This is a genomic window from Ensifer sp. EB106-05-01-XG146 (assembly GCF_058791875.1).
Genome location: NZ_JBYTDX010000003.1, coordinates 224,994 through 450,320, shown reverse-complemented (window position 1 = coordinate 450,320; position 225,327 = coordinate 224,994). Strand labels below are relative to the sequence as shown.

Annotated in this window: 208 protein-coding genes and 13 pseudogenes (2 of these 221 running past the window's edge); 94 read left to right on the top strand and 127 right to left on the bottom strand. The window is 60.8% G+C overall.

All coding sequences use genetic code 11. The features are described 5' to 3' along the window. Positions 1-1,878, bottom strand: the 5' portion of a protein-coding gene (locus AC3WVQ_RS30820) for a methyl-accepting chemotaxis protein (protein WP_244496854.1). The gene continues 201 nt to the left of window position 1, outside the view; only the first 1,878 of its 2,079 coding nucleotides appear in the window; it begins with the start codon at positions 1,876-1,878; the stop codon falls past the left edge of the window. A gap of 708 nt (positions 1,879-2,586) precedes the next feature. On the opposite strand from AC3WVQ_RS30820, the gene AC3WVQ_RS30815 reads away from it, so the two are divergent. From AC3WVQ_RS30815 to AC3WVQ_RS30805, 3 genes are all read left to right on the top strand, one after another. Beyond that, on the top strand, positions 2,587-3,234 hold the full coding sequence (locus AC3WVQ_RS30815) for an MOSC domain-containing protein (RefSeq protein WP_060519025.1): 648 nt from the start codon (positions 2,587-2,589) through the stop codon (positions 3,232-3,234). A gap of 1,303 nt (positions 3,235-4,537) precedes the next feature. Then, positions 4,538-4,840 (top strand): DUF982 domain-containing protein, encoded by a 303-nt coding sequence (locus AC3WVQ_RS30810; protein ID WP_082566340.1) that lies wholly within the window; start codon positions 4,538-4,540, stop codon positions 4,838-4,840. A gap of 463 nt (positions 4,841-5,303) precedes the next feature. Then, positions 5,304-7,046, top strand: coding sequence for an adenylate/guanylate cyclase domain-containing protein (locus tag AC3WVQ_RS30805; protein WP_060519021.1), 1,743 nt, complete (start codon positions 5,304-5,306; stop codon positions 7,044-7,046). A 389-nt stretch (positions 7,047-7,435) separates the two neighbouring features. On the opposite strand, the gene AC3WVQ_RS30800 is transcribed toward AC3WVQ_RS30805, so the two are convergent. The 3 genes from AC3WVQ_RS30800 to AC3WVQ_RS30790 form a co-directional block, all read right to left on the bottom strand. Continuing rightward, positions 7,436-7,843: an MgtC/SapB family protein gene (locus AC3WVQ_RS30800; RefSeq protein ID WP_210333294.1), complete on the bottom strand. Its 408-nt coding sequence runs from the start codon at positions 7,841-7,843 to the stop codon at positions 7,436-7,438. A 334-nt stretch (positions 7,844-8,177) separates the two neighbouring features. Further along, the gene (locus AC3WVQ_RS30795; protein WP_060607934.1) at positions 8,178-8,660 is read right to left on the bottom strand and encodes a pyridoxamine 5'-phosphate oxidase family protein; all 483 of its coding nucleotides are present in this window, start codon (positions 8,658-8,660) and stop codon (positions 8,178-8,180) included. A gap of 143 nt (positions 8,661-8,803) precedes the next feature. After that, entirely contained in the window at positions 8,804-9,298 is a 495-nt protein-coding gene (locus AC3WVQ_RS30790) for a YciE/YciF ferroxidase family protein (protein WP_034799916.1), read from the bottom strand. Between the two features lie 443 nt (positions 9,299-9,741). Here AC3WVQ_RS30790 and AC3WVQ_RS30785 point away from each other — a divergent pair, with 443 nt between their 5' ends. The 4 genes from AC3WVQ_RS30785 (at position 9,742) to AC3WVQ_RS30770 (ending at position 14,758) form a co-directional block, all read left to right on the top strand. After that, the gene (locus AC3WVQ_RS30785) at positions 9,742-10,209 is read left to right on the top strand and encodes a low affinity iron permease family protein (RefSeq protein WP_060519015.1); all 468 of its coding nucleotides are present in this window, start codon (positions 9,742-9,744) and stop codon (positions 10,207-10,209) included. 694 nt (positions 10,210-10,903) lie between these two features. After that, positions 10,904-12,112 (top strand): nucleotidyltransferase family protein, encoded by a 1,209-nt coding sequence (locus AC3WVQ_RS30780; protein ID WP_246810447.1) that lies wholly within the window; start codon positions 10,904-10,906, stop codon positions 12,110-12,112. A gap of 270 nt (positions 12,113-12,382) precedes the next feature. Further along, positions 12,383-12,685: an HIT family protein gene (locus AC3WVQ_RS30775; protein WP_210339520.1), complete on the top strand. Its 303-nt coding sequence runs from the start codon at positions 12,383-12,385 to the stop codon at positions 12,683-12,685. Positions 12,686-13,675: 990 nt separating this feature from the next. Beyond that, a complete protein-coding gene (locus tag AC3WVQ_RS30770; protein ID WP_192445499.1) occupies positions 13,676-14,758 on the top strand; it encodes a fatty acid desaturase in 1,083 nt (360 codons plus the stop codon). Between the two features lie 310 nt (positions 14,759-15,068). Here the strand turns inward: AC3WVQ_RS30770 and AC3WVQ_RS30765 are convergent, their stop codons facing one another. Next, positions 15,069-15,935, bottom strand: coding sequence for an NAD(P)-dependent oxidoreductase (locus tag AC3WVQ_RS30765; RefSeq protein ID WP_089045067.1), 867 nt, complete (start codon positions 15,933-15,935; stop codon positions 15,069-15,071). 70 nt (positions 15,936-16,005) lie between these two features. Here AC3WVQ_RS30765 and AC3WVQ_RS30760 point away from each other — a divergent pair, with 70 nt between their 5' ends. The 10 genes from AC3WVQ_RS30760 (at position 16,006) to AC3WVQ_RS30715 (ending at position 24,759) form a co-directional block, all read left to right on the top strand. Next, positions 16,006-16,590 carry a TetR/AcrR family transcriptional regulator gene (locus AC3WVQ_RS30760; protein WP_234852818.1) on the top strand — a complete coding sequence of 195 codons (585 nt, stop codon included), beginning with the start codon at positions 16,006-16,008 and terminating at the stop codon, positions 16,588-16,590. Between the two features lie 1,280 nt (positions 16,591-17,870). Next, entirely contained in the window at positions 17,871-18,884 is a 1,014-nt protein-coding gene (locus AC3WVQ_RS30755; protein WP_034803348.1) for a methyltransferase, read from the top strand. 21 nt (positions 18,885-18,905) lie between these two features. Continuing rightward, positions 18,906-19,076 (top strand): hypothetical protein, encoded by a 171-nt coding sequence (locus AC3WVQ_RS30750; protein WP_162728724.1) that lies wholly within the window; start codon positions 18,906-18,908, stop codon positions 19,074-19,076. 94 nt (positions 19,077-19,170) lie between these two features. Next, a complete protein-coding gene (locus AC3WVQ_RS30745) occupies positions 19,171-20,097 on the top strand; it encodes an amino acid ABC transporter permease (protein WP_034803346.1) in 927 nt (308 codons plus the stop codon). Further along, a complete protein-coding gene (locus AC3WVQ_RS30740) occupies positions 20,094-20,858 on the top strand; it encodes an amino acid ABC transporter ATP-binding protein (protein WP_060519003.1) in 765 nt (254 codons plus the stop codon). Before AC3WVQ_RS30745 ends, AC3WVQ_RS30740 begins: the two co-directional genes overlap by 4 nt. 31 nt (positions 20,859-20,889) lie before the next feature. Beyond that, positions 20,890-21,750 carry an ABC transporter substrate-binding protein gene (locus AC3WVQ_RS30735; protein WP_060519001.1) on the top strand — a complete coding sequence of 287 codons (861 nt, stop codon included), beginning with the start codon at positions 20,890-20,892 and terminating at the stop codon, positions 21,748-21,750. 22 nt (positions 21,751-21,772) lie between these two features. Further along, positions 21,773-22,573 carry a GntR family transcriptional regulator gene (locus tag AC3WVQ_RS30730; RefSeq protein WP_127890328.1) on the top strand — a complete coding sequence of 267 codons (801 nt, stop codon included), beginning with the start codon at positions 21,773-21,775 and terminating at the stop codon, positions 22,571-22,573. 1 nt (position 22,574) lies between these two features. Beyond that, on the top strand, positions 22,575-23,315 hold the full coding sequence (locus AC3WVQ_RS30725) for a BtpA/SgcQ family protein (protein WP_034803342.1): 741 nt from the start codon (positions 22,575-22,577) through the stop codon (positions 23,313-23,315). Then, positions 23,312-23,821, top strand: a complete 510-nt coding sequence (locus AC3WVQ_RS30720) for an ureidoglycolate lyase (protein ID WP_060607946.1) — start codon at positions 23,312-23,314, stop codon at positions 23,819-23,821. Before AC3WVQ_RS30725 ends, AC3WVQ_RS30720 begins: the two co-directional genes overlap by 4 nt. Beyond that, positions 23,818-24,759 (top strand): carbohydrate kinase family protein, encoded by a 942-nt coding sequence (locus AC3WVQ_RS30715; protein ID WP_060582121.1) that lies wholly within the window; start codon positions 23,818-23,820, stop codon positions 24,757-24,759. The genes AC3WVQ_RS30720 and AC3WVQ_RS30715 overlap by 4 nt, the downstream gene beginning before the upstream one ends. A 258-nt stretch (positions 24,760-25,017) precedes the next feature. Here AC3WVQ_RS30715 and aptA read toward each other — a convergent pair whose 3' ends face one another. Together aptA and AC3WVQ_RS30705 are read right to left on the bottom strand one after the other, a co-directional pair. Then, positions 25,018-26,346, bottom strand: a complete 1,329-nt coding sequence (aptA, locus tag AC3WVQ_RS30710; RefSeq protein ID WP_060607948.1) for an omega-aminotransferase AptA — start codon at positions 26,344-26,346, stop codon at positions 25,018-25,020. A 57-nt stretch (positions 26,347-26,403) separates the two neighbouring features. After that, positions 26,404-27,522 carry a C45 family autoproteolytic acyltransferase/hydrolase gene (locus AC3WVQ_RS30705; RefSeq protein ID WP_060607951.1) on the bottom strand — a complete coding sequence of 373 codons (1,119 nt, stop codon included), beginning with the start codon at positions 27,520-27,522 and terminating at the stop codon, positions 26,404-26,406. 131 nt (positions 27,523-27,653) lie between these two features. Here AC3WVQ_RS30705 and AC3WVQ_RS30700 point away from each other — a divergent pair, with 131 nt between their 5' ends. From AC3WVQ_RS30700 to AC3WVQ_RS30665, 8 genes are all read left to right on the top strand, one after another. After that, a complete protein-coding gene (locus AC3WVQ_RS30700; RefSeq protein WP_060582123.1) occupies positions 27,654-28,565 on the top strand; it encodes a GntR family transcriptional regulator in 912 nt (303 codons plus the stop codon). A 137-nt stretch (positions 28,566-28,702) separates the two neighbouring features. Then, positions 28,703-30,262 carry an ABC transporter substrate-binding protein gene (locus AC3WVQ_RS30695; RefSeq protein WP_348646823.1) on the top strand — a complete coding sequence of 520 codons (1,560 nt, stop codon included), beginning with the start codon at positions 28,703-28,705 and terminating at the stop codon, positions 30,260-30,262. Positions 30,263-30,277: 15 nt separating this feature from the next. Beyond that, entirely contained in the window at positions 30,278-31,222 is a 945-nt protein-coding gene (locus AC3WVQ_RS30690; RefSeq protein WP_034803329.1) for an ABC transporter permease, read from the top strand. Beyond that, positions 31,219-32,037 carry an ABC transporter permease gene (locus tag AC3WVQ_RS30685; RefSeq protein ID WP_060518987.1) on the top strand — a complete coding sequence of 273 codons (819 nt, stop codon included), beginning with the start codon at positions 31,219-31,221 and terminating at the stop codon, positions 32,035-32,037. The genes AC3WVQ_RS30690 and AC3WVQ_RS30685 overlap by 4 nt, the downstream gene beginning before the upstream one ends. Further along, complete coding sequence (locus tag AC3WVQ_RS30680; protein ID WP_060607960.1) at positions 32,034-33,650, top strand: dipeptide ABC transporter ATP-binding protein; 1,617 nt, start codon at positions 32,034-32,036, stop codon at positions 33,648-33,650. Before AC3WVQ_RS30685 ends, AC3WVQ_RS30680 begins: the two co-directional genes overlap by 4 nt. Before the next feature lie 177 nt (positions 33,651-33,827). Next, positions 33,828-35,267 (top strand): NAD-dependent succinate-semialdehyde dehydrogenase, encoded by a 1,440-nt coding sequence (locus AC3WVQ_RS30675; protein ID WP_034805416.1) that lies wholly within the window; start codon positions 33,828-33,830, stop codon positions 35,265-35,267. Positions 35,268-35,557: 290 nt separating this feature from the next. Continuing rightward, positions 35,558-36,307 carry an exonuclease domain-containing protein gene (locus tag AC3WVQ_RS30670; protein ID WP_060521192.1) on the top strand — a complete coding sequence of 250 codons (750 nt, stop codon included), beginning with the start codon at positions 35,558-35,560 and terminating at the stop codon, positions 36,305-36,307. Between the two features lie 113 nt (positions 36,308-36,420). Next, positions 36,421-36,990 (top strand): 2'-5' RNA ligase family protein, encoded by a 570-nt coding sequence (locus tag AC3WVQ_RS30665; protein WP_063891283.1) that lies wholly within the window; start codon positions 36,421-36,423, stop codon positions 36,988-36,990. Positions 36,991-37,150: 160 nt separating this feature from the next. On the opposite strand, the gene AC3WVQ_RS30660 is transcribed toward AC3WVQ_RS30665, so the two are convergent. From AC3WVQ_RS30660 to AC3WVQ_RS30645, 4 genes are all read right to left on the bottom strand, one after another. Further along, positions 37,151-38,374: an MFS transporter gene (locus AC3WVQ_RS30660; RefSeq protein WP_060604799.1), complete on the bottom strand. Its 1,224-nt coding sequence runs from the start codon at positions 38,372-38,374 to the stop codon at positions 37,151-37,153. A 37-nt stretch (positions 38,375-38,411) separates the two neighbouring features. Continuing rightward, entirely contained in the window at positions 38,412-39,023 is a 612-nt protein-coding gene (locus AC3WVQ_RS30655) for a TetR/AcrR family transcriptional regulator (RefSeq protein WP_034791852.1), read from the bottom strand. Between the two features lie 320 nt (positions 39,024-39,343). Continuing rightward, complete coding sequence (locus tag AC3WVQ_RS30650; protein ID WP_192357334.1) at positions 39,344-40,993, bottom strand: caspase family protein; 1,650 nt, start codon at positions 40,991-40,993, stop codon at positions 39,344-39,346. A 687-nt stretch (positions 40,994-41,680) separates the two neighbouring features. Then, positions 41,681-43,645 carry an AI-2E family transporter gene (locus AC3WVQ_RS30645; protein ID WP_492383432.1) on the bottom strand — a complete coding sequence of 655 codons (1,965 nt, stop codon included), beginning with the start codon at positions 43,643-43,645 and terminating at the stop codon, positions 41,681-41,683. 796 nt (positions 43,646-44,441) lie between these two features. Between AC3WVQ_RS30645 and AC3WVQ_RS30640 the strand changes: the two genes are divergently transcribed. From AC3WVQ_RS30640 to AC3WVQ_RS30605, 8 genes are all read left to right on the top strand, one after another. Continuing rightward, positions 44,442-44,705 carry a hypothetical protein gene (locus AC3WVQ_RS30640; RefSeq protein ID WP_034791842.1) on the top strand — a complete coding sequence of 88 codons (264 nt, stop codon included), beginning with the start codon at positions 44,442-44,444 and terminating at the stop codon, positions 44,703-44,705. 237 nt (positions 44,706-44,942) lie between these two features. Further along, on the top strand, positions 44,943-45,254 hold the full coding sequence (locus tag AC3WVQ_RS30635) for a hypothetical protein (protein ID WP_051659234.1): 312 nt from the start codon (positions 44,943-44,945) through the stop codon (positions 45,252-45,254). Beyond that, the gene (locus AC3WVQ_RS30630; protein ID WP_492383431.1) at positions 45,247-45,495 is read left to right on the top strand and encodes a hypothetical protein; all 249 of its coding nucleotides are present in this window, start codon (positions 45,247-45,249) and stop codon (positions 45,493-45,495) included. The genes AC3WVQ_RS30635 and AC3WVQ_RS30630 overlap by 8 nt, the downstream gene beginning before the upstream one ends. 431 nt (positions 45,496-45,926) lie before the next feature. Further along, complete coding sequence (locus AC3WVQ_RS30625; protein WP_442780584.1) at positions 45,927-47,270, top strand: extracellular solute-binding protein; 1,344 nt, start codon at positions 45,927-45,929, stop codon at positions 47,268-47,270. 75 nt (positions 47,271-47,345) lie between these two features. After that, the gene (locus AC3WVQ_RS30620) at positions 47,346-48,236 is read left to right on the top strand and encodes a carbohydrate ABC transporter permease (protein ID WP_492383430.1); all 891 of its coding nucleotides are present in this window, start codon (positions 47,346-47,348) and stop codon (positions 48,234-48,236) included. 7 nt (positions 48,237-48,243) lie between these two features. After that, positions 48,244-49,131 carry an ABC transporter permease subunit gene (locus AC3WVQ_RS30615; RefSeq protein WP_268090681.1) on the top strand — a complete coding sequence of 296 codons (888 nt, stop codon included), beginning with the start codon at positions 48,244-48,246 and terminating at the stop codon, positions 49,129-49,131. A gap of 42 nt (positions 49,132-49,173) precedes the next feature. Continuing rightward, on the top strand, positions 49,174-50,295 hold the full coding sequence (locus AC3WVQ_RS30610) for a sn-glycerol-3-phosphate import ATP-binding protein UgpC (RefSeq protein ID WP_492383429.1): 1,122 nt from the start codon (positions 49,174-49,176) through the stop codon (positions 50,293-50,295). A 27-nt stretch (positions 50,296-50,322) separates the two neighbouring features. Beyond that, a complete protein-coding gene (locus AC3WVQ_RS30605) occupies positions 50,323-51,237 on the top strand; it encodes a sugar phosphate isomerase/epimerase family protein (RefSeq protein ID WP_060521202.1) in 915 nt (304 codons plus the stop codon). Positions 51,238-52,031: 794 nt separating this feature from the next. Here AC3WVQ_RS30605 and AC3WVQ_RS30600 read toward each other — a convergent pair. From AC3WVQ_RS30600 to AC3WVQ_RS30590, 3 genes are all read right to left on the bottom strand, one after another. Next, the gene (locus AC3WVQ_RS30600; RefSeq protein WP_113188460.1) at positions 52,032-52,565 is read right to left on the bottom strand and encodes an NUDIX hydrolase; all 534 of its coding nucleotides are present in this window, start codon (positions 52,563-52,565) and stop codon (positions 52,032-52,034) included. Between the two features lie 691 nt (positions 52,566-53,256). Then, positions 53,257-54,558 (bottom strand): alpha/beta hydrolase, encoded by a 1,302-nt coding sequence (locus AC3WVQ_RS30595; protein WP_113188459.1) that lies wholly within the window; start codon positions 54,556-54,558, stop codon positions 53,257-53,259. Next, positions 54,559-55,035 carry a carboxymuconolactone decarboxylase family protein gene (locus tag AC3WVQ_RS30590; RefSeq protein ID WP_492383569.1) on the bottom strand — a complete coding sequence of 159 codons (477 nt, stop codon included), beginning with the start codon at positions 55,033-55,035 and terminating at the stop codon, positions 54,559-54,561. 251 nt (positions 55,036-55,286) lie between these two features. Here AC3WVQ_RS30590 and AC3WVQ_RS30585 point away from each other — a divergent pair, with 251 nt between their 5' ends. Further along, entirely contained in the window at positions 55,287-56,807 is a 1,521-nt protein-coding gene (locus AC3WVQ_RS30585; protein WP_113136398.1) for a PAS domain-containing sensor histidine kinase, read from the top strand. A 10-nt stretch (positions 56,808-56,817) separates the two neighbouring features. Here AC3WVQ_RS30585 and AC3WVQ_RS30580 read toward each other — a convergent pair whose 3' ends face one another. The 8 genes from AC3WVQ_RS30580 to AC3WVQ_RS30545 all read right to left on the bottom strand — a co-directional run bounded on the left by AC3WVQ_RS30580 (position 56,818) and on the right by AC3WVQ_RS30545 (position 66,098). Beyond that, complete coding sequence (locus tag AC3WVQ_RS30580; RefSeq protein ID WP_255382071.1) at positions 56,818-58,011, bottom strand: MFS transporter; 1,194 nt, start codon at positions 58,009-58,011, stop codon at positions 56,818-56,820. A 338-nt stretch (positions 58,012-58,349) separates the two neighbouring features. Further along, positions 58,350-59,108, bottom strand: a complete 759-nt coding sequence (locus AC3WVQ_RS30575) for an SDR family oxidoreductase (RefSeq protein ID WP_060521208.1) — start codon at positions 59,106-59,108, stop codon at positions 58,350-58,352. Positions 59,109-59,166: 58 nt separating this feature from the next. Continuing rightward, positions 59,167-59,577, bottom strand: a complete 411-nt coding sequence (locus tag AC3WVQ_RS30570; protein ID WP_034791814.1) for a cupin domain-containing protein — start codon at positions 59,575-59,577, stop codon at positions 59,167-59,169. 145 nt (positions 59,578-59,722) lie between these two features. Then, positions 59,723-61,210 carry a mechanosensitive ion channel family protein gene (locus tag AC3WVQ_RS30565; protein ID WP_492383568.1) on the bottom strand — a complete coding sequence of 496 codons (1,488 nt, stop codon included), beginning with the start codon at positions 61,208-61,210 and terminating at the stop codon, positions 59,723-59,725. 291 nt (positions 61,211-61,501) lie between these two features. Then, on the bottom strand, positions 61,502-62,449 hold the full coding sequence (locus tag AC3WVQ_RS30560) for an MBL fold metallo-hydrolase (RefSeq protein WP_034791808.1): 948 nt from the start codon (positions 62,447-62,449) through the stop codon (positions 61,502-61,504). Positions 62,450-62,564: 115 nt separating this feature from the next. Beyond that, a complete protein-coding gene (locus tag AC3WVQ_RS30555; protein ID WP_492383428.1) occupies positions 62,565-64,160 on the bottom strand; it encodes an MFS transporter in 1,596 nt (531 codons plus the stop codon). Continuing rightward, positions 64,157-65,251: an HlyD family secretion protein gene (locus tag AC3WVQ_RS30550; RefSeq protein WP_492383427.1), complete on the bottom strand. Its 1,095-nt coding sequence runs from the start codon at positions 65,249-65,251 to the stop codon at positions 64,157-64,159. The genes AC3WVQ_RS30555 and AC3WVQ_RS30550 overlap by 4 nt, the downstream gene beginning before the upstream one ends. Positions 65,252-65,345: 94 nt before the next feature. After that, on the bottom strand, positions 65,346-66,098 hold the full coding sequence (locus AC3WVQ_RS30545) for an SDR family oxidoreductase (protein ID WP_492383426.1): 753 nt from the start codon (positions 66,096-66,098) through the stop codon (positions 65,346-65,348). 228 nt (positions 66,099-66,326) lie between these two features. Between AC3WVQ_RS30545 and AC3WVQ_RS30540 the strand changes: the two genes are divergently transcribed. From AC3WVQ_RS30540 to AC3WVQ_RS30495, 10 genes are all read left to right on the top strand, one after another. Next, complete coding sequence (locus tag AC3WVQ_RS30540) at positions 66,327-67,922, top strand: winged helix-turn-helix domain-containing tetratricopeptide repeat protein (protein ID WP_492383425.1); 1,596 nt, start codon at positions 66,327-66,329, stop codon at positions 67,920-67,922. A gap of 630 nt (positions 67,923-68,552) precedes the next feature. Beyond that, the gene (locus AC3WVQ_RS30535) at positions 68,553-69,482 is read left to right on the top strand and encodes an MBL fold metallo-hydrolase (protein WP_113553872.1); all 930 of its coding nucleotides are present in this window, start codon (positions 68,553-68,555) and stop codon (positions 69,480-69,482) included. A gap of 195 nt (positions 69,483-69,677) precedes the next feature. After that, positions 69,678-69,956, top strand: coding sequence for a GNAT family N-acetyltransferase (locus AC3WVQ_RS30530; RefSeq protein WP_492383424.1), 279 nt, complete (start codon positions 69,678-69,680; stop codon positions 69,954-69,956). Positions 69,957-70,095: 139 nt separating this feature from the next. Further along, a complete protein-coding gene (locus AC3WVQ_RS30525; RefSeq protein WP_492383423.1) occupies positions 70,096-70,815 on the top strand; it encodes an adenylate/guanylate cyclase domain-containing protein in 720 nt (239 codons plus the stop codon). A 56-nt stretch (positions 70,816-70,871) separates the two neighbouring features. Then, positions 70,872-71,204, top strand: a complete 333-nt coding sequence (locus AC3WVQ_RS30520) for an adenylate/guanylate cyclase domain-containing protein (protein ID WP_492383422.1) — start codon at positions 70,872-70,874, stop codon at positions 71,202-71,204. A gap of 268 nt (positions 71,205-71,472) precedes the next feature. Then, positions 71,473-72,324: an alpha/beta fold hydrolase gene (locus AC3WVQ_RS30515; protein WP_034791903.1), complete on the top strand. Its 852-nt coding sequence runs from the start codon at positions 71,473-71,475 to the stop codon at positions 72,322-72,324. Between the two features lie 275 nt (positions 72,325-72,599). Further along, positions 72,600-73,073, top strand: coding sequence for a RidA family protein (locus AC3WVQ_RS30510; RefSeq protein ID WP_034791786.1), 474 nt, complete (start codon positions 72,600-72,602; stop codon positions 73,071-73,073). Positions 73,074-73,213: 140 nt separating this feature from the next. After that, positions 73,214-73,849 (top strand): response regulator transcription factor, encoded by a 636-nt coding sequence (locus AC3WVQ_RS30505; RefSeq protein WP_492383421.1) that lies wholly within the window; start codon positions 73,214-73,216, stop codon positions 73,847-73,849. A 450-nt stretch (positions 73,850-74,299) separates the two neighbouring features. Next, entirely contained in the window at positions 74,300-74,881 is a 582-nt protein-coding gene (locus tag AC3WVQ_RS30500; RefSeq protein ID WP_255382053.1) for a TetR/AcrR family transcriptional regulator, read from the top strand. A 71-nt stretch (positions 74,882-74,952) separates the two neighbouring features. Further along, positions 74,953-75,684, top strand: a complete 732-nt coding sequence (locus AC3WVQ_RS30495; RefSeq protein ID WP_492383420.1) for an SDR family NAD(P)-dependent oxidoreductase — start codon at positions 74,953-74,955, stop codon at positions 75,682-75,684. Positions 75,685-75,873: 189 nt separating this feature from the next. Here the strand turns inward: AC3WVQ_RS30495 and AC3WVQ_RS30490 are convergent, their stop codons facing one another. From AC3WVQ_RS30490 to AC3WVQ_RS30475, 4 genes and pseudogenes are all read right to left on the bottom strand, one after another. Next, positions 75,874-76,512 carry a response regulator transcription factor gene (locus AC3WVQ_RS30490; RefSeq protein ID WP_492383567.1) on the bottom strand — a complete coding sequence of 213 codons (639 nt, stop codon included), beginning with the start codon at positions 76,510-76,512 and terminating at the stop codon, positions 75,874-75,876. 105 nt (positions 76,513-76,617) lie between these two features. Then, positions 76,618-76,974 (bottom strand): annotated as a pseudogene (locus AC3WVQ_RS30485) (response regulator); the annotation flags it as partial. A 45-nt stretch (positions 76,975-77,019) separates the two neighbouring features. Continuing rightward, positions 77,020-77,652, bottom strand: a pseudogene (locus AC3WVQ_RS30480) (response regulator transcription factor); the annotation flags it as partial. Continuing rightward, entirely contained in the window at positions 77,649-80,654 is a 3,006-nt protein-coding gene (locus AC3WVQ_RS30475) for a PAS domain-containing protein (RefSeq protein WP_492383419.1), read from the bottom strand. The gene AC3WVQ_RS30475 and the pseudogene AC3WVQ_RS30480, both read right to left, overlap by 4 nt. Positions 80,655-81,008: 354 nt before the next feature. Here AC3WVQ_RS30475 and AC3WVQ_RS30470 point away from each other — a divergent pair, with 354 nt between their 5' ends. After that, positions 81,009-85,160 carry a PAS domain-containing protein gene (locus tag AC3WVQ_RS30470; RefSeq protein WP_492383418.1) on the top strand — a complete coding sequence of 1,384 codons (4,152 nt, stop codon included), beginning with the start codon at positions 81,009-81,011 and terminating at the stop codon, positions 85,158-85,160. 256 nt (positions 85,161-85,416) lie between these two features. Here AC3WVQ_RS30470 and AC3WVQ_RS30465 read toward each other — a convergent pair whose 3' ends face one another. The 11 genes from AC3WVQ_RS30465 to AC3WVQ_RS30415 form a co-directional block, all read right to left on the bottom strand. Then, positions 85,417-87,123 (bottom strand): adenylate/guanylate cyclase domain-containing protein, encoded by a 1,707-nt coding sequence (locus AC3WVQ_RS30465; RefSeq protein WP_492383417.1) that lies wholly within the window; start codon positions 87,121-87,123, stop codon positions 85,417-85,419. 290 nt (positions 87,124-87,413) lie between these two features. Beyond that, positions 87,414-88,352: an XdhC family protein gene (locus AC3WVQ_RS30460; RefSeq protein WP_492383416.1), complete on the bottom strand. Its 939-nt coding sequence runs from the start codon at positions 88,350-88,352 to the stop codon at positions 87,414-87,416. 1 nt (position 88,353) lies between these two features. Then, entirely contained in the window at positions 88,354-88,935 is a 582-nt protein-coding gene (locus AC3WVQ_RS30455) for a UbiX family flavin prenyltransferase (RefSeq protein ID WP_034791753.1), read from the bottom strand. Between the two features lie 4 nt (positions 88,936-88,939). Beyond that, entirely contained in the window at positions 88,940-90,313 is a 1,374-nt protein-coding gene (locus AC3WVQ_RS30450) for a UbiD family decarboxylase (protein WP_089045344.1), read from the bottom strand. A gap of 60 nt (positions 90,314-90,373) precedes the next feature. Then, positions 90,374-91,318, bottom strand: a complete 945-nt coding sequence (locus AC3WVQ_RS30445; protein ID WP_034791749.1) for an amidohydrolase family protein — start codon at positions 91,316-91,318, stop codon at positions 90,374-90,376. Between the two features lie 18 nt (positions 91,319-91,336). Then, on the bottom strand, positions 91,337-92,260 hold the full coding sequence (locus AC3WVQ_RS30440; RefSeq protein ID WP_034791747.1) for an amidohydrolase family protein: 924 nt from the start codon (positions 92,258-92,260) through the stop codon (positions 91,337-91,339). Between the two features lie 401 nt (positions 92,261-92,661). After that, the gene (locus tag AC3WVQ_RS30435; protein ID WP_492383566.1) at positions 92,662-93,792 is read right to left on the bottom strand and encodes a CobW family GTP-binding protein; all 1,131 of its coding nucleotides are present in this window, start codon (positions 93,790-93,792) and stop codon (positions 92,662-92,664) included. Between the two features lie 2 nt (positions 93,793-93,794). After that, a complete protein-coding gene (locus AC3WVQ_RS30430; protein ID WP_492383415.1) occupies positions 93,795-96,101 on the bottom strand; it encodes a xanthine dehydrogenase family protein molybdopterin-binding subunit in 2,307 nt (768 codons plus the stop codon). Further along, entirely contained in the window at positions 96,098-96,580 is a 483-nt protein-coding gene (locus AC3WVQ_RS30425) for a (2Fe-2S)-binding protein (RefSeq protein ID WP_089045346.1), read from the bottom strand. The genes AC3WVQ_RS30430 and AC3WVQ_RS30425 overlap by 4 nt, the downstream gene beginning before the upstream one ends. Next, the gene (locus AC3WVQ_RS30420) at positions 96,577-97,440 is read right to left on the bottom strand and encodes an FAD binding domain-containing protein (RefSeq protein WP_034791741.1); all 864 of its coding nucleotides are present in this window, start codon (positions 97,438-97,440) and stop codon (positions 96,577-96,579) included. The genes AC3WVQ_RS30425 and AC3WVQ_RS30420 overlap by 4 nt, the downstream gene beginning before the upstream one ends. 62 nt (positions 97,441-97,502) lie before the next feature. Then, positions 97,503-98,894 carry a nucleobase:cation symporter-2 family protein gene (locus AC3WVQ_RS30415; RefSeq protein ID WP_492383414.1) on the bottom strand — a complete coding sequence of 464 codons (1,392 nt, stop codon included), beginning with the start codon at positions 98,892-98,894 and terminating at the stop codon, positions 97,503-97,505. Positions 98,895-99,058: 164 nt separating this feature from the next. Here AC3WVQ_RS30415 and AC3WVQ_RS30410 point away from each other — a divergent pair, with 164 nt between their 5' ends. The 9 genes and pseudogenes from AC3WVQ_RS30410 (at position 99,059) to AC3WVQ_RS30370 (ending at position 109,296) form a co-directional block, all read left to right on the top strand. Beyond that, positions 99,059-99,955: a LysR family transcriptional regulator gene (locus AC3WVQ_RS30410; protein WP_492383413.1), complete on the top strand. Its 897-nt coding sequence runs from the start codon at positions 99,059-99,061 to the stop codon at positions 99,953-99,955. Positions 99,956-100,140: 185 nt separating this feature from the next. Continuing rightward, positions 100,141-100,928 (top strand): annotated as a pseudogene (locus tag AC3WVQ_RS30405) (aldolase). A 222-nt stretch (positions 100,929-101,150) separates the two neighbouring features. Then, complete coding sequence (locus AC3WVQ_RS30400; protein ID WP_492383412.1) at positions 101,151-102,446, top strand: amidohydrolase family protein; 1,296 nt, start codon at positions 101,151-101,153, stop codon at positions 102,444-102,446. 54 nt (positions 102,447-102,500) lie between these two features. After that, positions 102,501-103,490, top strand: coding sequence for a BMP family protein (locus tag AC3WVQ_RS30395; RefSeq protein WP_162250988.1), 990 nt, complete (start codon positions 102,501-102,503; stop codon positions 103,488-103,490). A gap of 67 nt (positions 103,491-103,557) precedes the next feature. Beyond that, a complete protein-coding gene (locus AC3WVQ_RS30390; RefSeq protein WP_051659225.1) occupies positions 103,558-104,652 on the top strand; it encodes an ABC transporter permease in 1,095 nt (364 codons plus the stop codon). A 79-nt stretch (positions 104,653-104,731) separates the two neighbouring features. Further along, positions 104,732-105,664 (top strand): ABC transporter permease, encoded by a 933-nt coding sequence (locus tag AC3WVQ_RS30385; protein WP_492383411.1) that lies wholly within the window; start codon positions 104,732-104,734, stop codon positions 105,662-105,664. Between the two features lie 5 nt (positions 105,665-105,669). Next, complete coding sequence (locus tag AC3WVQ_RS30380; protein ID WP_492383410.1) at positions 105,670-107,202, top strand: ABC transporter ATP-binding protein; 1,533 nt, start codon at positions 105,670-105,672, stop codon at positions 107,200-107,202. Positions 107,203-107,259: 57 nt separating this feature from the next. Then, complete coding sequence (locus AC3WVQ_RS30375; protein ID WP_034791732.1) at positions 107,260-108,156, top strand: LysR family transcriptional regulator; 897 nt, start codon at positions 107,260-107,262, stop codon at positions 108,154-108,156. Positions 108,157-108,459: 303 nt separating this feature from the next. Beyond that, positions 108,460-109,296: a hypothetical protein gene (locus AC3WVQ_RS30370; protein ID WP_492383409.1), complete on the top strand. Its 837-nt coding sequence runs from the start codon at positions 108,460-108,462 to the stop codon at positions 109,294-109,296. Between the two features lie 42 nt (positions 109,297-109,338). Here AC3WVQ_RS30370 and AC3WVQ_RS30365 read toward each other — a convergent pair whose 3' ends face one another. From AC3WVQ_RS30365 to AC3WVQ_RS30355, 3 genes are read right to left on the bottom strand one after another with little or no spacing between them, the layout of a single operon-like run. Continuing rightward, positions 109,339-110,046: a sulfite exporter TauE/SafE family protein gene (locus AC3WVQ_RS30365; protein ID WP_492383408.1), complete on the bottom strand. Its 708-nt coding sequence runs from the start codon at positions 110,044-110,046 to the stop codon at positions 109,339-109,341. Further along, positions 110,043-111,443, bottom strand: a complete 1,401-nt coding sequence (locus tag AC3WVQ_RS30360; RefSeq protein ID WP_492383407.1) for an amidohydrolase — start codon at positions 111,441-111,443, stop codon at positions 110,043-110,045. The genes AC3WVQ_RS30365 and AC3WVQ_RS30360 overlap by 4 nt, the downstream gene beginning before the upstream one ends. Next, positions 111,440-112,804 carry a uracil-xanthine permease family protein gene (locus AC3WVQ_RS30355; RefSeq protein WP_492383406.1) on the bottom strand — a complete coding sequence of 455 codons (1,365 nt, stop codon included), beginning with the start codon at positions 112,802-112,804 and terminating at the stop codon, positions 111,440-111,442. The genes AC3WVQ_RS30360 and AC3WVQ_RS30355 overlap by 4 nt, the downstream gene beginning before the upstream one ends. 136 nt (positions 112,805-112,940) lie before the next feature. Between AC3WVQ_RS30355 and AC3WVQ_RS30350 the strand changes: the two genes are divergently transcribed. Next, a complete protein-coding gene (locus AC3WVQ_RS30350) occupies positions 112,941-113,951 on the top strand; it encodes a substrate-binding domain-containing protein (protein WP_492383405.1) in 1,011 nt (336 codons plus the stop codon). A gap of 236 nt (positions 113,952-114,187) precedes the next feature. Further along, positions 114,188-114,391 (top strand): cold-shock protein, encoded by a 204-nt coding sequence (locus tag AC3WVQ_RS30345; RefSeq protein ID WP_034791723.1) that lies wholly within the window; start codon positions 114,188-114,190, stop codon positions 114,389-114,391. Positions 114,392-114,584: 193 nt separating this feature from the next. On the opposite strand, the gene AC3WVQ_RS30340 is transcribed toward AC3WVQ_RS30345, so the two are convergent. The 8 genes from AC3WVQ_RS30340 to AC3WVQ_RS30305 all read right to left on the bottom strand — a co-directional run bounded on the left by AC3WVQ_RS30340 (position 114,585) and on the right by AC3WVQ_RS30305 (position 123,197). After that, on the bottom strand, positions 114,585-115,754 hold the full coding sequence (locus AC3WVQ_RS30340; RefSeq protein WP_492383404.1) for a septal ring lytic transglycosylase RlpA family protein: 1,170 nt from the start codon (positions 115,752-115,754) through the stop codon (positions 114,585-114,587). A 537-nt stretch (positions 115,755-116,291) separates the two neighbouring features. Next, positions 116,292-117,731, bottom strand: a complete 1,440-nt coding sequence (locus tag AC3WVQ_RS30335; RefSeq protein WP_492383403.1) for an MFS transporter — start codon at positions 117,729-117,731, stop codon at positions 116,292-116,294. 54 nt (positions 117,732-117,785) lie between these two features. Continuing rightward, on the bottom strand, positions 117,786-118,811 hold the full coding sequence (locus AC3WVQ_RS30330) for an aliphatic sulfonate ABC transporter substrate-binding protein (protein WP_492383402.1): 1,026 nt from the start codon (positions 118,809-118,811) through the stop codon (positions 117,786-117,788). A gap of 48 nt (positions 118,812-118,859) precedes the next feature. After that, positions 118,860-119,723, bottom strand: a complete 864-nt coding sequence (locus AC3WVQ_RS30325) for an ABC transporter permease (RefSeq protein WP_492383401.1) — start codon at positions 119,721-119,723, stop codon at positions 118,860-118,862. A gap of 11 nt (positions 119,724-119,734) precedes the next feature. Next, a complete protein-coding gene (locus AC3WVQ_RS30320; protein ID WP_060604870.1) occupies positions 119,735-120,571 on the bottom strand; it encodes an ABC transporter ATP-binding protein in 837 nt (278 codons plus the stop codon). 13 nt (positions 120,572-120,584) lie between these two features. Continuing rightward, positions 120,585-120,914: a 4Fe-4S binding protein gene (locus tag AC3WVQ_RS30315; RefSeq protein ID WP_492383400.1), complete on the bottom strand. Its 330-nt coding sequence runs from the start codon at positions 120,912-120,914 to the stop codon at positions 120,585-120,587. 3 nt (positions 120,915-120,917) lie between these two features. Then, positions 120,918-122,546: an FAD-binding protein gene (locus AC3WVQ_RS30310; protein ID WP_492383399.1), complete on the bottom strand. Its 1,629-nt coding sequence runs from the start codon at positions 122,544-122,546 to the stop codon at positions 120,918-120,920. 63 nt (positions 122,547-122,609) lie between these two features. Then, complete coding sequence (locus AC3WVQ_RS30305) at positions 122,610-123,197, bottom strand: thioredoxin family protein (RefSeq protein ID WP_492383398.1); 588 nt, start codon at positions 123,195-123,197, stop codon at positions 122,610-122,612. Positions 123,198-124,457: 1,260 nt separating this feature from the next. Between AC3WVQ_RS30305 and AC3WVQ_RS30300 the strand changes: the two genes are divergently transcribed. After that, the gene (locus tag AC3WVQ_RS30300) at positions 124,458-124,709 is read left to right on the top strand and encodes a Y4lK-related protein (RefSeq protein WP_063979521.1); all 252 of its coding nucleotides are present in this window, start codon (positions 124,458-124,460) and stop codon (positions 124,707-124,709) included. Here AC3WVQ_RS30300 and AC3WVQ_RS30295 read toward each other — a convergent pair. Together AC3WVQ_RS30295 and AC3WVQ_RS30290 are read right to left on the bottom strand one after the other, a co-directional pair. Continuing rightward, positions 124,697-125,105: pseudogene (locus AC3WVQ_RS30295) on the bottom strand (GSU2403 family nucleotidyltransferase fold protein); the annotation flags it as partial. The gene AC3WVQ_RS30300 and the pseudogene AC3WVQ_RS30295 sit on opposite strands and share 13 nt — an antisense overlap. A gap of 453 nt (positions 125,106-125,558) precedes the next feature. Further along, the gene (locus AC3WVQ_RS30290) at positions 125,559-125,786 is read right to left on the bottom strand and encodes a helix-turn-helix domain-containing protein (RefSeq protein ID WP_082936641.1); all 228 of its coding nucleotides are present in this window, start codon (positions 125,784-125,786) and stop codon (positions 125,559-125,561) included. A 146-nt stretch (positions 125,787-125,932) separates the two neighbouring features. On the opposite strand from AC3WVQ_RS30290, the gene AC3WVQ_RS30285 reads away from it, so the two are divergent. The 3 genes and pseudogenes from AC3WVQ_RS30285 to AC3WVQ_RS30275 all read left to right on the top strand — a co-directional run. Further along, positions 125,933-126,616, top strand: coding sequence for a hypothetical protein (locus AC3WVQ_RS30285; protein WP_082584643.1), 684 nt, complete (start codon positions 125,933-125,935; stop codon positions 126,614-126,616). Then, positions 126,603-127,133 (top strand): hypothetical protein, encoded by a 531-nt coding sequence (locus AC3WVQ_RS30280; RefSeq protein ID WP_234798871.1) that lies wholly within the window; start codon positions 126,603-126,605, stop codon positions 127,131-127,133. The genes AC3WVQ_RS30285 and AC3WVQ_RS30280 overlap by 14 nt, the downstream gene beginning before the upstream one ends. Before the next feature lie 25 nt (positions 127,134-127,158). Further along, positions 127,159-127,311: pseudogene (locus AC3WVQ_RS30275) on the top strand (IS3 family transposase); the annotation flags it as partial. Here the strand turns inward: AC3WVQ_RS30275 and AC3WVQ_RS30270 are convergent. Next, positions 127,268-128,209, bottom strand: coding sequence for an autotransporter outer membrane beta-barrel domain-containing protein (locus AC3WVQ_RS30270; protein ID WP_492383565.1), 942 nt, complete (start codon positions 128,207-128,209; stop codon positions 127,268-127,270). The pseudogene AC3WVQ_RS30275 and the gene AC3WVQ_RS30270 overlap by 44 nt on opposite strands. A gap of 515 nt (positions 128,210-128,724) precedes the next feature. On the opposite strand from AC3WVQ_RS30270, the gene AC3WVQ_RS30265 reads away from it, so the two are divergent. Genes AC3WVQ_RS30265 through AC3WVQ_RS30255 form a run of 3 tightly spaced genes read left to right on the top strand, consistent with a single transcriptional unit; the run spans position 128,725 to position 130,533 of the window. Further along, complete coding sequence (locus tag AC3WVQ_RS30265; protein WP_034798639.1) at positions 128,725-128,967, top strand: type II toxin-antitoxin system Phd/YefM family antitoxin; 243 nt, start codon at positions 128,725-128,727, stop codon at positions 128,965-128,967. Continuing rightward, complete coding sequence (locus AC3WVQ_RS30260; RefSeq protein ID WP_034798583.1) at positions 128,964-129,383, top strand: type II toxin-antitoxin system VapC family toxin; 420 nt, start codon at positions 128,964-128,966, stop codon at positions 129,381-129,383. The genes AC3WVQ_RS30265 and AC3WVQ_RS30260 overlap by 4 nt, the downstream gene beginning before the upstream one ends. Then, the gene (locus tag AC3WVQ_RS30255; RefSeq protein ID WP_051659450.1) at positions 129,373-130,533 is read left to right on the top strand and encodes a site-specific integrase; all 1,161 of its coding nucleotides are present in this window, start codon (positions 129,373-129,375) and stop codon (positions 130,531-130,533) included. Before AC3WVQ_RS30260 ends, AC3WVQ_RS30255 begins: the two co-directional genes overlap by 11 nt. Before the next feature lie 136 nt (positions 130,534-130,669). On the opposite strand, the gene AC3WVQ_RS30250 is transcribed toward AC3WVQ_RS30255, so the two are convergent. Further along, positions 130,670-131,092, bottom strand: coding sequence for a type II toxin-antitoxin system VapC family toxin (locus AC3WVQ_RS30250; protein ID WP_082584644.1), 423 nt, complete (start codon positions 131,090-131,092; stop codon positions 130,670-130,672). Next, entirely contained in the window at positions 131,089-131,343 is a 255-nt protein-coding gene (locus tag AC3WVQ_RS30245; protein ID WP_034798579.1) for a type II toxin-antitoxin system Phd/YefM family antitoxin, read from the bottom strand. The genes AC3WVQ_RS30250 and AC3WVQ_RS30245 overlap by 4 nt, the downstream gene beginning before the upstream one ends. Positions 131,344-131,763: 420 nt before the next feature. On the opposite strand from AC3WVQ_RS30245, the gene AC3WVQ_RS30240 reads away from it, so the two are divergent. From AC3WVQ_RS30240 to AC3WVQ_RS30225, 4 genes and pseudogenes are all read left to right on the top strand, one after another. Then, on the top strand, positions 131,764-132,486 hold the full coding sequence (locus AC3WVQ_RS30240; RefSeq protein ID WP_060644210.1) for a sulfite exporter TauE/SafE family protein: 723 nt from the start codon (positions 131,764-131,766) through the stop codon (positions 132,484-132,486). A gap of 160 nt (positions 132,487-132,646) precedes the next feature. Continuing rightward, on the top strand, positions 132,647-132,901 hold the full coding sequence (locus tag AC3WVQ_RS30235; protein ID WP_034798574.1) for a type II toxin-antitoxin system VapB family antitoxin: 255 nt from the start codon (positions 132,647-132,649) through the stop codon (positions 132,899-132,901). After that, positions 132,901-133,276: pseudogene (locus AC3WVQ_RS30230) on the top strand (type II toxin-antitoxin system VapC family toxin); the annotation flags it as partial. The gene AC3WVQ_RS30235 and the pseudogene AC3WVQ_RS30230, both read left to right, overlap by 1 nt. Positions 133,277-133,490: 214 nt before the next feature. Then, a pseudogene (locus AC3WVQ_RS30225) lies at positions 133,491-133,703 on the top strand (integrase); the annotation flags it as partial. Positions 133,704-134,441: 738 nt separating this feature from the next. On the opposite strand, the gene AC3WVQ_RS30220 reads toward AC3WVQ_RS30225, so the two are convergent. From AC3WVQ_RS30220 to AC3WVQ_RS30180, 9 genes are all read right to left on the bottom strand, one after another. Next, positions 134,442-134,663, bottom strand: a complete 222-nt coding sequence (locus AC3WVQ_RS30220) for an aldehyde dehydrogenase family protein (protein WP_250637419.1) — start codon at positions 134,661-134,663, stop codon at positions 134,442-134,444. 151 nt (positions 134,664-134,814) lie between these two features. Next, complete coding sequence (locus AC3WVQ_RS30215) at positions 134,815-135,225, bottom strand: aldehyde dehydrogenase family protein (RefSeq protein ID WP_280138782.1); 411 nt, start codon at positions 135,223-135,225, stop codon at positions 134,815-134,817. A gap of 25 nt (positions 135,226-135,250) precedes the next feature. Beyond that, entirely contained in the window at positions 135,251-135,472 is a 222-nt protein-coding gene (locus tag AC3WVQ_RS30210; protein ID WP_250806301.1) for an aldehyde dehydrogenase family protein, read from the bottom strand. A gap of 123 nt (positions 135,473-135,595) precedes the next feature. Then, positions 135,596-136,027 carry a DoxX family protein gene (locus AC3WVQ_RS30205; RefSeq protein ID WP_034798570.1) on the bottom strand — a complete coding sequence of 144 codons (432 nt, stop codon included), beginning with the start codon at positions 136,025-136,027 and terminating at the stop codon, positions 135,596-135,598. Beyond that, positions 136,014-137,015 (bottom strand): alpha/beta fold hydrolase, encoded by a 1,002-nt coding sequence (locus AC3WVQ_RS30200; RefSeq protein WP_034798568.1) that lies wholly within the window; start codon positions 137,013-137,015, stop codon positions 136,014-136,016. The genes AC3WVQ_RS30205 and AC3WVQ_RS30200 overlap by 14 nt, the downstream gene beginning before the upstream one ends. Before the next feature lie 189 nt (positions 137,016-137,204). Then, on the bottom strand, positions 137,205-138,176 hold the full coding sequence (locus tag AC3WVQ_RS30195) for an ABC transporter permease (RefSeq protein ID WP_089046050.1): 972 nt from the start codon (positions 138,174-138,176) through the stop codon (positions 137,205-137,207). A gap of 11 nt (positions 138,177-138,187) precedes the next feature. After that, positions 138,188-139,168, bottom strand: a complete 981-nt coding sequence (locus tag AC3WVQ_RS30190) for an ABC transporter permease (protein ID WP_060644214.1) — start codon at positions 139,166-139,168, stop codon at positions 138,188-138,190. Next, positions 139,165-140,706, bottom strand: a complete 1,542-nt coding sequence (locus AC3WVQ_RS30185) for a sugar ABC transporter ATP-binding protein (RefSeq protein ID WP_060644215.1) — start codon at positions 140,704-140,706, stop codon at positions 139,165-139,167. The genes AC3WVQ_RS30190 and AC3WVQ_RS30185 overlap by 4 nt, the downstream gene beginning before the upstream one ends. A 71-nt stretch (positions 140,707-140,777) precedes the next feature. Continuing rightward, the gene (locus AC3WVQ_RS30180) at positions 140,778-141,902 is read right to left on the bottom strand and encodes a sugar ABC transporter substrate-binding protein (protein ID WP_034798635.1); all 1,125 of its coding nucleotides are present in this window, start codon (positions 141,900-141,902) and stop codon (positions 140,778-140,780) included. Positions 141,903-142,252: 350 nt separating this feature from the next. On the opposite strand from AC3WVQ_RS30180, the gene AC3WVQ_RS30175 reads away from it, so the two are divergent. From AC3WVQ_RS30175 to gntR, 3 genes are read left to right on the top strand one after another with little or no spacing between them, the layout of a single operon-like run. Continuing rightward, positions 142,253-143,164, top strand: a complete 912-nt coding sequence (locus AC3WVQ_RS30175) for an SMP-30/gluconolactonase/LRE family protein (RefSeq protein WP_060644216.1) — start codon at positions 142,253-142,255, stop codon at positions 143,162-143,164. A gap of 15 nt (positions 143,165-143,179) precedes the next feature. After that, complete coding sequence (locus tag AC3WVQ_RS30170) at positions 143,180-143,404, top strand: tautomerase family protein (protein WP_060644217.1); 225 nt, start codon at positions 143,180-143,182, stop codon at positions 143,402-143,404. Then, positions 143,401-144,456, top strand: a complete 1,056-nt coding sequence (gene gntR, locus AC3WVQ_RS30165; RefSeq protein ID WP_234824553.1) for an HTH-type transcriptional regulator GntR — start codon at positions 143,401-143,403, stop codon at positions 144,454-144,456. The genes AC3WVQ_RS30170 and gntR overlap by 4 nt, the downstream gene beginning before the upstream one ends. Before the next feature lie 326 nt (positions 144,457-144,782). On the opposite strand, the gene AC3WVQ_RS30160 is transcribed toward gntR, so the two are convergent. The 6 genes from AC3WVQ_RS30160 to AC3WVQ_RS30135 form a co-directional block, all read right to left on the bottom strand. Further along, positions 144,783-145,574: an inositol monophosphatase family protein gene (locus tag AC3WVQ_RS30160; protein WP_060520826.1), complete on the bottom strand. Its 792-nt coding sequence runs from the start codon at positions 145,572-145,574 to the stop codon at positions 144,783-144,785. Beyond that, positions 145,571-146,602: a sugar phosphate isomerase/epimerase family protein gene (locus tag AC3WVQ_RS30155; protein WP_060520827.1), complete on the bottom strand. Its 1,032-nt coding sequence runs from the start codon at positions 146,600-146,602 to the stop codon at positions 145,571-145,573. Before AC3WVQ_RS30155 ends, AC3WVQ_RS30160 begins: the two co-directional genes overlap by 4 nt. Positions 146,603-146,644: 42 nt before the next feature. Then, positions 146,645-147,703 carry an ABC transporter ATP-binding protein gene (locus AC3WVQ_RS30150; RefSeq protein ID WP_060644218.1) on the bottom strand — a complete coding sequence of 353 codons (1,059 nt, stop codon included), beginning with the start codon at positions 147,701-147,703 and terminating at the stop codon, positions 146,645-146,647. Positions 147,704-147,705: 2 nt separating this feature from the next. Then, positions 147,706-148,494 (bottom strand): ABC transporter permease, encoded by a 789-nt coding sequence (locus AC3WVQ_RS30145; protein WP_060520829.1) that lies wholly within the window; start codon positions 148,492-148,494, stop codon positions 147,706-147,708. Further along, positions 148,491-149,375 (bottom strand): ABC transporter permease, encoded by an 885-nt coding sequence (locus AC3WVQ_RS30140; protein ID WP_060520830.1) that lies wholly within the window; start codon positions 149,373-149,375, stop codon positions 148,491-148,493. Before AC3WVQ_RS30140 ends, AC3WVQ_RS30145 begins: the two co-directional genes overlap by 4 nt. A gap of 80 nt (positions 149,376-149,455) precedes the next feature. Further along, the gene (locus AC3WVQ_RS30135; protein ID WP_060520831.1) at positions 149,456-150,574 is read right to left on the bottom strand and encodes an ABC transporter substrate-binding protein; all 1,119 of its coding nucleotides are present in this window, start codon (positions 150,572-150,574) and stop codon (positions 149,456-149,458) included. Between the two features lie 227 nt (positions 150,575-150,801). Between AC3WVQ_RS30135 and pdxR the strand changes: the two genes are divergently transcribed. After that, positions 150,802-152,313, top strand: a complete 1,512-nt coding sequence (gene pdxR / locus AC3WVQ_RS30130; RefSeq protein ID WP_162731916.1) for a MocR-like pyridoxine biosynthesis transcription factor PdxR — start codon at positions 150,802-150,804, stop codon at positions 152,311-152,313. 116 nt (positions 152,314-152,429) lie between these two features. On the opposite strand, the gene betA is transcribed toward pdxR, so the two are convergent. The 7 genes from betA to speB form a co-directional block, all read right to left on the bottom strand. After that, a complete protein-coding gene (gene betA / locus AC3WVQ_RS30125) occupies positions 152,430-154,115 on the bottom strand; it encodes a choline dehydrogenase (RefSeq protein ID WP_492383397.1) in 1,686 nt (561 codons plus the stop codon). A gap of 18 nt (positions 154,116-154,133) precedes the next feature. Then, positions 154,134-155,597: a cytosine permease gene (locus tag AC3WVQ_RS30120; RefSeq protein ID WP_492383396.1), complete on the bottom strand. Its 1,464-nt coding sequence runs from the start codon at positions 155,595-155,597 to the stop codon at positions 154,134-154,136. A 1-nt stretch (position 155,598) separates the two neighbouring features. Beyond that, complete coding sequence (locus AC3WVQ_RS30115; RefSeq protein ID WP_127890254.1) at positions 155,599-155,769, bottom strand: hypothetical protein; 171 nt, start codon at positions 155,767-155,769, stop codon at positions 155,599-155,601. A 102-nt stretch (positions 155,770-155,871) separates the two neighbouring features. Then, positions 155,872-156,762, bottom strand: a complete 891-nt coding sequence (locus tag AC3WVQ_RS30110) for a polysaccharide deacetylase family protein (protein ID WP_127890255.1) — start codon at positions 156,760-156,762, stop codon at positions 155,872-155,874. Further along, entirely contained in the window at positions 156,759-157,496 is a 738-nt protein-coding gene (locus AC3WVQ_RS30105; RefSeq protein WP_492383395.1) for an SDR family NAD(P)-dependent oxidoreductase, read from the bottom strand. The genes AC3WVQ_RS30110 and AC3WVQ_RS30105 overlap by 4 nt, the downstream gene beginning before the upstream one ends. Further along, positions 157,493-158,275, bottom strand: a complete 783-nt coding sequence (locus AC3WVQ_RS30100) for an SDR family NAD(P)-dependent oxidoreductase (protein WP_192439277.1) — start codon at positions 158,273-158,275, stop codon at positions 157,493-157,495. The genes AC3WVQ_RS30105 and AC3WVQ_RS30100 overlap by 4 nt, the downstream gene beginning before the upstream one ends. A gap of 4 nt (positions 158,276-158,279) precedes the next feature. After that, complete coding sequence (speB, locus tag AC3WVQ_RS30095; RefSeq protein ID WP_492383394.1) at positions 158,280-159,251, bottom strand: agmatinase; 972 nt, start codon at positions 159,249-159,251, stop codon at positions 158,280-158,282. 92 nt (positions 159,252-159,343) lie between these two features. On the opposite strand from speB, the gene AC3WVQ_RS30090 reads away from it, so the two are divergent. Then, positions 159,344-160,273, top strand: coding sequence for a LysR family transcriptional regulator (locus AC3WVQ_RS30090; RefSeq protein WP_051659442.1), 930 nt, complete (start codon positions 159,344-159,346; stop codon positions 160,271-160,273). A 1,090-nt stretch (positions 160,274-161,363) separates the two neighbouring features. Here AC3WVQ_RS30090 and AC3WVQ_RS30085 read toward each other — a convergent pair. After that, positions 161,364-161,957, bottom strand: coding sequence for a mobile mystery protein B (locus AC3WVQ_RS30085; protein WP_034798541.1), 594 nt, complete (start codon positions 161,955-161,957; stop codon positions 161,364-161,366). Between the two features lie 5 nt (positions 161,958-161,962). Continuing rightward, positions 161,963-162,427 (bottom strand): mobile mystery protein A, encoded by a 465-nt coding sequence (locus tag AC3WVQ_RS30080; protein ID WP_034798540.1) that lies wholly within the window; start codon positions 162,425-162,427, stop codon positions 161,963-161,965. A gap of 583 nt (positions 162,428-163,010) precedes the next feature. On the opposite strand from AC3WVQ_RS30080, the gene AC3WVQ_RS30075 reads away from it, so the two are divergent. Together AC3WVQ_RS30075 and AC3WVQ_RS30070 are read left to right on the top strand one after the other, a co-directional pair. After that, positions 163,011-163,214 carry a hypothetical protein gene (locus AC3WVQ_RS30075; protein ID WP_176960320.1) on the top strand — a complete coding sequence of 68 codons (204 nt, stop codon included), beginning with the start codon at positions 163,011-163,013 and terminating at the stop codon, positions 163,212-163,214. Positions 163,215-163,528: 314 nt separating this feature from the next. Beyond that, positions 163,529-163,849 (top strand): annotated as a pseudogene (locus AC3WVQ_RS30070) (Fic family protein); the annotation flags it as partial. A gap of 74 nt (positions 163,850-163,923) precedes the next feature. Here the strand turns inward: AC3WVQ_RS30070 and AC3WVQ_RS30065 are convergent. From AC3WVQ_RS30065 to AC3WVQ_RS30020, 10 genes are all read right to left on the bottom strand, one after another. Beyond that, positions 163,924-164,346, bottom strand: coding sequence for a cupin domain-containing protein (locus AC3WVQ_RS30065; RefSeq protein WP_492383393.1), 423 nt, complete (start codon positions 164,344-164,346; stop codon positions 163,924-163,926). A 22-nt stretch (positions 164,347-164,368) separates the two neighbouring features. After that, entirely contained in the window at positions 164,369-165,157 is a 789-nt protein-coding gene (locus AC3WVQ_RS30060) for an SDR family NAD(P)-dependent oxidoreductase (RefSeq protein ID WP_034798539.1), read from the bottom strand. Between the two features lie 103 nt (positions 165,158-165,260). After that, complete coding sequence (locus AC3WVQ_RS30055; protein ID WP_244495258.1) at positions 165,261-166,205, bottom strand: ABC transporter permease; 945 nt, start codon at positions 166,203-166,205, stop codon at positions 165,261-165,263. Positions 166,206-166,246: 41 nt separating this feature from the next. After that, a complete protein-coding gene (locus AC3WVQ_RS30050; RefSeq protein WP_492383392.1) occupies positions 166,247-167,782 on the bottom strand; it encodes a sugar ABC transporter ATP-binding protein in 1,536 nt (511 codons plus the stop codon). Positions 167,783-167,829: 47 nt separating this feature from the next. Then, a complete protein-coding gene (locus tag AC3WVQ_RS30045) occupies positions 167,830-168,765 on the bottom strand; it encodes a sugar ABC transporter substrate-binding protein (protein WP_034798535.1) in 936 nt (311 codons plus the stop codon). A 22-nt stretch (positions 168,766-168,787) separates the two neighbouring features. Next, positions 168,788-169,552 (bottom strand): SDR family oxidoreductase, encoded by a 765-nt coding sequence (locus tag AC3WVQ_RS30040; protein WP_134887911.1) that lies wholly within the window; start codon positions 169,550-169,552, stop codon positions 168,788-168,790. A gap of 100 nt (positions 169,553-169,652) precedes the next feature. Then, the gene (locus AC3WVQ_RS30035; RefSeq protein WP_034798533.1) at positions 169,653-170,435 is read right to left on the bottom strand and encodes an SDR family NAD(P)-dependent oxidoreductase; all 783 of its coding nucleotides are present in this window, start codon (positions 170,433-170,435) and stop codon (positions 169,653-169,655) included. 77 nt (positions 170,436-170,512) lie between these two features. Next, entirely contained in the window at positions 170,513-171,457 is a 945-nt protein-coding gene (locus AC3WVQ_RS30030) for a LysR family transcriptional regulator (RefSeq protein ID WP_060529983.1), read from the bottom strand. Continuing rightward, positions 171,454-172,119: a TetR/AcrR family transcriptional regulator gene (locus AC3WVQ_RS30025; RefSeq protein WP_060529984.1), complete on the bottom strand. Its 666-nt coding sequence runs from the start codon at positions 172,117-172,119 to the stop codon at positions 171,454-171,456. The genes AC3WVQ_RS30030 and AC3WVQ_RS30025 overlap by 4 nt, the downstream gene beginning before the upstream one ends. A 173-nt stretch (positions 172,120-172,292) precedes the next feature. Beyond that, positions 172,293-173,150 carry a LysR family transcriptional regulator gene (locus AC3WVQ_RS30020; protein WP_318266922.1) on the bottom strand — a complete coding sequence of 286 codons (858 nt, stop codon included), beginning with the start codon at positions 173,148-173,150 and terminating at the stop codon, positions 172,293-172,295. A 143-nt stretch (positions 173,151-173,293) separates the two neighbouring features. Here AC3WVQ_RS30020 and AC3WVQ_RS30015 point away from each other — a divergent pair, with 143 nt between their 5' ends. Beyond that, positions 173,294-174,361: an SDR family oxidoreductase gene (locus AC3WVQ_RS30015; protein ID WP_090428376.1), complete on the top strand. Its 1,068-nt coding sequence runs from the start codon at positions 173,294-173,296 to the stop codon at positions 174,359-174,361. A gap of 153 nt (positions 174,362-174,514) precedes the next feature. Here AC3WVQ_RS30015 and AC3WVQ_RS30010 read toward each other — a convergent pair whose 3' ends face one another. Further along, positions 174,515-174,823: a NifU family protein gene (locus AC3WVQ_RS30010; protein WP_492383391.1), complete on the bottom strand. Its 309-nt coding sequence runs from the start codon at positions 174,821-174,823 to the stop codon at positions 174,515-174,517. Next, a complete protein-coding gene (locus AC3WVQ_RS30005) occupies positions 174,823-175,830 on the bottom strand; it encodes an amidohydrolase family protein (protein ID WP_060605037.1) in 1,008 nt (335 codons plus the stop codon). Before AC3WVQ_RS30005 ends, AC3WVQ_RS30010 begins: the two co-directional genes overlap by 1 nt. A gap of 197 nt (positions 175,831-176,027) precedes the next feature. Between AC3WVQ_RS30005 and AC3WVQ_RS30000 the strand changes: the two genes are divergently transcribed. Together AC3WVQ_RS30000 and AC3WVQ_RS29995 are read left to right on the top strand one after the other, a co-directional pair. Continuing rightward, the gene (locus AC3WVQ_RS30000) at positions 176,028-176,915 is read left to right on the top strand and encodes a transketolase (protein WP_090297713.1); all 888 of its coding nucleotides are present in this window, start codon (positions 176,028-176,030) and stop codon (positions 176,913-176,915) included. Position 176,916: 1 nt separating this feature from the next. Further along, positions 176,917-177,903: a transketolase family protein gene (locus AC3WVQ_RS29995; protein WP_090428379.1), complete on the top strand. Its 987-nt coding sequence runs from the start codon at positions 176,917-176,919 to the stop codon at positions 177,901-177,903. 65 nt (positions 177,904-177,968) lie between these two features. Here the strand turns inward: AC3WVQ_RS29995 and gabD are convergent, their stop codons facing one another. Continuing rightward, a complete protein-coding gene (gene gabD, locus AC3WVQ_RS29990) occupies positions 177,969-179,429 on the bottom strand; it encodes an NADP-dependent succinate-semialdehyde dehydrogenase (protein WP_492383390.1) in 1,461 nt (486 codons plus the stop codon). 260 nt (positions 179,430-179,689) lie between these two features. On the opposite strand from gabD, the gene AC3WVQ_RS29985 reads away from it, so the two are divergent. After that, on the top strand, positions 179,690-179,848 hold the full coding sequence (locus tag AC3WVQ_RS29985; protein WP_162731983.1) for a hypothetical protein: 159 nt from the start codon (positions 179,690-179,692) through the stop codon (positions 179,846-179,848). A 104-nt stretch (positions 179,849-179,952) separates the two neighbouring features. On the opposite strand, the gene AC3WVQ_RS29980 is transcribed toward AC3WVQ_RS29985, so the two are convergent. From AC3WVQ_RS29980 to AC3WVQ_RS29945, 8 genes are all read right to left on the bottom strand, one after another. After that, complete coding sequence (locus AC3WVQ_RS29980; RefSeq protein ID WP_492383564.1) at positions 179,953-180,423, bottom strand: GNAT family N-acetyltransferase; 471 nt, start codon at positions 180,421-180,423, stop codon at positions 179,953-179,955. A 314-nt stretch (positions 180,424-180,737) separates the two neighbouring features. After that, the gene (locus AC3WVQ_RS29975; protein ID WP_492383389.1) at positions 180,738-182,402 is read right to left on the bottom strand and encodes an electron transfer flavoprotein-ubiquinone oxidoreductase; all 1,665 of its coding nucleotides are present in this window, start codon (positions 182,400-182,402) and stop codon (positions 180,738-180,740) included. A gap of 7 nt (positions 182,403-182,409) precedes the next feature. Beyond that, positions 182,410-183,351: an electron transfer flavoprotein subunit alpha/FixB family protein gene (locus tag AC3WVQ_RS29970; protein WP_492383388.1), complete on the bottom strand. Its 942-nt coding sequence runs from the start codon at positions 183,349-183,351 to the stop codon at positions 182,410-182,412. Between the two features lie 22 nt (positions 183,352-183,373). Then, positions 183,374-184,123, bottom strand: coding sequence for an electron transfer flavoprotein subunit beta/FixA family protein (locus tag AC3WVQ_RS29965; RefSeq protein WP_064817059.1), 750 nt, complete (start codon positions 184,121-184,123; stop codon positions 183,374-183,376). Positions 184,124-184,155: 32 nt separating this feature from the next. Next, complete coding sequence (locus AC3WVQ_RS29960; protein WP_060644046.1) at positions 184,156-185,013, bottom strand: sugar phosphate isomerase/epimerase family protein; 858 nt, start codon at positions 185,011-185,013, stop codon at positions 184,156-184,158. A gap of 2 nt (positions 185,014-185,015) precedes the next feature. Next, positions 185,016-186,164 carry a dihydrodipicolinate synthase family protein gene (locus tag AC3WVQ_RS29955; protein WP_492383387.1) on the bottom strand — a complete coding sequence of 383 codons (1,149 nt, stop codon included), beginning with the start codon at positions 186,162-186,164 and terminating at the stop codon, positions 185,016-185,018. Between the two features lie 7 nt (positions 186,165-186,171). Further along, the gene (locus AC3WVQ_RS29950) at positions 186,172-186,951 is read right to left on the bottom strand and encodes a 3-ketoacyl-ACP reductase (RefSeq protein ID WP_060528847.1); all 780 of its coding nucleotides are present in this window, start codon (positions 186,949-186,951) and stop codon (positions 186,172-186,174) included. Further along, positions 186,948-188,090 carry an acyl-CoA dehydrogenase family protein gene (locus AC3WVQ_RS29945; protein WP_060520403.1) on the bottom strand — a complete coding sequence of 381 codons (1,143 nt, stop codon included), beginning with the start codon at positions 188,088-188,090 and terminating at the stop codon, positions 186,948-186,950. The genes AC3WVQ_RS29950 and AC3WVQ_RS29945 overlap by 4 nt, the downstream gene beginning before the upstream one ends. 155 nt (positions 188,091-188,245) lie before the next feature. Here AC3WVQ_RS29945 and AC3WVQ_RS29940 point away from each other — a divergent pair, with 155 nt between their 5' ends. Then, on the top strand, positions 188,246-189,262 hold the full coding sequence (locus AC3WVQ_RS29940; protein ID WP_060520402.1) for an aldo/keto reductase: 1,017 nt from the start codon (positions 188,246-188,248) through the stop codon (positions 189,260-189,262). 33 nt (positions 189,263-189,295) lie between these two features. Here the strand turns inward: AC3WVQ_RS29940 and AC3WVQ_RS29935 are convergent, their stop codons facing one another. From AC3WVQ_RS29935 to AC3WVQ_RS29925, 3 genes are read right to left on the bottom strand one after another with little or no spacing between them, the layout of a single operon-like run. Beyond that, on the bottom strand, positions 189,296-190,555 hold the full coding sequence (locus tag AC3WVQ_RS29935; RefSeq protein WP_113081139.1) for a glycerate kinase type-2 family protein: 1,260 nt from the start codon (positions 190,553-190,555) through the stop codon (positions 189,296-189,298). Positions 190,556-190,601: 46 nt separating this feature from the next. Beyond that, entirely contained in the window at positions 190,602-191,375 is a 774-nt protein-coding gene (locus AC3WVQ_RS29930) for an enoyl-CoA hydratase/isomerase family protein (RefSeq protein WP_060528843.1), read from the bottom strand. After that, positions 191,372-192,943 carry an acyl CoA:acetate/3-ketoacid CoA transferase gene (locus tag AC3WVQ_RS29925; protein ID WP_090428843.1) on the bottom strand — a complete coding sequence of 524 codons (1,572 nt, stop codon included), beginning with the start codon at positions 192,941-192,943 and terminating at the stop codon, positions 191,372-191,374. Before AC3WVQ_RS29925 ends, AC3WVQ_RS29930 begins: the two co-directional genes overlap by 4 nt. A gap of 135 nt (positions 192,944-193,078) precedes the next feature. Between AC3WVQ_RS29925 and AC3WVQ_RS29920 the strand changes: the two genes are divergently transcribed. Then, entirely contained in the window at positions 193,079-193,897 is an 819-nt protein-coding gene (locus tag AC3WVQ_RS29920; protein WP_060520398.1) for an aldo/keto reductase, read from the top strand. A gap of 52 nt (positions 193,898-193,949) precedes the next feature. On the opposite strand, the gene AC3WVQ_RS29915 is transcribed toward AC3WVQ_RS29920, so the two are convergent. The 7 genes from AC3WVQ_RS29915 to AC3WVQ_RS29885 form a co-directional block, all read right to left on the bottom strand. Beyond that, positions 193,950-195,545 carry a GMC family oxidoreductase gene (locus AC3WVQ_RS29915; RefSeq protein ID WP_492383386.1) on the bottom strand — a complete coding sequence of 532 codons (1,596 nt, stop codon included), beginning with the start codon at positions 195,543-195,545 and terminating at the stop codon, positions 193,950-193,952. Next, the gene (locus AC3WVQ_RS29910; RefSeq protein ID WP_090297672.1) at positions 195,545-197,041 is read right to left on the bottom strand and encodes an aldehyde dehydrogenase family protein; all 1,497 of its coding nucleotides are present in this window, start codon (positions 197,039-197,041) and stop codon (positions 195,545-195,547) included. Before AC3WVQ_RS29910 ends, AC3WVQ_RS29915 begins: the two co-directional genes overlap by 1 nt. Positions 197,042-197,063: 22 nt before the next feature. Then, positions 197,064-198,098 (bottom strand): zinc-dependent alcohol dehydrogenase, encoded by a 1,035-nt coding sequence (locus AC3WVQ_RS29905; RefSeq protein WP_060644042.1) that lies wholly within the window; start codon positions 198,096-198,098, stop codon positions 197,064-197,066. A 10-nt stretch (positions 198,099-198,108) separates the two neighbouring features. Beyond that, complete coding sequence (locus AC3WVQ_RS29900) at positions 198,109-199,050, bottom strand: ABC transporter permease (protein ID WP_034801563.1); 942 nt, start codon at positions 199,048-199,050, stop codon at positions 198,109-198,111. Positions 199,051-199,057: 7 nt separating this feature from the next. Then, positions 199,058-200,563 (bottom strand): sugar ABC transporter ATP-binding protein, encoded by a 1,506-nt coding sequence (locus AC3WVQ_RS29895; protein WP_034801561.1) that lies wholly within the window; start codon positions 200,561-200,563, stop codon positions 199,058-199,060. An 8-nt stretch (positions 200,564-200,571) separates the two neighbouring features. Further along, complete coding sequence (locus tag AC3WVQ_RS29890) at positions 200,572-201,537, bottom strand: ABC transporter permease (RefSeq protein ID WP_060644039.1); 966 nt, start codon at positions 201,535-201,537, stop codon at positions 200,572-200,574. Positions 201,538-201,615: 78 nt separating this feature from the next. Next, entirely contained in the window at positions 201,616-202,725 is a 1,110-nt protein-coding gene (locus AC3WVQ_RS29885; RefSeq protein ID WP_492383385.1) for a sugar ABC transporter substrate-binding protein, read from the bottom strand. A 273-nt stretch (positions 202,726-202,998) separates the two neighbouring features. On the opposite strand from AC3WVQ_RS29885, the gene AC3WVQ_RS29880 reads away from it, so the two are divergent. Continuing rightward, entirely contained in the window at positions 202,999-203,658 is a 660-nt protein-coding gene (locus AC3WVQ_RS29880) for a TetR/AcrR family transcriptional regulator (RefSeq protein ID WP_089045975.1), read from the top strand. A 56-nt stretch (positions 203,659-203,714) separates the two neighbouring features. Here AC3WVQ_RS29880 and AC3WVQ_RS29875 read toward each other — a convergent pair whose 3' ends face one another. The 3 genes from AC3WVQ_RS29875 to AC3WVQ_RS29865 all read right to left on the bottom strand — a co-directional run bounded on the left by AC3WVQ_RS29875 (position 203,715) and on the right by AC3WVQ_RS29865 (position 206,154). Continuing rightward, a complete protein-coding gene (locus AC3WVQ_RS29875; RefSeq protein ID WP_060528838.1) occupies positions 203,715-204,701 on the bottom strand; it encodes a zinc-dependent alcohol dehydrogenase in 987 nt (328 codons plus the stop codon). An 85-nt stretch (positions 204,702-204,786) separates the two neighbouring features. After that, positions 204,787-205,338 carry a VOC family protein gene (locus AC3WVQ_RS29870; protein WP_234798868.1) on the bottom strand — a complete coding sequence of 184 codons (552 nt, stop codon included), beginning with the start codon at positions 205,336-205,338 and terminating at the stop codon, positions 204,787-204,789. A gap of 297 nt (positions 205,339-205,635) precedes the next feature. Next, a complete protein-coding gene (locus AC3WVQ_RS29865) occupies positions 205,636-206,154 on the bottom strand; it encodes a DUF6428 family protein (RefSeq protein WP_060520392.1) in 519 nt (172 codons plus the stop codon). A 43-nt stretch (positions 206,155-206,197) separates the two neighbouring features. On the opposite strand from AC3WVQ_RS29865, the gene AC3WVQ_RS29860 reads away from it, so the two are divergent. Genes AC3WVQ_RS29860 through AC3WVQ_RS29850 form a run of 3 tightly spaced genes read left to right on the top strand, consistent with a single transcriptional unit; the run spans position 206,198 to position 208,621 of the window. Then, entirely contained in the window at positions 206,198-206,539 is a 342-nt protein-coding gene (locus AC3WVQ_RS29860) for an ArsR/SmtB family transcription factor (RefSeq protein ID WP_060520391.1), read from the top strand. Positions 206,540-206,558: 19 nt separating this feature from the next. Next, positions 206,559-207,758, top strand: coding sequence for an arsenite efflux MFS transporter ArsK (gene arsK / locus AC3WVQ_RS29855; RefSeq protein ID WP_210339532.1), 1,200 nt, complete (start codon positions 206,559-206,561; stop codon positions 207,756-207,758). Between the two features lie 56 nt (positions 207,759-207,814). After that, positions 207,815-208,621, top strand: a complete 807-nt coding sequence (locus AC3WVQ_RS29850) for a sulfite exporter TauE/SafE family protein (protein WP_404528413.1) — start codon at positions 207,815-207,817, stop codon at positions 208,619-208,621. 55 nt (positions 208,622-208,676) lie between these two features. On the opposite strand, the gene AC3WVQ_RS29845 is transcribed toward AC3WVQ_RS29850, so the two are convergent. The 9 genes from AC3WVQ_RS29845 to AC3WVQ_RS29805 all read right to left on the bottom strand — a co-directional run bounded on the left by AC3WVQ_RS29845 (position 208,677) and on the right by AC3WVQ_RS29805 (position 213,992). Beyond that, on the bottom strand, positions 208,677-209,447 hold the full coding sequence (locus tag AC3WVQ_RS29845; protein ID WP_060583658.1) for an SDR family NAD(P)-dependent oxidoreductase: 771 nt from the start codon (positions 209,445-209,447) through the stop codon (positions 208,677-208,679). Between the two features lie 260 nt (positions 209,448-209,707). Next, a complete protein-coding gene (locus AC3WVQ_RS29840; protein ID WP_060583661.1) occupies positions 209,708-209,899 on the bottom strand; it encodes a DUF6494 family protein in 192 nt (63 codons plus the stop codon). Positions 209,900-210,006: 107 nt separating this feature from the next. Further along, positions 210,007-210,234 carry a GDCCVxC domain-containing (seleno)protein gene (locus AC3WVQ_RS29835; RefSeq protein WP_077961967.1) on the bottom strand — a complete coding sequence of 76 codons (228 nt, stop codon included), beginning with the start codon at positions 210,232-210,234 and terminating at the stop codon, positions 210,007-210,009. A gap of 236 nt (positions 210,235-210,470) precedes the next feature. After that, positions 210,471-211,199, bottom strand: coding sequence for an arsenical resistance protein ArsH (gene arsH, locus AC3WVQ_RS29830; protein ID WP_034801596.1), 729 nt, complete (start codon positions 211,197-211,199; stop codon positions 210,471-210,473). Beyond that, on the bottom strand, positions 211,174-211,596 hold the full coding sequence (gene arsC / locus AC3WVQ_RS29825; RefSeq protein ID WP_034801540.1) for an arsenate reductase (glutaredoxin): 423 nt from the start codon (positions 211,594-211,596) through the stop codon (positions 211,174-211,176). The genes arsH and arsC overlap by 26 nt, the downstream gene beginning before the upstream one ends. A gap of 2 nt (positions 211,597-211,598) precedes the next feature. Next, positions 211,599-212,657: an ACR3 family arsenite efflux transporter gene (gene arsB, locus AC3WVQ_RS29820; protein WP_060610139.1), complete on the bottom strand. Its 1,059-nt coding sequence runs from the start codon at positions 212,655-212,657 to the stop codon at positions 211,599-211,601. 1 nt (position 212,658) lies between these two features. Continuing rightward, positions 212,659-213,186: an arsenate reductase ArsC gene (locus AC3WVQ_RS29815; protein ID WP_060520386.1), complete on the bottom strand. Its 528-nt coding sequence runs from the start codon at positions 213,184-213,186 to the stop codon at positions 212,659-212,661. A 15-nt stretch (positions 213,187-213,201) separates the two neighbouring features. Then, positions 213,202-213,642 carry an arsenic resistance N-acetyltransferase ArsN2 gene (gene arsN2, locus AC3WVQ_RS29810; protein ID WP_110818995.1) on the bottom strand — a complete coding sequence of 147 codons (441 nt, stop codon included), beginning with the start codon at positions 213,640-213,642 and terminating at the stop codon, positions 213,202-213,204. Next, positions 213,639-213,992, bottom strand: a complete 354-nt coding sequence (locus AC3WVQ_RS29805; RefSeq protein WP_034801535.1) for an ArsR/SmtB family transcription factor — start codon at positions 213,990-213,992, stop codon at positions 213,639-213,641. Before AC3WVQ_RS29805 ends, arsN2 begins: the two co-directional genes overlap by 4 nt. A gap of 18 nt (positions 213,993-214,010) precedes the next feature. Between AC3WVQ_RS29805 and AC3WVQ_RS29800 the strand changes: the two are divergent. Next, positions 214,011-214,232, top strand: a pseudogene (locus AC3WVQ_RS29800) (SMP-30/gluconolactonase/LRE family protein); the annotation flags it as partial. A 137-nt stretch (positions 214,233-214,369) separates the two neighbouring features. Here the strand turns inward: AC3WVQ_RS29800 and AC3WVQ_RS29795 are convergent. Beyond that, entirely contained in the window at positions 214,370-214,681 is a 312-nt protein-coding gene (locus AC3WVQ_RS29795) for a hypothetical protein (protein WP_234798867.1), read from the bottom strand. Positions 214,682-214,759: 78 nt separating this feature from the next. On the opposite strand from AC3WVQ_RS29795, the pseudogene AC3WVQ_RS29790 reads away from it, so the two are divergent. Next, a pseudogene (locus AC3WVQ_RS29790) lies at positions 214,760-214,922 on the top strand (Tn3 family transposase); the annotation flags it as partial. Positions 214,923-215,068: 146 nt separating this feature from the next. Here AC3WVQ_RS29790 and AC3WVQ_RS29785 read toward each other — a convergent pair. Beyond that, positions 215,069-215,281 (bottom strand): annotated as a pseudogene (locus AC3WVQ_RS29785) (S-(hydroxymethyl)glutathione synthase); the annotation flags it as partial. 27 nt (positions 215,282-215,308) lie between these two features. On the opposite strand from AC3WVQ_RS29785, the gene AC3WVQ_RS29780 reads away from it, so the two are divergent. Beyond that, positions 215,309-215,707, top strand: coding sequence for a helix-turn-helix domain-containing protein (locus AC3WVQ_RS29780; protein ID WP_051659587.1), 399 nt, complete (start codon positions 215,309-215,311; stop codon positions 215,705-215,707). A 152-nt stretch (positions 215,708-215,859) separates the two neighbouring features. Here AC3WVQ_RS29780 and AC3WVQ_RS29775 read toward each other — a convergent pair whose 3' ends face one another. Beyond that, the gene (locus AC3WVQ_RS29775) at positions 215,860-217,083 is read right to left on the bottom strand and encodes a DUF8612 domain-containing protein (protein WP_192358628.1); all 1,224 of its coding nucleotides are present in this window, start codon (positions 217,081-217,083) and stop codon (positions 215,860-215,862) included. A gap of 225 nt (positions 217,084-217,308) precedes the next feature. On the opposite strand from AC3WVQ_RS29775, the gene AC3WVQ_RS29770 reads away from it, so the two are divergent. Then, a complete protein-coding gene (locus tag AC3WVQ_RS29770) occupies positions 217,309-217,587 on the top strand; it encodes a hypothetical protein (RefSeq protein ID WP_492383384.1) in 279 nt (92 codons plus the stop codon). Then, entirely contained in the window at positions 217,496-218,020 is a 525-nt protein-coding gene (locus AC3WVQ_RS29765; protein ID WP_192358593.1) for an IS30 family transposase, read from the top strand. Before AC3WVQ_RS29770 ends, AC3WVQ_RS29765 begins: the two co-directional genes overlap by 92 nt. 436 nt (positions 218,021-218,456) lie before the next feature. On the opposite strand, the pseudogene AC3WVQ_RS29760 reads toward AC3WVQ_RS29765, so the two are convergent. The 3 genes and pseudogenes from AC3WVQ_RS29760 to AC3WVQ_RS29750 all read right to left on the bottom strand — a co-directional run bounded on the left by AC3WVQ_RS29760 (position 218,457) and on the right by AC3WVQ_RS29750 (position 221,395). Next, positions 218,457-219,786 (bottom strand): annotated as a pseudogene (locus AC3WVQ_RS29760) (TRAP transporter large permease). 3 nt (positions 219,787-219,789) lie between these two features. Next, positions 219,790-220,362, bottom strand: a complete 573-nt coding sequence (locus AC3WVQ_RS29755) for a TRAP transporter small permease subunit (protein WP_082566442.1) — start codon at positions 220,360-220,362, stop codon at positions 219,790-219,792. Positions 220,363-220,420: 58 nt separating this feature from the next. After that, positions 220,421-221,395 carry a TRAP transporter substrate-binding protein DctP gene (locus tag AC3WVQ_RS29750; RefSeq protein ID WP_192358626.1) on the bottom strand — a complete coding sequence of 325 codons (975 nt, stop codon included), beginning with the start codon at positions 221,393-221,395 and terminating at the stop codon, positions 220,421-220,423. 21 nt (positions 221,396-221,416) lie between these two features. Here AC3WVQ_RS29750 and AC3WVQ_RS29745 point away from each other — a divergent pair. Both AC3WVQ_RS29745 and AC3WVQ_RS29740 read left to right on the top strand, forming a co-directional pair. Continuing rightward, positions 221,417-221,617, top strand: a pseudogene (locus AC3WVQ_RS29745) (glutaredoxin); the annotation flags it as partial. A 458-nt stretch (positions 221,618-222,075) separates the two neighbouring features. Further along, positions 222,076-222,576, top strand: coding sequence for a hypothetical protein (locus tag AC3WVQ_RS29740; protein WP_246810460.1), 501 nt, complete (start codon positions 222,076-222,078; stop codon positions 222,574-222,576). A 375-nt stretch (positions 222,577-222,951) separates the two neighbouring features. On the opposite strand, the gene AC3WVQ_RS29735 is transcribed toward AC3WVQ_RS29740, so the two are convergent. Continuing rightward, the gene (locus tag AC3WVQ_RS29735) at positions 222,952-223,143 is read right to left on the bottom strand and encodes a helix-hairpin-helix domain-containing protein (RefSeq protein ID WP_034801532.1); all 192 of its coding nucleotides are present in this window, start codon (positions 223,141-223,143) and stop codon (positions 222,952-222,954) included. Between the two features lie 573 nt (positions 223,144-223,716). On the opposite strand from AC3WVQ_RS29735, the gene AC3WVQ_RS29730 reads away from it, so the two are divergent. From AC3WVQ_RS29730 to AC3WVQ_RS29720, 3 genes are all read left to right on the top strand, one after another. Continuing rightward, entirely contained in the window at positions 223,717-223,983 is a 267-nt protein-coding gene (locus AC3WVQ_RS29730) for a Y4lK-related protein (protein WP_192358590.1), read from the top strand. 899 nt (positions 223,984-224,882) lie between these two features. Further along, positions 224,883-225,248, top strand: a complete 366-nt coding sequence (locus AC3WVQ_RS29725) for a Y4lK-related protein (RefSeq protein WP_348646660.1) — start codon at positions 224,883-224,885, stop codon at positions 225,246-225,248. A 3-nt stretch (positions 225,249-225,251) separates the two neighbouring features. Next, positions 225,252-225,327, top strand: the 5' portion of a protein-coding gene (locus AC3WVQ_RS29720; RefSeq protein WP_192358587.1) for a hypothetical protein. Its footprint extends 191 nt past the window's final position; only the first 76 of its 267 coding nucleotides appear in the window; the start codon lies at positions 225,252-225,254; its stop codon lies off the right edge, out of view.

The window sequence follows — 225,327 nt, the reverse complement described above, 5'->3', positions numbered from 1 at the left end:
GGAAGCCGCATTGGACTGCTCCACCATTGCCGCATTCTGCTGCGTCGTCTGATCCATCGCGTTAACTGCGGTGTTGACTTCGGCAAGCCCGGCGGACTGCTCTTTCGCAGATGTGGCGATCGATTCCATGTGGGTGTTGATTTCAACAATGAAGCCACTGATCGTTTTCAACGCAGAGCCTGCGTCACGGACGAGTTTCACACCGTTGTCCACCTCTGCGGAAGAGTTGTCGATCAGGCCTTTGATTTCCTTGGCAGCCTGTGCAGAACGCTGGGCGAGTTCTCGAACTTCCTGGGCAACGACCGCAAAGCCCTTGCCGGCTTCTCCCGCCCGGGCCGCCTCAACGCCGGCGTTGAGAGCGAGGAGGTTCGTCTGAAAAGCGATCTCGTCGATAACGCCGATGATGTTGGAAATCTGCTGTGAGCTTTCCTCGATCTTTCGCATGGCCTCTTCGGCGTGGGATACGACCTGGGCGGATTCGGCTGCCGAACGGTTGGCGCGGCTTGCAACCCCCTTTGCCTCCTCAGTTCGCTTGGAGGAATTGGCGACGTTGACTGTAATCTGGTCAAGCGCCGCCGCGGTCTCTTCGAGCGACGCAGCCTGTTGCTCGGTCCGTTTCGAAAGGTCGTCGGTTCCGACCGCGATCTCGCGCGTGCCGGTATCGAGGGTCGAAATTGACCCGGAAATCTGCACAAGGGTCGTGCCGAGTTGAGCAACGGACTGATTGAAATCGTGGCGAAGTGTCTCAAAATCCTGCGCGAAGGCATCGTTAATCTGGAAGGCCAGATCGCCTGATGCCAGTCTCTTGAGGCCGGCTGCAAGGCCCGACGTTGCGACGCGCAAGCGTTCAGCGGCATCATTTTCGGCCTTTTCCTGCATCGCAATGCGCTCGACTTCGGCGCGTTTGCGGCTTTCCTGAGCTTCCTGCTCAAGCCGCCGGTTGGTGATCGCGCCCTGGCGGAAGACTTCGAGGGCCTTGCCCATGTCGCCGATTTCGTCGGCATTGCGAGCAAGTTCGATCTGCGCGTCCAGTTGACCCTCAGCAACGAGGCCCATGGAAGTCCCAAGCTTGTACATGCCCCCGATAATTCGTTTGAAGGTGACGAATCCGACGATGAAAAGCATGAGCGCCAAAGCGGACATGGCGATGGTGATGAGCATCCAATAGAACGATGCCTTGACACTGGCCTCGTCGACGGCCGCTTGCGTGCGATGCTCCAGTTTCACATAGAAGGCATCCACCGGCTTCATGATCTCGGCCTTGAATCGGTGATAGTCCGGCGAGTTCAGCATTTTCGTCGCCTTGCTCTTGGCTTCGGGGCCAAGTTTGGCGGCGTTGTCAACGAGCGCCATCGCCTCGGTTTCAAGCTTGATCAGCGCATCAGAGCGCTTTCCCGCCTCGCCGAGGAGGGCGAATTCCTCTTTGGTGAAACCAGCCTGCTGCATCAGATCTTGCATAGAAACAGCCGTTGCGTCAGGACGCGGCTTTGCGTCCCCGCCTGCGACGAAATCCCAATAGATGCGGTGATAGTCTTCGGGCCGCGGTCGCGTTCCATTGCGGATTTCAACGACCGCATTGTATTGGTCCTTGAAGGAAGGGTCCCCCGTCTCGGCGTAGGTACGCACGAGGCGAGTCAAATCATCCGACGATTGCCGGAAGTTGTCAGCCAGCATGTACGAGTGATATTTCTGGTCGTAAGCCCGCGTAACATCAGCTGCTGCACCCGCGTAGCCCCAAAGACTGGTGATGAGGCCAGCCATGGTCATACCGGTGACCGATGCCAGAACGATAAATTGGCTCTTAATTCTCATGAAGACGATTCCTGATGTGGATATCGCTGCTGGCGTGCCGAACTCATTTCTATCGCCAGTGGCCATACCTCACATGAAAGCAGGTGGACCGGGCTGCATTGCCCGAAGCAAGTATCCTATAGAATAAATTGGTTATTGAACGGATAATGGGGTCACTGATACGAGACGGCATCAGCATAGTCAGCAACCTCACCTTTGAGTTGCAATAATTATCAAGTGAATTTGTAGTTTATTCGATTGTGTTAACCGGGACAATTTCCACCCACAAACGGCGAGGAACGCAGATTTTGGTTTCACCGATGGAAAATACAATTTTCGGGCGAGACCTTGTTCTTATGCCCCCCGCAAATATAAACTTGCGCAGCACCGCTCCCCTGGGGCGCCCGCAGGTCGTGGCGCCCATCTTCAAATCGCTCAATTCGAGCGCAAGCGAAGCCGAACGCTTACGCAACCGGCGGCACGCTCATTGCGAGGATAGGAACTGGCGGCGGTTCCAACTGTTTAGTGGAGCGAGCGAGAAACGTTCGCCTTTCGAAGACTGCGTCGTTTTCCCCCTCCCCTAGATTTGATACCGACCCTGCCGCCTTCGTGTAGAGATGAAGTGGGCGTCGCGCCAAACACTCGCCTACCTCGCTATGAGGATCGATGGTCGATGTTGCGCCCGTTGAAGAAAGGAGGTTCCATAACAACCGTGAAAGGTGGCAGGCACAAAGCGCGCTCGCGGATGAGGCACCGCTGGGAGAGCAAGCGCATCATTGAGGAGGTTGGCTGTACATGAAGGCCGCAACGCGAGATCTGAAGGTGTTGGCGGTGTGCATTGGCAAACCCGAAGAAAGACCCGGCAAGAAGATGAAAACCGGGATCAACAAGCACCCAACAGGCGAAACGGTCTTCGTTGGGTTCGAGGGTCTTGCAGACGACGCCGTTTGTAATGGAAAATACCACGGCGGTCCCGAGCAGGCGGTTTACGTTGAAGGAAACCTAACCCGCCTTTGGTGGCAAAGGGCGCTCAACAAGCCTATCAATCACGGGCTATTTGGCGAAAATCTGTGTATTGCAGGTTTGGACAACCAAATCGTGTCGGTCGGCGACCGTCTCCTAATAGGCGATCTCGTGATGGAAGTAACAGCGCCCCGGATGCCGTGCCGAGTACTTGCGGATAGAATGGGAGATCATGGCTTTCCCAAACTATACAAAAAGGTCGCTCGCCCCGGCTTTTACTGCCGTGTTATTCACCCCGGCTACGTCACCGCAGGAGCGCTCGTGCGGTACGTGCCTTACGCCGGAGAGCGCGTCTCGATGACAGAGATGGCAAGACACCATGGCAAGAGGGGGTCGCCAGAACTAATTGCCCTCTATCAGTCCGTGCCGGTGCACGCCAAGCTGCGGGCCTTTCTTTCGAACGGCCTGATCAAGTTTTAGGATGGTACGCAGTGTGGCCTGGTATCCGTCTCTTGGTCGCCCATAGTGCCGCCGGAGGCTCATCCACACTTGCCTCCGACCCCATCCCCCTCCGCTTAACGAGCGCCGGCGCGGTTGAGTCGTTCAGACGGAGCACTTGCTGATCGCGGTCGTCACCCCGAACGATCGAGGACGTGGGCGACTTTTGACTACTTCTGGGCCTGAACGCGAAGCTCATTCATGTATGCGTCGAGCTTCGTCCGTGAGGGGCCTATGCGTTCCAGGATCTCGCGGGCTTCCAAAGGTTGTAACTTGTAGATGGCAATAAATTCCGTGAGATCGTAGTGGCCGTTGTAGACTGTCTCGAAAGGTTCGACTGAGCGCGCGCGAGTGGGTTTTGCAGTGACGCATGTTTTCCCAGCGATTGCCTCTTGATTGCCGTGTGTCATCGTTAACTACCGTCCTGCATGTGCTGGTCGCCTCACGCGTCCTATAAGGCCGTGGAAGCCGACGAATGTCGCTCAACGTCGAACAGGCAGCACTTGTTCCGAGAAAATGGCAACGTTGATCCGACAGATTTTTGAACACACCTGCCGCAGTCACGGCGTCTATCGATCCCGTGTTTATTTGGTCGTATTTCCACGGGTGGGGCAATGCGTGAGATGGAAACGGCCACCATCCGATCGCCTGACGAAAGGGGTGATCTGGTGCGGGCTCGCCGACGCAGAAAGAGTGGCCGCCCTTGTCCATCTGGCACTGTACAAGGGTCGTCGACCCTCATAATGCCGACGCGGGCGTTTTTTTTACAGCGGCTGAACGTGCTGAAGATTGTGCCCGTGTCCGGACGAGTACAGGAAAAAGAGTGGGGTACGCGGAGCCGCTGGAAGGGCCCAAGCAAATCCAGCTGTCGTACTACCTTTTGGACGGCTTCAGACATGGTTTGCCCGTGCGGGTGGGACAGACCAAAAGGAACTCGGCCGACCCATCCGTCCGCAACGCCGGCATTTCAGGGCCGAATGAACTCATGCGTATCTGGGGGCTCAAGCGGGCGGCCAACTGACAGTGATGTCTCCGTGGAGGCCCCAGACGCCATAACTCTTTGTCCATCGATTTTGAGACGACGAAGGTGGCGCTTTGAAGGGCCCTTGGCCGGTAGCTGATACCTCCAGAACGGAGTTCTCGCCACCCCATACGGCGAACGTACTAGGTTGCCGCCCGAGATGACTAGTGCATGGACGTTGAAGAACGAAGCCCCTACCTGTATAGTGTCATCTATAGTTTATTTCTATTTTATCAAACTGTTAGGATACGGAAGGGGGACATCATGCGCCTTCCTGAGGTACTTTGGGCGGTTCCATTATCTGTTCGCTTACAGTCAGGAACGAACCGCCTATTCGCATCAGTTTACGACGCGCTGGATTTTCTAGAGCATGAATGGCCGATAAGGCACGGACAGGGCTATGAACGAGCCGTGACGACATGCCGGGGCGCGCTGAACCGTTCGGTTCCCTCTGCAGTCGCGCGCGAGGCCTTCATTGGTGCGTGCATGGAGGCTAATATGCAAACGTCAGGCGTCGCTGCCCACTATCATGCGCGTTCGGGACCTCACGGCAAGCCACTGGCCTGACCAGGAGTACCGCTTCGGAACTAGTTCCGCGAATCTCCGTAGGCGAGGTCCCGGACGATATCCCAGGTGAAAATCCCGGAGTCCACGGCATCCGTACCGGCGAGATCGACCACGAACGTGCGCTCTCCGCTTGCTTCATTGTGGGTCTTCGCCTCTACCCCTTGCAATCGCCCTCCCGAACTTGTCGCTCGTTTTTCTTCTCCGCGCAACTGTCGCTGAACGGGCCGACGCGGCCACTTGTTCGCCGGCTTGTCGCAAGAACACGCGATCAATAGGTGCAGCACATCCCTCCTCTGCGTCTTTGTCACGTGTTGCGGCTTGAAGAAGCCGGGCACGTCAGCATGCGCCTGTCGTGCCGATTGCAACAGGCGTATGCTTCCAAACGGGGCCATCGTGGCCGAAAATCTCAGGCCGCAAAGATAACCGCGTTGCACTTTGCAACTAGTGAGGAACCTTCTGCTCAATGGCCGAAAAACACATTCATCGCCGCCTCGCCGCTATCGTCGTCGCGGACGTTGTTGGCTACTCCCGATTGATGGAGGAGGATGAAATCGCCACGCTCGCAGCGCTGAAGGAGCGTCGGACGACAATCCTCCAGCCTATCGTAGGTGCGCATGGCGGCCGCATCGTCAAATTGATGGGTGACGGTGTTCTCATTGAGTTTCCAAGCGCGGTCAATGCCTTGGCCGGAGCGATTGAGTTGCAGCGGAAGATGCAGGCCGCCAATGCTGCCTTGCCCGAGACGCGCCATGTCGTCTTGCGCATCGGAATCAATCTCGGCGATGTCCTGATAGATGGCAGCGACCTGTATGGCGATGGCGTCAACATCGCCGCCCGGCTACAAAGCCTTGCCGACCCAGGCGCCATCTACCTGTCCGCGGCGATCCACGACCAAGTCAAGCGGAAGCTCGCGCTCAGCTTCGATGATCTCGGCCCGAAATCCCTGAAAAATATCGCCGAGGAAGTTCATGTATATCGTGTGCTCTACGACCCCGCAGCCTTGAAGGTCTACGGACAAGATACAGAGTTGTCTCTGCCTGCGCGGCCGTCCCTCGCCGTGCTACCGTTCACCAACTTCAGCGGTCAGCCCGAACAGGACGTGTTCACGGATGGTTTGACAGAAGACCTGATCACCGACCTTTCCAGAAATCCCGGCTTGTTCGTCATTGCCCGGCATTCGACGTTTGCTTACAAGGGAAAATCACCTGACGTTCGAGCAGTCGCACGCGAACTGGGTGTTCGCTACATCTTGGAAGGCAGCGCTCGTCGCGCCGGCGGTCGCGTGCGCATCAACGTCCAACTCATCGATGCCGCTTGCGGCGATCACATCTGGGCTGAACGTTTCGACCGAAATCTCGAAGACATTTTCGGTCTCCAGGACGAAGTCACAGACAAGATTGTCGAGGCCCTCGTTGGACGCTTGGCGCGACCACCGTCACGCAAACGTCCGAAGAGCTTGGAAGCATATGATCTTTGTGTCAGGGGGCGAATTCTGATCTCAGCGTTCAACAGTTCCCCAGAAGCGCTGCGCGAGGCCAAGATACTCTTGAACCACGCAGTCTCCATCGATGCCGAGTATGGAGAGGCATTTCGTTGTCTGGCTTTTGTTTATTGGCAATTATGGGCGCAAGGCATCGAACCCACCCAAGAGAACCGCTCAAGGGCCTTTGAGCTAGCTCACAAAGCAGTTGCGTTGGACGAAGGCGATGCTGCCAGTCACTGGTTCGTCGGATATCTATGGGCTTACGAAAAACGCTGGTCCGAATCTGATCAAGCCTTCGCAACCACCTTTACGCTGGAACCAAACAATGCAGATGCCCTAGCCATCCGTTCAGAACTTGTGGCCTTCGCTGGGCGCGGATCGGAAGCGGTCGAACTGGCCCAAAGGGCGCTTCGGCTCAACCCGCACCCGCCAGGCTGGTACTATTGGCAACTTGGATTCGCCCATTACGCTGCTTGCCAATATGAAGAAGCCGTCAAGATCTTGCGCATGGAGGCGATTTACCGCAGCCCCTCACGCCGCATACTGGCGGCCAGCCTTGCCCAACTCGGTCGCACAGACGAGGCAATGCGGGAAGCAGCACTTTTCATGGCAATGGCTCCGAAATTCACCATCTCCCACTGGGCCGCGGCCCAACCTGCTCGCGATCCACAAACAGTCCAGCGCTTTATCGAAGGCTATCGCATGGCCGGATTGCCAGAGTGAAGAAAGCCGAGGTTTCGCGGCGGATCGAGCGGCAAACACCGAACGTCGAGCATTACCAGGAGGAAGACCGGTGCGCGCGAGATTTGCGGTCGCCTGATCGAACGTGCGCCGCCTAGGCACAACGCTCTCGAGCCATGAGAGCGCGTCCGCAGCAGGTAACGTTAGTCAGACTATCTTGGCCGGTGCCAATAGCTTGGCTTGCTCCGGCCGCGCTGAGGTGGTCCAGCATTGCTTGCACGAGAGGTTGGGACGCGGGACGGTTGGATCGACCGTCCTAAACGCTTGCTCGTAGCCGCAGGAAATTCAGCCTCGCGCCGGTGGTAAGCTGGGAATCCGGACATGCGATGATTAGGGCTGGATCTCTCGTGCCATATGACAATGGCGCTAACTCAATCCTTTTCCCGCGGTGCCAGGGCTTCGTTTCTCGGTGACTTGAAATTTGTCATAACTTTCAACGTTGCGAACGTGACGATCGATAGAACGATGGCGGTATCGTAGGATCCGAGCCCCACGGCGACGCCGATTGCGCCGGTCGCCCAGATGCTCGCCGCCGTGGCGGTCCCGCGAGTGCCGAGCTTGCCGACAAGGATTGCGCCGCCACCGATGAAACCGACACCGTTGATCAGACCTTCAACCACGCGCGCGGTGGCCTCGGCGTTGCCAAGTATGACCGTCTCTGCAGCCTGTATAAACCCACATGCGGCGATGGCGACCAACGGAAATGTGCGAAGACCAGCGCTTCGTTCGTTTTGTTCGCGATCCCAGCCGATCGGCAGAGCAAGGATGTAGGCCACCATCAAAGCTGCCAGATGCGGAAAAATGTCGAGTTTCACACCAACAGATAAAAGCCAATCCGTCACACGTACTTCCCCTTAAATGTCGCAGCCGATCAATTGAAGCGCCGACGAGAATGGCCTGCGCAACGGCTGTTTTCGCCAGGTCTCGACCTGAGGTTCAATTGCCGTGGCGGCGGATAACGCCAGCAGCGCGTCTGGAATTATGAGGCGATCAGCGGAAAGACGTTTTCCTGCCCGTTGAAAAGATGAGCGATCGCGCCAAGCCGCCGCATCACCGATTTCATGAGGTAATCTCAGGCGACAAAGATGACAGGCCACGTCGGCCCGCCAATACCTACATCCGCACTTTGGCGTTTTCGCCCATGTCCGGTTGGGCGCTGGTGACGGCTGCCGCTACCATCTTGATGTAGCTGATCACAGTGCCGGGACTGTCCCAGTATTCTGCCGAGCTTGGCGTAACTTTGAGAATGCGAATGGAGGGATCGTCGGGGCTGTCCCACCATGCCTTGGCAGGAGTTGACCAGAGATCCCGGATCTTCTCGCGGTCATTCTGTACCTCGGCTACGCCCGAAATCGACACATACTTTTGCTTCTTCGTGTCGGCGAAAGCCAGGCAGACATTTGGATGGCGCGCGACCTCGTCATCTTTGTGGCTCTTGACGTCGGTCAAGAAATACAGGGCGTTCTCAACCCGCTCGATGTAGGCCGACATTGGCCTGGCCTTAAGGTCCGCGCCGGATTGAGTGGTGAGCATGCAGAACCCGATCTTTTCGGCAAGGTCCCAGACCTCGCCGTTGTCGTCCTCGATGTAAGTCATACGCTTTTCTCCTTTGAGCCAAAGAAAACGACGGCTCTGGAATGACAATCCACGAAACCGGCTCACCTTGCCGGAGCGACAACTGCAGAGGTTGCGCCGCGGCCAGCCGCGCCATTTTAAAGGGCGCGGCCGCCCCTTGGCGATTAGGCCGCCTTGGATCGCTTCGATGTTTTGTTGATCGACGTCACGGCGAGGTTGGTGAGCTTGTTGTTCGTAGCCTTCTCCTGGTCGAGAATCTCGCTCAGAAGTTTGTGCGCCTCATCATGACCAAGATCCTTGGCCCACTCACGAAGAGAGCCATAGCGCGCGATCTCGTAGTGCTCGACAGCTTGGCAAGCGGCCAGTAGTCCGGCATCGAGAGCTGTTCCTTCGGCCTCTTTCATCAAACCGTCGGCCTCCTTGATCAGCCCTTCGATGGCATCGCATTTTTCACCAGACGCCGTCTTGCCGATCGACTTGAAAACCTGCTCCAATTTCTTGATTTGGTCTTTGGTTTCCGAGAGGTGTTCTTCGGCCGCTTTTTTCAGTTCAGCGCTGTTGGCTGCCTTAGCAACCTTTGGAAGTGCCTTGGTGATGGCGTTCTCAGCGAAATAGATATCCTGCAGTGTATGCTCGAAAATTTCAGCCAGCGATTTCAATGGTTCTCTCCTTGGCAGGTGAATGCAGGAGAGAAAGCATTTTACGGAGGAATCGTTCCACTTCTCGTCGCCAAACCATACCATCCGTACGATCGGCACATTTAATCGCGGCGGGCGATCAGACGCCTCGACACCTACAAACTTGAAAAGAAGCACTGATGATGAGGGCTCACGCACGACCCTTTCAGAGCGCAAACCGCCGGGATCGTTCATGAGACGATGGGGTAGCGCAATTCGCTCACCTGGTCGGTAGGATAAATTCATGCCTTGGAGAACACTACGAACTCGGCGTGAAGAGTTGAGTTGTTCGCACCCGCAAAGACCAGAACACTGGAAGCAATTAAGAACATCTCAAATCTTCGCAGCATCGGGAACAAGCATGGCTGTGCCCCGTTTTGTCGTAAACCCGCTGTAGGCCAACGACATCGCACGCAGGCCTGACCATGGATCGTTTCTTTGCAAGGTTCGCCACCGCAACCGCACACGCAACAGGCAGCCCGCTTGCCTTCATCGTCTGTGTGATCACGGTTCTTGCTTGGGCACTGTCGGGCCCCTTCTTTGGCTTCTCCGAGACGTGGCAACTAGTGATAAACACGGGAACAACGATCGTCACGTTCCTCATGGTGTTTCTCATTCAAAATACCCAAAATCGAGATGGGGCGGCGCTGCAGGCCAAACTCGACGAAATCATATTGTTTACGGATGCCGAAAACGAATTCGTCGGTATCGAGAAACTGACGGACAAGGAGCTACAGGAGCTGCATGCTCGATGCGAGAAGGCTGCCCAGCGCTCGCATGCAATGCTTCAGAGCGCCCATGCCGAACGAAACGCAAGAGAAAATCGGTCGAAGCCGGCCTTCAATCGAGAGGATATCGAGAATCCGTCTCAAGCAAGCACCTCGGGTCGTTGATAAATGTGGCCCAGTGTCGGACGCCGACAGGCGCGAGTTGTTCTCCATGATCCATGGCGGTCGTAGATGTTCATCCAAGCGACCATTGCGAACGCGATAGCTATCGTGCGGAGGGCAGTAAATTAGGGTTTGTTGATCATTATCCCGAAGCCGCCATCATCGTCTGAAAGGAACTCTAAGGAATACCGATCACGACTATCTCGTTCGTTGTCAAAGGGGCAGAGGACGGCTTCTCAGTCCCGCAATATGCAGCCGTCTTCAGCTGCGAGCTAGACGGCCTCAAGGCCACCGAACCGGAACGAACGAAAATCTACTACCTGAATTGAGCAATCAGATGAAAACGTTAGCGATCACCACGGCCGCCATCCTGATGAGCGCTGCATCCAGCTTTGCGCAGTGCAAAGCGAAAGTCGGCACCACAGTCAGCATCGTCAGTGCTCGAAACAGAACACAACGTGCATCACTCTAACCCCGGTCTTCCGGGGTTTTTTCGTAGCAGCCAACCCGTTATAAGGTTTTGGCAAAGACTTATAACATTGACAAGGCCGCGCATCGTTATAAGGTCTTGGCAGCGACTTATAACAGCGGTGAGATGAGCCAAGATGACTTGATCAGCAGAAGGAAACGAAGCTTCGACCAAGTGATGGCCGAACTTGTCGCCGAGAGGGCCGGCGCACTCGATAAGGAAACACCAATGATGAAAGAGATCGACATCAGCTATCGGACGATGTTCGCGGAGCTGGCGCAACGGACGCTCGATGCTCAATTCGTGGCGGACTTCCCCTTGGAGGGATGGTTCGTGAGCGTGACCGTCAAAGATCGCAATTACTGGTATTTTGATCTCCCTACCCCCGAGGGCAAAGACAAGCGAAGCTACGTCGGTCCCGCGAGCGACGAAGCGATCACGGAGCGGGTGAAGGCCCACAAGGAAATCAAGGACAAAATCCGGGAGCGGAGGCGCATGGTGAGCACGCTGCGCCGCGCTGGCCTCCCCGGCCCCGATCAGTTTGCGGGCGACGTCACGAAAGCCCTAGCCGACGCCGGATTGTTTCGGTTGCGGGCCGTGCTTATCGGGTCAGTCGCATTCAGCACCTATGCGGGGATGCTAGGCGTCCGCCTTCCCTCGGCGGTTATGCAGACAGGCGACGCGGACTTCGCGCAGGACTTCGCAATCTCGGCTGGGGTCCAAGACAGCCTGCCGCCTATCCTCGAAATCCTCAAGTCGGTCGATCCCGACTTCCGAGCGGTTCCGCACCAGGCTGACAAAGCCAAGGTGGTGGCCTTCCAGAACGCCAAGGGTTATCGGGTGGAGTTCCCGACTGGAAACCGAGGATCGGACGAATATACTGGCAAGCCGTCGCCCATGCCCGCCCTCGGCGGCGCGTCGGCGGAAAACCTCCGGTTCTTGGACTATCTCATCTACGAGCCCGTCCGGACGGTGCTTCTCTTCCGCGAGGGCGTGAACGTCCTTGTCCCCGCTCCCGAGAGGTATGCCGTCCACAAGCTGATCGTGTCTTCGCGTAGGCTGACGGACACGCTAGGACGCGTGAAGGCGGACAAAGACCTGTCGCAGGCCGCCTTGCTCTTCGAAGCGCTTGTGGAGACGCGCCACGGGGACGAACTGGCCGATGCGTGGGAGGAAGCATGGGAACGTGGAGATGCGTGGAAAGAGGGCATTGTCAGCGGCCTATCGAGACTGCCCAAGAACGGAGTGAAAGCCCTCGAAAAGGTTCTCGGTTGTCTGTCGTACGAAACCGCGCCCGCATGCGTCGGCGGCCTTGAGAGGTTCTCGAGGCCCTACTCCCGCTTCCCAAAGCTCTTTCCTCTCGATCTCGCAGCAGACCGAGGCACAGCCGGCGATCCGGCAGATGCTTGTCCTCGCCGTTCACGACTTGCTGGCTGACCTTCAGGACGACTTCCGACGGCTTGCCGCAACGCTGGCGAGGGCCGGGGTCGTAAGGGCTAAGGTTCGCGTTCATCTGTCGATCACCTTTTCAGCAGGCTTTCCACCACCTCGGGTTGCTTGAGTTGCGAGATTACGTCGGGAAGACGAACAGTCCCTGGAGGCGCGGTCCAAGAAACACGCTTTTTCCATGCTCACCAGGACGTCGCCTATCCAATCCCCGGGCAAATCGTCGTCACCGCAAAGAGGCATTTTTGCTTTTTGACGGAAATGAGCCAAGCCGAAACATCGGAATTTCTGCCACTGGTCCAACGCATTAGACGTGAGCAGGAGCGCCAACTGGGTATCGAGCACGTGTATTACATCTACAATGAAGACACGACACACCACTTCCATCTTTGGATGGTGCCGCGCTACCCATGGATGGCACGTTTTGGAAAATCGATCGAGGCGGTGCGACCCGCCTTGCGCCACGCGCGTGAGCAAATGAGTTCTGAACACCACTTGGCCGCAGTAGCAGAAGCGGCCGCAAAGCTGAGGGAAAGCTTGGCCCGAGAGGTGGAAGGTGACTGACAAAGCGAACGACGCGCAGTTAGCCCCAACCGACGTGCGCCGTCCTTGGGCGGTCGTCAAGTTAGTCCCTTGGGATCAGAAACAGACGCCGACCTCACTCAACCAATCCCGATGGACACTGTGACCGGTATTTAAGGCCTGAAACGACCGCTTCGGTCGCACGCGAAGCCCTTCCGCCACGTCATCGCTCCCAACCAAAATCCCGCACGTTTCCTAGATCGTCCGCAATCCAAGGATGTTTCTAATTCAGATATAGACAACCCCAGGTGCAGATGATTATATCTTTGAAGGTTGTATTCTTCGTTTTCTCTACTAATAGGAGCATTCTTTGGAAGATGCAAGTTTAATCATCAAGATCATATTGGGGTTCAGCGTGATAATAGCGGCGGTTCTGGTTCTCTTGATGCTAGCCCCTGCTTAAGCCCCTTCCCCAACGAATAGCGGCGTCGAAACCAAAATCCGACAACTTAAAAGCCGAGTTTCAGGTCAGGGTCCGCCGTTCCGCGGATTTTGCGAAAGGCAGACCCGAAATCGTCGTCGAGTGCGGAGACCTCGCATCGCGCTGCAGACAACGCGAACAACCGATTGACGCCTAGGTGAAGATATCGATAAAACGCCCCATCGAATTTGCTCGCTAGCTTTGGTTATAGCGCAATTGGCTTCGCGCTCTGAACGAACCTTCCTTTCAAAATCGCTATCAGGCCTCAAGTTTCGCGCGGAGGCTCCCAGTATCCTACGGAAGGGCTCGTCATGATTGCCGGCACAGTCAAATGCTCCAGATAAGGCCTTGGCGTCATCCAATATGCAACGGCGGCGTCGGCCGGTCTGCCGCTATTCCGCCGGCGAACGCGCTGCTATGAGCGATCACGTCGAAGGCCGAAACATGATTTCGAAGGCGAGCGAGATCTCGGCCCAAAATCCCAGTTTGCCTGTTGCGTCCATAGCAATGTCTCAAGGCGACTATGTCACACAATCAACTAGGAAGACGCCTTGAAGAATTCCAGAGTCAGCCCGCTTTCCGGCCACGGCGCGGCAGCAACCGTCGACCGTGAAAAAGCCTGGCTAAAGATCCTGTCCACCTATCGACAGCCGCATATCGGCCGCAGCACCTTCGAGCTGACGGCGACCCTTGTGCCATTTGTTCTGCTGTGGGCAGGAGCTTGGGTCTGTTTGCACTTCGAGTACCGGCTCGGCGTGGTCCTTATCGTCCCTGTTGCGGCGGGATTTCTCCTGCGCTTGTTCATGCTGCAACATGACTGCGGACATGGTTCGTTTTTCGGGCGGCGCAGCCTGGATGACTGGACGGGCCGAATGATCAGCGTTTTGACACTAACGCCTTATGACTACTGGCGCCGCGCCCATGCCGTACACCATGCTTCGGCAGGCAACCTCGACGAGCGAGGTGTCGGTGACATCACCACGCTTACCGTTGCCGAATACGACGCCCTCACGCCAGGAGGACGGGTTCGTTACCGCCTCTACCGGCATCCGCTCGTGATGTTCGGCATCGGTCCCGCCTGGCTCTTCCTGTTCAAGCAAAGGTTGCCGTTCGGAATGATGCGCTCTGGCGCTCTTCCGTGGGTTTCCACCATGGCAACGAATGTGGCGATTGCCGCACTCTCGGGCATTCTTATCTGGGCAGTGGGTGTCGCACCGTTCCTCCTGATCCATCTGCCGATCGTCCTTCTTGCTGGGGCTGCAGGTGTCTGGTTGTTTTATGTCCAGCACCAGTTCGAAGACACGCACTGGTCAAGGCCACCCGAGTGGACGTTCCAATACGCGGCCATGCATGGCGCCTCGCACTACGATCTGCCGCAGCCCTTGCGCTGGATCACCGGCAATATCGGCATGCACCATCTCCATCACCTGTCGAGCCGAGTTCCCTTCTACAGGCTTCCTGAGGTCATACGTGATCATCCTGAACTGGGAGATATGGGCCGCATCACCATCAGGCAAAGCCTGGGCTTGGTGAAGCTCGTCCTTTGGGACGAGGCCTCCCACCGACTGATATCATTTCGAGAAGCAGACGCGCGCGAAACTGTGGCACGATCGGCTTTGCCGACACCTGCTTGAGCGCACCAGGCGCCGGCCGCGGCACGCGGCCAGCCCCCGTTCTTCCCCGGCTTGACCCGTCAAAAGAGCCGCTCGCCAAGAGGTTCAGCGTAGCGCCCGCCAGCGTCCAGGAACGTTATCCAACTAGCCGCTCCGGTCGCTTTCATCGCACCATCGTCGCGCCCAGGCTCCATCGCCTGCTTGCAACGGGTCGACCTCACGGTTTTTTTGCTGATCGACAAAGCAAGACCGCTCGAAATGTTAATTTGGACAGCTCCGTCTAGCTGCACAGCGTATTGCGGCAGCACGCCTGCAGTTTAGAGAACCGTTTTCACCAAGCGCGGATCACTTTAACAATCGCACAATGCTCCTCGGCGCCGTACCCCGCGTCTGTAGCGTTGCGAAAGAGATCAGAGGCAAAGGCGGGAAACGCGGTGTTGATGTTCAAATCATCCGCTATCTCGACGAGCCGCGTGATATCCACGCCGACCGACCTGATGGTGCTTTGGGGATCAGCAAATCGGTTTCCTTCGATGGCTCGACCCATGTGGCGCAGGTCGTCCGCAAACATCGGTGACAGGCTAGCTATTGTTTCGCCAAATTCCGCGACATCCATTCCTTCCGCAGCACACATCGCCGCCCCGTGGCTGAAGCCAATCCAGTGCCCGGCAAAATAGGCAAGAGCCGCATTAAAGAGAACCTTTGCGCGGCTTATATCGTTTCCAACGTGAGTAAGATTTGGAGCGAGCAGCCTTAAGCTCGCTTCGAGCGAGGTGAAGACACTTTCTCGTCCGGCGATAACGATCGAGGCCTCAGGTCCACCGATCTGACTTGGCCAGGCAGAAATCGCGCCGTCAAGATAGCTTCCTCCGCGGTTCGCCACCCATTCTTCAAGCTGACGCGCTTGCTTCGGCGTGCCCGACGTGAGTTGCACGACGGTCTTTCCTTGGAGCAAGTCTGTCGCGCATGCGTCGAGGACCATCGAGGTTGCCGCGTAGTCTGACAGGCAGACGATAAGTGTGCTGCTGGCGGCAATAGCAGCGGACGGCGTTTCCGCCCTCGACGCGCCGAGGTGTTCCAAGGCCTCTGCCTTGCCTGGAGTTCGGTTCCAGACTGTAACGCTCCTTCCCGAAGTTATAAGCGCTTTGGCGAGCGCGCTGCCCATGCGCCCCAGCCCGATGACAGCTACTTCACTCATCACTTCACCCTTGACCGGTTAGTTACACTATGTAACTTACATATTGTAACTTTAGGTGCAAGGGGCAACCGTGAAGCTCAAGAAAGATATGCGTCGCGAACAAATGCTTGATGTCGCGATGCAAATTGTCCGGGATCAGGGCGCGGATGAACTGACGCTCGGGACCTTGGCTGCAAAAGCAGGGGTCAGTCGTCCGATCGCTTACGGACACTTTTCTACCCGGTCCGGACTTTTGCTGGCACTGTTCAAGCGGCTGGAGGAAAACTATGTCCACCGTCTCCGCTCCGCGCTTTGCGAAGCGCCAAAGGAGCTCACCGCCGTAGCTGACATTATCAGCAAAGCATACTTCAATTGCCTTGCCGATTTTGGCCCAGAAGGTCTCGCAATATCCGCGGCGCTCAAAGGGACAGAAGAGATGGCCGCGCAGCAACGGCTCATGATTCGCGCATACATAGATTTGATGTGTAATGCCCTTCGGCCATTCTCAGAGCTGGAAGTTGGCCATATCCATCCTGTGTGCGTCGGTCTGTTAGGTGCAGCGGAGGCGCTTGCTTCCGAAACGCAAACCGGCGCGATATCTGAGCGGGTCGCCACGGCCGTTCTGGCGGCGCTCATCATCAAAGGGGTCGCAAGTGAGCCGAGCAAGGTTGGGTGAATTTTACCCATGAGGCTTGAAGCCTCAATATCCTAAACCGGCTGGCCGACGCAGGATGCATCGTCAGGCGTCAGCAGTCTTTCGCAGCCGCTACGGTCATACGGCCGATTGATGCACGACGGCTCGTATCATCCACCGAACCACCCGCGATTGCCCTCTACAGAAACGCTGCTTCGTCTATCAGCGAGCGGGTGCTGCGGCACAACAATCGACGCGGAAAGGCCAGCGTCAATAACGACTAAGCGAAGCCCCGCGCGACAGGTCGGCTGTGCACTTTTACGATGGAGCGCATGGCCCGTTGTGCATTTCCAAGGAAACCGCCCTCGCGACAGTACCCACCTTGTCCCTTGGTGTTTCTCCTTGGCCGTTGGTCCGAGGAGCATATTTCAGGTTTCACGCCAAGCACCCGGGAGTATGCTGACAACAGACAATTCGTACTTGCCAATCAGCAAGCAACCTCTCGGCGTTTTCGAAGGGCTGCCTCCAAGGAGGTGCACAATGAGAGCCGCGCCATCATCCATTTATCTGATTATTCTTGCGACAATCTCAGTCGGAGTCGTCCGAACGGACGCTCACCAGGCAAAGACCGGCTGGACCTATCCTCTGGCGTGCTGCAAGGCCCATGAGGCAGGTGGCGATTGTGCTGCCATCCCCGCGCCCGACATTTTGCGAGGGGCTCGTGGTTTTTCCGTTTTCTTGCATGCTGGCGACCACCACATGGCAAGACGACCGCACGTGTTCTTTATCCCCTATGGCGATGAGATCCCCTCGGGCGATGGGCAGTATCATATTTGCCTTCATCCGACGGAAGACGACGTGAACTGTTTCTTTGCCCCACCTGACAGCAGCTAATGCGAATACGCCACCCCGGAGTTCAACCGCTCGAGGTCGCCCGCGTCCGTCATTCGCGGGCGCGATATCGAGGCGGTCCTCGCTGCCGTGACCGTAACCGAAACATCGATCCGAGGTTTCGGCAAATAAAGCGCAAGTCTCGCAACCTCATAGCTCGTGCGACGATCAAGGTAGCTGCTGAAGTTGACTTCGTACCAGCAAGACCCAGGCTCATCACACGACGCGAACAATTCCACCTGAAGTCACGCAACGGGATCTTTGATTGCGGTCCTTGCTAGTGATTCTTGATTAATTGCACCCCATCGCAGAACGCAATATTTTATTGCGTCGATGAGACGGGACGTCCACGGCCAGCGCTGCCGAACAGTTTCGGGTTCCGCACCAATCCCAGATGCCGTTCGACGACACGATCCACGAGGAGACGAGCGATGGGCACAACGACACCGAACAACATCATGCAGGTCGGCATGGGGTTCTGGGCGTCCAAGGCCCTGCTCAGTGCGGTTGAACTCGGCGTCTTCACCGAGCTTGCGACTGGCCCGGCCGAACTGCCGGATCTGCAGGCCAGGCTGAAACTGCATCCCCGCTCGGCCCGCGACTTTCTCGACACCCTGGTCGCGCTGAAGCTGCTCGAACGCGAGGACGGCCGCTATCGTAATGCCCCTGACACGGACCTCTTCCTCGATAAGGCGAAGCCATCCTATATCGGCGGCATCCTCGAAATGGCCAATGCCCGGCTCTACGGTTTCTGGGGTTCGCTGACCGAAGCCCTGCACACCGGAGAACCACAGAACGAAGCCAAGCACAGCGAAGATTTCTTCGCCGCGATCTATGCGGAACCGGCACGGCTGCGCGGGTTCCTCGAGGCGATGAGCGGGATCAGCGCCGGCGCGGCGCAGGCGATCGCCGCCAGGTTCGACTGGTCGAAATACACGACCTTCGCCGATGTGGGCGCGGCGCAGGGGATGGTGCCGGTGGTGATCGCGCGAGCGCATCCGCATCTCAAGGCCATCGGCTTCGATCTGCCCGCCGTGCAGCCGATATTCGACGACTTCGTCGCCCGGCAGGGCCTTACCGACCGCATCACCTTCCAAAGCGGCAACTTCTTCGACGGCCCAATGCCCAATGCGGACGTGATCGTGATGGGGCACATCCTGCACGACTGGGATCTTGCCGAAAAAAGGAAGCTCTTGGAAAAAGCGTTCGCTGCGCTGCCGAAAGGCGGAGCCGTGATCGTCTACGACGCCGTCATTGACGACGAGCGCCGCTTGAACGCCTTCGGCCTGTTGATGAGCCTGAACATGCTGATCGAGACCCGCGGCGGTTTCGATTATACCGGCGCCGACTGCCAAGCCTGGATGCGCGACGCCGGTTTTGTGTCCACGCGCGTCGAGCCGTTGCTGGGGCCGGACTCGATGGTGATCGGCTTCAAGCCCGGTTGATCGGAAACCAAACCCCGACCGTTGTTCCGCAAGACCGACCACTGGAGCAATTTCGATTGCCGGCAGCTGACAACGCCGTTGCTCAATCTGACTTTTGAACAGTCGCCGCAAAAGCGCCGCTACCAGCAGCCGACGTTTCTTGAAGTGCCGTCGGGAAAACCGAACCGCCTGCGCAATTCCCCAAGCAGCTAAACATGCAAACCCTCAAATATACCCGAGGGGGCCGCTTGACTCCCTCAGGCCGCGCCAGTATCAAGTTGTAGGCCTAACCCTACAATTGGATGCCATGCACCAGTCTCAGTCAAAACCAAGTCCCGCACTGTCGTTGTCGGATCTTCCCGCTCCCGATGTCGTCATTCGCCGGCTGAAACACCCCGGACGCTGGATCAGCGGCGGTCTCGTCATCCTGCTTCTGGCGGTGATCGGACGCGCCTTCGCCGTCGGGCAGATCCAGTGGACGGTGGTCGGCGAGTTTCTGACGGCCGGTGTCATCATCACCGGTTTCGGCTGGACGCTGCTCATTTCGGCCTGCGCGCTGGTGCTCGGCGTGCTGCTCGGCTTTGCCTTCGGCATCATGCGGCTCTCGGAAAACCCGATCCTGCGTTTTGCCGCCTGGCTCTATGTCTGGATCTTCCGCGGTACACCGGTGCTGCTCCAGCTTCTCATCTGGTTCAACATCGCGCTGATCTTTCCGAAGCTCTACATCCCAGGTCTTATTGACGCCCGCATGGTCGATGTGGTGACACCCTTCGTCGCCGCGGTTCTCGGTCTCGGCGTCAATGAAGGGTCGTACCTCACGGAAGTCGTGCGCGGCGGTATCGGTTCGGTCGACAAGGGTCAGAAGGAGGCGGCCCACACTCTCGGCATGACGCCCGGGCAGACGATGCGGCGCATCATCCTGCCGCAGACCCTTCGGCTGATCCTGCCCGTGCTCGGCAACAGCGCGATCGGCATGCTGAAGTTCTCTTCGCTCGCCGCCACCATCGCCATGGGCGAGATGCTGAACGCGGCCCAGCGCATCTACTTCATCAACGGCGCCGTCATCGAACTGCTGTTTGTCTGCGCCGTCTGGTATCTGGCCGGAACCACGGTTCTGTCCATCGGCCAGTATTATCTCGAACGCCACTTCGGCCGCGATGCCGCAACGACAACCACCGAACGCCGCTGGTTCAAAGCCTGGGCGCGTCGTCCGGCCGTCACGGGTGAAGCATGACACTTGCAGTTAAAGCGGTCGGTATCCGCAAGAGTTTTGGCAATCACGAGGTGCTGAAGGGTCTCGACCTGGACGTCGCCTATGGCGAGGTTCTCTGCATCCTCGGACCCTCGGGCAGCGGCAAGAGCACGTTCCTGCGCTGCATCAATCACCTGGAAACACCGAATGGCGGCTACGTGTGGGTGGACGGCGCGATCATGGGCTACGAGCTCAACCGCGGCGCGCTGCAGGAATTGCCGGTCAAGCGACTGCGCGCCCAGCAGAGCCAGCTCGGCATGGTGTTCCAGCACTTCAATCTGTTTGCGCACCGCACCGTGCTCGGCAACGTCACCGAGGGACCGATGGTGGTGCGCGGTCTCAGCCGCGCCGAGGCCGAAGCCCGCGCCATGGCCCTGCTCGAGCAGGTCGGCATGGCGGCCAAGGCATCGAGCTACCCGTCGCAGCTTTCCGGTGGCCAAAAACAGCGCGTGGCAATCGCGCGGGCGCTCGCCATGGAACCGCGCGTCATGCTCTTCGACGAGCCGACCAGCGCGCTCGATCCGGAGCTCGTCGGTGAGGTGCTGGAGGTGATGCGCAATCTGGCGCGCGGCGGCACGACGATGATCGTCGTCACCCACGAAATCGGCTTCGCAAGAGAAGTCGCCGACCGCGTCGTGGTGATGATCGACGGCGAAATCCGCGAGAACGGCGCACCTCAACAGGTCCTTAGCAACCCCGGTGATGCGCGTGTGCGCAGTTTTCTGAGCCGCGTGCTTGCCTGACGACAAGAGTTCAAAAAAGGGAGAACAGGAAATGAAACGATTGCTGCCGATGGCTCTGGCGCTTGCCTCCGCCACCTTCATCAGCCTTGCCGCAGGGGCTGCTGCCCATGCCGCCGACGAGAAGCTGGCCGCCGCCCTGCCGGATGCCGTGCGCGACACCGGCAAGCTGAACGTCACGATCAGCCTTGCCTATCCGCCGATGGAATACAGCGACGCCGGCTCGACCGAACTGAAAGGCTTCGACATCGATCTTGCCAAGGCGATCGCCGAGCGCCTCGGCCTGACGGCGGAATTCCAGAACGTCGAGTTCCCGCAATTGATCCCGCAAGTGGTCACCGGCCGCTCCGACCTGATTATGACCGCCTTCTCCGACAAGGTGGAACGCCAGACGCAACTGGACTTCATCGACTACTTCAAGACCGGCAACGTCTTCTATTCGACCGCCGACCACCAGGGTGAGATCAAGGCCGAGGCCGACCTCTGCGGCAAGACGGTTGCGGTCGCGACCGGAACCAGCTGGGTCACCTGGGCGGAAAACCTTGGCAAATCCATCTGCCCGGCCGACAAGCTGATCACCGTCATTCAGATCCCGACCCAGGCCGAGCACATCATGCAGATCCGCCAGGGGCGTGCCCAGGCTTCCGTCATCGGCCTTGAAGGACTGCTCGACCTGATGAAGCAGGAGCCGGACAAATTCTACCAGATCGGTGAGGTTGGCGAGATCAACCACTACGGCATTGCCCTTGCAAAGGCCAACACGCAACTGCGCGATGCAATCAAGGGCGCGCTCGACGCCATGAAAGCCGACGGCACTTATGCACAGATCCTCGACCGCTACGGCTTGAAACAGGCGGGTGTCGAGGAGTTCAAGATAAACGGAGCCACGAAGTAACAGAACCGCGCCGGAGCCTGCCTTGACCCATCCCCCTATGCCAGACGCCTCAACCGCAACGGGCGAACGCCCTGACGATCGACTGTCGCGGCTGCGCCTCGATCTCTATTCGAGCGAGCAGCTTTACCGGCAGCTCTATCGGGCGCTGCGCGCCGCGATCCTGAGCGGCGACTTTTCCGAAGGTGAAGCCATTCCCTCGGAGAACCAGTTGCGCGACCAGTTCGGCATTGCCCGCACGACTGTGCGCAATGCGATGGCGCTTCTGGTTTCGGAGGGCCTCGTCCAGCAGGTTCGCGGCCGCGGCACAATCGTCTCGCACCGACCGATCAGCCACAACATCTGGAACTTCGGCAGCTTCACGGAGCTTGCCCGAAAACAGGGCCAGCGCCCGGTGACGCAGGTGCTGGAGCACCGGGCAGACAACGGCCAACTCGTGCTGGTGCGCGCCCGCGGGCTTGCCAACGGCGACAGCGTGACATGGCTGAACGTCGACACGTCCGAGCTCGATCTCGCCCTTTATCCCGGGCTTGATCGATACGACTTCGCGTCGCAATCCCTCTACGAGGTGTTGCGCCGCGACTATGACCGTCACCCCCTGCGTTCGGAACTGCTGTTGACCGTCGTGCCGGCTTCCGATCGCCTGCGGGAGGTCTTTGCCCCGGCGCAGGACGTGCCGGGCTACCTTTGCGCCAGCGGGGATGTGCTCGACGCGGACGACCGGTTGGTCGAGCGCACGTCGATCGTCTACTCGCCGGCAGTCCAGATGAAATTTGCAACGCGCTGGGGCCGCGAGACCGCGCCGCACGGCGTGCAGGAGACATGACATGAGCCGCTTCGGCGACACCTTTACCATCCAAAAACCGATCCTCGGCATGCTGCACCTTGCCGGTGACGGCGCTCAGGCCAAGCTTGCCCAGGCCGAAGAGGAAGCCCGCATCATGGCCGGCGAAGGCGTCGATGGGCTGGTGGTCGAGAACTATTTCGGCGATGCCGAGGATGTCGAACGGGTGCTAGAGCGGATCTTCCACCTCGACCTCGGAACGCGCATCGGTGTCAACGTCTTGCGCGACGACTCCCGCGCCTTCGCGCTCGCGCGGACCTATCCGGTCTCGTTCATCCAGGTGGATTCCGTCGCTGGCCACCTGCCGCCCGAAGCAGACGTCCCCTTTGCGACCGAACTTCAGACCCGCCGCGACGGTGTGACGGCCCTGCTCCTCGGTGGTGTCCGGTTCAAGTACCAGCCGGTCCTATCAGGCCGGCTGGAGGAGGAAGACGTGCGCATCGGTGCGTCGCGCTGCGACGGGCTGGTCGTCACCTCGGACGCGACCGGCCAGCCGACCGACTTGGAGAAGGTGGCGCGATTCCGCGCTGCGACCGGTGGCGAGACGCCGCTCCTGATCGGCGCCGGCCTCACCGAAGCCAACGCCACCGAGCAATTGGCTCAGGCCGACGGCGCCGTCGTCGGCAGCTGGTTCAAGCACGATCACAAGGACACCGGCCGGGTCGAAGCCGCCCATGTCGCAGGCTTGATGCGTGTCGTGCGCGCGATCAGGAGTGCGGCATGAACGTCGTCCACGCCCGGCCGGTGACCCCGGACAATTTTTCCCGCTACGGCCGGGTGTACGACCTGACCGGTGACACGGACGGCAAGGTCCTCTGGACTGTCGGCGACGGCTGGAACGACGGCTTTACGAAAACGCCGTTGATCGACGGCCGCGGTCATCTCGGCATCACCCGTGGCGGACAAGCGCCCTGGGACTGCCGCGCGATGGAGCGGCACCCGCTGACCGAAGAGGCGATCTTCTGTCTCGCTGAACCGGTTGTCCTTGCGGTTGCGCCGGCGTCGGATGGCGAAGCACCTGATCGCGACGAGATCGAAGCCTTCGTCATCGCGCCCGGGCAGGCTGTCGTCATGGATCGCAATGTCTGGCACGATGCCTGCCGCGGCGTTTCCGGCCCCGCACCCTATTACTGGATGGCCGTCTGCGGCCTCGGCGAAAGCCCATGGGTAGCAGTTTCGGGCGGTCCGATAAAGGTGTCGGCGGCAGCGGGCACGGGACTAACCTTATGACTGCATTCTTCATTGGCGATGTCGCCCTCGACGAATACTACACCGCCGACCGCTGGCCCGGCCGCGCCGACAAGGGCATGGTCAAGGAGCTTCCGGCCGAAGCCGGCGGCTCCATCGCCAACGCCGCCGTCGTGCACGCCGGTCTTGGCGGCGATACGCAGTTCATATCGCTGCTCAACGACAGCCCATTGTCCGAGCGCCTGATCGCCGATCTCAGGCAAAATGGCGTCGGCGTCGATCACATGCTGATCGATCCGGCCATTCCGGAATCGCGCAACTTCATCTTCCTCGTCGAGGGCGAGCACATCGTGCTCACCGTCGAGATGGGCGAGCAGCCGATGTGGCTTTCAGGCGCCAGTCTGAAAGCGTTGCGCCAGCCGGGTTACCTCTACACCACGCTCTATCGCGTCCGCCGTCTGCACGCCAAGACGCAAAACGGCGTTCTGAAGCAAGCCGATCTCCTCAGGGACCTGCATTCCAACGGGCGCCGGGCGATCTTCGATCTCGACGTCGGCGGCTGCACGCCCGAGGACATGCCCTATCTGACCGGCGCGGCTGTCGTCATCTTCAACCAGATCGGTTTCCACACCGCTTTCGGCCACGACGACATCAACCTCATCGGCGACTGGATGCGAGAGCACCAAATCGACCGAGTGGTGCGGACGCTGGCCGCCGACGGCGCGGAGGCTCGCAACCATGAAACGGTCTTGCGCGTGCCCGGCTTTACTTTGAAAGTCGTCGACGTGACTGGTGCCGGCGACACCTTTGGTGGAACGCTCACCTGGTGCCTGTCGCAGGACCAGAGCTTCGAGGAGGCGCTCGACTTCGCAGTCGCGGCCGCTTCGCGCGCCGTCACCATCCATGGCCCGCGCGCAGGCAAGGCAACACCCGAAGATGTCCTTGCCTGGCGCCGGCGGCACCGCCACCAGGATCGCTGAACTGGCCTCATGGAGCGCACACGAACCGCAGGCCCTGCGGTTCTCCCGAACCATGACAAACACAAGCGTTTGGCCGATCACGGGGCGCACCTACCCGGATTTCCCGTCGCCGTTTGCATCGATCACGACGCGTACCGGCCCACCGTCTGGTCGTGCGGCATCGGCGGGAGGCCGGGCGCAGAAGGCCATCGAAGGTAGCACGCGGCGATCGAGCCGCAGGACACTCCTCGAGCCCGTTGGGGTGTCAGCTTTGCGATATCAGTTTGCTCGAAGGGCTGCGGCGATGGTCGCATATATCGTTTCGACCTCGTCCTTGCCGATCGTCAGAGGCGGCGACAAGACGATCGTGTTTGCGACCGGACGAATGAGCACGCCGCGTTCGAAGCAGAATTCATAGACCTTCTTGGCGAGTGTCTTGCCGACGGCGGCGTTTTCGCCAAGCTCGATGCCCGCAAGCAGACCGAGGTTGCGGATGTCGACGACACCGGGCAGCCCCTTCAGGCTGTGCGCACATTGCTCCCAGTGCGGTTCGAGCCTCGCTGCCCGCTCGAAAATCCCCTCGGAAACATAAACGTCCAACGCCGCCAATCCGGCGGCGGCCGCCAGCGGATGGCCGGAATAGGTATAACCGTGGGAGAGTTCGACCGTACCTGGTGCCGCCTTTGAGGTAATCGCATCGTAGATGCGATCGCTGGCAATGACGCCGCCCATCGGAACCGCGCCATTGGTCATGCCCTTTGCCACCATCAGTAGATCGGGCTTTACCGAAAAGCGGTCGGCCGCGAAAGCATGGCCGAGCCGACCGAAACCGGTGACGACCTCGTCGAAGATCAACAGGATGCCGTGGCGCGTGCAGAGTTCGCGCAGCCGCTCGAGATAGCCGACCGGCGGAACGAGAACACCGGTCGATCCCGCGACCGGCTCAACGATGACGGCAGCAATCGTCGATGCATCGTAGGTCGCGATCATCTGCTCAAGCGCATCGGCCAGCTCTGCCCCGTGCGGCGGCTGACCGCGGCTGAAGGCGTTCTTCGCCGGATCATGCGTGTGCGGCAAATGCACCGTGCCGGGCAAGAGCATGCCGAACTGCTTCTTGTGCGGGCCCATGCCCGCAGCCGACAGGCCGCCGAAACCGACGCCGTGATAACCGCGCTGACGCCCGACGATGCGCTGGCGCTGCCCTTCACCCCTCGCATGATGGTAGGCAAGCGCGATCTTGAGCGCGGTATCGGCCGCTTCCGAGCCGGAATTGGTGAAGAACACGCGGTTCATGCCTTCTGGCGCAATCGACGTTAGCCGGTTGGCATATTCGAAGACCAGCGGATGCCCGAGGCCGAACGAGGATGCGAAGTCCAGCCGCGCCGCCTGTTTCTGGATCGCCTCCACGATGCGCGGATGGCCATGGCCAACGTTGACGCACCAAAGCCCGGCGATAGCGTCCAGCAGGCGGTGGCCGCCGCTGGTGAAGTAGTAGAGCCCTTCGGCACGGGAGATGAATTCAGCATTCGCCTTGAAGTCCCGGTTGGCCGTAAATGGCATCCAGTAGGCATCAAGGTTGTTCGGGCCGGGCGTGGTGAGCGTATCCATGGCATGTGGACCTTCTGTGAATGGGCAGAGCGCGCGCGAGGCGACGGCGACCAAGGTTCAAGCGGCAATTTCGTCGCGATAGGTCGGGTAGCTCTTGAAGCTCGGATTGTCGGCCGGCAGCACCGCGAGTTCCATTTCACCTGCCGCCGGCCGCATCACGATGGTCGCGACTGTCGCCGAGACATGGCCGCGGGACGAACGATGCGGCGGACGGCAGACGGCGTAGGGATAACCAAACTTGTCAGAAAGCGCGGCTTTGACCTCGGCGACGCCGATCTTGTCGGACTTTTCGAGAATGCGGCGAACGCGCCAGTCGCGGTAAAAACTGTCCGACCAGCTTGAATGAGCCTGCTCACGCAATTTCAGAAGCGCCGTTTGACTCTGCCAATGGTTGGCATGCACGATGAGATCGTTTTCCGGATAGATGTTGAACGCTTCGTCCGGTGCGCATTCGAAGCTGACGGCAAAGCCATCCTTGTGGCTCACGATGATGTTGTTCGACGCCGACTTCCTCGTTCCGGCCACGGCACGCATGGCCATCGCCAGATGTTCCTGTTGCAGGACCATGCGCCGGATGAGTGCTAGCGGCACGCCGTCGCCGGCAAAGTCGCGGTCGCTCTCGAGATAATTTGCCGTGACGGCGATGCCCTTGTCGTTCATGCCGCTGCGTGCAAGGCCACCGGCCTCCGTGAACGTCTGATAGGACGGACCTTCATCCGGCTTGACGCGCAAGACAATCGCCGTCTCCGCGCATTCTGCCATCCAGTCCCAGTTCTGCGCGTGCACGAGCTCTCCCGTGGCGCTGCGCTCAGGCAGGACAACGACACCGGTGCAGCCGTCGCCCGAATGCTCAGCCCTCGCAGCCTGGGTCCTTCGTGCCCTCGCAAGGATCTCAGTACGGGCATTGATGAGGACGACGTGCTCGAACGGCAAGTCCGCACCTTCGGAGATACCCTTCATCTCCACCACGAAGTTTGGGTCGAACGCCTCGATGAGCGGTACATAGCCGGCAACGATCGACTTCAGGTCGTCGGCCAAGACCCCGAGCGTCGCAAGCCGACCAGCATACAGTTCGACGCTGCGACGCACACGGTCCTTCGCCTGCAGCCCATACTGACGCCCGCGCTCGAGCGGAGTTCCTGAGATCGAAACGAACGGAAACGGTGCGGCGGTCATCTGTCTTCTCTTTCACTCTATGTTGCGTTTTGTATCGTTAAAATGCACTATCACAAGGAATTGTCCAGAGGAAATCGAACAGCTATGTCAGAAGCGCAACCCAAAGACCGACCAGACCCTGGAGCCAGTTGATGAGCACGGAAAGCAGCCCGAGCGCGTTGCAGATCGACATTGCCCGGCAGATCCTGCTTCAGGCACAAAAAGAAGGCTGGCGGGCAGGTCATCCGATTGTCGAGAAGACCCTGGCAACAATGTTTGGCGTATCGCGCACACCGATGCGGGCCGCTCTCGAAATCCTTGCGACCAAGGATCTCGTGCGCCTCATCCCCAACAAAGGCTTTGTCGCCGCCACCGATCTCGGCAACGGCACCTACATCGAGACATTCAGTGAGAGCGAAACGGAGCGCCTCAAGCAGCAGATCCTGCGCGACCGCTCTGTCGGCACCATTCCGCAGGAAGTGTCGGAAAATGAGCTGACGGAACGCTACGGCATTGCGCGCGGGACGATCCGCAAGGCGTTGACGCAATTATCCTCGCAGGGCCTCATTCACCGCCAGCGCGGCCACGGATGGGCGTTTGTCGATTCGCTCGACAGCGCAGAAAGCCTGGCCGAAAGCTATCGTTTTCGCATCGCGATCGAGCTTGCAGGCCTTGCCGAGCCGAACTACCGCGCCGATCCGGATGCGCTCAAGGCCCTCATTGCCGAACATGAAAGCATGTTCGACCAGATCAATGCCGCCGGCAGCATCAGCCGCGACAGCTGGTTAAAACTGAACGCCTCCTTCCACGAGACACTCGCCACCTGGTCCGGCAACCGCTTCATCCTGCAATCCGTGCGCATGCAGAACGACCTTAGACTGCTGCGCGAGTCCTCGGTATTCGATCGGCTCCGGCCCGAGCGCATGGAGAGGTCGCTGAAGGAGCACATCCAGATCCTCCGGTATATTGGCTCCGGCGAGATCGAATTCGCCCAGCTTGCGCTGCGGCGCCACCTTGAATCGACGCTGCAGAAAGTTGAGGACCGGATCCGCAGCGAAAGATAACGCCTGCCGAGAGCGCATTTGCCCCCCTTTTGGGGAGGCCGAGAAGGTTTGCGATTTTTCGTATTGCATTATGATCAAACAAAAGGCACAGTTCGCTCAACCGGAAAACCGGGCAGACCACAAAGAGGAGAACTGAGGTGAACCGTAGACAGAGACTGGCCGCGTCGGCCGCAGCACTAACGCTGACCTTGGCCTGCGGCCCGGCCGCAGCAGAAACGCTGAAAATCGCACTCAATGCCGACATCCGCAGCCTTGATCCGGGCGTCAACCGAGACGCCAACAGCGACGCCGTCGTGTTGCACATAGTCGAGGGTCTCGTTGCATATAGCGAGGACGCCTCGGTAAAGCCGCTGCTTGCCAAGGAGGTCGCTGTCTCGGACGACGACCTGACCTACACGTTTAAGCTCAGGGATGGCGTCAAGTTCCATAATGGCAACGTGCTGACTTCGGCCGACGTCGTCTGGAACTGGAACCGCTACATGGACGAAGCCACAAAATGGCGATGCCGCAACGACTTTGCCGCGGGCGGCGCCGCCCATGTCGTATCGGTCACGGCACCCGACGACAAAACCGTCGTCTTCAAGCTCGAAAAGCCGAACGCCCTCTTTCAGGCAACGCTTGCCAGAACCGACTGCGGCATGACCGGCATACTCGACAAATCATCGTTTAACGCCGACGGCTCGTTCAACGTGCCTGTCGGCACCGGTCCCTTCCGGTACAAAGAATGGCGTAAGGGCGAATTCATCGACCTCGAAGCCTTTGCCGACTACGCGGTACGCAGCGAAGAAAAGCGGGACGGCTACACCGGCGCCAAGCGTCCGCTTGTCGAGGCCGTCCGCTTCGCCGTCATTCCCGACCGCTCCTCCGCCAAGGCTGCGTTGCTCAATGGCGACATCGATATCGTACCGGACGTTCCCTATGCCGATGTCGAGGAGTTCAAGCAGAACGCCGATACCGCCGTTTCGCTGGCGACCAATCCCGGCATCGTCGCGCTCCTGTTGCAGACGCGCGATCCGCTGCTCAAGGACATGCGCATCCGCAAGGCCATCGCCATGGCTCTTGACACCAAGACCATGGTCGAGGGAATTACGCTCGGTCTCGGCAAGGCCAACAACTCGCTGATACCGCCGACCTCAAAATACCACTCCCCAGCCCAGACCCAGGGCTACAGCTACGATCCCGCGGCGGCAAAGGCGCTGCTGCAGGAAGCCGGTTACAACGGCCAGCCGATCAAACTCATCGCCAATACGCGCTACTCCAACACCTACGATGCGGCAATCGTGGCACAGGCAATGCTGCAGCAGGTCGGAATATCCGCGGAACTCGAAGTGCTGGAGTGGGCGGCACAACTCGACCGATATCAGAGCGGCAACTATACGGCGATGGTGTTTCCCTATTCGGGACGCTACGACCCCGCACTGACCATGGACTCCGTCATGGGCAACAAGGACAAGGAGCCGCGCAAGGTCTGGGACGATCCGGACGCGCAGGCCATGCTCGCCGACGCCGTGCGTTATTCCGACCCGGCCAAGCGCCAGGAGCTTTTCGACAAGCTACATGCGCGCTTCCTGGAAACCGTGCCCTTCATCATGCTCTATAACGGGCTCGAGGCTTCGGCCTACCAGAAACACGTCCAGAACTACGCGGCCTCGATCTTCTCCATGCCGAGGGCGTGGGAAGTCACGATCGCCGAGTAAGAGAGTTCGCTCGAGATGCTGCGCTTCATCCTTTCGCGGATAGGAATGGCCGTTCCGACGGTTTTCCTCGTCGCCGTCGTCGTCTTCTTCCTGATACGCCTTGTTCCGGGCGACCCGGCAGCATTGCTGCTCGGCGACATGGCGTCGCCGGAAAGTGTCGCTGCCTTGCGCTCGGACCTTGGACTCGACAAGAACATCCTGACGCAGTTTGCGATCTGGCTGACCAGCGTCCTGCAGGGCGATTTCGGGACGTCGATCACTACGAAGGAGCCGGTGACCCATCTCATCATCGAGCGTTTCAAGGTCAGCGCCGGCATCGTCCTCGTTGCCGTCGCCCTTGCCTCGCTGGTCGCCGTTCCGGCCGGCTTCATCGCCGCCCTCCGCCAGAACTCCAGACTTGATTTCACCCTTGTGTCGATCGCCGCGTTGCTTCTGTCGATCCCGACCTTCTGGCTCGGTCTCGTCATTCTGCTCATCTTCGGCCTCAAGCTCGGATGGTTGCCGGTGGTCGGCTACGTCTCCGTCGCCGAAGACCCGAGCCGCGGGCTGCTCTATGTGCTGATGCCGATCCTCACGCTCTTCCTACACGAGATCGGCGTGCTTCTGCGCATGGCCCGCGCCTCGGCGCTCGAAGTTCTCAGGCTCGACTACATCACTCATGCGCGCGCCAAGGGCCTGCCCGAGCGAACGGTGCTGTGGCGCCATGTGTTCCCCAACGCCTTTGCGCCGACGCTGACGCTGATCGGCCTGGTGCTTGGCAACATGCTCGGCGGTATCGCCGTCGTCGAAACCGTGTTCACGATCCCGGGTCTCGGGCGGCTCCTCGTCGATGCGATCTTCGGCCGCGACTATCCGGTCATTCAGGGATGCCTGCTCTTCATCGCGGTCATCTACGTGCTGGTCAACCTGATCGTCGACCTGTGCTACCCGCTCTTTGATCCGCGAGTGAAAATCACATGAAGACCCTTTCTGCCAATGCGCTGGTTGGCGGCCTGTTCGTCGGCGCCTTCGTGATCGTCGCCTGCCTGGGCTCCGTCTGGACGCCCTATGATCCGATGGCGCTCGACATGAAGGCACGCCTCGCCGGCCCCTCGGCCCGGCATCTGCTCGGCGCCGACGAATTCGGACGCGACGTGCTTTCCCGCTTGATGCTCGGCGCGTCGGCGAGCGGCATCGTCAGCCTTGCCACGGTCGCGATCGCAACTGTGCTCGGCACCGCGCTTGGCGCCATCTCAGGCTATGTCGGCGGTTGGACCGATCGGGTGCTCGTCGCCGTCACCAATGCCCTGCTCGCCTTTCCCGGCATCCTGCTTGCGCTTGGGCTGCTTGCGATCTTCGGCGCCAACAAATTCGGCATCGTGCTGGCGCTTGGCATTGCCTACACGCCGTCCGTAGCAAGGATCGTTCGGGGCACAGTGCTTTCGTTGCGGGAGAAGGAATTCATTGACGCCTCCCGGATTGCAGGCGATTCCGAAATCTACACGCTGCTGCGCCATATCCTGCCGAATTGCATCGCGCCGCTGACGGTCCTGACAACGTCGATGTTCGGGTGGACACTTTTATCTGAAAGCGCGCTTTCCTTCCTCGGCCTCGGCGTGCCGCCACCGGCCCCGACCTGGGGCAACATGCTGGCCGCTGCCCGCCCCTACCTCGCCCAGGCGACCTGGCTTGCAATCTTTCCGGGCCTTTGCATCTCCGTTGCGTTGCTCGGGATCAATCTGCTTGGCGATGCGCTGCGGGATAGGCTCGACCCGAAAATGAGAGGCACGCAATGACCCAGCTACCACTCCTGACCGTCGAGCAACTCGTGCTCGGCACCTCGGCTGCGATGGCACCACCCGTCGTCGATTGCGTCAGCCTCACTCTTCGCGCTGGCGAACGCATTGGCATCGTCGGCGAATCCGGTTCGGGCAAGTCGATGTTGATGCGCGCTGTCATCGGCCTTCTGCCGCCCGGGATCGTCAGGCGCGGGGGCTGCGTCCGGTTTGCCGGCCGCGATATGAGCGGGCTTGCGCCGGACGACCTGCGTAAGCTGCGCGGCAAGGGCATCGGGCTCATCTTCCAGGAGCCGATGACCTCGCTCAATCCGGCGCTCACCATCGGCCGCCAGATGGAGGAAGGTCTGGCACTGCACACGACAATGGACGCGTCAGCGCGTCAAAGCGCAATCCTGGCCATGCTGAAACGTGTCGGCATTGCCGATCCGGACGCAGCCATCCGTGCTTTCCCGCATGAGTTTTCCGGTGGCATGCGGCAGCGCATCATGATTGCCTCCGTTATGCTGCTCGAACCGGCGCTCTTGATCGCGGACGAGCCGACGACCGCACTCGACGCCGTCGTGCAACGTGACGTGCTGGAATTGCTGCATGCGCTGGTCGAAGAGAAAGGCACCGCGATGGTGCTGATCAGCCACGACATGGCGATGGTGGCGCAATATACCGATCGCGTGCTGGTCATGCAGAAGGGTGTCTGCGTCGAGGAAGGGACAACGGCCGAACTCCTCCGCATGCCGCGGCACGACTACACCCGGAAACTTCTTTCGGCCCTGCCGCGCCGCGTGCCGGCGCGTGCAGTCGCACCGAATGCTCCGCTCGCCAGCGTCAGAAATATGAAGCTTGCCTACGGCAGCGGCACGGGCGCAAAGCCTGTCTTGCATGGCATCGATCTCGATATCCATCCTGGCGAGATCGTCACGCTGGTCGGAGGTTCCGGCTCCGGGAAGACGACGCTTGGCCGCATCATCGCCGGGCTGCTGCAACCGGATGAGGGCACGCTTACCTTCCGCGGACAGGTGGTCAATCGCAAAAGCAGCGGCTTCGCCGACTACCGCGCCAATTGCCAGATGGTGTTTCAGGATCCCTACTCTTCGCTCGATCCGCGCATGCGGATCCGCGACATCGTGGCAGCGCCGCTCCGGCACGAAAAATCGATGCGCGCCGCAGACCGCCGTGCGCGGGTCGATGAGGTGCTCGCCGAAGTGGGTCTCGCTCCGCAATTCGCCGAGCGGTTTCCGCATCAACTCTCCGGTGGGCAAAGGCAACGTGCCGCCATCGCCCGCGCGCTTGCTCGCCGGCCCGACCTTGTCATCGCCGACGAGGCGGTCTCAGCGCTCGACCTGACCGTAAAGGCCCAGATCCTCACCCTTTTGAGCAAACTGCAGCGAGAACAAGGTTTTGCATGCCTCTTCATCTCCCATGACCTGGGCGTCGTAGAGCAGATCGCCGATAGAGTTGTGGTCATGCACAAGGGCGTTATCGAAGAACAGGGCAGCCGCGACGAGATCTTCGACCGCCCATCCTCGGCCTATACGCGCAAGCTCCTGTCTGCCGTACCTATGCTGACGCCGGCGGCCGGCGGAGGCATCGATCTCGTCTGGCGCGCCGCTTGACGGGAGCTGCTCGCGCCACAAAAACTTAAGTCGTCGCGCCTGGCGCCTTCGGCTTGGGACCCGGTGGCCGCATCGCTTTCCAGTCAAGGTCGCCTGGCCAGGCGACCTGTTCCCCATTGACCTGATCCTACGGCATCGCGCTCAAAGCGGCGAACTTCATTCAGTAAAGGGTTTCCCATGGCTCACTACCCAGACATCCTGCTTCATATCGACGGCGCCTGGCGGCCGGCGCGTTCCGGCAAGACCATTCCCGTCATCGACCCGGCCAACGAGGAAACGATCGGCCAGGTGGCCTGGGCCGAAGTGGAAGACCTCAATGAGGCGCTTGCGGCCGCCGAGAAGGGCTTCAAGACGTGGCGGGCAACCTCCGCCTTCGACCGCGCCCAGGTGATGCGGTCGGCAGCCGCCCTGCTGCGCGAACGGGCCGGCGACATTGCCTTTCTGATGACGCGCGAGCAAGGCAAACCGCTTGCCCAGTCGAAGGGCGAGATCCTTGGCGCCGCCGACATCATCGAGTGGTTCGCCGAGGAGGGAAAGCGGGCCTACGGCCAGATCATTCCGCCGCGCGCACCCGATGTCACCCAGATGACCGTCAAGCTGCCGGTCGGTCCGGTTGCCGCCTTCACGCCCTGGAACTTCCCGATCAACCAGGTGGTGCGTAAGCTGTCGGCGGCGCTGACCACCGGATGCTCGATCATCGTCAAGGCGCCCGAGGAAACACCGGCGTCGCCGGCCGAACTCATCCGCTGCTTCGTCGATGCCGGGCTTCCGGCCGGCGTCGTCAACCTTGTCTACGGTGTGCCCTCGGTCATCTCGGAATACCTGATCGCCCATCCGGTGATCCGCAAGATGTCGTTTACCGGCTCGACCCCGGTCGGCAAGATGCTGGCGGCCCTTGCCGGCCAGCACATGAAGCGCGCGACGATGGAACTGGGCGGGCATGCGCCTGTCATCGTCACCGATGATGCCGATGTCGAACGCGCCGTCGCCATCATGTCCGCCAGCAAGTACCGCAATGCCGGCCAGGTCTGCGTGTCGCCGACCCGCTTCCTCGTGCAGGAGCGCGTCGCCGATCAGTTCCTCGACGGCTTCGTCGCCGCCTCGAAGACGATCAAGGTCGGCAACGGTCTCGAAGCCGGCGTCGACATGGGGCCGCTTGCCAACGAGCGGCGCATCCCGGCGATCGAAAGCCTGGTTGCCGACGCGCTCGAGCATGGTGCCCGATTGGCGACCGGCGGCCATCGCATCGGCAACCGCGGCTACTTCTTCGAGCCGACGGTTCTGGCGGACGTGCCGCTTTCCGCCCGGATCATGAACGACGAGCCGTTCGGTCCGGTCTCGATCATCAATCGCTTCCATGATCTCGACGAGGCGATCAACGAGGCCAATCGCCTGCCCTTCGGTCTTGCGGCCTATGCCTTTACCGGATCGGAGCGCAGCGCCCACCGCCTGGCAAGCGAGGTCGAAAGCGGAATGATTTCGATCAACCATCTGGGCCTGGCGCTCCCCGAAGTCCCCTTCGGCGGCATCAAGGATTCCGGCTACGGCACCGAGGGCGGTTCCGAAGCGATCGAGGCCTATCTGGAAACACGCTTCGTCACGCGAAAGAGCGTCTGACACCGCAGCATCTGAAACGTGGTCTGAGGAGCGACGACGTCCTCTTGCGGAATTCCGTGGATACAGTGGCGAATTTTCCACAACCCTGACGGTTTCAGTCCTTGGACAACGAGGTATGGCTCGTGAGGGATAGAAGTTCGACTTTGCACAACGTCATTCGAAGTGGCAGGCATGACCTTGCGGCACTAGATAATTGAGCACCGCTGCCTTGATGGTGGAGGAGAGAAAGCCGTAGTGGCCGGCTCGCATCGAAAGCATGGTGGCCGCAGTAGGACGAAGGACAGCAGGCATTGTCGACATCCCGCGTTCGCGTCATCGATCTGGAAACGGCCGGCAACGGACCGAACGACGTCTGCGAAATCGGGTGGCAGGACGTGGTCCTTGAAGACAATGGACGGTGGGTCGTCAACGACGAACGCGGCGCATTGATGGTCAATCCGGGTCGGCCGATTTCGCCCGACACGATGGCCATCCATCATATTCTCGACGAGCAAGTCGCCGGCGCGCCCTACTGGAAAAATGTGGCGCCAGAAGTGTTGCATCCGCACGGCGGGATCGACGCGTTGGCCGCACATCGTGCAGCCTTCGAACAACGGTATTGCACGCCTCGTCTCACCGGCGGCTTGCCCTGGATCTGTACCTGGAAGTGCGCCCTACGGATTTGGCCTGATCTGCCACGATTTTCCAACCAGATGCTCCGCTACCAGCGTATGCCGGAAGGGCTCGTTCACGAGATAGGTCTTCCGGCCCATCGAGGCATGCCGGATGCCTACGTGACGGCCCATCATCTGCGCGATCTGTTGAACGCTGCATCGCTCGATCAGTTGCTGGCGTGGAGTGCCGAGCCGGGCTTGTTGCCGCGCGTGCCCTCCGGGCCTGATCGTGGGAAGGGCTGGGATCGCCTTAGTACGGAGACGCTCACCGAATTTCTTCGCGATAGAGATAGCGACATCCGCTTCAGCGCCCAGACCGAGTTGCAAAGGCGCGGTGAATTCGAACCTACCGCTGCCGACGAGCCAGTGCAGCAAACCTTGCTATGACTGGAACTGTGCGTCGCGCATGCGCCGAATGAAGGGCGGCACCAGGGTGGCGCTCGGCGAACGCGGTGATCTGCCTTGGTGAAGTACTCTACTCAGCATCGACAGGAATTGCCTTGAAGACACGCAAACCGCTTATCCTCACAGCCCGGATCGCGGAGATCGATCTTGAGATCTTCGATCGCCTTCGAAACGCGCATTTCCCGTCGGAGCGAAACTTCCTCCGCGCTCACCTCACGATGTTTCATCGTTTACCGGGCGAACACCTCGAGCGGATCGTTGGAGAATTGCAGGCCGCGGCCACCAAGCGTGACCAGATCCGCGCGCAGGCAGCCAGTGTTCGCCATCTCGGCGCGGGTGTGGCGTTCACGATCAGAAGTCTTGAGCTTGAAGACCTTTATGCAGAACTAAAGCGCGCTTTCATGCCATGGCTGGGCGGTCAGGACATGCAGAGGTGGCAGCCGCATATCACCGTCCAGAACAGGGTTTCGCGGTCAGCCGCAGACACCTTGCACCGGCAACTGACACACGATTTCAAACCACGATCGTTGACGCTGGAGGGCCTGGATCTCTGGAGATATCTAGGCGGACCTTGGCAGCTCGAACGAGCGGTCTGTTTCGAGATCTCCGCTCTCCGTACAGCGCCATTGGCCGGCTCAGCGGCGATCGTTGACGATCATCGCTGAGCCACATGGGCGGACAGATGCTTTATCCGCGCGCTTATGACCAACAGGGTCGGGGCACAGAGACCTCGAAAGAAGACTGTGGGCCGCACCAGGAAGAGACCGCCTACCCGTCACATCGCGCGGAGGCGTACATCGATGACGGATGCGATGCCGAACTCGCTCAACTCTCCGAGCATCGTTCTGACCGGGTCTCGGTCAGGAAGATGGCGAACGCTGTGGCGGGCAGTGCGAGGCCGATCATGGAGGCGAGCCACCATCCACCAGAGGCAAATGCCCAGGCACCCAGGGCAGAGCCAATGGCGCCGCCGGTGAAGAAGATTGCCATGAACAAGCCGTTGAGCCGGCTGCGCAAGTCCGCGCCGAGTTCGTAAATCGAGCGCTGCCCCGTCACCAACGTCATGGTGACGCCGAAGTCGAGCAGGATTGCAGCAAGCGTTAAAAATGTGAGCGCAAAGGTCGAACCTTCAGAGATTTGCGTCATCAGAAAAGCGGCCGCGACACTGACAAGGCCGAATGCCGTTGCCGGCCGCACCAATCCCTTGTCAGAAAGGCGCCCAGCGATGGGCGAAGCAATTGCGCCCGCAACACCGGCCAGGGCGAAAAGCGCAATGCCATTATGACCCAACCCAAAGCTGGGCCCGGCAAGATAAAGCGGCGTCACGGTCCAGAAGAGGCTAAATGCGGCGAACTGACAGGCCTGATAGGCGGCGCGCCGCTGCAGGACCGGCTGCGTCGCGAGAAGCTGGGCCATCGACTTGAGCAGCTGGCCGTAGCTCAATCGACCCGCCGCAGGCATGCGGGTCGGCAATTGCGTCCATAGAAGGGCTCCAAGCCCGACCATGACGATCGCGGAAACATAAAACACGGTATGCCAGGAGCTGACGCCGGCAATTAATCCGGCAATCGGCCGCGCCATCATGATCCCAACCATCAAACCGCTCATGATATTGCCAACGACGCGACCCCGAACGGCATCCGGTGCAAGGTTGGCAGCGAACGGCACGATCATCTGGACAGCAACCGAGCCAAGCCCGATGGCGAGCGAAGCGGTGAGAAAGGGTCCAGGTGTGGTGGAGAGCCCGGCCGCGATCAGGGCAAGAGTAACCAGGCTGATCATGGTCACAATCAGCCGACGATTTTCGAGGAGATCACCCAGTGGCACGAGGAGCAGCAACCCAAGGCCGTAGCCGATCTGGGTCACGGTCACGATCAAGCCTGTTGCCTCAGCCGGTAGGCCGATGTCGAGTGCGATCGGCCCGGCGAGTGGCTGCGTATAATAGAGGTTGGCGGCAATCAGGCCGCAGGCGGCGGCCATCAGAAAAGTCATGCCGACGGAGAGACCGGCCGGGCGCTGCGACTGGGCGAGGGAAGCTGGAGTTGTCATGGAATGTGCCTTGGGAGAAAGGAGACGGGCGGGTTGATCAGTCGAGAATGCGCAAGATTGCTTCACCGGAAGGGAGCAGCTGGTTCTCCAGCTCTCCGGTCTTGCCGGCGATACGCACGCCCTGCAGATAGGAAAATAGCGCAAGCGCGGTACTCGCGGGATCGGCGTCATGGCGAATTGAACCATCTAACTGGCCATCGCGAATGAAACCTTCGAGCCGCGTGACGAGCTTGCGATTGTGTCCTGCGACCTTGGCGGCGATCTCGGCATCGGACAGAACCAGTTCCACGGCGGCACCGATGGCCAGGCATCCACGCCTGCCGGTCTCACCACAGGCGGACATGGCATAGAAACTGACGACGCGGGCAACCTTTTCGCGACCGGTGGAGGCTGAAGACAATGCCTGTTCCAGAAGGTCAGCTCGGACCTGTTTATAGCGGTCGTAGGCAGCGACGAAGATGTCACGCTTGTCCTGAAACGCCTTGTACAGGCTGCCGGCAGTCAGTCCCATTTCGGCTTTCAGTTCTGCGATGGAGGTTCCGTGATAGCCCCTCTCCGAAAATATGCGGATCGCCGCATCCAGAGCTTGGGTCATGTCGAACTCGCGGGGGCGCCCGACGGAGCGATGGGAGTTTCTTTCGGAATTCATTTGACGGCCTATTAGGAAACGATCGTTCCCTAATAGGCCGTCAAAGAGATTTGGTCAAGCCGCTTATCGATCGGCATCTATTGGAAAGACGAGTGGCGCGAGCTTAGATCGAACCCGTTGCAGTTGACGATGTCCCACATTACGCTTGGTATCGAGCACATTGGCTGACAGGAGCTGCAGCGTTGGCTCAGAGCGCAGACAAGTTGTCCGTGGGCGTTCCACCGTGAATGCCGTCGATCTCCAGGCATTCATGTCCACGGCGTCGACGGAAGCACCTGAGGGCGATCGATTCGCAAGAGCCCATGCCGGGGAGTTTCAGACTACATCCTGCTCATCGTGACAGTTCCTGAGCAACCGCTGCCCGCCCCGGTCCCCTTGAACCTGCCTTTCCCTTTGTCGTTCTTTATCATGCCGGTGAGGATGTTGCCGCCCTTGCGGCCTTTATGGACGAATGTGAGGGTCATATTAATAGTCCCATTCCTCGCGACTTTCCCCGCAAGCCCCGAGCTGGAGGATACAACGCCGTCATTTACCAGGATGGACGTTGAAAGCTCACGCCAATCACCGCAGTCCGTCGTCGCGTGCCTCGTTAGCTTCCACACGCCATTGAACACGCTCAAACCAGCCGCCACGCAACGATTTCGGCGGACTTCCATTCCGTTGCCACAGACGAGGGGGCAGACACGGCCACCGGCCGCCTTCAGACTATTCACGAGCTCCTCGGTGGGGGTGAGCGAGGCAAGCTTGATCCCCTTGCGTTCGGCATAGGCTTGCAGCGCCTTCTGACTGCCGCTACCCCATTTGCCGTCCACCTGCTCAAGGCATCCGACACGCACCAGTTCCCTTTGGGTGATCAGTGTGAGCTCACCGGCACTCATTTGGCTGGTCGGATCGCTTGATCCCTTCAAGCCTGGTGTGGTCTGCTCAAGTTTAGCAAGTTCGGGTGGCACGCCGGTGACCTTCGGCAGGGCGGCACGCTTGAGGTCGCCCTGCCCCAGTTCAGCCGTCTCCCGTTCCTTATCCCGCGCTTCAATCGCTGCGATTTTCAGTTTCGCAAGCGTGACGAATGCGCCGCTTGGGTATTGCTGAAGGTAGGCTTCAAAAAAGTTCCTCTCGGTCGCGTCCTTGATGGAATTCCAAAAGGAAAGCTCCACACTTCTGTCGGTGTCCGATGTGACCACCGCCGAGTTCGTTGGCGTCTCGGGGATTTTCGCCGGGTTCAGCACAACCGGGCCCGTCAGTGAGGAACTATCCCAGGGAATCTGCTTACCGCCGGTGACCTGCAAAACGGCGCGACGCACAGCAATCAGGTCATCCGTTATGCTCTGCCCGGGTGTGCCGAGGTGTTGAAGCAAGGCCGACGTAAACGGGGAGTTTCGACCGGCCCCGTCGAGCGCAACGTTTCCCGGCTGCGTGGCGAACGCAATCAGCGACCCCACACCAGTATCGAGCTTGGCCAGGCCTCGACCGACGACCACGGACCGTGTTCCAAGCGACCGAGCCAAAGTCGTAGCGAGCGGATTGTCACGGCAAGCGTCGAGGAAAACCAGATTGACCTTGGCGTTGCGCTCCATGGCAGCAAGCACGAGTTCGATCGGCAGCGCCTCGAAGTCTAGATCATTGTTCGATTTCAGCTGCGCGTCGATCGGGATGATATAATTGCCACCGTTCACCTGCAGCCCGTGCCCGGCATAGAAAAAAAGCGCCACGTCTGCGCCTTCGACCTTGCCGACGAACTCTCGGATCACTCCCCGCATTCCTGTCAAATCGAGGTCCCGACCCGTTACCACCACGAAGCCCAGTGCTGTCAATTTCGACGCCATGTCGCCGGCATCATTTTGCGGGTTCGCGAGCTGAGGTGCGTGTCTATAGGCGGAGTTCCCAATGACCAGCGCGACGCGCTTTTCGGCCCAGACGGGGGAGCCCACAAAAAAGAGCAAGAGCAAGACAGCGGCACGAAGGGAATTCATGAAGCAGCTCCACCACTCCGATCCCGAGCCGAGCGTTTGACAGCCACAGCGCGCAACCGTTGCCGTCACTTCATCGGAGCGGCCCCAAAAGGCCGCGACGGGAACATCAAGAATGATCCTGCCGGAAGATGTAGTCAATCGACGTCGGAAAGCAGATGAGATCAACAATCGACGGTTGCTGGTCTAAAAAGGGGCCTCCTGATCGTGTGGTTACTCCAAACTGCCCGCATGGAAAAATGGATAATCCTGACTGCTCATAAATATCCATCGGTACTAGTTCAGAATGACTAAAGAACGAGTGGCTCCCACTACTGTCGATTTAGAATCTACTTAATTTCGAAGGAGCGAACATGGTGAGGATCTTTCTCCTGCTTACAGCGCTGGCCGTCCCGACGGTCGCAATCGCTGATGATGAAACTGACCGTGCACAGGCCGGTGGATTACAATTCCGCGCGCTGAAGAAGTGCGTACGAAAGGCGCCCGCGGGCGAGTTCGGTAGAAAATGCGACATTCCAGCAGTCGGGTGGCCAGGGGCTGAACGACTTTGGCTGCCTAGTGTCTCTCAAAATGCCGGCTGAACAATCTGTTTAGCACTTCCACGTGCTTCGTCGCCTTTCGGGGGAAGCATTTCCAGACAAATAGCACTCGACTTTGATCCGTCCGACGAATTGGCTCACCAGGGCTGCCCTATCCGCCATGGGCCGGCCCTCGCATCGCCGCACGACCGGCGCTCCCCGGATGTGCCGACTTGAAGGGTTGCGGTGGTTCCGTCGACAGCGCCTCCCGGATGGCGTCCGTGATCGCAGAAACGACAAAGTCCGCCTGCGTTTCCTCAACGAGGAACTTCCCGGCTTCGTGTTCGTCCACGTCCTGCCATAGGACGATGCCGACCCGCGCTTCAGGAGCCAGTCGCTTCAGGCGACGGACAAGGAATTTGGCGTGGCGCATGGATTCTCGATCGAGAACAGTGAGAACGATGGCATGCCGACCTTTTGTCGGCAGCTCCTTGATTTTTTGCGGCCTGAGAGCTTCATGGCTGAAGTAATTGACGTCCGCCCCTTGTACCCGCAGAACCTGCAGGAGCATCATCGCCGTGACATCATCGAGCGCACTTCGCCCTCCTAGGCAAAGCACGGATCGCCCTTCACCAGGAGGGAGTTCATAATCGTTCTCTTTTTCATCGGTGTCGCGGTCGGGATCTTCGCTTTTGTCTTCGTCTTCCTCTTCAACCGCGATCTCCTCGAGGTTGGCAACCAGTGTGCCTGCACTTTCGGCAACCCGTGCTCCTTGCTCTTCCGTCAAGGCACCACGCATACGGTCACTTTCGGCCAGAAGCAGCGCGGGAATGGCAACCGTGTCGTAAAATTCGACGAGGTACATTTCCTCAAGCATCTCCTCTGCATTATCCGTTGCTTCGTCCGGGTCTCCCGCCAGCAACCGTTGGTAAAGGCGCTCTTTCGGATTGAGGACGGGCTCATTGCCCAACAGAATTTCGAGGAATTCGAACTGCCGGACGTGACGGCCAAGCACAACCAGGCAGACGGTGAGCGGGGTCGACAGTACCAGTCCAACCGGGCCCCAGAGCCAGGCCCAGAAGATGGCAGCAACAATGATCGCAAGGGGAGACAGTCCTGTGCGAGACCCATATAGCAAGGGCTCGACAACGTTGTTGCTTAAAAGTTCAAGAGCAATGAAGAGCCCAAGCGTCAGAACCACCAAGCTCCAGCCCGGAGCTGCTGCGAACGCGAGAAACAGGGGCAACGCAGCAGCAATCACCGGGCCGATATAGGGCACGAAGCGCAGCATGATCGCGAGCATCCCCCACAAAAGTGCGTTTGGAATCCCTAAAAACCAAAGGCCAATCGCGAGCGGCACCCCATAGGTGATGTTGACGACAAGTTGCATGAGCAAATACTGGCCCACACGAGCGCCCGCATCTTGGAGTGCCTCGGTCGTTCGATGAAGATCGCCATACCCGACAAGCCGAATGAATCGGTCGCGCAGATCCTCTCGCTCGAACAGCATGAAGATGACGACAACGATGACGAGGCCAGCGGTTGCCAAGGGACCTAGGAGCGGATTGATGACGCTCATCAGGATTTCGATCGGGCGCTGCGGCGAAAATATCTCGACCAGAAGCGGCTTCGGTTCAGGCGCGGTCGCGGGCGACACAGCCACATCTTTTTCAGGTCGGCTGAGCTCGACGCTGATCCGCTCCATCACCCGACTCAGTCGATCGAGTATCTGGCTGTCCGATCCAGCCTCTTTTAGAGAGCGGACCTTCTCGACAATATTTGACTGGTATCTCGGCACATCCCGCGCGACCTCGCTGATTTGCAGCGCCACCATGACGCCAAATGCGCTGAGGAACAGGAAAGCCATCGTCACGGTTCCGACAACCGCGACCGAGCGAGGGCAGCCGGCGCGGCGCAGCCTTGAGACAACGGGTGCAAGAGCAAACGTCAAAAGGATGGCAATCGCCAGGGGAAGGAAGACATCCCTGGCAATGTAGAGCACCGCCACCGTTGCAGCAATTGCTGCAAGCGTTGGCAGTTTCGAAGTCTCAGCAGCGGCCCGCGACAAGGTCAGCGGATGCAATTCGACGGCCATATTGACCGGTTCTTTCCCACTCTTGCGCGAAAATCTCAGCATCGAACCTCCCGGGACCTTCCAGGCGTACCCCTTCTGGTCTCCAATTGCGAACCCTCCGGCCCGGTGGTTCTCAAGCTACGGGCAGGCGTCATCCATCCATAGGCACTGCCGATCAGCACCAACCAAACTGATAATATTAGAACGGACGCACAAATAAGCCAGACGGCGAGGTCCCGATGCCAAAGGCCAACCTGGCCTGGAACGTTGCAGGACTTGTCGAAACCGGCTCACCCGAGTGGCAATGGTCGGGGTGATGATGCGCGGGTCACGGCGGAATTGTAGCCCCATTTGAGTAAGCGCCTAAGCATTGATCACCAATTTCAGACGTGTTGGTATCCGCTTTCAATCGAGGGAGCGTTATGTTTGACGATGAGATCGAAATCGAGTGCCCCGAGTGCGGCCACGAAAACGGGACACCGGTCGACCGAGTGAGGGACGACGAGCACGTCCCCTGTGAAAGGTGCGGAAGCGCCATCGCGCTGGGCCGACGGAAGCATTTGCTCATCATCGAGCACGTCACTAAGAACATCGCGAAACTCAGGCGCTCGCTCACCAAGTTCAGGCAAAGCTCTCCCGCTGCCCGCCGGAGGCCCCGAGGAAAGTCGTAGATGGGACTGCGTCCCTTCGCGCTTTGAAGGCTCCCGTGATTTCAAACGCGTCGGATGGCCCAGCCGTCTCGCGCGCACCCTTCAACGATGATGGCGCGGAGCCGGGAACAACAGGAAAGTCGCACGCGTTTTAGCGAAAGCTTGAGGATAGCTTGATGCGCTCTACTGCGGATCCAAGGAGGTCCGTTATGGCAAAGCATCCAAGATACGTATCGCCGAAACAGACGGGCTTGTACCCGGATCGAGATCTGGACTGTCAGATGGCAATGGAAGATGTTTTCCAATCGGTCGCCGAATATGGCGAGGCGGCCGGCTGGAGCGAGCGCGAGGTCGCCGACGCGTTGATTGAACTGGCGCACAACCGGTGGTTCATGCTGGATGCCAAGGAGAAGATGTTCGAGGAAGGGGCCGGCGTCATCATTCGCAAGGATAGGACCTCCCCACTCCACTGAGCATCGGCCTCCATCTTGGCGACGAGGAGAAAATTAAGCGGGAACGGGACCGATTTCATCGCGGGCGGTTTCTAGGGCGGGGCCGCTGTATTCCATCCTGCCGGCCCACGCAGACAACGCACTCTCATCGCCCTCAGGCGCCTTCCGGGGCGATTTCTTTTGGCATCAATAAATAAGCAACCCGACAAGGAACAAGGTATGCATCGGTGAGTTGAGACTCCGAGAAGGAGTTTGCTTATGATTTTTATACGACCTGAATTCGATTGCCGGGGCGGCGGAGGGGCTGACGTCTCAGGGCTGATCGCCTCGATCAAATACGCTCTGGCTTCCGAAGCGCCCTTCGATACGCAAAATCTCTGCTTCCGAGTGCTCGGAACATCCGTCGTCATCGAGGGTCAGGTCAGCCATAGCAGTGGTGACGATTTTGTCCGCCGTATCGCCGAGGATATTGCCGGGGCTGACCGGGTCCTCGTGCGCGTCGGTTGTCCTCGAAGCAACGGACTTTCGACGATCGGCGAAAGCATACGCAAGGAGAACGGTGATGCCTAACACAGGCGGTAATATCGAGAGCCTCGCGAATAGGCTGACAGCACACGGACGCGAACCGACCGATTTCCCCGACGATAGCCCGCTCGGCAAGGGCGATTTGCGCGAACCGCGCGAGCCAGTGCCGGAATTTGACGAACCCGACTACGAAGACGATCTCGACGAGATCGAGGAAATAGAGCTCGAAAGCATCTTTGATCCGGACAGATACGATCCCGACGACGACCTTCCTCCTCCGGGATAGCAATGGTCTGGTCCAACTTTTCGGAAGAGAAGATGGAACCTGTTCGAGGCATCTGCGTTTTCGCTTTGTGGAACCCTGAGCCCCCGATCAGGGTGACGCCTTCACCATCCCTCCGGAAGTGAAGCCCCGATAAGCCAATGGCCTCGTCGCCGCCCGACGGGGCCATTCCTTTTCATGGCCCTCAATTCGGGGGTGCATTTTCGCTCCTGGGGACCACAATGGGGCTCGTCGGAGGCGCACGCACTTCCTGAGGTTGCCCAACTTTGCACCATCAAGGGCAAAACGGGGAGATTGGTCGCCTGCGTTACGAAACTTTCATTTTATCATCATGCAGATTGTCACGGACTGTCACACGCAACTGTTAGCAAGCGCCCCGGCTTCATCGTGCCACCGATCCTGGTGTCCGCCATCCTGCAAGGAGCGTTTTGCAAATGAGAGTCTCCGTCACTACCTCCGTATTCCTCGGCCTGATGGCTAGCGTCGTGTTTGGCGCGCCGGCCGCAGCCGCCGAAAAGACGAAATTCGAGTTCTGGTACGGCCTTTCGGGCGATCTTGGCGAACGCGTCCAGGATGCCTGCAAGAAGTTCAACGAGAGCCAGTCAGAATTCGAGATCGTCTGCACCTCGCAAAACGGTTACGACACCACCCTGCAAAACACGATTGCCGCCTACCGCGCCAAGAAGCAGCCGGCGATCACCCAGATCTATGATGCCGGCACGCTCGACATGATGCTGTCCGGCGCCTTCGTGCCTGCAAAGAAGCTGATGGCCGACAATGGCTACACCATCGACTGGAACAACTATTTCGGCGGCATCGCCAACTACTACGCAACGGCGAAGGGCGAGCTGAACTCCTTCCCGTTCAACTCCTCGACCGCGATGTTCTACTACAACGTCGACGCCTTCCAGAAGGCCGGCATCGACTTCAAGCCGGACACCTGGGAGCAGGTCGAGGAAGCAGCCCGCAAGCTGAAGACGGCCGGCTTCGAATGCCCGCTCGCATTCAACTTCGACACTTGGCCGCTGATGGAGCAGTTCTCGGCGATCCACAACCAGCCGATCGCAACCAAGGCGAACGGCTATAACGGACTGGACGCCGAGCTTGTCGTCAACAAGACCAAGTTCGTCGACCACGTGAAGTTCTTCAAGAAGATGGCTGACGAGAAGCTCTTCGTGGTCAAAACCAAGCAGCTCGGCATGGACATCGTCCCAGCCTTCACGTCCCAGACCTGCCAGATGATCCAGACCTCGGTCGCCGACCACGGCACGATCGGCAAGACCCTTCCTGAGAATGTGAAATGGGAAGTCGCCATGTTGCCGGTCTGGAAGGGCACCGAGCGTCAGAACTCGCTGGTCGGCGGCGCATCGCTCTGGGTGCTCGCCGGTCGTCCGGAAGCCGAATACAAGGGTGCAGCCGCCTTCCTCAACTATCTTGCGACGCCGGAAATGGCCGAGTGGTGGTCGACGGTGACGGGCTACATCCCGGTGACCAAGACCGGCTTCGACGCCATGAAGGCCAATGGCTTCTACGACAAGGCTCCCTATAAGGGCCGCGAACTCGCCATCCAGAGCCTGTCCTTCACCCCGACCTCGGAAAACACCCGCGGTATTCGGCTAGGCGGCTTCACGCAGATCCGCAAGGAGTTCGCAACCGCCCTTGAAGCAATCTTCATGCAGAACGCAGACGTACAGGGCGAACTCGACAAGACGGTGGAACGCGGCAACGCAGTTCTGCGCCGCTTCGAAAAGACCTACGCCGGTCAGACGCTGAACTAAAATCTGATCCGCCCGGAGCCTGCCACAATATCGGTGGGCTCCGATCGCTCTTCTTGCGCATTGGAATTTCGACATATGGACAAGCGCGCGGCCTTTCGCAGCTGGTGGCTGCCCAGCCTATTCGCCCTGCCGCAGATCATTTTGATCCTGCTCTTTTTTTATTGGCCCGCTGTCGCCGTTTTGCGATGGGCCTTTACGTTGGAGCCCCCATTCGGCGGTGCTGCCGAGTTCGTCGGCCTTGCCAACTTCCAGGAAGTCTTTGCCGATCCGCTCTATTGGAATTCCGTTGGCGTCAGCCTGGCACTCGCGCTTTGTGGAACGCTTGCCACCATTTTCATCGGTCTTGTTCTTGCCCTTGCTGTCGACCGGCAATTGCCGGGCTCCGCGCCATTCCGGTTCCTCTACATTCTGCCCTATGCGATTGCGGGACCGGCGGCCGGTATGGCCTTCCGTTTCATCCTGTCGCCCGAGCGCGGGCTGATGGCCTCGGTCAACGCGGCCTTGCCGGACTTCTGGAACCCGGCCAAATACGGCAGCCACGCGCTCATCCTCGTCATCGTCGTCTTTGCCTGGAAGTGGGCGGGCTACACCTTCATCTTCCTGCTCGCCGGCCTGCAGTCGGTCCCGCGCTCCCTGATCGAGGCAGCCGCGATGGACGGCTGCGGCCCGATCCGCCGCGCGGTCGATATCCAGATCCCGTTGCTGGCGCCAACGCTCTTCTTCCTGCTGGTGATCATGATGACCGAGGGTTTCGTCGGCGCCGATACCTATGGCATCGTCGCACGCACGACCGATGGGGGTCCGAACCACGGCACCGACGTGATGGTCTACCGCATCGTCGAGGTGGCGTTCCGAGGCCTGAACTACTCGGGTGCCTCGGCCCAGAGCCTCGTGCTCATCGGCCTCATCATGATTTTCACCTTCATCCAGTTTCGCTTCATCGAGCGCCAGGTCCATTACAAGTGAGGCTTCCATGATCCAGCGGACACCCTTTGCCAACGCGCTGACCTATGGTGTGATGATCTTCGGCTTCCTGCTTTTGATTGGCCCCTTCATCGTCATTTTGTCGGGCGCCAGCCAGACCTTGCAGCAGGTCAACGCCATACCCTTCAGTTTCGTGCCGCAGGATCGCCTCTTCGAGAATATGGGTGCTGCCTGGTCGCGCGCCAGCCTCGGCACGGCGATGCTCAACAGCTTCGTCATGGCGAGCCTGGTCACGGTCGGCAAGGTAGCGCTGTCGGCGCTGACGGCCTTTGCCATCGTGTTCTTCCGAACACCTCTGAAAGGCTTTTTCTTCTGGATGGTGTTCATCACCCTGATGCTGCCGCTCGAAGTGCGCGTGGTGCCAACCTATGCCGTCGCCGCCGACCTGTTCCAGCCGATCCGCTTGCTGATTTCCGCCGTCACCGGCTTCGAGGTCTCAGTCGACTGGAACCTTCTCAATTCCTATGCCGGCCTCACATTGCCGCTGATCGCCACGGCGACTGGGACCTTTCTCTACCGCCAGTTCTATCTGACCCTGCCGGACGAACTGGCGGAGGCTGCGCGCATGGACGGGTCAGGCGCAATCCGCTTCTTCATCGATATGCTGCTGCCGCTGTCGCGCACCAACATGCTCGCGCTGACCACGATCATGTTCGTCTACGGTTGGAACCAGTATCTCTGGCCCCTCCTGATGGTGACGGACCCGCAATACAAGACCACGATGATGTCGCTGGTTGCACTCCTGCCAGCTGACAACGGCACGCCGGACTGGAACGTGACGCTTGCCGGATCGCTGATCATCATGCTGCCACCGCTCATCGTCGTCGCCGTGCTGCAGCGGTGGTTCGTGCGCGGCCTCGTAGCCACGGAAAAATGACCCCGCTTTCCCCAAACAGAAGAAACAGAGAGGTCCGCGCTCATGGCTGACATCGCAATCCGCGCCGTGCGTAAATCCTACGGCAAGAACCCCACCCTGCATGGCATCGACCTCGCCTTTGCGTCGGGAGAATTCGTCGTGATCCTCGGCCCGTCCGGCTGCGGGAAATCGACGCTTCTGCGGATGATCGCCGGGCTGGAGGAGATCACCTCAGGCGAGATCGCGATCAACGGGAAGGTCGTGAACCGGCTCGAACCGCGCGAACGCGGCTGCGCCATGGTCTTCCAGAACTACGCTCTCTATCCGCACATGACCGTTGCGGGAAACATTGGCTACGCCTTGAAGGTGGCGGGCGTCGCAAAGGCGGAGCGCCTGCGCCGGATTGAGGAGACCGCAAAGATCGTGGGGCTTTCCGATTATCTCGATCGCAAACCGGCGGCGCTTTCCGGCGGTCAGCGGCAGCGCGTCGCGATGGCACGCGCGATCATTCGCGAGCCGAACGTGTTCCTGTTCGACGAACCGCTTTCGAACCTGGACGCCAAACTCCGCGTCACCATGCGGGCCGAGATCCGCAAACTGCATCAGCGCCTCCAGGCAACGTCCATCTTCGTCACGCATGACCAGGTCGAAGCAATGACGCTGGCCGACAAGCTGGTCGTGATGAACAGGGGTGTGGTCGAACAGGTGGGCCAGCCGCTCGACATCTATCACCGTCCGGCAAGCATCTTCGTCGCATCCTTCATCGGCTCTCCGGCAATGAACCTTTTTGATGCCGTGGTCGACGTCGACAACGCCTGCCTCACATTCGGCGGTACGAAGATGCCGATCGAAAGAGGCCTGGCCACCCGACTGGGCGCAAGACAGATCACGGTCGGCATCCGCCCCGAACAATGTGTCGTTGCGCCTGAAGGCGTCTCGATCGAGGTGGATTTCATCGAGGAGCTCGGCTCCGGCCGCGTCATCCACTCGGAACTGAACGGCTATCCCTTCGCGGCCACAGTCGACGAGCACACGCGCGTGCGGCCGGGCGAGAGGATCACCCTGGAACTGCCGCTCGCGCACCTGCATCTCTTCGACAAGGAGACCGGCCGAAGGATCGAGGTCGATCTGGAGCCGCGTGCCATCCGCAATTCCGCTAGCCAACCGACACTCCAAGCAGTCTGATCGTTTTCATAAATCAGGAGAACCGTGATGAACGACATCATTTCCGCCGTAGGATTCTGCAACCGGACGGGCAAGGGTGACCTTTCGACCCTTGATGCTTCCCTGCGTGAGATTGCAGAGACGGGCGCTGACGCCTGCGAGATCGGGATCTATGGCGAAGAGATCGTCAGCGGCGGCCGCATCATCGAAGACCGCGTCCAGCGCGTCGCCGAGATCACGAAGAGGTACACTTTCAACAAGCTATCGCTGCACGGCCAGATCGTCTCCAACTTCATGGATCGCCAGCACCATCATCTGCAGAAGAAGGTCGTAAGAGCGATGCTCGAGTTGTGCGACCGGCTTGGCGCGGGGATCCTCGTCCACCACTCCGGTGCAGCACAGCTTGCCGCCGGCGAGAACGCCGCTGACCTCGACAAGATGGAACGTGACGCGCTCGCAGAAATGGCCGAGATTGCCAAAGGCTACGGCGTTCGCATCGCACTTGAGAACATCTTCACGACGGAAAGCGGCCAGTACCGCCAGTCCCCGAGCCAGGTTGCCGAAACGGTGCGGGCGATCGGTTCCGACAACGTGGTCGCACTCATCGACTTCTCGCATGCCTATATCGAGGCCACGCATCGCGGGCTCGATTTCCGTGATGAACTCAGGGCCATGGCTCCGGTGACCGGTCACCTTCATGTTCACGACAGTTTCGGCCTGCCCTGTACCATGAACCGCTTCTATCATCCGGCGGAAGCAACCGCGCTCGGCATCGGGGACCTGCATTTGCCGATCGGCTGGGGCGACATTGCTTGGGATGACATCTTCTCTGAGCTGACCTTCCTTCCCGATACGACGCTGATCATGGAAATCAGCGCCGAGCGCTTTGCCGATCAGCAGCTGGCGTGCCTGGAGCAAGCCAGGCGACTGGCGGCAGGCGTGGGGCTTAGGCGCGCTGCTTAACGTGCCACCGACGGCCCTGGCGGACAGCTGAATGGTGCTTCCGGCTTGTCGCAAGCAAGGACACCGGCAGGATCAAGTGTTACCGAGGCGCGCCAATCGACGAGAAGTGCGCCTCAACGTGGCAAACCTGCGCGCAAGCGCATCTGGTCTGCGCCTCTCAGCTGCGGGGCGTCGCCAGAGACCGGCCATATCGATGACGTCGTCTCCTGGCGATGACGTGAGGGGGAACCGAAGCTTTTTCCTTCGGCTTTGTTTGCACAGCCTTTCGCGGTCGACCACCGCTACCACTTTCATGCAACGAACAGAACCGGCGATCAGTGTCCCAATCGCCGGTTCGACCGTCTCACCGGTCGCGCGGTGGACAACAGGGGATACTAGCGGGTCTTCCTGTCATCGAGATCCACGCCTTCAAGCCTCGCCATCAGTGTAGCGCGATCCTCGACTGACCTGAGGCGGACTGTCAAGGCGGTACTCTTGACCGGGACCTGCGGAGGCAGGGACAAGGCGATACCTGGGATGTTCTCGGCGGCCCACTGTCTGAATCGGGGCAGCTTGTTTGCGCCGCTGATCGGCAAAGTATGACTGTATCTGAAGCTCATTGCTTATTCTCTCTGTATGCGGATTCGGCCGGATAGGTCGGCATTTGAGGGATCAACCCCGGGAGGTTCCTGGCGCCGCTCTTGCCGTCGCAGGTAGTGGCGCCAGGCATTCATCGTGCGCGACTGACCCTATGGCTGCAGACGGACTTAACTGGTCGCCGATACTTTTCGAGGTGCGGGAACGTCGACACTGGTCTAGCGCCTCAACATGAGGATCTCGTCGAGCGCCGATTTTTTCCCGGTTGCGCCGGTCGGTGGCTCCAAACATTCAGACGCGGCATCCAGGGTGCGCACGAACTCCGAAAGTTCGCGGTCATCAAGCTTGTCCGCCGCCGCGGCGAGCGAAAACCAACGCCGCTGCCTTTGTGCTTTTTCCCGCCAATCAACCAGTGTCCCGCGCACGTTCAGCCCAAACACAGCCACGCGGCAGGCAACGCTTGCGCCGTTATCCAGGCGTTTCATGTAGCGATAGGTCGTCACCGGCGCCTTAGAGAGGACGCCAATGACACCGCCCTCCTCCAACGCTTCCCGCGACGCGGTCTGGCGGGGCGCAAAACCCTTCATTGGCCATCCCTTGGGCACGATCCACCGCCCGCTGCTGCGCGACGTGACGAGCAAAATCCTTGCCTCGCCATTCTTGGCGATGCGCCAGGGAAGAGCTCCGACCTGCTGCATCTCTTCCGGGGCAGCCTCCTCAGCGGCGCAATAGTTCTTATTGGTGTCCTTCATTTTCCGCTCCCCCTGCCAAAGCGCAGAGAACTGGCGGATGCGCGCTCCGTTCGCGCACGGCGCACGAGTTGCGGCGGGTGGCAGCGCAGTGCGTCTTGCACCACGGGCAACGGCGAGCAGAAAGGGGAAGATGCCGGTTGCAACCGATGCAAACGGGGCGGGCTGGAGACGCGGGCATAGATACACTCCGTCAATAATGAACCGCACTGTTGGTCAGTGGATTCCCGGAGCGGCGGGGGCTATGGCGGCGTTACAGGATCAGGGTAGCCGGCTCCGGGTAAGGGAGCGTGCTTGCTCGATGAGCCGCGATATCCTGATGAAAGTTTCCGTATGCATACCCCTCACATCGCCCTTTCGTGCGAGCACATCAATGGGCAATTTTGTCGCGCCATACCCAACGCAAGAGCGCCATAGAAATCGCGCGTTCAGGTAAGCGGCGCTAAAGGCTCAGTTTCGGATAACTGGTTTTCAGAACACGGCTCAATCTTTTGACGAAGTCGGACATGAGCCCCTTGCCCCAAGATCGCTCGGGCGCCGCTCACCCGGCCAGAATCCGCACCACAGGCTAATCTTCGGCGACGGCTGAATGAATGCATCAGCGGTAGCACAAGGTACCCAGTGCCTTCGGGGTTGGCAAAGGAGCGATGCAACGCTGCTTGACGGAAACCGACCCGCCAAACTCCTGAGACAATTATGGCGTCGCCTGTGAGGCGTCCGACGTTCGCCAGAAGGGGCGCTTGATTTCGACCAGCTGGCGTCGGGGATCGCCGGCTTTGGCTCTATCGCGAATGAGCGCAACCAAGTCTGTCTTGATGGTGGCGTCGGACAAGAAGTAGCTGTGCCCGATGAAGCCGCCGCCGCCCGAAAATTCGACGAAATCGACCAGCCCGCCCATATGCGACCCTTCCCATTTAGACGCCGCCTCATTCCTGCCCCTGGGAAGATTGCCGACGGCAAGCTGTCCAAGCCGCAAGACGCTGCCAGAGATTATCGTTGACGCTTTCAACGCCTCGTCCCTGGGAGACGAATAGACCGTAAGGTGCAGGGAGCCTTGAGAGGGCAAGGTGCTTGGTGTCGATTTGCTCCCGAAGGCAAGGTCCGGGTCCGAGACCCAGGCGAACAATTTGGACGACGCTACATCGAGATCGATATCGGGAGCGAAAAACACAGCGTTCGCGATCTTGTAACGCTGCCAAAGCGAGGATCGACTGACATAGGCTTCGATGGCAAGCTGCTGCATGACGCTTGCGAGCACATCGGTTCCACGGCTATGCGCCAGCAGGTGCAGCCTCTCTACACCCTTCGTTTCGGCAATGGCGCGAACGGCTTTCTTGAAGTCCGCGACCGCAAACTCGCTCGACTCGCGGTCAATGTTGTAGCCAAAGAACGAGCCGCCAGTGCCTCCGGCGGGCCAAGTCAGGATAATGCAGACAAACTGGTTTTGCAGCGATCGGCAAATCTCGTCCGTGGCGAGTGCGGCATCGTCGAAGCTGTTGTTGTACCCGTGAACGAAGACGACGACTTCCTTGCGTCCGGCTGTCGCGAGACGCCGGGCAATTTCAACCTGCAGCGATGCGACAGCCTGTTCATGTGCCGCGACGGCCTCAGGCGTGCGGCGTAGCCCGCTCGCCGTCGTTACGACGCCGTAAGGCGTTGCCGGAAACCGGCCAGTCTCGGAAACGGCGTCGACACGAAATTCGCTCTTGCCGGCGGAAGAGTTGCCTTTTGGGAGGATCGATACCGAACCGAAGCTCAGGAAAATGGCACGCTTGGCACCATACGACAGCCTGTTGCCGGACGCGACTGTCGGCTCCCGGTTCGTGATGTAGAGGAGATCGGGAGCCCCTAAAGCTTGTGGCGTTCGAGCAGCCTGCGAGCTTTGTGGCGCCGGTGACGTGGTGATGGGCTGCGGTGAGAGCTCGGCACGCTGCGTGGAACAGCCGACAAGGCAGACAAGCATGAGGAGCCCTGCCATTGCCCGACAAAAATCCATCTAGAGATCGGCCTTGTCCAACCCGTAGACCTTGTCGGCGGAACCAGGAACGGTGCGGGCAGCGACACTGACGCGGTTCCAGGCATTGATCGCCATGATCCGGAACGTGAGATCGGAAATCTCCTGCTCGGATAGTTCACCCCGCACGCTGTCGTAGATTGCATCGGGAACACCGCCGTCTGCGAGCTTCGTCAACGCTTCCGCCCAGGTAAGTGCGGCCCGCTCACGTGGCGAGAACAACGTGGACTCACGCCAGGCTGAGATATGGAAGAGGCGCAACGGCCGCTCGCCGTGGATAATCGCTTCCTTGGCGTGCATGTCGATGCAGAACGCGCACCCGTTCATCTGGGACGCCCGCATGTCGACGAGGATCAGTATGCTCTCTTCAATCGCGCCATTCTTGATCTCGTTGCCGAGCGCCATCATGGCTTTGACCATGCCGGGGGAAAGCTTGGAGTAGTTGAACCGCTGGGTCATCGATGTTCCATCCTCCGCCTGGCACTCTTGACCGACATGGTCGCCTGTTATCTTGCCGGAAACGCATCGAGTGCGGCAGCTATACATCCGTTTATGCGCCGCTCGACCACGGGCCGCCGGCCAACGGTGGGTCATTTGAAAACGAAGGCCTTCGGGATATAATGCGGCCATTCTTTCACCAAGGCTGCCGGTCCACCGCCGAGCTTCGGCGTCAGTCATTTTGTTGACCGTCGTCTTCTGCGGAGCGACAGATGTCGAACGACGATGGACTGAGGAAAGATGCCCACTTTCGCGAGCATACTCGCGATATCGCCGAACTCGCGCTTGATCTTCTCGACAACACACCCGGCCACATGTGGTCGATGGATACTACCGGCCGGTTCATCTATCGCAACCGGAGCATGGACGCCTACTTCGGCAGCAGCCTGAAAGACCACGGCGCATGGCTTGAACGCATTCACAAAGACGATCAACGTTTTGTGGCGACGACCTGGCGGCGGAGCGTGGAAACGGGCGAGCCGCTCGACAGCGCTCACCGGCTGCGTGGCGCGGACGGCGAGTTTCGCTGGTTTCGCGCATCGGGGAGGCCTTCAAGGGACGCCCAGGGCCGTGTCGCCGTCTGGCATGGGCAAACCATCGACATCGAACACCAGAAGAAGGCTGAGGAGAGCCTTCGTGCCCGTTCCGTCGAACTATCCCTGCTGGTCGATATGGTTCCAAGCAATCTATGGCGCCTGACACCCGACGGCACAACGACGCTCGTTAACAGGCGCATGGCCGACTATCTGGGTCTTGACCTGTCAAACGTCAGTGACATTGCATCCGTCATGGACACGATTTTCCATCCGGACGACGCCGACGCCGTTTATGCCGAGCTAACCCGCTGCCTTGCGACCGGGGAGCGATTTTCAATGCGATATCGATTGCTTCGAGCGGACGGCGCCTATCGCTGGATGTCTGGCCGCGCGGAGCCCCTGCGCGACCAGGACGGCAACATCGTCCAGTGGTTCGGCCTTTGTCACGACATAGAGGATCAAGTGCAAACAACGGCTGCCTTGCGCCGTTCGGCCGAAAAGCTTGCGCGCGCGACCCAGGCGGCCAATCTTTCGCAGCTTTCCGCCTCGATTGCGCACGAAGTCAACCAGCCGCTGGCGGCGATCGCCGCGGACGCTGACGCGTGCCTGCGCTGGCTTTCGGCCGATCCTCCGAACGTTAATCGAGGCAAGCGTGCGGCAGAGCGAATTACCCTGGACGTCGCGGCGACCGTCGAGGTCATCAGCCGCATGCGAGCCCTTTTCAAACATCAGCCGCAGGAACGGGCGGTCGAGGATGTAAACCGGCTTGTCCATGAGGTTCTTGATCTGATGTCAGATGAAATCGCGGCAACGACGACGCGCATCGACCTGGCCCTGGACCAGCATCTTCCCAGAGTTTCGCTCGATAGGGTTCAGGTCCAGCAGGTCCTGGTAAACTTGATCCGCAACGGCATGCAGGCCATGGACACGACGAACCCACTGCGTTCGCTGAAGATCATGTCCAGCCACGATCACCCCGACACCGTCAGGATCTCGGTTGAGGACACCGGAAGCGGTTTCAAGGATCCCGAGCGCGTGTTCGAACCGTTTTTTACGACGAAAAGCGACGGCATGGGAATGGGTTTGCCGATCTGCCGATCGATCGTTGAAGCCCACGGCGGCCGCCTGTGGGTCGCTAACAACGAGGCGTTAGGCGCGACGGTGGCATTCACTTTGCCTGTCGCCTCGACCGACTAGGGGTGTCAGCCTAAGTTGCCGAATTTCGGAGCCGGTCGGCCAAGCGGTCTTCGTGAAAAGCGCGTGCGACGATGGAAACGGCAAGGGCCCAGGCGACGATGGTCATGGTGACGCATACGGTTGCAAGGCTTGCGTATCCCGAAGCTGCTATCACTGCGCCGGTAAAGACTGGCCCGGCAGCAAATCCGAGCAGGTAAGCCGACCCCGCTGCTGCCGCCCAGCGCCCGCTCTGGTCCAGTGCTGCGGCCAGGCCAAACAGATACGGAAGTGAAAAGTAGTAAAGGACGGCGGATAGGATGACGGCGACACTGTAGGCCACCGGGTTCGTCCAGAGGCAAAGGACGAGTGCCACCACGACGTAGCCAAGGCAGAATGCGGAGATCGGGACCGCCCTGCCCCAGCGAACATTCAGTGCCGTGGCCGCGCCGGCGCCGGCAAGCCCGACGACCGTCGACAAGGTGAGAATGTACCCTACCGCGGCCGTGTCCAGACCGATGCGCTCGCCCATCGGTCCGCTGAAGGCAAATAGACCGGCGGAGACCGCGACGTAAAGAACAATGGCAGCAAACAGCAGGCTTCCAAGCAGAGGCACAGAAGGTGGCGTCCGGGTGGCGGTCTGCTTCAGAGCTCGAAGATCCGGTATGAGAAGAAGAAAGGGAGATAGGGCCAGCGTCAAACCCGCCAACAGCGCAAAAATCCCTCTGTGGCCATAGGCTGCGGTCACCTCGCCGCCTATGCCGAACAGCACCACGCTGCCGATTGCCCAGACGAGCTGGAACAAACCAAAAGTTTTTACCGGATTGCAGCAATGAGACGCGACAAGGCTGAGCGACATGGCATAGAGCGCTCCCTCGCCGATGCCTGCAGCGCCGCGCAACAAGACCAGCGACGTCCATCCATCTGATACGATAGAGGCGGCTTGAGCCGCCACGGTCAATACCAGCGCAGACATCCCGGCACGTCGGTAGGATAGCCGCGGTAGCACTGGCGCAATGAGGATCGCCGATACGGCCAAGGCCAGCAATTCGACCGAGGCTACGATACCGGCGTCACGTTCCGACAGTGCAAGACCATCAATCAATCCCGCGACCACGAAGGGCGACATCTGCGGAACGAGGCCACCAATCACCTGACAGGCCGTTGCGCCGATCACAAGTGAAAGCGGATCGCCAGACGCGACAGAGACCGTTGAAGGATTGGCCATGGCCCGGTTTCCCGACCGATTCCTGTTTGTTGAAAATCACCTTTGCATTTCACAACATGGGCGCCGGCGATTTGCCGACGCCGGTCCCGTATGTCGCACATCAAGTTTGCACGAGCCGTCCTTTACGAGCTTCGGAACGGTCGCCGACTGCCATTTCTATCATGATCGATGAAGGTGTGGACCGTAAACTTGGCTTACCTCGTCCTTTCAAGCGCAAATCCTCGACAGGACGTCAGCCCTGCGATGGGCGGAACATCCGAACGTGCGTGGTCGCACCAGAGACAAGCGCGTCGGGGACGGTGGGCGTTTTGTCGCCGCATCGCCCCTCCGCAAAGACCTCAAGCGGCGGCCTGAGGGTGTTTGGCATTCCAGGTCCTGAAGTCGAGCTTACCCAGCTTGGCGGATCCAAGAGGAACCAGTGCCTGATCATCAACGCGCGTGCCGAAGTACTTGGCGTCCGGGTCGGCAACAACCTTGCGGCTATCGCCGACGGCTGCCAGATACTCGGAAATGAAATCGCTCATGGGCTTCTTTTCAGGGCCGGCGATTTCGATCGTCTGGTTCTCGGGTTTGCCGATCGTCGCTTCTGCAACGAAGGCTGCGACGTCGTCTGCAGCGATTGGCTGGAACGCGCCGGATGAGACACGGACAGTCCTGTCGACCGTTGCCTCGTCGGCTATGCCGCCGAGGAATTCCAGGAACTGCGTCGACCTTACGATGGTGTACGGGACGCCGCCCTTTTTGATCAGGCTCTCCTGCGCGACTTTGGCGCGGAAATAGCCGTTATCGGGCGACCGTTCGATGCCAACGATGGAGAGGGCGACGTGGTGGCTGACACCAGCTGCACGCTCCGCCGCGAGCAGGTTCGCTGTCGATCGTTCGAAGAACGAAAGTACGGCACTCGGTTCGAAGGATGGCGAGTTGCTGACGTCGAGCACCACCTCGGCACCGGCCAGCACATCGGCCAACCCTTCGCCCGTCAGCGTATCAACGCCGGTGGACGGCGCCGATTGCACAACGTCGTGGCCCTTATTTCTGAGGTGCTCTGCGACCTTAGAGCCGATGCGGCCCGTGCCGCCGATAATAACGATTTTCATTGTTCTGCTCCTTGCGGGCTCGTCGATGGATCACCGCATCCGATCATGAAGAAGGGCTTCACTTTGCGGGCAACACCATCTCCGTTTCGGTGGTATCGAGTACGAAAACGGCCAAGATCTTTGCCGGCTCCCTGTCGCTTGCGTTCGCGCTCACGCGGTGGTGATCACCCGGGACTTCGATCCAGTTCTCGCCGGTCTTGTAGACTTTCACTGCACCGTCGTTGATCTGGCTCTTGATGCTGCCTTCGATCACCGTCGCATAGATAAAAGCGCTCTTGGGGTGGGTGTGTGACGGGTTGTGCCCGCCGGGGCCGTATTCGACCAGAACGCCGCGCATGCTCTTGCCCGGCACATTCGGAAGCGCGTGGTCGAACACCACTGTGACCTTGGCATTGTAGGGCTCGTCGGAGGCCGCTACCGGTCCGGTGATCAGCGTCGCAAACAGCAAGCCAATCGCTAATCTTCGCATGGATTTCTCCTCCATTCACGTTGTTGGCAACGGATGGGATCCTATGGCCGGCCTCCGGGGAGAAACAGATATACGTAGGTTTGCCGCAGCGGCGATCTTGTCCCGGCAGATGTCGTGCTCGCGTCCGGACCACCGCGCAACCGCTTCAGCTCTTCGCGCTTTCACGCTGGCTTCGAAAGATGGATCGGATGGCATGAAGCAGGTCCAGCTTGCGTCGCTCGCGCTGGTTTGCAGGCAATTCCGAACTTGCTCCGATCGCCTCGCGTTGCGCCAGGTGAATTGCCAGATCCTCCGCAATTTCCGGACGCTTCGACAAAAGCGGCGCGAACGCTGCCTGATCGACTTCATAGACGGTAAGGCGGGTGACGGCATGGAGGTCGTGCTTCTCCTTCATTCCGGCCAGCAGGCCGTCTTCGCCGAAAAAATCGCCGGGGGCCAGGCGCGCGATTTCCACCCCGCCGCTCTTCATCGCCACCACGCCGTTCTTGATCATCATCAGGCTTTCGAGCGACCTCCCTTCTCTGACAATCTCCATGCCGGCTGCAAAGCTGCGCGGCGTCGCCGCGGCCGCAAGCGTGTCGCGTTCTTCCTGGCTGAGATTGGAGAAAATCGGGATCGCGTCGATCAGGTCCTGCGCCGGTGCGACGGCGTGCTGCGGGTCGGACCTGCCAGGGTTCTGCATGAGCAGGCTCCCGGCAGGCAGAGCCAGTTGCACGCCGTTCGCCCTGCAATGCCGATAGACGAGGTCGATGACTTCGTTGCGCGCCGGGCCGCGCTGCGCCGGACTGGTGACCCTAAACTGGAGTTCGACGGTGATCGCGCTGGCATCAATCCCCACCAGTCCGACAATGGGAGCGGGCTGCTTCACGATCGCATTGCAACTGTCGAGAACAGCTTGCATCACGTCGACGATCATATGCGGCATGCGCGTCGGAGCCACGCGAACCGAGACAATGATCTGATGGTTCTCGTCCGGCTGGCTGATGTTGGTTAGCCCCACCTTTGCCAGAACACTGTTCGGCAGGACCACGAGATTGTGCGCTGCGGTCAGTAGATGCGTCGAACGCCAGTTGCTTGAGACCACCCGCCCTTCCGTTCCGTCACTGAGGCAGATCCAGTCACCAAGGACATAAGGTCGCCCGAGGGTCAGGGCTATGCCCGAGAACACATCACCCAACGTGCTCTGCAATGCGAGACCGAGAATGATCGCAATGACGCCCGAAGTCGCCAGCAAACCCCCGATCGGCACGCCGAAGACGAATGCCAGGATCGACAGCAGCACGCCGAGGTAGACGACGGCAACGACCAGATCCTGGATCAATCGCGCTTCTCGCGGTCGGCCATCGAGGACAAGATAAAGCCGGACGAACCCGATCACCGCCCAGGACAGATGAACCCACCAGAGGGTCTTTGCCGCCACGAGCAGTGTCTGCGCACCGTCGAGATCGGTCCGGTCGTAGCGAAACGGATTGAGGTCGCTGTGGGCGAGCGCCGCCGTCATCGACGCGAAGAAGGCGATCTGCACGATCAGCCGCGCCGTGGGTCGCGCCCTGCCCTGCAGATGCCAGACGACAATTCCGGCAATGCCCAGAACACAAACGAGGGCGGGGAAAAATTGCATTTTCTGGTCCATTTCCACTCCCCTGGTGAGCCCTACGCGCCCTTCAACCGCGTAGCGAAGAGGCGTATGGAGGAAAGCGCCGCCGTTCTACGGACAAAGACAGGATTGCTGCTGACGATGCCGGCTGGACGACAGCTCTCCCTCCGCTACAGCCGGCGGGCGGCAACTTCGTCTGACAAGGACAAGCGCGAGCCTGACGCCCTTGTTGCCATGCAACGCAAAACCATCGGCCATTCTCATGCTCTGGGCCGGAGAGCATGACGGACCGATGGTTCCTGCGAGGCTGGCGCTCAGTTGGAAACGTCAGTAGTCCCAGAACACCGGAACCCACCGGAAGCGATCGCCATCGATCGCCACATGCCCAACGGACGGGAAAGGCAGGTGCGTGGCCACCAGCGACGATCCTGTCTCGGCCAGTTCCTTCATGAGACGCACCCGAACGCGAGCCGCCTCCTCGGGGTCGTGTTCAAAGCCGTTGTACCAGTCGGGGTGGTCGAAGGCGACCGCGAACAGGGCGTCGCCGGCAAACATCAGCCTGTCGCCTCCCGAGGCCACGCGGACCACGCAATGCCCGGGCGTATGGCCGCCGGTGCGCTCAGCAACCACGCCCGGCGCGACCTCGCACTCGTCCTTAAACGGTCGAAGATGATTGCGGTACTCGTTCGCAAAGCGCTTGGCAGTTGCCCTCAGCGCATCCGGGAAGCCCTGCGGCATGACCGCGTGCGAGAAATCAGGCGCCTCCCAGAACTTGATCTCGGCGGCGGCGACGTGGATCCGCAAGTCCGGACGCAATTGCTCCTTCACGCCATCAACGAGCAATCCGCCGATATGGTCCATGTGCATGTGCGTGAGAACCACATCGGTCACAGACCCAAGATCGATGCCTGCAGCCGTCAGCCGCCTGATCAATTGGCCTGCTCGCGGCAGGTTCAGGTCCGGATCCAGGCCAAGCCCGGCGTCGATGAGAATGGTCTGTGCGCCGCTTCGCACCACGACCACGTTCAGCGACCAGTCGAAGGCGTCTGTCGGCAGGAACATGCCGTCGAGCCAGGCTGCCCGATCGGCGGCGTCGGCATTGTGTCCCAACATCGTGGTTGGCAATGGCAGCACGCCATCGCTGACCACCAGCACCTCAATGTCACCGACCCGCACGGCATAGCGCGATGGAACCAGCTCTTCCGGAGCCGATCGACCGGGCGGGGCAGGCTCCAAGGTCGTGTTCGTAAGAGATCTTGCTTCTAGCGGCGACATGACGCCCTCCTGTTTGCCTGATCGAAGAATGCTTTTTTCACAGTTCACGGCCTGGACTCTAGGTTCGAGCGATATCGAGGGTCGAGCTATACCTCGGTTTAGGTGGCCCGTTCGGTCAACGGTCGGCGGGTGTCTGGCGAGCTTTGGCGCGCCGGGCCAACCCGACCTTGATGGCCACGAGCATGGGCGCGGCGACGACGAAGAGCAGTGCCACGGCATTGAACGCCGTGTCGAAGGCGATCACGATGGACTGCCCGGCAACGGTCCGGCCGAGAAGCGCCATCGCGGCCCGGCTGGCGGGAACGGCATCCATGCCCCGTGCCGCGAGCATGGCGGTCGTTGCGGCCAGACGCTCGATGACGGCTTGACCTCCCGCATTGACGCTCGCGCCCAGGACCGCGACATTTGCAGCGACGTTGTGGTCGATAAGCGTCTGAAGCCCGGCAACGCCAACAAGGCCGCCGAGCTGGCGACCGGTGTTGAACAGCCCGATCCCGGAGGCGAGGTTTCGTTTGTCGAGATTGGTAAAGGCAATCAGCGTGATCGACAGGAACAGGAAACCGAGGCCAAGGCCGCGAAAGAGGATCGCGGCCATCATGTCGGCGGCACCGCTTTCACTCGTCGAACCGGACAGCATCCACATGGCCAGCATGATCAGCAGGATACCGAAGGGAACGGTTGCGAATGGAGGAAGCCGACGGACCTGCATGAGGAAGGCAGCCAGGATGAGGGCCCCGACGAAGAGAGCGCCGCTCGGCAGAAGAAGCAGGCCCGCATCGGTCGGCGTGAAGGCCAGAACGGATACGGCGAAGGAGGGGATCAGGAACGCGCTGCCAAAAAGTGCCGCGCCGGCGACGAAACTGACGATAAAGGCGAAGGCGAAATCGTCCGATCTGAACAGGGTGAAGTCGAGGAGGCCGGTGCCCCTGCGCAGCACCTGCTGCCCGAGAAACAGGAACATCGAGGCTACGCCAGCCACCGAGAGCCAAAGAATGCGCGGCTCTTCGAACCAGTCCCAGCGGCTTCCCTGGCTGAAGACATAGCTGAAGCAGAAAAGCGCGACCGAAATCAGTGAGAGACCGACCCAGTCAACGGGACGTTGCCTCGTCGTGGCGGGTGCCGGATCTTCGACCATCAAGAGAAGTCCGGCGGCGCCGAGAGACAGAATGACGTTGCAGTAGAAGATCCAGGTCCAGGACTGGCTGTCGAGCAGCCACCCCTGAAGCGCGGGGGCGAGCGTGGCGGGTGCGACTACCGCGCCCATGGCAAACAGCGCCTGAAGGATTGGCTGATGGGCGCTCCGAAAGGCAAAGAAGATGGTGGTCTGCCCCGCAACGAGAAGGACACCGCCGGCAAGCCCCTGAATGACCCGCAGTGCAATCAAGAGATTGAGCGACGTCGTCGCGGACGCCATCCCGGACGCGAGCCCCATGATGAGCGTCGAACCGATGATGAGACTGAGCGGCCGGATGCGGTTGAGCATCGAAGCGGCGACCATGAAGCCGATGAGCTTGAAGGCGGTGTAGCCGACGTCGAGCCAGGCGAATTCGTCGGGCGTCGCATAGATGTCGCCGATGATGTCGCCGCGGCCGAGCGAAAGAACAGTGCTGGCGATCGCCTCCGTCAACGCCGCGAGCACGATGCCGGCGACAAGCAACGTGCCTGGTGCAGATGCCTCGCGATTTATCGTGGCGGGCAGGTGCGTGGTCATGACCCTCTCCCGAGATCCACGTCGACCCTTGCGGACAGTCCGGGCACGAGACGTCCAGTCAAGGGGCTGCGGCCAAATCGGATCTTGACCGGCACCCGCTGGACGACGCGAACGAAGTTGCCGGTTGCATTGTCCGACGGCAGCAGGCTGAAGGCTGAACCGCTCCCGGGCGCAAAGCTGTCAACAGTGCCTTCAAGGAATTGCCCCGGATACCCGTCGATCCGGATCCGCACGCGCTGACCCGGCTGGATGTGCTCGAGTTGCGTTTCCTTGAAATTGGCGACAACCCACACGTCGTCGACCGGAACGATGTCGAGCAGGGAAGTGCCGGGGACGACGAAACGGCCGACACGAACCTGACGGTTGCCGATGACCCCACCAACCGGGGCACGCACGACCGTGCTTTCGAGGTCGATCTGGGAAAGGTCGCGCGCAGCTTCGGCCTGGGCCACGGCTGCGACGGCGGCCTCACGCTGTGCCGCAAGGACGGCAATGCGTTGCTTCTGCGCTTCGATCGTTGCTGAGGCCGCAGATACGCCTGCCTGCGTTTTCGACCGCGCCGCATCACTTTCGTCGACATGCGCCTGACTGATGGTATTGCTGCGGATCAGTTCGCGCCGGCGTTCATATGCCTTGGCGGCGAGATTCATCTCTGCGACGGCCGACAGCTTCTGGGCTTCGGCCTGGCGAATAAGGGCGTGCTGAAGCTCTGTCTCGGCATCGACATTGACGAGCCGGGCCTTGGCAGCTTCGACATTGGCTGCAGCCTGCGCGAAACGAGCCCGATAGTCCCTGTCATCGATCCGGAAAAGCACATCGCCCGCCCGAACAGTCTGATTGTCCTGAACCTCGACGGCTACGACATAGCCGGCGATCTTCGGCGCCAATGACGTCACGTCCCCACGAACATAAGCGTTGTCCGTCGACACTTCGTCGCCTGGACGGGCCCACGCCCAGCCGCCGGCGATGGCCACCGCAGCGCCCAGGCACAGCAACATGCCAATCTTCTTTCGTTTGCTGGATCGCTTTTCGGCGGCGCCGCTCGAGGCGTTTCCCGTGGCGGTGGCAATCCTGTCCTCGATCGTGTCCATTGTCTTGGTTCCCGTTGATTTTCGTCGCCTGCGGCGCCACGGCAGGGAGAATGTCAGAGCCTCCGCCACCTTGCGGATATTGATGCTTGCGACTTCAGACCCCGGCCTGTGTGCCGACCCAATCCTCGAAGCGGATTGCGCCGAGCCGCGGGTTATTGCCGGGGGTCAGCGATCGGTCATCGAGCAACGCGCCGAAATAGCGAGCGTGAACGTCGGGAACGACCTTTCGGTCATCCTTTGTTGCCCGCAAATATTGCCTGACGACCTCATCGAGCGGAATGGCTTCCGGTCCGGCGACTTCGATCGTGCCGTTGACCGGCGCTGCGAGCGCGATATCGGCAAGTGCTGCGGCAACGTCGTCGGAAGCGATGGGCTGGAACAATGCAGGGGAAAGCCGAACCTCGCCGTCGACGGTCGCCGACTGCGCAATACCGCCGACGAATTCGAAAAACTGTGTGGCCCGCAGGATGGTGTAAGGAATGCCGGATGCCTTGATGAGGTCTTCCTGCGCGACCTTCGCCCGAAAATAGCCGTTCTCAGGCAATCGTTCGCTGCCGACGATCGACAGCGCGACGTGGTGACGAACGCCGGCCGCGGCCTCTGCGGCCAAAAGGTTGCGCCCCGACGTCTCGAAGAATTCGAGAACAACCTTGTCGTCCCAAGCCGGAGCGTTGGCGACATCGACGACGACATCCGCCCGATCCATCGCCGCAGCCAGACCTTCACGCGTGATCGTGTTGACGCCAGTATTTGGTGCGGCCGCGAGCACGTCGTGTCCGCGCTCGCGCAGGCTCTTTACAAGTTTCGATCCGATAAGGCCGGTGCCTCCGATGACGACGATCTTCATGGGTTCACTCTGCTTTTCTCGACCGCACCGTTGCTGTCGATCTGCGCTGAGAGTGCCCCTATGCTCCAGGGAAGTCCTTGGGCCTGTCTTGAATTACCCTTGTGGATAGCTTGATTGTCCGTCCAAGCGATTGTGTGATCGTGGCGGGATGTTCTAACGACGCAATGGCGTGTTGGTTATCCGCGGATGGCAATCGCCAGCCGGGGAAGTCGTCCAGGAGACCTCAAGGTGCAATTCAAGTTCGCAGATTATCTGCTCGATCCGGAACGCCGGGAATTGACGCTCAGCGGGCAGGTTGTCGCCGTCGGTCCGCAGGTCTTCGACCTGTTGGTGCATCTCATCGAAAATCGAGAAAGAGTCGTCGGCAAGGATGATCTTCTGCTCGCCGTCTGGGGCGGTCGGATCGTGTCGGAATCGACGATCACCAGCCACATAAACGCAGTTCGCAAGGCGATCGGCGACAACGGCGAAGACCAGCATCTGGTGCGCACCATCCCCCGCAAGGGCTTCCGCTTCGTCGGCGATGTCAACCTTGTCGACGTTGGAAACGAGGCCCCTGCGCGGGGTTTGAGCGTCGCCGATCACAATGATGGAGAGGCACGCGTGCCGGCGCCGGCGCTCCCCTTGCCCGAAAAACCCTCGATAACCGTCTTGCCTTTTCAGAACCTTAGCGGCGATCCGGAGCAGGAGTACTTTACGGACGGGGTGGTGGAGGACATCATCACCGCACTCTCGCGCATTCGGTGGCTGTTCGTCATCGCACGCAATTCGAGCTTCACCTACAAGGACCGGACCGTGGAGGCGGCCGAGGTCGGTCGCGAACTTGGCGTGCGTTACGTACTGGAAGGGAGCGTGCGCAAATCGGGAAACAAGGTCCGCATCACCGGCCAGCTCGTCGACGCCACGACCGGAGCGCATCTCTGGGCCGAGCGCTTCGAAGGCACGTTCGACGACATCTTCGAGCTGCAGGATGGGATAGCCGAAAGCGTTGTCGGCGCGATCGCGCCGCAACTCGAACGGATCGAGATCGAACGCGCCAAGCGCAAGCCGACCGAAAGCCTCGACGCCTACGACTACTATCTTCGCGGCATGGCAAAACTGCACAGCGGCACCCGAGAGGCGCTCGAGGCGGCACTACCTCTCTTTTACAAGTCGATTGCGCTCGACGATGAATTCGCCGCAGCCTATGGCGGCGCCGCCTGGTGCTTCTTCTGGCGCAAGCTCAACGGCTGGATGGTCGACCGCACGGCAGAGATCGCGGAAGGCACACGACTGGCGCGGCTCGCGGTCGAGCTTGGCCGGGACGACGCCGTGGCGCTCACGAGAGGCGGGCATGCGCTCGGCCATCTCGCCGACGATCTCGACGCCGGCATCGCTTTGATCGACAGGGCCCGGCTGCTCAATCCGAATTTCGCACTCGCGTGGTTTCTGGGTGGCGTGCTGCGCGTCTTTCGGGGAGAGACGGAGAGCGCGATCAAGGATCTGACCCATGCCGTTCGCCTGAGCCCACTCGATCCGGAGATGTTCCGAATGCAGACGGGAACGGCGATCGCGCATTTCTTTTCCGGAAATTACGACGATGCGGTGGTCTGGGCCGAGAAGGCACTTGCGAACCTGCCGAGCCTGCTGGCCGCGGTCGCACTTGCCGCAGCCAGCCATGCGCTTGCCGGTCGTGGCGACGAGGCAAGGCGGTACATGGAGCGCCTGCGGCAACTTGATCCGGCCTTGTGTGTTTCCAATCTGCGCGATTGGCTGCCGATCCATCGGCCAGACGATTTCAAGCGGTTTGCCGACGGCTTGCGGTTTGCAGGCTTGCCGGAGTGACCAGGGCCCCTCGCGGCGCGCAATGGACGAGCGCGCGCCGTGCAATTGTCCAGCGCCTGGACCACCACAGGTTCTGGGGCGTGTGTTCGGTACGGCAACTGTGACGGGTCGCTAGCGTGCACGCATTCGCCGCTCTACGATATTCATCTGGAGTTCGTGGCAGGACGCCTGTCGCCCAAGGAGCAAAAGCAGTCTCCGCTCTTCGGCTTCGCAGATGCCCGCGCGCCGGCAGTATTCCGATACGTCCAACAGTGGCTGCGCACCGGACAGGGCGATCAATTTAACCTCTTTGGCTGTCATGGAGTGCAATCCGCCTGCGGGTGCGCCAATCATCGCGTTCGCGATGTCTCGGGCCGAGCAACGGCCGCCTGCGCATACCGGACCTAGCCTAGGCAATTGACTTGACCGCTGAAACTATACGCAGGTTTGGGGAGACCCACTCCACCCACCGCTGATCGGGGCAACACGCGCGCATGACGCGCTGATGAAAGAGCTGGTCTCGCTTCACGGAGCCCGGGGACGGGCAGTGGTCCCATACTCAGGTGTAGCTCGACCGCCAAAAGACCGGAATCTAGACTCCGCGATGTAATCCTGACCGACATATTTCAACCGCGACAACAGGAGCACATCATGTCGAATGTTCAAACGAGTTCCCTAAAGATTATTCCGCAGGAAAGACCCGCACCGGATGAGCTGGTTCCTTCACGCTATGCGGTACGGGTTGGTGACATCGACGTCTTGGTCATTAGCGATGGCATCTTGACCCCGCCGGCCGAGTCGATGGCCACCAACGCCGACCCCGAGGTGCGGGGCGCCTGGCTCGACGACAGGTTTCTTTCAAAGGTTGCCTTCGATTGGGCGCTGAACGCCGTTGTCGTGCGCAGCGGCGACCAGACGATCCTCATCGACAGCGGTCTGGGCGAGGAGTATCCCGATTTCCCGCGGGCCGGACAGTTTGTCCATCGATTGGAGGCCGCCGGCGTCGATCTCGCCGCCGTGACCGACGTGGTGCTGACGCACATGCACTTCGACCATGTCGGCGGGCTCCTCGTCGAGGGCGTCAAGGAACGGATGCGCCCGGATCTTCGCGTCCATGTGTGCGCCGCCGAGACCAAGTTCTGGCAGGCGCCCGACTTCTCGCTTACCGCCATGCCACCGGCGCTCGCGGATCTCGCGCGCAAAGCGTCGCTTGAGTTTTTGAATGCGTATCGCAGCCATCTGCGGACTTTTGACCAGCAGGCGCAAGTGGCGCCGGGAGTGGTGGTCACCCGTACCGGTGGTCACACCCCGGGGCACAGCGTGGTGCGCATTTCGTCCGGCGGCGAGCGGCTGATGTTCGGCGGCGACGCCCTGTTCCCCGTCTCCTTCGACCACCCCGAGTGGCACAACGGCTTCGAACACGACCCCGAAGAAGCGACCCGCGTTCGACTGCGGCTCATGAAAGAACTTGCAGAGACCGGCTCCTGGCTGGTTTCCACGCACATGCCGTTCCCATCGGTCGGCCGTGTAGCGACCGCCGGCGACCTTTACCGCTTCGTTCCGGCCTGGTGGGACTACTGACGCAAGGCTTCCGTCGGGAGCGAACCAGACGACTGCTCTAATTAATAACAACCGGTCGATTGCTGCCCACGGCGCGCCGTGAGGCATCAATCGGCCGTTGACCCGGTTGGATTGCAACGTTTTGGCACAAAGACCACGGTCCCGCCTGAACGGGCCTGCGGGTCGATGGCTGCAATAGCAGCGAGGAGATCAAACTTGCCGCATCGTGTACTCGATAATCCCCAAAATTGCCGCTTCGAACTCTCCATCGACGCGGATGCGATTGCAGCCGCCTACTATCGCATGGAGGCAGGCGTGCTGGTGCTGATCCACACGGAGGTGCCGTTCGAAAACTCTGGAGCAGGATTTGCCACGAAGCTGGCGAACGGCCTCTTTGCCATCTTGCGCGAGCGGCAACAGAAGGTCGCGCCCCGATGCGTGTTCATGGCCAACTATGCCGTTCAGCATCCGGAATACAGCGACCTGATCTGCTGATCGCCAAGCAGATCAGGCCGGACCGCAAACAGAGGCGTATTGGGCAAAACATCTCGGGGTTCGCACTCTGCACCGCGCCTGCCCTCCTCAAACGCTCAGCGCGTATGTTGAGGCCATGGGATTGGAGCTAAAAACTGAAATGCGCGAGCAGATTTTGCACTGGCTCGCAACCGGGATCCGCGACGAGCCCTTGGCAGAGAAGGTTTTTGCCGAGCTCTGCGGTCGGCTCGTGCGCTGCCGCGTCGCGCTGAGCAGAGCAACGCTTCATCTGCGCGTGCACCATCCGCAATGGCTGGGTACGCGCATGACCTGGGTGCGCGGACAATCGACCGCCAAGATCCAGACAATCGCTTATGACGTCGAGGCAACCGACGCCTTCCTTCGCAGCCCCTTTCAACTGGCGATCGTCAGCGGATTGCGGGTTCGGCAGAAGTTGCAGATCGTCGGTCCGCATCGTTTTGCGGTCTACGAAGAACTGAAGCACGCCGGCCACACGCAGGGCCGCCGCCACCTCCTCACCTTTGCGACGGACCGGCATGGTGGCTTTTGCGCAGAGGAACTGGCGCTGTTCGACGCGCTTTTGCCCTGGTTGTCCCTCGTCACAGAAATCCGCGTCAAGAGCCAGCTGGCTCGCACGTTGCTGGACACCTATGTCGGCTCGCATGCCTCTGCAGAAGTGTTGCGTGGCGCAACCAGACGAGGGACGGGCGCCACGATCGATGCAGCAATTCTCGTCTGTGATCTGAGGGACTTCACCCGTCTGTCCGACCGATTGCCGCGTGACGAACTGATCGAGATATTGAACGGCTTCTTCGACGCTGTCGGAGAGCCGATCGAACAGCATGGGGGAGAATCCTGAAGTTCATCGGAGACGGTCTGCTCGCCGTTTTTCCCATGGACCGGCCGCAGGCCTGCATGCACCTCATCGCGGCGGTCCAGGAGGGGTATCAGGCGGCATCCCGGCTTTGGCCGCAGGACGACCGAATGCGCTTCGGCATGGGCGTCCACCTCGGCAAGGTCAACTATGGCAACATCGGTTCAAGACACCGTCTCGACTTCACCGTGATCGGGTCAGCCGTCAATAGGGCCTTCAAGCTCGAGGCGCTGACCAAACGCCTGCGCCGTCCCGTCCTTCTTTCGGGAGAATTCGTGGACGCGGCAGCCTGCCACGAGCAGACCGAACACCTCGGGCGACACGTGCTCGACGGCATAGCAACTGCCGTTGAGGTCCATGCCCTGCGACTTTAAAGTCCCGAGACATCGCGTTGACGTTCAGGCCCTTGAACGGCCGCGAATGGTCGCCGAAACCAAGGTATACCTTTCCCGCCATACGCCAGCTGCTAGCGTCTTCACGTCGCATGCCGGCCGTTACTCCCGGAGAAACAGGGTCCCGCAGGGCGTCGAAACGGTCCTCCGTTAACGACGGCGCCCACCGCAGGACCGCGCTTCGAGAGCTGAGCATCGCGGCCCGAAACCACCATTTGATGCGGCACGACCAGCACAGAAAGGAATGGCCATGACAGCCGAGCAACCCGGTCACGGATACGTAACGACAGAAGACTCGACCAGGATTTTTTACAAGGATTGGGGTCCGCGCGACGCGCAGCCGATCGTGTTTCATCACGGCTGGCCATTGAGCGGAGATGACTGGGACAACCAGATGCTCTTCTTCCTCGCAAAAGGCTATCGCGTCATTGCCCATGACCGTCGTGGCCACGGGCGATCGGAGCAGGTGAGCGGTGGCCATGACATGGATCACTACGCCTCCGACGTGGCCTCTCTCGTGCGGCAATTGGACCTGCGCAACGCGATCCATATCGGGCATTCGACGGGCGGAGGCGAAGCGACCCGATACGTCGCCCGTCACGGCAAGGGGCGTGTGGCCAAGCTCGTCCTGATCGGCGCCGTGCCACCGCTTATGCTGAAGACGCCGAACAATCCCGAGGGGCTTCCGATCGAGGCGCTCGACGGCTATCGCGAGGCCCTTGCGGCCAACAGGGCGCAGCTCTATCACGACATCGCAAACGGCCCTTTTTACGGCTTCAACCGGCCAGGCGCCACGCCGTCCGCAGCGGTCAGCCACAATTGGTGGCGACAGGGGATGATGGGAGCCGCCAACGCCCATTACCTTGGCGTCAAGGCCTTCTCGGAGACCGACTTTACCGAAGACCTGAAGATGATCGATGTGCCGGCGCTGGTGCTGCATGGCGATGACGACCAGGTTGTTCCGCTCGCGATTTCCGCCCCCCGTTCAGCTCAGCTCCTGAAGAACTCCACCCTCAAGATTTACAAGGGCTTCCCTCACGGCATGGCGACCACACACGCGGACGTCATCAACCAGGACATCCTCAGCTTCATCACCAAGTAGCGTGTCAAAGGGCGCCTCAGGCGCCCTTTTTCCACTAGACGGTGGGGGTTCGTCACACTCAGAAGTGCCCGCAAATCCGCCGCCGGCCGCCGGGAGCATTTTTTCGGCGAACTGCTCCTCGATGCCAAGTGCATTTGGATAGCCAAACTTCAGTTTACTTTCGGCAAGGCCGGCCCGGCCGTATTGGTAGAGCGACGTCATGAGAGGTCTAACCGACCGGACTTTGAAACGGAAATGAGCTTCGAGCGGTTGAGGCCACCGCCCGCCCGGAAGGAATGGAGGATTTCATGTGTTCCCCGATCAAACGGACCGCAAACTTCGGTGTGCCATGGGAAAAAGCCTACGGCTATTCCCAGGCCGTGCAGGTTAAAGGCATCATCTATGTCTCCGGACAGCTAAGCCACGACAGGGCCGGCAACCTCGTGGCCCCGGCAAGGCTGGACCCAGCCGGAAGACCAGTCGATTTTTCGAGCATGGAAGAGCAGATGCGGCAGACCTACGCCAATGCCGTCACTGTCCTTGCCGAATTCGGCGCTTCACTCGACGACGTGGTCGAAGAGACACTCTACGTACTCGATGTGGACGCCGCGTTTGCGGCCGCTGGCAGGGTCCGCAAGGAAATGTATGGAGCGGAGATACCGGAATGTGCGAGCAACCTGATTGGTGTTTCCCGCCTGGCATTTCCCGAACAGCTGATCGAGGTCACCTTTCGGGCGATCGCACCGTGCGTTTCGCTTTGTAGCGTCTGACTGCAAACCATCGAGTGCTGACGGAACATACGGAAGGGTCTTCGAACCCACGGGAGGGCAAACCTTCGTTTTATAGCCAGCAAAACCACGTCGGATAAAATAGGCGAATGTTGGTTCTTGACGATCAAGGGAGTTAAGCGATGCCCGAACGTTCAAACCCCATCGAAAACGCCACCAACGTCAACGTGGTCCACATCATCGACGACGATGAGAGAATTCGCTCGGCGCTGCTTGAACTCTTTGGTTCTTCCGGAATACCGGCCGAAGCGTTCGTCGACACTGCGGATTTCGACGAAAGGGGCGATCCAGAGGCCGTAGGGTGCCTGTTGCTCGATGTGAAACTGCCAGGCATGAGCGGTATCGAGTATCAAAGGAAACTGTCGGATGCAGGCTTCGAACTTCCAATCGTTTTCATGACCGGCGATGGAGACGTCCCGACGAGCGTCACCGCCATGAAGGCGGGAGCCGTCGATTTCCTGTTGAAACCCTTCGAGGTGGACGACCTACTTTGTGCGGTCGCCGCAGCCATGGAGGAAGGAAAGAAGCAGCGGGATATGGCTCTAAGGAGAAAGCATGCCCGCCAGTGCGCGGCCAGTCTCACCCCACGTGAGAGGCAGGTCATGAAGCTCGTCACCGAAGGTCTCATGAACAAACAGGCGGCATACGAACTGGGAATCAGCGAAATCATGGTCAAGCTTCATCGCGCAAGCGCTATGAAGAAGATGCAGGCCCGGACCTTCAGCGACCTCGTAAGGAAGTCGGAACTGCTGCAGTGAGGTCTCGGCGGGGGAGCTAAAAGACGGAAATGATCGACCACGCCTCTTTTCCGGCCGCACTGGTTAAGATGCATGCATCGCCTGTCCTGAACGACAACCGGCTCCGCGCCGCGAGCGGCCCGCTAAACGAATGTACAGTGATGCGGATGCGTGAAAGACCGTAAGCTTTCATCATCATCCTTCGCCGGCACCTTCTTTAGGAGGTGATGATCTAAGTGTCGCAGCCCCCTCCCCGCGGCACGACTGCCAAAGGCCGGCACACCTAGGGGCCGTTTGCCCATGGGCAGGCGGCCTCCCTTTCCCTGGCAAGGGTCGTCACCTGCGGAATTAAGTAGCAAATACCACCCACCGAAAACGATGAGGCGTTGTCAGCTTTGCGCCAGGAGCGGTCATCCGGCTTTTAGACAAGGTTATTGACAGATCAGTCAATAACAGCTACTACCCTTTCCCATGGCAAGACCAAGAGAGTTTGACCGCGACACGGCTTTAGACAAGGCCTTACGGCTGTTCTGGGCGAAGGGATTTGCAGCGACGTCAACCGACGATTTGCGCGAGGCGATGGGCATCGGCAGGCAAAGTCTATACGGCGCGTTCGGCGACAAGCGTACCTTATATATCGAGGCGCTCGACACATATCAGCGGCGAACCAACTCGGGCCACCTCAAGAGGCTCGGCGAGCCGACCTCGCCACTGAAAGGCATCGAGGACCTGCTCACTGGCCTGGTGTCTGATGACGATTGCGAGCGCGCCCTTGGTTGTATGGGCGTCGGTTCCGTTGGCGAGTTCGGCATCACGGATGAAGAACTGAATTTGCGCCGAGAGAAGGCGAGCGCCCTGCTTGGTCGACGTATCGTCGAACGGATCGAGGAAGGCCAACGGTTGGGAGAGGTCGATCCCGGGCTTGACCCGGTAGAGGCGTCGGCATTCGTTCAGATGATGATGACGGGACTTCAAGTGGCAGCACGCGCCGGTGCTGCGGCATCCGACCTCAAGTCGATGGCACGCTTCGCGACCCACAGACTGAAACCCTGAGTTTGCCTCTTCGAACGAAGAGGCTTTCATTTGCCCAATAATGGACTAATCAGTCAATAAAGGAGAATGACATGACGATCAATCCGCGCAAAACCGCACTCGTCTTCGGTGGCTCACGTGGCATCGGCGGGGCAGCCGTCGAACAACTGGTGAAGGACGGCTTCGACACGGCCTTCACCTACGTGTCGCGTCCGGACAGTGCCAATGCACTGGTCGCGAACATTGGGTCCATCGGCGGTCGAGCTATCGCCATCCAAGCCGACAGCGGTGACCCCGAGGCTATTCGCGCGGCCGTGGCAAAGACTGTGGACCTCCTTGGACCAATTGATGCTGTGGTGGTCAATGCAGGCATATTGCGTATCAACACCGTTGAATCTGTAAGCCTGGAAGAACTGGACATGATGCTCAACATCAACGTTCGGGGTGTCTATCTGTCGATACAGGCCGCCGTGCCATATCTTAAGAATGGCGGCCGCGTCATCACGATCGGCTCCAATGTGGCCATCAGCACTGGCTCGCCTGGAGCGAGTGTCTACCAGCTCACCAAGGCCGCCGTCGCGGCCATGGTCAAAGGCCTTGCGCTCGATCTTGCGCCTCGGCGAATCACGGTTAACAACATCCAGCCAGGCCCAACAGAAACCGACATGAATGCCGGCGCTATCGAAATGCTGTCGGCCCGGAGCCCGTTAAAGCGCGTCGCCGCTCCAGAAGAGATAGCAGGCGTGGTGTCATATCTCGCCAGCCAAGCTTCATCCTACATGACCGGATCAAGCCTGACGATCGACGGTGGACTGACGCTCTAGGTCGGCGCGACGCATCCCTGTGCGGGACCCCGACACTGTTGGCCGCGGTTCCGCACGCTGAACTCCTGTGTTCGTGGGAAGCAAGCTCCAGTCTCAAGCGATTATCGCCGGATGTCCGCTTCGGGCCCAAAAGCGGCCATTGGTGGCAGTTGCTCCATAACTCCGGATTCCAGCAGGGCTGCGAGCTGCTCAATTCCGTCGTAGCTGTTCTGTCTTTCGCACGAGATCTGCCAGCGAACGGCTCTGCATCTTGCGCATGACGCTCATCCGATGGAGCTTCACGGTCATTTCGCTGATGCCGAACTGGTAGGCGACCTGCTTGTTCATCAGGCCACTCACGACTGCAAACATCACTTCCTGCTCGCGAGGAGAAAGAGTATCTGCCAGCGCCTGGACCCGGTCGCGTTCCGCCTCGACCTTGCGGCGCTCGGCGTCGAGCTTAATGGCACGCTCCACCGCCTCAAGCAGATCGTGATCGGCGAACGGCTTGGTGATGAAATCCATGGCGCCAGCCTTCATCGCCTTTACGCTGGTCGGGACATCTGCATGCCCCGTCAGAAAGATCACCGGCAGGCGACTACCAGCAAGAGAAAGATGCGCCTGGAGGTCCAGACCCGTGCCCCCTGGCATGATGAAATCAAGAACAAGGCAACCGGGCGCCCGGATGTCTGCCGTCTCCAAAAACTCAGGCCCGTTCGAGAACGCAGTCACCCGTTTTTGGGTCACCATGAACAAATCGAGCAGCGCTTCCCGCATGGCCTCGTCGTCGTCGACGACGTAGACGATCGGTTCCGCAGGCTCTTCCGTCTTGGTTTGAGCGTGTTGCATCAGATTGGCCTCTGTTTCGTCCCGCATGCATCATTGACGATCACGACGAGCGGGCGTTCGCTTTGACGGTGCGCGTGCGAAACGACCGTCGGCTCGAGCGGCATCTCAAGTTTCATCGTTTCCCTCCACGTCCCGGTCACCCAATGCGGCGGCCAGCGTGGCCAGCAGAACCTGCGCGTCGAAGGGTTTTCTGAAGCAGCTCGTCCGGTCGCGCACACTCAACTGATCGGCGATCTCGTGCCGGCCGGTCATCAGGAAAACAGGAAGGCCCGGCTCTTTCGTCTTGACCAGGTCCCTCAGTTCGAACCCGTCCATTCCCGGCATCCCTATATCCGTAATGAGCGCATCCAGACCCGGGAGCCCAGCGGAAAGTAGCGATCGGCCAGACGAGAAGCTGCGAGCCGAGTAACCGGCCGACTCCAACAGATCCTCCAGGGACTCCAGCAATCTCGGATCGTCGTCAACGATCGCGACGACCTGCCGATGCGGCAAAGCCATCGATTTCACGCCTGTCTTGCGGGCATGGGTAACAGGTATCTTCAAACGTTCGGCGATGCGCACGAGGTCGGCAAACGAGCCTGCCTTCATCTTCTGCATCACATTTCGCCGGTGGATCTGCAGGGTCACCTCGCTGATGCCGAGTTCCGCAGCCGCCTGCTTGTTGAGCAGGCCGCTTATGACCAGCGGCAGCACCTCCCGTTCGCGCGGTGTCAGGTCAAGATAGCGTCGCTTCAGCTTTCCGAACTCGGCCCGCTCGGCCCGTCTTTTCTCGTCCTCGGCAATGGCCGCATGAATGGCGGCCATCAAATCCGCGTCGGTAAACGGTTTGGTCAGGAAATCGACCGCACCATCCTTTATGGCCCGCACCGACGAACGAATGTCTCCGTGACCGGTTATGAACACGATCGGCGGATGCTCCCCTTTAGCTATTTCGCTTTGAAGATCCAGCCCGTTGATGTCCGGCAACTCGATATCCAGAAGCAGGCAGGCGGGCCCATCCGGCTTTTGCGCATTGACATAGTCTCCGGCCGAACCGAAGGCGATCGCCTGGATGCCGTGTGAGGCCAAGAGCTCGCACAGTGCCTCGCGGATCCGATTGTCGTCATCGACGATGAAGACTGTGTATTCCTCGTTCGTCATGCCGCTGCTTCCACTTCGATCGGCAAGGTAAACGTGAAGGTTGCGCCATTGGTTTCATTGTTGTGCACCCACAACCGCCCCCCGTGCGACTCGATGATCGAACGACAAATTGCCAGGCCCATCCCCATTCCGTTCACTTTCGTCGTAAAGAAGGATTCGAAAATTCGTTCCGGAAACTCGACCCCCGTGCCAATGTCGCTGACCTCCGTCGCGACGAAATCCCCCACGCGACGGACCTGGACCCGAACGACGCGGTCGCGGGCCACAGCGTCCATCGCATCCATGCCGTTGCGAATGAGGTTCACCAGAACCTGTTGAATATGCACCTGGTCCACCGCAACATAGGGAAGGGTTTTCTCGATATCGACGTCGACCCGAACGCGACGGCGAATAGCCTCCTCCGCGATGAGATGAACAGCTTCGGCGATTGCGCTCACGAGATCGCTATCGCTCTGCGGCTCGACACGCTGCTTGAACAGGGCGCGGATGCGGCTTACGACTTCCGCGGCGGCGTTGGCGTCACGGATAATGCGTTCGGCAGTTATCTTTGCCCGCTCGAGATTGGGTGGGTCGGCCAGCAACCAACGGTGACAGGCATTGGAATTGGCCACGATCGCTGCCAATGGTTGGTTCACCTCGTGGGCGATTGACGCAGAAAGCTCGGCCAGGCTCGCCGACTGACTGGCTCTGGAAAGTCTCTCTTGCGCAAGGCGCAATTCGTTCTCAGCCTGAACCTCGCCATCGATATCAAGGCAAATCACGTTCCATTGGACGATCGCACCCTCCAGATTGCGCATGGCGGCCGCTCTGGTCTCGACCCACCGATAAGCGCCGTCAAACCTGCGTAGGCGATGCTTGCGCGCGTAGGGTTCGCCGGTGGCCAGGGAATGGGCATACCTCTCCTTCACGCCTGCGACATCGTCGGGATGTACCCCGGCATCAAGCGTTGCGTCCAGCCGGGACTTCCCCGTTCCGTCCAGGTCTTCAAGACTATACCCGAGAAACTCCCGCAACTGTTGGCTGCGATAGACGGGCTCGCCGTTTGGTGCTGAGCAGTCGATCATCGCCGGCAACGTCTCAACCAGTTGCCACAATGACCGCTCCCGTTCACGCAGCGCATCTTCCACGCGCAATTGGTCGTCGATATCATGTGACAGCCCGTACCATTGCACGATCTGCCCGCTATCGTCGCGCAAGGGTTCTGCATTGCTTTCAACCCACCGATAGACGCCATCCGACCGGCGCAGGCGAAACCGCTTTGAGAAGTTCTCCCCGGTGGCGACAGACCGTCTCAATGCCTCCTCGAGGCCTGAAGCATCGTCCGGGTGCACGGAGGCTCTGAAGGCGGACGCCAGGCGGCCCGGGTCTCGTTGTTCGGAATTGGCAGCGTCGAGACCGAGAAAGCACATCAGCCGCTTGTTGAAAAACGTTGGCTCACCCTGACGGTTCAGGCGCCAAAGTAGACTTGGAACGATGTCGACAAGCTGCAGAAGTTCCCTTTCGCGGTCGCGCAACGCGTTCTGCGCACGCATCTCGTCATCGATGTCGATCGAGATCGCATACCAATTTACGATCGCCCCTTCCCCGTCGATCAGCGGCACCGCGCGTCCGTCAACCCAACGATAGACGCCGTCCGAGCGGCGCAAACGGTACTTCATTCCGTAGGATTCGCCTGTCGCAACAGAATGGCGGACCGCTTCCAGGAGGCGCGCGGAATCGTCCGGATGCACGAGCATTTCCATCGCCGTCGCCAGCCGGCTGCCAGCCGGTGTTTCCAACTGCGCAAGATCTTTCCACCCATAGAAATCAAGCAGGCGCTTGTTGAAAAAGGTCGGTTCGCCGTTGGGGCCTAGTCGGCGGATGTGGACCGGGACCATGTCAACAAGCTGCGAGAGTTCCAGCTCTCGGCCACGCAACGCTTCAACGGTCTTCTTGTAAACATCGATGTCGAGCGCGATGCCGAACCAACCCAGGATACGGCCTCGAGCGTCGCGGGCGGCCCGGGCGGCAGTTCTGGCCCAGACATAACTTCCCGATACGCGGCGGAAGCGAAACTCGACGTTGAAGTCATCCCCCGTTTCCAGGCAACGATTCCATACCGCTGCGGTCCGCTCGTAATCGTCCGGATGCAGCAATTGCTTCCAGGCCGTGTGACCTTGGTCAACGGAAATGTTCAGTTGCTCCGGCGTGACGCCGAGCGAGTTCTGCGCGAATGGATGCAGGTAAATCCAGCGTCCGCGCGCATCGAACGCCCAGCCATTGCCAAATATGCTCTCGACAGCTCTCGCAGACCGTAGTGGTTCTGGTTCGCCAGCGCTATCGGATGCCGCAACCATGCGAGGCTCGCGATCCGTCACCAACTCATCGATATCGACGCTGACGCTGTATCCGGGCTCGGCGCGGGTTTCCGTCCACCGATACTTGCCGTCGGGCTGGCGCCGTCTGTGCCTCGTGACTTGCGGAACCCCCGTCCAGAATGCACGCGCAGCTGCATGCGCCGCTGCAGTTCGGTCGTCGGGGTGAATTGCGCTCAATGAGCTTGGCAATTCCTGTACGGCCGCCTCCGTCGTATCGACAAAGCGAGCCGCGGCGGCGGACGTTTCGACGTCGATGATCGCACCGTACCAGCCAACGATATCATCCTCACCCTCACGCAAGGGCTGAGCAGATGTTCGGCTCCAACCGTAAGCGCCGCTTGCGCGCAGAGTTCGGTGTTCGATGTTGAAGTGCTGTCCGGTTTCAAGGCACCAGCGCCAGAGCGCCATTGACCGCTCGTAATCATCCGGATGGATCATTCGTCGCCATCCCAGCGGACCACCGTCCGACTGGGAGCTGAACTCCTCGAGCGTCAAGGCCAACCGCGACAGCACCGCAGGGCTGACGCAAACGATCTCGCCGGCCGAATTCGCCGCCCAGGCGTTTCCGACCACGCTTTCGATGATCCGCACCGCCTGCATTGTCTCCAGCCCGATTTCGTCAGGTGAATCGAACGCCTTCGTCATTGCCTTCTCCTGCAGGACGAGGAAAGCCACTATCAGCGCTCTGCATAGCAGTTGTTCTCGAGATTCGGACTGCGCAAACTGTCCGCCCATCCTATTCTCGCCGCGTCCCGCCTGCATCCTATGGAAATCTATGACAACTGTGCGGTCTATTCTAAGCTGTACTTGAGCATAGGCGAAGAGGAGCATCCGGCCTCGCCTGGCAGCACGTCTTCTCATAGACTTCCATAGGCTGTGGCATGGCCGTGATTGCGATAGGGTTAGAGGAATGGCTGGTTCGCCCCGCCAGACTTCGATTACAGTGCCTTGGTGGGGCCCCACGGTGCCCAGGCTTTCTCTGTCCGATCGGAGCAGCCGATGGAATCAGCTTCTAGAGCAATTGGCGACAGCCATCCAGAGACGGTCGATCATCCGGTGCAAGGGCTCGATCGAACGTCGCTGGGGCCTGCGGGAAGCGCGTTGCGGCGCGCGCCCACCGAACGACCATCCCTCGAGCGAGCTTCCCACTGGCGGCGGTTCCGATCAAGCCGACCGCAGCTTTTGCATCTCGTCGCGTTCTTCGCCGCTTACGTTCTGGGCTGCGGATTTGCGAATGTCCTCGCCATCGTCCCGGGCATCACCGTCTCGATCTGGCCTCCCGGCGGCGTGTTCATGGCGACACTCATCCTCACGTCTCCCCACAGCTGGCCATGGTGGATCATCAGCGGCTGCCTTGCCGAGATGTTTGCCCAGCTCGTGTGGTTTCACAGCCCGCTTCCTGCAGGTTTCTTGATCTTCGCCGGCAATGCACTCTGCGCTTCCGCCGGAGCGATGCTGCTCAGCAGCGCCACTGGTCGTCCCGTCCGGCTGGAAACCCTTCAACAAGTCCTCGCTTTCGTTGTTCTGGGTGCGGGAGTAGCGCCCCTCGCAAGCGCGACCGTCGGGAGTGCAACCCTTGCCTGGTTCGGCGTGAAGTTCCAGACATTCGCATCAGTGTGGCCACTATTCTGGATCGGAGATGCAACGGGCATCCTGCTGGTGGCGCCCCTGGTACTGGTCCTCGTGCGCTCCTGGCGCGGAGAAGCCGGCCTGTCCGTGGCACACTGGACGGAGGCTGCCGTTCTCTGTTTCATCTTCCTCGGCGTTGCTGCGCTTTCCTTAAGCGCTCGCTTCTTTCCCTCGCCCTACATCATTTTGCCGTTTCTGCTTTGGGCGGCCGCACGTTTCGAATTTCGAGGCGCTGCCGTCGCCTTGACGCTCCTGACACTGATTACGATGGCGCTCACGATATCCGGAGACAGCCAGTTTATCGGTGACGCCGGATCGCAGAGGCAACAGCAGGTCATGCTGCAGCTCTTCCTCGTGATTTCCGCATTCTCGGCGCTTGTCGTCGCAGCCATTTCCAGGCAGCACCAACTGGCGTTGCTCACCGCCCGTCAAAGTGAACTGCGGCTGCAACGCTTGACCGACGCCGTTCCGGCTCTCATCTGGAGCGCCGCGCCTGACGGAACGCCGAGCTACCTCAACAAGTGGGCCACCGACACGACCGGGTTGGCGTTGACGGATCTGATTGCAGCCAATGGCAAGCGGTCCTTGACGGACATTCACCCGGATGACCGTATTGCCACCGACGAAGCGCTGAAACGCGCGTTCGAAGCGGGTACGACCTTTGAAGGAAAGTACCGTCAGCGGCGGGCAATCGGTCCCCATCGATGGGTCGAGAGCCGGGCGGCGCCCTTGCGTGACGAAGCCGGAACGATTCTGCAGTGGTACGGCGTTTCCGTCGACATCGAAGACGCAGTGAGCGCTCAGGCTGCACTGCGCGAACGGGAGCAGGAGCTGCTGCAGCTTGTCAACATGGTTCCAAGCCACGTCTGGCGCTTGACGCCGGATGGCGAGCCCACCTTCTTCAACAAGCGCATGGTCGACTTTCTCGGCCTGGACATCTGTGACACGGACAAGCCGGGAAAAACCCGGCTTGCAGCCATGGTCGAAGCCTCCGTGCATCCCGCCGAGGCAGGCGCGTTCGTCGATCTGCTTCGCCATTGCCTCGAAACCGGTGAAGCCTTTGCCATGCGATATCGCCTGCGCCGGGCCGACGGCGTCTTTCGCTGGATGTCGAGCCGAGCAGAGCCAATGCGGGATCACTCCGGGAATATCGTCCAATGGTACGGCATGTGCCATGACATCGATGATCTGACGCACGCCGAGGACGCATTGCGCCGCAGTCAGAGTCAGCTTCAACGGATGATCGACGCAGTGCCGGTCCGCATTTGGAGCGCGACGCCATCGACCGGCTCGGTCTACTTCAACAAACAGTTCAGGGACCGTTTCCGCTCGGTTGTCGCAAGCTTCGAGGCGCACGGAGAGCAGAGTATCGAAAGTCTGCTTCAGAAGCTGATCCATCCGGACGACGCCGCAGCGGTCGGAGACATGCTGCAAAGATGTTTTAAGACCGGTAGCAGCGCAACGTTGCGATTTCGTTGGCTTGAAATTGAAAGCGGATATCGCTGGGTGGAATGCCGGGTCGAACCTCGCCGCAATCAGGAAGGAGAGATCGAGGAATGGTATGGCGTTTCGCTCGATATCGACGATCAGATGCGCGCTCAAAACGCATTGTACGATCGCGAGCGCGAGTTGTCCCTGCTCGTCGATATGGTACCGGCCTTCATAGCCCGGCAGACCGCCGGCGGTGAACTCAGCTTTCTGAACAAGCGGTTGGTAGACTTCCTCGGATTCGATGCCATCGACGTGGACAAGCCGGGAACGACCCGCGCGGGCGCGATGATGCGTTCTGTCGTCCATCCGGACGATATCGCATCCGTACGGGAGAACGCCACGCACGGCTTCTCCACCGGTGAACCCTTCTCAAACAGATATCGCATGCTGCGCGCCGACGGGGCGTACCGATGGGTCGACGGACGCTGCGAGCCACTACGCGATCAAAACGGGACGATCGTGCAGTGGTATGCCGTTGCCATTGATGTCGACGATGAAGTGCGTGTCCAACAACAGCTCTTCGATCGGGAGCGAGAACTCTCGCAACTGGTCGACATGGTGCCGAGCCCACTCTGGCGGTTAAACTCTGATGGGGACCCGGTCTTCTTCAGCAAGAGCCTGATCGAGTTCCTCGGACATGACGTGAAGGACTATCAGGGATCGGGCAGCGTTCTCCCCGCTGCGATTACAGCCGCGCTTCACCCGGACGACGCAGCGAAGATGGATGCCACGCTGAGAGAGGCCTTTGCCACCGGCGAAAACTTCTCCTTGACCTACCGGCTGCGCCGTTCCGACGGCGTCTATCGCTGGATGTCGGGCCGCGGCGCTCCCTTGCGGGACGCCAACGGCCAGATCCTGCAATGGTTCGGCATTTGTCACGACATCGACGATCAGCTCCGCGTCGAACAGGTCTTGCGTGAACGCGAGCGCTCGCTTCGTCAACTCATTGAAACCTTGCCTGCGATGGTCGAATGCACCGACCCGAACGGTGATCCTGTCTACCGCAGCGAACAGCTTCGCGAGTATCTGGGATACAAGTTGGAAGCGCCCGATGGATCGGGAGAAGCACGACCGTCGGACCCGCTTGGTGCTGCCGTCCATCCCGACGATATGCCTCAGGTCCATGAGAACTGCGGCGATGCCTTGTCCACCGGTACGCCCTATGCGCAGAAGCATCGACTTCGCCGGTCGGACGGAGAGTATCGCTGGGTGGAGACCCGGGCAGCGCCCATGAGGGACGCCGATGGGCTGATCGTCCAGTGGAACGTCATTTGCATCGACATCGACAGCGAAGTTCGAGCCCAGGAGGATTTGCGGGCCGCGCGCGATGGTCTTGCGCGTGCGTCTCAGGCCGCCAGCCTCGCCGAGCTTTCCGCCTCGATCGCCCATGAGGTGAACCAGCCGTTGGCAGCGATCGTGACAAATTCCCATGCATGCCAACGCTGGCTTTCTGCTGAGCCGCCAAACCTTGCGCGAGCGCAAAGGACGGTAGAACGCATCACGCGCGACGCAAATGCTGCCGCAGACGTGGTAAGCCGCATCCGCGCGTTGTTCACGAGATCCGTGGAGCCCGGGATGAGCACAACGGTGGACAGCGTCATTGCCGAAGTGCGCAACCTTTTGGTCGAAGAAGCCATGCGGCGGCGCGTTCGCATCCAGCTTGACGTCGAAAGCGACCTTCCTCCGGTCGCTATCGATCGCGTGCAACTTCAGCAGATACTGGTCAACCTGATCCGAAACGGCATAGAAGCGATGACATCCACGGCGGATCGGCGCATCGTCAGCCTGCATGCGACGCGTATCGAAGACGCAATCCGCATCGCCGTGAGCGATTGCGGCACGGGGGTCCAAAACCTCGACAGAGTATTCGAACCTTTCTTCACCACGAAAAACGACGGCATGGGCATGGGATTGGCGATCTGCCGGTCGATCGTCGAGTCCCACGGCGGACGCCTGTGGGCACAAAAGAACGAGCCCCAAGGATCGACGTTTGTTTTCACACTGCCGATTGAATCCAACCTAACGGCATGATGATTTCCGCACAGGACCAACTCCAAACGATCTCAGTCGCGTATGGTGCACGCTATGGTCTTCACCGCCGCCAGCCGATAGCGTTCGCATGCAATTCCAGTAGCGGTAAGGCGTCCGCTGTCCGCACAAGGCCAGTAACTGCCAAAGCGACCGTCTGTCCTGGTCGACACGCCGCTGTGCGCGATGGGCGCATCGATAACGTCGCTAGTCAAAAGGATAAGGTTGCCCGCAGGCTGATTGCCCATCCTCCCCGCTGTCACATCTCCGGTAGACCAGCCTTTCGGAAGCCGTCTGCAAAGTGGTCCCGGACAGATGCATCGCGCAGCGGCTGGGAGCCGAGCCAATGGCCGATCGTGAAATGAGGGTGGGCGATCAGGAACAATTCTGCTTCTCGCCGCGCCTCCTCAAGGTGGCCCAATTGCGCAAGCGTCGCAGCCAGGAATTTGCGTGAGTTGGTACGATACGTGTCTTTCCTGCGCAGTGTAGCCGTTGCCGCCTCATAGTCACGCGCGGCGTATTGCGCCTGCCCAAGATGACAAAGATACCAGCAGGCTGGATAGGGATTGAGCCGCAGAGCTTTTTCGATCTGTGCCAGTCCGTCGGTAACCCTGCCGTCCAGCACGGACATGTCCGACATGGCGGCCCAGGTGTCGGCGTGGTTGGGGTCTAGCTCCAGGGCCTTGGCGAATGCGGCTTCTGATTCCTCCCATCGCCGCTCATAAGCTAAAATAGTCCCCAGAACGTAACGGCAGCCGGCATCGTTGGGGTCCAGGTCGACCGCCCTCTGCGCGAACGTCACCGCCATCTGACGGTTCGGATCATCGGGCTCGCCGAAGTGAGTCCAGGCCAGCCAACGATTATAGGCGAGCAGACCGAGCGCCTCGGCATATGATGGCTCCAGCTCAACCGCGCGCTGAAGCAACACATAAGCCTCACGCGCAGTTTGCGGCGACTCTTCCGTCAGCAGGCGGGCGCGCACACACAGATCGTACGCCTCAAAATTCTTCGGCCGATTGCGCTGCGTCGGGATGGTCAGTCGGCCGATGAGGGCTTCAACAATCTTGGCGTTAACTTCATCCTGTAGTTCGAAAACGTCTTCCACCGTCCTGTCAAACCGGTCGGCCCACAAGTGCTGGCCGCCGATCGCGTCGATCAATTGTGCATTGATGCGGACACGGCCCATGGCGCGTCTGGCGCTCCCCTCGAGGACGTAGCGGACGCCGAGATCCTGAGCGACGAGCCGTACGTCGACTGGCTTGCCCTTGTAGCCGTAGACGGAATTGCGCGCGATGACGAACAGGCCGGCTGTACGGGAAAGGTCGGTGATCAGGTCTTCGGTCAAGCCGTCGACGAAAGGCGCGTCCGCTTCATCCCCACTCGTATTCGTGAACGGCAATACAGCGATCGAGGGACATTCGGGCAGCGGCAATATCCTCTGCAGCGCATCCGGCCAATGCCACACGTGGACCGGGCGAGCCAGATTCTTTAGGTAGCGTTCGCCTGCATCAAAGAAACGGTCGCCGATCTTGCCGACGATCTCGCCGTGAACTTTGGCTGAAATGCAGATACCTCCCGGTGCGGCCAGCGTCTCTAGGCGCGCCGCGACATTGACACCGTCGCCCAAGACGTCTGAACCGTCGTCGATGACATCTCCCAGGTTGACCCCTACACGCAAAAGCAGGCGCCGGTCTGCGGAAGCTTCAACAAGAGTGGTGGCCCGTTGCATTTCCAACGCTGCTGCGACCGCGTCCACCGCGCTACCGAATTCGATCAGGAATCCGTCGCCCATGACCTTGAAGATGCGACCCTTGTGACGCATCGCAGCCGGCTCGATAACGCCAGAACGGAGTTTCCTAAGGTCCGCCAGCGTTGCGACTTCATCAGCCTCCATCAGGCGTGAATATCCCACCACATCGGCAACGACGATGGCGGCAAGGCGACGCTGAAGAGATTGATCCGTCATGTAGAGGACAAGCCTAACGACCGAACTCGCAAGGTATTGTTCAACCGCGAGTGAGTCAACAAGTGGTAAGAGGTAACGCCCCGGCGACCTCCAACTCCATCGAGCGTCATGGTCGTGACGCGGAGACAAGTATCCCAATCGCCGCGCCGCTGGTCATGCGGTTCCCCAGTCGAGGAGCATCGTCGACGCCATGATGTTCGGTCTTGAGCGCTTGGCCGGGTTCGTCGATCGCGCCTAGATGGACATATTGAGCGACGTTATCGGCACCCTTTATCCTCGGATGGGGAGACCTACGTCCAGTCGAGCCTCAGGCGCGCGTGTGCGATATCGGCCACAACCGAAACTGCGAGTGAACGTGCATCCCTTGCTTTGTCGAACAGGCCGATCGGCGCCTTGATGCGAGAAAGCAGACGCTCATCTCCCCCGTAGTCACGCAGGAGCTGGCAGCGTTTCGCATGGGTCCGGCGGCTGCCAAGGGCGCCGATGTAGAACGCATTCGACGTCAGCGCCACATCAAGCAGCGGCAACTCGCGATCAACATCGTGGAAGAGGAGCGCGACGGCGGTGTCGCCGTCTAGTTCGTAAGGCGAAAGCACTTGCCCGCGCTCGAGCACGACTGTCTCGTAGCCGGCCGCAACAGCAACGCGGGCAACCGCATCGATCTCGAGCGGAGTGCCGGCGAGGATGACCCGCGGCCTCGGCCGGTAGGCGCGCACAAAACTCTCGCCGTACCAGCCGCTTGCCTCGCTGCCGTGCTGCAGCGAAAGGGCGCGCTTGCCAGGATGATAGCGTAGACCCACCGGCGAGCGACGTTGGAGGGTGGAAAGCGCCTGGCGCAAGACGGCCGCGTCCGCCAATACATGGATCGCAAGGGTAATGCCGCCGCCACAGGGCAGGACAATATCAAAAAACGGGGACCCTTCGCCAAGTCGAAGCGTGCGATCAAGGCCTTTTCCAAGAGCGGTGATGGTTTCGGCGGCCACGGCCGCTTCGGTGCAACCACCGGAGACGAAACCGCAATAGAGACCGTCACTGCGCACGACCATTTGCGCGCCGAGGGCGCGCGCAGCGCCGCCACGAATTTCGACGAGCGTGATGAGGGCCGTCGACTGCCCCTCTTCGAGCGATCGAACGGCGAAAGACAGTATTTCGATTGCATCGTCCGACAGGAAGGCAGCGCGCGGTTCTGGCGAAAGCGTTTCCGGATCGGCGGCGATGCGGATCGTCATCTCACTCCACTCCCTGCGTTCCCCGCCAGCGGCGCACGATACCCGGATCGAGATCAAAGAGATCGAGCACGCGGCCGACGGTGTGGTCGACCATGTCTTCGATGCTCTGAGGTTTCGCGTAAAAGGCTGGGACAGGCGGATAGATGATGCCGCCCATCTCGGTCACATGCGCCATGTTACGGATATGGCCGAGATGAAGCGGCGTTTCTCTGAGCATCAGGACGAGGCGACGACGTTCTTTCAGCACCACGTCGGCCGCACGGGAAATGAGGTTGTCCGTCGTGCCCGTGGCGATCTCGGCCAGCGTCTTGACCGAACAGGGGGCGACGATCATGCCGAGCGTCTTGTAGGAGCCAGAGGAACAGACGGCGCCGATATCCTTGTTGGAATGGGTGGTCGTCGCCAACGCTTCGAGGTCCTGTCTGGAAAACGTCGCCTCGGCCGCAAGCGTGATGCAGGCCGCACGCGACATGATCAGATGTGTCTCGATCTCGAGGTCACGCAGCAGTTCGAGGATGCGCTTGCCGTAGACCACGCCCGACGCGCCCGAAATGCCAACGATCATGCGTCTTGGATGCGTCATGGCCCTATCCCGCGCTTTTCAGGAGTGCTGCGGCGCGCGCGCAGGCCTCGTCGCTGATGCGGGCGCGCACGCCATGGAAATTCGGGCCGCGCGTCGCATCGAGCCCCATCCGCGAGGTCGTGCCGATGCCGCTGGCGGAGGGGTCGAGCGCATTGCCTGGCAGGCCTTCGATGATCACGACGTCCTTGTGCGGCTGGAAATGAGTGGCTAGCGCCCAGAGCACCTCACTGTCGCGGGTAATATCAACATCCGCGTCCACCACGACCACGGTCTTCAGGTACTGGTCCCAGCCAAGAAGCCCGAGCATGACCTGCCGCGCCTCCCCCTCACGCGTCTGGTTCATGGCGATGTAGGCGTGAAAATGCGTGCCCGACGAGGGGTAGTGTACCGCGGTGATGGAGGGAAAGCGCGCCTTCAGCTTCTCCACCACCTCGGCCTCGCGCGGCACGCGGCCGAGATTGAGGTGTTCGGCCGAATTGCCGCCGGCGACGCTGACGAGGATGGCATTGCGCCGGCGCATGACGGTTTCGACGGTGAAAAGGTTGTTGGTCGAGCGGTCGGAGGAATAGCCTGTGAACTCGCCGAACGGCCCCTCCTCCACATGCGCCTCGGGATCCAGCACACCTTCGAGCACGATCTCGGCATGGGCGGGAACCCGAATGCCGTACTTTGGTGTGCGCACCACCTGAAGCGGCTCGCCCATCAAGCCGCCGGCAACATCACGTTCGTCTTCACCGAAGGCAAGTCGGGCAGAGGCTGCGATCATGAAGAGCGGATGGCCGCCGATGACCATCGCGACCGGCATCGGCCTGCCCTTCTCCTTGGCCATGTTCATCAGCCGCCAGAGATGGCCACGCGAATGCAGCGAGGTGGCGAGCGAATTCTTCGAATGGATCATCGCGCGGTGGTAGCTGAGATTGCCGGCGCCGGTTTCGGGATGCTCGCCGATGATGATGCCGCTGGTGATGTATTTCGCCCGGTCCGTGTCGAAGTGCTTGAGCATCGGCAACGCGTTGAGATCGACGGCATCACCCGAGACGATCTCCTCGGTGATCGGACCTTCCTTCAGGACTTCCGGCGTGAACGGCCGGTTGGCGCGCGCCTGGTAGGCCTCGTGCAACCTGTCGGCGGTCGAACCGAGCAGACGGGCGATACGATCGCGTGAGGCAAAGATGTTGCAGAGGACCTCGCTGCCGACGCCGCTGACATCCTTCAGGTGCAGCATGGGATGTCGCCCCCGCTCAGCCAGGTTCCAGATCAGCGCTGTCGCATCCTGATCGTCTAAGACCGGCTGGTCGATGGTGATGACATCTTCGGGGTGCTCCGCCCTGTAGTCGGCGAGGAAGCTGCGGACATCTTGCTTGTGGTACTGGGTCATATCTTAGCCTCGACGCGACTGGGGGGTGACGGCGCCCGGAATGGGCGCCGTCGTCTTTACTCAGGCAAATTCCTTGTGCTTGCCCGTGGCCCGGTCGACACCGGCATAGCTATCCTTCAGACGCGCCTGAGCGTCCCTCAGGTCGCGCGGCGGCGGCGACGGATCGATGCCGACGAGCTTGGCGATGTTGTTGCCGAGATAGCCTTCGAGATCGTCCTCGGAGAGGTTGATGCCGTGCGGCGGATCCTTGCAGAGCACTTCCAGTTCGCGCAGCCACATGCCCGGATCGTTCGGCGGGCTGTCCGTGCCGAAGACGATCTTGTTCTTCGGCAACTGCTGGGCGAACTCCACGATGCGCGACTGGAAGCACCAGCCGGACTCGCAATAGACGTTCGGGGTATCCATCGCCATCCAGAAGGACTCGAACGAATAGTTGCCGCCGGTCTGGATGCCGAAGTGACCGATGATGAAGTTCACCATCGGGAACTCGCGAATGATCGGATAAAACATCGTCGGGATGGTGTACGGGCCGTCGCCCGTGTGGATGAGCACGACGACGCCGAGTTCGGCACACTTCTTCATCGCCGGACGCAGCCAATCAAGCGCGCGGTCGGGGCGATAACCGTGCATGTTGGCGTGCAGCTTCAACATCTTGAAACCGTATTCCTTGACGTGGAATTCCAGCTCCGCAGCGCCGTTTTCAGGTCCCCAGCGCGGGTTGTAGTTGAAGTTGCCGATAAAGCGGTCCGGGTACTTCTGGCAAAGCTCGGCGCAATAGGCCATGTAGTCGCGAATGCCGTCGCGACCCTTGCGGTTGCCGTCGCGGTAGCCGGTGTTGCCCGGCGGCGGCTGGATGAAGCCCATGTCGATCCGGCGCGGCTTGCCGTTGATCATGTAGGGACCGTCCATCAGCTTGAGCATGCGCTCGCCGGTGAAGGGCTCGCCCGTGTGACGCCACGCCTCGTCGACGAGGTTGGTCGGGTGAAGATGGGTATCAATGATCATTGTTCACTCCGTTCAAATTTACGCGGCAAGGGCGACGCCGTGCTGGCGCAGATACGCCTCGGCTTCCTCGACGGTGGCCGGTGGCTTCGTCGCTTCCAGCCCGATCATCCGGGCGACGTTGTTGCCGAGGTAATCTTCGAGCGTATCCTCATCGAGGTTCAGGCCCTGCGGCGGCTCGTGGCAGAGAACCTCCAGGAGGTTGATCCACATGCCCGGTTCGTTCGGCGGCGTATCCGAGCCGAAGAGGATCTTGTGCTTGGGCAGAACCTTGGCGAATTCGACGATGCGCGACTGCAGGCACCAGCCGGATTCCACGTAGACACTCGGTGTGTCGAGTGCCATCTGCATCGGCTCAAACACGTAGACGCCGCCGGTCTGAACGCCGAAATGCGCCAGGATGAAGTTGACCTCCGGAAACTCGCGGATGATCGGATAGAACTCCGTCGGGATCGAGTACGGTCCGTCACCGGTATGCACCTTCACCATCAGGCCGAGATCCGCGCACTTCTTCAGTGCCGGTCGCAGCCAGTCGAGCGCGCGGTCCGGGCGGTAGGCGTGCATGTTCGCCTGCAGCTGCACCATCTTGAAATCGAACTCCTTGGCGTAGCGTTCGATCTCTTCGGCGCCGTTCTGGGTGCCGTAGCGCGGGTTGTAGACGAAGCAGCCGAGGAAGCGGTCGGGGTGCTCGGTCACCATCTTTTCCGTGTAGGCCATGTACTGGCGGATGGCGGCCTTGCCCTCGAGATCCATCACCTCGTGGGTGTAGATGGTGTTGCCTTGCGGCGGCTGAATGAAGGCCTTGTCGATCCGGCGCGGCTTGCCGTTCACATAGTAGGGGCCATCCATCATCTTCAGCAGCTTGTCGCCGGTGAACGGCGGTCCGTCGTGTCGCCAAGCCAGGTCCACCAGATCGGTGGGATAGCAGCTCAGGTCAATAATCATAGGTTTCTCCTGTCGTAGAGGGTCCGGTCGATGCGGGGCCGCGCGATGAACGCCATGCCGGCCAAAGCCAGGCCTGGATCCGCGATCTCAGGAAATGCCGAAGACGGAGGGAACAGGCCGGCGCATAAGCTCCCAGGGCGGGGCAACCGGGTGTTCCTTTGGTGATCAGCATCGACATCGCAGCCTCATCTTCCAACAGACGGTGAGCAATTGTCGGTGCTTCTACTCGCCTTCAAAGGAACCACTTCGCGCCATTCTTGTCAACTCAAAAAATTAGCTAACCAATTGTTTTTGAAGTTATTTTTGTCGTTGAAAGCAGCAGCAACCGCCCGCGCTGGAGGGGCGCGGGCGGCTCAGACAGAAAGGCTTACGCAAGCGCCGTCCGGCGTGGAGATTCGCTGCTAAGGCACCAGGCATGCACGCAAGTTTCTGTCGATACTTTCGCGGTCGAGATTGCGGCCGATGAACACGAACTTCGATTTCCGTTTGTCTTCGCCCCAGGCGTGGTCCGGGCGGAAATCGACGAGCTTGTGCACGGCCTGGAGCACGAAGAAGCGGTCGTCTCCGGCAACGGAAACGATGCCCTTTGTGCGGAAAATGTCGTCGCCGTGCTCGCCGAGGTAGCCCTTGAGGAAACCTGCAAGCTTCTCGCCGTCGAAGGCTTCGGGATAGACGAAGGAGTGGGATTTCACCGTCGCGTCATGCTGGTGCGGCCGAAGGGGGGTTGCCTGCGCGCGTCCATGGTCATGATGATGGTGGTGCCCATGGTCGTGATGCGCATGGTCGCAACACGGCTCCTTGCAATCATGGTGATGATGGTGCTCGGCATCGCGATCGTCATCCATGTCGATGTCGAGAATTTCCGCCCGCTCTCGCACATAGGACGGCCGGAAACCCTTGACACCGAGAATGTTGGAGAGATCCACCTTGCCGTAGCTGGACCTCAGAATGGGTGCTGTCTGGTTCAGCCTGCGCAGCGATGTTTCCAGCGAACCGAGGGCATCCTCCCCGGCAAGGTCTATCTTGTTGACGAGGATGCGGTCGGCCGCGACGATCTGGTTGACCGCCTGGTTGTCGCTGCCGTCGAGCACCGGATCGTAGAGATGCTGGTCGATGTGCATTGCGTCCACCAGCGTGACGACGGCGTCGAGCTCCACCTCGTCGGCCACGCTACGGTCGACGAAGAAAGCGGTGGCGACCGGCGTCGGGTCGGCAAGACCCGAGGTCTCGACGATGATGTGGTCGAACTTGTCCTTGTGGCTCAGGAGCTTCTTCATCACGTCGATCAGGTCGTTGCGCACGTCGACGAAGCAGCAGATGCAGCCGTTCTGCATCTGGAAGATTTCCTCGTCCGAGGCCAGCACCAGGTCGCTGTCGACGTCCACTTCGCCGTATTCGTTCTCGATCACCGCGATACGGTGACCGTGACGCTCGGTGAGAATGTAGTTGAGCAGTGTCGTCTTTCCTGATCCGAGGAAACCGGTGAGGATCGTGATCGGGAGTTTCTGCTGGCTCGCTGGTTCGATATGCATGTTCATGCGCCCTTCTCCCTCAAGGCTTTCAGGATGTCTTCCGGTGTGATCGGATAGTGGTGGAAGCGAACGCCGATGGCGTCGTGGATGGCATTGGCGATGGAAGGACCGATGGCGATGATCGGATCTTCGCCCACACCCTTGGCGCCCCAGGGACCACCCGGGTCGGGCGCTGCCTCGAGGATGATCGTCTCGATGTCGGGCATGTCCATCGACAGCGGCATCTTGTAGTCGACCAGGCCCGCATTGAGTGAGCGCCCGGTCTTCTTGTCGATGACGTAGTCCTCGGTCAGCGTGTGGCCGATGCCCTGCTGGATGCCACCCTCGATCTGGCCTTGCGCCGCGATCGGGTGAATGACGCGTCCAACGTCGTGCACAGGCACGACGCGCTTGACCTCGACGATGCCCGTTTCCGTGTCGACGTCCACCTCGGTGAAATGTGCGGCGAAGGAGTAGGATTTCGTCGGCTCGTAAGTGCCGTTGGCAACGATATTGGCGGCAGGAATGCCACGTGAGGGCCCCATGGCCTCCGACACCGTCATAGAGCGATCTGGCTCGGCAATGAGGAAGACCTTGCCTTCGGAAAGGTCGATCTCGTCGGGCGAGACCTGCAGTTTCAGCGCTGCCCTGGCGAGCACGGCGGCGCGGACCTTGCCGGCCGCCATCTTGGCGGCCGTGCCGACCAGGTAGGTCGTGTGGCTGGCAAAGGCCCCAATGTCCCATGGAACCACGTCCGTGTCGCCATGGATGACGCCGACGTCCTCGAAGCGGACCCCGAGCTCTTCGGCAACGATCTGCGCCAGCGCCGTATGGGCTCCGGTGCCAAGTCCGGCAGCGCCAGTCAGCAGCGTCACCGTGCCGTCCTCGTTGACCTTCACCGTGGCGTTGCCCTGTTCCTTGATGCCGGGATAGGCAGACGAGCCGTGCATCTCGCAGCCGATGCCCCACCCTTTGCGGATGTGCGGGCGCTTCGGATCTGGAGCCCGGTCGCGGTTCCAAAGCGCCTTCCAGTCGAGCACGTCGATGCCGTGCTTGAGGCAGATTTCAAGCCCGTGACCGAGGATCGGATGGCCTGATGGCGCGATGTCGCCGGCGCGCACCACGTTCTTCAGCTTCAGTTCGGCCGGATCCATGCCGAGCCGTTCGGCCGCTTCGTCCATCTGGATGTCGAGCGCATAGTAGCTCTGCACCACGCCGTAGCCGCGGAAGGCGCCGTTGATCGGGGTGTTGGTGTAGACGCACCGCCCCTCCAGCCGCACGTTCTCGCAGCGATAGAGCGAGGTAGCGGCGGTGGTTCCAACGATGGTCACGCCCGGGCCATGGGACCCGTAGGCGCCGGAATCGTAGACCAGCTTCATGTCGCGGGCGACGAGCGTGCCGTCGTTCTTGAAGCCCTGCTTCAGCCAGATCCGGCAAGGGTGACGGGAACGACCGGCCACGAATGTCTCATGGCGGGTGAACTCCATCTTCACCGGCCGGCGGGTTTCCTTCGCCAAAAGCGCACAGAGAAACTCGTGCTGGAACAGGTCCTGCTTGGCCCCAAAGCCGCCGCCCATATGGTCGACGAGCACGCGCACCTTGGTGAGCGGCAGGCCGAGCACTTCTGCAAGGATGCCGCGCACCATGAAAGAGGTCTGGGTCGAGGTCCAGAAGGTCAGCTTGTTGGAACCGTCCCAGTCGGCGATGCAGACGTTCGGCTCCATGTAGGCCGGGTGTGGCCGCCCGCCGGCAAATGTGCCCTCGAGAACGAAGTCCGCCTCGGCGAAACCCTTATCGATGTCACCGCGGTTGACGCGCACCGGGTCGAGCACAAGATTGCCGCCCGGCCCAACGTCGTGGATCAGTGGTGCGCCTGGCTGCGCGGCGTCCTCCGGCTCGAAGACGGCCGGCAAAGGTTCGTATTCCACCTCGATCAGGTCGAGCGCCTCGTCGGCGATCTCTTCGCTGATGGCGGCGACGGCGGCGACGCCCTCGCCCCAGAACCGCACCTTGTCGTCGAGAATGTACTGGTCCTTGGTGCAGGAGGCCGAGCGTGGATGCGGCGACCCATAGTGCAGCACGCGTGGCACGGTCTCGTGGGTCAGCACAGCCTTGACGCCCGGATAGGCGAGCGCCTTGCTGACGTCGATCGACTTGATGCGCGCATGGGCGATCGCCGCGCGCTTGATCTTGCCGTGCAGCATTCCGGGCAGCTTGATATCGCCGGTATACTGCGCCTCGCCCGTGACCTTTTCGAGCACGTCGTCGCGCTTGACGCTCTTGCCGACGATCTTGAACTCGCGCTGTTCAATGGGGGTGGTCATGTTCATGGTCTTGCAGCCTCCATCTCGCGCGCGGCCGATTTGATCGCGTCGAATATCTTGGTGTATCCCGTGCAGCGGCAGATGTTGCCGGAGAGCCCGAAGCGGATGTCTTCGTCAGTCGGGTGCGGATTGTCGTCGATGAGCTTCTTCGCCATCATCAGGATGCCGGGCGTGCAGAAGCCGCATTGCGAGGCGCCGTGCCGCATGAAGGCATCCTGCAGCGGATGCAGTCGATCGACACCCGGCTGGAGCCCTTCGACCGTCTCGACCGCACGGCATTCGGCTTCCACGGCAAGCATCAGGCAGGCGTTGACCGGCTCGCCATCGACGAGCACGGTGCAGGCGCCGCAGTCGCCGACATCGCAGCCCTTCTTGGTGCCGGTGAGGCCGACCTCGTCGCGCAGCGCATCGAGCAGGGAGCAGCAGCCATCAACGGCCATCTCGCGCGCCTCGCCATTCACGGTGAATTCGACCATCCGTTTCATGCGAAAGTCTCCAATGCCTGTTTGATGGCGCGACCGGTCAGGACGCCGACCATGTCGCGGCGGTAGTCTGCGCTGGCGCGCACGTTGCTGATCGGCGTGCATTCCTCCATCGCCCTGTCGGCAGCACTCCTGACCGTCTCAGCATCGAGCCTCGTGCCACGCAGCATGGCTTCGGCTTGCGGCGCGCGCAGAACGGTGGCGCCGACCGCACCGAGCGCGATGCGGATGTCGCTGCAGACGCCATCGTCCATCGCCAGGCTGACGGCGACGCCGACGGTGGACAGCTCCATCGCCTTTCGACGGCCGTGCTTGAGATAGGCCTTGCCGGTATTGTCACCCGCCGGCGGCACGGTGATGCCGGTAACGATTTCGCCCTTGGCGAGAACGGTCCTGCCGGGGCCGGTGAAGAACTCGCAGATCGGCACCACACGCATGTTGGTGCGGCTGTAGATGTGCACGAAGGCGCCGTCCGCCACCAAGGGCGGAATGGTATCGGCCGACGGCGAGGCGCGACAGATATTGCCGACGACGGTCGCGCGGTTGCGCACCTGGATGGAGCCGAGCGAGGCGAGTGCTGAACGCAGGTTCGGATATCGCTGGCGCACCAGCGACAGGTTCTCCAGCCGTCCGACGGTCACCAGCGCACCGAAGGTCAGTCCGCGCGTCTCGTCATAGGTGATGTCGGACAAACCAGGGATCTGCTTGATGTCGACGACGTTGCGCACGCGGCGCAGCCGTTCGCGGATCTCGACCAAAAGGTCCGTGCCTCCGTTGAACAGGAATGTGTCGTCGCCGAGCTCGGTGAGAAGACGGGAGGCATGCTCCAGCGTTTCCGCCCGATGATAGTCGAAGCGTCTCATGGAATCCTCTTGGGGTTGGGGGCTCCGGCGGCGCGCCGCCGCCGGACTAATGGTGTTGTTCTCTAGGCAGGGTCGGCAGCCGGCGCTCCGTCCGCGAGTTCGGCCTCCTCCGGCTCTTTCGCCGGAACGCCGTTGAAGAGAATGTTGAGCAGTGCCGCCGCAAAGGTGCCGACGAGCACGCCGCTGTGCAGGAACTTCTCGATCGCCGCCGGCAGCTGATCGAAGATGTTTTCGGCAACGACCGGCACCATGGCGAGGCCGACGCTGACGGCGACGATGTAGAGATTGCGGCGATTGGCCACGAAATCCACCTTCGACAGGATCTTCACCCCCGTCGCCGACACCATGCCGAACATCACGATTGCCGCACCGCCGACGACATAGCTCGGGATCGATGCGCTGACGAAGGCAACCTTCGGCAGCGAGCCGAGCAGGATCAGGATGGCGCCGCCCACTGCCACCACGAAGCGGCTGAGCACGCCGGTGATCTGCAGCAGTCCGACGTTCTGCGCATAGGTCGTATAGGTGAAGGTGTTGAGCAGGCCGCCGATGATGTTACCGACACCGTCGGTTCTCAAACCCCGGGTCAGTTCTGCCTCGGTGATCTTGCGTCCGGCCATGTCGCCGACAGCCAGGAACTGGCCGGTCGATTCGATCATCATGACCGTCATGACCGCACAGAGCGACAGGATCGACCAGAACTCGAAGATCGGCCATCCGAAGGCGAGCGGGTGAATGATGCGCACCCAGTCGGCCTCGGCAACGCCGTGGAAATCCACCTTGCCGGCAGCGATCGCGACCACGAAGCCGATCCCGATCCCGATCAGGACCGCAAGATTGGCCATGAAGCCCTTGAGAACGCGGGTGAGGAGCAGGATCGACATGAGCACGATGGCAGCCACGGCGAGCGCGAACGGCGCGCCGTAGGCCGGGTTCGGGATCATGCCGTCCGGACCCTTGATCATCGGCTGGCCACCTGCCGCCCAGTTTACCCCGACGCGCATCAGCGAAAGGCCGATCACCAGCATCACCGTGCCGGTGACAACAGGCGGGAAGAACCGTACCCAGCGGCCGAAGAACGGCGCGACCAGGATCGTGAACACCCCGGAGCCGATGACCGCGCCGATGACGCCCGGCATGCCGAGATCGGGATTGGTGCCCGTCGCGATAATCGAGGGTACGGCGGTGAACGAAATCCCCATCATGATCGGCAGGCGAATGCCGATGTTCCAGATGCCGAGCGCCTGGATGAGGGTGACGATGCCACAACAGAAGAGATCCGCGCTGACGAGCATCGCAATCTGTTCCTTGGGCAGTTGAAGTGCGCTGCCGACAATGAGCGGCACGGCGACCGCTCCGGCATACATGACGAGAACATGCTGTAGGCCAAGGGCCATCAAACTTGGGATCGGGTAGGTTTTTTCGACAGGATCAGTCGTATCGGATTTATGCATTCGCTTTCCTCCCAGCGAACAGCTTCCGGCGCGGTGGGAGGGCAACTTCGGCCTCATGATCTGGTCACCGCACGCCGTACAAAGCGGATCATGCGGCTGGCCAAATCAGCAAACAATCGGCACAATCATATTTATTCATATAGTAATTGAATGAATGGACCGGCATGGACATCACGCTGAAACAGCTTCGAGCCTTCGTCACCGTAGCCGATCTGGGGCAGTTCACCCTCGCCGCCGACAGGCTCGGCTCCTCGCAGTCGGCGGTGAGCACGCTGGTTCGGCAGCTGGAGCAGAATTTGAAGCTGCGTCTCTTCGACAGGCATACGCGTCTTCTACGGCTTACGCAGGCGGGCATGGACATCTTGCCGGTTGCCGCACGTGCCGTCGCCGACATCGATGGCATGGTGGAGAGCTCGCGCGAGTTGAATGCGCTGAGACGTGGTAAGGTTTCGATTGCAGCGGGCACCGTGCAGGCGGCTTTGATGCTGCCGCAGCTCGTCAACGCCTTCACCCGGCTCTACCCCGATATCACCGTCGCTCTTCATGACGTGGCGGAGATCGCCGTCCTGGAACAGGTGACCAACAGCTCGGTCGACCTCGGGATCGGAACCGTGCCGGAGGACGATACCGAATTGATGGGTACCCGGCTGACGACCGACGAATTCCTCATCGTCCTTCATCCGGACGACCCGCTGGTCAGGCTGCGTGAAATTCGTTGGACCGACCTGGTTGACCGCAAGCTGATCGGTCCGCACCGCGGCAATCCGATCAGGGACCGCCTCGAAAACGAGCTGGCACGCAACGGTATCGTGCTGCCCTTCGACAAGGCGATGCAGGAGGTGGCCTTGCCGCTGACGATTATCGGCATGGTCGAAGGCGGGCTCGGCGTCGCGATCATGACATCGGCGGTCACACGGCTTGCGACCTCCATGGGCCTCGTCGTGCGCACGCCGACCGAGCCGCACATCAAGCGCGAAGTCAGCCTGATCCAGAAACGCACGCGCTCCCTCTCTCCGGCCGCCCGGCGGTTTCGCGACTTCCTGCTGAAATCCGTGCACTGACGTTTCCATGGAAAGACGTCTTGTATTCAGACGCGACCTTGCGTTTGACCACGCGCATTTTCCGGCGTTATCTGGGCGCGCTGCTGGACCGCGGAACGGCGGGCAGGCAGGGCGCAGCCTTCGCTGCGCGCGGCGGGCTTTCGGCCGGCCGCCGCTCCCAGCTCAAGCCAAACCAGGAGCAACTCATGGCGCATTCCCTGAAAAGCAGCACCGAAGCGGCACGGTCGAACCGGCCCAACCTTTCCACAGATGCCATCCGCAGCACCAAGGAAGATCTGGCGGCCTGCTTCCGCATGGCGGCGCGCAACGGCTTCGAAGAGGGCATCTGCAACCATTTTTCGGCTGTCGTACCCGGCCATGACGATCTCTTCATCGTCAATCCCTACGGCTATGCCTTTCGCGAGCTGACGGCATCAAAGCTGCTGGTGTGCGATTTCAACGGCACCGTCATCGACGGTGACGGTGAGCCGGAGGCAACCGCTTTTTACATCCATGCCGAAATCCACCGCCGGCTGCCGCGCGCAAAAGTCGCCTTCCACACGCACATGCCCTATGCGACCGCCTTATCCATGACCGAGGGCGCCCCTTGATCTGGGCCGGCCAGACAGCGCTGAAATTCTACAGACGCACTGCTGTCGACGAAAACTACAACGGCCTTGCCCTCGACCATCGGGAAGGCGCTCGCATTGCTACTGCAGCGGGCGACGCCGATATCGTCTTCCTGAAACACCACGGCGTGCTGGTCCTGGCGCCGACAATCGCTGAAGCCTGGGACGATCTCTACTATCTGGAACGGGCGGCCGAAGTGCAGGTGCTTGCGATGTCCACCGGACGGGAAGTCCTGCCCGTCGCCCCACAGATCGCTGAGGCCGCTTACCGGCAGATGCGCGAGGGTGACCCGGAGTCGGCACGGGCCCATCTTGCCGCCATCCGCCGGCAACTCGACGCCGAGGAACCGCAATACAGGCACTGAATGCGAACCAGGGCCGATGCCAAAAGCAATCGAATCGGCCCGTTCCAGATTGCCGGTCAACCGGTTGATCAGGCGTCTCTTTCCGTGACGTTGGCCATGCTCGATCGGTGCCTGGCGATCGGCAATTAATACGATCCATTTATCAAATAATTGAAATAATGAATTTGTTTGAATTAAAAGCGCGTGCTTAGTTTCCCGCCATAACAACAAGGTGGGGACGACATGGTACGTGAAAATCCAGCTGCGTTGCTCGCAAGACTGATCCCCGGTCAGTCCTTTGCCCTCACGGGCGGTACCGTCATAAACGATGACGGCTCGCAGTCGGCAAGCGACATTATCGTCGGCGCCGACGGGCGCATCACGGTCGTCGAGCCCTTTCTCGACACCGGTTCGTGCGGCGCCTGCATAGACATTTCCGGCATGCTCGTTTCGCCGGGCTTCGTCGACGCGCACCAGCATCTCGACAAGACGGGGGTGCTGCGGTTTACGCCAAATCCCTCCGGAACGCTCCAGGGCGCCCGCGAAGCCTTTGGGAAATACGCCCGCACCGCCGGCCCCGACGACATTCACAAGCGCGCGACGCGCACAATCGGGCGATGTCTGTCGCGCGGCACGACCGCGATCCGCAGCCACATCAACGTCGACAAGGATGCCGGTTTCCATGGCATCGAGACGCTGGCCGCCATTCGCGATGCCGAAAAGCACCGCATCACGCTTCAGCTCGTCGCCTTCATGACGCCGCATCCAGGCCAAGACTTCGAGTGGCTCGGCAACAACATCGACGGCGCCGTTGCGCTCGCCGATGCCGTCGGCGGAACGCCCGCCGTTTCCGAGGACCCGCCGCGCTACCTCGACATCCTGTTTTCGGCCGCTGTGAAATCCGGCAAGCCTATCGACCTGCACCTCGACGAACACCTCAATGCCGGCGTGCATCTCATCGACGCCGCACTCGAACGCGTCGAGCGCTTCGGCATGCAGGGGCGCACCGTCTTCAGCCACGTCTCGGTGTTGAGCGCCTTGCCGCGCCGGGAGTCCCAGCGGATAGCCGAGCGCCTGGACAAACTGAATGTCGGCGTGGTGACACTGCCGGCCGCAAATCTCTATCTACAGGGCCGCGACTACGAGATGCTGCCGCCACGCGGGTTGACGCGTGTCGCCGAACTCCATCGCGCCGGCATCACCATCGCCACCGCCTCGGACAATATCCAGGATCCGTTCGTTCCGACCGGCTCGGGCGACATGCTGGAAATCGCCCGCTGGACACTGCTTGCAGGCCATCTGCGCGGGGACGAGCTCTCAGCCGCGCACAGCATGATCACGACGGCCCCTGCCCGACTGATGGGGCTTGGCAAGGACTACGGTTTCAGACCCGGCGCGCGCGCCGACTTCGTCATTACCGACTGCATCGATACCGACACGCTGATTGCCGGCGGGCCAGATCGGGCTTTCGTCTTTTCGAACGGGCGCCTGGTCTCGCAGAGCACTACTGAAAACATCCGCCTGAAGGAGAACGCATAAAAGGGAACGGCTGCTCCGGGGGGATTGGGACTGCAATCTAATGGGAGGAATGAAATGATAACTGAAATTTCACGTCGTTTGCTGCTTGCGTCCACTCTCGGAATGGCCCTGACCGGAATACTCTGGCAGGACCTCGCGCACGCCGAAGACTTCAAGATGGGCCTTCTCGTGCCCGGCAGTGTTTCCGAAGAAGGATGGAACCGGATCGGCTACAACGCGCTCAAGGGCGTTGAGCAACAGCTTGGCGCCAAGATCAGCTATGTCGAGCTGCAGCAGAACCCGGCCTCCTTCGAAAAGGCGTTTCGAGATTATGCGAGCCAGGGCTACAAGGTCATCCTTGGCCACGGTTTTGAGTTCCAGGACGCCGCGCGCGATGTCGCGCTCGATTATCCGGACACCTATTTCCTGATCTCGTCGAGCGCGATCCACGAAGGCAACGTTATCGGGCTCAATACCGATACCAGCCAGCCCTTTTACCTGATGGGTGTGATCGCTGCGAAAATGGGCGGTAAGGCCGGCCTTGTCGGCGGCATGGAAATCCCGCCGATCCAGCAGGCATTCGCCGGCTTCAAGAACGGCGCAAAAAGCATCAATCCGGACTTCCCGATCAGCGAAGCCTATATCGGCAACTTCACCGATACGACCGCCGCCAAGGAAGCGGCGCTCAGCATGATCTCGCAAGGCGCTGACTTCGTCGTACCGAACGCTTCCGGCGCCACCGTCGGCGGCTACCAGGCGATTGCCGAATCCGGCCCGGACGTGCGCTCCTTCTCGATCTTCAGCGACTTTACCGAGGTTGCGCCTAACAACATTCTCGGGCTCTACGTCGCCGACTATGCTCAAGGCGTGGTCGAAGTGGTTCGCGCGATCAAGGAAGGCCACCCGCCCACGGAGAACGTGGTTTTCGGCCTGAAGGACCCGAAGGTCATCTCGTTTACCTTCCGCGACGACGGCCCGGTCTCCGTGCCGGAGGATATCCGCGCCGAGGTCAAGGCAATCAGCGCCAAGATCGCCGCCGGCGAGATCAAGACCGGCGCAGAATAGCTGCCTCCATGCTGCGGCGGGATATCCAGCCGCAGCCACTTCCCGCATCACACCAATGGACACACCCATGGCTGAGATAAACCAGGGAGTGCGTGAGACCGTGAATTCTCAAGCAGCCCAAGCTTTCTACAGGACACTCTCGCAGGCTGCGATCAGCGCCCTGACACCCATCGCGGCAGTTCTCGTCGCACTCGCCTTCGGCGCCCTGCTGCTCTGGCTCAACGGCTTCAACGGCAGCGACGTCGTCACCGTCATGGTCTTCGGCTCGTTCCAGGACATACGCTCGGTCGGAGAAATTCTCCTGAAGGCGACGCCGCTGATCCTGATCGGTGCAGGGCTGTGCGTCGCGTTTCGCTGCTCGATCTGGAACATCGGCGCCGAAGGCCAGCTCTATGTCGGCGCAATCGCCGCAACCCTTGTCGGCACCAGCATCGACGGCCTATCCGTCTGGGTGCATGCGCCGCTTGTGATGTTGGCGGGGGCGCTTGCGGGCGCCGCCTGGGCTGGCATAGCCGGCTATCTGAAGGTGCGCTTTCAGGCAAGCGAGATCGTCACCACCATCATGCTCAACTACATCGCCCTCATCCTCACGAGCTATCTCGTCACCGGTCCGATGCGCGATGCGAGTGCCGCCTATCCGCAATCGGCAAGGCTGGTGCGCGAAGCCTGGACGCCACGCCTGGTAACCGACCTTAGGCTTCACATCGGCATCCTCGTTGCGGTGGTTCTGGCGGTTGCGCTGTACATCTTCCTGCGAAGAAGCAGCCGCGGCTTTGCGCTGCGCGTCGTCGGTCTCAACCCGCATGCCGCCCGCTATGCCGGCATGAACGTCGCCAGGAACGTCATGATCGCGATGTGCATCAGCGGCGCGATGGCAGGCCTTGCCGGCGCCTTCGAGGTGGCGGGCGTCACACGTCGGCTCTACCAGAACATTTCGCCGGGTTATGGTTTCGAGGGCATCGCGGTGGCGCTCTTGGCCGGCAACAATCCGTTGGCGGCAATCCTGTCGGGCGGGCTTTTTGCGACGCTTCGCTCCGGCTCGGAAGTCCTCCAGATCACCTCACAGGTCCCGCAGGTCCTGGTGTTGGTCATTCAGGGCATCGTCATCCTCTCGGTCGTCGCCTTCGCAAAGCTGCGCGACATCCTCAGGACTGTGGCTTGAAAGCATGGAAACTCCCGCGTCGCCGTAGACCGCCCGCGGGAAAACAAAACTTTGGCGATATTCCTGGAGGGTCGAACCCATGGACGACATGATTTTTCTCACCTTTCTCGCAGCGCTCGTCGGCGCCGCCTGGAGGCTTGCCACCCCCCTGATCTTCGCCTCGATCGGCGAGGTCTTTTCCGAGCGCGCCGGCGTGCTCAACATCGGGCTCGAAGGCACGATGCTCGTCGGCGCCTTCTGCGGCTTCGCTGCGGCCGCAGCCACCGGCAACATTCCGCTCGGGCTATTGGCCGGCGTTGCCGGCGGCATGCTGTTCGGGCTCGTCTTCGCCGTCTTCACGATCACCATCAAGGCGGACCAGATCGTGGTGGGGGCGGCCCTCAACCTGCTCGGCATGGGTCTGACGGCCTTCCTCTTCCGCACCTATTACGTTTCGACCGGTAAGGGCATCGAGATCGCCCAGCCGGTCCACATACCCTGGCTGAGCGACCTGCCCTTTCTCGGAGAAGCGTTCTTCCGCCAGAACCTCATCGTCTATTCGACCGTGCTGGTCGCCCTCCTCGCCACTCTGGTGCTTTACCGCACCTCCTTCGGCCTGACCCTTCGCGCCGTCGGCGAGCACCCGAAGGCCGTCGACGTCGCCGGTCGCAGTGTCGTTGGCTACCGCTATGCCGCCGTCCTCGTCGGTACAGGGCTTGCAGGGCTCGGTGGCGCGTTCCTCACGCTTGGCCATTCCAACCAGTTCGTGGAAGGCATCACCTCCGGCCGCGGCTTCATCGCCCTTGCCGTCGTGGTCTTTGCCCGCTGGTCGCCGATCGGCGCCTTCTTCGTCTCGCTGCTCTTCGGCCTCTTTTACGCCCTGCAGCTCATGCTCCAGGCGCAGGCATCGATCGTCGTGCCCTACCAAGTGCTGCAGGCGCTTCCCTACATCATGACGATCGTCACGCTCGTCGCCTTCCGCGGCAAGGGTGCCGCACCCAGCAAGCTTGGCCAGCCCTACGAGATGAGGTGATCGACATGTCGGCAAAACCGTTCCTGCGCATCGACAATATCCGCAAACGTTTCGGCCCTATCATCGCCAGCGACGGCGTTTCGCTCGAAATCGAGGAAGGCGAGATCCATTCGCTGCTCGGCGAAAACGGCGCCGGCAAGAGCGTGCTGATGAGCATGATCTGCGGCATGGTCCGGCCGGATGAAGGCGAGATCGTCTACAAGGGACAATCGGTGCGCCTTACAAGCCCACGCGACGCGATCCGCCAGCGGATCGGCATGGTGCACCAGCACTTCATGCTGGTACCGAACCTGACCGTGGCAGAAAACTACATCCTCGGCCAGGGTTCGGCGCTCAGCGTCATATCCGATATCGACAAGGTCCACCGAAAGATCCGCGCGCTTTCCGAGCGCTACGCCCTCGACGTGCGTCCCGACGCAATCGTCGAAGACCTCTCGGTCGGCGAGCAGCAGCGGGTGGAAATCCTGAAGGTGCTATTCCACGGTATCGACCTGCTCATCCTTGACGAACCGACCGCCGTTCTCACCCCGCAAGAGACCGACCGCCTCCTTTCGCTGATGGGTGATCTGGTGAAGGATGGGAAGACCGTCGTCTTCATTTCGCACAAGCTGGACGAAGTGATGCGGGTCAGCAATCGCATCAGCGTCATGCGTGACGGCCGCGTCGTCAATACGGTCAGGGTCGGGGAGACAAATGCGCGTGAGCTTGCGCGCATGATGGTCGGTCGTGAGGTGCGCATGGAGCTCCCGCGCAGCCCCAAACCGCCAGGTCGTATCGCGCTTTCGGTGGAAAACCTCACCTGCCGCGCCGAGACCGGCCTTCCGGCCGTGCGCGGCGTGAGCCTCGATGTACGCGCCGGCGAAATCGTCGGCATTGCCGGCGTATCCGGCAACGGCCAGACGGAACTATCGCTCGCGCTCTCCGGCCTGCTGCCGGTCGATTCCGGGCGCGTCGTTCTCAACGGAAACGATATAACCGGGCTCGACCCGGCAGAAATCAATGCCAGGCGTTTTTCCCACATTCCGGAAGACCGCCACAAGCACGGCATCGTCTTGCCGCTGTCGCTCAGCGAAAACACCATTCTGCAGCGTTACGACCAAAAACCGTTCGCGACGGGGGGCATGCTCAACCGCAAGGTCATCGGCGAGCACACCCGCGACCTGATCAAGCGGTTTCGCGTGAAGAGCCGGGACGAGAACCAGCCGATCGCAGCACTTTCAGGCGGCAACCAGCAAAAGCTCGTCGTCGCGCGGGAGCTGGCGCGCGATCCCGATTTCATCCTCGTCAATCAGCTCGCGCGCGGCATCGATATCGGCGCGATGGAGTTCGTGATGGAGGAGATGCTGCGCCAGCGCGACAGCGGCCGCGCCATTCTGCTGATCTCCACGGAACTCGAGGAGCTGTTTGCAATCTGCGACCGCATAGTCGTCATGTTCCACGGCGAAATCCTTGGCGAACTGCCGCCCGACCGCGCCCGTCTCGACGAACTTGGCCTGCTCATGGCCGGCAACAAAGAGCAAGCCGCACTTGCGGGGTAGACAAGCCGAGGTCTGGCAGGCTTTGATGGGAGCGATGTAACGGGAGGCCGCGCGTATATGAACATAACCCTGCGGCAACTCAGGGCCTTCATTGCTGTGGCCGAGCTCGGCCAGTTCAACATCGCCGCACGCAACCTCCATCTCACCCAGTCCGCGGTCAGCATCCTCATCCGGGATCTGGAACGGGAGATCGGCGTGCGCCTGTTCGACCGGCACACGCGCATGGTCTCCCTCACCCTGGTCGGCCAGGAATTCCTGCCCCAGGCGCGCAAGATCATGAAGGACCTCGAGCTTGCCGTTGGCGACGTGCGCGACAACGCTTCGCTGAAGCGTGGGCAAGTGACGATCGCCGCGGCGATCGTGCTTGCCGCAACGGTCGTACCGCCGATCATCGCCAGATTCCTGAACAAGTATCCGGAGATCTCCGTCAACATTCGCGACATGCCGGAAGAGCAGATAACCCCGGCGCTCAAGCGCCACGAGGTCGATATCGCCGTCGGGACCCTTTCGGAGGAAGACCCCGAAATCGCCGCCACCCCGCTGCTGCGCGACAAACTGATGCTCGTCTGCCGCGAGGATCACCGGTTTGCCAAGCGCAAATCCGTGCGCTGGGCCGAGCTCAAGGACGAAACGCTAATCACGCTTGCCGCCTCCAACCCTTTGCGCAACATCGTCGAGCACAACCTCATTCGCGTCGTGCCGAACTACCGGCCAAAGTACGAGGTACGCTTTTCGACAACGGCGATCAGCATGATTGCCGCCGGAATGGGCGTTTCGGTGCTACCGGAAAACTCCGGACAGCTCGCCTCGGCCGTCGGTGTAACGACAGTCGATCTCATTGACCCCATCGTCATGCGTGACGTCTCTTTGCTTCAACGGCGCCACCACAGCCTCTCGCCCGCCGCCGAGCATCTGAAAGCGGCCTTCATCGCCAGCGTTGCGAAACAGGTCTGAGGCCTGGGAAACGGCCGGTCGTCTCGCTGCCCAGCGCCGTCCGGGCACTTTTCTCCTACGCGCAAAGGCTTGAACTCACACCAATTGCTGCGCGGGAAACCCCTTGGCAGCGCTCCGTTTCAGACATGCACGTTTGTTCGCTGAACGACGCAATGACGAAAACTGCGCGGGAATTCTGTGGTTCCCGTTCGGGCGCGCGTTTTCCCTCAGCGTTTTACCTGTGATGAAAGGCCCGTTCGCGGATGTGCAATGCGGACGGCCGCGTCGCGAAGTGCCAGCAACTGCCCTAGCTCCAGAACGCCCATGCCCACGTTGCGCCGTCTCAAATCCCACGGTGTCCCCCTACCTGCCGCAGCCTTGTCCTTCGCTGCATCCCCGGATGGCCACACACCCAAGATCAGTGCCCATCGCTTGCGGACCTGGGACATTGCCTCGACATTTCATTGCTCGATCATCGGCACCTGCCTGACGGCGGGAGAATTGCGCCAGGTCCTGATCAGGACCGGACAAGACGATGTGCGCACTGCGACGGACCATACCCTGCACGGTCGAGGCGTGTGGCTTGCTGGTCAACGGAATCAGGCGGCAAAGTTGCTCAACAAGGCGCTCGACAAGCGCCACGAGAGCAGCATCAAGCGCATTCCCCGGCAGGCCGATCAAGACGAACTCCGAAACATCTGGCGCAATTCCTTCGAGCGCGGCGACATCGCCGGCCCGTATTGGGCACTGATGAGCCATCCGGGAACATCGCCAGCACTAATGCGCGAGATCTTCGGAGAAGTGCATATGCTGTCGCACCTTGTCGGCAGCGCAAGTCGGCTCGACATCGCACGGCTGACAGAGCTGGAAAGGGAACTCGAACAGGAACGCGAACGAACCGCCCGGCAGGAGACGCGTCTGAAGGCGGCCGCCGATGAGCGTATCGCCTTGCAACAGCGCCTCCGGCAATTGGAGGAGAGAGCGATCAACGCCGAAGCAATCGCCGCGTCGGTCGCACCCTTGGCGCGCGTCGCAAGGAGCACGAGAGCTCTATCCGCAAGCAACGAAGCGGACGTGACGCGCAACGAGGCCTTCGCCTCCGGACTTGCCAGTTTCCTCACGGCCATCAGCGGCGCCGGCGGCGCCTATGGACGTTTCTAGCTCCGGTGGTCTGCCGACGGCCGGTTAACGAGAGAGCCTCGTTTACCGGACGATAAGGAACAATCCGCTGACGATGGCAAAGCCCAGAACGGCGATCCGAAGACCGCGGCCGCCGATGCGGCCATGCACGTGCTTTGAGACCGCGCTTCCGAGCAGAACCGCCGGCGTCAGGTAGAGGGCGACGAGCAGTTGCTCTGACCCAACGCGCCCGGATATGGCCAGCACGACGAGGGACATGACCTCGCCGACGAAGAAGCAAAGGGCCACCGTTGCCCTTAGCACCGGCGCCTTGGCATGCTGGTAGAGCAGCGCAAGCGGCGGGCCGCCGATACCCGTGGCAGTTTCGGTGACGCCCGTAAACAATCCGACCCCGAGCGCACTCGGGCTGTTCGGCGTGAACGGCGGGGCTATGAGCGCGGTGACGGCTGCGACCACCGTGAACACACCGACGGCAAGATCCAGTTGTTCGATGGAAAGCGCTGCCAGCAGCCAAAGGCCAGCAAACGTTCCCGCGAAGCGTCCGATCGTGATCCAGGTCGCGCCTGACCAGTCGACATGGGCACGCTCTCGCGCCGCCACATGTAGATTGAGCGGCAGCATCAGCAAAAGCAGGGTCACCGGCAGAAGATCGGGCTTCAGCATACCGACGATCGGCGCGACGATCAGGGCGAAGCCAATGCCGAGCGCCCCTTGAATGAAGGCCGAAACGAATGTCACGGCAGCCAGAACGGCAAGAAGACCAAAACTCATCGGTATTGTCCAAGGCGGCGATGTGCTTCGGAGAGCGGATGAATGCGCTGGATCGGCGCTTCGGCAATGGCGGTCGCTGTTTCGCCTCTCACCTCTTCGAGCAGTGCCCGGGCGTCCCAATCAATCGGCCAGCCTTGCCAAAGCCGAAGCTGGCCGCTGGCAAAGACCGCGTCGATCTGATCGCGATTGCCGTAGCGGACAAGCTCCCACGTCAGATCGTGCGAGGGCGTGAACTCGGGTCGATCGAGGTCGACGAGCAGGAAATCGGCGGCAAGACCTTCGGTGATCGAGCCGGTCACATGAGACAGGCCTGCAGCGTCTGCGGCGCCGGATGTTGCCCGGTCGAGCCACAGCCAGCCGCCGCCGCAGGAAGAATCCCCCGTTGCGAGACCAAACCCCGCGCGCTGGAGGCCCTCGGCTGCGTCCATCAGACGGAACGCGTCGGCGCGGGTTCCGTCCGTTCCGAGCCCGAACCGCATGCCGAGCGCTGCCATTTGCAGGGCTGGTGCGACGGCATTCCCCTTCCACAGGGTGGCGACGGGATTGTAAGCGACAGCCGTGCCTGTCTCGCGCAAAAGATTGAGTTCATGCGGCGTGACGAGCGTCGAGTGCGCGAGGAGGACCTGAGGCCCAAGAACGCCCAGATGCGCCAGGTGCTCGATCGGTCGCAATCCTTTCGCTGCCAACGAGCGTTCGACGGCAACAAGGTGTTCGTTGACATGGGTCTGGAACACCACCCCGGACGCGGCTGCCAATTCGGAAACCGCTTTGAGCATCCCGTCAGTTGCGGCCTCCGGGATCGAAATCGCCAGCGAGGGATGGATCAGCGGGTCCTGCCTGTAGGTGGAGACGTGCTCTTCCGCCTGGCGCAGGATGATGCCGGGTTCGGCGATCTGCGCACTTCCCGAAAGATCGTTGCAGATAAAGCCGACGACGCTGCGAAGCCCCACCTCCCCTGCAGCCCGCACCAGAGCGCCGACATGACCCTTTGAGCGGGTGCCGGCATCGACGGCGGTCGTGAACCCCCCACGCAGCGCTTCCAATGCGGCAAGCTTTGCCGAGAGATAGACCATGCGCTCGTTGAGACTGCCTTCCAGCGGCACCCAGATCCGCCGGAAGATTTCCGACGGTTCTCCAAAGACGAGGGCCTTGCCGAGCGACTGGGTCAGGTGCGTATGGGTATCGACGAAACCGGGCATCAGGAGATGGTTGGGCAGGTCGATCGGAACAATCTCGGGGAAGTCCCGGGCGATCGCTTCCACGGTATCGATCCGCTGAAAGACGCCATCGCGCACGACGATGGCTTTTCCGGTGCGCGGGCCATCCGGCAGAAGAACTTGTCCTGGGCGCAGCATGAGGTCGCCGGCGGTCGATAGTTGTTGGCGGATTGCGCTCACTCGCTTGCTCCTTGGGTGGATTGCAGGGGCGCCGCCGCAATTTCGGATCGTCCGGCTTGGCCCCAATGTGAAAAGATGGCGTTGACGACGACGGCGGTGATCGTGCCTGCGGCAAGTCCGTTGCCGAGGATCATCTGCGTCCATTGCGGGAACTGGCTGTAGACACCGGGCACCAGGATCGGCAGCAGACCCATCGAGAGGGCGGCCGCGAGGGTGAACATGGGGCCATGTTCGCGCAGATCGACGCGACGCAGGAGGTCGATCCCGATGACGCCAATAATCGAAAAGACGATGACTGCCGTGCCGCCGACGACGGCCTCAGGCAAGGCCGTGGCCATCCGGCCAACCGGGGCGAAGAGCGCGATGAGAACGAGGATGGCGCCCGCCATCGCGGTCACATAGCGAGACTTGACGCCGGTCGCGCGCACGATACCGACGTTCTCGCCGCTGGTGATGATCAGCGATGTGCCGAACAGGCCACCGACGAGCGACATCAGTGCATCGCCGCGGATGGTCGAAGGCACGATTGCATGGGCATCTCCCCGGCGGCCGACGATTTCAGCCGTCGCGATCGTCTGACCGGTCGCCTCCGCCATGGAAATGATCGAGAACACGATCAGCGGGATGGCTGCGACGAGGTCGAACTTCGGCATGCCGAAGGGAAATAATTGCGGAACGGCGATGACCGGCCCGGTGAACACACCCGACAGATCCATGTGGCCGATGGCGAGCGCGACGAGCGCACCGCCGACCAGTCCGAGCATGACGGCGAGCCGCTGGAGCGTTCCGGAAAAGACCCGCGCGGCAGCGACTGTAAGGATGATGGTGATCAGTGCCAGTCCGACCTCCACGGGCGCTGCGAAGCCCTCGCTGCCAGGCTTTCCGGTGATGGTCACGCCATAGATGCGCACAAGATTGACGGAGACCAGCAACAGCATCGTTCCAACGACGATCGGCGGAAAGTAACGCAGCAGCCTGCGGAAGACCGGCAGCGCCAAAAAGTAAAAGAGAGCCGTTACGATGACGGCACCGACGGCTGTCTGGATGTCCGTCTGCTGGGCGATCGCCAGAAAGATGGCAATTGGCGCGCCTCCCGGCACCATCACGAAGGGCAGGCGTGCACCAAACCCCTTTGGCCCGAAACTCTGGAGCATCGAGCCCAGGCCACAGACGAAAAAGGTTGCGCTGATGAGCGAGACTGTCACCGCGTCCGAAAACCCAAGGGCCTTGCTGACAAGAAAGACGGCGGTGATGGGAGACGCGGCCATCACCAGCACGTGTTGAAGGCCAAACAGGAACAGGCTGCGAAGCGGCAGCCCCGCATCGACCAGTTCGACCACTCCATTCAATTCACTCTGCATGTTTTCCTCCTCCCGGCCTCCTCAAGCCGCTATGCAAATCGTTTTGCATGCGCATCCACTAACACACAATCGCGCCTTTGCAAATCGTTTTGCTTCGGCGCGATCGGCGTGATAGAAGACGGTCATCGGAGGGCTGATGGGAAAACCTACTATCGCCGACCTTGCCAAGGCGGCTGGAGTCTCGGTCACGACTGTTTCGCACGCGTTCAGCGGCCGACGTTACGTCGAGCAGGAAACGCGCAAGCGCATCGAAACGCTGGCGCAGGAAATGGGCTATCGTCCCAATCACCGTGCGCAGCGTTTGCGCACCGGCAGAGCCGGATCTATCGCACTGGTTTCATCGATGCCCTTTGCGGTGGCCGCCGGACCGTCGAGACTGGGCTTCCTCATGGAAATTGCTGCTGCCGCCGCCGTGACGGCTTTTGCCAGGGGTATTTCCCTTTGCCTCGTTCCTCCACTCGGGCCCCGCGACCGCCTCGACGCGCTTGAGGTGGACGGCGCCATCGTGGTGGAGCCGGAACGAGACGACCCGGTGCTGGATTTCTTTTCGTCCCGCGGGACCGAGGTCGTCTGCATCGGGCGCGCCCCCGGCCGGGACGACCTTCCGTTCGTGGATTTGCAGAGCGCCACAACGGCGCATCTGCTGCTCGATCACCTGCTTGCGGGCGACGGTCAGGTCGGCTTGATAACGGGTGAACAAAGGCGCAATTCCTATATCGAGATGGAGGCTGTGTACGCGCAGCGCATGGCCGGAAGCGGCTTTACGCCACGCGCCATCCGCATCGACGAACAGGGGGGCGAGGAAGCGGCAGCAATCGCTGCTGAAAGCTTGCTGCGCGCCAATCCCTCCATCTCGGCCCTTTGCGTGCCGGTCGACGCCTTTGCGACAGGCGTTCTCAACGCGGCCCGCGCCACCGGTCGCCAGATCCCGCACGACCTTCGGATCGCGACCCGCTATGACGGCATGCGCGCCAAACTCGCGACCCCTCCACTGACCGCGGTTGATCTGCACCTTGGTGAGGTGGCAGGAGCCGCAGTGGACCTGCTCTTGGCGCGATTGGAGCAGGTGAACGTCGAACCTAGTGATCTCCCGCCACCAGGTCTGATCCTGCGACCCTCTTCGATGATTTCGTGTGATACCATCTGAGGAACGCTCAAGCCGAGAGCGCGATGGCCGGACAGCCGCGCGGCCGCGTTTAACGTCGTGACTGTCGCGCCGTCGCCATTGCCGCCTTGATTTAGGGCCTAAACGGCCCTTCCCGATGACGGAAGAAGGTCCGGCTCAGCAAATTAAGTTTTGCCAACATGCACGATTGCCGCTAAGGCAGGCGCTGGATATGGTGCTCCGGCAAAACGCAGAGCACTCAGCTGACGAGGATGACTATGGCAACCGGTACCGTAAAGTTTTTCAACCAGGACAAGGGTTTTGGCTTCATCACGCCTGACAATGGCGGACCGGACGTTTTTGTCCACGTGTCGGCGCTTGAGGGCGCAACGTCACTGCGCGACGGTCAAAAGGTCAGCTATGAACTTGGCCAGGACCGCAAGACCGGAAAATCGAAGGCCGAAAACGTCAGGTCAGCCTGAACTTCGGATACCCAGCTTCGGGAATTCGCTTGATTGCATTCCCTCACTTTCCCGGCCGCGCCAGCGGCCGGGAAATATTATGATGTCGTCTCGCGAGGCCGTCGGGTCCTCCTTTTTTGCAGGCGATCCCAACGCACAAAACGGAAACTGAGCGCATAATTCTGGTCCGGCTAACTTCTCTGAAGCTTCCGGCTCACCCTCGACACGCACGCCACGCGCTCTGGCAACGGTGACACCACCGGATATGGCCGGTTTCCGGGTCTCCCCGTCGTCGCCTCGCTGGCGATCGTCGGCCAGTCATTCCAGTCCGTTGGCTTTTGCGATCGAAAGCTGCCGGGAGAAACGCCTGCAACACAGATTTCTCGCCCACCCGCTCCTTGTTCAAACAGCATTCGGCAGAAATCGCGGTTTCCCTTGCAATACTTGCCTTGCCGAGGGGTGCCAAGTGGTGTGCCTTGGAAGCCCAGAGTACATACGACGCCGCCCGTCCCCGCAAACCAGAGGCAGCCAGAAAGTTACCGGCAGATTTCGAGCCGACGAACAGGGTGCTGCGCTCACCGTAGCTGGTATGCGGTTTGCCGGCGACCTGCGCGCCGATTGGCCGATTGACGCCAAGGGGACCCTGGCGCTTCCTTTGTGACGCCATGAGAAACGCCATGTCATCTCCGTTTAGAGCGGCGCGCCCCACATATTGTACCCGGACGGACGCTGTCCCGCGGCGCGTCATATCCAGCATCTCTGCTGCCTTGCTGGAAATATCGATCAAACGTCCTTTGTGGAAAGGGCCACGATCATTGACGCGCACAACGACCGACGAGCCGTTTGTGAGATTTGTCACCCGCACGTAGCTGGGCAAGGGAAGTGTCGGATGCGCGGCGGAGAGGCGGCCCGGATCGTAAGTCTCGCCATTTGCGGTCCGCCGCCCTTGAAACCCCCGAGCGTACCAGGAGGCAATGCCGCTTCGATCGTAGCCCGGTTCCTCCTTCGGATAGTAACGCTTGCCTTTGACCACGTAAGGCTTGCCGACAGTATAATGGCCGGCACGCTGCGAGGTTCTTTTGCCGGAAGCATCTGGCATTTTGACATAGACACGGTGCAGCGTGGCGGGAGAATGCGCCTTCAGGCTGGTCATGTCGGGCGTAGATGTCGTGGTGCAGGCTCCACCGAACGCACAGAACATCGTAATTGCCAACCAGCGCATGACTTTAACGGTCGCTGCTATTCCATCTCCCATCCCGTTCACCATCGACTGCAACTCGACACGCGATCGCAATGCGCAGTGGAGACGCGAGACAGGCGACGCAGCAGTGAGGGGCTGGTCTACACCAGGCGCAATCTGGGGCGTGCCGTTGGTCCGCTCCATCTATGATACCTCGGTAAAATGAGGCTACGAGCGAATGGTTCCGCCCTCCCGACCCAGGGCATATCTGCCCGACCGTTGCGATCAGAGGCGGAAATAAAAAGTCGAGTTCGTCGACTGTGTCGCACCGATGAAAGAGCACCGTCTATTTGGGTGTCAGCCGGCGGAAGCGAAACGATGGCTGAAACGCATCGAAGGCGAACTTACCCTCGCAGACGAACCAAAGCCGGCGCTTCGCGCCGGCCGCCGATTTGTGCCGTACCCTGCTTACGAACCGCAGACCGGGAGGTCAGGCGAAACTTCTAGCCTTGAAAATGGGAAGGAAGTTTTCGTCCGGCGCCCCTGCCGGCTTTTCCCCGGCTCTTTGTCGATCTCCGCTCAAAAGTCGCCAGTGGCTCTTCTTCTCTGTCTTCGAAGCCCAAGGTCGTTACCGCCGGCAGGTCGCACCGAAATCTGTCTGCTCTCTTGAGGAATACGCCATATGTCTGATCGCTGGCCGTTTCCAAAGGCTGCGCGAACCGCGATTTCTGTTACGCCGCCTTAACCGACGACAGGGCGACCACGGTGGCCGGAAACCTCAGCACCCGCGTCGGACGACAGTGCGAGAAAGCGAAGCGCCGACACGAAGCCTATGGCGGCGATAAAGAGGAAGGCGGCGCGAATATCCGGAAGCATATTATAATCGCCTCCTCCCCCGCCCAGATAGGATGCGAAGCGAATGACGGCTGCGGCAACGGCGATGCCAAGCAGTTGGGAGAGTTGCTGCAGCATCGCCGAAATCGTCGTCGCCGCGCTTCGCTGAGCAGGCGGTACATCGGCGAAGGCGATTGTCGTCAGCGCCGTAAACTGCATCGAGCGGGAAAGGCCGCAGGCAATCAGCAGCACCCACATGACAATGCGCGGCGTTTCTCCGTCGACGAATGCGAAGGCACCGATCGTCGTGGCGGCGATCATGCCATTTACGACAAGAAGGCTGCGGAAGCCGAAAAGACGCAGAGCCGGTGTGGTGACGCTCTTCATCAAAAGGTTGCCGAGAAAGTAGACGAAGACCAGCGAGCCCGTCTCCACCGCATTGAAACCCAAACCAACCTGGAAGAGCAGCGGCAGCAGAAATGGCGTCGCATTGACGGCAAGCCGCCCGGCGGTGCCCGCCGAAAGCGTTGCGAAGGCGAAAGTCGGGATCTTCAGCACTGTCATGTCGAGCAGGGGATGCGCAGCGCGCCGCAGATGGCGGACTGCAAAAAAGCCGGCGAAAAAACCGGCCACCAGAAGGCCAAGTGAAGCGGTCCCACCCGAGGATGAACTGGAAAGCTCCAGACCGCCAAGGGTGAGTGCGAGCGCGCCTCCAGTCAGCAAGACGCCGGTCACATCAAAGGGCCGCGCTCCCTCCGCAGGCACGCGCGGCACGAAAAAGGCAACGAGCACGACACCGAATATGCCGAGAGGCAGATTGATGAAGAAGTTCCACTCCCAGCCGGCGTGGGTTGTAATCCAGGCACCGATCAGAGGCCCGATGACGGGGGCAATCAGAGCCGGCCAGGTGATGGTGGCGATCGCCCGCACCAATTCCGCCTTCGGTGCATCGCGCAGTACGAGCTGACGCCCAACCGGCGTCATCAGCGCTGCGGACGCACCTTGGAAGAGCCGAGCCACGGTGAATTGACCAAGCGACGCCGAGAAGCCGCAAGCAACGGAGGCGAGCGTGAACAGCGCGATAGCGGCAAGAAAGACCTCTCGCGCGCCAAAACGCTCGGCGAGCCATCCGGCCGGCGGAATAAACACGGCCATCGCAAGAAGATAGGCGGTGAAGCCAATGTTGAGCGCCACCACATCCGTCGCGAAGGCCTTGGACATGGCCGGCAGCGAGGTTGCGATGATCGTGCTGTCGAGCATCTGCATGAAAAAGGCCACCGCCACGACGGCCGGGACGATGCGGGTGCGGTGAAACGGAAGTGGAGAAGAGGAAATGGAGGACATCATTCAAGAAGAAGAGAGGGCGGAGACGCAGGTGCGCCGCCGCCCGAACCTACAGGATCAATTGCTGGCAGCAACTCTTTTTAGAGCTGCGTCGTAGAAGGAGCGGTCAATCCAGGTCTCATAGTTGACTTTGCCCTTCAGCAGCCCGGCCTCGGCCATGAAGGCCTCCTCCCCCTGAAGCGCTTTCACTGCCGCATCCGTGATTTCCGGGTCCTGGAAGAACTTTCCATCCGGGTAGGTGGCGCGGACTGCCTTGTCACTGCTGCCTGTCTCCTTGACAAAGATCGTAGTCGTCTCTTCCGGGTTGGCGTCGGCCCAGCGGGCAGTCGCAATATCGACAGCCAGCAGACGTGTCACGATTTGAGGATACTTGCGGGCGAATTCACCGTTGACGCTGAGGAGATGTGGAACCGCCCAATCGGGGCTGCCCGACACGCCGGCGTCGAAGATCACCCGCGCTCCGCCCTTTTCAACAAGCGTCTGCACCGGGCCGGTGCTTTCCACGATGGCATCGACGTCACCACGGGCCAGCGCCGGGCCGGAACTGTCGATACCGAGGTTCAGGCTTTCCACGTCCGCGAGGGAAAGACCTGCGGCCTGCAGGGCCTTGGCGAAGGTCGAATGACGCACCGTGCCTGAGAGATAGGCGACCTTCTTGCCCTTCAGGTCCTCAATCTTCTGGATCGCAGACTCCGGCTTGACGACGATCTGCGTCTCGTTCGAACGGTTCCAGCTCGAAAGGCCGATGAGCTTCACATCGGCCCCGGTCGCCGCCAGACGAAGCGACGGGTTGTTGCCGATATAGGTGAAGTCGATCGCTCCCGAACCGAGCGCAACCGTGGCAGCGGAACCGCCATCGAATGTCGTCAGCTCGATCTTGATGCCGTCCTTGGCGAACTCGTCTTCCAGCAGTTTCTTGTTGCGATAAAGGATGAATTTCAGGTGGCCCGGCGCGGTCGAGCCGATGCGGATGACCTCGGGCTTCGCGTCGTCGGCAAAGGTCGGCGCGCCACCCGCCACCGGCAGGAACGATAGCGCCAAGGCGAGCTTCAACAATGTCCGGCGGAGTGGATTGGCTGTCATGGATGGATCCTTTCGAAATCGCGTGTTCGTTGGAAGAGAGGCTGGGGCTCAGTTCGGGCCGCTTTCGCCGTCGCCGCGCCAGCGGGTGGCGCGTCGTTCCCCAGCGACGAGCAAGTAGTTCAGCAGGAGGCCGATGATCGTCAGCGTCAGGATGCCGGCATACATCCGGTCTGTTTCCAGCATCAGCGACGAATTCTGGATGAGGTAGCCGATGCCGGATTGGGCCGCGAGCATCTCCGCGGCGATGACCGAAAAGAGCGAGGTCTTCACACCAAGCCGAGCGCCCGCGACAATCGAGGGAACGGCCGAGGGCAGAATGACCTTCTTGAAAAGATCCCAGTCGGACGTTCCCATGGAACGCGCTGCCTTCACCAGCAGTGGATCGACCGACTTCACACCGACGATGGTGTTGATCAGCAGGAAGAAGACGGCCGCGTAGAATGTGATGGCGATCTTTGACGCCTCGCCGATGCCGAGCAAAAGGATGAAGACCGGTAGCAGCGCGAACTGCGAGGTATTGCGCAGGGTCTGGACGAGAAAGTCCGAGGCCTTTTCGAAGAGCGGATAGCGCCCCATCAAAAGACCAAGCGGTACGGCGACAACAACGGCAAGCGAAAAGCCCATCGCGGCGCGCTGCAGGCTGATGCCGATGTGGTCGGCAAGCTGACCCGAGGCGATCATCTCCCACAGGACCGAGAGCACCTGGCTGAGTGGCGGGAAGAACAGCGCGTTGATCCAGCCGGCGCGTGGCGCGATCTCCCAGAGAAGCGCGAAGGCGACGAGCGCCGGCAGGCCCAGCGTAATGGTGGAGAAGGCTTCACCGAGAACCGTCGGCGGTTTCTCCGCGGCACGCTTTCGGCGCGATGATAATGTCCGGCGGAGCGGCAGGTTGCGGTCGGCGATCAGACTCATCGGATCCTCCCTTAGTTGGTATAGTTGGATGCGAGCGCCCAATCGCGCTGGGCCTTGACGACCTCGTCACGCAAGCTTTCCCAGACGCGGCCCCGATAGGCATTGAAGGCCGCGCTGTTGCGGATATCGAGGTCGCGCGGGCGCGGCAGGTCAATCTCGACGATTTCCTTGACGCTCGCCGGGCGCGCGGTCATCACGACCACGCGGTCGGCGAGGTAGATCGCCTCGTCGATCGAATGGGTGACAAAGACGACGGTCGTCTTGATCTGTTCCCAAATGCGCAACAGTTCGCTTTGCAGGATGTCGCGCGTCTGGGCGTCAAGCGCCGCGAAGGGCTCGTCCATCAGCAGCACCTGCGGATCGGTGGAGAGCGCCCGGGCGATTGCCACGCGCTGCTGCATGCCGCCGGAAAGCTGCGAGGGGAAGCGGTCTTCGAAGCCCTTGAGGCCGAAGAGATGCAGGAAATGACGTGCCTTCTCGCGACGCTCCGCCGCCGGCACACCACGCACCTCCAGGGCATATTCGATGTTCTGCAGCGCTGTTCGCCAGGGAAAAAGCGCATATTGCTGGAAGACATAGGCGGTGCGGGCATGCGGTTTGGAGACCTCGATGCCGTCGATGCGGGCGACGCCCGAGGTCGCTTCGGTCAATCCGGCAATGACATCGAGCAGCACCGACTTGCCGCTGCCGGACGGCCCGACCAGCGTGATGAATTCGCCGCGTTTGATGGTCAGGTCGACGCCATCCAGCACCGCAATGCGGCTCGAGGCGACGCCGTCCACCGTTACGGTCTGGCCCTGTTTGAGCGTAAAGGTCTTGCGCAGCGCGCTGACGGCTATGCGTTCCATGGTCGAACTCCCTTCAAACCTGCGCCACGCGGATGTGACGGGTCGGATCATCTTGCGCGCCGCCAGCGCGGCCGCGGTCCCACCCGAGCGAGCGGGCGTAGGCGCCAAAAAGGTCGCGTTCCAGCACCTCGGCCTCCGCGATGCCTGTTGGTCCGTGCGCCGCCTCGGCGACATAGAGCGCATCCGTCGGACAATAGATTTCGCAGAGAAAACAGGTTTGGCAGTCGTCTTGCCGGGCAATGATCGGCAGACCCGTTTCGTCGCGATCGAAGACGAAGGCGGGACAGATCCGTTCGCAGATATCGCAGCGGATGCAGCGGTCGGCGGAGATAACCTCGATCATCGCTCAGCCCTCCCGAACCGTCTCAAAAGCGAGGTCTTCACGCACAGCGCTCACCTGATCGAGCCCGGAGACGATGATGCGGCTCGCCTGCCCGTCGTCTTCGGTCGGAAAGTCACTCCGGCGGTGCACGCCCCGGCTTTCCGTGCGCAAGAGCGCAGCCGCGACCGTCCAGCGGGCGCTCGCCGTAACCGACGCCACCTCTCGTGCGCGAAGTCGGTCGATGCCGACCGCGGGCTTTGCCTGGTTGAGGCCGGCCCACACGCCTTCCAGAATGCGGTGACTTGTCTCCAGTGCGCTGGCCTTGCGACAGTAACTCCTGTCGAGCGGCACGATCTCCTCGTGCACCGCGCGGGCGGCGGCCGCGAGATTGACGTCTTCACGTTCGCCGGCGCCGCGCAAACCCGTCGCGCCGAGCGGCCGCAAGCGCGCCGCATCACGGGACTTTCTGCTGCTCGCATGCCGGGCGGCGCCATGACCGGCCCACCAGCCGCTGGCAATCGCCCAGGAGGCATTGATGGCGCCGCCACCGGAAACCCCACCCGTCACGTTTTCGCGGCTCGCCGCGTCGCCGGCGGCGTAAAGCCCGGTAATGCCGGTGCCACACTCGGACGAGACGATGCGGATACCGCCGGTGCCGCGCACGGTGCCCTCGTATTTGAGGTCGACCCGGAACAGGTGCTCGAAGGGATTGATCCCCATCCGGTCGTAAGGCTGAAAACAGTTCGGCTGGCCACGACGCAGCCAGTCCTGCATCGCAGGTTCGGCAAGATCGAGCCGGGCATAGACCGGGCCGGACAGCAGGGCCTCGGCCACTTGCCGCTCGCCGCCGCCGATACCGTTCGTCACCGGCTCACCGCGGGCGTCGCGCAGCACCTCGCCGTTCTCTCGGTAGAAGGTCGCCCAGCGAAAAGGCAAACCCTTGTTCAGCGAGGAACCGTGCGGGGCGAGCGTGTATTTGCCGGTGAATTCCATGCCGGAAAGGGACGCGCCGGCCTCTGCGGCGAAGAGATAGCCATCACCGGTGAGCCCCGTGCCACCGAGGATGCGTTCGAAGAAGGCGCAGCCGCCGGTGGCAAGCACGACGGCACCGGCCGATACGGAGAAGCTTGCGCCATTGCGGCGAGAAAGCCCCGCTGCCCCGCCGACATGATGATCGTCGCCAAGCAGTTCCAGGATAGGATGATGGTCAAGGATCGTGACACCGGCCTTGTGCACACGCTGGCGCATGAAGCGCATGTAGTCAGGACCGCGCAGGTTGGCGATATAGAGGTTGCCATCCTCTTCGCTCGGAAAGGGATAGCCCCATTCGACGAGCTTCAGGAGGTTTTCGTAGGCGCGGTCAGCCGCGCGCAACATCCAGCGACGATCGGCAAGGCCGGCACTGCGCTTGAAACGCTGCTCGACCGAGGCTGCGCGCCCTTCTCCCGGCGGCACACACCACGTTCCCGTGTTGGACGGAGCCGTGGCACCGCTCGTGCCGTGATAGCCCTTGTCAGCCAAGACGACGCGCGCGCCGGTCTCGGCAGCGGAAAGCGCCGCCCAGGCGGCGGCTGGGCCCCCACCGACAACCAGCACGTCCGTTTCGATGTGGCGCCCGTCTTCGGTGGGCTGTTCGTTGCGACGCGATGCCATGATGTCCCGGTATAGAAAAGGAGCGTTGGCCGGCTGTACGGCCGGCCGTTTCACGATTGCGGATCAGGCTGCGGTGGAGAACCAGGACGGTTCGTTGCCAGCCGACCACTTGATGTTGCAGCCGATCGAGGGCACCTGGCCGGCGCCGACAGCTTCGCCCTTCAGGACCGCGTCGACCGCAGCGCGCAGATCCGCGCCCGTCACATCCTTGCCGTTGCCGGGCCGGGCTTCGTCGAACTGGCCGTGATAGGCAAGCTTGCGATCTCGGTCATAGAGAAAGAAGTCCGGAGTGCAGGCCGCACCAAAGGCCTTGGCGACACTTTGCGACGCGTCCTTCAGATAGGGGAATCCATAGCCGTGAGTCTTTGCCTCTACACCAATCCGCTCCAGTGTTTCTTCCGGATGCGCCTTGGCGTCGTTGCTGTTGATCGCGACGACGGCAAGCCCCGGCGTGGCATAGTCGCGCGCAAATTTCGCCAGTTCCTCGCGGATCAACACCACGAAGGGGCAGCGGTTGGAGATGAAGGCGACGAGCAGCGCCGGGCTGTCCTTGAACTCGGCCAACGTGAACAGGTTGCCATCGGCATCGGGCAACGTGAAGTCCGCCGCGCGGGTTCCAAGCGTAATGGGATTGGATTCGGTTTTGGGCATGGTATCCTCCTGGCAAGCCAATAGAAATATTACTTCATAAACCACATAGATTTTATAGATATGAATTTTCTCCGGATTGCAGGCCGCGGAGATAATCTTGCTGCGCACGGACACAAGGCTCGGATTCTCGTTTCGGAGTGGCGGTCTTTTGGCAGCGCGCGCCTCGGTCGATCTCGCGAAATTCTACGGAGCATGAGCGGACAACAATCGGTCCAGGCGCGAACCACGCCCCCGGCCAGGCTCATTTCGCAAAACGAGCAGACGCGTGGCGACTTTCACAGCGGGGAGCGTGCGGCGCCCCAGGAAGGTCTCCTGACTCTGGCGCTTCAAACATCGATTCGACGAAAATCTTCCAAGTCCAGTTCCGAAACCGCGATTATTTTTCTTCTTAATTCCAAACCTGTCCGCGCGGGCTATCCCTTGCCAACGAACCGACCCTGCGACTGGCGGTGCGCTGGGGCCATTCCTTTTCCAGGGAGAGGCTATGACGAGACCCGAGAGGGCTACGTCTGGTGATATAGACGAGGAGGATGCAGCGCTCGATGAACTTGAACGGATTGTAGAGGTACGGCGACCGTGATGAAGCTGCAGACTATCAGATATCTGTGGTCAATCGGCAGATACCGGAAGAGCGCCTCCGAGGTGTCTTGTGGGGAGGCTACGGAACCGTTTCCAAAGGCTGCAGTTTGTAGTCTGCTCCCAGGTATTCCTTGCCATGCGGAGCGAGAGGAGTTGGCCCCCCGATGCTCCAGGGGGCCAATTCTTTCTATGCGGTGCTGTCCCCACTTGCATATGGGCACTATGAGGTGTGTCCGGACTTTGTTCTGATAACTCCCAGCGTCAACCTATCGGGGGCCGTAGGGCTCGGCCATGGGGTACGACGCGACGTCTACGAGGAGAAAATCAAGCTGGGAAGGAACCAATTTCAACCTCGGAGATTGTATAGGTGGGCTGGCGTGTTCCATCCTGCCGGCCCGGCAGAAGCACGACACTCTCATGGCCCCTTAGTCGCCTTTCGGGGCCATTTTTTCTGAATGCGGGAACCATTCCCATCTGTCGGCGTTTTCCCTTCGTCCTGACCCGTTTCCCCAATCGAGCAGGCACAGAGCTTCACAATGTCCCCAGTGAAGTCTCTTCGATAAGCGCCTCTGGCCTCGCCGTCTCCGTACGACGAGGCCTTCAATTTTTTCGCCTCCACGATTCCTTTCGGCCACGGCGGGTCACGTCATAGCCTCCCTCAGATCCCACCGACGACCTTACATGACTGAGAATGACCGCCGCCAGATGAAAGCCACTGAAGTCCCGGCATTCGTCGACGATGTGATCGAGGCCGGGTGCAACATCTGCGCCGTAGGACAAGAGAGCTACGTCATCGGGGATATTGACGAGCAGGAGGCCGGCGACCGAGATTTAATCAGGTTGGAGATTGTAGATTACCTCTGGTCGATCGGCCGATACATGAGGTTACCTCCGAGGTTACGCGGCACTAGTGGCCAACGAAGACCGGCGTAGCATTGGAATGCCACCGTTCCGGTCAGCACGCCACGCAATCGGAATAGGCCCCCGTTCGCCAACACTCAACGACGTCGCCTGACATCTTGTCGGGCGCGATCATCCCTCCTTCACGCGTGAGGGTGCTAACGAGGCGGCGCCGAGCGCGGAGATCATCCCTCTGAGCTTGAAAGTCTGCGACGCGTTGTGAAATCTCGGGGTCCTCTGCGGGGCCAACATATCGCCGTGCCCTTCCGCCACGCCCATCAGGGATGTCGAAATACCAGTATCGGCGCGCCTTTCCGTCACGGGCGTGAAGTGGCCCTCAGGTGGAAAGTCGGCTGTCCATGCGGCGTCGAGCGATCTCTGACCGAGCTCGGCAAGCATCGTCTGGTACATCAGGTCATTGGTTTTCATGGTTATACCCTTTCAGTGAAAAGGTATAACGCCGGGGCGATCGCGCTGATCGCAGGTGTTGTGGCTCGATCGAAGAGCCCTCGCGGAGTGGTTCATCGGCATTCTCCACCCAAAGCGGGGCCTTCCCGCCGATCAAATCGCCGCCCGCGGCCAATTGCTTGACCGGATAGCCGCGTTGGCTCAGGGGTGAGGCACACGATTTAGGCCTGCGATGCCATCGATGTAATCGCCGATACCTCTATCGGTTGCGAAACAGACGTCGGATGCGCCAGGCCGAGCCGGACGCGAATAACCGAAAAAGATCCGGATTGTGGGGTTCCAAAGCCATCAGGGTTTCGCTCAGCGCCGGGGCTCCATGTCGAGGATGGCCACTGAGATAGGAAGCCTCCAGGCGCGTACAAGGTCCTCTCGAGCAAGGTTGCCTTGATCTCGGAGGTGAGAACCGAGGAAGCCTCAACCGTCTGGTAGGTCAGATCCTTTTGGCTTGGAAAATCGCACGCCGACGCCGCCACCATTTTCCGGGATGAACTCTAACCCAGCGGCTTCGAACGCGATGCGGATCGCCTCCAATGTCGCGGCATACCCCGGGCGGCCAGCCTCAATCCGCGTGACGGTCGCCGCCGTAATGCTGGCGCGATTTGCTAAATCACGAACACCCCATTTCAATGCAGCTCGCGCCATGCGGATTTGATCGGGGGTCAACATTATAACCTTGACATAATCTTTGTATGATTCAAACTCTCTGCGACGGTATAAAACGGCCACGCACGGTGCTTGCGACACCCTGCGTGGCCTGACCGCAATTCAAGCTATAGGGAGCTCGGATCATGGCTGATTCTGAGATTAGCAGAACTTTGCCTGCAATCACGCGTGGAAAAGATAATCCCCCAAATGGCACTGCCGAACGCCTACCACGTCTCATCGACCGCCGAAACCTTCTCCCAGTCGCCGCACGTTGGCTGAGCGCACGCATCGATGAAGCGCGCGTCCTGCCGAGAGAGAGTGGCCCAACACCTGTCAGAGAGATGTGGCCGCGATGGTACGCGTATCATCAGCAGCGCCTGCGGGCGACGCACCTCAGACAAAAGCTTGAAACCGAACTACTGAAAGCGACCGGGGGCATTCCGACGGTCGAGCTATCGATACCTGGGACCGATCAGCTCACCTCGGTTCGCTCTTTTGCCGACATCAATCGACTGACCCCCGAGCTGGATACCGAGCAACTGTCTGAGGCACGGGTTGAGCTTCGCCGGCGTCGCAAGCAATGGAGAGAAACGGATCAGCGTCTCGGATACAGTGATGCCGTCACCCGCGAACAGGAGCTCGCACATAAAGCGGGCATAGCCGGGCGCGTAATGCGGATCACAGCGCCATCTTCGTTGATCGAAGTCACCGCCAAGCTCCATTGCCTGATTGTCATGCACGATCCGGGACGGAAGCTCGAACTTACACCCTGGCCAGAGCTACGCAGACTGTTGAAAGATCTCATGCGCATCGGTGAACGAGGCTGAGAGCGCTGGCCTCTCGGTCGGTTCCACCGGCAAGTTTCCAACAAAAGTCATCAAGAATTTCGACCAGCCTTGGAGGACGATCTCGATGGACCCTGCGTATCCGGGCCAGGAGCCAAGCGTTTGCGACACATTGGCACTGGCAGCGCAGTATAGAGACGCGGCCGTGAAGCTTGGTGCCATCTCGCCAAAACTCGCGCATCTTCCGGTTCACCTTCTGGCTCTGCATTCGGTTGAACTCTACCTGGATGCGCTCCTGCTTGCCAAAGGCCTCGACCACAAGACGATCCGCGGCTTTCAACACGATCTTGGCGAGCAGTCCAGGGTAGCCATTGATGCTGGGCTCGTGCTGCGCAAACGCACGGCGGCCCACTTGGCAACGCTCTCCTCCACCAGAGAGTACGACGCCGTCAGGTATGGCCCAAGGCAGGCTTTCAAGCTCTCCCAGGTGAACCGGGTGATGGCGACACTCGACGAAGTCTCGCAGAAGGTGCGAAGGGTGTTGCGGCCCGTCCCGTAATCAAGGGCTGGGTGCGGTTGGCTCGCCGCGCGTCTACCGGGTCATGAAGGTGCATAACCTGCTATTGGTGCGCCACACCGGAGCGGCCGAGGATCGTCTCCACGACGGTCAGGTCGCTGTCTCACGCTCGAACATCAGATCGTGCTCCGACGGCTTCGAGATCGGCTGCGACAACAAATCGGCTGCGACAACAAAGAGAAGGTCCGGGTCACCTTCGCCCTCCGGCGCCACAAGATTGCCTTACAAGGAGGTTCTCTCCGTTTTTGAAGAAGCTGCTGCTGCTTTGAGCAGCATGCCCGCCATCCATTGTGTACGCCATGTCTCATGCACGATCCGCGCCGATCATTTCTGACCGGAGGCAGTCGAGAGAAGTGCTGAAGCCTGCACTCTCGGAGTTGGTCGAATCGCGGCGAGCCCGAGCGCAGCGAGAAAGACCAGGGCGACGGCGTCATTTCCGACAGGTTGCCGGTGGTGATCTTGCCGTCGTTGGGCCGCTCGAACTGGTACTCGGCGCCGAGCTCGGTGAAGACGAGGAATGGACGTCCGTTGGGCAGTCGGAAGTAGCGGCTGACCTCGGTCGAAAGATCGAGGACGCGATAGTTGAAGCTGTCGCCGGGAAGGGAGACGGTGACGGGTATGTTAAGGATGCTGCCCGAGAGGTCGTATGAGTCGCTTTCGATATGGGACCAGCTCACGGATGCCTTGGGGCGGATGAAATAGGCATCAACCTTGTACTGGCCGTGCAGCGAGATTTCGCCGGCAAGACGCTGCGAATCCTGCTGGCCGTTGAGCAGGTCGAGTTCGATATCGTTGTCGTAGCGCCCGTAGGTCAGCGATCCGTCGATTGCCCAGTGCTTCGACAGGCGATAGGCCGCATAGGGGCCGAAGCTGAAGCCATCGGTATCGATGCCAAGTGTCCCGTCGAACGCATCGGCCGAGCTGTCCTCCAAGGAAACGGTCATGCCGACGACGAGCTCGTCGGGTGAAAACGCTCGTCGGAAATGTCGTCGATGGATATCCGACCAGAAGTTCCACAGTGAGGGCGCGGGCAGATCACGGCCCGGCGTCAGCGGCACTTGGGATGATCGATCGGCACTTCGGGCGGTAGCTTCTTCGGCAGCGAGATCCCTACAGGTCGGGAGGTCGCGGCGTTGTTTGGAATCTTTTGATCGGGGGTCGATACAGGTATCCGGGGTCCTGGCTGCGATCACGCGGCCGCCTTTGGCCGCTGTCGGCTTGCGTGGGTTGAACCCCGGGAAAACGGGCTGTGGGCCGACATCTGGTCTACCATCGGGCCAGTCGAAATCCGGAGGGAGAGGCTGCGGTCCAACATCCGGACGGCCGTCTGGCCAGTCGAAGTCCGGAAAGACCGGCTGCGGGCCGACGTCCGGTCGACCGTCCGGCCAGTCGAAATTTGGAAACACCGGCTGTGGCCCGAGTCACCTCATCACTATCGATAGGTATCAGATATCGATAGTGACGTGGTCTACAGGTTGACCAACTCCCGAACGCCCTCTATCGTTAGGTGAAGCATAAATTCAAGATCGTCCGCAATCTGCGCGACGAGACGTTATTTCAATCGGAGTTTGCTATGAGCGTCACCGTCAAGGTCGCCGAAGCCAAAGCCCATCTCTCTGAGCTTCTGGCGCGTGTCGAAGCCGGCGAAGAGGTCATCATATCCCGCGGCAACGATCCGGTCGCCCGCCTTTCGCGGGTCCAAAAGGACAACGAGCTCACGGCACTGATCGCCGAGGTACGCGCAGCCAGGATGCGAGCAAAATCGGTTACGAACGACGAAATCCTCGACTGGAAACGGGAGGGTCAGCGGTTTTGACCACCTTTGTCCTCGACGCGTCGACCGCTGCAGCATGGCTTTTGCCGGAAGAATACAGCGAGGCGGCCGAGCTGCTCATCGCACGTATATCTAGCCCTTGCCCCGTGCCCGATCTGTTCTGGCACGAGACGCGCAGCATTTTGATCAGTGCCGAGCGACGACAGCGTATTGCCGCCGGCCAGGCCCTGAACGCGATGGCCCGGCTGCGCCGACTGCCGCTTGAAGATATGGGCGCTGGACAAGACGGTTCAGTGCTCGAGCTCGCAAGCGTGCACGGCCTGAGTGCCTATGATGCCGCCTATCTCGACCTGGCCGTTCGCCAATCCCTACCGCTTGCCACGCTCGATCGTAAGCTTGCGAGCGCCGCGCGCACTGAGCGGATCCAGGTTCTCGGGCCGTTCGAGAATGAACACTAACCGTCTTAGCCCGGAAATAGAAAGGCGCTCCGAAGAACTCAACGCGCTCGAGGCCATCCTGCCCTTCGATCGGCGCGATCAGCTGGCCGCCCTTTTGACCGACGACGACGTTGCGACGCTCAAGCATCTCGCCAACGAAGGCGTGGGCGACAATACGCTCAGGGCCATCGCCTCCGATCTAGGCTATCTCGAGGCCTGGTGCCAGTTCGCGACGGGAACTCCCCTCCCCTGGCCGGCGCCGGAGAGCCTGCTCTTGAAATTCGTTGCCCATCATCTCTGGGATCCGACAAGGCGCGCCGAGGACGAAAACCACGGCATGCCTGTCGCGGTGGAAAGTAGCCTGCGATCTCAGCGCCTGTTGCGCGCCGACGGGCCACACGCTCCCGAGACCGTTCGCCGCCGACTGACAAGCTGGTCGATTCTCACCCGTTGGCGCGGTTTGACGGGCGCCTTTGATGGCCCCTCACTCAAGTCGGCGCTGCGTCTAGCCGTTCACGCCAGCGCGCGGCCACGACAGCGCAAAAGCAAAAAAGCCGTGACTGTCGATATCCTGGCAATGCTTCTTGAGGTCTGCACCGGTGAACGGTCCGTCGATCTGCGTGATCGAGCACTGCTATTAACCGCCTTCGGCTCCGGCGGCCGCCGGCGTTCGGAAGTCGCAGCCCTGCGCGTCGAGGATCTGACGGATGAAGAACCTGTTCAAACGAATCCATCTGATGCCAGCTCCCCTCCCCTCCCCTGCCTCTCGATCCGCCTTGGCCGCACCAAGAGGACAAAGAGCGACGACGACGAGCATGTGCTGCTGATCGGCCGGCCCGTTACCGCACTGAAGGAGTGGCTTGATCAAGCCGGCATAAACGAAGGCCCGGTGTTCCGTCGCATCGACCAGTGGGGAAATATAGACCGCCGAGCGCTGACGCCCCAAGCGGTCAATCTGATCCTGAAGGACCGGTGCAAGCAGGCTGGCCTCGATCCGGCTCAGTTTTCGGCGCATGGGCTGCGATCGGGGTATCTGACTGAGGCGGCCAATCGAGGTATACCCTTGCCGGAAGCCATGCAGCAGTCGTTGCACAAATCCGTGACACAGGCGGCTCGCTATTTCAACAACGCGCAACGAAAGAATGGGCGCGCGGCGCGGTTGGTGACCTAGTGCGTCACTGGGTCTTGAGGCTTCAGCGAGGGGAGCCACTCGCAATGCAAGCTCGAACCTCTAGAGCAGCCTCGTCCAAGGGGACCTAGCATTATACGGACTGAGTTCGGAGGTAGCATGGCGGCTGATACGATCGTCAGCCTTGCCATGGATCGACAACCACGACACCGGTGCCTTCGAAATCCCTGACATTGCGAGTCACGACTGCCATGTCGTGAACCAAAGCAGTCGCGGCAATCAAGGCGTCTGCTTCGTTGCGCCTGTCGGGAACATGCAAGTGCGCGCAACGAGTCGCAACCGCATCATCGACCGTCAGAATGCGACCTGCGAACTCGGGTCGAACCTGGCCGTCGAGCCAAGAGCGCAGCCGCGCGCCTTGTGCGGCATCCCGGCGCTGCACGCTAAGCACTCCTCGCTCCAATTCAAGGACTGTGATGGCCGAGATGAAGAAGCGAGCCGCATCTTCTGCCCCAATCCACTCTACGACATTGGCATCAGCTTTGCCGTCGCCGACCTTGCGTAGTTCCGAGATAACGTTGGTATCCAGCAAGTACTTCAAGAAAAATCCACTTCGCGAGGTCCGATTTCAACACGGCGCAGCTCGAAATCGATTGCCGAGAGACCCGGCATAGCGAGAGCCTCGATAAGGCTACGGTGCTTGCCGCTCAAGCGCTCGAATTCATCATAGGTCATGAGGACATGCGAAGGCTTGCCGCGGTCTGTGATGATAACCGGGCCGCTTTTTGCCGCCTTCTTGGCGCTGCTGACGTCATGATTCAGTTCTCGGCTGGAAAGGGTCGTGATGCTCATGGGGCACACCTCCATGTAGGTAATTACCTACATATAACATTGAAGGACGGAATTGCAAGTCGAGTAGACGCCTGAGCGCTAACTGAAACGGAAGCGTACGTCCCAGTCGGTACATTATGCGATCTTAAACGCACAAATCGGAAACAACCACAGCACAAGATCGTCGCAGCTTGCCATCGACAGCGCTGAAGCGACGGGATGAGCAGCGTTCAAATCCCGTCACTTCCCGTCCTTCGGGAAGTGCGCTGCTCGGTAAGCGTTGTTCCCCTGACACGTGGCTCAGATTAATTTAGATCAAACGCTACTGGCGCGTAGGGACTGCCGCGCAATCGATTTATTAGACAGTACGAATTTGTTCGGCTAACTCGAATCGAAATAGGGTTGGGCTTACGCATCCACGCGCTCTCGGTGTAATAGCGAATGGGACTTTTTCTCATCTTAATCATCGGCCTGCTTGCCGGGATCATAAGTGGCATTATCGGTACTGGCTCCTCAATCATGCTCGTCCCAGTGTTGGCCTATTTCTATGGGCCAAGAGAAGCTGTGCCTATAATGGCGGTAGCTGCCGTCATAGCGAACATTTCCCGGATTCTTGCATGGTGGCGGGAAGTTGATTGGCGAGCTGTGGCAGCCTATGCGGTTACTGGCCTTCCTGCCGCGGTTCTTGGCGCGCGAACGATGCTTGTCCTGCCGCCAGCGGCAGTAGATGCGGCGATTGGATCATTCTTGCTCTTGATGATTCCTGGACGTCGCTGGTTGGCCGCAAACCTTATCCACTTGCGATTACCTCATCTGGCCGCAGCCGGAACGTGCATCGGCTTTTTGACTGGGATCGTGGCCTCGTCTGGACCTGCTTCCGTACCGGTGTTCATCGGTTATAGTTTGACCAAGGGAGCCTTTATCGGCACCGAAGCTGCAGCTTCGCTCGCGATCTACACTACCAAAGCACTCACCTTTCAAGGATCGGGAGCACTTCCTTTTATTCTTGTACTGAAGGGTCTCACGGTGGGGGCATCTCTGATGGTCGGTTCCTTCATAGCGAAACCTTTTCTTCTCCGCCTCACGCCAGAGGCTTTTCGCCATATCATGGATGCGCTGCTGGTAACTTCAGGACTCAGCCTGCTTTGGGGAGCGGCGGTCTAGGCAAGACGATAAGGCGCGAGCCGCGATCGGCTAGTTAGCGGCCATATTGGCATTCCACGGTAACAGATCGCTGATTGGCCATTGACTATTAGGCCGCGTCGGCTGGCGCGACGGTGCTATAGGTAGAATATAGAAAATTTAGGAGCCTTGATCGACAAGAATGGCGCTGAGCATCAAAGACCACGACACTGAACAGCTGGCCCGCACCCTTGCCGAACGGACCGGTGAAAGCATCACACTGGCAACCAAGCGTGCGCTCGAAGAGCGCCTGCGACGGCTTGGCTCTGACTTGCGCAAAGCCGCTCTGCTCGAGGACCTCGAAGCGATTCAGCGACGCTGGAACGCTCGGCCCGTTCTCGACAGCCGCACAGCCGACGAAATTCTTGGCTACGACGAGAACGGACTGCCATCCTGATGGTCATCGATACCTCCGTCCTTGCCGCCATCGCCTTCAATGCGTCGGAAGCGGCGGCTTTGCGAGAGCGCATTGCAGAACGACCCCGTCAGGCTCATCTCCGGCGCGACCGTCCTAGAGGCTGCCATGGTGATCGAAACTCGACTTGGGGAGGCCGCAGGCGCCGATCTCGACCTCTGGCTCTACAAGGCAGAAGTCGAAATCGTCCCAGTTACAGCCGAACATGCCGATCGTGCGCGGCGCGCCTGGCGGCGCTATGGCAAGGGACGTCATCCGGCCAGCCTCAACTACGGCGACTGCTTTTCCTATGCTCTTGCGGCGCTTTCGGGAGAACCGCTCCTCTACAAGGGCAACGATTTTTCGCAAACCGACATCGCGGGCGGCGTGAGGACGAATTCATGGTGGCTCGAAGCGGCCCACCAAAAGCGCCCGCGGACGTGTCGGCGACCACACAAAGCGGCAAGCGGAGCCAGAGCGGAAAACCGTGCTTGATCGACGATGTATGGCTGTGCGCCGTAGAAGGCATTCCGGGTTCGGAGCGCCGCGTGATGTCGGCACACGGCGATCTCTATATCAACGGCCTGCCGAAATGAGCGAAGCCTCCTCAGAATCCGTCCTCAAACGCGCTGAAGAACTCGACGCGCTCGACGCCATCCTGCCCTTCGATGGCCGCGGCCAGCTTGCGGCCCTCCTAACCAACGACGATGTCGCCACGCTCAAGCATCTGGCCAGCGAGGGCGAAGTCATTTCGTCTCGAGCCCTGCTACTTGGACTTTTGGAGAGCGGGGACCGCTCGGCCTCCCACCGAGCGCCGGAGATTTGCGACGCTTCGTCGCCCCTCAAGTTTGATTAATGCGTTCGCCGCCCTTGGAAGTAATCTGGCGGGACCTGTAGCTCGATGGTTAGAGCCCGCTCAATGGGTCGCAGGTTAGAGTCTTGCCGGGCTCACCATGCCCTTAGGATGATTGATCTCTCTTGGACGTCAATCCGAAGTGCTGCAGAGTAGCCGCTTGGGGCAAAAGAAGCCATCGCCGCGCTATTGGCCGCTGATTTCAACCAGTCTCGGGTGCTGATAAATAGTAGGACGGCCAGCGTGATCTCGCGGCAGCAACGTGACGTCAATCGGTCGCCCGACCCCGTTCTAAAAATAACGGCGATCGCGTCCTCGAGGACTTTTGACAGGCCGGGGACATTTAGTCCACCCAGACTCTGCCCGACTAGCACGACTCTTTTGTTCGCCGGGTTTTGAGCTCGGGACCTTGTCGCCAAACTACTTATTCAGGATGGCGTGCACTGCGACTGACGCGCTGAGGCGCCAGTCGTAGAGGAATTGCAGGACCGAGCTTAAATATGGGATGGCCTAGCCTGATCCGTTGCCGCTGCTCATCAGGTCGAGCGGCCGTCGAAATCAGAAGCCGGTGCGGCAATGTCCGGGTGCAGACAAGTTGGCGACATTTGAACGTCCGCTATTCGCGGAGTATCCGAGCGACGCTGCGAACGGACGCGTGGCAGGGGTTCACTTCCAACGCTTATGCGACGCTCAGGCAAAGTACTTGATATTGACGTAGTCATCAGTTCCATATTTGGAGCCTTCGCGTCCCATACCCGATTGCTTGATGCCGTCGGACGGAGCCATTTCGGTCGAGATGAGTCCGGTGTTCCCGCCCACCAGGCCGGTCTCCAAGGCCTCCGCAACACCGATTCGAGAGACGTCGCGGGAAAAGAAACATCCGGCAAGACCAAACTCGGTATCATTCGCCATCTCGATGACCTCTTCCTCCGTGTCGAAGGATAAAGAGCTGTGCGATAGGACCAAAGGTCTCTTCGCGAGCAACCTTCATCTCGGAGGTGCCCCCCAAGAACAGTCGGCGAGACGAACTGCTCACCCGGTTCGCCGGATTTGCCGCCAACCGTCACGCGAGCGCCAAGCGAGAGGACATCTTTTCTAGATGCTCCTTGACCTTCGTCAGCGCGTTTCCATCGATTCTGGATCCTTTGGCAAAGCCGTTCCCCACCTTCAGGCCGCTCACCCGCCGGGAAAGTTTTTCAGAGAACTCCTTGTAGACACCGGACTGGACGTAGATGAGGTTGGCGCACACGGATGTCTGCCCGGCATTGCGAAATTTTGCGACAACCACACCTTCGACGGCGGCGTCGATATTTGGCATTGTCCAGCACGATGAACGGCGCATCGCCACCAAGTTCAAGGCTGAGCTTCTTGATCTGATCGCACCCTGACGCGTCAGGATCCTGCCCACATTCGTCGAGCCAGTGAATGAAATCTTCCTGACCAACTCGCTTGCGCAGAACATCGATCCGACCATGGCGGCATCTGTTGACGTGATTACGTTACCCCGACGGTATGCCAGCACGCTCGACAAGAACACCGAGCGCAAGGGCCGACAGTGGGGTCCGTGCGGCAGGCTTGGCGACAAGCGAGCAGCCAACGGCCAGAGCTGGCGCTAGTTTGCTCGCGAGCACCGCGCTTAGGAAACTCCAAGGCGTGATGGCACCGACGACCCCGACCGGCCTTTTCGGGACAAGGATGCGTTTGTAGGAAGCCAAGCGCATAATCCCGGGACAGGACATGTCGGGTTTCGAGGCAGAGCTTCGGTTATCCCTATGGCAGCTTGACTAGCACCTCGGTGCCCAAGCCGGAAGCCCCTCTCGGCCACCTATGCGAGCACTGCGCCGTTAGCCACCCGCTTGCCGTCGCGGCCGATTGCACCGCAAAGGCCAGGTCACGACACCTCCTGCAAAGACAGCGAGCCAGACGACGACCGGTTGCAGCGGCAGCCTGACGGCGTGATACAGCCACTGCCAAGGAGCGACTTCCGGCGCAGTCAGGCTGTCCAGCGCATGCTTGATATTGGCCGGAAAGACGAGCACCGCATAAAGGGCGAGCGCAATGCCGGCATATTTGCGAAGAGCCGGGATCAGCAGACCGATCGCTCCTGCGATCTCGCAAAGTCCTGTCAGCAAGATCATCTGTGGCGCGTCAGGCACCCACGAAGGGGTGATGGCGACAAAGGGCGCTGGAACGGCCATGTGCAGAACGCCCGCCGTTCCATAGAGCGCGACCATGCCGGCCCTGCACCTCAACCGCCAGTGATCAACGCTCGCCATCTGCCGCGATCCGCGCTTCAATCGTCCTTGCCACGGCACTCAGATCGACTTTCCGGCCACTGATCTTTTCGATCGCCGCGACGGCCAGATCGCTTGCGACATAGTCCGACTTGTGCCCGAGATTGTGCACGACCATAAGCCTCGCGCCGCGGATATCCCGGGCCAGGTGCCGTGCATGCACATTGGGTGAGACAATCCTGTCGACGTCGCCGGTTATGATGACCGTCGGCACCCTGATGTTGCGGTATTTCCGACTTGCTGTCCGGGTCCAGTCGTTGAGTGCCGCCACTTCCTGGGCATTGTGCCGGAAGGCTGCGGGCCTGAGGGCCTGCAGTGTCCGGGCTTCACGCAGATAGTGTTTCGGCATTTTGTTCGGCGCAAATGTCGCGCGGGTCGCGCTGCCGATCGCAAGAAGGCCGATTGGCGGGGCGATCAGAGTGCTGAAGAGCGCACCCGACACAGGAACGGCTGCTGCGTCATAATACCAGGCGACGCCGCCGTTCCAGGGGTAGACGGCTGGCGACAGGAAGACGAGACCGACAACCCTTTCGGGATGGCGCACGGCAAGGGCCGCTGCGATCGCGCCGCCAAAGGAGTGGCTGACAATGATCGCCTTCGGGATCCCGCGCCTTGCCATAAGAGTTGCAATGGCGTCCGCCTGTCCGTCAGGCAGTATGTTTTCAGATCCGCCGACATCCGAGCCGCCATGTCCCGGCCGATCGACGAACAAAAGCGTCGCTCTTCCTTCGAGCTTCCCGCGAAAGGCATACATCGGGTCGTAAAGACTGGCGCTGGCACCGTGGATGAAAACGATCGGCGGCAGGCTCGTCTGCTTGCCGGGTTTAAGAAGTACGCTGTTCAGACTGAAGCCGCCGACATCGATGCGAACCGGGCGCGCCTCGTCCGCGATCGCCCTGAGCGGCTCGAAAATGGTCCCGATCAAAATCAGCAGGCTTAGGACTACCTGAAATCTTGCGCGCGCTTTCATGACGTTCCTGAAGAATAGCGACCTCCAGGGGATATACGTGCGAGAAGCGCAATCGGTTTTGGTCTCTAATCCGGTGTGGTTCGCGACAGCATCGAACACTGTCCAACCGTCGATGCGGCGGAACTCCGTCGCATCGCCGAGAGCAGCGTCAAGGTGCGATGCCGAGTGACGTGTCGCGAGCCCGCATTCCTACCGGCTCGCCGGCGCGCGACCATAAAGCAGTAGCATCAGGATAATCACCACACCGTAGATGATCTGGCGCCCGGCTTCGGGCATCTGCGTAACGGAAAGGATCGATTGAAGGAGCGTGATCAGAATGACGCCCGCGACCGTACCGAGATAGGATCCCTTCCCGCCGAGGATTGACGTTCCTCCAAGGACGACCGCCGCAATGGCCGGAAGAAGATAGGCATCACCCATGGATTGCGCGGCCTTAGAGGCATAGCCCGCGAGCAGCACCCCGCCAAGGGCCGAAAGCCCGCCCGAGGCGGCAAAGGCAATCATGACGATGCGGCGGGTGTTGATGCCGGAGAGATAGGCCGCACGCTCGCGATTGCCGATGCCGTAGACCGCGCGCCCGAAGCCCGTCCGGCGCAGAAGAAAGACCATCGCCGCGCCGATCAACGCCCAGATGAAAACCACGTTCGGAATACCGGGAACCAGAGCGCCGGTGGCGAGATAGCGCATGGCTGTAGTGGCGGAATCCTGCGGCGAGAACCCGCCCGTATAGACCACCATCACCCCTTGGGCGACGGCATTGGTCGCCAGCGTCACGATCATCGAGGGGATGCGCAGGTAGGCAACCCCGACGCCGTTGACGAGCCCGATGCCGATGCCGCACAGGACGCCGAAGGGAATGGCAAGCGCTGTCCCGACCGGACCATAGGCCGCGGCCGCACAAGCCATCATCGCGCCCGTGGCAACGGTCCACGGCACCGAAAGATCGATCTGGCCGAGCAGGATGACGAGCATCATGCCGGTGGCGATGATGCCGAGGAAGGACGCCACCTTCAATTGCTGCAGCAGATACTCCGGCGACAGGAAGCTGCGCGAATAGAGGCTGCCGAGCACAAGCAGCAGCAGGATGCAGCCGAACGCAGTGACCACCGCCGGGTCGAGATTGCGTATGAAGGTCGATTTGCGTCCGGTTGCGCCAGTCATTGCCGTCTCGCTCACAGGAACCACTCCAATCTATTGCGCACCCTGAAGAGCGCAAGGGCCCCGAGGCTGATGGCCGCCAACAAGATCAGTCCCTGGAACAGCGGTTGCCAGAGTGGATCGAGATCGAAAACGAACAACAGGTCGCCGATCGTGCGGAATGCCAGCGCACCGAAGACGGCGCCGATGGCGCTGCCCTTGCCGCCGAACAGCGAAACGCCCCCCAGCACCACGGCTGCGATCGAAAACAGCGTGTAGGCGTTGCCGCTGGCGAGTGCTGCGTCGCCGGTATAGGTAAAAAAGGTGAGGAACAGCCCCCCGAGTGCGGCGACCAGTCCCGCAAGCGTGTAGGCGAGCAACTTGCCGCGGCGGATCGGCATGCCGGACATGTAGGCGGCCGTCTCGGAGGAGCCCACGGCATAGGCTGCACGCCCATAGACCGACCGGCTGAAGGGCACCCATATCACGACGACTACCGCTGCAAGCGCGACGAGGCTCGCCGGCACAACCCCGAAAATCCGGCCGGTCAGGGCATCCGCGAGCCCCTCGTTGACGGATCCGCCGGGAAAAGGCCGCAGCAACAGGGCAAAGCCGAAATAGACCGCCCCCGTTGCGATCGTCGCCACGATCGGCTGCAGTCGCCCATAGATGACGATCGCGCCGTTGATGGCGCCGCATGCAGCCCCGACGCCAAGGACGACCACGACGCCGAAGGCCGTCTCAAGCGGCGAGCCAACGACCAGCCACGAGGCCAGGCAGTTGGTGAGAAGGAAGATCATGCCGACCGAGAGGTCGATGCCGGCGGTGATCACCACCATGGTTTGAGCCATCGCGACAAAGGCAAGCAGCACGCCCTTGTTGGCGGCCGTCTGGATAACGTTGGCGGTGAAGCCGGCCGGATGGTTCGATGTGTAGATGATGAACATCACCACGAAGATCGCAACCGCCGCCAGCGTGCCCCGGTGTTCCGTCAGTCGATACCGCCAGTCGTTCATTGGATGGGCTCCCGGTGGCTTGGGTCTGCGGACGGAATGTTAAGTGCGCTCGCAATCAGCGCGCGCTCCGTTATCTCAGGGCCCGCCAACTCCCGTTTTACCGCCCCGTCATAGAGCACGAGGACCCGGTCGCAGCAGCCGATGAGTTCGGCATAGTCGGTCGAATAAAAGAGGATAGCTGCGCCTTCGTCCGCCAGACGCCGCAAGAGCTGGTAGATCTCCTGCTTGGTGCCGACGTCAATGCCGCGCGTGGGGTCGTTGAGAAGGACGATGCGCGGCTGCCGCATCAGCCACTTCGCAATGACGACCTTCTGCTGGTTGCCGCCCGAAAGCGCCCCGACCGGCGCGTCAATGTTGCCCGCCTTGATGGACAGCAACGTCATCATCCGGTCGATAGCGCTCTCTTCTTTGGCGCGATCAATGATCCCGCCACGCGTCAGCCGGTCGAGAGAGGCGAGCGAGAGATTGTCACGCACCGTCATCGGCAGCATCAGCCCCTCGGTCTTGCGGTCCTCGGGAATGAGCGCCATGCCGATGCCGTGCCGGCGCGCTTGCGCAGGGCTACCGATGCTGACCGCTCTGCCGTCGACGAGAACCGTGCCGCGCAGCCCGCGCAAGACCCCGAACAGCGCCAGGAGAAGGTCGCGCTGTCCCTGCCCGTCCAGCCCGCCGAGACCGACGATTTCGCCTGCACGCAATGAAAACGAGATGTCGTGAAGGCGGTTCGCCCAGGACAGATTTCGCGTCTCAAGGACGGGTGCCGCTGGTGCAGGCGGGCCCGGCTTGGGTGGATAGACGCTATGATATTCACGACCGATCATCATCTCGATGACCTCGCTGTCGCTCCTTGTCCCTGCCGCGTAGCTTGCAACCTTGCTGCCGTTTCGAAACACGGTGCAATCGTCTGCCAGTTCCGCAATCTCGTTCATCCGGTGCGAGATGTAGACAAGCGCCAGCCCCTCAGAGCGCAGCCGCTTCAACACGGCAAAGACCTTGGAAACATCGGCCGCCGTGAGCGCCGAGGTTGCCTCGTCGAGAATGAGGATGCGTGGCTTGCGCGCGAGCGCCTTGGCGATCTCGACGATCTGCTGGCGCGACAGCGGCAGGTCCTTGACCAGCGCCAGAGGGTGGATGTCTGCCGCACCGGCACGCGCCAGCGCCTCTTCTGCCAGACGTCGCTGGGCCTTGCGGTCGATCATGCCGAACCGGGTCGGCGGATTGAAGATAACGATGTTGTCGGCGACGCTGAGTTCCGGGATCAGCGACAGCTCCTGGAAGACGCAGGCGATGCCGGCGGCGTTGGCGGCGGCCGGTGACGCAAACGTCACCGGCTGTCCATCGAGCGTCATCTGCCCCTCGTCGGCGGCCACAACGCCCGCCATGATCTTGATGAGCGTCGACTTTCCGGCACCGTTCTCGCCGAGAACGGCGTGAATGGCGCCGGTCCTGACGGACAGTTCGGCATTTTCAAGCGCCCGCACCCCGCCGTAGCGTTTCGATATGCCTTCCATGCGAAAGAGCGGTGCGCCGCTTCCCATTGCGCTCTCCGGAAAACCGTTGTTGACGACAGGGCACTGCACAGCTGTGCGGTGCCCTGATCCTGATCGAACTACTGGTTATCCTTGCTCTGCTTCATGATCTCCTGGGCGGAGAAATTGATCCCGCAGGTGGGGAACGAATTGCCGACGAAGAAATTGTCGGACTCCGCCTGGAAATAATCCTGGCCTTCCTTGAAGTTCGGATCTTCGACGATGGCCAAGGGCAATTTGACCGACTGCGGCACCACCTGACCCTCGAGCGCGGCAATCGCCGTCTTGATGGCGACGGCCACTTGCGCGGGTCCGGTTCCAGCCGACGAGCATTTCAGGCCGTCGGCGGCATGTGCCGCACAGAACTTGCGAAATCCGTTTTCGGTTTCGCCGCCGAAAGGCACGAAGGGGTGCTTTGCGTCGATCATCGCCTGAACGATGCCGGTGTCGCCGCCCTGCCCGGTAATGCCGTCGAAGGGGCCGCTGGTTGCGATTGCGTCCGCAGTCACCTTCTGGGCGACGCCGTCGTCCCATTTGCCCATGACCTCGACGACCTCGAACTTCTTGCCCGACGCCTGGAGCTTCTCATGGATGCCGTCGTGCCTGTCGGTATCGACAGACGTGCCGGCGACACCGCGCACCTCAAGCACCTTGCCGCCATCAGGCAGATGTTTGACGAGCCAGTCGCCCCACAATTGCCCGAGCCCCTTCTGGTCGACGTTGACGTTGATGGCGTCCTCGGTGTCGAGGATGTTGTCGAAGGCGACCAGCACCACGCCAGCTTCCTTCGCCCGCTTGATGACCGGCGCAAACGCCGTCGGATTCTGGGCATTGACGACGATCGCGTCATAGCCGGAGTCGATGAAGTTGTTGATCGCCGAGATCTGGGCCGGCACATCCTCGCCCGTCGAAACGACCTTGAACTCCTTCAGTTTGGCTGCGACGTCGGGTTGAGCGGCATAGGCCTTGGCGGTCTGCACCATCTGGATACGCCAGGTGTTGGCGATGTAGCCGTTGGCAAGTGCGATGCGATACGGGCCGTCCTTTTTCGGGAACTTGAAGAATTTCGTGTCCGCCGACCACGGCGCGAAACATTCCGGCTCGGCTGCAGGCCCTGAAACGATTTCCGGATCTGCATAGGCAGCAGATCCAAGCATGAAAAAGGCAGTGGCGGCAACGATGCCGCCAGCGAGTGACTTCACCATCGACATTTCCTCCCATTGGCGCGCCACTTGTTTGTTCTCCAGCCCGGGGATGAAACTCACCCTCGAGCGGCACGAACTCCTGCGGCACCGGCACGCTGGATGCCTGCTTTCACCATTGACGAGGCGCTCTGGTCTCCTCCCGAAAACACCGCTGTCTCTTAATTAGGTAGCGCTACCACATGCGATTGTAAAGTAACATTTGCGGATTACGGAGGACCGAATATCACCGGTTTAAGATCGAAATCAGCGTGATTTCGACGTCTCGGAAGGAAGCCTATTTCCTTCCGCAATGATAGCGCTATCATATCGCGACGCTCAAGAATACGTTCTTTGCCGCATGAGGGAGCCCTATGGCCGAGGATTTCGAGATCGTAGACCCGCGCTTTGCCCGGCTGGTCAACCACAGCGCCCGCGTGGAGCAGCTTTATACGGGGTGTCGCTGGGCCGAGGGGCCGGCCTATTTCGCCGCCGGGCGCTATCTCGTCTGGTCGGACATCCCCAACGACCGGATGCTGCGCTATGACGAGACCGATGGGCATGTGAGCGTCTTCCGGCAGCCGTCGAACTTTTCAAACGGCAACACCACCGACCGGCAGGGCCGCCTGGTGACCTGCGAGCACGGCGGCCGCCGCGTGACCCGCACGAACCATGACGGCAGCATCACAACCATCGCCGATCGCTGGAACGGCAAGCGGCTCAACTCACCGAACGATGTCGTCGTGCGCTCCGACGGGTCGATCTGGTTTACCGATCCTGCCTACGGCATCGAGAGCGATTACGAAGGCCACAAGGCCGAAAGCGAAATCGGCGCCTGCCATGTCTATCGCGTCGACCCGGCGACGGGCGCGGTCACTGCCGTCATTAAAGACATGGTGCGGCCGAACGGCCTTGCCTTCTCCCTTGACGAAAGACGGCTCTACGTCGTCGACACCGGACGGACGCACGGCCCTGATCTTCCAGCGCATATGCGTGTATTCGATGTTGATGAAACTGGTACCGCGTCGGGTAGCGAGGTCTTTGCCGATTGCACCGCCGGGCTGTTTGACGGCTTCCGTCTGGATGACGAAGGCCGGATCTGGACAAGTGCCCGCGACGGCATCCACTGCTATCACCCGGACGGCACCCTGCTCGGCAAGGTCAGAGTGCCTGAAAACACCGCCAACTGCGTGTTCGGCGGGCCCAAGCGAAACATCCTCTACATCTGCGCAACCAGTTCGCTTTATGCCGTTCGGCTGATGGTCAACGGCGCACGTCTCTACTGAGGCAGGAGGTCAATCATGCCGTTCGTGCGGATCACCATCGTACGAGAGGTCCTCGGCGACGATCCTTCGGTCAAGAAAGCTGCGATCGCAAGCAAGGTCGTAACGGCGATTGCCGAAGCGACCGGGCTTGCCGAGCGTGAAATTTCCGTCGTCTTCGATGAGGTCGACGCAAGGAACTGGTATGTCGGCAACACCGATGTGGAGACAATGCGCGCGCGCAACCGGCAGGGATCGACGTGACGGACGACATCGTCTCCAGAGACCAGGGCCGCAAGGCAAGCCGGCGCGGCAGTGGCAGGCCGACGATCGCCGACGTCGCCAAACTGGCCGGCGTCGCGGCGATCACCGTCTCGCGCGCGCTGCGCGACCCATCGCTCGTTTCGGCCGAACTGCGCGCCGAGATCGATACGGCGGTGATCCAGCTTGGCTATGCGCCCGATCCCAATGCTCGCGCGCTCGCGTCCGCGCGAGCCGATGTGATCGGCGTTCTCGTGCCGTCGCTGACTAACATCGTCTTCGCCGACACCCTTCGAGGCATCTATGACGGGCTCGGCGACGGCCCGCTGCAGATCCAGATGGGCAACACCCACTACTCTCCACGGGAAGAGGAACGGCTGATCCGGATGTTTTTGGGCCAGCGGCCATCGGCGTTGATCGTGTCCGGTATCGACCAGACCGAAACGACCCGCAAACTGCTCGAGAGCGCGGATTGCCCCATCGTGCAGATCATGGAATATGGCGAGGATCCGGTCGATATGCTGGTCGGCTTCTCCCACTTCGATGGCGGCAAGGTGGCCACCAATCATCTGATCGAGGCGGGATATCGCCGCATCGGCTTCATCGGCGCCCGAATGGATCCACGCTCGCAGCGCCGCCTCGCCGGCTACCGCTCGGCGCTCGAGGCCGCACAGTCCTTTGATCCCAAGCTGGTGACAACCACGTTGACGCCGTCTCGCGTCTCGCTCGGCGGGCAGCTCCTGGCCGACGCATTGGCAAAGGTCGCCGATCTCGACGCCGTCTTCTGCAACAATGATGACTTGGCCATGGGCGTGCTGTTTGAATGCCAAAGGGCAGGCATCGCCGTGCCGCACCGCATGGCAATTTGCGGCTTCAACGACCTCGACATGATGCACGTCGCCTATCCGTCGCTCACCAGCATCCGCACGCCGCGCTATGAAATCGGCCGACAGGCTGTACAGATGGTGCTTGATCGACTGGCTGGCCTGCCAATCGCATCGCCAATCGTTGACCTGGGCTTCGAGCTCAAGATACGTGAAAGTACGATGCAATGACAACGCACCGCGCTGGAACCGAGCGGATCGGAACATCCGGAAACTTGCCGCAGACACCTCATCGCCTCGTCAATACCTCTGCTTCGAAGGCTGAGGCCTTGGTGGTATCGTCGGGCGGCTAGCTACCGCCCACTGAAGCGTCCGCAAATTGCCACCATGAACTGAGCTTTAGTGCCGATCTGCGGAATGTTCACCGAGCACGGCTACGGCAACGTCGAGTTCGGCCTAACTGCGCTTTGTTCGCGACAATGATTGTCGAGGATGGGTGGTGCTGAAGCCGAGCGCGACGATCAGGCAATTGATTAAGCGGCCCGTTCGTCTGGATTTCATCCTAGCCGGCTAAGGATCTTCACGGCGGCTCGATGGAGGTCGGCGTTTGCAGCCATCAACACGGTGTCGTACCGTGTCGCATCCGCAAGAGGCTGCCCATCCCAGTCGGTCACGATGCCGCCTGCAGCCAGAATAATGGGCATCTGTGGCAGGATGTCGTAGTCGAAAACATTGCTTTCGACGAGTAGGTCGATGCCGCCCAGCGCCAGCAGCCCGGCCGCGTAGCAATCGTGAGATATGCGGGTGAAGCGTACCTTGGCAGTCAAGGCATCGAAGCGCTCGTGGCGCGCGCGGTCGAACTGCTCAAGGGCCGAGGTGTAGAGGATCGCCTCGCCGAGCGCGGTCTTTTCGCTGGTGCGGATCGGCTCCTCATTAAGGGTCGCGGAGGAGCCTATGCCGAACCATCGTTCGCCGGTGATCGGCTGATTGATCATGCCGAGGACAGGTTTGCCGCGATGGAGCAATGCGATCTGTGTGCCGAAGGCGAGCGAGCCGGAGATGAAGGACTTCGTGCCGTCGATCGGGTCGAGCACCCACACCCATTCGGCATCCGTTCGGCATGCGCCGAATTCTTCGCCCCTGATCCCGTGGTTGGGAAACTGCGCCTCGATCATGCGCCGCATCGTGGCCTCGGCGTCGCGGTCGGCAATGGTGACGGGGCTGGAGTCTGCCTTGGCGTCGACGACAACACGCTTGCGGAAGTGCGGACGGATGACGCTGGCAGCGGCATCGGCCATGGCGTGCGCAAGTGCCATGTAGGGCGGTGGGCAGTCAGGCTCATGGGTCATCGTTCTATCCTCAAAGCTTCGGCAGCAATCTGATTGAGCATGGTTCTTACGGTTTCGAGCTGCCGATGAGCGGCGATGGCCTCTTGGCGCAGCCGCGCGCCAAGGTCGGTGGTCCCGATGTCCGTGAAACTCGCGGAGCGAGCCGCGATGAACGGGTCGCTTTCCTCCGAGGGGAAGCGCAGGGCGGGCGCGAAATAGCCCTCCTCTTCCTCGAGCCCGAAGCTTAAGACCTGCGCACGGTCCTGGCCAAGCAGAAGCAGGTCCACGAACATCGCATGCAGCGGCAGATGGCCGGTGCCAGTTTGGCAGGCGAGGTGCGCCCAGCCGTCGCGATCTTGCTGGACGAGGCAGTCTTTGACATGCACTTCGGTCACATAGGGTGCCTGTGCGGCAAGCGCCGGCAACGGCAGCTCATAGGCATTGATCATGTTGCCGAAGTCGAACAGCAGGCCAAGGCGCGGATTGGCGACAGCCTTTACGATGCCGATCAGCTCCTCCGACTTCAGGTCCTCGTGCTGTTCGAGCGTGTAGCGAAGCCGCCCCTCGGGATCGAAGGTCTCCAATCGTCGCAGATCAGCAATCGTTTGTGAGACAATTTCCGAGACGCGTCCCTCGTAGCGCGGATAGCAACGCAGCGACGTCGCGCCAGTGGCAAGCGCGATACGTACCGCATCAAAGAGACCTGTCTCCTGCGTCGTGCTGGTCTCGATATGGAGCTCCAGTCCGAACTGCTCGACTGCGGCACCATATTCAGAAAGCGCTGCGTCTGACATACCGGCGAGACTGGCTGCCTCGCCGTCCTCGACATGGACCTTGAGGCCGACGAGCCGCTGCTCATAGGCGAATTCGGCAAGCTGCAGCGGTGTCACTCCGCCAAAACGCATGTTGAGATGAAAGGCATAGGCGTGCGCAAACAGCGGCGCGTTGCGCGCCCGCTCCGCCAGCCGGGCGCGGGCCGGGCCGGAAAGGGTGGCAATTTTTGCGCGCCAGTCCGGCGACGCCAGATCGTCAAACGTCGTTTCGGTCAAAGAGCCGGCTCCTTCACAGGCGACTTCAAAGCTGAGGGAACATCAGGCGGCAAGCACCAGAAGATCGCGATGCGGCAGGCTGACCTCTACGGTGGTGCCAACCGAGGGCGGCGGCCTGTCGGGCTGGTTGAACGTATCGAGCGAAACGAACTGGCCCGCGACCGCCACTTTGATGCGGATCACTGAACCGAGAAAATGCACTGCTGCAATTTCGCCGGAAAGGACGACGCGATCGCAGTCGCTGCGCCCCAGTTCGACCGATTCTGGACGCATCGCCAGGCTGATGCGCTCGCCGGGCCGACCATTAAGCGGCTGGTCCAGCGCCACCGGGACACCACCAAGCCGCACCTTGCCGGTGGTCGCATCCAACACGTCGGCGTCGAGAAGATTGAGCGTACCGACGAATTGCGCAACGAAGCGCGTCGCCGGCCGGTTGTAGATCTCGAACGGCGTGCCGACCTGGTCGGCGACGCCCTGGTGCATGACCACGACGCGATCCGAAATGGACAGCGCCTCCTCCTGGTCATGCGTCACGAAAATGGCGGTGATGCCGAGATCGCGCTGGATTCGACGGATCTCGTCACGCAGGCTAATGCGAACCTTCGCGTCCAGAGCCGATAGCGGCTCATCGAGCAGCAGCACTTGCGGGCGCGGCGCCAGTGCGCGCGCAAGCGCCACACGCTGCTGCTGGCCGCCGGAGAGCTGGAACGGATAGCGCCCCCCGAGTTGAGGCAGGCCAATCAGATCCAGCATTTCACCGACGCGCCGTGCAATGGCCGCCTTGCCCTCACCCGCGACCTTGAGGCCGAAGCCTATGTTTTCCGCCACCGTCAAATTTGGGAAAAGTGCATAGGACTGGAACACCATGCCGATATTGCGCCGGTTGGCGGCAAGCCCTGTCACCTCCCGTCCGTCGATGCTGATCGCGCCTGATGTCGGCGTCTCGAAGCCGGCGACCATGCGCAATACCGTGGTCTTGCCGCAGCCAGACGGGCCGAGGAAGGAGACGAACTCCCCTTTTTCGATGTCGAGGTTGAAATCCTTGACGACACGGGTCGGGCCAAAGGATTTTTCCAGGTGATGGATATCTAGAAAAGCCATGGTCAACGCCTCACGGTGGAGAATTTGGAGAAATGGGTGACAAGCTGGATCAGGGCCATACAGGCCCAGGTGATGGCGAAAGCGACAACGGCGAGCGCCGAGGGTTCGTAGGCGCGGTTGCCACCCATCCAGACCATGTAAGGGCCGAACGAGCCGACGTTGAGCAAGGCGGCAAAGACATATTCGCCGATGACGATCGCGAAGGTCAGGAAGGCGCCGGATAGCACCGAGACAAAGACGTTTGGTAGGATGACGACGGCAAGGATCCGCGTCCAGCCGGACCCCAGGCTCTGGGCCGCCTCCGTCAGGCTGCCGACATCGATGGTGCGCAGGCCCGTGTCGACGGAGCGATACATGTAGGGCAGCGACAGTGTCGCATAGCCGAACAGAAGGAGGAGATTGGTACCCCACCAGCTTCCTGTGAGCGGCAGGACGGAGGATGTATTGTAGATGCGGATGTAGCCGAAGACGATGACGATCGGCGGAATGACCAGTGGCAGCAGCGTCAGGAACTCGACGACGGGGCGCAACCCGGGAAACCGCAGCCGGACAAAATAGGCCGTCGGCACGATGAGCAGGATTCCAAGAACGATCGTGAGCAAGGCCAGAACGACGGAGTAGCCGAAGGTTTGCTGGAACTGCGGATCGGCCAGCACGACGCGGTAAGCTTCGAAGCTGTAGCCATCGCGCTGCATGCGCATGGAGAAGTCAAACATGCCGACGAGCGGAAGGAGGAAATAGAGCCCACCCAAAGCGACGGCGAGCCAGGACCAGACGCGCCTTTCCCTCATTTGACCCACCTTTCCGCGCGCATGCGCAGGAGGATATAGATTGCGTTGGCAATGGCGGTGAGAAGGATCATGGCAAAGGCGATCGCATAACCCAGATGCGGATCATTGAGCACGTCACCGCGGATCTGGGCGAACAGGACGATCGGCGCGATCGAGAGCGATGAGCCGGTCAGCGCAATGGCGGTCGCAACTGCTCCAAAGGCATTGGCGAAAAGCAAAGCCAGCGTGCCGAGAAGCGAGGGCCAGAGCACTGGCAACGCCACCAGGCGCCAGTACTGAAAACCGTTGGCGCCGAGACTTTCGGCCGCCTCTCGCCATTCGCGGCGCAGCCCCTCCAGTGCCGGCGTGATGATCAGCACCATCAGCGGGATCTGAAAATAGAGGTAGGTAAGCGCCAGTCCGAGGAAGGAGACGATGTTGAAGCCGGCGCCATAAAGATTGATGCCGAACCAGTGGCGCAGCAGCATCGTCACGAAACCAAGGCGGCCGAGGGTTGCGATGAAGGCGAAGGCGAGCGGCACGCCGGCGAAATTCGAAGCGACGCCTGAGAAGGTCAGGATGGCATTGCGAAGGGGTCGCGGAAGGCCGCCGAGCGTGATGGCAGCGGCAATGAGGAAGCCGAACAGACACCCGAGCGCCGCTGTCAGCAGGCTGAGCTCGATCGAGATCCAGAAGGCCGATCGTATGGATGGCGCAAGAAGCTTGCCGAGGTTCTCCAGCGTCATCTGTCCCTCAGCGTTGCGGAACGCGCCGAGCACGATGTTGAGCGTGGGCAGGATGAGGAACAGCGTGGCGAAGACGAAGAAGGGGGCGACCCCGAACCAGCTGAGAACCTGTCGTGGCCGGAAGACGGCCGGCAGGGATGCGACGCTTGTCGTCATCGGATTTGTCCCTGGGAAAATTGCGCCAAAGGGGGGCGAGAGGCTTCACGACCGGTGAAACCTCTCTCTCAAGCGGTGGATTACTTCACGTTGGCGCCGACCACCTTGTCCCAACCCTCGACGATCGCCGTCTTGTTGGCGGAAAGCTCGTCGACCGTCGGGAAGATCGCCTTTTCATAGGCTTCGGCAGGCGGCAGCTTGTCGAGCAGCTCCTGCGGGAACTTGCCAGCCTTCAACATGGCATTGAAGCGCGCCGGGTGGCAGTAGCCCTTCAGCCAACCGGTCTGGCCTTCGTCGGAATAGAGATATTCCATCCAGAGCTTGGCGGCGTTCGGGTGTGGCGCGTAGGCCGAGATTGCCTGAACATAGACCCCGGCGACCACACCGCTTGCCGGTACGACGACGTCCATCGGCGGGTTGCCCTTCAACGCGTCACGCCAGGCCAACAGATTGTAGTCCCAGGCGGCGACGATCGGGGTCTGCCCCTGCGCGATCGTGCCGGCCTTGCCGAGCACAGGCACGAAATTGCCGGATTTGTTCAGTTCCGCAAAGAGCTCCAGGCCCTTGCCGCCCGATTCCGTTCCAGGCTTGGCGCCCCGCGAGATGCCTGCCGACATCAGCGCCAGGATGGCCTGTGCCGAAGACCGTGGATCGCCGGTGAGTGCGACAGCCCCGGAGTACTCCGACTTCGACAGATCCGACCAGTCGGCCGGTACAGTATCAAGCAGGTCCTTGTTCACACCGAAGGCCATGACGCCGTAGTAGTCGCCGTACCAATAGCCTTGCTCGTCCTTGATGTTTTGAGGAATTTCGTCCCAGGTCGCCACCTTGTAGGGTTGAAGGAGGCCCTCCTTGGCGGCAGCCGGCGCAAAAGCCAGGCCCAGATCGACGACGTCAGGCGCCTGCGAACCCGTGTTGCCCTTGTTCGCGCGGATGGCTTCGAGCTCGTCGGCGGTACCGGCGTCGGGGTTCAGTTCGTTGACTTCGATGCCCGGATACTTCGCCTTGAAGCCGGCAATGACGTCTCCGTAGTTGCACCAGTCGTGCGGAAGCGCAATGACGGTCAACATGCCTTCCTCCGTTGCGGCAGCGACCAGCTCTTGCGATGCCTCAGCCTGGGCAAGACCCGGCAGGGCCGCCGCCAGGGCGAGTGTGGAGACGAAGGCGCGACTGGTTGCACGCGATAGAAGCTTGTTCATGAATTCCTCCTGTTGACCGTCGACGACGGATCGTGGGCGATGGCTGCTTTTTGTCCTTGCATCCGGTCGTCGGCACCGCCGCCTTTCCCGGTTCCCCCGCACCTTGTCTGCGTCCTGCGAAGGGCTGCATCGGTGCGTTTTCGTGTAGGGACAGGATGTAACAATTGGACGACGAAGAAACGTCCATTATGGTGCATTCTACTGTACCAATTTTTGGAGGCGCACCGGTGGTCAAACAGCTTGAAGGGCCAATCCTGCCTTTCCTTCGCCTCGACGCGGCAGTCGCCCTGCCGAAATTCCGCCAGGTGCAGGACCAATTGCGCATGGCGATCCTGAAAGGGCACCTGCGCGCCGGAACACGGCTCCCTGCAAGCCGAATCCTTGCCGAGGAGTTGGGACTGTCGCGCCAGACGCTGGTGCGGGTGCTCGATAACTTGAAGGCGGAGGGCTATCTGGAGGCACGACAGGGTGCCGGTACTTTCGTCTCGGCCGCCTTGCCGCGCCAACCGGCAAAGCCGCTGTCGAGGCCCACCCGCCACGATGTCGCCGACCGCGCGCCGCCGCGGCTATCGCGAATTGGCGACTTGTCATGCCGGATGTCGGCCGATATCGGCCAAATGGAAGACAGGCCTTTCCTGCCCAACCGTCCGGCGCTCGACCGGTTTCCCTTCGCTGTGTGGAGGAAATGCTGGAACGCCGTGACGCGCGGCGGCAAGGCCGTGGCCATGGGCTATGGCGACGTCGCGGGCGAACTGGTGCTTCGCCAGAGGATCGCCGAATATCTGGCCCTGCACCGGCGCGACCCTTGCGATCCCGAACAGATCGTCATCACGCCCGGGGGGCACGCCGCCTTCACGCTTTCGGCTTTGGCGCTTGCCGATCCTGGCGACGGGATCTGGTTCGAAGATCCGGGGCCGGTGACCACCAGCAACCTGTTTCGCACGCTCGGGCTGCGGCTGTGTCCGGCCGATGTCGATGCAGACGGCATGGATGTCGAGGCTGCGATGGCTCGCTATCCCGACGCGCGCCTCGCCTTCGTCATGCCGTCGCGCCACCACCCGCTCGGCATCACCCTATCGCTTCCACGCCGGCTTGCCCTGCTCGAATGGGCGCGGGCGAGCGACGCCTGGATCATCGAGGACGACTACGACAGCGAATTCCGCTACGACGGCGCGCCTTTGCCTTCGATGCGCTCCATCGACAGCGACGACCGGGTGATCTACGCGGGCAGTTTCAGCAAGGCGCTCTATCCGGGCATCCGCGTTGGCTTTCTCGTCCTGCCACCCCAACTCGTCGGGACATTTCGCACGCTCTCGGGGCTGATCCACCGCAGCGTCCCGGTGGAAACCCAGCTCGCGCTCGCCGAGTTCATCGGCGGCGGTCACTTTGCCAGCCATCTGCGCCGGATGCGCGGCCTTTACGCCGAGCGCCGCGAGGCTTTCATGTTAGCCGGGCGGGATGCGCTTGCCGGACTTGCCCGCATCGACTGCTCCGAAAGCGGGCTCAATGCACTCGCCTGGCTGGAGGGCAGCCGGGAAGACCAGGCCTCCCACCGCGCCGTGCTCGATGCCGGACTGCAATGCTATCCCCTGTCGGACTACACGATCGCGACACCTCAGCCGGCTGCGCTCATTCTGGGCTATGCCGGCGTTCCGGCGGATCGAATGAGGCCTCTTCTTTTCCGGCTGGCCGATGCGATCGCCCGATCGCAAGGCCGCATCGGGCGATCAGGCGATTGAGGAGCCTTTCGACCGCCATGGCCCAATCCTCCGGATCCTCGTCATCGCCGCGAAGCCGCCGGGCGACCACGTAGCCGATACCGCGCAACATGACGCACCGCCCTTTCCAAGGATCATTATTGCCGGACGGCGCGAAGCGGCTTTCCACTGCGCTGGGTGACGCCAACGCCGGGGGCGACGCCGACTGCGGCGTTGGAAGCCGCAAGCAGTGGCTTGCCGCGCACCATGTCGGAGGCGCGTTCCGCCAGCATGATCGTCGGCGCATTGAGGTTGGCGTTCGGCTCTGACGGAAAGACGGAACTGTCGATCACCCTCAGCCCGTTGATGCCGCGGACCTTGAGCTCGCTGTCGACGACTGCCATTCCGTCCTCACCCATGCGGCAGGAGCCGCAAGGATGGTAAGTGCTTTCCATTGTCTCGCGCACCCAGGCGTCGATCTCGTCGTTGCTTCGAACATCCTTGCCCGGCGCCATTTCCTCGCCGCGGAAGCGGTCGAAGGCCGGCTGGGCGATGATTTCGCGCGTCAGCCGCAGGCAGCGGCGGAAGCCCTCGCGGTCCTCCTCGCGGTCGAGATAATTGAAAAGGATATCCGGTTGCTCATGGGCTTCCGGAGAGCGTAGCCGGACATAGCCGCGGCTCTTCGGCTTGTTCGGACCGGTCAGCACCATGAAACCGTGGCCGTCGAGCGGCTTCTTGCCGTCGTAGCGCATGGCGGCCGGCAGGAAGTGGAACTGGATATCCGGCCACTGCAGCGACGCGTCGGAGCGAATGAAGCCGCCGCTTTCGAAGTGGTTGGAGACCGACAGCCCCTTCTTGAACAAGAGCCATTCGGCCCCGATCAAAGCCTTGATGAGGAGCCCCATCTTGCCGTTGAGCGTGATCGGCTCCTTGCAGGCATACTGGATGTAGACCTCGGAATGATCCTGCAGGTTCTCGCCGACCCCTGGCAGATCGTGCAGCACGGGAACACCGGCCTTCTGCAGCACGGCGGCTGGCCCGATACCGGAGCGCTGCAACAGGTGCGGCGATCCGATCGGTCCGGAGGAAATCAGCACCTCGCGGTTGGCGCGCGCGACATGGCGCTCGCCGCCGAGCTCGTACTCGACGCCAACGGCGCGCTTGCCTTCGACAAGCACGCGCCGCGTCATCGCATGGGTGATGACCGTGAGGTTCGGCCTCCCCATCGCCGGCTTCAGATAGGCGTTGGCCGTCGACCAGCGCACGCCGTCCTTGACGGTCATGTGCATCGGCCCGAAGCCCTCCTGCATGTGCCCGTTCGGGTCGTCTGTGGTGATGTAACCCGCCTCGCGGCCGGCATCGACGAAAGCACCGTAGAGCGGGTTCTTCATCCCGTTGCCGGCATTGGTCGCAAGCGGACCTGAGGCGCCGCGATAGCTGTCGCCTCCGTCCTGCCAGCTTTCGGCGCGCTGGAAATAGGGCAGGCAATTGGCGTAGCGCCAGCCGCGCGCGCCAAGTTCCTCCCACTCGTCGAAGTCGCTGGCGTGGCCGCGCATGTAGACGAGCCCGTTGATCGAGGACGAGCCGCCGATGACCTTGCCGCGCGGGCAATGCACGCGCCGGCCGTCGAGACCGGGCTCCGGCAGGGTCATGTATTTCCAATTGTACTTCGTTCCGTTCATCGGGATCGAAAGCGCCGTCGGCATCTGGATGAAGATCGACTTGTCGCTGCCGCCGAATTCAAGAACCAGCACCCTGGTCGACGGGTCCTCCGAAAGGCGGTTGGCGAGCACGCAGCCGGCCGATCCTGCGCCGATGATGATGTAGTCGTAGGTGTCGCTCATGGCGGTCTTCTCCAGGCGTTACGGGTATTGGCCCCAACCACGGCCACGGGCAAAAAGCCGCGTGAGCACGTAGTGGGTGGCGCCTGCGGCAAGGCAGGACGGCACGGAGGCGGTCAGGTATTTGAAGGCCGGCAGGCTTGCCAGCGTCTGCGGATTGAAGACGGCGACATAGACGATGAAGCCGACCGCAAGGGCAAAGAGCCCGATGGGGTTGAAGCCCGCCCAGAACCGATAGGGTCCGTTTTCCTGCGGTCCGTGCAGGCTGCGCATGTCGAGCTTCTGGCCACGCAGGAAGAAGTAGTCGGCGATCCCGATACCGGCGAGCGCGGAATTCAGCGCCGAAGTCCAGACGAGGAAGATGAAGAAGCCGTCATACATCTGCGGGTAGAAGACCACGAGCCCGAACGGGATGAGGCAGAAGAGGAACAGGATTGCGCCCCAGGAAATGGCGCGAACCGATGCGGTTCCGACCTGCCTGAGGCCGACGATCGACGTGTAGAGGATGTTTGCCATCGAGGTCATGTTGGCGAATGCGACGAAAAGCAGCGCGACGATGCCGATCATCGGACCGGCGATCTTCGTCATCCAGATCGTCGGATCGCTTTCGCCGAGTGCGACTGCTGCAAGCAGGCCGACAATTTCGCCGAGTGCTGCCGCCCCGAAGATACCGAGAACATTGGGCCAGAAGGCGGTGCGCTCGTTCTTCGTCAGCCGCGCCAGATTGCCGATATAAGGCCACCAGGAGAAGCCGGCTGCCAGATTGACCTCGACCGCGACGATGAAGTTCAGCGTCTTGTCCTCGAAAGGCGGCGCAAGGGCCGGCAAGGCCAGAAGCTCGCCGATCGAATGATGGCTGAGAATGAGGTAGAGCATCGCCACCATCAAGAGGACCAGCGCCGGCGACACGACCATGTTGAAGAACTTGATCGAGGTCGGCCCCTTGGCGACGATGAACCAGGTGAGCAGGATTGCGCCGATCGCGGCGATGATCATCTTCGCGCCCGTCGGATTGGCGGCCTCACCGGCGCTCAGCGCCATCAGCCCATCGATCGAGCGACCGAACATCATCGCGAGAACCGCAAGCCACCCCATGGTGAGAATGACGACGGCGAGCACATAGACGACGCGGCTGCCGTTGTAACCAAATTGGCTGCGCAGCGCCACGAACTGCTCGACGCCGTAGCGGCCGGTCATGGTGGTGGTGGCAAGCGCCGTCAGCACGACGCCGACGATGTTGCCGATGATAATGGCGGCGATACCCTCCTTCGGCCCGACGAAGAGGCCGACAGAGCCGCCGATCAGAAAGGCCCAGGTGGCAATCGCCAGTGCCGAATTGGCATAGGTGAACTCCCAGAAGCCCCAGAGCCGTTCAGACGGCAAGAGGGGCGCATCGCCGCGCTCGGCGGCAGCACGATTGCGGGCGGCGTCTTCCTGTTCCGTCTTCAAAGTGGAGATATGTTCGAGTGCGACATGATCGGTCATCTCAAGCCCCCCAGAGCCAGAAGCCGACGACCAGCACGAGCATCAATACCGTCATGCCGGTGTAGTCGAGCACAGTCATCGTGCCCTCGAAGCGGTCGCCTGCCTCGATATCTTCATAGATGCGGGCGCGCCGCGCCAGTTCGCTCTGCCAGGCGATATCGTTGTTTTCCATCGTCGTTCCCCTTTTCGCGTCGCGCCTTCTGGCGTCTTTCCGCGAAGTCCATTGCGGCTCCATCAGCCGCCGATCTTCGGAAGCGGATAAACCCGCTGCCGGCTACCGAACCGTGACGGGCTCGGAATAGAAGGGCAGTCGGTCAATCCTCGGCGACCAGCTGCCGGTTTCGACAACACGCCGCACATGGGCGGCAATCTCCTCCATCGGCGCGAACCAGACGTCACCGCGCGTGAGAACCTGTTCGAGGAAGCGATGCACCACCTCCCAGCGGGCAAGCCGGCCGGTGGCAAAGGGATGCACGACCGGCACCCAGAGCGCGCCGTGGCGATAGGCCGCCTCGAACTCCTGCGAAAAGGCGGCAAAGCCCTGCTCCGGCGCGCGGATTGGCATCATGTAGTCGAGGTCCATCGACTGGACATATTGCGGCCAATCGTCGAGGCCCCAGTGCGACGGCAGCTCGACGAGGGCGCCGGCGTCGCATTCAAGCAGATAGGGAATGTCGTCACCCATCAACGAAGCGTCGTAGGCAAAGCCCCGCGACACCAGGAGGTCAGCGGACCGGTGGGAAAAATTGTAAAGCGGCGCCCGCCAGCCACGCGGTCGCTTGCCGCTCGCCTTCACGATCACCTCGATGCCGCGGTCGAGCCAGTGCGCCTCTTGCTCGTCCGAAAGTTCGCGGGGGTGCTCGTGCAGGAAGCCGTGATGCGCCAGCTCGTGGCCGCCTTCCAGAATGGCCTCGATCGCCTGCGGATATTGCTCGATGCACCAGGCCGGCACGAAGAAGGTCTGCTTGATGCCCAGTTGCCGATAGCTCTCGACAATGCGCGGGATCGCGACCTTCGGCCCGTATTGCAGCATCGAGATCGCCGATACGCGGCTGTGGCCATCCTTTGGATGGGCGATATGGACGAGGCTGTCGGCATCCATGTCGAAGGTGATGGAGGCGGCGCATTTGGCGCCGTTCGGCCAGGGAATGGGATTGGCGATCATGGCATGATGCTCCCGCCGTTGCTGCCGATCCCCTGGCCGGTGAAGTAGCGCCCGCCAGAGCCGGCGAGAAACCGCGCGAGTTCGGCGATCTCCTCGGGCTTGCCGAAGCGCGCAAGCGGTATCGCCAGTTCCCTGGCACGCCATTCGGCGCTCATGTTCGCCGCCCCAAGCATCTCGGTCTCGATCGGACCGGGGCAGATCGCATTGACCAGCACGCGCGGCGCAAATTCCTTTGCCCAGGAACGCACCAGACCGAGCACGCCGTGCTTGGACGCGACATAGGGCGAAAAGGTCTCGCGGCCGTAATAGGCCATGTCGGAGGCAATCATGATCAGCCGCGCGGGCTCCTCAGCCGTTCCCCCCATCAGCCCCAATGCCATCTTGCCGACGAGGAAGCTGCCACGCAGGTTGATGGCGATGACCCGGTCGAAATCCGCAACGGGTGTTTCAAGCAAGGGCGCTTCATGAATGACGCCGGCGCAGTGGACGACGATATCCAGTCCGCCGAACGTCCGTTGCACCACCTCGCCGATGGCGGCGACCGAACCTTCGTCTGAGACATCGCAGGCAAGCGTCAGGGTTTCCGTAGCCCCTGCCTGTACGGCCGAAATCGCCGTCTCGTCCGGTTTGCGAATATCGGCAAGCGCAACCCGAGCTCCTGTCGCTGCGAACGCCAGGGCGCAAGCAGCCCCAATACCGCGATAGGCGCCGGTGACAAGAACGCGCGCACTCATGCCATCACCTCGCCGCGGTCGAGCATCAGCGCCTGGCCCGTCATGTCCCTTGCGCCATCGGAAGCGAGGAAGAGATAGGGTGCAGCGAGGTCTTCCGGTTCCAGGAGGCCCGGCAGAACCTGGGCTCCCACGATCTCGTCCAGCAGGTCCTCCTCGCTGCGCCCGGTGCGCAGCGACATGTTCTTCAGCGACAGCATCGCCGCCTCGGTGCGCACCCAGCCGGGGCAGACGGCATTGACACGAATGCATCGTCCCCCAAGTTCCTTGGCCATCACCCGGGTGAAGCCGAGATTGGCATGCTTGGAGGCGATATAGGCGGAGAACTCCGGCACCGCGACACGGCTCCAGATCGACGCGGTGACGACGATGCGGCCCCCCTCGCGCATGTGAGGCAGCGCGTGGCGGGTCACATAAAAGGTGCCGTTGGTGTTGATGTCGGTGATGCGTCGGAACGTGTCTTCGACACCGTCGTCTTCGTCGGTCACCGGCGTAATGCGCTCGAGCCCGGCATTGTTGACGAGCACATCGATGGGACCCAGCGGCGCGAGTGTCGCCTTAACGGCAGCACTGTCGGTGATATCGCATTCGAGGGCCTCGATCCTGCGACCGAAGCGTTCAGACATCTCGCGGGCGGCCTCGTGAATTCCACGGCCGGAGGAAAGAATGGTGACCTCTGCCCCGGCGGCGGCAAAACCTTCCGCGACCGCGCGGCCGATGCCGCGGCTGGCGCCCGTCACCAGCACGTGTTCGCCGGAAAAATCGTAAGCGATACGACCCATGGTCTTAGCCTCTCTTGGCGTGCATGACGCGGCCGATGAGGTTCATCAGCACCTGGGCGGCGAGGATCGAGGTCGAGCCTGAGTGGTCGTAATCCGGCGCAACCTCGACCAGGTCGATGCCGACGATGGTGCCGCGCCTGGCGAGTATCGAGAGGATCTCCAGCACCTCGTAATAGATGAAGCCGCCATGGGACGGCGTGCCGGTGCCCGGCGCAATCGAGGGATCGAAGCCGTCGATATCGATCGTGACGTAGTAGCGGACTCCGGCCGGCACGCGCGAAGCAACCTTCTCCGTGCCGAGCGCGCGGATCTGGCGCACGGACAGGATATCCGAGCCCATTGACCGCGCATCCTCGTAGCCTTCCGCGGCCGTCGAGGAAACGTTGCGGATGCCGAACTGCGAGAGCCCGGAGACATAGGGCTTCTCGGCGGCCCGGCGCATGGGATTGCCGTGGCCGTAGCGAACCCCGTGCCGCTCGTCGACGAAGTCGAGATGCGCGTCGATCTGGACGATATGGATCGGGCCGTGTTCAGCACAGTCGTCTTCAAACGCGTTGATGCAGGGGATGTTGACCGAATGGTCACCGCCGAGCACCACCGGAAGCGCGCCGGCGGCCAGGATCTTGCGCACGCCGAATTCGATGTTGGCATGGCTCTTCATCGTGTCGGTGTGGACGATGTCGGCGTCACCGATATCGACGATCGAAACCTTGTCTCTCGGCAGGTAGGTGACGTCGTCCTCGTGATCGTAGGCGCCCCCATGGCCGAAGGAAAACAGCGTCGATGCCTCGCGGATGGCCCGCGGCCCGAAGCGGGTGCCGGCGCGCCATTGCGTGCCGCAGTCAAACGGCGCGCCGAGGATCGCCACATCCGCATCGATCGCATCCCAGTCCGGCTGGTAGGGATATTTGCCGAAGGTGCAGATGCCGACGAACGGCAGGTTCAGCCGCCCGGTTTCATAGGAATTACCCGCCATGTCTCTCCTCCTCAGGATGAAGGGAGTGTGTGGAAGGTCGATACGCTTAAAAATATCTATGATTGGATGTTTAGTTGTGACTTAATCAATGAATGATCAACAAGGTTCGCCATCGCATCCTCAATCTGTCGCTCGGCGATGCAGAGTTGAGATTGTTGCGTGTCTTTGCCTCCGTCGTGCAGCATGGGGGGTTTTCCGCCGCGCAATCATCACTCGGGATGACGCAGGCGACCATCTCCACCCATATGCGCCACCTTGAGGAGCGGCTGGGCTTACGCCTCTGCAGCCGCGGGCGCAGCGGTTTCCTTCTGACCGACGAGGGACGCCTCGTTTATGAGGCGACGCTGGATCTTTTCGGCTCGCTGGAAAAGTTCCAGAGCCGTGTCGGCGAAGCGCAAGGGGAACTGACCGGCAGCCTGACCTTCGGCACTGTCGACGCGATGATTACCAACCGGGATCTCGATCTCCAGGGGGCGCTCGCTGCCTTCCACCGACAGGCGCCGCGTGTGCATCTGGAGATCGACGTCGCCGCGCCGCAGGTGCTGCATCAGGGCCTTCTAAATGGTGGTTATCAGATCGTGCTGATGCCGACGGTCGGCAGCGCGACGCCGCATTTGCGCACGCAGCCCGTTTTTTCCGAGGTGCAGAAACTCTATTGCGCGCAGGGTCACCCGCTATTCGACCTGCCCGACGATGCGCTCACCGACGCAGTTCTGGAAGCGCAGTCTTTTGCTGGTCGCACCTACATGCTTACCGAGACGATCTGTGGGGTAAACTTCCACTGGGCGGCGGCCACGCCGCACATGGAGGGCACGCTGCTATTGCTCCTCTCCGGCGCCTATATCGGCTTCTTGCCCGACCACTACGCCGACGAATGGGTACGCAACGGTCGCCTGCGGCTGCTCGCCCCCGAGCGCATGACGTTCGAGGACATGTTCCACATCGCCCATCCCCGCAGCAAGCCCTCGCGTGCCGCCGAGACGCTTGCCCAGGCGATCCTCGCAAGCGCGCGCCCCGGCTAGACTCGATGGCGATTTCGGGGTGATCCTCGACACGCGGATTGGATGTGTCGGACGACTCAATCGTGGTAACGATCTGTTCGGTGAACTGCGGCAACGCCCATAGCGAACCTGAATCAGCCGGCGGCACCTTTCCCGCTAGCGCTTTCGGCATGATCATGTACCCGACGCGCAGGGATTGCAGCAGCGTCATGCTGAAGGCGCCGATATAGATGACCTGGCTGGCCTGATCGAGCGCTTTCAGCGGTGGAATCGGACCGCCCCGATAGCGAAACTCGCTGCCCAGATCGTCCTCGATGATCAGCGCCTCGTGGTCGGAATGTGGGACATAATGCAGTCATGCAGGTAATCGGCGAAGGTGTCGCCATTCTGTCGGACAGCGCAACGGTCGCCATGGCGGTGCCAAGAGCAATGGCGGCATCCATCGGTATAACCCCGCACGCAAACTCGACGGCATGCCAGCTTGCTGCATTCGATGAAGGCGAGCGCATTGCCCATAAGCTGACGACGCGCTCTACAGTTCGAGGCTCGGCGTGCCGGCCGGACCGGGCGAGCGAACGTATGACAGAACGCTTTCGCGCGCTATTGCCCGAGCCATGCGGCACAACATGCTTGAGCAGCACTCGAAGCTGACGCTCCGGGGTTTCGATTCCATCTGGCAGGGCAATCACAGACGGCTCACGCCCCATAAGCGGGTAGGACGGGATGCGTTCTCCCGCCCGCCTCAGGCAAATTTCTGATCGATGGCTCGAAAGCCGAAGAGGGCTTTCCTCGTTGTTTGGTATTGGACACGATGTTGTCCACGGCAGGCGCTTCCGTGCCGGGCAAGGTGCGCGATCTCTGATCTGTCAGCCCGTCTTGTGTATCCCCAGCGCGTCCGCCATGGCCATCACGCGTCTGCCAAGCTTGATGTAGAGCTGCACGGCTCCCATGCGGTCTTCGTACGAATACATGAACTATCTCCTGTTAGTCCAAGAATTCGTCCGCACCTCCAGGGGATCAGTTTTTCATTTCGCCCGACACTGCGACTGCGTGAATGTCTTCATATCGTCTTCCTCGGTTCAGTTCGGTTGGCTAACTCCCCGTTCGAACCTCAAGAGCGGGCGAACGCCAGCAACGGTCCTATGTCGTGGTTATCAGCCGCCCGAAGGGCCGCAACATAACGAGCGCGGGTCTCGCCCGCATCCACCAGATCAGCTCTGCCCCAGGTAAAGGGCGGCCGGCCAAGCCGACGTGCCAGCAGATCACCAGCCAGCCGGGAAAATCTGCCGTTCCCGTTCGGAAAGGGATGAATGGCCACGAGCATATGACTGAACCGCACGGCGATCTCGTCGGGCGGAAAAGTTTCGTGTTCGACCCAGTAGCGTACGTCGTCGACCACCTGCCTGACTGCCACTGAGATGCGATAGGCATCGATACCGATATTGCGAGGCGTGGTTCTGTAGTCCCCAGCCCAGTCCCAAACGTCCCCAAACATGCGGCGATGCAGCTCACAAAGAAAAGCCTGGTCGAGCACGTCCCTTTTTCGCGACGTTGCCCACCGCAGGCCCTCGCCGATATTGACTTGCTCGGCCTCATTCAACTCGTGCCGCAAGGTGATGTAGGAAGGGATGAGCCGCTCCCGCTCCTCAGGGGGTAGAGGGGTGTTTGCCTCGTCGTCGTGCTCGAATAGAGGATCTTCAGCCATGGATCTCAATCCTCATCCCAAAGGCGCCGTGCAGCGTCGGTAAGCAGGGATTCCACGAGCCGCCGACGTTCTGCCTCCAGGTCCGACTTAAGCAGCGCCTGATTCTCCAGCCGCATGGTGTGGTCGAGCCTCGTCATATCCTCGCCCACCTTTTCGGCGGCACGCTCGTAAAGGATATCGTCGAGCGGTTTTATCGGCACGAAAGCGTAGACGAACGTGCAGTTCATTGCCGCAGCGGCCTCACGAAGGGTCTTGATTGTTGTCGCTCCGGAAACCTCGGCCTTCTCGATGGCCGGTATGCGAGACGGAGCCGCTCCCATGCGGTGGGCAAGTTGTCGGGTGGTCATACCAAGAGCTTCCCGGATGGCCTTCATCCAACCGCGAGGCGGCGAGATGATTTTGAGTTCTCGCACGGGCGCGAGACGTCTTTCCAACTGTTTTCGCGCGAGCGCGGCTTGCTTTCTGTTCATATATTTATGTCCATAAAGAAGAAAATTATCACAAATAAATGATCATGGTCAGCTTAATAGAACATATAAAGATAATCAATATTCCCATTCTTGATCATATATCCATGAGCAGTGGCCGCAATTTCAACGTGACTCTCTGGTCGCAGTGAACGCTTGCCGGCTTTCCAACCCGACATCAACAGCTGCATGGCGCCTTTTACCGCTGATTATTTCTACGCTACGAGCTCCACCGCCGGCTCGCGGACCGCATCTCGACCTTGCAATGGGATTGGAGGGTCTACACGTCATGCGCGTTTTTCTGATAACGGGCCTGTTGCGTTTCCGATGAAGCGACATTTCCGCCTGCTGACGGCAGCAAACTTTTGAGAGCTGCTTGATTGTGCGGAACCGTTTGGTTCAGATGCTCGACCACCAGTTTCGAGCCGCTGGAACCGCCACCTTCTTAGAACGCGTCGCGAACTCTTCGCGCAGGGATGGTCAGTATGGTCCAATATCAAGACTGGTGCGACTACAACGACGGGGCTCTTGGAAAAGACTACCTCCGGGTCATGACTGCGCACGGGGCCGATGTTGCGCCGTCCAAATGACAGCAAAAGCCCTGCCCGCTCACTACGTCGCCGAGGAACGGATCGCCAGACCGCTTGCAAGGATGGGTAAGAGCAGCGTGGCCAAGATAATCACCGATCTACTGCCGAAGATGCCGCAGATCCGCTCCGGCGACCTTGGTGCGACCGAAGGGATCAATGCCTATAGCGGCTACAAAGCGCCCATGTCGTTTTGCATTTAACCGCAAGACTCCGACAGCAATAGTTTCAACAAGATAGCCTGGCACTAAATTTAAGAGTTGGCAGTTAATTGAGATTGCCCCTTTGGAGACCGGTAACTTCTCGAGGGTCCGGCGGCGCAAAGGGGGTGGCTTGGGTTTGAATATCGAAGGCACGTTCGGGTCTGGCTGTCGGAATGGTGCCCTGAAGCGATCGCGAAGTCCGCCGTTCAACGCGGTCGTCCGGACCTGCGTGAGCATGTGAGCGCCGTGGAGCGACCATCGCGTCTGCTGCTTCTTGACCATCCGCTTTCCAACAAGCGAATTACCGCCGACATGGAATCGCCGAAACAGCGGAACAAGCTTTTGAGACTGCCAATCAAATTGCACGACTGTTCGAGGGCGACCGCGAACGCATCGTAAGGGAGTCTGAGCGTACGGGGTCAGTCCTCCAGATCCACGAAGCCATGCGCACCAGCCCTTATCTGACCGCCCCCACGGCGATGAAACGGAGCGGACTAACCATGCCCACCGTCAACGCAGCTCTAGACCAACTCCAGAAACTTGGGATCGTCGAAGAAGCAACAGGTCGACGGCGTGGCCGAGTCTTCGTCTATCGCGCGTACATGGAAATACTGAGCGAGGGAGCAAGCGGCTAAAGCGTTCCTGTCGATACATTATGCGACCTTGGACGCACAGAAGGAACATTCCATAGCAAAGCGTCCGCCTTGCGTCACATGGAGTCATTAAGATTGCGGACAGCGTTTTTTGGTGGTTCAACCCTGTCGCGCTCTCGCGCGAGCGCGCCCTTGAATTCGATAGTTGTGAAAGCGAGATGCGTCCCGCCGATGTTGGTCAGATCGTGAACCATCGTCTCGTCGGCAGCAAAGGCGAAGACCTTGCAGTCGCCGGCGTTGTAGTCGGTAACGACAGCCTTCCCATCTGAATATGTGGAGCGGGACCGTCCTGACGTCAGCGCAATCCAGCAGTAATCCAGCTGATGTCGGTGGAAACCGAGACGTTCACCGGGGGCGAGGCAGATGTGCCAGACACGCACGAAGTCAGTTTCGGACACGAGAACCTGTCCGACCCGCTCGTCCGCATTCGCAATCTCATCGCGAAAAGCCTTCGACATTCCAACGCTGCTCTCAATCATCGGTATCATCCCGGTTTCTCCGTCACGTGGTGGGTATGACCCCACCATCGATATTGATCACGTCGCCACTAATGAACTCGGAGAGGTCCGAGGCCAGGTAAAGAACCGCCATGGCCACGTCCCGGGCGGTGCCAAGCCGCCCCGCGGGCAGTCTTGATTCAGCAAGGAACGCGTCCACCGCGCCGTCGATCGTGGTACCGTAGCGCTCCGCAAGCGCGTGAAGGAACCCGCCCGGGCGGTCCCACAGCTCAGTTCGTATGTGGGCGGGCGCAACCACATTCGAGCGAATGCCCTTGGACGTGAACTCACGTGCAAGCGCTTTGGACAGAAGCGCGATTGCCGCTTTGGAGGTGCTGTAGTCTGGCAACAGCGGATGCGGCATGCGCCCGGCCTCCGAACCACAATGGATAAGCACACCCCTCTTCTGCGCGAGCATGGTGGGAATTACAGCTCGCGCCATACGGACATAGCCCATGAGATTGACATTGAGCGTCTGCGCCCAATCCTCGTCCGAAACGTCGAGAAAACCGCCGCGCGTTGGACAGATGCCAGCATTGTTGAAGAGCACGTCGATGCGGCCGAAGGCTTTGAGCGCCGTGTCCGCAGCAGCTTCCCCTGCGCCTTTCTCCCCAAGATCGACCTCGTATGTCCGCCAGCGGGCATGTGCGGCTAGGTCTCTCACCGGCGCCATGTCACGGCTGACCCCCAGCACGCGGGCGCCTTCGGCAAGAAGCGCCTTGGCCGTTTCCAGCCCGATGCCGGAGCTTGCGCCGGTGACGATGACGACCTTGTCTTTCAGGTTCAGATTCATGGCTGCAGTCTCCTCCACATACTTCTCGACGGCCGCAACAAGGATGCCACGGCAATCGAGGAGCGCGTCAAGGTTTCTTCAGCATCCTCCCTCGACCGGTTGGTCAAAGAAGCTTCAGCTTCGTCGTGCGGGAGACCACCGACACGGCGATGACGATGATGATGCCCTTGACGATGCTTTGCACGTAAGTGTCCATGCCCACCAGGTTGAGACCGTTGTTCATGATGCCGATCAGCAGCGCCCCGAAGAACGTGCCCATCACGGTCGCCGTGCCGGGGCGAAGCATCGTCATGCCGATGAACACGGCAGCAAGGCCATCCAGAAGATAGGTTTCACCGCCATTCGGCTGACCCGAACCAAGCCGGGCCGAGAGTATGATCCCGGAGATCGCGGCAAAGAGCGAGCTCAGTGCAAGGCCATAGACCCGATAGGAGCGCACCTTGATGCCCGAAAGTTCGGCGGCGCGGGCATTGCCGCCGACGGCATAAAGGTAGCGACCAAAGGTCGTGCGCTCCATGACGAACCACGAACTGCCAACAATGACCAACATGATCAGCGCCGGATAGGGCAGTATGCCTAAGACCTTGCCCTGGCCGACCGCCAGATAGTCGGCGGGAATGCCGCCATAGATCGCTCGCCCGCCGGAAATCATGAAGTTGATGCCCCACAGAATGGAGCCGGCCGCGAGTGTCGCGATCAGCGACGGAACTCCGACGCCGACGACGAGCGCGGAATTGATGAGGCCGACGCCAAGACCCGCGACGAGCGCGCCGACGATCGACAAGGGGATCGGCACGCCCGCCACCATCAAGAGGGGGGCGAGCAGACCGGCGAGTCCAACGACATAACCGACGGAAAGATCCATCTCCTTGGCGGCAAACCCAAAGGTCAGACCGACCGCGACGATGGTCAACATCGAGATCTGCTGGAGGATGTTGACGAGGTTGGTGCCGTTGAAGAACCGATCCGTGCCGACCGCGAAAGCCAGGAAAAGGATGATCAGAACGGCAAGCGTGCTGTACTTCTGGATGAGTGTGCCAATGCGCATCGGGCGGGACGCTTTCTCCGGAGCAATAGTCGTTGTCATGGTCATTGGGTTACCCCCGCAATTGCATTGATGAAGACGGCCTCGCTGAAATCGCGACGGGCAATCTGGTCGGCGTCCCGGCCATTCCTGAACGCCACGACCCGGTCAGCCACATGGGCGATCTCGAGGAGATCGCTCGATGCAACGATGACAGCCGCGCCACGTTCGGCGAGCGAGACGATGAGCTCGTGGATCTCGCGCTTTGCGCCGACATCCACGCCTTCGGTTGGCTCGAGAAAGACGAAGAGCTTGTACCTGCCCTCGGAAGCGAATTGCCATTTGGCGACGGAGACCTTCTGCTTGTTGCCGCCACTCAGTTCGGCGATCTTCGTCTCCGCACTCGATGTCTTGATGTTCAGCCGCTTGATCAGACGCTGTGTCTCGGCACGCTCGCGGCCGGTCTGAACAATTCCGAAAGGCTTGAGGCTCGTTTCCTGGATCCCGGCCATCGACATGTTCTCGCGCACGGTCCAGTCGCCGATCATGGCATTGATCATCCGGTGATCCGGGATAAGTGCTGCGCCACAGCGTTTCATGTCGCGCACGCTGGCCCGCACGACGTCCTTGCTCTTGAACCGGTATCGACCGGCCGTCGCCAGGCGCGGCTCAAACAGCGACTGGGCGAACTCGAAATGCCCCGAACCGGTCAGGCCGATCAGACCGACAATCTCGCCGCTGCGAACCTTAAGGCCGTCCATATGGAAACGCTCGCCTTGCCAGCCCTCGATATCGACGACGATCTCCGCGTCGGCAGCAAGCGTGCGCTCCGTCAAGGCACCATCAGGCAGACGATGTTGGTTGCCGGCCTGCCCACGATTGAGCATGAGGTCGATCAGTTGACGCTCGGTGACTTCGTGCCCGGCATTGGAAAGGTGGCTCACCTTGCGGCCATCCTGCAGCACGGTGATCTCATCGCAAAGATCGATCACTTCCTGCAGGAAGTGACTGATGAGGACGACCGCCATCCCGGCATCGGACAATTGGCGGATCAGCGTCCAGAGGCTCTGCTTTTCCTTAGCCGGCAGCGTCGCCGTGGGCTCGTCGAGGATCAGAACCTTGGGCCGCGAGTGCAGGGCGCGAAGGATTTCGATGACCTTCTGATCGGCATAGGGAAGCTCGTCAACCTTGCGGTTGAGCGCGATTGCCGTATCCGGAAACCACTGTTTCGCGAGCTCTTCCGCCTGCCGCTGAACCTCGCGCCGGTTGATGAAGAACCGGCTTTTGACCGGCTCGAAGCCGAGACAGATGTTCTCGGCGCCGGTCAGATGCGGCACCAGGCTGCCTTCCTGCGATACGAGCGAAACGCCGTTTGCCACAGCCGCCGCCGGGTTTTCGAATGCGACCGGTTGGCCCGCCATGCTGAGCGTGCCGGCCGTCGGCTGGACGGCACCGCTCAAAATGCTGACAAGCGTCGTCTTGCCGGCTCCGTTCTCGCCGACAATGCCGTGCACACGGCCCTCGACGATCTCGATGGATACGCCATCGAGTGCGAGCGTGCCCGGCCATTGCTTGGTGATGTTCTCAAGAACAATCGACATGTTGCACCTCCGAAATGGACGGGCGGCAGCACCGCCCGCCCGACGGTTCACTTGCAGTTGTCCTTGGTGAAGAGCGTGGCACCGTAATAGACGATGTCCTTGCCGTTCGTGACTTCCTTTGGATGATCACCGTCCAGCATGACCCGCTTGGCATAGGTCGCAAGGTTCACGCCCCACTCCTCGAACTGCTGCCGCCCGGTCGCAACGAACATCGAGTTCGGCTCGCAGATCGCCTTGATCGCTTCCGGGTGCCCGTCCATGCCAGAGACCGGAACGTTCAGCCCAGCGCCTTGGAGAGCCGTGATTGCCGCTTGCGCCGGCTCGTCCCAAGGTGTCCAGACGGCAGTGATCTCTTCGCCGTAGCGTGTGGCGAAGTCCTGCACGGCGTTCAACGTTTCCTGATAGAAGTTGGCGACGTCGAAGTTGTATTCGCCGATGACCTTGATGTCGGGATATTCCTTCAGGATCGCCCGCAAGGTGTCGGTGCGCTCGCGCACCGGCTTGATCTTGTCGGTGGTGATAATGATGAGGTTGCCCTTGCCCTTCATCTGGCTGATCAGGCTCAGCGACACCTCAGCAGACATCTGCCAATTGTTGGTGGTGATGTCAGCGGTCGAGCCGGGGATCCAGCCGGAGTCGACCGTGTAGACTGGAATGTGGGCTGATTCTGCGCCCTTGAGGGCGTTGCTGGAGGCGCGCAGATCCGCATAGGTCACGTAAATGACGTCGACACCGCGGTTAACCGCATCCTCGATGTTGTTGGCGACCTTCTCGGCAGAACCGGCAGAGTCGAGATAGGTCACCTCCCAATCATCGATGTTGTTTTCGGTCAGGTACTTCTTGAAGCCGTCCTGGGTGCGCTGTTCGGCCTGGAAAGCGGCGTTACCCTGGATCCAGCCGATCTTGACGGGCTTGGCGAGCGCCGGTGACGCGGCCAATAAGGCGATGATCGCGGCGCTGGTAAATTTCAGAACTGTCGACATGATTTCTCCTCCCACTCTGTCGTCAGATTGATAGAAAACCGCCGTCGATGTTGAGATCGACACCGGTGCAGTAACTCGCCGCCTCGCTTGCGAGGAACACCGCCGGCCCGCCCACTTCGTGTGGCTGCCCCATGCGTTTCATCGGTGTCATCTCGGCGAACTTGCGGACGTTCTCGGCCACTTCCGGCCGGCTGTTCATGGGCGTGGCCATGAAGCCTGGGCTGAGGCAGTTGACGCGCACACCCCGCCCGGCCCATTCGGCGGCAAGGCTCTTCGTCAGGCGGATCACCGCCGCCTTCGTCGCATCGTAGTGCACCTGCTCAAGACCGGGGATGGCGGTCGAGCCACAGATCGACGCCATGTTGAGAATGGAGCCGCGGCCACGCTCCAGCATGCGGCGGCCCTCGACCTGGCAGGACCAGAAGAGCCCGTTGAGGTTGACGTCCATCATCCGCAGGAACTGCGACTGCGGCATAGTCTCGGCCGCACTGACATTGGCGATGCCGGCGCTATTGGCGGCGATATCGATCTCGCCGAGCTCGCGCTCGGCTCGATCGAATGCGGCCTCGATCGAACTGCGATCGGTGACGTCGCCCTCGAGGGCCAGCACTCTGTTGCCGGTCGCGGAGATGGCTGCCAGCGTCTCGTCCTGGCCGGCTGCACGCGGCAAGTCGAAGCAGGCGACATGGGCACCCGCTTCGGCAAGCGCGATTGCGATTGCCTGCCCGAGTCCACTTGCTGCGCCAGTGACGAACGCACGCTTGCCGCCAAGATCAAATCTGTTCACCTGCACCTCCCGAAACCTGCTGATTTTATTGATAAACCGATTGGTGCTTGCGATTGAGGACGTTGCCCTGAATTCACTCTTCAGCCCCGCTGAAGAAGGCTCAGAGAATGGCCCTGATGGTGCCGCCCTCCGCACGCATCGCCATGCCGTTGAGGTGCGAGCTTGCCGCCAGATGCACGACGCTGCGCGCCACCTCGTCTGGCTCGATCATTCGCCTGATGAGCGAGGTCGGTTCGGTTTCGTCGAAGTAGTCGGAGACGACCGTGTCGCGGGTCGTACCCTTCTCGTCGGCGATTTCCTGGTGGTATCGGCGCACCGCTTCGGTGTTCGTCGGACCCGGTAGGATGGTGTTGACCCTGACCCGGGTGCCCTTCGTCAATTCGGCAAGCGCGCGCGACAGACCGAGCAGGCAGGTCTTCATGGCGCCGTAATGCGCCATCCATGGCTGCGGCTTGACGGCGCTTTCGCTGCTGATGAAGACAACGCTGCCTTCGCCTCGCGCCAGCATGTCCTTCAGCACCAGCCGCGACATGCGCACACCGGTCATGACGTTCACGTCGAAATAGCGAAACCAGTGTTCATCCGTCGTCTCGAAGAAATCGCGAACTTCGAAGATACCGATGTTGTTGATAAGGATATCGACGGGGCGGTGGGACGAAGCGAATGCATGGAGCCGCTCGGCTTCACCCGCAGCGGTCAGATCCCCTGCGATCCCCCGGCATCGTTGACCGAGAGCGGAAACCGCCTCCTCGACCTCCGCGGCACTGATGCCGCTTACCGTGACATCCGCTCCCTCGGCGAGAAAGACGGAGGCGATGGCGCGCCCGATGCCCGTGGCACCACCCGTTATCAACACGTGCTTGCCGGTAAGACCATAATCCATTCTAAAAAACTCCATGCGTCGTCGTTCGGTGGTCAGCAAAGGCGCACCGTTGGAAACAAGGGCGATGAGAAATGCGATCAGGCGGCGCCGCGCAGCCTTGGGTACTCGGTCCTGCAGAGCTCCGCGCTTCGGCTCAGGCGCTTCACGCGCTGCAGGAGAAAATCGATGAACTCGGCCGTCCGCAAAGGCAGGCGGTGTCTCGGTTCAGACAGAAGATGAATGATCTCCGGGTCGCAGTCGAAGTCCCTGAGGACCGCAACCAGCGTTCCCTCTTCCAGTTCGCGCGCAACATCCCAGGACGACACGCGAATGAGTCCTTGTCCGGCCTTGGCAAGGTCGATCAGCGCCTGCCTGTCGGAAACAATGCGGTTGCCGCTGACGCGAACGAGCGTCGGTTCGCCATCGACGGCGAAACCCCACTTGTCGGCAGCCATCTTGCCGTCGAGATAGACGAGACAGTTATGGGCAGCGAGATCGGACGGGACATCCGGTGCCCCCACCCGCGCCAGATAGTCGGGAGCCGCACAAATGACCATCGGGTTTTCGCCAAGCTTGCGCGTGGTGAGCGCGCTGTCAGGCACGGCGCCAAAGCGAATGACGATGTCGCAATCGTCGTCGACCAGATTGACGTCCTCGTCACCAAGGATGAGGCGGAAACCGATCTCCGGGTGAGCGGCGCCGAACTCGCTGGTCAAGGGGATCAGGTACTTCCGCCCGAATTCAGTGGGTGCTGCGATCGTCACCGTTCCGTTCGGGTTCTTCTTGCGCGCGCGCATCGTCTTGTCGAGCCGCTCGAAATCCTCAAGGATCGTCTGCGAGGTTTCGAAGAGATAGCGCCCTTCCTCCGTCAGGCAAAGCGAACGTGTGGTCCGCTTCAACAACGCGACCCCGAAGTGACATTCGAGCGCCTTCAGCCGTCCGCTCATCGTTGCCGGCGACAGGCCGAGCTTCGAGGCTGCTAGAGAAAAGCTGTTCGACTTGACGATTTCCGAGAAAACGCGGAGGTCTTGGATGCTGTTCATCGGCTGACCTCCAACTCGGGCAGGAACTGTCCGAGATCGCTCATGCTCGCGGCAAGGCCGGTGACAAACACTTCGACACGCGCGCGGATAATCGGATCGAGATCATCCGGGATATTGTTGCGGTAAACGTATTTCCGCACGCCCATGTAGAAGAAACTGGAGTGAAAACCCCAGACGATTTCAAGCACCAGTTCGTCCGCCTTCGGACCTGTCGGGACCTCGACACCCGCTTCAGCCGCGATTTCGGCGAAGATCAGCGGAAAGGTCGTCTCATGCAGCAAACCGAGATATTTCTGGGTGATCTGCGGGTCTTCCAGCGCCGACGCGATGAAGATCCGGATCCAGCGCTCATCGAGGATCGCAGCCGTGTAGGCCCTAAGGTAACGGACGAGGCGTTCGCGGATCGACAGCGAACGATCGGCGAGCAGATCGTTCCAGCCCGCATCCCAACGCTTCAGGTAGACTTCGTCATAGATCTTCTGGAGCAGGTCGTCGCGGTTCTTGAAGTACCTGTAGAGCAGCGGCTGAGAAACGCCGAGCGCATCGGCCAGTTCGCGCGTTGTGAACCGCAGTCCTCGCTGGGCGACGAAATCGATCGCAAATTCGAGGATCTGCTGCTCGCGATCGGCCGCGTCGAGGTATTTTCGTGCTGCTTTTGCCATAGCCTATCGTTCTGACACCTTAGCGACGTCAGCCCTCATGCTTTGAAAATCAGACTTGGCTCCGACCCTAACGGCGGTCGGGAACCTCCCATGCTCTCTCCCTGAGCTAACACAAGAGGTAACACCATCGCCAAAACTGATCAAGTGATAATTTATCAACTGATCACTTCTCGTCAGATCGCGCGCGCCAGGAAATCCAAGAACCTGCGAATTCTCTGCGGCACATGCGTCTGGGCCGAATAGATCGCCGATATGGGTTCAGTCTCCCCTGCATCCCAAGGACCGAGCAGCTGAACGAGGCGTCCTTCGGCAAGATCGCGACTGATATGAAATGCAGAAAGCCGGGCGATACCGGCCCCCTGCAGCGCGAAGTGACGCATGGATTCGCCGTTGTTGACGACTAGCCTGCCGGCCACGTCGACATGAACCGACGCACCGTCTACCGGGTCCTTGAACTGCCAGGTGTTGAGATGCGGACGGCCGCCAAAGGTAAGACACGCGTGCTTGCGCAGGTCCTCCGGTCTGGCCGGCTCGCCGTGCCGGGCGAGATAATCCGGCGCGGCGACGACGTGCCTTGGTGAACTCAGCAACCGACGGGAACGTAACGAAGAATCGCGCAGAACGCCCGTTCGGATCGCGATATCGGTCTTCTCCGCAATCAGGTCGATCGGTTCGTCGCTGAATTCGAGATCGATCCGCATGCCCAGGTTTTCGTCGAGAAACCGCACGACGAGAGGTGACAACACGTGCGTGCCGAACGGCAGGTTGGTGCTGACTTTCAAAAGCCCACCGACGGCCTCTGCCTTGCGTGCGATCTTTGCTTCGGCCTCGGCAATTTCCTGAACGATGGCCCGGGACGTCTTGTAGAAATCGTTTCCTTCGGTGGTCAGTCGGAAACTGCGGGTCGAGCGCACCACGAGCTGTACGCCGAGGCGTTTTTCAAGACGCGTGACCAGCTTGCTGATGGCCGAAGGCGACATCGAGAAGACCCGGGCCGCCGCCGAAAAGCTGCCGGCTTCGACGATCGTCACGAAGACTTCCATCTCGAGTGCCCGGTTTTGCATTCCAATCGCCTTCGTGAACTTAATTCACTTCAGTTATTCCTCAAGCCGGCCTACCTGACCAGAGGGTAAACCGTCATCCTCTCCACCACATGTCACAAAGGGAGGAATCCATGTATCAAAAACGCGCATTGATCGTCGGTGCGACGGGTATCGTCGGGCTGAACGTCGCCGAGCATCTGAGAGATCTCGGCGGCTGGGAAATCCATGGCGCTTCACGGCGGCCGCCGCTCGGGTCGTCCTACATCAAGCCGCACGCGGTTGACCTTTTGAAGCGGGACGAGGCGATCGCGGCCCTCTCCCACCTGGCCCCTACACACATCTTCTATTGCTCATGGACGCTCGGATCGAACGAGGACGAGAACATTCGCCTCAACGGCAATATGCTGAAGAATGTGCTCGATGCCTTCAAGGACAAGGGCTGCGTCCAGCATGTCGGCATTGTCACCGGCACAAAGCACTATCTCGGGCCCTTCGAGGACTACGGCAAGGTCCAGCCAGTCACGCCCTTCCGTGAAACAGCGCCGCGCCTGCCGAAGAAGAATTTTTATTACGAGCTCGAAGACATCGTCATGGCCTATGCCGCCGAGTACGATTTCGGCTGGTCGGTGCACCGCTCTCATACGATCATCGGCTACGCGGTCGGCAACCTGATGAACATCGGCGCGACGCTGGCTACACACGCCTCGATCTGCAAAGCCACGGGCCGTCCCTTCCGCTTCCCCGGAAGCCCGACGGCCTATCGTGGCCTCAACGATATCACCGACGCGCGCATCCTCGCCAAGCAGATCGTCTGGGCCGGCACGGAACCGAACGCCCGTAATGAAGCCTTCAACGCGGTCAACGGCGATGTCTTCCGCTGGGAGCAGCTCTGGAAGACGATCGCCGACTATTTCGACATTCCCGTGGCGGAGTATCCCGGCCAGTACAATTCGCTTGCCGAGCAGATGAAGGACCTCGGCAATGACTGGGACCGGCTCGTCACCCAGCATGCCCTGCAGCCGAACAAGCTCGATCGCCTTGCCTCTGCCTGGCACACCGATCTCGACCTCGGGCGACCGATGGAATGCGTGCATTCCATGGCCAAGGCGAGAGCGCTCGGCTTCGCGGAAACGCAGGACACGGAACGCTCCTTCATCGACGTGTTCGACCGCCTGCGCGCCGAACGCATCATTCCCTAATCGACCAAACCAATTCGAACGAAACCGCGGCGCGCCAATGGCGCGCCGTTTTCTTTTCTGGTTCGCGAAAATTCGGAACGCGTCCCGTGACGCAAAGAAGCCGCGCTCCTTGCGGGGGCGCGGCTTCTGACGTTTCTCAGTCTCTCCGCCTTTTCAGGCGATGAGCGGCCTTGAACCCAGTCTACGGGCAAGTCGATCGAGCGTCTTGATGCTTGCATTGACCTGTTCGCAGCGGACCTCCGCAACGCCGTCCACTTCCATGAGATGGGTGCGGATCGGCCCGACATAGGTCATCGCCATGTTGGGGCAGGCCTTGCAGGCGCCAACGAGCTTGATGCTCACGACGCCGTCCGAGCTGATATCGGCGATCTCGATATCGCCGCCATGGCCAAGGATCAGGGGGCGGATGCGCGCAAAAGCAGCTTCGAGCGCATCCGTCGATATGGCAGAGCGGGCCGTCATCAGACCAGCCCCAGTTCGATCTTCTTGGCCTCGATGTCGATGCCCATGCCGCGGGCAAAGGCCTTGCCGAGGATATTTTCCTTCATCTCCCGGGTGATCTCCGGATAGCCGTAGCGCTCCTGCAGCTCCTCCGGCATTTCGAGATTGGCGAGCGTATCGATGTAGGTCTGGACATGCGGCCAGATGAAGGCCTCGGAGCCGTAGCAGATGCGGTCGGAGCCGACATAGAGCAAGGCTTCGCCGAGGCGTGCCAGCATCTTCCAGGGCTGGAGGTAGTACTGGTTAAACCAGAGCGGCAGGATCAGGTAGATGTTGTCAAAACGGCTGGCGATCGAGATCGTCTCGTCGACATAGGGATCACCGAGGTGATGTATCCCGAAGTTCAGCTCGGGGAAGTCCGCGGCGGCATACTGGATGTCGTTGGGTTTGAAGGCCTCGACCGGGCCGAGTTCCAGCGGAAAACCCTTGTGGAACTGCACCATCTTGATGCCAAGCTCGATCGCCTTCTCCCAGAGCGGATAGGCGATGTCGCGATCGTCGGCGCGCCATGAACAGCCACGGCGCTGGTACTGATAGAACTTCATGCTAACGGCGCCGAGTTCCCTGACCTGGCGCTCCATCTCTTCGAGCGCAAAATCAAGCCCGTGATAGGCCGGGTCAACACCACCGGTGAGTACCACGCGTTTCGGGTTCGACTTGGCGAAGGCATCGCTGAGTTCGACCGGACCAAGCCCGGCCCGCCAGTGCGAGAACAGCGGCACGGAGCAGGCGCTTGCCATATCGGTGTCGGAGTTCTCGAAGAGCATCTTGTTGCCCCATTCAAGATCGGGGTTGGAGAAGGTTTCCGTTTCCGGCGGCGGCCCTCGGCGACCCGTCAAATTGATGAACCCGGCGATCTGCGAGCGCAGCAGTTTCACACGTCTGCCGTCGCTTCCCGGCTTGATCTGGTTGTCGCCGAAGTCCTGGGTATGGACCGCCGCGTCGAAAACAAACATCCCGTCTTTCATTGTTTACCTCCTTGAGAAAACCGCCGCCTTCACTTGCGTCCCTCACTAGGTAACATGAGCCAACCCGTTCATTTCTTTGGAATAGTTGAAGATTGTTTTCAGCTATTCGTGCGGGCGGCCGCGCGTTTCTAAAGCTAAAACAGACCTCGTGATCAAGCATTCCGTGGGGCGACCCACCTTGAGGACGAGGACAGCACGTGACCCAACCAGGCAGGATCGAAATAACCGGGGGCCGAAACAGCCTCAGACCGACTGACGAGGAAATCGCGTTCCTCAAGGACCGCGCCAAATTCTGTCGCCTCGAGACAATCAGGCTGATCGAGATTGCGAAAGTCGGCCATTACACCTCGGTCTTTTCCGCAGCCGAGCTGTTCTCGGCGCTCTATTACGACGCGATGGACCTCAGACGTGGCGAACCGAAATGGGAGGATCGCGACCGTTTCATGATGGGCAAGGGGCACGCGGCCGTCGGGCTCTTTCCCCTTCTCGCCGACCTCGACTTCATCGATCGTGACGTGCTCGACGGCTATACCCGCCTCGGCAATCCGCTGGGCGATCATCCTGATATGACGAAGGTGCCCGGCATTGATTTCAGCTCGGGCTCGATCGGCCACGCCCTTTCGGCTGGTTGCGGCATGGCGCTTGCCGGCCGGATGCTGGGCAAGGACTTCTACACCTACGTGATGATCGGCGATGGGGAGTTACAGGAAGGTCAGGTCTGGGAGGCTGCCCTCTTCGGCGCGCACAACGGGCTTGGAAAACTGATCGGCATCATCGATCGCAACGGTTACCAGCTTGACGGATCGGTCGACGACATCATCGGCGTCGAGCCGATTGTCGAGAAATGGCAGGCCTTCGGCTGGGAGACCCATGTCGTTGACGGCCACGATGTGGCGGCAGTCGCAACCTTGCTTCGCACGCTCAAGGCCGATCGCGAGCGGACACGCCCCGTGATGATTATTGCGGAGACGGTCAAGGGCAAGGGCGTCTCCTACATGGAAACCGAACCAGGCTGGCACCTCGGCTATCTCGACCCTTCGGATGCTGCGCGCGCAATTGCCGAAATCGAAGCGATGGAGATCTGAGATGAACAAGCCGCTTTCCGACAAGTCCTGGCAATACCGCCAGCTCAATGCCGTGACACCCGGCCTCGATGCACTCTCGGACGCTCTTATCGAACTCGTCGCTGCGGGCGAGCCGATCGTCGCGGGCACCGCCGACCTGCAATATTCGAACGGCCTTGCGAAGTTCCACGCGCTCCATCCCGATCGCTTCGTCCAGTTCGGGATCTCGGAGCAGAACATGGTGTCGGCCGCAGCAGGCATGGCCGCTGTCGGCATGAAGCCTTATGTCGCAACCTTCGCATCTTTCCTCGCACTGCTCTGCTGCGAGCAGATCCGCATGGACGTCGCATATTCCAAACTGCCGGTTCGGCTGATCGGCCACCACGCCGGCATTTCGCTCGGCTTTTACGGCACCTCGCATCATGCGACTGAAGACCTCGCCATCATGCGCTCGATCGCCAACCTCACGGTCATCGCGCCGGCCGATGGCAATCAGCTGAAGGAAGTGATCAAGGCTGCGAACGACTATCCTCATCCGATCTATATCCGTATCCAGCGAGGACGCGATCCCGAGGTCTATGCGCAGCGCCAGCCGTTCACCATCGGCAAGGCGATTTCGCACTATTCGGGAACGGACCTCATGATCATTGCCACAGGCTCCACGGTCCACCCCGCCCTCGAAGCGACCCGCGCGCTGCGGGCCGCAGGCGCAAGCGTCGGCTTCCTCGACATGGCGACGGTGAAACCGATCGACCGTGACGCCATCCTAGAAGCCGCTGGTCAAAGCCCGCGAATCCTAACGGTGGAAGAGCACAATGTGCTCGGAGGACTGGGCGGTGCGGTCGCCGAGGTGCTGGCAAGCGAGGGCCTGCCGGTCAAGTTGACCCGGCATGGTATCTACGACGAGTACAGCCTGATTGCGCCGCCGACCCATCTCTATGTGCACTACGAACTCGACGCGAAAGGCATTGAGGCGCGCGCCACGAGGCTGCTCGAAGGCCGCGCCTAAGCTGCAATACACTCTAATCGGATGACCGCGGCGCCTGGGCTCCGCGGTCATTTCGTTGTCTCTTATCAGCCAACGCCGCCGAGGCAGACGTATTTGATCTCGGTGAACTCCTCGATGCCGTAGCGCGAGCCCTCGCGTCCGAGGCCGGAAAGCTTGACGCCGCCGAACGGCGCTTCCACCGTCGAGATCAGCCCGGTGTTGACGCCGACCATGCCGTATTCCAGCGCTTCGGCGACCCGGAACACCCGCGCCAGGTCCTTGGCGTAGAAATAGGAGGCAAGGCCGAATTCGGTGTCGTTTGCCTGCTCGACGACATCCGCCTCGTCGGTGAAGCGGAAGAGCGGCGCCACCGGCCCGAAGGTTTCTTCACGCGCAACCGCCATCGCCTGGGTGACGTCGGCCAGAACCGTCGCCTCATAGAAGGTGCCGCCGAGCGTGTGACGCTTGCCGCCCTGGATCACCCGCGCACCCTTGGACGTCGCATCGGCGATATGCTCCTCGACCTTTTCCAGCGCCGCCTTGTCGATCAGCGGGCCAAGGATCACGCCTTCGTCGAGACCGTTGCCGATCTTCAGCTTGGCGACCGCCTTGGCGAGCTTGTCGGAGAAGGCATCATAGACCTTGTCCTGAACATAGATGCGGTTGGCGCACACGCAGGTCTGGCCGTTGTTGCGGAACTTGGCGATCAGCGCGCCTTCGACCGCGGCATCGAGATCGGCATCGTCGAAGACGATGAACGGCGCATTGCCGCCGAGTTCCAGCCCGAGCTTCTTGATGGTGGCAGCACTCTGGCGGTAGAGCTCGGCCCCCACCTCTGTCGAGCCGGTGAAGGTGAGCTTGCGCACGACCGGGTTCGAGGTCATCTCGGCGCCGATTTCGCGGGGAGAACCGGTGATGACGCTGAACAGGCCCTTCGGCAGGCCGGCACGCTCGGCCAGAATGGCAATGGCGATCGCCGAGAACGGCGTCTGGGCAGCCGGCTTCAACACCATGGCGCAGCCGGCGGCAAAGGCCGGGCCGGCCTTGCGGGTGATCATCGCATTGGGGAAGTTCCAGGGCGTGATTGCCGCAACGACGCCGATCGGCTGCTTCATGACCAGGATGCGCTTGTCGGGCTGATGGCCGGGGATCAGGTCGCCATAGATGCGGCGCGCCTCTTCGGCAAACCACTCGACGAAGCTTGCACCGTAGACAATCTCGCCGGTCGCCTCAGTGAGCGGCTTGCCCTGCTCCAGCGTCAGGATGCGGCCGAGATCGTCCTTGTTCTCGATCATCAGCTCGAACCACTTGCGCAGCACGCCGGCGCGGTCCTTGGCCGTGCGCGCTGCCCAGGTCTTCTGGGCCACGCGCGCGGCCTCGATCGCAGCCCTGGTTTCCTTGGCGCCGAGCTTCGGCACCCGGCCGATGATCTCGCCCGTCGCCGGATTGTTCACCTCGATCGCGTTTGCCGCGTCCGCCTCGATCCACTCGCCGCCAACGAGGGCCGCCTGGCGAAACAATGATGGGTCTTTAAAGTGTGAGAGCATTGGTCCTCCGACGATCTCCTGGAGCTTCCGAAACACACCTCCGGCAATCCGGGCGGCGCACGGCGCTGCCTTTAGTTTTGAGGATTTCGGCGGCCTTGTTTCATCGAAAATCCTGAAAGCTCTCTTCGGCATTCCGTGCGTGATTTGCGAGCCGGATAGTCAGTAAGATCAACGCAGGTGAGAAATCCGTCGCGCCATGAGGAAAATGGAGGCCGCACACTGAAGCTCGCCAGATTAAAAATTGGGAGGATGCCAGCAACATGCCGACGACTATACCGGCTCGAAAGAGCGAATACCGGATGACCCTTCTTGAGCGAGTGATTGTTTTGCTCGGTCAGGGCAGCATCTGGTACACCTGCTACGCCTATCCGTACGACCGGCGGGAATTTAACGCATCCGTTGATTTCGGGTTCATCTGAAGGGAAAGCTCTCCCGGCGGTCCGGCGGCAAATCTGCACCGTGAACAGGCTGCTGAAGCGACCGACGCTCCAGGGCGGCGCCCCGAAGCGTCGGTTCGGCTACCTTACTCTGTCATGGCACGCCAGCAGATGACGAGGCCGTCTTCGGCATCGACACGTTGGCCGACACGCAGGAAGCCATTTCGCTCCAGAACGCGTTGCGACGCGATGTTTTCGACGCCGGTCTCAGCCGAAATCTGAGCGACCCATGGATCGCTCCGCGCCCAGGAGAGTATCTGGCTTACGGCCTGTGTAGCAAAACCCCGCCCTTGACGCGTCGGTGCGATGCCATAACCGATATGAACGTCTCCTTCATGGGGAACTCTGATGACGGAGCAAAGGCCGACGACTTCGCCTTCATTCACGATCCACCAAGCCGCGGGCGCGAACCGTTGCCCAACCTCGTCGGCAAGGCTGCGGAGCATGACCAGCACTTCCGGAGGTGCGATTACAACGTCGGGCGCAAGATAGAGCCCTTCTCGTGCGAAGCCGGCAAGCATCGCATCGAAATCATCTTTCGTTACTTCATTGATCATTTTCGGCTTTCTGACAAACCCAAAGGTATTCAAAGCCGAACGGGAGCGCTGACTATCCTCTGCTCGAGGACAAGACTGCCATTCCGCTCGCCGCTGCGGCCAGCGATGTCGGAAGCGATACGAAGGCAATCATAGGCATTCTCCTGAGGGTGAAAGCAACGCTATCCAACCGTGACTATAACCACAAGGCGTATCGACGCCAGTCTTGATATCAGGGCACCGTCCTATAAGTCCATCATGCGGCATTCTGCGAAGAAATCTCTGGTCTCGCTCCCGGCCCTGTCCACGCAGGCCATGCCCCCCGCCTCCTGAACTCACATGTTCGGATAGACCGGGCCTTCGCCGCCTTGTGGCGGCACCCAGTTGATGTTCTGGTTCGGGTCCTTGATGTCGCAGGTCTTGCAGTGCACGCAGTTCTGCGCGTTGATGACGAAGACGTCCTTCCCGTCCTTCTCCACCCATTCGTAGACGCCGGCCGGACAGTAGCGCGTCGACGGACCGGCATAGACGTCATGCTCGGAGCGCTTCTGCAGATCCATATCCTTCACCTGCAAGTGAACCGGCTGGTCTTCCTCGTGGTTGGTGTTCGACAGGAACACCGACGACAGCCGGTCGAAGGTCAGAACCCCATCCGGCTTCGGATAGTCGATCTTCTGGTGCTGCGCTGCGGGTTCGAGCGACTGCGCATCGGTCTTTCCGTGCTTCAGCGTGCCGAAGAAGGAGAAGCCGAACAGCTGGTTGGTCCACATGTCGAGACCGCCGAGCCCAACGCCGATCGCCGTGCCGAACTTCGACCACAGCGGCTTGACGTTTCTCACCCGCTTCAGGTCCTGGCCGATGGCGCTGTCGCGCCAGCCGCGTTCGATCTCGATCGGCTCGTCATTGGCGCGGCCAGAGGCGATCGCTGCCGCCAGCTTCTCGGCCGCGAGAATGCCTGAAAGTACCGCATTGTGGCTGCCCTTGATGCGCGGCACGTTGACGAGACCGGCCGAACAGCCGATCAGCGCGCCGCCGGGGAAGGACAGTTTCGGTACCGACTGGTAGCCGCCCTCGGTGATGGCGCGCGCGCCATAGGAAAGCCGCTTGCCGCCCTCGAACGTGCCGCGGATCGCCGGATGCGTCTTGAAGCGCTGGAACTCCTCGAAGGGGAACAGATAGGGGTTCTTGTAATTGAGGTGCACGACGAAGCCGACGGCGACCATGTTGTCTTCGAGATGATAGAGGAACGAGCCGCCACCGGTCTTCATGCCGAGCGGCCAGCCGAAGGAGTGCTGTACCAGGCCCGGACGATGGTTCTCGGGCTTGACCTGCCAGAGCTCCTTCGGGCCGATGCCGAACTTCTGGACGTCGCGGTCTTTCGAGAGATCGAACTTGGCGATCAGCTGCTTGGCGAGCGAACCGCGCACGCCCTCGCCGATCAGCGTGTATTTGCCGAGCAGCGCCATGCCGCGGGCAAAGTTCGGGCCCGGCTCGCCGTTCCGCTCGATGCCCATGTCGCCGGTGGCAACCCCGATGACCGCACCCTCGTCGTTGTAGAGCACTTCGGTGGCGGCAAAGCCCGGATAGATCTCGACGCCGAGTTCCTCCGCCTTGGTCGCCAGCCAGCGACAGACGAGCCCAAGCGATACGATGTAGTTGCCGTGATTGTTCATCAGCGGCGGCATCAGGAAGTTCGGCAGGCGGATCGAGCCGGCGGGCCCTAGGAACAGGAAGTGGTCGTCCGTCACTTCGGTCTTGAACGGATGGTCGGCGTCGTCGCGCCAGTCCGGCAGCAATCGGTCGATGCCGATGGGATCGACGACGGCGCCCGACAGGATATGCGCACCGACTTCGGCGCCCTTTTCGAGCACGACGACCGACAGCTCCGGATTGACCTGCTTCAGCCGGATCGCTGCCGCAAGACCCGCCGGTCCCGCACCCACGATCACAACGTCGAACTCCATGCTCTCGCGTTCGGGCAGATCACTCATCTTGGACATGTTCGCTTCAAAGTGCTTTTTCGAGTTCTGGCAGAGCGTCGAAGAGATCGGCAACCAGGCCGTAGTCGGCGACCTGGAAGATCGGCGCCTCTTCGTCCTTGTTGATGGCGACGATGACCTTCGAGTCCTTCATGCCGGCGAGGTGCTGGATGGCACCGGAGATGCCGCAGGCGATGTAGAGATCGGGCGCGACCACCTTGCCGGTCTGGCCGACCTGCCAGTCGTTCGGCGCGTAACCGGCATCAACCGCAGCGCGCGAAGCACCGACGGCAGCGCCGAGCTTGTCGGCAACCGGCAGGATCACTTGCCTGAACTTCTCGGAAGAACCGAGCGCACGACCGCCGGAGATGATGATCTTGGCAGACGTCAGCTCCGGGCGGTCGGACGACGACAGGGCATCGGCGACGAAGGAGGAAACGCCGGGGTTGGCGGCAGCCGAGACGCTCTCGATCGCCGCCGAGCCGCCTTCAGGGGCGGAAGCGAAGGAAGCGGTGCGCACGGTGATGACGCGCTTGGCTTCGGTCGTCTGCACCGTCTGGATGGCGTTGCCGGCATAGATCGGGCGCAGATAAGTATCCGACGAGACAACTTCGATGATTTCCGAGACCTGAGAGACGTCGAGCAGGGCTGCGACGCGCGGCATGACGTTCTTGCCGACCGAGGTCGCGGCGGCAACGATCGTGTCGTAGCTGCCAGCGAGCGAGACGATCAGGGCAGCGAGCGGCTCTGCCAGGTTGTTGGCAAGCGAGGCGTCGTCGGCAACGAGCACCTTGGCAACGCCCGCAAGCTTGGCGGCCTGTTCGGCTGCAGCCTTGGCGCCGGCGCCGGCGACCAGCACATGCACATCGGCTCCAGTCCCACTGGCGATTTTCGAGGCCGCGCTCAGCGCCTTGGCGGTCTGGTCGGAAAGGTGGTTGCTGTCGTGGTCAGCCAGAAGAAGAATGGCCATGATAAAATCTCCCTTCCTTAAATCAGAGCACGCCGGCTTCGACTTTAAGCTTTTCGACGAGCTCGGCGACCGACTTGACCTTGATACCGGCCTTGCGGCCCGACGGCTCCTCGGTCTTCAGCACCTTGAGGCGGGCAGCGGTGTCGACGCCGAAGTCGGCCGGCGACTTCTTGTCGAGCGGCTTCTTCTTCGCCTTCATGATGTTCGGCAGCGAGGCGTAGCGCGGCTCGTTCAAACGCAGGTCGGTGGTGACGACGGCCGGCAGCTTGATGTCGATGGTCTGCAGACCGCCGTCGACTTCGCGCGTCACGGTTGCCTTGCCATCGCCGATCTCGACCTTGGAGGCGAAGGTGCCTTGCGCCCAGCCGAGCAGGGCCGACAGCATCTGGCCGGTCTGGTTCGAATCGTCGTCGATTGCCTGCTTGCCGACGATGATCAGGCCCGGCTGTTCAGCCTCGGCCACACCCTTGACGATCTTGGCGACGGCGAGTGGCTCGACCTGGTCTTCGGTCTCAACCAGGATGGCGCGGTCGGCCCCCATGGCGAGCGCCGTGCGCAGGGTTTCTTCGGCCTTGGCCGGACCAACGGAAACGACGACGACTTCCTCAGCCTTGCCGGCTTCCTTCAGCCTGAGCGCTTCTTCGACCGAGATTTCGTCGAAGGGGTTCATCGACATCTTCACGTTCGCAAGTTCGACGCCCGAACCGTCTGCCTTCACCCGGATCTTGACGTTGTAGTCAACGACCCGCTTGACGGTGACCAGGATCTTCATGTTTGCCTCCCAAATCGTCAGCAGCCAAATCGTCAGCAGATTGTGCGGAAGCGTTCGACCATCACGTCGAGGACTTCGCTCGGGTCCCGCTTCCACCAGTTGTTTGCGGAAAAGATCTCGACCTCGCAGGGACCCGCATAACCCGCGTCTTCGACGCTCCGTCGCAGCGACTTCAGGTCAGCGACCCCATCGCCCATCATGCCGCGATCGAGAAGCACGTCGCGCGTGTCGGCGAGCCAGTCGCAGAGGTGATAGCCGAAGATCCGCTCGGCGCCCGCGCGCTGCAACTGGGCTTGGATCTCGCTGTCCCACCACACATGGTAGACGTCTATGGCGACGCCGAGATTGGTCGCCCCGACCACATCACAAATATCGACGGCATCGCGCAGCGTCGTCAGGCAGGACCGGTTCCCCGCATAAACAGGATTGAGCGGCTCGAGTGCCAGATTGACGTTTCGGCCGGCGGCATAGGGCGCGATCTCGCCGACACGATCGGCGACGATCTTCAGGCTCTCTCCCGTGCCCTTGGTTCCCGGATGCACGCCGCCGACGACGATCGTCAGCACCGATGCTCCAAGTCCCGCGGCCATGTCGATCGCGGCCTTCGCCTCGTCGATGACGCTTTGTCGATCGACAGCTTCCGCACCGACGAGAAACGGTGTGCGGCAGAGACCGGCAATCGAGAGGCCGCTTGCCCGCGCTCGTTCGCCGATTTCAATCGCGCGCGAGCCGATCTCGCGGCGCCAGAAGACGATCGAGCCGAAGCCACGTTCCGCACAGGCGTCGATAACGCGCTCGGGCGACCAGCCCGCCCCATGGCCATCGAGGTTGTGCCCGAGGCTGGCGGTGTTCAGCGCCAGGGCGGAATGGTCGGTGGTGAAATCACGCATGGCTACGCTCCATAGAGCGCAAGCAGCTTCTTCATCCGATCCACGGCAAGCGCCGGATCGCGCAAGAGCCCGCATTGGTCAGCGAGCCTGAACAGCTCGACGAAGTTAGGCAGCGGCCGCATGGCCTGCGCGCCATTCAACATCACGAAGTGATCCTGAAAGCCGTTCAGCCATGCAAGGAAGACGACGCCGGTCTTGTAGTACTGCGTCGGCGCCCGGAAGATCAGCCGCGCGAGCGGCACGGTCGGATCAAGCGTTGCGCGAAAGCCTGCGCGATCCCCTTCGCCAAGCCTCTCCACCGCGTAAGCCGCAGCCGGGGCCAGGGGGTCGAATATACCGAGCAAGGCATGCGAAAATCCTTCGCTGTCGCCCTCGATCAGTTCGGGATAGTTGAAGTCGTCACCCGTGTACATCTTAACGCCGGCAGGCAGCCGGCGGCGCATGACGATTTCCTTCTCCTTGTCGAGAAGGGAGATTTTTATGCCGTCGACCTTGGCTGCATCTGCGTCGATGACGGCAAGCGCGGTCTGCATCGCCGGGTCGAAATCCCTGCTGCCCCAATAGCCGGCGAGCTGCGGATCGAACATTTCGCCCAGCCAGTGCAAGATCACAGGCGCGTCACAGGCGGCTAGCACATCGGAATAGACCTTGACGTAATCGTCCGGTCGCTCAGCGACCCGCACCAGGGCACGAGACGCCATGAGGATAAGTCGCCCGCCGACCTTCTGGATCGCCTCGACCTGTTCCAGATAGGCTCTCCGAACATCTTCGATACTGGTGACGGTCGCCGGGTCGAGATGATCAGTGCCGCAGCCATTGGCGACGACGGCGTCCGGCAGTTCTTCCCGCGTGCGGCGGATCAGTTCCAGAGCGCCCGGCCAGTCGAGGCCCATGCCGCGCTGCGCCGTATCCATCGCCTCGGCGATGCCGAGCCCGAGGCCCGCGAGATAGCGGCGGAACTCCATGGTTTTTTCCCAGTCGACGGCGGCGCGGCCGGACGGATCGCTGGCTGTGAACGGGTCGGCGACCACGTGAGCCGCGGAATAGACGACACGCGCCGGGTTCCTGCCAAGTGTCGCAGCCGCGATCGGCGTGCCGATGAGGGCATAGTCGGACAGGCGTCCATCAGTATCGGGAAGCGCGATTTTCATGGGGACCTCAAAAGCGCGGGACGAGCATGCCGGCGTCAGCCGGGATCGTCATTCCGGTGGTGTAGGGAAGACGCCCCGCCGCAAGCGATGCGATCAGGGCACCGACTTCCTCGGGCCTTCCGACGCGCGGGAAGAGCGTGAGCCCCTCCTCCGCCCGCTCGCGATAGGCGTCGATGACGGGTGCGGTCATCTCCGTGGCGATCAGACCAGGCTGGACGTCGTAGACGGCGACATCTTCCCGTCCAAGCCGGACGGCTAGCGTCTTGGAGACCATCGCGGCTGCCGCCTTCGACGCGCAGTACTCCGACCGCTGCTCGGCCACCGCGACGGCATTCGACGAGGTGACATTGATGATCGAATGGAAGAGCGCGCCCTTGCTACGGGCGACAAGACGCCGGGCAAAGGCCTGGCTCAGAAAGAACATGCCCTTGGTGTTGACGGCGAAGCAGCGATCCCAGCTTTCCTCCGACACCTCCAGCATGTCGCCGCGCCTGAGAACGCCGACACCCGCATTGTTGACGAGCGTCGTGATCTGGCCCAGTTCGGCTTCAATCGCTGCGAGCGCGCTATCGTGGCCGGCAATCGCGCTGACGTCGAAGGCCGCAGCCATGACCGGGACACCGTAAGCAGCGATCCGCTCGACTGCTGACGGCAGTTCGGCATCATCCGGCAGTCCGTTGAGCGCGACCGCAAATCCTTCCCGCGCCAGGGCTTCTGCGGCGGCAAGCCCGATCCCGCGCGAGGAACCGGTCACCAGTGCGACGGGGCGAGGCTCGGACCCGGTCATGCCCGTGCGCCCTTCTTCAGGAGTTCGCGCGCGATGATCATGCGCTGGATCTGGTTCGTGCCCTCATAGATCTGCGTGATTTTCGCATCGCGGTAGAGGCGTTCGACTTCGAACCCGCGAATGTAGCCGGAGCCGCCAAAGACCTGCACTGCATCGGCCGTCCGCTGCACGGCCACATCACCGGCAAAGCACTTGGCGATCGAACAGGCCTTGGTGGCGTCGGCGCCGCTATCGATCTTGGAAGCGGCCGAATGGACGAGCAGACGGGCAGCCTCGATGTCCTTCGCCATGTCGGCAAGGAGCCACTGCACACCCTGGAAATCAGCGATGGCCTTGCCGAACTGCTTGCGTGTCCCGGCATAGTCGAGCGCCGCTTCGAGCCCCGCCTGGGCGATACCGACGGCGAGCGCCGCGATGCCGACCCTACCCTTGTCGAGCACCGACATCATCATGTGGAAGCCGCGGCCTTCCGTGCCCAAGAGAGCGTCGGCCGAAAGCTTGACGTCGTCGAAATTCAGCGCGCCGACCTGGCTCGCCCGCTGTCCCATCTTGTGTTCCTTGGGCCCCTTTTCGACACCCGCGGCGTGCAGGTCGACGATGAAGATCGACATGCCGCGGTTTCCCGCTTCCTTGTCGGTCCTGGCCAGTACGAAGCCGTAGTCAGCGACCGGCGCGTTGTGGATCCAGATCTTGCCGCCATTGAGCCGCCAGCCGTTGCCGTCACGCTCTGCCGTGGTGCGGATGCCCGAAACGTCAGTGCCGGCTTCCGGCTCGGTGATGCAATAGGCGACCTTGGCGCGCATGCCGAGGATATTAGGCAACATCGCCTGCTGGCTTTCGGTCCCGTGGCGGACGAGCAAGGTCGAGATGAGTTCGATCAGGCCGCACTGGTCGGCAACGGATGCGTAGCCGCGGCTCAGCTCCTCCATGACAAGTGCGTAAGTGAGCGTATCGAACCCCGGCCCGCCGAGTTCTTCCGGCACGCCGATGCCAAAAAGGCCGAGCTTTGCCATTTCATCGTAAAGCCCCACCGGGAAGCGCTCCTCGCGGTCGAGCTCCTCTGCCATCGGGCGGATCATTTCGTCGGCAAAGGCACGCGCCATGTCGCGCACCTGCTCCTGCGTTTCGGTGAGATACATCTGCCTCGCCTCATCTTTAGTAACTATCTAGTTACATATATTCTGAAGCCGGATGTCGTCAAGACGAAAAACTTGGAGGCCGAAAAGGATGCTGCTTGCACAGCCGTTTAGGGCCATGCATACTATTCACCATTCAGTTACTTATGGAGGAAAACATGCACCCTGGGCAAAAGAGAAAATTCGGAAGGACGGAGCTGGAGGTGACCGCCTTCGGCTTCGGAACGGCACCCCTCGGCAACATCTTTCGCGAGATCGACGAGGCGACCTCGGAAGCAATGTTCGCGCGCGCCTGGGAGGCCGGCGTCCGCTTCTTCGACACCGCCCCGATGTATGGCCATGGCCTCGCCGAGCTGCGCACGGGTCATGCGCTGCGCTGGAAGGAACGTGACGACTTCGTGCTCGCCTCCAAGGTGGGCCGGCGTTTGCGCCCGGCGCGGCGCGACACGATCGATTTTGCCCCCTGGACGAATGCCGCACCTTTCACGATGCATTTTGACTACAGCTACGACGGGACGATGCGGGCTTTCGAGGACAGCTTGCAACGACTGGGACTGGAGCGCATGGACATGTGTTTCATCCACGATATCGACGTCTTCACGCGCGGCAGCGAGCAACCTGAAGTGTTCGAGCAGGCGATGGACGGCGCCTGGCGGGCGCTGGAAAGATTGCGAGCCGAGAAGGTCGTGAAGGCCATCGGTGTGGGCGTCAATGAATGGCAGGTCTGCGAGCAAGCGTTGCTGCGTCGCGACTTCGACTGCTTCCTGCTGGCGGGGCGCTATACGCTACTCGAACAGGATGCGCTTGATAGCTTTCTGCCGCTCTGCCAGGAGCGCGGCGCCGCCGTTGTCGTGGGCGGCGGCTTTAATTCAGGGATCCTCGCGACCGGCGCCAGGGAAGGTGCGAAGTACAACTATGCGCCGGCACCGCGCGAAATCCTTGAAAAAGTTGCAAGGATCGAAGCCGTCTGCGCTGCCTATAACGTGCCGCTGGCCGCAGCCGCGCTGCAGTTTGTTGTCGCCCATCCCGCCGTTCCATCCTTCATGGCGGGTACGCGCACGATCGAACAGCTGGAGCAGAACCTGGCCTGGTTCTCGCATCCGATCCCGACAGATTTCTGGGCGGACCTGAAGCACAAGGGCCTCCTGCGCGACGACGCGCCCGTTCCGGCCTGAGCAACGCGGAACCCGCGCCGGCAACGGCGCGGGTTAGCGGATCAGGATTGCCCTGAAGTCGTTGACGTTGGTTCCGGTCGGCCCGGGAACGAACAGGTCGCCGAGATGATGGAAGGCCGTCCAGGCGTCATTGTCGGCAAGCAGGGCCGAAGGATCGCACCCCAGGTTGCGCAAGCGCGCCATGCTCTGCCCGTCGGCAAAGGCGCCGGCATTGTCTTCCGAGCCATCGATGCCATCGGTATCGGCGGCGATTGCGGAGAAGCCGATCCCGTCGGCCGCAACAGCGAGGGAAAGCAGAAACTCCGTGTTGCGCCCACCCTTGCCGCCGCCTTTGATCGTGACGGTGGTTTCTCCACCCGAAAGAATGACGACAGGGCGCGAGAACGGCCGGCCGCGACCGGCGACTTCACGCGCAATGGCCGCGTGAACGCGCGCGACATCGCGGGCCTCCCCTTCGATCGAATCGGAGAGGATGACCGCGGGAACGCCAAGTGACGCAGCGCGGGCGGCGGCGGCCTCCAGCGAGAGGTTCGCAGACGCGATCACCCGGACCTCGTTCCTCGTAAAGACCGGATCGCCTGGGAGAGGCGCCAGACCTTCGTTGCCCTCCAGCCACGCGGCAACCCGCGCCGGAAGGGCAATGCCCCAGGTCTTAACCAGGTTCCGCGCCAGCGCGCGATCCGTCATGTCCGGGATGGTCGGCCCGCTGGCAACCTGCGCCGGATCGTCACCCGGCACGTCCGACACCACCAAGGTGACGACCTTTGCCGGATGGCAGGCGGCCGCAAGACGACCGCCCTTGATACCCGAGACCTGTTTGCGGATGGCGTTCATGACAGAGATCGGCGCGCCACTTGCAAGTAGGGTCTGGTTGAATAGCACCTCCTCTTCCAGCGTGAGCTGGCCCGGCGGAGACGGCAGCAGGGCCGAACCGCCACCGCAGATCAACGCAACGACAAGGTCATCTTCGGTAAGATCGCGCACAGCCTCGAAAAGCGCATCTGTTGCCTGCAATCCGGCTGCATCGGGCACGGGATGGGAGGCCTCAAGTACGCGGATACGCCTGCACGGGACGGCATAACCATAGCGCGTGACGACAACGCCTTCGAGCGGACCGCGCCAGAGCCTTTCGAAAGCGGCGGCGAGCTGGGCCGCCCCCTTGCCCGCCCCAATGACGACGGTCCGTCCGCGTGGCTGGCTCGGGAGATGGGCGCGCAGGGCATTTTCCGGGTCCGCAGCCTCGATCGCAGCGCGAAAGAGGTCTGCGAGGAATTCTTTATCGTCAGATTTCATGACACACCGCCATCAAGGGCCGGGTCACCGGGAGAACGGCGCCGACCTATCGGTTGAACTTTGGCGAACGCTTCTGACGGTAGGCCGCAAGCCCCTCCATTAGATCGCTCGAGGCTGCTGCCACCGCGCCAGCAAGCGCCTCAACCACGCGTTCGCTCTCTTCACCCTCGGCCGCATTGATCAGCATCTTGGTGAGTTCCGTCGCCCGCGGCGAACGTTGCAGCACCCGCTCGGCAGCGACTTGTGCAGCGGCAAGCCCCTCGCCTTTTACAACCACCCTGTCGACAAGCCCGAGCGACAGCGCCTCCCCGGCACCGTAGACCTCGCCGAAAAGCGCCATGCGTCGCACCAGCTGGGCTCCGAACCGGCGCGAGGCGCGTTGCGTGCCCGACCATCCGGGGATGATGCCAAGCCCCGGCTCCGGCTGGCCAATCTTCACATGCGCCTCGGCTATGCGCAGGTCGGCACAGGCGGCGAGTTCCAATCCGCCGCCGAGTGCATGCCCGTTCAAGACGGCGATCAGCGGCACGGAAAGGCGCGCCAGCGCATCGAAGGCGTCGTGGCCATCACGCAGCCAGCGACGGGAGAACCTGTCGGCATCGAGACTGCTCCATGCGTCGATGTCACCACCTGCACAAAATGATCTCTCGCCTTCGCCAGAGAGGATGGCCACGACCGCGTCTGAACGCTCGATGGTGCGACAGGCCTGTAAAAGCGCGTCCACCATATCCGCATCGATCGCATTCAGCTTCTCCGGACGACGGAGCGTCAGCCGCGCGATGCGATCAGTGACGACCAGTTCAATCCGCGCATCACTCACAGCGAAAGCCCTATGGCTTCGGGGCGGAACAGGGCGCCATCCATCCGCTTCAGCGTCTTTGAAACCCGAAGGGGCGTTGCCGCCTGATCAAGCACGTCCCGTTGAAGGTCGAGACCCGGCGCAACTTCGGTGACAACGAGCCCCTCGCTGTCGAGACGGATGACGCAGCGCTCCGTGACGTAGCTGATGTCTTGCCCTTGAGCGCGGGCGCGCTTGCCGGAGAAGCTCACCTGATCGACCTTCGGCACGAACTTGGCGATGCGCCCCTCCTTGTCGATCACCAGCCGGCCATCGTCGACGCGCATCTTGGCGCCGGCATTGAAATTGCCGGAGAACACGATCTTCTTTGCGCGCGACGTGATGTCGACGAAGCCGCCGGCGCCTGCCGTGCGGTGCGGGGTGGCTGCGAGACGGCTGACATTGACCGAGCCCTCGGCGTCGATTTCCAGGAAGGACAGCAGCGAGCAGTCAAATCCGCCCGCCTGGAAGTAACAGAACTGATGCGGCGAGGCGACGAAGGCCTCGGCGTTGGATGCACAGCCGAAATTGAAGTCGAGCAATGGAACACCGCCGACGGCTCCCTGTTCGATCACCCAGGTGACCTTGCCGTGATGCCCTTCCTCGATGAGTATCCGTGGCACGTTGGCTGATATGCCGAAGCCAATGTTGACTGCCCAGCCATCCTCGAGCTCCTGCGCCACACGTCGAGCAATCACCTTGCCGACGTCCAGCGCCGGCGTGCGAAACGTCTCGAGCGGCCGGAACAGCTCGCCTGAGATCGCCGGGTCGTAGGGCGTTGCCGTCGTCTGCAGCTGATCCGGCGCCTCAACGATGATGTCGACGAGGATGCCGGGCACGCGCACATCGTGGGGACGAAGGGTGCCACTTGCCGCCACGCGCTTGACCTGAGCGATCACAAGACCGCCGGAATTGCGGGCTGCCAGTGCCATTTCCATCGCGCCGAGCGTCGCCCCTTCCTGTTCGAAGGTCAGGTTGCCCTTCTCATCCGCGGTCGTTGCGCGAATGATCGCCACATCGGGGCGGATGGTCGGAAAATGCAGCCAGTCCTCGCCCTCGAACGACACGCGCTTGACGATCGGTTCAGCCCGCGCCCGGTCATTCATGGCACAGCCATCCTGTTCGGGATCGACGAAGGTCTCCATCCCCACCTTCGTCAGCACGCCCGGACGCTTGGCAGCACCTTCACGCAGCATGTCGAAGACGATGCCGGAGGGCACGTTAAAGGCGGCGAGTTCCTCCTTCAGGATCATTTGCCAGATGAGCGGCGGCTCGGCGTTGCTTGGCCCGGAGGGATAGGAGCCGCCGATGATCTTCACCAGCATTCCGGGCTTGGCGATGTGATCGACGCCGCGCGTCCCGAAAAAGTCGCCGGCGGCGATCGGGTGAATGGAGGTGAGGCCGCGCGGATGGCCTTCGCTGTCAAAGCGCTCGCCGAGCGCTTTCAACACCGCATCGGGGCAGCAAAGGCCGGACGAAGAGTTCACGGCGACGACCGAGCCATCCTTGATGAGCCGCACCGCCTCCTGCGCGCTCTTCACCTTCTTCATCGCCTGATCCTCCGTTTTTCATTGCCTGAAGTAACTAACTAGTTATATGTTAATTCGCGACAAGACAAGCCGGCCGGCGCGATTTTCGAATGACCGGCATTCGACGCCAGCTCGGCAATCGACCAAGGGGGAGGCATGAACATCTACTTCCAGAAGAGCTTTCAGCGCGGCTTTGGCACGTACCCGCTGAAGGGGGACGAACTGCGACGAGCGATCGAGGCCGCTATCGACGTCGGCTATCGTGCCTTCGATACGGCGCAGATGTATGGGAACGAGGCTGACACCGGCGAAGCACTGGCGGAATGCGGCGTTCCCCGTTCTGAACTCTGCATCACCACGAAAGTGCATCCGGACAACTACACGGACGAGACGTTTCTCCCCTCGGTCGAGACGAGCCTTCGAGCCCTGAAGACCGATTGCGTCGATGTTCTTCTCTTGCACTGGCCGCCGGCCAACGGAGAGATCGCCCCCTCGCTGCGCATGCTTCGATCCGCGCTGGAACGAGGGCTGACGAGATCTGTCGGCGTGTCGAACTACACGGCGGCCATGATGCGGGAAGCGCGGTCCATCGTCGATGTTCCGCTCGTGACCAATCAGGTGGAATTCCACCCGCTACTCAACCAGGAGAAACTGCTCGCGGCCGCCGCGGAAACAGGAATCCCGATCACCTCTTATGCGTCGATCGCCCGTGGAGAGATCTTCAAACACGGCCTTTTTTCCGAGATCGGCGAGACCTACGGCAAGTCCGCGGCGCAGGTGGCGCTGCGCTGGATTATCCAGAAAGGCGTTCCGCTCAATACCATGTCCACCAAGCCGGCAAACATCCGCGCGAACTTCGAGATCATGGATTTCACTCTCTCGTCAATCGACATGCAAAGGATCGACGCGCTGACGGCCACCGGTTACCGCATCATCAAACCAGGACAACTTCCCTGGGTTCCTGAATGGGACTGACAGAAAAAGGGCGGCCCACGAGCCGCCCTTTTTTTACTATCGGCCAGCCTGCTCAGGCATTGCCGCGGATCATGTCTGCGGCCTTTTCCCCGATCATGATCGTTGCCGCGTTGGTGTTGGACCCGACAAGGCTCGGCATGGTGGAACTGTCGCAGATGCGGATGCCGTCAAGCCCGTGCACGCGCAGGTGCGGATCGACCACCGACATCTCGTCGCGCCCCATCTTGCACGTGCACGTCGGATGATAGGATGTGCGACCGTACTGGCGGGTATAGGCGATGTAGTCCGCTTCCGTGCGGACATCCCGGCTCGGGAAGTGCCTGATCTTGATGTACTTCTCCAGCGAAGGCTGAGCGAAGATCTCCTGACTGATCTTGACGCCTTCGACCGAGATCTTCACGTCTTCGGGGTCGGCAAGGAAGTTCGGATCGATGATCGGAAGATCGCGCGGGTCCGCTGAGCGAAGAGTGACAGTCCCACGCGACTTCGGGCGCAGCGTGTAGGAATTGAGCGTAATGCCGGAGGAACCCTTTGGCACACTGGGTACGCCGGCTTCCGCGCCGGCGCCGGCAAGGAAATGGAACTGCAGATCCGGATAGGGACTCGTCTTGTCGCCGTACCAGAATGCCCCGCCCTCAACCACGTTGGAGGTGATTGGGCCGGAGTTAAACAGTGTGTATTGAAGACCCGCCCAGATCGACCAATGCAGCTTGTTGTACTTGTCGAGGCTGTCGTGATCCTTCAACTCCGCGACGATATCGACGCCGAAATGGTCTTGCAGGTTTTCGCCCACGCCGGCCAGATCCTGGATCACATCGATGCCGTGGCTGCGAAGTGCCGCGGCAGGACCAACGCCCGAAAGCATCATCAGCTTCGGCGTGCCGATCGCACCTGAGGTCAAGAGCACCTCGGTGTCGGCGCGCGCGGTCATCCGCTTGCCATCGACCTGATAGTCAACGCCGACGGCGCGTCGCCCTTCGAAGACGACACGCAGCACGAGCGCCCCGGTGATGACCATGAGGTTCTTGCGCTTCAGGGCCGGCCTGAGATAACCGACCGCTGCAGAGCAACGGCGGTTGTTCCGGGTTGTTGTCTGGTAGACGCCAGATCCTTCCTGGAGCGGACCATTGAAATCAGGATTGTAGGGTATGCCGAGTTCCTGGCAGCTTTGTACGAAGGCGCGCGTCATGCGCTGCGGCTCGGGAATGTTCGACACACCGAGCGGGCCGTCCGTTCCGTGCCATGTGCCCGAGAGGATCGTATTGCCCTCGGAGCGCAGGAAGTACTTCTGGATATCCTTGAAGCCCCAGCCCTCCGCGCCCTCCTCGACCCAGCGGTCGTAATCACCAGGATGCCCACGCGTGAACACCTCCGCATTGATCGAGGAGCCACCGCCGAGCACCTTTGCCTGGGCGTAGAGGATTTCACGGTTGTTGGCGTGTTTCTGGGGCGCGGTCTTCAGTCCCCAGGTCAACGGACCGGCGGTCATCTTGGCAAAGCCGACGGGCATGTGGATCAGCGGATGACTGTCGCGCCCGCCGGCCTCGATGAGGCAGACGCGCGCCGACGGATTTTCAGACAGTCGCGCCGCCAATACGCAACCGGAGGAACCGCCTCCGACGATCACATAATCATAGCCTTGCGACATCATGCAATCCAATGCGAACGCTTGCCGATCTCGACGTGAACGGACTTCACCTGCGTATACTCCTCAACCCCGTAGACGCCGGCCTCACGGCCCCAACCGGACTGCTTGAAACCACCGAGCGGCATCTCAGGGCCACCCGCCATGATCGTGTTGACCCAAAAGCGGCCGGCACGCACTTTCCGTGTCACAGTCAGCGCCTTGTCGATGTTCTTCGTCCACACGCTCGCCGCCAGGCCGTAGACCGTATCATTGGCGAGCTGGATGGCTTCCTCGACCGTGTCGAAATGCATGGAGCACAGAACCGGGCCGAAAATCTCGTCGCGGGCAATCGCCATGTCGCGGGAAACATCGGAGAAAAGCGTCGGTGCGATGTACTGGCCGTGGCCAAGATCGATCGTCTCGCCCCCAGTGAGAAGCTTGGCGCCTGCCGCCTTGCCCTTGGCGATATAGTCCAGGATCGTGGCGTTCTGGGCCTCAGTGGTAATGGCGCCCACCTGGGTGCCTTCGTCCAGGGGATCGCCGACCCGGATCTTTTTCATCTTCTCGACCAGGAGTTTTTCGAACTCCGCCGCGACAGAACGCTCGACGATCAGGCGCGACGACGAAACGCAGCATTGTCCGGTGTTGAAGCTGATGCCGAAAGCGGCGCCGTCAGCGGCATCCTCAAGGTCGGAGTCGGCAAAGACAATGATGGGGTTTTTGCCACCGAGCTCGAGGCCCAGCTTCTTGAAGTTGCTGTCGGCGGCAGCGTGGACGCAGGAGCGCCCAACGGCCGTCGATCCCGTGAAGGAAAGCATGTCGACGTCAGGATGTTCGGCAAGCGCCTGCCCGATCGAGCGGCCGGAACCGGTGACGACATTGTAGACGCCGGCAGGCAGGCCGGCTTCGGCCAAAACCTCGGCCAGAAGCAGCGTGGTCACGGAGGTGACTTCAGACGGCTTCACCACCATGGTGCAGCCGGACGCCAGGATAAAAGGCACGCGCTCGCACAGGATCAGGAACGGAAAGTTCCAGGGCGTGATCAGGCCGATGACACCGATCGGCTCGCGCAGCACCATACCGAACAGGTCGTCACCGAGCGAATTGAAGCTGTCGCCGTGCAGGAGGCGGGCGGCGCCGGCACCGACCTCGAAGCAGGCAATGCAATGATCGATCTCGCCGCGCGCCTGCGAGATCGGCTTGCCGTTTTCGAGCGTCTCCCAATAGGCGATCTCGTCCCGGCGGCGACGCAGGATTTCGGCGACGCGCAAGAGAACGCCGGCGCGCGCAGCCCCGGAAAGCCCGGACCAGCGGCGGTCCTCGAAGGCATTGCGCGCCGCAGCTACCGCCGCGTTCAGATCATCGATCGTGCAGCGAACGGTGCGCGTGACCGGCGTACCATGGCCTGGCGAGGCGCGTTCGAAGTGGTCGGTCCCTTCTTTCCACTGCCCGTCGATAAAGAACCCGAAGCTGCGCGCTGCGGACGGGGGAGCAAGAAACGTCTTCGTCTGGTCCATCTGGTACCTCCACTTCGATAGTTTACGCCGCGATGGCGATCTGGGTCTTCAGGTGTTGCGGCCGCTCGCCGATCGTCTCGAAGGCTTCCTGAATGGCCTCCAGCGGATAGCTTGCCTTGGTGAAATCCTGCGTGCGGAACCGGCCATGCGACAGAAGCGTGAGTGCGTCGTGCATATCCTCGCCCATCCCGGCAACAGAACCTTTGAGGCTCCCTTCTTCCAACACCGTTCGCAGGCTGTCGAGAGCTACGGTCTCTCCGGGCGGGGTGATGCCGAAAAAGGCGACATGGCCGCCGCGTCGCGCAAGATCGAATGCCTGTTCGTAGAGCTTCCGGTTGCCGACGCTCTCGATCACGAGATCCGCGCCGCGTCCGCCGGTCATCTTGTGAACCACGGCTTTCAGTGCGGTTGGATCCGACACCGCCGCATCCGCCCCGGCCTCGATCGCCATGCGGCAACGGTCTGGCGAAAGGTCGGCGACAATGATCGGCGCCGCGCCGACAAGGCGCATCATCTGCACATGCAGGTTTCCGATCGGTCCGGCGCCGAAGACGAGGACCGATTGGCCGAACGTCGCCTGCGCCTTACGCGCCGCGCGAACGACGCAGGCGACCGGCTCCGTGAGCGCAAGCACCGCATCGGCGATATCAGCCTGAACCGGGATCGCCAGTCGCGCCGGAACCGCTACATATTCGGCAAAGGCGCCGTCCCGACCGATACCGACCTGCGTAACCTCGGCGCAGTTCAGAACCTCATTGCGACGGCACCAATAGCAGCTGCCGCAGCCGATGTTGATATCGACCACCACGCGTGCTCCGGCCGCAAGATGGCGGACGTTGGCGCCAAGCTCGGCGATCGTTCCGCAGAACTCGTGTCCTGGGACGAGCGGAAGCCGGTCAGCCGCGTAGTGGCCGTTGAAGATATGAATGTCCGTACCGCAGATGCCCGTGCGCGTGACCCGGACGAGCACATCGTCCGGTCCGACGATCGGCAAGGCGACCTCCCGAACCTCGAAGCGTTTCGGGGCAGTGAGCACGGCGGCGCGCATGGTCGTCATCGCCACTCTCCTACTTCACGGTGCGCAGCTTGGCGCGATCGATCGTCAGGGCAATGGCAATGATCAACACGACGCCGAAGACGATCTGCTGCCGGGTCGCGTCGATCTCGAAATACAGCATCGACGATCGGATGACCGCAACGATCAAGGTGCCGACCACGGTGTTCATCACGCCGCCGACACCGCCCGTCAAAGGCGTGCCACCGACCAGCACGGCAACGATTGCCGGCAACAGGAATCCATTGGCGATCGTCGGTGCGCCGCCGGAGAGCTTGACCGCAAAGAGCAGGCCGGCAATGGACGCAAGTGCACCGGAGATCGCGAATGCAAGGATCTTGTAGCGCGCAACATCGATGCCGGACGCGGCGGCGGCCAATTCGCCGGCACCGACCGCCTTCAGAACGCGACCGAGCGTCGTGCGCCGTTCGATGAAGAGGCAGAGGGCCACGAGCCCCGCGGCAATCAAGAGTTCATTGGGGACGCCCCAAGTATGACCAATCATCCAGCCGAAGGTTTCGTTGCGCTGAGCGGCGTCCATGTTGAGCGCGCGCTGACCCGAAAGCCACTGCGCAACCGAGAACGCAACGCCGCCGACCGCAAGCGTGGAGATGAAGGACGGCACGAAAAGCCGTGTCGTCACGAAGCCGGATAGCGTGCCAAGGAGAAAGCCGGCAACGACGCAAAGTACGGCAACCCAGGCACCGAGCGAGGCAAGGTAAACCGAGGCGATGACCGTCACCATATTTGCCATCGACTGGGCAGACAGGTCGATGCCGCCGATATAGATGGCGAAAGTGAGACCGAGCGCCATGATGAAGAGTGGCACGATGTCGCCGGCAATGCCGAGAAGGTTCGTGGGTCGCAGGAAACCGGGATCGGTGATGCCGACGACGGCGACGAGCACCAGGAGCGTTATCCAGGGAAGGTGCGGTTTGAGGCGCTGAATATCCATTGGTCCCTCAGATCATGTAGTGCAAAAGGTCATAGGGCGTGGGCTTGGAACCCGGTTCGCAGGCGAACTGTTTCTGGATGCGCCCGTCCTTGACGACGATGATGGTGTGCGAAAGGCCGATTGCCTCTTCCAATGTGTCGGCAACCAGCACGATGCCGACGCCCGCCGCACTCATGGCGCGGATCATGTCGTAGACATCTTCCTTGGCGCCAATGTCGAGACCGCGCGTAGGATGGTCGAGCAGCATGATGTCGGAACCGGCCGAGCGCCACTTGGCCAGAACCACCTTCTGCTGGTTTCCGCCTGAAAGATTGCCACAATCCGCAAACTCGGAATGGGCCTTGATCGACAATTTCTTGATCCATTCACGGGCAAGCGCCCGCTCCTCGCCGACGCGCAGCACACCACCTTTCGAGCGGTGTTTCATCTGCGAAAGCGTCATGTTTTCGTAGACGTTCATGCCAGCAACAATGCCCTCGATCTTGCGCTCGCGGGGCACATAGCCGACGCCACGAGAAACCGCGTGCCGCGGTGAAAGATCGGTCGCATCGCCTCCCTTGATGCGGAGACGGCCGGTGCTCGGCGTCAGCATGCCGTAGATCGTCCTGAGGATTGCCTCGCGCCCCGAACCTTCCGTACCGACAAGACAAAGCACTTCACCGGCATGCAGCTTGAGCGAGATGTCCTGGATGCGGCCAGGAAGGCCCACCTGGTCCATCTCGACGAGTGCCTTTGCGGCGTCGAACGGCTTTTGCAGATGCTCGCGGTAATATTGCTTGTCGACATTGCGACCGACCATCTTGTGCTGGATGGCCTCGGCCGGGGCAGCACCACGGTCGACGACGTCCACGACCTCACCATCCTTCATCACGTAGATGCGATCGGAAAGTTCCATCACCTCGTCCATGCGATGCGAGACGAAGATGAACGAGGCCCGCGTCACCAGTTCCCGCACAAGCTTGAACAGCAGCTGCACCTCTTCCTTTGACAGAACCGAGGTCGGCTCGTCGAGCAGGATAACGAGATCCCCCTCCACGCGCTCTTCGAGCGTCAACACCTTGGCGAGCTCGACGAGCTGACGTTGGGCAAAGGAAAGCTTCGACGTCACCATCGCCGGATCGATATCGAGTTTCACCTTGGCAAGCTGACGGCGTGCGGCTTTCGCCATAACCTTCCAGTCGACGACACCGAAGCGGGTGAACTGTCGTTCATAGCCGAGGAAGATGTTCTCCATGACGGTCAGGTTCGGGATCAGCGACTGCTCCTGGAACACCATCCCGATGCCCTTCTCCATCGCCTGGCGCGGATTGGCAAAGCGAACGGGCGTTCCGTTGATGAGGACCTTGCCGCCATCGGGCTGGTAGGCGCCATAGATCACCTTCATCAAGGTGGATTTGCCAGCGCCATTCTCCCCCACAAGTCCGACGATCTCGCCGCGCTTGATGTGGAAGTCGATTGCCTTTAGCGCGTGAACGCCGGGGAATTTCTTGTCGACAGCCTTGAGCTCGTACATGGCGTGCCTCACTTGACGAAGGAAAGCATCTTGCGGTCGGTTGAAAGCACGACGGCAAGAATGACGAGCAGGCCGAGCATGCCGTCCTGGATGAAGTCGGGCAGACCGATGACGACCATGCCGTTGTCGATGACGTTCACGATCAGCACGCCGACAAGTGCGTTCCAGACGCCGCCGATGCCGCCCCAGAGCGCCACGCCACCGACAACGACCGACGTGATGGAGACGAACATGAAGTTCGCACCGGTCACCGATTCCGCCTGGCCGATGCGCGCCACCACGAGGATTGCGGCAATGGCGTAAAAGACGCCGGCAAGCGCAAAGCCGGTCACGCGAACGCGGGTAACATTGAGGCCCGAGGCATGCGCGAGATCCTCACCGCCGCCAACCGCGAAGAAGTTGCGGCCAAGCGTGGTGTGGGTCTGAATGAACCAGGCAACGACGAGGAAGAAGGCAGCGACGTAGACCATTAGCGGGAAACCCAACAAACGCACCGTCAGCAGGCCCCGAAAGGTCGCGTCGCTTACTTTGACGATGTCACCGCCGGTGAGCAGGATCGCGGCCCCCGTCCCGACGAAGCCCATGGCAAGGCTCGCCATGAAGGACGGTATCTTCAGCTTCACATGGACAAGCCCGTTTAGCAGTCCGATCACGCCGCCGAGAAGGAGAATAAGCGGAATGGCGACCCAACCGGAAGGGGCGAGCGAGCCACCGAAATGGGCAAAGATGAACGCAAAGGCCACGGCCGTGAGGGAGACCGTTCCCTCCATCGAGAGGTCGATCGATCCCATGACGATGATGAAGGTGACGCCGACGGCAACCATGAGTGCCGGAGCTGCCGCAATCGCGATGCGGGCGAAGTTCCGCGAGGAAAAGAAAGTCGGGTTGAGCGCGGTGAAGAAGATCACCAGTGCAATCAGCACCAGAAGCGGCGCCCATTTGATCAAGGTTTCGCGCGATAGGCGACGTGTCACGTCAGACACCCCTCTTTTAGAAAGTCACAAGGGGAACGGGGCGGCGGCACACAGGCTGCCGCCCAGCTGGTCGAAATTTCAGTACTGGATCTGGCCGTTGGACGGCCCCCAGAAATCCGTCCAATTGTAGGTCGGGACGGAGTCGAGATACTTCGCCTTGAACTCGGCGGCATCCTTGGCCGTGACCAGGATCGTCGGGCCGTAGAACTCGCGGTGTTCCTTCGGCTCTTCGGACGGCTTGAAGCTGCCGATCGCCGCGTGATAGGCGAGTGCCGCGCTGATGCCGCCGCCCCAGTGCGGGTTGGTGAAGACGGTCGCCAGGAGCTTGCCGTCCATTACCATCTGCACGGCCTCCGGATTGCCGTCATAGGAAACGATCGGCATGTCCTCGATACCCTCGGCGCGCAGGGCCTCGATGACACCATAGGCGATGTTGTCGTTGGCGCAGTGTACGCCCTTGATCTTGTCGCCATAGCGGGTCAGGAACGACGCCATGAGGGCCGCACCCTTCTGCGTGTCCCAGTCGGCCGGCTGCGCATCGAGCAACTCGATGTTCGGGAAATCTTTGAGTGCGTTCTTGAGGCCGTTCAGGCGCTCGACTGCCGGGTTGTTGGCGGCGATGCCACCGAGGTGCACCACGCCACCTTCACCACCCATCGCCTCAAACAGGATCCGCGCGGTCTGTTCAGCAGGCTTCTCATCCGACCAGGTCATATGGGAAACGTAGTTGTCGCCGAAATCCCAAGGATGCAGGTCGTCGGTCTTGTTCCAGATCGTTGAAATGTAGGCGCCCGCTGCCTGAACCGCCTCGACAACGGGTCTGGCGTTGGGGCTGTCGTTTGCATCGCAGGCGATCGCGCAATTGCCGTTGTTCTTGGCGAGAAACGCCTTGATGTCGGCGAGCGACTTTTCCGTAGACCCCTCGTTGATCAGGCTGACGAGTGCGCTCTTCGGCTTGCCGAGCGATTCCACGAAAGCCTCGCCCCCGGAAACGACCGAATTCCAGTAGGCAGACGCCCGGTCGCGATAGCTCCAGGCAATTGCCGGATCCGTGAGCGCTGCCTGCGCCGTGCCGCGACCGAACGCCATCGGCACCGTCATGACGCCAACGCCGGCTGCAGCGGCAAACAAGAAGTTGCGACGGCTTACCGTCTCGCGTTCGATAAAATCCTTAATAAAGGTCGACATGCCAATCCTCCCATATCCTCGGTGAGCGTTCCCCGTCCCACACGGGTTGAAAATGCAGGTTCGCAGGTGGCGGCGCACGCTTGTCGCCCTGGCCTCCTCCGGCCTCGTCAGTCCCACTTAACGCACTAACTAGTTACTTCTTTACAAAACCCCGAGTCAAGTGCTTTTAATGGGCACAGGCGCCGACCGACCTGACGAACCGCTTTGACGGATCAGCTTTCCGGCGTGTATGACTTTCAGCGCAGCAGGCGCGAGGGCGACGGAGGAAGGGCTTTGAGCATCACGAACGAAGACACGGAAAAATCAGCCCGAAAGCCACGCATCAGAGACGCCGAGGCAACGAAGGCGCGCATTCTGGACGCGGCCAAGAAAGAGTTTGCGAAGAATGGCTTGGGAGGCGCGCGGGTCGACGTGATCGCCGAGAAGGCCAACGCCAACAAGCGGATGATATACCACTATTTCGAGAGCAAGGAGCGGCTGTTCCAGACCGTTCTCGAAGATGCCTATATCGACATCCGAACGGCTGAACAAAAACTCAAGCTCGACGACCTGGAACCGAAGGCGGCGCTTGCCAAACTCGTCCAGTTCACCTGGGAATATTATCTGAAGAACCCGGAGTTCATCACGCTGGTCAACAGCGAGAACCTTCACCGCGCGAAGCATTTGAAGAAGTCCGAGGTCATCAAGGCCGCCAGCCGCAAGTTCGTCAACATGGTCGGCGATATTCTCGAACGCGGCGCGGCACAGGGCGTGTTTCGGTCGGGCGTCGACCCTGTGCAGCTCAACATCACCATTGCAGCGATCGGCTATTACTACCTGACCAACCGTTTCACCGGATCGATCATTTTCGAACGTGATCTCATGGCCAAGGAAGCGATTGACGAACGCCTGCAGTTCAACGTCGACACCATCATGCGGCTGGTATGTGCCTAACGCGTCGCGCCAGGCACATACACGAACGATAGCCGGGCATCGGCCCGGCGCTTGGGCTAGGCCCAATCGATAACGATGAAGGGCTGCTCAATCGCGCGCCGCGCAATGTCCGAATAGAGTGACGCGGGATCGTCTGGCGTCACGTGGCGGATCAGGCCTTCGACCTCTATCAGGCCTTCAGACAGCCATTCGAGCGCGCGCGAGAAGCCACCGAAGACGCTATGCGGTGCATTGTTGTACCCTTCGAGCAGTTCTTCCCAAACGAAGTCGCGACCGAGCATCGGAACCTCCCATTCCCAGCCTGAGCGCAGCGTCACCAGGTTGAAGAAGACCGCCTGCATGAGTTCGTGCGCAGAGAATTCGGTTGCCCGCCTCCAGGGAACACCAACCATGACGACTTCACCAAGCTTGCGGACAAGACGGCAAGCATCGATGATGGCACCCTCATGACCTGAACAATCGACGACGAGGGCGACTTTTCCGGTCAGGTCCGATGCGTCGCCTATAGACGCTCGGCAATCCGCAATTCCGCTTCGACCGGCCTGAGCGCGCCTGACCGGATCCGGATCGACCACCGTCACGCGATAGCCGCCGATCGCAAAGAGGTGCGCAGCCAGGAAGCCAACCGGCCCCGCCCCCGAAACGACCACGCGGTCACCCGGACGCGCCTTCGTCGTCATCAGGCTCGTCATCGACACCCCCATCAAGCGGGCGAGAACGGCGCGATCCGGGGCCAATCCATCCGGCAACGCCAGAGTGTGTCGGGCATCGTGGGTCTGCGTGGAACGATGCTGCCCCATTGCAAAGCGCCGGTCACCGACGCTGACGCCATCGACATCCTCTCCGATCTCGGTCACCTCAAAGACAGCCGCATAGCCCGGCCGGATGGGAAACACGTCACCGTTGGCCCAGCCAAGCTCCGTGCCCTGACTGATCAGAGTACAGAGCGTTCGCCCACGGATCTGACCGGGCAGTAGCGCACCGTCTTCGTAGTTGCCGAGCACAAATGTCTGCTTTGTGCTTATCAGGATTTCTTGAGGCACGGCTTTCCTTTCCGGCTTTTGGCCAGGGGTTCTCATGTCTTTGATTTTGATTGGCCGCTTGAGATGCAGCGACTACGGCCGGGAGTTAGCTGCCGCTGACGGGCGACCACTGCCGTGGACCGCCAGCGCTTTCGTATCCGAGCGGTCCCGGCATGCTGACGATCTCCAAAAACTGCCCCCAGGGAGCTTTGAGATAGAGCCAGGTAAGCCCGGCCATCGCGCCGCTTTCGACAAGAGTCGGCCCTTCAAGCAAATCGACGCCGGCGGCACGAAGCCGCTCTGCCGCGCGTTCGCAGTCGTCAACCTCGAAGGCTAAGTGAAAGCCACCGGTCTGGCTGTTGCGCTTCAGCGGCTCTTCCTCGCCGGTCTCGCCGGAGTACTGGAATATCTCGAGGTTCGTGCCGTTCCCGACCCTTAGAACCTTGATGTTCTCTATCCGTCTGCCCGAGGGAACACCGAGGCGCCGAAGCATGAACGCGTCGTCAGCTTCCACTTTGCCTGTTTCAAGGCACGTCACCGCTCCGAAGATCACCTCGAAAAAGCGGACAGCCTCTTCGAGGTTCGGCACAGTGAACCCCACATGCTGCATCCCGTAAATCTTCACTCGAACCTCCCAATTCGCAAGAACATTCGTCACGCAATTATGTAACTAGTTAGTTATTTTTGAGTCAAGACGTCAAGAGATCGGAGGTCGAATGCGATGGTGTGGAAAAGGCCCGAATTGTTGAGAGGATATCGACCGCGACAGTACCGGCCACATGACCTGAGCTCTCGGTTTTTCAGCGAAGGGGCACGCTCGCGGTGATGCTGCGGCGATGTTCGGGCGGTGGGCTGTTCACAGCCGGCGAATGCGGCGGCAGAACCTCAGCTTCCGGCGGGCGCCCCTGAGAGCGCCTCGCCGGCGACGGCATCTCGTTTGGGGATGGTTCCCACCTCAGCTACAGCATTTGGAAGCGGATGAACTACAGCACGAGGCTTCCGTAGCGGCTTTCTCGGCCAACCAACGGTCCCGAGGCTTGCAGCTCGCAGGCCGTGGCGTCAACGCGACCTGGAGAGTGCCGTCTTCCGCGACAGGAGCATTCGCGCAGAACAACTGCATCGGCCGGACGCCATCGCTCACTTCGAAGGTCAGCTTTGCGGAGCCGTCGAGACGGACGCGTTCGGAAACCTTGCGGACGATGGCCGAGAACTTCCCGGCCGTCATATGGGTCCGCTCGCCCTCCTCGATGTCCCACAGCTGCACGAAAATCTCCGACCAGGCTTCCGGATTTGCCCCGCAATCAAGCGCGGAGAACTGGCCAGCCTTGACCTCGGTCACGTGATAGCCGGGCTTCACGGGCTTTCCGTCATACAGGAAGACCAAGGGCAGGTCCGGTGTCTCTGCGGCTCTGCCGAGCAACTCCCCAAGCGAGATATCGGTTTTGTCGGATTGGCTATTGTCGATCGCGCTCATTTGTGGCTATCCTCAATTTCAATGATTCAAGGATTATTGAAATATGGATGATCGTCAAGCCCTCTCCTCCTTCGCCGCGCTTTCACAGGAAACCCGACTTTCCATCGTGAGGACCCTGGTCATCGCCGGCCCGGAAGGTCTGGCCGCCGGCGCGATTGCCGAACGCATGGGCGTCTCTCCATCAAACGTCTCGTTCCACCTCAAGGAACTCGAACGATCAGGCCTCATCTCCCAACGCCGGGAGTCGCGCTCGATCGTCTATAACGCAAGTTACGACACGCTGGCCGATCTGGTGACTTTCCTGATGGAAGACTGCTGCGCGGGGCATCCCGGCATCCGCGGGTCCGTCGAGCGATCCGCAAGTTGCTGTTCAAGCGAAGCATAGCCCGTCAAGGAACACGTCATTGCATACGATCAAGGTTCCGGCGGGCATCGTCTCCGCTCTCGGTGTCACGCAGATCATCGGCTACGGCACTCTCTACTATTCCTTCAGCATCCTCGCACCCGGAATGGCCAAAGACCTTGGCATCAGCCTGGAGCGGGTCTTCGCCGTCTTCTCGGTCTCGCTGTTCATCGGCGGCCTGTCTGCTCCGTTCATCGGCAGGCACATGGACAAGATCGGTGCGGCAACGGTGATGACGCTGGGGTCGGCCCTTGCGGCGTTAACGCTGGTGCTTTGTGCATGGTCGCCGTCTGTGTCGCTCTTTGTCCTTGCGATTGTCCTGCTCGAAGTGTCCTCCGGGATGGTCCAGTATCAGGCGGCCTTCGCAACACTGGTCGAAAGCGAACCTCGCACGGCGTCCCGCAGCATCACCTATCTGACACTCATCGGCGGCTTTGCCTCCACCATCTTCTGGCCGATCGCCGCGGCACTGACCGGATATCTGACCTGGCGGGAAATCTATCTGGTGTTCGCCGTCCTGAACCTTATCGTCTGCATGCCCCTACACTACTGGATCATGCGTGCCGGAAGGCTGTGCTCCAAAACGGACGAGACAAGAACCCGCGAGGTCGTTGTCGGCGCTCTCGAACCCCAGGCGCGTCGCCGTGGCATGCTGCTGGTCTCCTTTGCCTTCTCTCTTTCGGGCTTCACCCTCGCCGCGATCCTTGCCCACATGGTGCCGATGCTCGGCGCGATCGGACTTGGCAGTGCGGCGGTCGTGATCGGTTCCTTGTTTGGTCCGGCCCAGGTCATGAGCCGCCTGATCAACATGGTCTTCGGAAAGAGCCTGTCGCCGCCCGCGCTTGCGATTGTCTCTGCCGCTCTCATGGTCACTGGCGCGGTAATACTCGGGGTGTCAGGTGATTGGCTGCCAGGTGCGGTGGCTTTCGCCATCTGTCTTGGCCTTGGGTCAGGGATCAACAGCATCGCTCAGGGGAGCTTGCCCCTCTATCTCTTCGGGTCCGCTGGCTATGGCGCGATCACGGGCAAGATGGCTGCGGCAAGGTTGGCGACTGGCGCGGCCGCCCCGTTTGCGTTCGCAGCCGCTATGAACCACTTCGGGACAACCCTCTCGCTTTTCGTGATCGCCGCGCTGGGTACGCTTGGGATCCTGGCGTTCGTCGCTGTCGCCTCATCGGTGCGTCGCGACCGCGTTGCCTGATAATGGAAGAGCGTACATAACAGTCCGCGGATCATCGCCATGAAAGCTAAGCCTCCGTGAACACTCCGATCAAATCGACGACGTCACGCAGTCATCCGGCCGCTTTCGGCGGCGGCGCCATCATCGGCGCACTCGGCGGGTTGATAGGGCTTGGAGGGGCAGAATTCCGTCTGCCGCTGCTCATCGGCGCATTCAATTTCGCGGCCCTCGAGGCGGTGATCCTGAACAAGGCAATGAGCCTTGTCGTCGTGTCTTGCGCCCTGCCGTTTCGAGCCGGCACGATCCCTTTCAGTCAGATCGCATCGAATTGGCCGATCGTACTGAACCTTCTTGCAGGAAGCCTGATCGGTGCCTGGTTCGGCGCAGGATGGGCCACACGGTTGAAATCTGAGACCCTCTACAGGGTGATATCCGTTCTTCTTGTCGCAATCGCCGTCGTGCTGGTGCTTGGCCACGGCACCTCGGCGGGTCAACCGCTTCTGACCGGAAACTGGCAGATTGTCGTCGGTATATCCGCCGGCTTCGTGATCGGCATCGTTGCGTCGCTGCTGGGCGTCGCCGGGGGCGAGTTGCTCATTCCGACGTTGGTTCTGCTCTTCGGCGCGGACATCAAGCTCGCCGGTAGCCTCTCACTGGCGGTGAGCCTTCCTACAATTCTGGTAGGCTTTACCCGCTACAGCCGCGACCAGAGCTTTTCGGTTCTGGGTCGCAACAGGGTGTTCGTCCTCATCATGGCCGCGGGATCGGTGGTGGGGACGTTTGTCGGCGGTCTACTCCTCGGCATTGTCCCGAATTCGATCCTCCTTCCCGCACTCGCCGTGATCTTGTTGCTGTCAGCCGTGAAGGTCTGGCGGCACGGCTGACAGGATTTCTTCCCCAGATCAATTTGACGCGCTTTGCGAGTTCGGCCCCGTGGCCTCAGGCGACGGACCATCCGCCGTCCACCAGCAGGTTCGCGCCGGTGATCAGGCTCGCAGCCGGCGATGCAAGGAAGACTACGGCACCCACCACATCATCGGTTTCCCCGATCCGGCCGAGTGGAATGTGATCGACCGTCGCTTTGCGATTTTCGGCATCGGATAAAAACGGTGCTGTACCATCCGTGTGGATGAATGTCGGCGATACGGTGTTTACGGTGACATTATAGCGTGCCCATTCGGCTGCAAGGCAGCGCGTGAGGTGATTAATTGCCGCCTTGCTCATGCAATAGATTGCCTCTCCGCGCAGTGCGACCGTACCGGCCTGTGAGCTAATGCTGATGATCCGGCCACCATTTCGCGCGATCATGTGACGGCCCACTGCCTGTGTCATCAGGAAGGTGCCCTTGATGTTGACATCGAGTATCTCGTCAAGGTCCTTCTCCTCAACGAGTTCCGCGAGATTGCCCGGGGCGACGCCGACATTGTTGACGAGGACGTCGATCCGACCGAATGCAGAAACCGCCGCGTCGACGGCTTGTGCGATATGGGCCTTCTTGGGAATGTCCAGTTCAACCGGGAGAACCTTTCGTCCCGCGCCCTCGATTTCGGCGATCAGGCCCGCTGACGCTGCGACATCGCGGACCCCCAAGACAATATCTGAGCCTGCTGCAGCACAGGCAAGTGCGCAGGCACGTCCAATGCCACGGCTCGCGCCCGTCACCAAAGTCACCTTGCCCTCAAGGCTGAAATCCGGCGCACTCTTCCGCATCATTGCCTCCCTCGATGAATCTCAATTATTGCAGCGTCGGCGTGCGGATGCCAGTTGTTCTGCTCATGTCGCGCACGTGAAGTCCGTCCGACGAACGTCATGCTCGTCGAGAACGACCTTGGGGCAGAGGTGCTCGGGCTGTAGGCTTGGCTCGGTGGGGAGATAGAAGCTTCCGGCTCAGTGCGGGCGCGATGCCTGACCGATCTTGGTCTCATTGATGGGTATCGACCTGGGCGTTTCGATCCATGCTTTCGCCAGACCTATGGAAGTTCGATCTCACCGTTCACCACGTGGTTGAGACCGGTGCCCTCCGCCGTCAGCGTCATGCGCACCTTCAGCTTCTCGCCGCCGAACTGCCCCTCGCGCACGGCCTCTTCGATCTTACGCTGCGATGTGACACCGACTTCTTTCAGGAACTTGCGGATCGACATGTTGAAGGCGTCTTCGCTCATCGTGGAACTCCTCGGCGTCCGTGAGGGAGCAGCGTGGGCGCTTGTCTATCGCCCGGAATGCACCGGCACAGTCGAATACGGATGTCAGCCTTGCCTCTCATCCCACGTTAGGAACCGACGCAACAACTTGCGGCTCCGTTGTTATGTTTGGCCTCCTGGATTGGCGGGCAAGGCACGTCGCCAAAGGAACAGAACACACAGCAGTCCCCGGATTTTGGCCGGAGCATCATACCGCATCCATTGCAATCATAGAAAAACTGACAGGCGTCGGTGGGCATCGTTTCCGTAGCCCGCTGGCCGCAATTGGGACAGGTGAGGGTTGATCGAAGCTGTATGGTCACACTTTGTGCCTCGGCAACGAATGCTTTCAGATGACGCCCGTCATCCATTGATGAATAGCCTATTGGAAATATCGCCTCGTGCATAGTTTTGCGTCATGAGCGCTAGGTCCGTCTTTCGAAAGGCTGCAATGGGCCGCCACAAGCGGACAAGGCGTTGGTTCGCTTTGGCCAAACAGCGGCCATTGCGATTGCAAGATGGCCGCTATCGGAACATTGCCGATGGCCTTTGACTAAATCGATCTCAGTGACACCCGCTTCTCCAACTCGGCCGCGTGCTCCTTCCGCTCGCTGTAGCGGTCTGTAAGGTGGGCCGAGGCGTCCCGTGTCAGCAGCGTGAACTTCACCAGTTCCTCGCAGACATCCACGACGCGGTCGTAGTAGGACGACGGCTTCATGCGGCCGTCGGCGTCGAACTCCTGGTAGGCCTTGGCGACCGAGGACTGGTTGGGGATCGTGATCATCCGCATCCAGCGGCCGAGCACGCGCATCTGGTTCAAGGCGTTGAAGGACTGGCTGCCGCCGGAGACTTCCATGATCGCCAGCGTCTTGCCTTGCGTCGGCCGGATCGATCCCAGCGACAGGGGAATCCAGTCGATCTGGGCCTTCATGATGCCCGTCATCGCGCCGTGGCGCTCGGGGCTAACCCAGACCTGGCCTTCCGACCATTGCGACAGGTCGCGCAGCTCCTGCACTTTCGGATGGCTGACCGGCGCCTCGTCGGGAAGCGGCAGCCCCCTCGGATCGAACATCCGCACCTCGCACCCCAACCGCTCGAGAAGGCGTCTGGCTTCGTGCGCGAGCAGCCGACTGTAGGAAACCTCCCGGAGCGAGCCGTAGAGGATCAGGATGCGCGGCTTGTGCGTCGAGAACGCCGGACGCAGCGCGTCAATGTCAGGTTGGCGAAGATGCCGCTCCTGCAAGGCGGGAAAAATTTCAGACAACGCGCTTGCCCTCCTGATCGAGGACCTGCTCGCCGTCTTCCTTGAAGAAGGCACCCTTGAAGGCATCCGGCAGGATGTCGAGCACGGCCTCGGAGGGTCGCGCAAGCCTGGTGCCGAGCGGCGTGACGACGAACGGACGATTGATGAGGATCGGGTCCTTCAGCATCGCGTCGAGCAGCTGGTCGTCCGTCAGGTTCGGGTCGTTGAGACCCAGTACCGCGTAAGGCGTGCCCTTCTCGCGGATCGCCTGTCGGACGGTCAATCCGGCATCGGAGATCATCCTTGCCAACGCGTCGCGCGACGGCGGTGACTTGAGATACTCGATGATATCAGGTTCGATCCCGGCTGCGCGGATCATCTCCAGCGTGTTGCGGGACGTGCCGCAGGCGGGGTTGTGATAGATGGTGGCGTCCATTGTCATGTCCTTTCAGTGATGGTGTTCCTTGAGACAGCGGGAGCTGCCTCGTACCAGCCCTTGGTGCGGTTCACGGCCCAGACGACCGTGAGCATCACGGGAACTTCGATGAGCACGCCGACGACGGTTGCCAACGCAGCACCTGACTGGAAGCCGAACAGGCTGATGGCCGCGGCAACCGCAAGTTCGAAGAAGTTGCTGGCTCCGATCAGTGCTGAAGGCCCGGCGACGCAATGGCGCTCGCCCGACATCCGGTTCAGGAGATAGGCCAGGCCTGAGTTGAAGTAGACCTGGATCAGGATGGGCACGGCCAGCAGCGCGATGATCGTCGGCTGTGCGATGATCTGCTCGCCCTGGAAGCCAAAGAGGAGAACGAGCGTCGCGAGCAGGGCGAGGAGCGAAAGCGGCTGCAGTTTCGTCAGCATGGCGTCCAGCGCGTTCGCCGTGCCATCGGCGGTCAGCCGCGCTCTCAGGACCTGAGCGATGATGACCGGGACGACGATATAAAGGACGACCGACAGAACGAGCGTGTCCCACGGTACGGTGATAGCCGACAGTCCGAGAAGCAGTCCGACGATCGGCGCGAAGGCGACGACCATGATCGCATCGTTGAGTGCCACCTGAGACAGCGTGAACAGCGGCGCGCCGCGCGTCAGGTTGCTCCAGACGAACACCATCGCGGTACAGGGGGCGGCCGCGAGGATGATGAGGCCAGCGATATAGGAGTCGATCTGGTCGGCCGGCAGATAAGGACGGAACAGCCAGCCCACGAACAGCCAGCCGAGCAGCGCCATGGAGAACGGTTTGATGGCCCAGTTGATGAACAGGGTCACGCCGATGCCACGCCAATACGTGCTGACCTGCGCCAACGAGCGGAAGTCGATCTTGATGAGCATCGGGATGATCATCAGCCAGATCAGGATGGCGACGGGCAAGTTCACTTTCGCGACCTCTGCCGCACCGATGACCTGGAAAACACCGGGCATCAGATGACCGAGGGCGACGCCGACGATGATACAAAGGAAGACCCAGATGGTGAGGTAGCGTTCGAACGTAGACATTTCACTCGACCTTTGCGGACTTGACGGAAGCGCCTTCGAGCGAGCCGATCTGACGGACGTGCTGCTCGAGCGCCAGGCGGTCGATGGAGGCCAGAGGCAGATTGATGAAGGCCATGATGCGGTTCTTGAGGAAGCGAGCGGCCTGTGCAAAGGCGCGCTGGATTTCGACCTCGGAGCCGACAACCGCAGCCGGGTCTTCGACACCCCAATGCGCCGTCATCGGATGCCCGATCCATACCGGGCAGGCCTCGCCGTGTGCGCTGTCACAGACGGTAAAGATGAAGTCCATTTCGGGCGCGCCTGGCTGGGCGAAAACGTCCCAGCTCTTCGACGAGAAGCCGGTCGCCGGATAGCCGAGGACGTCCAGTTCCTTCAGGGCATGTGGATTGACTTCGCCCTTGGGCTGGCTGCCAGCGGAAAACGCCCGGAAGCGCCCGCCGCCTTCCTTGTTAAGGATGGATTCGGCGAGAATAGAACGAGCGGAATTGCCCGTGCACAAGAAGAGCACGTTGTAAGTCTTGTCGGTCATGGTCGTGTTCCGTGGTTAGGTCGGAGGTCTGTCGAGTTTCATGATCGTTGCCGATGCCGGGCAGATGCCTGACAGTTGACGGGTTGCGAGAACGGCGGGCGGCACATCGGCCCGCTCGACCACAACAAAGCCAAGGCTTTCAAAGAACGGTGCGGCGGAGGTTGTCGCCAGGAAGACTGCCGAGCTCACATTGACGGTCTTCAGGGTTTCCCTGGTCAGCGATTTTCCAAGCGCCTTGCCACGATGCTCGGGCAAGATGACTATCGACCTGAGAAGCACGTCGTCGCCGCACGCCTCGATGCCAGCATAGCCAACCGTGCCGCGATCTGAGGAAACCGCCCTGAAAAACGAGCGCCCAGTGTCTTCGAGGTCTTCGGTTGGAAGACCGGAAGCCGACAGCGCCAGTTTCAGTTCGGGATCGCTCCCCGTGACTGGCTCTAGCCTGATGTCGCTCATGACAGCTTCACCTCGGGAGCACAGCAGGGTGTGAGTTCTGCGATGAGCGGCGCGCAGAGTTCCGCCGAGCCGCCGCAGCAGTCTTTCAGCAGGAAGAGAGTCAGGTCGCGCAGCCCCTGAAGGTCCGCCCGATAGATGATCGAACGGCTCTGCCGCTCGCTTGAAACCAGGCCCGCACGCGACAGCGTCGCAAGGTGCGCCGACATGGTGTTTTGCGGTACATCGAGAAGCCGGGCGAGTTCGCCGGCAGGAATGCCATCGGGTTCGTGTCGGACGAGAAGTCGAAACGTCTCGAGCCTGGTAGACTGGGCGAGTGCGGCAAGCGCCGCGATTGCTGTATTGCTATCCATATATCCAGAATAACGGATATGTTTTTCGTGTCAACCTCCGCCGGCTTATGGAGGGCCAGAAAACTTGGCGGATCGAAATCCGCCAAGGCCCCCTCTCGATTTCACGCTGGCTCAGAACCGGCATCGGCTGGTTTTGAGCGAGGTCTGCCGGACGGCTCCTGTGTGGATGCTGAAGGCTTCATCTGGAATTGCCGCGTCGCCGGCGGCGGATGTGTGGTCCGATTTGCACCCGCCGACGGCTCCGCTGGAGAGCTTGTGGCTGGATCCCGGTGCTCAACGCCGTTTCACGCCGCCCGCCGTAAGCCGACTTTAGTCGGATATAGCGGCCACAGAACTCTTAGCATTTTGAGCCAGGCTTACCCGCCATCGGCGACGCTCTATTGCAATTCGCCGGGGCGGATCACCCGCGTTTTCCCGACATCAGGCGCCGGTGTTTTGATTTCAGTGTCGCCGACGCGAGGGGGCTTCAACACCCCATCGCAATCGTCCAGTTTTTCTGAGAGATTCTTCTGGTTCGTGTCGTCGCCCGAAGCAACGCGACAACGATCCTTGTCCTCAGCGTTCGCCGGCTGGGTAAAGACCGCCGCCGAGACCAAAACGGTCACTGCTGAAAGTGCGTTAAGGACGGATCTAAAGGCGCCGATCGGATTCCCGCTGCTTCTGAAAGCGGGTGAAGTGTTGACACCCACAAATCAAACCTTCGGGTGGCCGGATTGGTTCCAATTTTTTCGGCAATGACCCCTGAGCTTGTCAGTCGTTTCCTAGTCGACCGGGATGGGCGATGTCTCTATGGCTGCGGTCCCGCAAAGCAGTATGGCATCCTTCAGAACGTAACGGGTGACCGCATCGACGCCGATCTTTTTCGTGGGCACTGTGACGACATCCTGCGCCTGATGACCTCTCTTGGCACCCCGCACCGTCAGCGCCTCGGAACACAATCTACACCGGCCGCGTCGTCCATAAACGCGGCAAGCTTTAGAAGTGCTCGGCGAACTTCGCCGAGCACACAATGCTACGGATGCTGGCGAGTTCCAAACGAGCCGAACACGGATCGAGTTTGAAGAGCGTCTCTTCGATCAATTGGGGAGCGCGCCGCTCTTCTTGGCTGCCCATGTGGCGATCACATCCATCAGGACCGGGTTGAGGCAATCATAGGGTTCAAGTCTTAGCTCGCGCAGCCGCGCGCGCACACCGTCCATCTTCGCTGGATCGTAGCCACTTTCGATGATCGAGGAGACGAAGGCGGCAAACCCGGGCTTCGCCCAGCCGCTTTCCCGGAAGCGCTCAGGAGGGCAGCGCGCCCCGGCCTCGAGCTCGTGCTACTGCGTCACGCGAAACGTTATATCGAGGCTCGCCTCGACGCCAGCACGCTGAACATCGTTGCGATCTGCAACATTGTCGCCGTATCCCGCCGGACGCTTTATCGCTTGTTCGAAACGGAAGGTGGCGTTGTCCATTACATCCAGAGCCGTCGGCTCGAGCGGATTAGGTCTATTTTGGCCAATCCCAGGGATATGCGCCGCATCTCCGACATTGCGGCCGACTTCGGATTTTTGAGAGGCGATCATTTCGCCCGCGCCTTCAAACAGCAGTACAGGCAAAGCGCACGGGAGCTTAGGCAATCGGTGAAATCAGACGGACGACCGAATACGGGTCTGGCGGTACAGGCCCCACACGCTGGATTCGACGATTGGATAAGGCAACTTCCGTCATAGGAGGTTGACCGATTTGCTGCTTGGCACGTTTCTCAGCGTCTGCGGACGATTCCCTCGCCTTGAAGGGAATCGAACCTGAGGCCTATTGGTTATCGAGACCTTGGAAGTCTCAAAAATGCTCGGGTCTGAATACTGAGCGAAATTCTCACGCGCTACCGCCACAACGCCGATATTGGCACAGCGGACAAACGTTCTCCGAAAGGGACCACTTTGTGGTGGTCATACAAGACCATGCCCGAAACAAACCGTTCTCCGGATGCTTCGGCCAAAATTCGCAATCCGGAAAAATCGGAATTCGAGACGGATGCTGCCGCCTTTATTTCGATACCGACGATCCGCCCCCTTGTATCTTCGATGACGATATCGACTTCGTTCTGCTGCTTGTCTCGAAAATGCGAAAACTCGAAGCGGGTTTGCCCGCCGCTGGCGAGTTTAAGGATCTCGGCAAAAACGAAAGTCTCCAGCAATGCCCCGAACTGACCCCTGTCGCCGTGGAGACGGTCGAGAGAGAGGTCACGAAGGGATGCGAGAAGACCAGAATCGAGGAAATGTATTTTCGGTGTTTTCGTGAGGCGTTTTAGTTTGTTCGAAAACCAGGGTTGTACGGTTCGAGCGAGGAACAGGCTCTGGAAGATGCCGACATATTTTTGCGTTGTAATGTGGTTCATCCCAATGGCCGCGCCAATTCCAGAATAGTTGACGAGCTGTCCCGAATGCTCTGCCAGGATGCGTAGGAGGCGCGGCATTTGAGCAATCTGCTCGATTTGCGCGACATCGCGAACGTCGCGTTGAACGATCGCCTGGATATAATCCGCATACCAGTCCTGTCTGCGGTTCAAGGTTTTGCGGGCCAGCGCCTCGGGATATCCACCGGCCAGAACCGCAGCCATGAGGTCGTCTCCGAAGAATGGCTCTCCGGCCTTGGCTTCGTTTTGGAAGGCGTCGCGCAGGAAGCTGCTGCCGGCGGTTCTGATCTCGCTTTGCGCAAGCGGCAGCAATCGAACAACCTCCATTCGCCCTGCGAGCGAGTCTGCCACGCGTGGCAACGTCATGAGATTGGCTGAACCGGTCAGAAGGAACCGCCCTGGGCGCTGGTCGGTATCCACGCTTTCCTTGATGGCCAACAGCAGTTCGGGCGCGCGCTGAATTTCATCGATGATGGCGCGATCCATACCTCTTACAAAGCCAACGGGATCCTGTCGCGCTGCGTCCAGGATGGTTGCATTATCCAGCGTGTAATACTCCATCCCCTCGTTGGCCATCTTCTTAGCCAACGTCGTTTTTCCTGATTGTCTGGGACCTACGATCAGTACGACTCGCGTGTCTGACAGGGCGTCGGCAACGCGTTGCTCAACGAGCCTTGGATACAGCGCCACAGCTTCATTCCTTTGATGACTGTTTGAAACTACGACGATGACCAATTGAAAGTCAAGGAGTGACGGTTTGAAATCTACGTGGCGACTGATTGAAACTCGAAACCAGAAGTGGGTAGCATGTCAGATTGCGGCATGAGGGAAGCCACAGGCCATGAAAGGGGAGTGGGAAAAAGGTGGGGGTAAGAAATTTCGGCTAAGCAGGAGCCTTTTCTGAAGGGGCTTTCGTTGGCGTACGACATCCACAAAGAGCGGCGGCAGCGCCTGAGGAAGCTTGTGCGGCACCCGCAATTGCGCGAGCTGGTGATCGAGCAGATGAAGACACCTTGGTCACCGGAACAGATTGCCGGTCGTCTGCTCGCCGATGGCGTCAGCGCCGTGCGGGTCTGCAGCGAGACGATCTATCGCTTCATCTATGGCAAGGAAGATCAGGCGCTGGAACTCCATCAGCATCTGGCGGAAGGCCGCAGCAAACGCCGCCCCCCGCAGCTCGAGGAAACCCCGTGACGGCACTTTTCCGGCTGCCTGCAGGATATCGCAACGCCCTGATTTCATTGGTGATCGTTCGCAGTTCGGGCATTGGGAGGGCGACTTGTTGATCTTCGAACGTGATTTCGGCAACGCCAACCTGATCTCGTTGGTCGAGCGCAAAAGCCTCTACACCGTGATGATCAAGAATCCGAGCCGGCGCTCGAGACCGATCATGGACAAGATCATCGAAACGTTCTCACCTTTGCCAGCCTTTGCCCGGCAGAGTTTCACCTTTGATCGCGGCACGGAGTTCGCCGCTTTAGGGCTTTGGAAGATGGCATCGGCGCGCGGAGCTGGTTCTGCGACCCCAGTGCGCCGTGGCGGAAAGGTGCGGTGGAAAAACGCCAACAAGCGCAGCCGCCGCTTCACGCCCAGCGATACCGATCTCACCGCCGTCACCCAGCAATAGCTCGTCGCGCTCGTCCACCATCTGAACGCGCTGCCACGCAAGTGCCTGCGTTACCGCACACCCGCCGAGGTCTTCATAGCGCATTTGCGAGACTGCGCGTGATGCCCTACCCTTCACACGGCAATGTTGCACTTGGACTAGATTCTCCAGGTTTAACATTGGACCTGGAGGCATTGGCAACCAGAGCCGCTGTGATAACTGAGACCCTCGGATCTTATTCCGCACCGAGGCTATGTTCGACGAACAGAGAGCCGCTCGATGTTCTTCGTCTTGGCGGAACCACGGTCACGCCCAGCTCTCCTCCCCAACGAGCCTGGCTAAGGCTTTAATGCCGCAGTTCCTCGGGAGCGAGGTCTACGTACCGGCCAGTTGTATGGTCCTGACGGATAACAGCCAAACGACACCGTCAATCGACTACGATTGAAGGAAACATGGGTTAGTTATCGTCGGTAATGCCCGGGAACGCGATCAACATGGAGACGGCGAGGATCTGTAACATGACGAACGGAACAAGAGCCCGGAAGATGATCCCCAGCGTAATGCCCGGAGGGGCCACTGACTTCAGGTAGAAGGCGGCCGGCCCAAAGGGCGGCGACAGGAACGACACCTGCATGTTCATGCAGAAGAGAACGCCGAACCAGACCGGGTCCATGCCGAGCGACTTGATGATCGGTACGAAGATCGGCATCGTGAGAAGGGCTATCCCGACCCAACCCAGAAAGGCGCCCAGCACGAACAGGATCAACATCATCACCAGCACGATCACAGTCGGATTATCGGAAATGCCGGTGATCATGCCAGAAACGAAATTCACGCCGCCCATCAACTTGTAGACGCCCACGATGGCCGTGGCACCTATGCCGATCCAGACAATCATGCCCACAGTCGATAGCGTCTGCATCGCCGCATCGCGCAGCAGTCTATATGAGAACTCCCCCCGCAGAATGGTCGAAAGGATGACCCCACCGACTCCGATTGCGGAGGCTTCAGTTACGGACGCGATGCCGCCATATATCGAGCCGAGAACAACGAAGACGACAAGCACCGGCAGGGCAAGACCCTTAAGGAGCCGGAGTTTCTCTTCTGTTGGGATCGGCGTCATATCTACCGGCGGCACAACGCCGGGCGTAAAGTAGGCGCACACGAGAATATGGGCTACATAGAACATCGCCAGCATGAAGCCAGGCAAGAAGGCTGCCGTGAACAAATCACCGATAGAAACGTTCGCCGTCAGGCCATAGATGATCAGGACGATGGAAGGCGGGATCATCGTGCCGAGCGAACCGCCCGCGCAGACGACGCCGATCGCCAGGTTGCGATCATATCCGAGACGCAGCATCTGCGGCAGCGATAAGGCCGAGAAGAACGATCTCGCCGCCGATGATACCGCTCATGGCAGCGAGGATCACCGACACAAAGACGGTTTGAACCGCAACGCCGCCGCGTATTCGGCCGGCAAAAAGCTTCATGGCATCGAAGAGGTCGCGTGCGATGCCGGAGTGGTCGAGTATCGCGGCCATAAGGACGAACATCGGCACCGAAACGAATACGAAGTTCATCACAAAGGAATAAACGCGGCTCGTAATGAGCGGGATCGACATGGGCCCGAACCAACCGAGCGCGAAGATAAGTGCTACGAGAAGTGTGACAAAGGCGAGCGGCATGCCGGAGAGTAGCAGCCCTACCATCATCACGAACATAAGCAGGGTGCCCCAACCGATGCCGAGCGCCTGCAGATTGATGCTGAAATCAAACAGATCGGTCATCGTTCAGTCCTTTGAAGCTCGCTTGGCGTAGTTGACGGCAAGAATCAGAAACTGAACGACGAGCAGGATCATAACCAAGAGGATAAAGATCTTGATCAGGGCCGGCGTCGGCGGGCTCCAGGCACTACCGGTCGTCTCCAGGCGGACCTCGCCGGAAGGAGTGACCACGGCCCGTTCGACCATGTGATAGGCGGCAAAGGCGAAGAAGCCGCTGGCAAGGGCGCTAACAAGGGAGATGACGATGTCGGCGATCCGGCGCGCGCGGGGAGAGAAATGATCATAGAGCAGAACGACGCGGATATGGGTGTTGCGGGCGGTGCAATAGAGGCCGCCGAAGATGAAAGCGACGCCGCAAAGGAAGACCGTCGTCTCATGTGCCCAGATCGTCGGGCTGTTCAACACGTATCGCAGGAATACTTCCACAAGCAGTATGAGCGCTGCGAGCACGATGCCGACGGCAAAAACATAGCCAGCTTTGTCGATGAGACGGCCGAGCATGCCGGCTTCGGGAACGGCCCCGACGACCTCGGCGCCCATGGCGGCCCCGGCGTCCTCTGAAAACGTGTCTCTTGTCATGCCCCTCTCCCTCGGCACGAGAAAACGACGGCCCGGAGCGGGCCGCCGCATGGTTGGGTCAGAGCAAGCCCTTTTCCTTCAGGTAGGCCGTCAGCGTGTCGAACACCTTCTGGGCCATTGGCGAACGCTTCGCGATATTCTCCCATTCGGCGACCCCAAGCTTGCGAAACTTGGCACGCTCCTCGGCCGACCAATCGTGGATCGTAATCGAGCCTTCGGCCTTGGCCGCCTCCACCGCCTTCTGGTCGGCGGCCTTGAGACCGTTGATCTGGGTCTGCTGGAATTCCTTGACAGTTTCCTCAAGGATTTTCTTGAGGTCATCCGGCAGCGCTTCCCATTTCGCCATGTTCATGGAGACCTCGACGAGTGGCAGCGAGTGGAAGCCTGGATACACCGGATGTTTCGCAACGCCATTGAGGCCCTGCGCCTGATTGACCGAGAATACGGAATAATCGGCCGCATCGACGACGCCCTTGTCGATCGACGTAAAGACTTCGGAGGACGGCAGATTGACCGGGGCAGCGCCAAAGGCTGCAAACACGTTGGCAATCGGACCTTCCGGGGCGCGCATCTTCAGCCCCTTGAGATCATCGACACCATCAAGCGGCACACGCGAGACGAACGCTTCCAGCCCCGGAGTGGAAACGCCGATAAAATGCAGGCCGTAGGAGCCCAGCAATTCCTGCATGATCTCCTTGCCACCGCCGTTCTCCACGAAGTCGATCATCTGCGCCGGATCGGACCAGGCGCCGACCGGATTGGAGATCAGGCCGAAAGCCGGATCCTTGCCGGCCCAATAGGACGAATCGCAGATCTGACCATCGAGAATGCCGCCTGCAACCGCATCAAGCGTTTCGTTATATTCCACGACCGAACCGACCGGCAGAAGCTCGATCTTCACCTTGCCGCCGGAGCGCTCGGCGACGAGGTCGGTCCAACCTTTCTGATATTCGAAGTTCGGGTTGCCCGCCGGGTCCGAAGACTGGAAGCGGAACGTGAATTCCTGCGCAAGCGCAGTGCCGGCAAGGCCGATGGCCGTGACGACGGCAAATAGCTTGCAATTCCGGTTGCGTTCGTAATCGGCACCATTGGTGCCATTTCCGTCTTCAAGGCCGTTTACATTGACCGCCGTAAGCTGAAATGTGCTTGCGTCGGCGGCGACAGCAATGTCCCGTTGGGCCTTATCTCACTCACTGAAAACCTAATGTTGATTGCTATGGCGGTCTGGATGCTCATCAATCGAATAGAGGGATAGCATGTCCTATGTAACGGGGCTGGTAGGGCTCGGCCATGGGTTACGATGCGACGGCTACGAGGAGAAAATCAAGCTGGCAAGGAACCAATTTCAACCTCAGAGATTGAATAGGTGGGCTGGCGAGTTCCATCCTGCCGGCCCGGCAGAAGGACGACACTCTCATGGCCCCTTAATCGCCTTTCGGGGCCATTCTTTTTCTGGCCTGCCCTTGGAAGCGAATTCTACGCCTCCTATATAAGCTAATGCGCATTTAGATCCCCGCCCTTCGGAGACTGAAGGCGCCTGACGGCTTCACCATTAGTGAAGTCGTGTAGCCGGCCTCGTCGCCCCCCACGACGAGGCCGTTTCTTAGAGTCGCCTTTCCGAGCACACCCGTAGAATCTCTGAACCATTGGGCGCATAGTATAGCGCGTTAGAACTAGCGCGGGCCGCCTGCCGCCCCACGCGAAGGAGGCCGCATGTCTTCCAAGGATCCAGATCTAGATATAGACGCCGAAGACATCAGCCTTTTGGTTGAAATACTAAAAGCCGCTGGTTATCTCGAAGCCAAAGAAAGAGATGAACGCGCCGAAAAGCTTGCTCTGGCGCGATTCCTGACGGCCGCCATTCAGCGGGGCGAACTGACAAAGGCGCAACTGACCGCCTTTCTTGGGAAGAGCGGCGCGCCAGGCGGACAAAATCAAATTGCAGCCCAAACGAAAACGGAAGCCATCAATCGGTGGGAGAATGAAGGTGGCGCAATCGCACGTTCACCTTTTGAGCTTCCTCCAAGTCCGGTTCGACGCGCACCCGCTTCATTCATAGGAGGTGTCAGTGCACATACCGCCCAAACTCGCAATTCAACATCTTGGTCCCCGAGATCTTGCCTTGATACGAAAAGTCTTCGAAACGGCCTGTGCCAAAACTCGCATTCCACATCTCAGCAAGCGCGCCGTCCGCCTAGCAAGCTTCATCGCTGATGAATACCGGCTTGGGAACAAGGATGAAACTTCCCTTCTAGAGTGCGCTATCTGGTTCGGTACCGCCCGCATTCCCTTAGCAACTGAGGACAGATCACCCAGCGACACCCAAGTTGCAGCGACGAGAGAGGGTAGAGGTCGGGCGGGCTTGCGCAAAACCGGCGTGCCCAAAAGCCAGGGCTAGACACGCTCCCGAACATGCCATCGCCACCCAGTTAGCGCCCGGATTGGCGACACCACCGCCAGGACGCAGCGGTAGAGGAGCTTTTCCACGCAGGTGAAGAGAATGCTCAAAGTCTTTATAGCCGCGGGCGAATATCGAGAAGTTCAATGAACTGATTTCGAAGGAGGTGGCCCGGTAATGGCTTTCAGGCCTCACGTCTTTGCAGGGTCTCTGCCCAATGCATCACAGATTTTCTGCCACGATTTTGCGCCCATTCCCTTCATCCGCAACGCGTCCGTCGTGGGAACGTGCTTCATGTCATCGACGGTCTCAAACCCCCGTCGTTTGAGCTCGCCGAGGAGCTTTGGGTTTCTCAGCCTCAAGTCTGAAAGCTTCGTGGTCATGCCCGCATCAGATCAGGCTTTCGCCCGACGCGCAATTTGTGGGATTCTCCAAAAGGCTCGGAATTTGTCGCCGCACGTGATAGTCTTAGAACGAGCCCGAGTGATCCCTTTCGCCTGCTCGGGCTTCTTGGCACAGCACACAATTCGGCCCCGCACTTTGGGGCCATTTTTTTTTGCGAAGGCAGGAACTCAATAACGCCGTCGGCGTTTCTCGCCTGTGGCAGCCCTGAGTCCCCCGATCAGGATGACGCCTTCACGATCCGCCCGGATCTGAAACTCATGAAAGTGCCCCATGGCCTCGCTCTCCCCGGCGAGGCCATACTTTTTGGCGGGGACCGCTTTGCTCCTCTGAGGAAGCGCCTTCCCACCCACCCACAATCTGGCATTGTGCGCGGCCGAGAGGGGGAACCTCATGTCCTACGATTGGGAACGTGCCAGGCGTCGACGGTACAGGCACGCGCGGCTCGGGCTTTGATTGCCTTAGCAGCATGACTGGTCGCTCTCGCTTCAGCGCAATAGCCTAGCGGATCTCCCGAATCCCTACCCTTCCTGCTCGATCAAAGGAGGATTAATATGGCCCAAAGCAAGCCGCGAAAGATGAAGCCGAGCGAAATACCGGATTTGGTGTCTGAGATTATTGCGGCCGGTTGCGATATCACCGCCATAGGGCATGACAAGTACGTACTTGGTGATATCGAGGAGCAGGATGCAGCGCTTGAGGATCTTGACCGGATCGGCGACAAATTCGGCGAGCGCGATCACCTGAAGCTGCAGATCGTCGCCTATCTCTGGTCCATCGGCCGATACATAGAACTGGAGATCGAAGGGACGCGGCATTGACTGCGTCCCAGAGATAGGGACAACAGACAAGCAGCGCTGTGTATATGAGGAAAATGGACTGTTCCTCAGATGTGCAATCGTGCATTGTGCGCCACCGAGAAGGAGGCGCTGATGTCTTACGATTGGGAAGGGGCAAGACGACAAAGGTACAAGGGCGCTCGGATTGGCTTCTGATCGCCTTGGCCGCTTGGCTTATCGCCCTCGCGTTAACGCCATAGCTGGAACGAGCCGATGGCCCGAAAGATCGCCGTCATCGCCTGCATTGTGGCTACTGGATTAGCTCTGGCGGGCTGTGCGGGCCGCTCTTGCCGCGATTGGCCGGGCACCTGCATTATTCAGTGATGGGGCCCGAAAGATAGGATCCCCCCAGCGGTAGCAAAGCCGTATGCGCCCCCAAATTGATTACGCGACTACCCCTTTCGCATAGTTGCGATCGGTCCCCATTTTTGCGACGATACAACCGTGATCGCGCAACAGAAATAATCCATGGTTGTACTTCTCATTGCCGCGCGATCACTGAATAATGTACGCATTGCGTTTTTTATGGTTTGACGACCTTCCACGATGAAGCCCCGCATCCCCTGCGGGGCTTCATTCGCTTGAGTGCGTGCGAGTAGAAGACGCACACGCTCTTTCGTGGCCCGTTGCCTGCGATTTGGGGGCCATTTTCTTTGCAGAGACGGAACTCAGAACCGCCGTTTGCGTTTCTGGCTTTGTGGAACCCTTCCCCGATCAGGGTGACACCTTCACAATCCCTCCGGAAGTGAGGTCTGCTCAGTGCCGATGGCCTCGTCGCCGCCCGACGGGGCCATTTCTTTTCAAGCCCCCAAAATTTCGGGAGTATTCTTGCTCCTGTCGGCCATGGCAGGGCTCGTCATAACCTCAACGGAGGACCTGACATGACGGAGAATGACCGCCGCCAAATGAACGCCAGCGAGATCCCCGCATTCGTCGTCGACGTGATCGAGGCCGGGTGCAACATCTGCGCAGTCGGGCATGAACGCTACGTGCTCGGGGATATAGACGAGCAACATGCCGCGATCGAGGAGCTTGAGCGGATCAGGGAGAAGTACGGCGACCGTGATCCGCTGAAGCTGGAGATTCAGTGCCTGACGGGCAGTGGGCGGGAGAGGTTCACTTTCGCTCAGATGGAGACCAGGGAGCGGGTTCAGCGCACCCATTGCGGCGCTGCCCGCAGCATGCAAAAAGAAGACATTCTGGAAATCTGTCGTGACGCGGCAAATATGACGCGACAAAGGCTGTGACAAATGTCGTTGGTCAAGCTCGGACGGGCGCAGCTCTCCTTGGTATTGCCCTATCACCGTGAACAGTTGCGAGCAGCCA

Bases quoted from the DNA above. Each gene is read 5' to 3' on its own strand.
- AC3WVQ_RS30815 (WP_060519025.1), top strand. From the start codon at position 2,587: ATGAAGGCCGCAACGCGAGATCTGAAGGTGTTGGCGGTGTGCATTGGC.
- AC3WVQ_RS30810 (WP_082566340.1), top strand. From the start codon at position 4,538: ATGCGCCTTCCTGAGGTACTTTGGGCGGTTCCATTATCTGTTCGCTTA.
- AC3WVQ_RS30805 (WP_060519021.1), top strand. From the start codon at position 5,304: ATGGCCGAAAAACACATTCATCGCCGCCTCGCCGCTATCGTCGTCGCG.
- AC3WVQ_RS30800 (WP_210333294.1), bottom strand. From the start codon at position 7,843: ATGGTGGCCTACATCCTTGCTCTGCCGATCGGCTGGGATCGCGAACAA.
- AC3WVQ_RS30795 (WP_060607934.1), bottom strand. From the start codon at position 8,660: ATGACTTACATCGAGGACGACAACGGCGAGGTCTGGGACCTTGCCGAA.
- AC3WVQ_RS30785 (WP_060519015.1), top strand. From the start codon at position 9,742: ATGGATCGTTTCTTTGCAAGGTTCGCCACCGCAACCGCACACGCAACA.
- AC3WVQ_RS30780 (WP_246810447.1), top strand. From the start codon at position 10,904: ATGATGAAAGAGATCGACATCAGCTATCGGACGATGTTCGCGGAGCTG.
- AC3WVQ_RS30775 (WP_210339520.1), top strand. From the start codon at position 12,383: ATGAGCCAAGCCGAAACATCGGAATTTCTGCCACTGGTCCAACGCATT.
- AC3WVQ_RS30765 (WP_089045067.1), bottom strand. From the start codon at position 15,935: ATGAGTGAAGTAGCTGTCATCGGGCTGGGGCGCATGGGCAGCGCGCTC.
- AC3WVQ_RS30755 (WP_034803348.1), top strand. From the start codon at position 17,871: ATGGGCACAACGACACCGAACAACATCATGCAGGTCGGCATGGGGTTC.
- AC3WVQ_RS30745 (WP_034803346.1), top strand. From the start codon at position 19,171: ATGCACCAGTCTCAGTCAAAACCAAGTCCCGCACTGTCGTTGTCGGAT.
- AC3WVQ_RS30740 (WP_060519003.1), top strand. From the start codon at position 20,094: ATGACACTTGCAGTTAAAGCGGTCGGTATCCGCAAGAGTTTTGGCAAT.
- AC3WVQ_RS30735 (WP_060519001.1), top strand. From the start codon at position 20,890: ATGAAACGATTGCTGCCGATGGCTCTGGCGCTTGCCTCCGCCACCTTC.
- AC3WVQ_RS30725 (WP_034803342.1), top strand. From the start codon at position 22,575: ATGAGCCGCTTCGGCGACACCTTTACCATCCAAAAACCGATCCTCGGC.
- AC3WVQ_RS30720 (WP_060607946.1), top strand. From the start codon at position 23,312: ATGAACGTCGTCCACGCCCGGCCGGTGACCCCGGACAATTTTTCCCGC.
- AC3WVQ_RS30715 (WP_060582121.1), top strand. From the start codon at position 23,818: ATGACTGCATTCTTCATTGGCGATGTCGCCCTCGACGAATACTACACC.
- aptA (WP_060607948.1), bottom strand. From the start codon at position 26,346: ATGGATACGCTCACCACGCCCGGCCCGAACAACCTTGATGCCTACTGG.
- AC3WVQ_RS30705 (WP_060607951.1), bottom strand. From the start codon at position 27,522: ATGACCGCCGCACCGTTTCCGTTCGTTTCGATCTCAGGAACTCCGCTC.
- AC3WVQ_RS30700 (WP_060582123.1), top strand. From the start codon at position 27,654: ATGAGCACGGAAAGCAGCCCGAGCGCGTTGCAGATCGACATTGCCCGG.
- AC3WVQ_RS30690 (WP_034803329.1), top strand. From the start codon at position 30,278: ATGCTGCGCTTCATCCTTTCGCGGATAGGAATGGCCGTTCCGACGGTT.
- AC3WVQ_RS30685 (WP_060518987.1), top strand. From the start codon at position 31,219: ATGAAGACCCTTTCTGCCAATGCGCTGGTTGGCGGCCTGTTCGTCGGC.
- AC3WVQ_RS30680 (WP_060607960.1), top strand. From the start codon at position 32,034: ATGACCCAGCTACCACTCCTGACCGTCGAGCAACTCGTGCTCGGCACC.
- AC3WVQ_RS30675 (WP_034805416.1), top strand. From the start codon at position 33,828: ATGGCTCACTACCCAGACATCCTGCTTCATATCGACGGCGCCTGGCGG.
- AC3WVQ_RS30660 (WP_060604799.1), bottom strand. From the start codon at position 38,374: ATGACAACTCCAGCTTCCCTCGCCCAGTCGCAGCGCCCGGCCGGTCTC.
- AC3WVQ_RS30655 (WP_034791852.1), bottom strand. From the start codon at position 39,023: ATGAATTCCGAAAGAAACTCCCATCGCTCCGTCGGGCGCCCCCGCGAG.
- AC3WVQ_RS30650 (WP_192357334.1), bottom strand. From the start codon at position 40,993: ATGAATTCCCTTCGTGCCGCTGTCTTGCTCTTGCTCTTTTTTGTGGGC.
- AC3WVQ_RS30645 (WP_492383432.1), bottom strand. From the start codon at position 43,645: ATGCTGAGATTTTCGCGCAAGAGTGGGAAAGAACCGGTCAATATGGCC.
- AC3WVQ_RS30640 (WP_034791842.1), top strand. From the start codon at position 44,442: ATGGCAAAGCATCCAAGATACGTATCGCCGAAACAGACGGGCTTGTAC.
- AC3WVQ_RS30635 (WP_051659234.1), top strand. From the start codon at position 44,943: ATGATTTTTATACGACCTGAATTCGATTGCCGGGGCGGCGGAGGGGCT.
- AC3WVQ_RS30630 (WP_492383431.1), top strand. From the start codon at position 45,247: ATGCCTAACACAGGCGGTAATATCGAGAGCCTCGCGAATAGGCTGACA.
- AC3WVQ_RS30625 (WP_442780584.1), top strand. From the start codon at position 45,927: ATGAGAGTCTCCGTCACTACCTCCGTATTCCTCGGCCTGATGGCTAGC.
- AC3WVQ_RS30620 (WP_492383430.1), top strand. From the start codon at position 47,346: ATGGACAAGCGCGCGGCCTTTCGCAGCTGGTGGCTGCCCAGCCTATTC.
- AC3WVQ_RS30615 (WP_268090681.1), top strand. From the start codon at position 48,244: ATGATCCAGCGGACACCCTTTGCCAACGCGCTGACCTATGGTGTGATG.
- AC3WVQ_RS30610 (WP_492383429.1), top strand. From the start codon at position 49,174: ATGGCTGACATCGCAATCCGCGCCGTGCGTAAATCCTACGGCAAGAAC.
- AC3WVQ_RS30605 (WP_060521202.1), top strand. From the start codon at position 50,323: ATGAACGACATCATTTCCGCCGTAGGATTCTGCAACCGGACGGGCAAG.
- AC3WVQ_RS30600 (WP_113188460.1), bottom strand. From the start codon at position 52,565: ATGAAGGACACCAATAAGAACTATTGCGCCGCTGAGGAGGCTGCCCCG.
- AC3WVQ_RS30595 (WP_113188459.1), bottom strand. From the start codon at position 54,558: ATGGATTTTTGTCGGGCAATGGCAGGGCTCCTCATGCTTGTCTGCCTT.
- AC3WVQ_RS30590 (WP_492383569.1), bottom strand. From the start codon at position 55,035: ATGACCCAGCGGTTCAACTACTCCAAGCTTTCCCCCGGCATGGTCAAA.
- AC3WVQ_RS30585 (WP_113136398.1), top strand. From the start codon at position 55,287: ATGTCGAACGACGATGGACTGAGGAAAGATGCCCACTTTCGCGAGCAT.
- AC3WVQ_RS30580 (WP_255382071.1), bottom strand. From the start codon at position 58,011: ATGGCCAATCCTTCAACGGTCTCTGTCGCGTCTGGCGATCCGCTTTCA.
- AC3WVQ_RS30575 (WP_060521208.1), bottom strand. From the start codon at position 59,108: ATGAAAATCGTTATTATCGGCGGCACGGGCCGCATCGGCTCTAAGGTC.
- AC3WVQ_RS30570 (WP_034791814.1), bottom strand. From the start codon at position 59,577: ATGCGAAGATTAGCGATTGGCTTGCTGTTTGCGACGCTGATCACCGGA.
- AC3WVQ_RS30565 (WP_492383568.1), bottom strand. From the start codon at position 61,210: ATGGACCAGAAAATGCAATTTTTCCCCGCCCTCGTTTGTGTTCTGGGC.
- AC3WVQ_RS30560 (WP_034791808.1), bottom strand. From the start codon at position 62,449: ATGTCGCCGCTAGAAGCAAGATCTCTTACGAACACGACCTTGGAGCCT.
- AC3WVQ_RS30555 (WP_492383428.1), bottom strand. From the start codon at position 64,160: ATGACCACGCACCTGCCCGCCACGATAAATCGCGAGGCATCTGCACCA.
- AC3WVQ_RS30550 (WP_492383427.1), bottom strand. From the start codon at position 65,251: ATGGACACGATCGAGGACAGGATTGCCACCGCCACGGGAAACGCCTCG.
- AC3WVQ_RS30545 (WP_492383426.1), bottom strand. From the start codon at position 66,098: ATGAAGATCGTCGTCATCGGAGGCACCGGCCTTATCGGATCGAAACTT.
- AC3WVQ_RS30535 (WP_113553872.1), top strand. From the start codon at position 68,553: ATGTCGAATGTTCAAACGAGTTCCCTAAAGATTATTCCGCAGGAAAGA.
- AC3WVQ_RS30525 (WP_492383423.1), top strand. From the start codon at position 70,096: ATGCGCGAGCAGATTTTGCACTGGCTCGCAACCGGGATCCGCGACGAG.
- AC3WVQ_RS30520 (WP_492383422.1), top strand. From the start codon at position 70,872: ATGCACCTCATCGCGGCGGTCCAGGAGGGGTATCAGGCGGCATCCCGG.
- AC3WVQ_RS30515 (WP_034791903.1), top strand. From the start codon at position 71,473: ATGACAGCCGAGCAACCCGGTCACGGATACGTAACGACAGAAGACTCG.
- AC3WVQ_RS30510 (WP_034791786.1), top strand. From the start codon at position 72,600: ATGGAGGATTTCATGTGTTCCCCGATCAAACGGACCGCAAACTTCGGT.
- AC3WVQ_RS30505 (WP_492383421.1), top strand. From the start codon at position 73,214: ATGCCCGAACGTTCAAACCCCATCGAAAACGCCACCAACGTCAACGTG.
- AC3WVQ_RS30500 (WP_255382053.1), top strand. From the start codon at position 74,300: ATGGCAAGACCAAGAGAGTTTGACCGCGACACGGCTTTAGACAAGGCC.
- AC3WVQ_RS30495 (WP_492383420.1), top strand. From the start codon at position 74,953: ATGACGATCAATCCGCGCAAAACCGCACTCGTCTTCGGTGGCTCACGT.
- AC3WVQ_RS30490 (WP_492383567.1), bottom strand. From the start codon at position 76,512: ATGCAACACGCTCAAACCAAGACGGAAGAGCCTGCGGAACCGATCGTC.
- AC3WVQ_RS30475 (WP_492383419.1), bottom strand. From the start codon at position 80,654: ATGACGAAGGCGTTCGATTCACCTGACGAAATCGGGCTGGAGACAATG.
- AC3WVQ_RS30470 (WP_492383418.1), top strand. From the start codon at position 81,009: ATGGAATCAGCTTCTAGAGCAATTGGCGACAGCCATCCAGAGACGGTC.
- AC3WVQ_RS30465 (WP_492383417.1), bottom strand. From the start codon at position 87,123: ATGACGGATCAATCTCTTCAGCGTCGCCTTGCCGCCATCGTCGTTGCC.
- AC3WVQ_RS30460 (WP_492383416.1), bottom strand. From the start codon at position 88,352: ATGACGATCCGCATCGCCGCCGATCCGGAAACGCTTTCGCCAGAACCG.
- AC3WVQ_RS30455 (WP_034791753.1), bottom strand. From the start codon at position 88,935: ATGACGCATCCAAGACGCATGATCGTTGGCATTTCGGGCGCGTCGGGC.
- AC3WVQ_RS30450 (WP_089045344.1), bottom strand. From the start codon at position 90,313: ATGACCCAGTACCACAAGCAAGATGTCCGCAGCTTCCTCGCCGACTAC.
- AC3WVQ_RS30445 (WP_034791749.1), bottom strand. From the start codon at position 91,318: ATGATCATTGATACCCATCTTCACCCGACCAACCTCGTCGACGAGGCG.
- AC3WVQ_RS30440 (WP_034791747.1), bottom strand. From the start codon at position 92,260: ATGATTATTGACCTGAGCTGCTATCCCACCGATCTGGTGGACCTGGCT.
- AC3WVQ_RS30435 (WP_492383566.1), bottom strand. From the start codon at position 93,792: ATGCATATCGAACCAGCGAGCCAGCAGAAACTCCCGATCACGATCCTC.
- AC3WVQ_RS30430 (WP_492383415.1), bottom strand. From the start codon at position 96,101: ATGAACATGACCACCCCCATTGAACAGCGCGAGTTCAAGATCGTCGGC.
- AC3WVQ_RS30425 (WP_089045346.1), bottom strand. From the start codon at position 96,580: ATGAAACGGATGGTCGAATTCACCGTGAATGGCGAGGCGCGCGAGATG.
- AC3WVQ_RS30420 (WP_034791741.1), bottom strand. From the start codon at position 97,440: ATGAGACGCTTCGACTATCATCGGGCGGAAACGCTGGAGCATGCCTCC.
- AC3WVQ_RS30415 (WP_492383414.1), bottom strand. From the start codon at position 98,894: ATGCATAAATCCGATACGACTGATCCTGTCGAAAAAACCTACCCGATC.
- AC3WVQ_RS30410 (WP_492383413.1), top strand. From the start codon at position 99,059: ATGGACATCACGCTGAAACAGCTTCGAGCCTTCGTCACCGTAGCCGAT.
- AC3WVQ_RS30400 (WP_492383412.1), top strand. From the start codon at position 101,151: ATGGTACGTGAAAATCCAGCTGCGTTGCTCGCAAGACTGATCCCCGGT.
- AC3WVQ_RS30395 (WP_162250988.1), top strand. From the start codon at position 102,501: ATGATAACTGAAATTTCACGTCGTTTGCTGCTTGCGTCCACTCTCGGA.
- AC3WVQ_RS30390 (WP_051659225.1), top strand. From the start codon at position 103,558: ATGGCTGAGATAAACCAGGGAGTGCGTGAGACCGTGAATTCTCAAGCA.
- AC3WVQ_RS30385 (WP_492383411.1), top strand. From the start codon at position 104,732: ATGGACGACATGATTTTTCTCACCTTTCTCGCAGCGCTCGTCGGCGCC.
- AC3WVQ_RS30380 (WP_492383410.1), top strand. From the start codon at position 105,670: ATGTCGGCAAAACCGTTCCTGCGCATCGACAATATCCGCAAACGTTTC.
- AC3WVQ_RS30375 (WP_034791732.1), top strand. From the start codon at position 107,260: ATGAACATAACCCTGCGGCAACTCAGGGCCTTCATTGCTGTGGCCGAG.
- AC3WVQ_RS30370 (WP_492383409.1), top strand. From the start codon at position 108,460: ATGCCCACGTTGCGCCGTCTCAAATCCCACGGTGTCCCCCTACCTGCC.
- AC3WVQ_RS30365 (WP_492383408.1), bottom strand. From the start codon at position 110,046: ATGAGTTTTGGTCTTCTTGCCGTTCTGGCTGCCGTGACATTCGTTTCG.
- AC3WVQ_RS30355 (WP_492383406.1), bottom strand. From the start codon at position 112,804: ATGCAGAGTGAATTGAATGGAGTGGTCGAACTGGTCGATGCGGGGCTG.
- AC3WVQ_RS30350 (WP_492383405.1), top strand. From the start codon at position 112,941: ATGGGAAAACCTACTATCGCCGACCTTGCCAAGGCGGCTGGAGTCTCG.
- AC3WVQ_RS30345 (WP_034791723.1), top strand. From the start codon at position 114,188: ATGGCAACCGGTACCGTAAAGTTTTTCAACCAGGACAAGGGTTTTGGC.
- AC3WVQ_RS30340 (WP_492383404.1), bottom strand. From the start codon at position 115,754: ATGGAGCGGACCAACGGCACGCCCCAGATTGCGCCTGGTGTAGACCAG.
- AC3WVQ_RS30335 (WP_492383403.1), bottom strand. From the start codon at position 117,731: ATGATGTCCTCCATTTCCTCTTCTCCACTTCCGTTTCACCGCACCCGC.
- AC3WVQ_RS30330 (WP_492383402.1), bottom strand. From the start codon at position 118,811: ATGACAGCCAATCCACTCCGCCGGACATTGTTGAAGCTCGCCTTGGCG.
- AC3WVQ_RS30325 (WP_492383401.1), bottom strand. From the start codon at position 119,723: ATGAGTCTGATCGCCGACCGCAACCTGCCGCTCCGCCGGACATTATCA.
- AC3WVQ_RS30320 (WP_060604870.1), bottom strand. From the start codon at position 120,571: ATGGAACGCATAGCCGTCAGCGCGCTGCGCAAGACCTTTACGCTCAAA.
- AC3WVQ_RS30315 (WP_492383400.1), bottom strand. From the start codon at position 120,914: ATGATCGAGGTTATCTCCGCCGACCGCTGCATCCGCTGCGATATCTGC.
- AC3WVQ_RS30310 (WP_492383399.1), bottom strand. From the start codon at position 122,546: ATGGCATCGCGTCGCAACGAACAGCCCACCGAAGACGGGCGCCACATC.
- AC3WVQ_RS30305 (WP_492383398.1), bottom strand. From the start codon at position 123,197: ATGCCCAAAACCGAATCCAATCCCATTACGCTTGGAACCCGCGCGGCG.
- AC3WVQ_RS30300 (WP_063979521.1), top strand. From the start codon at position 124,458: ATGACTGAGAATGACCGCCGCCAGATGAAAGCCACTGAAGTCCCGGCA.
- AC3WVQ_RS30290 (WP_082936641.1), bottom strand. From the start codon at position 125,786: ATGGCGCGAGCTGCATTGAAATGGGGTGTTCGTGATTTAGCAAATCGC.
- AC3WVQ_RS30285 (WP_082584643.1), top strand. From the start codon at position 125,933: ATGGCTGATTCTGAGATTAGCAGAACTTTGCCTGCAATCACGCGTGGA.
- AC3WVQ_RS30265 (WP_034798639.1), top strand. From the start codon at position 128,725: ATGAGCGTCACCGTCAAGGTCGCCGAAGCCAAAGCCCATCTCTCTGAG.
- AC3WVQ_RS30255 (WP_051659450.1), top strand. From the start codon at position 129,373: ATGAACACTAACCGTCTTAGCCCGGAAATAGAAAGGCGCTCCGAAGAA.
- AC3WVQ_RS30245 (WP_034798579.1), bottom strand. From the start codon at position 131,343: ATGAGCATCACGACCCTTTCCAGCCGAGAACTGAATCATGACGTCAGC.
- AC3WVQ_RS30240 (WP_060644210.1), top strand. From the start codon at position 131,764: ATGGGACTTTTTCTCATCTTAATCATCGGCCTGCTTGCCGGGATCATA.
- AC3WVQ_RS30235 (WP_034798574.1), top strand. From the start codon at position 132,647: ATGGCGCTGAGCATCAAAGACCACGACACTGAACAGCTGGCCCGCACC.
- AC3WVQ_RS30220 (WP_250637419.1), bottom strand. From the start codon at position 134,663: ATGGCGAATGATACCGAGTTTGGTCTTGCCGGATGTTTCTTTTCCCGC.
- AC3WVQ_RS30215 (WP_280138782.1), bottom strand. From the start codon at position 135,225: ATGGTCGGATCGATGTTCTGCGCAAGCGAGTTGGTCAGGAAGATTTCA.
- AC3WVQ_RS30210 (WP_250806301.1), bottom strand. From the start codon at position 135,472: ATGCGCTTGGCTTCCTACAAACGCATCCTTGTCCCGAAAAGGCCGGTC.
- AC3WVQ_RS30205 (WP_034798570.1), bottom strand. From the start codon at position 136,027: ATGGCGAGCGTTGATCACTGGCGGTTGAGGTGCAGGGCCGGCATGGTC.
- AC3WVQ_RS30200 (WP_034798568.1), bottom strand. From the start codon at position 137,015: ATGAAAGCGCGCGCAAGATTTCAGGTAGTCCTAAGCCTGCTGATTTTG.
- AC3WVQ_RS30195 (WP_089046050.1), bottom strand. From the start codon at position 138,176: ATGACTGGCGCAACCGGACGCAAATCGACCTTCATACGCAATCTCGAC.
- AC3WVQ_RS30190 (WP_060644214.1), bottom strand. From the start codon at position 139,168: ATGAACGACTGGCGGTATCGACTGACGGAACACCGGGGCACGCTGGCG.
- AC3WVQ_RS30185 (WP_060644215.1), bottom strand. From the start codon at position 140,706: ATGGGAAGCGGCGCACCGCTCTTTCGCATGGAAGGCATATCGAAACGC.
- AC3WVQ_RS30180 (WP_034798635.1), bottom strand. From the start codon at position 141,902: ATGGTGAAGTCACTCGCTGGCGGCATCGTTGCCGCCACTGCCTTTTTC.
- AC3WVQ_RS30175 (WP_060644216.1), top strand. From the start codon at position 142,253: ATGGCCGAGGATTTCGAGATCGTAGACCCGCGCTTTGCCCGGCTGGTC.
- AC3WVQ_RS30170 (WP_060644217.1), top strand. From the start codon at position 143,180: ATGCCGTTCGTGCGGATCACCATCGTACGAGAGGTCCTCGGCGACGAT.
- AC3WVQ_RS30160 (WP_060520826.1), bottom strand. From the start codon at position 145,574: ATGACCCATGAGCCTGACTGCCCACCGCCCTACATGGCACTTGCGCAC.
- AC3WVQ_RS30150 (WP_060644218.1), bottom strand. From the start codon at position 147,703: ATGGCTTTTCTAGATATCCATCACCTGGAAAAATCCTTTGGCCCGACC.
- AC3WVQ_RS30145 (WP_060520829.1), bottom strand. From the start codon at position 148,494: ATGAGGGAAAGGCGCGTCTGGTCCTGGCTCGCCGTCGCTTTGGGTGGG.
- AC3WVQ_RS30140 (WP_060520830.1), bottom strand. From the start codon at position 149,375: ATGACGACAAGCGTCGCATCCCTGCCGGCCGTCTTCCGGCCACGACAG.
- AC3WVQ_RS30135 (WP_060520831.1), bottom strand. From the start codon at position 150,574: ATGAACAAGCTTCTATCGCGTGCAACCAGTCGCGCCTTCGTCTCCACA.
- betA (WP_492383397.1), bottom strand. From the start codon at position 154,115: ATGAGCGACACCTACGACTACATCATCATCGGCGCAGGATCGGCCGGC.
- AC3WVQ_RS30120 (WP_492383396.1), bottom strand. From the start codon at position 155,597: ATGACCGATCATGTCGCACTCGAACATATCTCCACTTTGAAGACGGAA.
- AC3WVQ_RS30115 (WP_127890254.1), bottom strand. From the start codon at position 155,769: ATGGAAAACAACGATATCGCCTGGCAGAGCGAACTGGCGCGGCGCGCC.
- AC3WVQ_RS30110 (WP_127890255.1), bottom strand. From the start codon at position 156,762: ATGATCGCCAATCCCATTCCCTGGCCGAACGGCGCCAAATGCGCCGCC.
- AC3WVQ_RS30105 (WP_492383395.1), bottom strand. From the start codon at position 157,496: ATGAGTGCGCGCGTTCTTGTCACCGGCGCCTATCGCGGTATTGGGGCT.
- AC3WVQ_RS30100 (WP_192439277.1), bottom strand. From the start codon at position 158,275: ATGGGTCGTATCGCTTACGATTTTTCCGGCGAACACGTGCTGGTGACG.
- speB (WP_492383394.1), bottom strand. From the start codon at position 159,251: ATGGCGGGTAATTCCTATGAAACCGGGCGGCTGAACCTGCCGTTCGTC.
- AC3WVQ_RS30090 (WP_051659442.1), top strand. From the start codon at position 159,344: ATGATCAACAAGGTTCGCCATCGCATCCTCAATCTGTCGCTCGGCGAT.
- AC3WVQ_RS30085 (WP_034798541.1), bottom strand. From the start codon at position 161,957: ATGGCTGAAGATCCTCTATTCGAGCACGACGACGAGGCAAACACCCCT.
- AC3WVQ_RS30080 (WP_034798540.1), bottom strand. From the start codon at position 162,427: ATGAACAGAAAGCAAGCCGCGCTCGCGCGAAAACAGTTGGAAAGACGT.
- AC3WVQ_RS30075 (WP_176960320.1), top strand. From the start codon at position 163,011: ATGACAGCAAAAGCCCTGCCCGCTCACTACGTCGCCGAGGAACGGATC.
- AC3WVQ_RS30065 (WP_492383393.1), bottom strand. From the start codon at position 164,346: ATGATTGAGAGCAGCGTTGGAATGTCGAAGGCTTTTCGCGATGAGATT.
- AC3WVQ_RS30060 (WP_034798539.1), bottom strand. From the start codon at position 165,157: ATGAATCTGAACCTGAAAGACAAGGTCGTCATCGTCACCGGCGCAAGC.
- AC3WVQ_RS30055 (WP_244495258.1), bottom strand. From the start codon at position 166,205: ATGCGCATTGGCACACTCATCCAGAAGTACAGCACGCTTGCCGTTCTG.
- AC3WVQ_RS30050 (WP_492383392.1), bottom strand. From the start codon at position 167,782: ATGTCGATTGTTCTTGAGAACATCACCAAGCAATGGCCGGGCACGCTC.
- AC3WVQ_RS30045 (WP_034798535.1), bottom strand. From the start codon at position 168,765: ATGTCGACAGTTCTGAAATTTACCAGCGCCGCGATCATCGCCTTATTG.
- AC3WVQ_RS30035 (WP_034798533.1), bottom strand. From the start codon at position 170,435: ATGGATTATGGTCTTACCGGCAAGCACGTGTTGATAACGGGTGGTGCC.
- AC3WVQ_RS30030 (WP_060529983.1), bottom strand. From the start codon at position 171,457: ATGAACAGCATCCAAGACCTCCGCGTTTTCTCGGAAATCGTCAAGTCG.
- AC3WVQ_RS30025 (WP_060529984.1), bottom strand. From the start codon at position 172,119: ATGGCAAAAGCAGCACGAAAATACCTCGACGCGGCCGATCGCGAGCAG.
- AC3WVQ_RS30015 (WP_090428376.1), top strand. From the start codon at position 173,294: ATGTATCAAAAACGCGCATTGATCGTCGGTGCGACGGGTATCGTCGGG.
- AC3WVQ_RS30010 (WP_492383391.1), bottom strand. From the start codon at position 174,823: ATGACGGCCCGCTCTGCCATATCGACGGATGCGCTCGAAGCTGCTTTT.
- AC3WVQ_RS30005 (WP_060605037.1), bottom strand. From the start codon at position 175,830: ATGAAAGACGGGATGTTTGTTTTCGACGCGGCGGTCCATACCCAGGAC.
- AC3WVQ_RS29995 (WP_090428379.1), top strand. From the start codon at position 176,917: ATGAACAAGCCGCTTTCCGACAAGTCCTGGCAATACCGCCAGCTCAAT.
- gabD (WP_492383390.1), bottom strand. From the start codon at position 179,429: ATGCTCTCACACTTTAAAGACCCATCATTGTTTCGCCAGGCGGCCCTC.
- AC3WVQ_RS29985 (WP_162731983.1), top strand. From the start codon at position 179,690: ATGCCGACGACTATACCGGCTCGAAAGAGCGAATACCGGATGACCCTT.
- AC3WVQ_RS29980 (WP_492383564.1), bottom strand. From the start codon at position 180,423: ATGATCAATGAAGTAACGAAAGATGATTTCGATGCGATGCTTGCCGGC.
- AC3WVQ_RS29975 (WP_492383389.1), bottom strand. From the start codon at position 182,402: ATGTCCAAGATGAGTGATCTGCCCGAACGCGAGAGCATGGAGTTCGAC.
- AC3WVQ_RS29970 (WP_492383388.1), bottom strand. From the start codon at position 183,351: ATGGCCATTCTTCTTCTGGCTGACCACGACAGCAACCACCTTTCCGAC.
- AC3WVQ_RS29965 (WP_064817059.1), bottom strand. From the start codon at position 184,123: ATGAAGATCCTGGTCACCGTCAAGCGGGTCGTTGACTACAACGTCAAG.
- AC3WVQ_RS29960 (WP_060644046.1), bottom strand. From the start codon at position 185,013: ATGCGTGATTTCACCACCGACCATTCCGCCCTGGCGCTGAACACCGCC.
- AC3WVQ_RS29955 (WP_492383387.1), bottom strand. From the start codon at position 186,164: ATGAAAATCGCGCTTCCCGATACTGATGGACGCCTGTCCGACTATGCC.
- AC3WVQ_RS29950 (WP_060528847.1), bottom strand. From the start codon at position 186,951: ATGACCGGGTCCGAGCCTCGCCCCGTCGCACTGGTGACCGGTTCCTCG.
- AC3WVQ_RS29945 (WP_060520403.1), bottom strand. From the start codon at position 188,090: ATGTATCTCACCGAAACGCAGGAGCAGGTGCGCGACATGGCGCGTGCC.
- AC3WVQ_RS29940 (WP_060520402.1), top strand. From the start codon at position 188,246: ATGCACCCTGGGCAAAAGAGAAAATTCGGAAGGACGGAGCTGGAGGTG.
- AC3WVQ_RS29935 (WP_113081139.1), bottom strand. From the start codon at position 190,555: ATGAAATCTGACGATAAAGAATTCCTCGCAGACCTCTTTCGCGCTGCG.
- AC3WVQ_RS29925 (WP_090428843.1), bottom strand. From the start codon at position 192,943: ATGAAGAAGGTGAAGAGCGCGCAGGAGGCGGTGCGGCTCATCAAGGAT.
- AC3WVQ_RS29920 (WP_060520398.1), top strand. From the start codon at position 193,079: ATGAACATCTACTTCCAGAAGAGCTTTCAGCGCGGCTTTGGCACGTAC.
- AC3WVQ_RS29915 (WP_492383386.1), bottom strand. From the start codon at position 195,545: ATGTCGCAAGGCTATGATTATGTGATCGTCGGAGGCGGTTCCTCCGGT.
- AC3WVQ_RS29910 (WP_090297672.1), bottom strand. From the start codon at position 197,041: ATGGACCAGACGAAGACGTTTCTTGCTCCCCCGTCCGCAGCGCGCAGC.
- AC3WVQ_RS29905 (WP_060644042.1), bottom strand. From the start codon at position 198,098: ATGACGACCATGCGCGCCGCCGTGCTCACTGCCCCGAAACGCTTCGAG.
- AC3WVQ_RS29900 (WP_034801563.1), bottom strand. From the start codon at position 199,050: ATGGATATTCAGCGCCTCAAACCGCACCTTCCCTGGATAACGCTCCTG.
- AC3WVQ_RS29895 (WP_034801561.1), bottom strand. From the start codon at position 200,563: ATGTACGAGCTCAAGGCTGTCGACAAGAAATTCCCCGGCGTTCACGCG.
- AC3WVQ_RS29885 (WP_492383385.1), bottom strand. From the start codon at position 202,725: ATGTCGACCTTTATTAAGGATTTTATCGAACGCGAGACGGTAAGCCGT.
- AC3WVQ_RS29865 (WP_060520392.1), bottom strand. From the start codon at position 206,154: ATGAGCGCGATCGACAATAGCCAATCCGACAAAACCGATATCTCGCTT.
- AC3WVQ_RS29860 (WP_060520391.1), top strand. From the start codon at position 206,198: ATGGATGATCGTCAAGCCCTCTCCTCCTTCGCCGCGCTTTCACAGGAA.
- AC3WVQ_RS29845 (WP_060583658.1), bottom strand. From the start codon at position 209,447: ATGCGGAAGAGTGCGCCGGATTTCAGCCTTGAGGGCAAGGTGACTTTG.
- AC3WVQ_RS29840 (WP_060583661.1), bottom strand. From the start codon at position 209,899: ATGAGCGAAGACGCCTTCAACATGTCGATCCGCAAGTTCCTGAAAGAA.
- arsC (WP_034801540.1), bottom strand. From the start codon at position 211,596: ATGGACGCCACCATCTATCACAACCCCGCCTGCGGCACGTCCCGCAAC.
- arsB (WP_060610139.1), bottom strand. From the start codon at position 212,657: ATGTCTACGTTCGAACGCTACCTCACCATCTGGGTCTTCCTTTGTATC.
- AC3WVQ_RS29815 (WP_060520386.1), bottom strand. From the start codon at position 213,186: ATGACCGACAAGACTTACAACGTGCTCTTCTTGTGCACGGGCAATTCC.
- arsN2 (WP_110818995.1), bottom strand. From the start codon at position 213,642: ATGAGCGACATCAGGCTAGAGCCAGTCACGGGGAGCGATCCCGAACTG.
- AC3WVQ_RS29805 (WP_034801535.1), bottom strand. From the start codon at position 213,992: ATGGATAGCAATACAGCAATCGCGGCGCTTGCCGCACTCGCCCAGTCT.
- AC3WVQ_RS29765 (WP_192358593.1), top strand. From the start codon at position 217,496: ATGGCAAGGAAGATCAGGCGCTGGAACTCCATCAGCATCTGGCGGAAG.
- AC3WVQ_RS29755 (WP_082566442.1), bottom strand. From the start codon at position 220,362: ATGACAAGAGACACGTTTTCAGAGGACGCCGGGGCCGCCATGGGCGCC.
- AC3WVQ_RS29740 (WP_246810460.1), top strand. From the start codon at position 222,076: ATGTCTTCCAAGGATCCAGATCTAGATATAGACGCCGAAGACATCAGC.
- AC3WVQ_RS29735 (WP_034801532.1), bottom strand. From the start codon at position 223,143: ATGACCACGAAGCTTTCAGACTTGAGGCTGAGAAACCCAAAGCTCCTC.
- AC3WVQ_RS29730 (WP_192358590.1), top strand. From the start codon at position 223,717: ATGGCCCAAAGCAAGCCGCGAAAGATGAAGCCGAGCGAAATACCGGAT.
- AC3WVQ_RS29725 (WP_348646660.1), top strand. From the start codon at position 224,883: ATGACGGAGAATGACCGCCGCCAAATGAACGCCAGCGAGATCCCCGCA.